At 63.5% G+C, this 226,430-nt stretch carries 197 protein-coding genes and 5 pseudogenes; 119 read left to right on the plus strand and 83 right to left on the minus strand.

Translation table 11 applies throughout. The features are described 5' to 3' along the window. The 6 genes and pseudogenes from BVG79_RS12205 to BVG79_RS12220 all read left to right on the plus strand — a co-directional run bounded on the left by BVG79_RS12205 (position 1) and on the right by BVG79_RS12220 (position 4,885). Positions 1-1,308 carry an AAA family ATPase gene (locus BVG79_RS12205; protein WP_085787397.1) on the plus strand — a complete coding sequence of 436 codons (1,308 nt, stop codon included), beginning with the start codon at positions 1-3 and terminating at the stop codon, positions 1,306-1,308. Continuing rightward, positions 1,305-2,416: pseudogene (locus BVG79_RS12210) on the plus strand (ParB/RepB/Spo0J family partition protein). Before BVG79_RS12205 ends, BVG79_RS12210 begins: the two are co-directional and overlap by 4 nt. A 360-nt stretch (positions 2,417-2,776) precedes the next feature. Next, positions 2,777-2,905: pseudogene (locus BVG79_RS13750) on the plus strand (IS481 family transposase); the annotation flags it as partial. Beyond that, positions 2,893-3,069: pseudogene (locus BVG79_RS12215) on the plus strand (integrase core domain-containing protein); the annotation flags it as partial. The pseudogenes BVG79_RS13750 and BVG79_RS12215, both read left to right, overlap by 13 nt. Positions 3,070-3,862: 793 nt before the next feature. Next, complete coding sequence (locus BVG79_RS13580) at positions 3,863-4,093, plus strand: hypothetical protein (RefSeq protein ID WP_157115747.1); 231 nt, start codon at positions 3,863-3,865, stop codon at positions 4,091-4,093. Between the two features lie 93 nt (positions 4,094-4,186). Next, positions 4,187-4,885, plus strand: a complete 699-nt coding sequence (locus tag BVG79_RS12220) for a GntR family transcriptional regulator (RefSeq protein WP_085787398.1) — start codon at positions 4,187-4,189, stop codon at positions 4,883-4,885. 7 nt (positions 4,886-4,892) lie between these two features. Here the strand turns inward: BVG79_RS12220 and BVG79_RS12225 are convergent, their stop codons facing one another. Further along, entirely contained in the window at positions 4,893-5,816 is a 924-nt protein-coding gene (locus BVG79_RS12225) for a LysR family transcriptional regulator (protein WP_085787399.1), read from the minus strand. Positions 5,817-5,914: 98 nt separating this feature from the next. Here BVG79_RS12225 and BVG79_RS12230 point away from each other — a divergent pair, with 98 nt between their 5' ends. From BVG79_RS12230 to BVG79_RS12250, 5 genes are all read left to right on the plus strand, one after another. After that, positions 5,915-7,090, plus strand: coding sequence for a M20 aminoacylase family protein (locus tag BVG79_RS12230; protein ID WP_085787400.1), 1,176 nt, complete (start codon positions 5,915-5,917; stop codon positions 7,088-7,090). 22 nt (positions 7,091-7,112) lie between these two features. Next, on the plus strand, positions 7,113-8,702 hold the full coding sequence (locus BVG79_RS12235) for an ABC transporter substrate-binding protein (RefSeq protein ID WP_085787401.1): 1,590 nt from the start codon (positions 7,113-7,115) through the stop codon (positions 8,700-8,702). A gap of 79 nt (positions 8,703-8,781) precedes the next feature. After that, a complete protein-coding gene (locus tag BVG79_RS12240) occupies positions 8,782-9,723 on the plus strand; it encodes an ABC transporter permease (RefSeq protein WP_085787402.1) in 942 nt (313 codons plus the stop codon). Beyond that, a complete protein-coding gene (locus BVG79_RS12245) occupies positions 9,723-10,556 on the plus strand; it encodes an ABC transporter permease (protein ID WP_085787403.1) in 834 nt (277 codons plus the stop codon). The genes BVG79_RS12240 and BVG79_RS12245 overlap by 1 nt, the downstream gene beginning before the upstream one ends. Before the next feature lies 1 nt (position 10,557). Beyond that, complete coding sequence (locus tag BVG79_RS12250; RefSeq protein WP_085787404.1) at positions 10,558-12,402, plus strand: ABC transporter ATP-binding protein; 1,845 nt, start codon at positions 10,558-10,560, stop codon at positions 12,400-12,402. 60 nt (positions 12,403-12,462) lie between these two features. Here BVG79_RS12250 and BVG79_RS12255 read toward each other — a convergent pair whose 3' ends face one another. From BVG79_RS12255 to BVG79_RS12265, 3 genes are all read right to left on the minus strand, one after another. After that, positions 12,463-13,797: an MmgE/PrpD family protein gene (locus BVG79_RS12255; RefSeq protein ID WP_085787405.1), complete on the minus strand. Its 1,335-nt coding sequence runs from the start codon at positions 13,795-13,797 to the stop codon at positions 12,463-12,465. 4 nt (positions 13,798-13,801) lie between these two features. Further along, entirely contained in the window at positions 13,802-15,226 is a 1,425-nt protein-coding gene (locus tag BVG79_RS12260; RefSeq protein WP_157115754.1) for a M20 family metallopeptidase, read from the minus strand. 80 nt (positions 15,227-15,306) lie between these two features. Further along, on the minus strand, positions 15,307-16,230 hold the full coding sequence (locus BVG79_RS12265; RefSeq protein ID WP_085787407.1) for a LysR family transcriptional regulator: 924 nt from the start codon (positions 16,228-16,230) through the stop codon (positions 15,307-15,309). A gap of 183 nt (positions 16,231-16,413) precedes the next feature. Here BVG79_RS12265 and BVG79_RS12270 point away from each other — a divergent pair, with 183 nt between their 5' ends. Continuing rightward, complete coding sequence (locus BVG79_RS12270; protein ID WP_085787408.1) at positions 16,414-18,696, plus strand: NADP-dependent malic enzyme; 2,283 nt, start codon at positions 16,414-16,416, stop codon at positions 18,694-18,696. Positions 18,697-18,735: 39 nt separating this feature from the next. Here the strand turns inward: BVG79_RS12270 and BVG79_RS12275 are convergent, their stop codons facing one another. The 4 genes from BVG79_RS12275 to BVG79_RS12290 are packed head-to-tail and all read right to left on the minus strand — an operon-like array spanning position 18,736 to position 23,164. Beyond that, entirely contained in the window at positions 18,736-19,668 is a 933-nt protein-coding gene (locus BVG79_RS12275) for an ABC transporter permease (RefSeq protein ID WP_085787409.1), read from the minus strand. Then, positions 19,669-20,709 carry an ABC transporter permease gene (locus BVG79_RS12280; RefSeq protein WP_085787410.1) on the minus strand — a complete coding sequence of 347 codons (1,041 nt, stop codon included), beginning with the start codon at positions 20,707-20,709 and terminating at the stop codon, positions 19,669-19,671. Continuing rightward, positions 20,709-22,208 (minus strand): ABC transporter ATP-binding protein, encoded by a 1,500-nt coding sequence (locus BVG79_RS12285; RefSeq protein WP_085787411.1) that lies wholly within the window; start codon positions 22,206-22,208, stop codon positions 20,709-20,711. Before BVG79_RS12285 ends, BVG79_RS12280 begins: the two co-directional genes overlap by 1 nt. Beyond that, on the minus strand, positions 22,208-23,164 hold the full coding sequence (locus tag BVG79_RS12290; RefSeq protein WP_085787412.1) for a BMP family protein: 957 nt from the start codon (positions 23,162-23,164) through the stop codon (positions 22,208-22,210). The genes BVG79_RS12285 and BVG79_RS12290 overlap by 1 nt, the downstream gene beginning before the upstream one ends. 307 nt (positions 23,165-23,471) lie before the next feature. On the opposite strand from BVG79_RS12290, the gene BVG79_RS12295 reads away from it, so the two are divergent. From BVG79_RS12295 to BVG79_RS12305, 3 genes are all read left to right on the plus strand, one after another. Then, entirely contained in the window at positions 23,472-24,011 is a 540-nt protein-coding gene (locus BVG79_RS12295; RefSeq protein WP_085787413.1) for an RNA polymerase sigma factor, read from the plus strand. 35 nt (positions 24,012-24,046) lie between these two features. Beyond that, positions 24,047-25,000: a FecR family protein gene (locus BVG79_RS12300; protein WP_085787414.1), complete on the plus strand. Its 954-nt coding sequence runs from the start codon at positions 24,047-24,049 to the stop codon at positions 24,998-25,000. A 99-nt stretch (positions 25,001-25,099) separates the two neighbouring features. After that, positions 25,100-28,696, plus strand: coding sequence for a TonB-dependent receptor domain-containing protein (locus tag BVG79_RS12305; protein ID WP_236951478.1), 3,597 nt, complete (start codon positions 25,100-25,102; stop codon positions 28,694-28,696). Positions 28,697-28,762: 66 nt separating this feature from the next. Here BVG79_RS12305 and BVG79_RS12310 read toward each other — a convergent pair whose 3' ends face one another. From BVG79_RS12310 to BVG79_RS12330, 5 genes are read right to left on the minus strand one after another with little or no spacing between them, the layout of a single operon-like run. Continuing rightward, complete coding sequence (locus BVG79_RS12310; protein ID WP_085787416.1) at positions 28,763-31,171, minus strand: glycoside hydrolase family 3 protein; 2,409 nt, start codon at positions 31,169-31,171, stop codon at positions 28,763-28,765. Positions 31,172-31,174: 3 nt separating this feature from the next. Continuing rightward, positions 31,175-32,005: an ABC transporter permease gene (locus BVG79_RS12315; protein ID WP_085787417.1), complete on the minus strand. Its 831-nt coding sequence runs from the start codon at positions 32,003-32,005 to the stop codon at positions 31,175-31,177. A gap of 2 nt (positions 32,006-32,007) precedes the next feature. Then, entirely contained in the window at positions 32,008-33,063 is a 1,056-nt protein-coding gene (locus BVG79_RS12320) for an ABC transporter substrate-binding protein (RefSeq protein WP_085787418.1), read from the minus strand. 31 nt (positions 33,064-33,094) lie between these two features. Further along, on the minus strand, positions 33,095-34,132 hold the full coding sequence (locus tag BVG79_RS12325; RefSeq protein ID WP_085787419.1) for an ABC transporter ATP-binding protein: 1,038 nt from the start codon (positions 34,130-34,132) through the stop codon (positions 33,095-33,097). 26 nt (positions 34,133-34,158) lie between these two features. Beyond that, a complete protein-coding gene (locus BVG79_RS12330) occupies positions 34,159-34,971 on the minus strand; it encodes an ABC transporter permease (RefSeq protein WP_085787420.1) in 813 nt (270 codons plus the stop codon). 115 nt (positions 34,972-35,086) lie between these two features. On the opposite strand from BVG79_RS12330, the gene BVG79_RS12335 reads away from it, so the two are divergent. After that, complete coding sequence (locus tag BVG79_RS12335) at positions 35,087-36,178, plus strand: LacI family DNA-binding transcriptional regulator (protein WP_236951479.1); 1,092 nt, start codon at positions 35,087-35,089, stop codon at positions 36,176-36,178. Here BVG79_RS12335 and BVG79_RS12340 read toward each other — a convergent pair. The 12 genes from BVG79_RS12340 to BVG79_RS12395 all read right to left on the minus strand — a co-directional run bounded on the left by BVG79_RS12340 (position 36,159) and on the right by BVG79_RS12395 (position 51,241). After that, positions 36,159-36,557: a barstar family protein gene (locus tag BVG79_RS12340; protein WP_085787422.1), complete on the minus strand. Its 399-nt coding sequence runs from the start codon at positions 36,555-36,557 to the stop codon at positions 36,159-36,161. The genes BVG79_RS12335 and BVG79_RS12340 overlap by 20 nt on opposite strands. Positions 36,558-36,562: 5 nt before the next feature. Next, positions 36,563-37,735 carry an AI-2E family transporter gene (locus BVG79_RS12345; RefSeq protein WP_085787423.1) on the minus strand — a complete coding sequence of 391 codons (1,173 nt, stop codon included), beginning with the start codon at positions 37,733-37,735 and terminating at the stop codon, positions 36,563-36,565. A 109-nt stretch (positions 37,736-37,844) separates the two neighbouring features. Continuing rightward, a complete protein-coding gene (locus tag BVG79_RS12350) occupies positions 37,845-38,681 on the minus strand; it encodes a DUF58 domain-containing protein (protein WP_085787424.1) in 837 nt (278 codons plus the stop codon). Continuing rightward, the gene (locus BVG79_RS12355; protein WP_085787425.1) at positions 38,678-39,658 is read right to left on the minus strand and encodes an AAA family ATPase; all 981 of its coding nucleotides are present in this window, start codon (positions 39,656-39,658) and stop codon (positions 38,678-38,680) included. Before BVG79_RS12355 ends, BVG79_RS12350 begins: the two co-directional genes overlap by 4 nt. Then, positions 39,655-43,200: a vWA domain-containing protein gene (locus tag BVG79_RS12360; protein WP_085787426.1), complete on the minus strand. Its 3,546-nt coding sequence runs from the start codon at positions 43,198-43,200 to the stop codon at positions 39,655-39,657. The genes BVG79_RS12355 and BVG79_RS12360 overlap by 4 nt, the downstream gene beginning before the upstream one ends. Continuing rightward, positions 43,197-44,522: a hypothetical protein gene (locus BVG79_RS12365; protein ID WP_085787427.1), complete on the minus strand. Its 1,326-nt coding sequence runs from the start codon at positions 44,520-44,522 to the stop codon at positions 43,197-43,199. Before BVG79_RS12365 ends, BVG79_RS12360 begins: the two co-directional genes overlap by 4 nt. A 1-nt stretch (position 44,523) precedes the next feature. Next, entirely contained in the window at positions 44,524-44,997 is a 474-nt protein-coding gene (locus BVG79_RS12370; protein WP_085787580.1) for a hypothetical protein, read from the minus strand. 63 nt (positions 44,998-45,060) lie between these two features. Continuing rightward, a complete protein-coding gene (locus BVG79_RS12375; RefSeq protein WP_085787428.1) occupies positions 45,061-46,494 on the minus strand; it encodes an alkaline phosphatase in 1,434 nt (477 codons plus the stop codon). 205 nt (positions 46,495-46,699) lie between these two features. Then, complete coding sequence (locus BVG79_RS12380) at positions 46,700-47,731, minus strand: HlyD family secretion protein (RefSeq protein WP_085787429.1); 1,032 nt, start codon at positions 47,729-47,731, stop codon at positions 46,700-46,702. Positions 47,732-47,734: 3 nt separating this feature from the next. Further along, complete coding sequence (locus BVG79_RS12385; RefSeq protein ID WP_085787430.1) at positions 47,735-49,438, minus strand: MFS transporter; 1,704 nt, start codon at positions 49,436-49,438, stop codon at positions 47,735-47,737. Beyond that, complete coding sequence (locus BVG79_RS12390; protein ID WP_085787431.1) at positions 49,426-49,863, minus strand: MarR family winged helix-turn-helix transcriptional regulator; 438 nt, start codon at positions 49,861-49,863, stop codon at positions 49,426-49,428. The genes BVG79_RS12385 and BVG79_RS12390 overlap by 13 nt, the downstream gene beginning before the upstream one ends. 166 nt (positions 49,864-50,029) lie before the next feature. Continuing rightward, complete coding sequence (locus tag BVG79_RS12395) at positions 50,030-51,241, minus strand: PQQ-dependent sugar dehydrogenase (RefSeq protein WP_085787432.1); 1,212 nt, start codon at positions 51,239-51,241, stop codon at positions 50,030-50,032. Between the two features lie 199 nt (positions 51,242-51,440). On the opposite strand from BVG79_RS12395, the gene BVG79_RS12400 reads away from it, so the two are divergent. Then, positions 51,441-51,803 (plus strand): DUF983 domain-containing protein, encoded by a 363-nt coding sequence (locus BVG79_RS12400; RefSeq protein WP_085787433.1) that lies wholly within the window; start codon positions 51,441-51,443, stop codon positions 51,801-51,803. Positions 51,804-51,807: 4 nt separating this feature from the next. Here BVG79_RS12400 and BVG79_RS12405 read toward each other — a convergent pair whose 3' ends face one another. After that, positions 51,808-52,713, minus strand: coding sequence for a LysR substrate-binding domain-containing protein (locus BVG79_RS12405; RefSeq protein WP_085787434.1), 906 nt, complete (start codon positions 52,711-52,713; stop codon positions 51,808-51,810). A gap of 337 nt (positions 52,714-53,050) precedes the next feature. Between BVG79_RS12405 and BVG79_RS12410 the strand changes: the two genes are divergently transcribed. From BVG79_RS12410 to BVG79_RS12440, 7 genes are read left to right on the plus strand one after another with little or no spacing between them, the layout of a single operon-like run. Further along, entirely contained in the window at positions 53,051-53,974 is a 924-nt protein-coding gene (locus BVG79_RS12410; protein WP_085787435.1) for an ABC transporter permease, read from the plus strand. Next, a complete protein-coding gene (locus tag BVG79_RS12415; RefSeq protein WP_085787436.1) occupies positions 53,971-54,807 on the plus strand; it encodes an ABC transporter permease in 837 nt (278 codons plus the stop codon). The genes BVG79_RS12410 and BVG79_RS12415 overlap by 4 nt, the downstream gene beginning before the upstream one ends. A 34-nt stretch (positions 54,808-54,841) precedes the next feature. Next, positions 54,842-56,422, plus strand: a complete 1,581-nt coding sequence (locus BVG79_RS12420) for an ABC transporter substrate-binding protein (RefSeq protein ID WP_085787437.1) — start codon at positions 54,842-54,844, stop codon at positions 56,420-56,422. 52 nt (positions 56,423-56,474) lie between these two features. Further along, positions 56,475-58,103, plus strand: a complete 1,629-nt coding sequence (locus tag BVG79_RS12425; RefSeq protein ID WP_085787438.1) for an ABC transporter ATP-binding protein — start codon at positions 56,475-56,477, stop codon at positions 58,101-58,103. A 19-nt stretch (positions 58,104-58,122) separates the two neighbouring features. Continuing rightward, a complete protein-coding gene (locus tag BVG79_RS12430; protein WP_085787439.1) occupies positions 58,123-58,806 on the plus strand; it encodes an RraA family protein in 684 nt (227 codons plus the stop codon). Further along, complete coding sequence (locus BVG79_RS12435; protein ID WP_085787440.1) at positions 58,793-60,355, plus strand: gamma-glutamyltransferase; 1,563 nt, start codon at positions 58,793-58,795, stop codon at positions 60,353-60,355. The genes BVG79_RS12430 and BVG79_RS12435 overlap by 14 nt, the downstream gene beginning before the upstream one ends. A gap of 3 nt (positions 60,356-60,358) precedes the next feature. Next, on the plus strand, positions 60,359-61,243 hold the full coding sequence (locus BVG79_RS12440; RefSeq protein WP_085787441.1) for an N-formylglutamate amidohydrolase: 885 nt from the start codon (positions 60,359-60,361) through the stop codon (positions 61,241-61,243). 39 nt (positions 61,244-61,282) lie between these two features. Here BVG79_RS12440 and BVG79_RS12445 read toward each other — a convergent pair whose 3' ends face one another. From BVG79_RS12445 to BVG79_RS12475, 6 genes are all read right to left on the minus strand, one after another. Then, positions 61,283-62,614, minus strand: coding sequence for an esterase-like activity of phytase family protein (locus tag BVG79_RS12445; protein ID WP_085787581.1), 1,332 nt, complete (start codon positions 62,612-62,614; stop codon positions 61,283-61,285). 680 nt (positions 62,615-63,294) lie between these two features. After that, the gene (locus BVG79_RS12455; RefSeq protein WP_085787443.1) at positions 63,295-63,507 is read right to left on the minus strand and encodes a hypothetical protein; all 213 of its coding nucleotides are present in this window, start codon (positions 63,505-63,507) and stop codon (positions 63,295-63,297) included. Between the two features lie 315 nt (positions 63,508-63,822). Then, a complete protein-coding gene (locus BVG79_RS12460) occupies positions 63,823-64,179 on the minus strand; it encodes a DoxX family protein (RefSeq protein WP_085787444.1) in 357 nt (118 codons plus the stop codon). A 261-nt stretch (positions 64,180-64,440) separates the two neighbouring features. Beyond that, on the minus strand, positions 64,441-66,816 hold the full coding sequence (locus BVG79_RS12465) for a membrane-bound PQQ-dependent dehydrogenase, glucose/quinate/shikimate family (protein WP_085787445.1): 2,376 nt from the start codon (positions 66,814-66,816) through the stop codon (positions 64,441-64,443). A gap of 43 nt (positions 66,817-66,859) precedes the next feature. Beyond that, a complete protein-coding gene (locus BVG79_RS12470) occupies positions 66,860-67,462 on the minus strand; it encodes an alpha/beta hydrolase (RefSeq protein WP_085787446.1) in 603 nt (200 codons plus the stop codon). 56 nt (positions 67,463-67,518) lie between these two features. Continuing rightward, on the minus strand, positions 67,519-67,920 hold the full coding sequence (locus BVG79_RS12475) for a DoxX family protein (protein WP_085787447.1): 402 nt from the start codon (positions 67,918-67,920) through the stop codon (positions 67,519-67,521). A 600-nt stretch (positions 67,921-68,520) separates the two neighbouring features. Between BVG79_RS12475 and BVG79_RS13915 the strand changes: the two are divergent. Further along, positions 68,521-68,691, plus strand: a pseudogene (locus BVG79_RS13915) (helix-turn-helix domain-containing protein); the annotation flags it as partial. A gap of 69 nt (positions 68,692-68,760) precedes the next feature. Continuing rightward, entirely contained in the window at positions 68,761-69,063 is a 303-nt protein-coding gene (locus BVG79_RS12485) for a LysR substrate-binding domain-containing protein (protein WP_418268955.1), read from the plus strand. A gap of 76 nt (positions 69,064-69,139) precedes the next feature. Here the strand turns inward: BVG79_RS12485 and BVG79_RS12490 are convergent, their stop codons facing one another. Then, complete coding sequence (locus tag BVG79_RS12490) at positions 69,140-70,600, minus strand: amidohydrolase (protein ID WP_085787449.1); 1,461 nt, start codon at positions 70,598-70,600, stop codon at positions 69,140-69,142. 559 nt (positions 70,601-71,159) lie between these two features. Between BVG79_RS12490 and BVG79_RS12495 the strand changes: the two genes are divergently transcribed. Further along, entirely contained in the window at positions 71,160-72,278 is a 1,119-nt protein-coding gene (locus BVG79_RS12495; RefSeq protein WP_236951481.1) for a Hint domain-containing protein, read from the plus strand. A 53-nt stretch (positions 72,279-72,331) separates the two neighbouring features. Here BVG79_RS12495 and BVG79_RS12500 read toward each other — a convergent pair whose 3' ends face one another. After that, positions 72,332-73,606, minus strand: coding sequence for an ATP-binding protein (locus tag BVG79_RS12500; RefSeq protein WP_085787450.1), 1,275 nt, complete (start codon positions 73,604-73,606; stop codon positions 72,332-72,334). Then, positions 73,603-74,343, minus strand: a complete 741-nt coding sequence (locus BVG79_RS12505) for a response regulator (RefSeq protein ID WP_085787451.1) — start codon at positions 74,341-74,343, stop codon at positions 73,603-73,605. The genes BVG79_RS12500 and BVG79_RS12505 overlap by 4 nt, the downstream gene beginning before the upstream one ends. A gap of 402 nt (positions 74,344-74,745) precedes the next feature. Between BVG79_RS12505 and BVG79_RS12510 the strand changes: the two genes are divergently transcribed. From BVG79_RS12510 to BVG79_RS12530, 5 genes are all read left to right on the plus strand, one after another. Next, positions 74,746-75,912, plus strand: coding sequence for an efflux RND transporter periplasmic adaptor subunit (locus tag BVG79_RS12510; RefSeq protein WP_085787452.1), 1,167 nt, complete (start codon positions 74,746-74,748; stop codon positions 75,910-75,912). Next, entirely contained in the window at positions 75,912-79,019 is a 3,108-nt protein-coding gene (locus BVG79_RS12515) for a multidrug efflux RND transporter permease subunit (RefSeq protein ID WP_085787453.1), read from the plus strand. Before BVG79_RS12510 ends, BVG79_RS12515 begins: the two co-directional genes overlap by 1 nt. After that, complete coding sequence (locus tag BVG79_RS12520) at positions 79,016-80,380, plus strand: efflux transporter outer membrane subunit (protein WP_085787454.1); 1,365 nt, start codon at positions 79,016-79,018, stop codon at positions 80,378-80,380. The genes BVG79_RS12515 and BVG79_RS12520 overlap by 4 nt, the downstream gene beginning before the upstream one ends. 504 nt (positions 80,381-80,884) lie before the next feature. Beyond that, complete coding sequence (locus BVG79_RS12525) at positions 80,885-81,769, plus strand: hypothetical protein (protein ID WP_085787455.1); 885 nt, start codon at positions 80,885-80,887, stop codon at positions 81,767-81,769. 9 nt (positions 81,770-81,778) lie between these two features. Next, on the plus strand, positions 81,779-82,690 hold the full coding sequence (locus tag BVG79_RS12530) for a glycosyltransferase family 8 protein (protein WP_085787456.1): 912 nt from the start codon (positions 81,779-81,781) through the stop codon (positions 82,688-82,690). Here BVG79_RS12530 and BVG79_RS12535 read toward each other — a convergent pair whose 3' ends face one another. The 4 genes from BVG79_RS12535 to BVG79_RS12550 form a co-directional block, all read right to left on the minus strand. Then, positions 82,691-83,194 (minus strand): gluconokinase, encoded by a 504-nt coding sequence (locus BVG79_RS12535; RefSeq protein WP_085787457.1) that lies wholly within the window; start codon positions 83,192-83,194, stop codon positions 82,691-82,693. It lies immediately after the preceding gene. A gap of 9 nt (positions 83,195-83,203) precedes the next feature. After that, positions 83,204-83,845 carry a bifunctional 4-hydroxy-2-oxoglutarate aldolase/2-dehydro-3-deoxy-phosphogluconate aldolase gene (gene eda / locus BVG79_RS12540; RefSeq protein WP_085787458.1) on the minus strand — a complete coding sequence of 214 codons (642 nt, stop codon included), beginning with the start codon at positions 83,843-83,845 and terminating at the stop codon, positions 83,204-83,206. Positions 83,846-83,871: 26 nt separating this feature from the next. Then, the gene (gene edd, locus BVG79_RS12545; protein ID WP_085787459.1) at positions 83,872-85,683 is read right to left on the minus strand and encodes a phosphogluconate dehydratase; all 1,812 of its coding nucleotides are present in this window, start codon (positions 85,681-85,683) and stop codon (positions 83,872-83,874) included. A gap of 103 nt (positions 85,684-85,786) precedes the next feature. Continuing rightward, positions 85,787-86,287, minus strand: coding sequence for a hypothetical protein (locus BVG79_RS12550; RefSeq protein WP_085787460.1), 501 nt, complete (start codon positions 86,285-86,287; stop codon positions 85,787-85,789). A 227-nt stretch (positions 86,288-86,514) separates the two neighbouring features. Between BVG79_RS12550 and BVG79_RS12555 the strand changes: the two genes are divergently transcribed. The 9 genes from BVG79_RS12555 to BVG79_RS12595 all read left to right on the plus strand — a co-directional run bounded on the left by BVG79_RS12555 (position 86,515) and on the right by BVG79_RS12595 (position 96,390). Continuing rightward, positions 86,515-87,468 (plus strand): ABC transporter permease, encoded by a 954-nt coding sequence (locus BVG79_RS12555; RefSeq protein WP_085787461.1) that lies wholly within the window; start codon positions 86,515-86,517, stop codon positions 87,466-87,468. After that, on the plus strand, positions 87,465-88,637 hold the full coding sequence (locus BVG79_RS12560; RefSeq protein WP_085787462.1) for an ABC transporter permease: 1,173 nt from the start codon (positions 87,465-87,467) through the stop codon (positions 88,635-88,637). Before BVG79_RS12555 ends, BVG79_RS12560 begins: the two co-directional genes overlap by 4 nt. Continuing rightward, the gene (locus BVG79_RS12565) at positions 88,634-89,656 is read left to right on the plus strand and encodes an ABC transporter ATP-binding protein (protein WP_085787463.1); all 1,023 of its coding nucleotides are present in this window, start codon (positions 88,634-88,636) and stop codon (positions 89,654-89,656) included. The genes BVG79_RS12560 and BVG79_RS12565 overlap by 4 nt, the downstream gene beginning before the upstream one ends. Beyond that, entirely contained in the window at positions 89,653-90,666 is a 1,014-nt protein-coding gene (locus BVG79_RS12570; protein ID WP_085787464.1) for an ABC transporter ATP-binding protein, read from the plus strand. Before BVG79_RS12565 ends, BVG79_RS12570 begins: the two co-directional genes overlap by 4 nt. Then, complete coding sequence (locus tag BVG79_RS12575; protein WP_085787465.1) at positions 90,659-92,233, plus strand: peptide ABC transporter substrate-binding protein; 1,575 nt, start codon at positions 90,659-90,661, stop codon at positions 92,231-92,233. Before BVG79_RS12570 ends, BVG79_RS12575 begins: the two co-directional genes overlap by 8 nt. 215 nt (positions 92,234-92,448) lie before the next feature. Beyond that, positions 92,449-93,435, plus strand: a complete 987-nt coding sequence (locus BVG79_RS12580; RefSeq protein ID WP_085787466.1) for a Bug family tripartite tricarboxylate transporter substrate binding protein — start codon at positions 92,449-92,451, stop codon at positions 93,433-93,435. Between the two features lie 6 nt (positions 93,436-93,441). Next, the gene (locus BVG79_RS12585) at positions 93,442-93,924 is read left to right on the plus strand and encodes a tripartite tricarboxylate transporter TctB family protein (protein ID WP_085787467.1); all 483 of its coding nucleotides are present in this window, start codon (positions 93,442-93,444) and stop codon (positions 93,922-93,924) included. A gap of 21 nt (positions 93,925-93,945) precedes the next feature. Beyond that, complete coding sequence (locus BVG79_RS12590) at positions 93,946-95,439, plus strand: tripartite tricarboxylate transporter permease (RefSeq protein ID WP_085787468.1); 1,494 nt, start codon at positions 93,946-93,948, stop codon at positions 95,437-95,439. A gap of 27 nt (positions 95,440-95,466) precedes the next feature. Beyond that, complete coding sequence (locus tag BVG79_RS12595; protein WP_236951484.1) at positions 95,467-96,390, plus strand: 2-hydroxyacid dehydrogenase; 924 nt, start codon at positions 95,467-95,469, stop codon at positions 96,388-96,390. 33 nt (positions 96,391-96,423) lie between these two features. Here BVG79_RS12595 and BVG79_RS12600 read toward each other — a convergent pair whose 3' ends face one another. From BVG79_RS12600 to rhmD, 3 genes are read right to left on the minus strand one after another with little or no spacing between them, the layout of a single operon-like run. Beyond that, positions 96,424-97,263 (minus strand): fumarylacetoacetate hydrolase family protein, encoded by an 840-nt coding sequence (locus BVG79_RS12600; protein WP_085787470.1) that lies wholly within the window; start codon positions 97,261-97,263, stop codon positions 96,424-96,426. Between the two features lie 15 nt (positions 97,264-97,278). Further along, positions 97,279-98,025, minus strand: coding sequence for an SDR family NAD(P)-dependent oxidoreductase (locus BVG79_RS12605; RefSeq protein ID WP_085787471.1), 747 nt, complete (start codon positions 98,023-98,025; stop codon positions 97,279-97,281). 9 nt (positions 98,026-98,034) lie between these two features. Next, complete coding sequence (gene rhmD / locus BVG79_RS12610; protein WP_085787472.1) at positions 98,035-99,219, minus strand: L-rhamnonate dehydratase; 1,185 nt, start codon at positions 99,217-99,219, stop codon at positions 98,035-98,037. Positions 99,220-99,324: 105 nt separating this feature from the next. On the opposite strand from rhmD, the gene BVG79_RS12615 reads away from it, so the two are divergent. The 9 genes from BVG79_RS12615 (at position 99,325) to BVG79_RS12655 (ending at position 106,945) form a co-directional block, all read left to right on the plus strand. Continuing rightward, on the plus strand, positions 99,325-100,263 hold the full coding sequence (locus tag BVG79_RS12615) for a LysR substrate-binding domain-containing protein (RefSeq protein WP_085787473.1): 939 nt from the start codon (positions 99,325-99,327) through the stop codon (positions 100,261-100,263). A gap of 49 nt (positions 100,264-100,312) precedes the next feature. After that, positions 100,313-101,326, plus strand: coding sequence for a LacI family DNA-binding transcriptional regulator (locus BVG79_RS12620; protein WP_085787474.1), 1,014 nt, complete (start codon positions 100,313-100,315; stop codon positions 101,324-101,326). Between the two features lie 86 nt (positions 101,327-101,412). Then, positions 101,413-102,081, plus strand: a complete 669-nt coding sequence (locus tag BVG79_RS12625) for an amino acid ABC transporter permease (protein ID WP_085787475.1) — start codon at positions 101,413-101,415, stop codon at positions 102,079-102,081. A 1-nt stretch (position 102,082) separates the two neighbouring features. Next, positions 102,083-102,739, plus strand: a complete 657-nt coding sequence (locus tag BVG79_RS12630; RefSeq protein WP_085787476.1) for an amino acid ABC transporter permease — start codon at positions 102,083-102,085, stop codon at positions 102,737-102,739. A gap of 30 nt (positions 102,740-102,769) precedes the next feature. Further along, on the plus strand, positions 102,770-103,567 hold the full coding sequence (locus BVG79_RS12635; RefSeq protein ID WP_085787477.1) for a transporter substrate-binding domain-containing protein: 798 nt from the start codon (positions 102,770-102,772) through the stop codon (positions 103,565-103,567). A 58-nt stretch (positions 103,568-103,625) separates the two neighbouring features. Continuing rightward, complete coding sequence (locus tag BVG79_RS12640; protein WP_085787478.1) at positions 103,626-104,354, plus strand: amino acid ABC transporter ATP-binding protein; 729 nt, start codon at positions 103,626-103,628, stop codon at positions 104,352-104,354. Then, positions 104,351-105,271, plus strand: a complete 921-nt coding sequence (locus BVG79_RS12645; protein WP_085787479.1) for an NAD(P)-dependent oxidoreductase — start codon at positions 104,351-104,353, stop codon at positions 105,269-105,271. Before BVG79_RS12640 ends, BVG79_RS12645 begins: the two co-directional genes overlap by 4 nt. 1 nt (position 105,272) lies before the next feature. Next, positions 105,273-106,202 carry a sugar kinase gene (locus tag BVG79_RS12650; RefSeq protein WP_085787480.1) on the plus strand — a complete coding sequence of 310 codons (930 nt, stop codon included), beginning with the start codon at positions 105,273-105,275 and terminating at the stop codon, positions 106,200-106,202. Beyond that, entirely contained in the window at positions 106,199-106,945 is a 747-nt protein-coding gene (locus BVG79_RS12655) for a hypothetical protein (RefSeq protein ID WP_085787481.1), read from the plus strand. The genes BVG79_RS12650 and BVG79_RS12655 overlap by 4 nt, the downstream gene beginning before the upstream one ends. A 10-nt stretch (positions 106,946-106,955) precedes the next feature. On the opposite strand, the gene BVG79_RS13755 is transcribed toward BVG79_RS12655, so the two are convergent. Both BVG79_RS13755 and BVG79_RS13760 read right to left on the minus strand, forming a co-directional pair. Continuing rightward, a complete protein-coding gene (locus BVG79_RS13755; protein ID WP_236951485.1) occupies positions 106,956-107,267 on the minus strand; it encodes a hypothetical protein in 312 nt (103 codons plus the stop codon). 45 nt (positions 107,268-107,312) lie between these two features. After that, positions 107,313-107,507, minus strand: coding sequence for a hypothetical protein (locus BVG79_RS13760; RefSeq protein ID WP_236951486.1), 195 nt, complete (start codon positions 107,505-107,507; stop codon positions 107,313-107,315). Positions 107,508-107,601: 94 nt separating this feature from the next. Between BVG79_RS13760 and BVG79_RS12665 the strand changes: the two genes are divergently transcribed. Then, complete coding sequence (locus tag BVG79_RS12665; RefSeq protein ID WP_085787482.1) at positions 107,602-107,991, plus strand: YbaN family protein; 390 nt, start codon at positions 107,602-107,604, stop codon at positions 107,989-107,991. Positions 107,992-108,030: 39 nt separating this feature from the next. Here BVG79_RS12665 and BVG79_RS12670 read toward each other — a convergent pair whose 3' ends face one another. The 8 genes from BVG79_RS12670 to BVG79_RS12705 all read right to left on the minus strand — a co-directional run bounded on the left by BVG79_RS12670 (position 108,031) and on the right by BVG79_RS12705 (position 115,995). Next, positions 108,031-108,783 (minus strand): SDR family NAD(P)-dependent oxidoreductase, encoded by a 753-nt coding sequence (locus BVG79_RS12670; RefSeq protein ID WP_085787483.1) that lies wholly within the window; start codon positions 108,781-108,783, stop codon positions 108,031-108,033. Further along, positions 108,783-109,523: a sulfite exporter TauE/SafE family protein gene (locus BVG79_RS12675; protein WP_085787484.1), complete on the minus strand. Its 741-nt coding sequence runs from the start codon at positions 109,521-109,523 to the stop codon at positions 108,783-108,785. Before BVG79_RS12675 ends, BVG79_RS12670 begins: the two co-directional genes overlap by 1 nt. Next, positions 109,520-110,500: an ABC transporter ATP-binding protein gene (locus tag BVG79_RS12680; protein ID WP_085787485.1), complete on the minus strand. Its 981-nt coding sequence runs from the start codon at positions 110,498-110,500 to the stop codon at positions 109,520-109,522. Before BVG79_RS12680 ends, BVG79_RS12675 begins: the two co-directional genes overlap by 4 nt. Further along, the gene (locus tag BVG79_RS12685) at positions 110,497-111,486 is read right to left on the minus strand and encodes an ABC transporter ATP-binding protein (RefSeq protein ID WP_085787486.1); all 990 of its coding nucleotides are present in this window, start codon (positions 111,484-111,486) and stop codon (positions 110,497-110,499) included. Before BVG79_RS12685 ends, BVG79_RS12680 begins: the two co-directional genes overlap by 4 nt. Beyond that, complete coding sequence (locus BVG79_RS12690; RefSeq protein WP_085787487.1) at positions 111,483-112,436, minus strand: ABC transporter permease; 954 nt, start codon at positions 112,434-112,436, stop codon at positions 111,483-111,485. The genes BVG79_RS12685 and BVG79_RS12690 overlap by 4 nt, the downstream gene beginning before the upstream one ends. Next, positions 112,436-113,356, minus strand: coding sequence for an ABC transporter permease (locus BVG79_RS12695; protein ID WP_085787488.1), 921 nt, complete (start codon positions 113,354-113,356; stop codon positions 112,436-112,438). Before BVG79_RS12695 ends, BVG79_RS12690 begins: the two co-directional genes overlap by 1 nt. Before the next feature lie 67 nt (positions 113,357-113,423). Then, entirely contained in the window at positions 113,424-114,911 is a 1,488-nt protein-coding gene (locus tag BVG79_RS12700; RefSeq protein WP_085787489.1) for an ABC transporter substrate-binding protein, read from the minus strand. A gap of 154 nt (positions 114,912-115,065) precedes the next feature. After that, positions 115,066-115,995: a LysR substrate-binding domain-containing protein gene (locus BVG79_RS12705; RefSeq protein ID WP_085787490.1), complete on the minus strand. Its 930-nt coding sequence runs from the start codon at positions 115,993-115,995 to the stop codon at positions 115,066-115,068. A gap of 218 nt (positions 115,996-116,213) precedes the next feature. Here BVG79_RS12705 and BVG79_RS12710 point away from each other — a divergent pair, with 218 nt between their 5' ends. Genes BVG79_RS12710 through BVG79_RS12725 form a run of 4 tightly spaced genes read left to right on the plus strand, consistent with a single transcriptional unit; the run spans position 116,214 to position 121,065 of the window. Further along, positions 116,214-117,473 (plus strand): NAD(P)/FAD-dependent oxidoreductase, encoded by a 1,260-nt coding sequence (locus BVG79_RS12710; RefSeq protein WP_085787491.1) that lies wholly within the window; start codon positions 116,214-116,216, stop codon positions 117,471-117,473. A 10-nt stretch (positions 117,474-117,483) separates the two neighbouring features. Further along, positions 117,484-118,470, plus strand: a complete 987-nt coding sequence (locus BVG79_RS12715; RefSeq protein ID WP_085787492.1) for a D-2-hydroxyacid dehydrogenase — start codon at positions 117,484-117,486, stop codon at positions 118,468-118,470. Positions 118,471-118,482: 12 nt separating this feature from the next. After that, entirely contained in the window at positions 118,483-119,700 is a 1,218-nt protein-coding gene (locus tag BVG79_RS12720; RefSeq protein ID WP_085787493.1) for a pyridoxal phosphate-dependent aminotransferase, read from the plus strand. 6 nt (positions 119,701-119,706) lie between these two features. Next, entirely contained in the window at positions 119,707-121,065 is a 1,359-nt protein-coding gene (locus BVG79_RS12725) for a hypothetical protein (protein ID WP_085787494.1), read from the plus strand. Here BVG79_RS12725 and BVG79_RS12730 read toward each other — a convergent pair. Further along, positions 121,040-121,840, minus strand: a complete 801-nt coding sequence (locus BVG79_RS12730; RefSeq protein WP_085787495.1) for a nitrilase-related carbon-nitrogen hydrolase — start codon at positions 121,838-121,840, stop codon at positions 121,040-121,042. The two genes, BVG79_RS12725 and BVG79_RS12730, sit on opposite strands and share 26 nt — an antisense overlap. A 79-nt stretch (positions 121,841-121,919) precedes the next feature. Between BVG79_RS12730 and BVG79_RS12735 the strand changes: the two genes are divergently transcribed. Next, positions 121,920-123,563 carry a flavin monoamine oxidase family protein gene (locus tag BVG79_RS12735; RefSeq protein ID WP_085787583.1) on the plus strand — a complete coding sequence of 548 codons (1,644 nt, stop codon included), beginning with the start codon at positions 121,920-121,922 and terminating at the stop codon, positions 123,561-123,563. Here the strand turns inward: BVG79_RS12735 and BVG79_RS12740 are convergent. The 5 genes from BVG79_RS12740 to BVG79_RS12760 all read right to left on the minus strand — a co-directional run bounded on the left by BVG79_RS12740 (position 123,560) and on the right by BVG79_RS12760 (position 128,452). Further along, on the minus strand, positions 123,560-123,955 hold the full coding sequence (locus tag BVG79_RS12740; protein WP_085787496.1) for an MgtC/SapB family protein: 396 nt from the start codon (positions 123,953-123,955) through the stop codon (positions 123,560-123,562). The genes BVG79_RS12735 and BVG79_RS12740 overlap by 4 nt on opposite strands. A 224-nt stretch (positions 123,956-124,179) precedes the next feature. Then, complete coding sequence (locus BVG79_RS12745) at positions 124,180-125,013, minus strand: c-type cytochrome (RefSeq protein WP_085787497.1); 834 nt, start codon at positions 125,011-125,013, stop codon at positions 124,180-124,182. 2 nt (positions 125,014-125,015) lie between these two features. Beyond that, the gene (locus BVG79_RS12750; RefSeq protein ID WP_085787498.1) at positions 125,016-126,605 is read right to left on the minus strand and encodes a GMC family oxidoreductase; all 1,590 of its coding nucleotides are present in this window, start codon (positions 126,603-126,605) and stop codon (positions 125,016-125,018) included. Between the two features lie 40 nt (positions 126,606-126,645). After that, on the minus strand, positions 126,646-127,185 hold the full coding sequence (locus BVG79_RS12755) for a sugar dehydrogenase complex small subunit (RefSeq protein ID WP_236951473.1): 540 nt from the start codon (positions 127,183-127,185) through the stop codon (positions 126,646-126,648). Positions 127,186-127,435: 250 nt separating this feature from the next. Beyond that, positions 127,436-128,452, minus strand: coding sequence for a LacI family DNA-binding transcriptional regulator (locus tag BVG79_RS12760; RefSeq protein WP_085787500.1), 1,017 nt, complete (start codon positions 128,450-128,452; stop codon positions 127,436-127,438). A 270-nt stretch (positions 128,453-128,722) separates the two neighbouring features. On the opposite strand from BVG79_RS12760, the gene BVG79_RS12765 reads away from it, so the two are divergent. From BVG79_RS12765 to BVG79_RS12800, 8 genes are all read left to right on the plus strand, one after another. Then, positions 128,723-129,967: a molybdopterin molybdotransferase MoeA gene (locus BVG79_RS12765; protein WP_085787501.1), complete on the plus strand. Its 1,245-nt coding sequence runs from the start codon at positions 128,723-128,725 to the stop codon at positions 129,965-129,967. A 100-nt stretch (positions 129,968-130,067) separates the two neighbouring features. After that, entirely contained in the window at positions 130,068-130,553 is a 486-nt protein-coding gene (locus BVG79_RS12770) for a DUF2478 domain-containing protein (RefSeq protein WP_198167937.1), read from the plus strand. Between the two features lie 3 nt (positions 130,554-130,556). Then, positions 130,557-131,021: an SAM-dependent methyltransferase gene (locus BVG79_RS12775; RefSeq protein ID WP_085787502.1), complete on the plus strand. Its 465-nt coding sequence runs from the start codon at positions 130,557-130,559 to the stop codon at positions 131,019-131,021. Further along, positions 131,018-132,046 carry an ABC transporter substrate-binding protein gene (locus BVG79_RS12780; RefSeq protein WP_085787503.1) on the plus strand — a complete coding sequence of 343 codons (1,029 nt, stop codon included), beginning with the start codon at positions 131,018-131,020 and terminating at the stop codon, positions 132,044-132,046. The genes BVG79_RS12775 and BVG79_RS12780 overlap by 4 nt, the downstream gene beginning before the upstream one ends. Then, positions 132,039-133,031 (plus strand): FecCD family ABC transporter permease, encoded by a 993-nt coding sequence (locus BVG79_RS12785; RefSeq protein ID WP_236951474.1) that lies wholly within the window; start codon positions 132,039-132,041, stop codon positions 133,029-133,031. The genes BVG79_RS12780 and BVG79_RS12785 overlap by 8 nt, the downstream gene beginning before the upstream one ends. After that, positions 133,019-133,789 carry an ABC transporter ATP-binding protein gene (locus BVG79_RS12790; protein ID WP_085787505.1) on the plus strand — a complete coding sequence of 257 codons (771 nt, stop codon included), beginning with the start codon at positions 133,019-133,021 and terminating at the stop codon, positions 133,787-133,789. Before BVG79_RS12785 ends, BVG79_RS12790 begins: the two co-directional genes overlap by 13 nt. Before the next feature lie 87 nt (positions 133,790-133,876). After that, on the plus strand, positions 133,877-134,707 hold the full coding sequence (locus BVG79_RS12795) for a sulfurtransferase (protein ID WP_085787506.1): 831 nt from the start codon (positions 133,877-133,879) through the stop codon (positions 134,705-134,707). A 285-nt stretch (positions 134,708-134,992) separates the two neighbouring features. Next, entirely contained in the window at positions 134,993-135,325 is a 333-nt protein-coding gene (locus tag BVG79_RS12800) for a hypothetical protein (protein WP_085787507.1), read from the plus strand. Between the two features lie 122 nt (positions 135,326-135,447). Here BVG79_RS12800 and BVG79_RS12805 read toward each other — a convergent pair whose 3' ends face one another. From BVG79_RS12805 to BVG79_RS12830, 6 genes are all read right to left on the minus strand, one after another. Continuing rightward, positions 135,448-136,698 carry an Nramp family divalent metal transporter gene (locus tag BVG79_RS12805; RefSeq protein WP_085787508.1) on the minus strand — a complete coding sequence of 417 codons (1,251 nt, stop codon included), beginning with the start codon at positions 136,696-136,698 and terminating at the stop codon, positions 135,448-135,450. Positions 136,699-136,870: 172 nt separating this feature from the next. Beyond that, on the minus strand, positions 136,871-137,959 hold the full coding sequence (locus BVG79_RS12810) for a hypothetical protein (protein ID WP_085787509.1): 1,089 nt from the start codon (positions 137,957-137,959) through the stop codon (positions 136,871-136,873). Between the two features lie 110 nt (positions 137,960-138,069). After that, complete coding sequence (locus BVG79_RS12815; protein ID WP_085787510.1) at positions 138,070-139,689, minus strand: ABC1 kinase family protein; 1,620 nt, start codon at positions 139,687-139,689, stop codon at positions 138,070-138,072. Between the two features lie 78 nt (positions 139,690-139,767). Then, positions 139,768-140,832, minus strand: coding sequence for a quaternary amine ABC transporter ATP-binding protein (locus BVG79_RS12820; protein ID WP_085787511.1), 1,065 nt, complete (start codon positions 140,830-140,832; stop codon positions 139,768-139,770). Next, positions 140,825-141,736 carry an ABC transporter permease gene (locus BVG79_RS12825; protein ID WP_085787512.1) on the minus strand — a complete coding sequence of 304 codons (912 nt, stop codon included), beginning with the start codon at positions 141,734-141,736 and terminating at the stop codon, positions 140,825-140,827. Before BVG79_RS12825 ends, BVG79_RS12820 begins: the two co-directional genes overlap by 8 nt. Before the next feature lie 79 nt (positions 141,737-141,815). Beyond that, on the minus strand, positions 141,816-142,823 hold the full coding sequence (locus BVG79_RS12830; protein WP_085787513.1) for an ABC transporter substrate-binding protein: 1,008 nt from the start codon (positions 142,821-142,823) through the stop codon (positions 141,816-141,818). 408 nt (positions 142,824-143,231) lie between these two features. Here BVG79_RS12830 and BVG79_RS12835 point away from each other — a divergent pair, with 408 nt between their 5' ends. From BVG79_RS12835 to BVG79_RS12845, 3 genes are all read left to right on the plus strand, one after another. After that, positions 143,232-143,735, plus strand: coding sequence for an RNA polymerase sigma factor (locus BVG79_RS12835; RefSeq protein WP_085787514.1), 504 nt, complete (start codon positions 143,232-143,234; stop codon positions 143,733-143,735). A 1-nt stretch (position 143,736) separates the two neighbouring features. Further along, positions 143,737-144,633: a FecR family protein gene (locus BVG79_RS12840; protein WP_085787515.1), complete on the plus strand. Its 897-nt coding sequence runs from the start codon at positions 143,737-143,739 to the stop codon at positions 144,631-144,633. Positions 144,634-144,759: 126 nt separating this feature from the next. Further along, positions 144,760-147,465, plus strand: a complete 2,706-nt coding sequence (locus tag BVG79_RS12845) for a TonB-dependent receptor (protein ID WP_085787516.1) — start codon at positions 144,760-144,762, stop codon at positions 147,463-147,465. 32 nt (positions 147,466-147,497) lie between these two features. Here BVG79_RS12845 and BVG79_RS12850 read toward each other — a convergent pair whose 3' ends face one another. The 6 genes from BVG79_RS12850 to BVG79_RS12875 form a co-directional block, all read right to left on the minus strand. After that, positions 147,498-149,132 carry a GMC oxidoreductase gene (locus BVG79_RS12850; RefSeq protein ID WP_085787585.1) on the minus strand — a complete coding sequence of 545 codons (1,635 nt, stop codon included), beginning with the start codon at positions 149,130-149,132 and terminating at the stop codon, positions 147,498-147,500. 25 nt (positions 149,133-149,157) lie between these two features. Then, the gene (locus BVG79_RS12855) at positions 149,158-150,228 is read right to left on the minus strand and encodes an ABC transporter ATP-binding protein (RefSeq protein WP_085787517.1); all 1,071 of its coding nucleotides are present in this window, start codon (positions 150,226-150,228) and stop codon (positions 149,158-149,160) included. Between the two features lie 5 nt (positions 150,229-150,233). Further along, positions 150,234-151,121 (minus strand): carbohydrate ABC transporter permease, encoded by an 888-nt coding sequence (locus BVG79_RS12860; protein WP_085787518.1) that lies wholly within the window; start codon positions 151,119-151,121, stop codon positions 150,234-150,236. Further along, the gene (locus tag BVG79_RS12865) at positions 151,118-152,008 is read right to left on the minus strand and encodes a carbohydrate ABC transporter permease (protein ID WP_085787519.1); all 891 of its coding nucleotides are present in this window, start codon (positions 152,006-152,008) and stop codon (positions 151,118-151,120) included. The genes BVG79_RS12860 and BVG79_RS12865 overlap by 4 nt, the downstream gene beginning before the upstream one ends. A gap of 66 nt (positions 152,009-152,074) precedes the next feature. Beyond that, positions 152,075-153,307, minus strand: coding sequence for an ABC transporter substrate-binding protein (locus BVG79_RS12870; protein ID WP_085787520.1), 1,233 nt, complete (start codon positions 153,305-153,307; stop codon positions 152,075-152,077). Between the two features lie 63 nt (positions 153,308-153,370). Beyond that, positions 153,371-154,315 (minus strand): sugar phosphate isomerase/epimerase family protein, encoded by a 945-nt coding sequence (locus tag BVG79_RS12875; protein ID WP_085787521.1) that lies wholly within the window; start codon positions 154,313-154,315, stop codon positions 153,371-153,373. A 252-nt stretch (positions 154,316-154,567) separates the two neighbouring features. On the opposite strand from BVG79_RS12875, the gene BVG79_RS12880 reads away from it, so the two are divergent. From BVG79_RS12880 to BVG79_RS12940, 13 genes are all read left to right on the plus strand, one after another. Continuing rightward, the gene (locus BVG79_RS12880) at positions 154,568-155,593 is read left to right on the plus strand and encodes a LacI family DNA-binding transcriptional regulator (protein WP_418268956.1); all 1,026 of its coding nucleotides are present in this window, start codon (positions 154,568-154,570) and stop codon (positions 155,591-155,593) included. Between the two features lie 145 nt (positions 155,594-155,738). Then, on the plus strand, positions 155,739-156,758 hold the full coding sequence (locus BVG79_RS12885; RefSeq protein WP_085787522.1) for a substrate-binding domain-containing protein: 1,020 nt from the start codon (positions 155,739-155,741) through the stop codon (positions 156,756-156,758). A gap of 118 nt (positions 156,759-156,876) precedes the next feature. Beyond that, positions 156,877-158,382, plus strand: a complete 1,506-nt coding sequence (locus BVG79_RS12890) for a sugar ABC transporter ATP-binding protein (RefSeq protein WP_085787523.1) — start codon at positions 156,877-156,879, stop codon at positions 158,380-158,382. Then, positions 158,379-159,323 carry an ABC transporter permease gene (locus BVG79_RS12895; RefSeq protein WP_085787524.1) on the plus strand — a complete coding sequence of 315 codons (945 nt, stop codon included), beginning with the start codon at positions 158,379-158,381 and terminating at the stop codon, positions 159,321-159,323. Before BVG79_RS12890 ends, BVG79_RS12895 begins: the two co-directional genes overlap by 4 nt. Positions 159,324-159,336: 13 nt before the next feature. Then, complete coding sequence (locus BVG79_RS12900) at positions 159,337-160,308, plus strand: ABC transporter permease (RefSeq protein WP_085787587.1); 972 nt, start codon at positions 159,337-159,339, stop codon at positions 160,306-160,308. Between the two features lie 6 nt (positions 160,309-160,314). After that, entirely contained in the window at positions 160,315-161,325 is a 1,011-nt protein-coding gene (locus BVG79_RS12905; RefSeq protein WP_085787525.1) for a LacI family DNA-binding transcriptional regulator, read from the plus strand. 1 nt (position 161,326) lies between these two features. Continuing rightward, positions 161,327-162,385: a sugar phosphate isomerase/epimerase family protein gene (locus BVG79_RS12910; protein WP_085787526.1), complete on the plus strand. Its 1,059-nt coding sequence runs from the start codon at positions 161,327-161,329 to the stop codon at positions 162,383-162,385. Positions 162,386-162,388: 3 nt separating this feature from the next. Next, positions 162,389-163,504 (plus strand): Gfo/Idh/MocA family protein, encoded by a 1,116-nt coding sequence (locus tag BVG79_RS12915; RefSeq protein WP_085787527.1) that lies wholly within the window; start codon positions 162,389-162,391, stop codon positions 163,502-163,504. Positions 163,505-163,966: 462 nt separating this feature from the next. Continuing rightward, positions 163,967-165,655 (plus strand): GMC oxidoreductase, encoded by a 1,689-nt coding sequence (locus tag BVG79_RS12920; protein WP_085787588.1) that lies wholly within the window; start codon positions 163,967-163,969, stop codon positions 165,653-165,655. After that, positions 165,655-166,203, plus strand: coding sequence for a gluconate 2-dehydrogenase subunit 3 family protein (locus BVG79_RS12925; protein ID WP_085787528.1), 549 nt, complete (start codon positions 165,655-165,657; stop codon positions 166,201-166,203). The genes BVG79_RS12920 and BVG79_RS12925 overlap by 1 nt, the downstream gene beginning before the upstream one ends. Before the next feature lie 44 nt (positions 166,204-166,247). Next, positions 166,248-167,099, plus strand: a complete 852-nt coding sequence (locus BVG79_RS12930; RefSeq protein ID WP_085787529.1) for a sugar phosphate isomerase/epimerase family protein — start codon at positions 166,248-166,250, stop codon at positions 167,097-167,099. A 94-nt stretch (positions 167,100-167,193) separates the two neighbouring features. Continuing rightward, on the plus strand, positions 167,194-168,417 hold the full coding sequence (locus tag BVG79_RS12935) for a putative DNA modification/repair radical SAM protein (protein WP_085787530.1): 1,224 nt from the start codon (positions 167,194-167,196) through the stop codon (positions 168,415-168,417). Continuing rightward, the gene (locus BVG79_RS12940; protein ID WP_085787531.1) at positions 168,414-169,847 is read left to right on the plus strand and encodes a UdgX family uracil-DNA binding protein; all 1,434 of its coding nucleotides are present in this window, start codon (positions 168,414-168,416) and stop codon (positions 169,845-169,847) included. Before BVG79_RS12935 ends, BVG79_RS12940 begins: the two co-directional genes overlap by 4 nt. Here BVG79_RS12940 and BVG79_RS12945 read toward each other — a convergent pair. The 6 genes from BVG79_RS12945 to BVG79_RS12970 form a co-directional block, all read right to left on the minus strand. Further along, positions 169,836-170,711 (minus strand): heme/hemin ABC transporter substrate-binding protein, encoded by an 876-nt coding sequence (locus BVG79_RS12945; protein WP_085787532.1) that lies wholly within the window; start codon positions 170,709-170,711, stop codon positions 169,836-169,838. The two genes, BVG79_RS12940 and BVG79_RS12945, sit on opposite strands and share 12 nt — an antisense overlap. A 4-nt stretch (positions 170,712-170,715) precedes the next feature. Next, positions 170,716-171,789, minus strand: coding sequence for a siderophore-interacting protein (locus BVG79_RS12950; protein ID WP_157115750.1), 1,074 nt, complete (start codon positions 171,787-171,789; stop codon positions 170,716-170,718). A 65-nt stretch (positions 171,790-171,854) separates the two neighbouring features. Beyond that, positions 171,855-173,915, minus strand: a complete 2,061-nt coding sequence (locus BVG79_RS12955) for a TonB-dependent hemoglobin/transferrin/lactoferrin family receptor (RefSeq protein WP_085787533.1) — start codon at positions 173,913-173,915, stop codon at positions 171,855-171,857. Between the two features lie 261 nt (positions 173,916-174,176). Continuing rightward, on the minus strand, positions 174,177-175,205 hold the full coding sequence (locus tag BVG79_RS12960) for a methionine synthase (RefSeq protein WP_085787534.1): 1,029 nt from the start codon (positions 175,203-175,205) through the stop codon (positions 174,177-174,179). Between the two features lie 25 nt (positions 175,206-175,230). Continuing rightward, the gene (locus BVG79_RS12965) at positions 175,231-176,202 is read right to left on the minus strand and encodes a putative oxygenase MesX (protein WP_085787535.1); all 972 of its coding nucleotides are present in this window, start codon (positions 176,200-176,202) and stop codon (positions 175,231-175,233) included. Between the two features lie 139 nt (positions 176,203-176,341). Continuing rightward, positions 176,342-177,214 carry a LysR family transcriptional regulator gene (locus BVG79_RS12970; protein WP_085787536.1) on the minus strand — a complete coding sequence of 291 codons (873 nt, stop codon included), beginning with the start codon at positions 177,212-177,214 and terminating at the stop codon, positions 176,342-176,344. A gap of 224 nt (positions 177,215-177,438) precedes the next feature. Here BVG79_RS12970 and BVG79_RS12975 point away from each other — a divergent pair, with 224 nt between their 5' ends. The 5 genes and pseudogenes from BVG79_RS12975 to BVG79_RS12995 all read left to right on the plus strand — a co-directional run bounded on the left by BVG79_RS12975 (position 177,439) and on the right by BVG79_RS12995 (position 183,274). Next, positions 177,439-179,181: a pyrroloquinoline quinone-dependent dehydrogenase gene (locus BVG79_RS12975; RefSeq protein ID WP_085787537.1), complete on the plus strand. Its 1,743-nt coding sequence runs from the start codon at positions 177,439-177,441 to the stop codon at positions 179,179-179,181. A 290-nt stretch (positions 179,182-179,471) separates the two neighbouring features. Next, entirely contained in the window at positions 179,472-180,188 is a 717-nt protein-coding gene (locus BVG79_RS12980) for a gluconate 2-dehydrogenase subunit 3 family protein (RefSeq protein ID WP_257789413.1), read from the plus strand. 13 nt (positions 180,189-180,201) lie between these two features. Further along, positions 180,202-181,973 (plus strand): annotated as a pseudogene (locus BVG79_RS12985) (GMC family oxidoreductase). A gap of 11 nt (positions 181,974-181,984) precedes the next feature. Then, a complete protein-coding gene (locus tag BVG79_RS12990) occupies positions 181,985-182,803 on the plus strand; it encodes a c-type cytochrome (RefSeq protein WP_085787538.1) in 819 nt (272 codons plus the stop codon). 168 nt (positions 182,804-182,971) lie between these two features. After that, the gene (locus BVG79_RS12995; RefSeq protein WP_085787539.1) at positions 182,972-183,274 is read left to right on the plus strand and encodes an SH3 domain-containing protein; all 303 of its coding nucleotides are present in this window, start codon (positions 182,972-182,974) and stop codon (positions 183,272-183,274) included. A gap of 167 nt (positions 183,275-183,441) precedes the next feature. Here the strand turns inward: BVG79_RS12995 and BVG79_RS13000 are convergent, their stop codons facing one another. The 4 genes from BVG79_RS13000 to BVG79_RS13020 all read right to left on the minus strand — a co-directional run bounded on the left by BVG79_RS13000 (position 183,442) and on the right by BVG79_RS13020 (position 187,553). Next, the gene (locus tag BVG79_RS13000; RefSeq protein ID WP_085787540.1) at positions 183,442-183,759 is read right to left on the minus strand and encodes a MarR family winged helix-turn-helix transcriptional regulator; all 318 of its coding nucleotides are present in this window, start codon (positions 183,757-183,759) and stop codon (positions 183,442-183,444) included. A gap of 518 nt (positions 183,760-184,277) precedes the next feature. Continuing rightward, positions 184,278-184,433, minus strand: coding sequence for a hypothetical protein (locus BVG79_RS13590; protein ID WP_157115752.1), 156 nt, complete (start codon positions 184,431-184,433; stop codon positions 184,278-184,280). Between the two features lie 676 nt (positions 184,434-185,109). Next, complete coding sequence (locus tag BVG79_RS13015) at positions 185,110-186,627, minus strand: serine hydrolase domain-containing protein (RefSeq protein ID WP_085787543.1); 1,518 nt, start codon at positions 186,625-186,627, stop codon at positions 185,110-185,112. Then, entirely contained in the window at positions 186,624-187,553 is a 930-nt protein-coding gene (locus BVG79_RS13020) for a LysR substrate-binding domain-containing protein (protein WP_085787544.1), read from the minus strand. The genes BVG79_RS13015 and BVG79_RS13020 overlap by 4 nt, the downstream gene beginning before the upstream one ends. Positions 187,554-187,666: 113 nt before the next feature. Between BVG79_RS13020 and mbhE the strand changes: the two genes are divergently transcribed. The 12 genes from mbhE to BVG79_RS13080 all read left to right on the plus strand — a co-directional run bounded on the left by mbhE (position 187,667) and on the right by BVG79_RS13080 (position 200,320). Then, the gene (gene mbhE / locus BVG79_RS13025; protein ID WP_157115753.1) at positions 187,667-189,889 is read left to right on the plus strand and encodes a hydrogen gas-evolving membrane-bound hydrogenase subunit E; all 2,223 of its coding nucleotides are present in this window, start codon (positions 187,667-187,669) and stop codon (positions 189,887-189,889) included. After that, positions 189,886-190,287 (plus strand): MnhB domain-containing protein, encoded by a 402-nt coding sequence (locus BVG79_RS13030; RefSeq protein WP_085787546.1) that lies wholly within the window; start codon positions 189,886-189,888, stop codon positions 190,285-190,287. Before mbhE ends, BVG79_RS13030 begins: the two co-directional genes overlap by 4 nt. Continuing rightward, entirely contained in the window at positions 190,287-190,658 is a 372-nt protein-coding gene (locus BVG79_RS13035) for an NADH-quinone oxidoreductase subunit K (RefSeq protein ID WP_085787547.1), read from the plus strand. The genes BVG79_RS13030 and BVG79_RS13035 overlap by 1 nt, the downstream gene beginning before the upstream one ends. Then, a complete protein-coding gene (locus BVG79_RS13040; protein ID WP_085787591.1) occupies positions 190,658-192,175 on the plus strand; it encodes a Na+/H+ antiporter subunit D in 1,518 nt (505 codons plus the stop codon). The genes BVG79_RS13035 and BVG79_RS13040 overlap by 1 nt, the downstream gene beginning before the upstream one ends. Continuing rightward, entirely contained in the window at positions 192,172-192,645 is a 474-nt protein-coding gene (locus BVG79_RS13045) for a Na+/H+ antiporter subunit E (RefSeq protein WP_085787548.1), read from the plus strand. The genes BVG79_RS13040 and BVG79_RS13045 overlap by 4 nt, the downstream gene beginning before the upstream one ends. Further along, positions 192,642-192,938: an MrpF/PhaF family protein gene (locus tag BVG79_RS13050; protein WP_085787549.1), complete on the plus strand. Its 297-nt coding sequence runs from the start codon at positions 192,642-192,644 to the stop codon at positions 192,936-192,938. The genes BVG79_RS13045 and BVG79_RS13050 overlap by 4 nt, the downstream gene beginning before the upstream one ends. Further along, positions 192,931-193,224, plus strand: a complete 294-nt coding sequence (gene mnhG / locus BVG79_RS13055; RefSeq protein ID WP_085787550.1) for a monovalent cation/H(+) antiporter subunit G — start codon at positions 192,931-192,933, stop codon at positions 193,222-193,224. The genes BVG79_RS13050 and mnhG overlap by 8 nt, the downstream gene beginning before the upstream one ends. A gap of 182 nt (positions 193,225-193,406) precedes the next feature. Continuing rightward, positions 193,407-195,236, plus strand: a complete 1,830-nt coding sequence (locus BVG79_RS13060) for an ABC transporter ATP-binding protein (protein WP_085787551.1) — start codon at positions 193,407-193,409, stop codon at positions 195,234-195,236. Positions 195,237-195,273: 37 nt separating this feature from the next. Then, the gene (locus tag BVG79_RS13065) at positions 195,274-196,791 is read left to right on the plus strand and encodes an ABC transporter substrate-binding protein (protein ID WP_085787592.1); all 1,518 of its coding nucleotides are present in this window, start codon (positions 195,274-195,276) and stop codon (positions 196,789-196,791) included. Positions 196,792-196,857: 66 nt separating this feature from the next. Further along, positions 196,858-197,781 (plus strand): ABC transporter permease, encoded by a 924-nt coding sequence (locus BVG79_RS13070; RefSeq protein ID WP_085787552.1) that lies wholly within the window; start codon positions 196,858-196,860, stop codon positions 197,779-197,781. 2 nt (positions 197,782-197,783) lie between these two features. Further along, the gene (locus BVG79_RS13075) at positions 197,784-198,623 is read left to right on the plus strand and encodes an ABC transporter permease (protein WP_085787553.1); all 840 of its coding nucleotides are present in this window, start codon (positions 197,784-197,786) and stop codon (positions 198,621-198,623) included. Further along, entirely contained in the window at positions 198,620-200,320 is a 1,701-nt protein-coding gene (locus BVG79_RS13080) for a M14 family metallopeptidase (protein WP_085787554.1), read from the plus strand. Before BVG79_RS13075 ends, BVG79_RS13080 begins: the two co-directional genes overlap by 4 nt. Here BVG79_RS13080 and BVG79_RS13085 read toward each other — a convergent pair. Then, positions 200,313-200,978 carry a GntR family transcriptional regulator gene (locus BVG79_RS13085; RefSeq protein ID WP_085787555.1) on the minus strand — a complete coding sequence of 222 codons (666 nt, stop codon included), beginning with the start codon at positions 200,976-200,978 and terminating at the stop codon, positions 200,313-200,315. The two genes, BVG79_RS13080 and BVG79_RS13085, sit on opposite strands and share 8 nt — an antisense overlap. Before the next feature lie 78 nt (positions 200,979-201,056). Here BVG79_RS13085 and BVG79_RS13090 point away from each other — a divergent pair, with 78 nt between their 5' ends. From BVG79_RS13090 to BVG79_RS13120, 7 genes are all read left to right on the plus strand, one after another. Then, the gene (locus BVG79_RS13090) at positions 201,057-201,809 is read left to right on the plus strand and encodes a LamB/YcsF family protein (RefSeq protein ID WP_085787556.1); all 753 of its coding nucleotides are present in this window, start codon (positions 201,057-201,059) and stop codon (positions 201,807-201,809) included. Continuing rightward, positions 201,806-203,353 carry a 5-oxoprolinase subunit B/C family protein gene (locus tag BVG79_RS13095; RefSeq protein WP_085787557.1) on the plus strand — a complete coding sequence of 516 codons (1,548 nt, stop codon included), beginning with the start codon at positions 201,806-201,808 and terminating at the stop codon, positions 203,351-203,353. The genes BVG79_RS13090 and BVG79_RS13095 overlap by 4 nt, the downstream gene beginning before the upstream one ends. Next, positions 203,350-205,089 (plus strand): acetyl/propionyl/methylcrotonyl-CoA carboxylase subunit alpha, encoded by a 1,740-nt coding sequence (locus tag BVG79_RS13100; RefSeq protein ID WP_085787558.1) that lies wholly within the window; start codon positions 203,350-203,352, stop codon positions 205,087-205,089. Before BVG79_RS13095 ends, BVG79_RS13100 begins: the two co-directional genes overlap by 4 nt. A 171-nt stretch (positions 205,090-205,260) precedes the next feature. Next, on the plus strand, positions 205,261-206,925 hold the full coding sequence (locus BVG79_RS13105; protein WP_085787559.1) for a BCCT family transporter: 1,665 nt from the start codon (positions 205,261-205,263) through the stop codon (positions 206,923-206,925). Positions 206,926-207,063: 138 nt separating this feature from the next. Then, complete coding sequence (locus BVG79_RS13110; RefSeq protein ID WP_085787560.1) at positions 207,064-208,158, plus strand: catalase family protein; 1,095 nt, start codon at positions 207,064-207,066, stop codon at positions 208,156-208,158. Positions 208,159-208,200: 42 nt separating this feature from the next. After that, positions 208,201-208,920, plus strand: coding sequence for a hypothetical protein (locus tag BVG79_RS13115; protein ID WP_085787561.1), 720 nt, complete (start codon positions 208,201-208,203; stop codon positions 208,918-208,920). Further along, positions 208,920-210,296, plus strand: a complete 1,377-nt coding sequence (locus tag BVG79_RS13120) for a Dyp-type peroxidase (RefSeq protein ID WP_085787562.1) — start codon at positions 208,920-208,922, stop codon at positions 210,294-210,296. Before BVG79_RS13115 ends, BVG79_RS13120 begins: the two co-directional genes overlap by 1 nt. A 4-nt stretch (positions 210,297-210,300) precedes the next feature. On the opposite strand, the gene BVG79_RS13125 is transcribed toward BVG79_RS13120, so the two are convergent. Further along, the gene (locus tag BVG79_RS13125; protein WP_085787563.1) at positions 210,301-211,239 is read right to left on the minus strand and encodes an ABC transporter substrate-binding protein; all 939 of its coding nucleotides are present in this window, start codon (positions 211,237-211,239) and stop codon (positions 210,301-210,303) included. Between the two features lie 350 nt (positions 211,240-211,589). Here BVG79_RS13125 and BVG79_RS13130 point away from each other — a divergent pair, with 350 nt between their 5' ends. The 15 genes from BVG79_RS13130 (at position 211,590) to BVG79_RS13200 (ending at position 224,790) form a co-directional block, all read left to right on the plus strand. Next, positions 211,590-211,808 (plus strand): hypothetical protein, encoded by a 219-nt coding sequence (locus tag BVG79_RS13130; RefSeq protein ID WP_085787564.1) that lies wholly within the window; start codon positions 211,590-211,592, stop codon positions 211,806-211,808. Between the two features lie 215 nt (positions 211,809-212,023). Continuing rightward, positions 212,024-212,914: a MurR/RpiR family transcriptional regulator gene (locus BVG79_RS13135; RefSeq protein ID WP_198167939.1), complete on the plus strand. Its 891-nt coding sequence runs from the start codon at positions 212,024-212,026 to the stop codon at positions 212,912-212,914. Positions 212,915-212,975: 61 nt separating this feature from the next. Continuing rightward, the gene (locus BVG79_RS13140) at positions 212,976-213,764 is read left to right on the plus strand and encodes an ABC transporter ATP-binding protein (protein WP_085787566.1); all 789 of its coding nucleotides are present in this window, start codon (positions 212,976-212,978) and stop codon (positions 213,762-213,764) included. Next, positions 213,761-214,768 (plus strand): FecCD family ABC transporter permease, encoded by a 1,008-nt coding sequence (locus tag BVG79_RS13145; protein ID WP_085787593.1) that lies wholly within the window; start codon positions 213,761-213,763, stop codon positions 214,766-214,768. Before BVG79_RS13140 ends, BVG79_RS13145 begins: the two co-directional genes overlap by 4 nt. Beyond that, positions 214,765-215,814 carry a FecCD family ABC transporter permease gene (locus tag BVG79_RS13150; RefSeq protein WP_085787567.1) on the plus strand — a complete coding sequence of 350 codons (1,050 nt, stop codon included), beginning with the start codon at positions 214,765-214,767 and terminating at the stop codon, positions 215,812-215,814. The genes BVG79_RS13145 and BVG79_RS13150 overlap by 4 nt, the downstream gene beginning before the upstream one ends. A gap of 4 nt (positions 215,815-215,818) precedes the next feature. Beyond that, positions 215,819-216,724 carry a sucrase ferredoxin gene (locus BVG79_RS13155; protein WP_085787568.1) on the plus strand — a complete coding sequence of 302 codons (906 nt, stop codon included), beginning with the start codon at positions 215,819-215,821 and terminating at the stop codon, positions 216,722-216,724. Continuing rightward, entirely contained in the window at positions 216,721-217,668 is a 948-nt protein-coding gene (locus BVG79_RS13160) for an ABC transporter substrate-binding protein (protein ID WP_085787569.1), read from the plus strand. Before BVG79_RS13155 ends, BVG79_RS13160 begins: the two co-directional genes overlap by 4 nt. Positions 217,669-217,907: 239 nt before the next feature. Beyond that, a complete protein-coding gene (locus tag BVG79_RS13165) occupies positions 217,908-218,588 on the plus strand; it encodes a TetR/AcrR family transcriptional regulator (RefSeq protein WP_085787570.1) in 681 nt (226 codons plus the stop codon). Then, positions 218,585-219,355, plus strand: coding sequence for an ABC transporter ATP-binding protein (locus tag BVG79_RS13170; protein WP_085787571.1), 771 nt, complete (start codon positions 218,585-218,587; stop codon positions 219,353-219,355). The genes BVG79_RS13165 and BVG79_RS13170 overlap by 4 nt, the downstream gene beginning before the upstream one ends. Beyond that, positions 219,348-220,049 (plus strand): ABC transporter ATP-binding protein, encoded by a 702-nt coding sequence (locus tag BVG79_RS13175; protein ID WP_085787572.1) that lies wholly within the window; start codon positions 219,348-219,350, stop codon positions 220,047-220,049. The genes BVG79_RS13170 and BVG79_RS13175 overlap by 8 nt, the downstream gene beginning before the upstream one ends. Positions 220,050-220,098: 49 nt before the next feature. Beyond that, the gene (locus tag BVG79_RS13180; RefSeq protein ID WP_085787573.1) at positions 220,099-221,298 is read left to right on the plus strand and encodes an ABC transporter substrate-binding protein; all 1,200 of its coding nucleotides are present in this window, start codon (positions 220,099-220,101) and stop codon (positions 221,296-221,298) included. Positions 221,299-221,305: 7 nt separating this feature from the next. After that, a complete protein-coding gene (locus BVG79_RS13185) occupies positions 221,306-222,166 on the plus strand; it encodes a branched-chain amino acid ABC transporter permease (protein WP_085787574.1) in 861 nt (286 codons plus the stop codon). After that, a complete protein-coding gene (locus BVG79_RS13190) occupies positions 222,166-223,068 on the plus strand; it encodes a branched-chain amino acid ABC transporter permease (protein ID WP_085787575.1) in 903 nt (300 codons plus the stop codon). Before BVG79_RS13185 ends, BVG79_RS13190 begins: the two co-directional genes overlap by 1 nt. 14 nt (positions 223,069-223,082) lie before the next feature. Continuing rightward, positions 223,083-223,562 carry a GAF domain-containing protein gene (locus BVG79_RS13195; protein WP_085787576.1) on the plus strand — a complete coding sequence of 160 codons (480 nt, stop codon included), beginning with the start codon at positions 223,083-223,085 and terminating at the stop codon, positions 223,560-223,562. Positions 223,563-223,566: 4 nt separating this feature from the next. Continuing rightward, a complete protein-coding gene (locus BVG79_RS13200) occupies positions 223,567-224,790 on the plus strand; it encodes a metal-dependent hydrolase family protein (protein WP_085787577.1) in 1,224 nt (407 codons plus the stop codon). A 42-nt stretch (positions 224,791-224,832) separates the two neighbouring features. Here BVG79_RS13200 and BVG79_RS13205 read toward each other — a convergent pair whose 3' ends face one another. Further along, positions 224,833-225,525 (minus strand): DnaA N-terminal domain-containing protein, encoded by a 693-nt coding sequence (locus BVG79_RS13205; RefSeq protein ID WP_085787578.1) that lies wholly within the window; start codon positions 225,523-225,525, stop codon positions 224,833-224,835. Positions 225,526-226,430: the final 905 nt, after the last annotated feature.

The raw sequence follows: 226,430 nt of genomic DNA on the forward strand, positions 1-226,430 counted from the left end.
ATGTACACCCACGAAGACCTCGCTGCCCTTCAGGCGCAGTCCCTCAAGATGCAAAGCTATATCCGCAAGCAGACCTTCTCGCCCGAGCATGAGAAAAAACTGCGGCGTTTCTCCAGCTGGGAAGTCTCCGAGCTGATCTTCCGCATCAACCAGTCCACTTTCCGCGGTCGCTTAGCCCAAGACCCCGACCTTCCCAGCGGCGAGGTCGAGGATGACGGTCGTCAGCGCTGGTTCAGCTTGACCGAGATCAACGAGCTGCGCCGGAAGATGAAGGTGAACCGCCACTCGCTGATGCCTCGCCGCCCCGCCGGCAAGCGCGCGGTGCGTGTCGCGATCTCGAATTTCAAAGGTGGTGCTGGTAAGTCGACTGTCGCGCTGCACATGGCGCATGCGGCGGCCCTCGATGGGTATCGGGTTTTGGTGGTCGACTTCGACCCGCAGGCGACGCTGACCCATTCCATGGGATTGCATGATGTGTCCGAGGAGTTGACGGTTTGGGGTATCATCGCGAGAGATTTGGTGCGAGAGACCGACCGGATGAATGCGGCGCCGCGCGCGGCCGAGAGCGGGACAGCAGTGCCGCAGCGGCGGCTGCCGGCGGCGGTGCGTGATCTGGGCCTCGGGGATTTGCGGGTTGGCGACTTTATCAAGCCGACGGCGTGGCCGACGATTGATATCGTCCCTTCGTGCGCGAATGCTGCTTTCGTCGAGTTTGCGAGCGCGCAGTACCGCCACCTGAACCCTGACTGGTCGTTCTTTGCGGCGGTGTCGCGGTGGTTGGATGCGGTGCCGCGCGATGCCTATGATGTCATTATTTTCGACTGCCCGCCCGCGATTGGCTACCAATCGATGAATGCGGTGTTTGCGGCGGATGTCCTCTATATCCCGTCGGGCCCTGGGTATTGGGAGTATGATTCTACGACATCGTTTATCGGGCAGTTGGCCGAGGCGCTGTCGGATTTGGCCGAGGGATTTTCGGGAACCTTCCCCGCGGGGAAGATGCGGTTGCCCAAGGCGTTTTTGGATATTCGCTTTCTGATGACGCGATATGAGCCGGGGAACGAGTTGCACCGCGCGATGCTGGAAGCGTTCCGCAAGGTGTTTGGCGATACGGTTGCGAAAGAGCCGATCGAGATGACCCGCGCGGTCGAGCAGTCGGGTCGGTTCCTGTCGTCGGTATACGAAATCGACTATCGCACGATGACGCGCGAGACATGGCGACGCGCCCGTGCATCGTTTGATCGTGGGTATGAGGAATTCAAAGACTGCTTCTTGGGGGCGTGGGACAAGATGGAGGATGAAGAGTGAAAAAGCGGCGCATTTTCGACATCAACCTTCCCGAGGATGATGTGGCGGAAACCTTCCCCGCGGGGAAGGTCGAGGAGAAAAACCTGCGCAGCGGCGTTCGCCCATGGCGGCCGCGATTAGCGAGAATGCCGAGGCGCTGCGCGAGCGCACCGCGCTGGAGGCAGAAATTCGCGCCGAGAATGACGCGCTGGCTGCTGAACATGTGCGGATGAAGCAGCTGGGTTTGATCGTCGATCTGGTGCCGGTAGATCAGATCGAGACGTATAAGTTGGTGCGCGACCGTTTGCCCGGTGACGATTTGGAGCTGGCTGAACTGACCAAGTCGATTGCCGAGATTGGGCTGTCGAACGCCATTCGCGTCGAGCAGCGCGAGGATGGCCGGTACGAGTTGATCCAAGGGTTTCGCCGGCTTTCTGCCTATAAGGCACTGTTGGCCGAGACAGGTGATGCTGAACGGTGGGGGCGCATTCCGGCGGGAATTCTTCCCCGCGGGGAAGATATGGACAGCCTTTACCGGCGTATGGTGGACGAAAATCTGGTGCGGAAGGACATTTCTTTTGCCGAAATGGCTGCACTAGCCCTGAATTACGCGGCTGACCCCAGCACGCGGCAGAGCGACCCCGACCGCGTGGTGGCCGAGTTGTTCCAGTCGGCGGGCTATCAGAAGCGCAGCTATATTCGCCAGTTCATCCGCGTGATGGAGGTGCTGGGCGATGATCTGCGCTTTGCGCCGCATATTCCCCGGTCGCTGGGGTTGAAGCTGGCGACGCTGTTGGAGGTGCGCCCAGAGGTGGCGGGCCAGATCCGCACCGCGCTGCGCGGCTGGGATAACCGGTCGGTCGCGGACGAATTGGCGGTGCTGCGCCAGTCAGCCGGATTGGGCGAGGGGCCGCTGGATGACGACATCGTGCGGCCTGATGCGAAGGACAGCCCCGCTGCGCCGCCGCGCAAAGCGAAGACGACATTTCAGGTTACATCGGCCATGGGGCAGGCGCGGTGCACCGCATCTAACGGGCGGTTGGAGATCAAGCTGGACACCGACTTTTCGGCCGTCGATCGGCGTCGGTTGGAGGTTGCGCTGGCGCGGCTGCTGTCGGACATCGGGTAGGATCTTCCCCGCGGGGAAGGTTTTGGGCCGCATCCCGAAAGGGGTGCGGCCTTTCTGCTTTAGCGTGTATGTTATGTGATTGTGTTGCATGTTTCGTGCCCGTGCTAAACAGGGTGACGAATATTGTATGTAAATATAACAATCTTTGTATACAAATTTGCTCGCCTTAAAGCGATGGCATATGACTGACGGTGCTAAAGATGCGATCTATCGGGTGCAGCTGGATCACACACGCGATGTTGCGGGGTTAAAGTAGCTGCAGGACGAGAGGGTGCTGCAACCCGACGAGTTGGTTACGGTGACATGTTTGTCCTTGGGATTTGATGGTGCGATCTTCTTGGCGGTATGGAAGGATGCCCTGTGGGACAGGTTTGTCATGGCAGCCCCCCAACCACGCACGCCGTCCGAGGCGCAATACAGCGATCTCGAACTACGATCGGGCAGCTGAGCAGGGAACTGGGTGTCAACCCCAAGACCGCCGCAAGCTGGCCCTCTGGCGCTATGACTACAATAACGTAAGGCGGCATTCCTCGCTGGGCAACAAGACCCCGGCAGATACGCGCCGGACGCGTGAGCAATCTGAGCGCTCCACGCCCGGCGCACTTGCCCAACCTGAAACCGAGCACTATCAAACCCGAGGGCTCTCGTTATGAACGAGGAACGGCCGCGGGGCAGGTCAAGATCTGGAAGTCAGAGCCACAAAGATTCATCCTAAACCCGATTCACAAAATGCCGAGACTGAACACCTAGCGAGCCTTCGAGACTGCAAATCTCGTCGACACGGGCGTGCGCGCTGCCGAGGTGCGTGGCGCCTACGCTTTCGATGATGTGTAGGACTGCATCGCTGTAGATTCTTTTGCTTCTTGATCAGCGGGCGGATGCCGGGGCCGTCGCGATCCTCGAGCTTAGCAATGATTAAGAGCAGGGATTTGGCGCCAAGGTGCGGAAGGGCGCGGATGACCTTCTAAAGGTCGGCTATGACATCGCCTTGACCCAGCGCCGCAGCGATGGCTTACGGGCGCCGGTGCCTGCGTTGACCGCCATGCCCAGTTGGGTTGCTGCGTCGCGTTGTGCCCCGGGATGATGTTGCTGAAGATGCCTGTCGCATCAATTTTCTGCTTATTGCATAAATAATAGTCTTTTATCCTATGTTAACTCTCTGATTATTTTATCAAATGCAGCGTGGATATAGAGGCCGTTTGCCGGATTTAGCAGCTTTTGTCGTATTTCCGCAGGCAATCGCAGGGTTACGGGTGAGATCAGGGGCGGCGGGAAATATCATATTGATATTTTTATACAAAAATTGGTTTTGAAGGGTCTGCTGGCAGCATTGATGTTGAGATAAGCACGATTTGATTCGGCGGTTAGACTGCGGACCGAGAGAACGCGCCGAGTGCGGCCAAGGAAGACATAGTCATCGTCGACCAGGAGGGCTGGCGCGTAGGAGTGATTGATGACCCGATCCGCGCGTTGCATATGAATTGCACGGCCGCCAACATGTCGGCCGCGATCATCAACGGGCCTGTGGTGATGGTTGATCGGCGGCAGTTGCCCTGTGTGGACGCGGTTTCAGGACTAATTTGCGCGGATAAAGGCGGGGTACTGGGCGCCTGGCTAAACGCGGCGCGCGGTTTACGCGCTCTTTCCTGCGACATTGGCGGTGAGATAACAGGCTGAGATTGTCACATTGTGCACGAGGTGTGCGCCGGATGAATTCAAACTTGCCTTGTAATGCGGAGCTGCCTATCCAGCGAGAGAGGGCTGGTTCATATGCTTCATACTGACGAGACCAGCAGCACGTCTGCGCGCTGGATCACCATTTACGACGAGCTAAAGTCGGCAATCCTGGCCCATAGCGTGGCACCAGGAACCAAGTTGCCCGAGGACGAGCTGGGCGAGGTTTTCTCGGTCAGTCGGACGATTGTGCGCACGGCCTTGCAGGCCTTGGCGCATGACCGTTTGGTGCAGTTGAAGCCGAACCGCGGTGCGTTTGTCGCAAAGCCGACCAAGAAGGAAGCGCGTGAGATTTTCGGGGCGCGTGCCCTTATTGAGCCGCGTGTTGCGGCTATGGCGGCGGCGGTTGCAAAGCCAAGTGATATCGAGGTGTTGCGCAAGCACCTAGAGGAAGAACACCGCGCCTTGTACGAGAACCGGCAGGGCGATGCGGTGTTGCTGTCGGCGCGCTTTCACGAGAGCATTGCCGAGATTGCCGGCCAGTCGATTTTGACGGAATTCGTGCGTTCGTTGTGTTCGCGCTCGGCGTTGATCATTTCGTTGTACTCGCGCCGCGATAGCCCGTTCTGCGAAAGCCACGCGCATGCCGCCTTGGTCGATGCGATTGCGGCGAATAACGAGGCGGAGGCCTCGGAATTGATGACGCGCCATTTGGCGGATTTGCTGTCGGGGATTGATGTGTCCGACCGCGAGCCGCAGGGCAAGCGGTTGGCAGAGGTTTTGCGTCGCAGCTGAGGCGCGGTCAGCGTGCCTTTAGGGGCGTGACGGCGGCTATGTGGTCGTAGGACAGGCGCTGGATTTCGTTGCGCAGCGCCACCAGCGCCGGGCTAAGGTAGCCGTCGGCGCGCCGGATCAGGCCGAATTTGCGTTTCAGGCCGATAACTTCAGGACATTCTATCACTTGCAGGGGCGGGTTCGAGAAACCTTGGCCCAGCATGGGGGCGAACGTGAGCAGGTCGGTGCCGCCGACCAGCGCGACGAGCAGCGAGGAGGAGGCGGCCTCGTGGATAACGTGGGGCAGGGGGGCGTTGTTTTCGGCGCAGAGCTTTGCCAGCAGATCGAATTGGCCGCCGCCGGTGGCATTCGTCAGCGCCCAATCTTGTGCGAGAGCCTGTGCGACGGTGGTGCTGGTGCCCAGCGGGTGGCCGATACGCGCGACGATGCGGTGTTCGACGTCGAACCATGGCTCGACAATGACATTGGCCGAGGTTTCGATGCCTTGCAGCAGGACGACAGCGAAATCGATGGTGCCGTCGGCGACGGCGGCCATCGACGAGCGGGTGAACGCGGGCAGGAAGCGTAGGCTGATATTCGGAAACTGCTTATTAAATAGGCTATATGCCTTGGAAAGTATCATCTGCCCAAGCACGGGCGAGATGGCGATGCTAATTCTGCCCTTGTCGTGACCAGCTAGCTGGCGCATCTCCATTTCAGCATATTCGAGCTCGCGGAATACCACGCGGCTGCGGATGAGGAGGCGGGTTCCTGCCTCGGTCAGGACGGCGCCGCGGTTGCCGCGTTCCAATAATTTCAAGCTTGTAGCTGCCTCTAGCTCGCGCAGGGCTTTGGTCAGCGCGGGCTGGCTGAGGGCGAGTTCGCGCGCGGCAGCGCGGATGCCGCCGAGGCGCGCGACGGCGTCGAGGGCGCGCAGTTGGTGCAGCTTCATGATAACATCCGGTTATCGCTATATCTGGGTATTGTCTTGTTCCTTTTTTCGGCGGTGTCTACCCGATTTTACAGGATTTTCGGCCTGGAGGCTTAATTATGGACATCGGGCAGACGCGTTTCGCCCCCTATGCAGAGGCGATGGTGCCGGTGCGTCATCATTTGCACGAAAACCCCGAGCTTGCATTTGAGGAAGTGGAGACCGCCAAGCTGGTGGCGAAGCTGCTGGGTGAGTGGGGTTATGATGTGACGACGGGGATCGGGGGCACCGGTGTCGTCGGGACGTTGCGCGCGGGGACGGGGAACAAGGCCATCGGGCTGCGCGCCGATATGGATGCGTTGCCGATTTTGGAAGCGACCGGTTTGCCCTATGCCAGCAAGGTGGCGGGCAAGATGCATGCCTGCGGCCATGATGGCCACACAGCGATGTTGCTGGGGGCTGCGAAATATTTGGCCGAAACGCGCGATTTTTCGGGCGTGGTGCATCTGATCTTCCAACCCGCCGAGGAGGGGAAGGCCGGCGCCAAGGCCATGATCGATGATGGTCTGTTCGAGCGTTTTCCGTGCGAGATGGTGTTTGGCATTCACAACGGGCCGGGCACGCCCGTGGGGCAGTTGCGCTATGCGGCGGGGTCGTTTGCGGCGGCGAACGACCGTTTGGACGTGGTGATTGAAGGCAAGGGTGGCCATGCGGCCCAGCCCGACACGACCTTTGATCCGATTGTTGCGGGCAGCACGATTGTATCGGCGTTGCAGTCGGTGGTGTCGCGCAATGTGAACCCGCTGGATTCGGCGGTGGTGACGGTTGCCATGTTCCGCGCGGGCGAGACGTTCAACGTCATTCCGCAGCGTGCCGAGATGAAGTTGTCGCTGCGGACGCACTTGCCCCGTGTGCGGGCGCATGTGAACGAGCGTGTGCGCCAGCTGATTGCGGATATTGCGGGGGCCTATGGTTGCGTGGCGAGCGTTGTGGCCGCGCCGAACCCCTATCCGCCGCTGATCAACGATGCCGAGGCGACCGATGTGGGGCGCCGTGCCGCTGTCGCCGCGCTGGGGGCCGAGAATGTGGTGAATCTGGACCGGCCCATGATGGGGTCGGAAGATTTCTCGTTCATGCTGGAGGTGAACAAGGGGGCCTATTTCTTCATGGGCAACGGCACCGAGGGCGCGAACGGGGTTGCGGTGCATAACCCGCGCTATGATTTCAACGACGACGCACTGCTGCCGGGCATCGCCTTTTGGGCGACGCTGGTCGAGCAAGAGCTGCAAGCTTGAGTGCGCAACAAGGAGAGTAACGATGACACAGTCCAGACGTGATTTTTTACGCAATAGCGCGTTGCTTTCGGCGGCTTTTGCGATGCCGTGGCAGATGGCGATGGCCCAGACCGGCCGCACTGCGGTGTTCAAGTGGGTGCCCCATGCCGATTTGGCCGTGGTTGACCCGATGTATTCGACATCGCTGATTACGCAGCTGTTCAGCCTGATGGTGTTCGACACGCTGTTTGGTTTGGACGAGAATTACGAGCCGCAGTTGCAGATGGCTGAAAGCCATGTGGTGTCGGATGATGCGTTGCAGCATACGATTGTTTTGCGCGACGGGCTGAAGTTCCACAACGATCAGGATGTGACGGCGGCGGATTGTGCGGCCTCGATCACGCGGTGGATTGCGCGCGGTAGTTCGGCTGCGGTGTTGCAGCCGGTTGTTGAGACGGTGACGGCGGCGGATGCGAAGACCATTGTCATCACGTTGAACGCGCCGTTCCCGCTGTTGCCTGCGCTGCTGGCGCGCCCGCACAACGGTTGCACCATTTTGCCCGAGGCCGAAGCCTTGCAGGCCGAGCGGATCGACCGCCCGACCGGCAGCGGCCCCTACAAGATGGTTTGGGACGAGTGGGTTCAGGGCGCGAAGGTGGTGTTCGAGCGCTTTGACGGGTACGTGCCGCGCGAGGGGGCTGATGCCGTATTCACCGCCGGGGCCAAGGTTGCGATGATCGACCGTGTGGAATGGCTGGTCATTCCCGATGCGGCGACGGCTTTTGCATCGCTGCAGGCGGGCGAGGTTGACGGCGTCGAGGCGATGTCGCTGGATTTCGCGCCGATTTTGGAGATGGTTCCCGGCTTCAAACTGTATCGTGGGGCGCTGCCCCAGATTGGTGTGCTGCGGTTCAACCATCTGCATGCGCCGTTCAATGATGTGCGGGTGCGCCAGGCGGTGCAGATGGTCGTCAGCCAGCAAGAATTCATGTATGCGACGGCCGGTGCGGAAAACGCCGACTATCTGGATGTGCACACCGGCGCCTTTGTGCCCGATACGCCGATGGCCAGCGACCGCGGCATGGAAGCGCTGGATGGCCCGCGCGATTTTGATGCGGCCAAGGCTTTGTTGAAAGAAGCGGGCGTTTACGGCAGCACAATCACGCTGGTCGATACGGTGTCGGTCGGATCGCTGCATTCGCTGTCGCTGATTGGGGCCGAATTGCTGCGCAAGCTGGATTTCGACGTCAAGGTCGAGACCTTGGACTGGGGTGCATCGTTGCAAAAGCGCGAGGTGCGCTCTGCACCCGAGGAGGGGGGGTGGAACGTGTTCTTCACCCTGATCACCGGTGTGAACAATTTGGACCCCATCGGTCAGCTGGCCATTCGCGGCCGCGGCGAGGCCGGTTGGTTCGGTTGGCCGACGTCCGAGCGGATCGAGGCGCTGTACACGCAGTGGATTAACGCTGAAACGCAGGCGGATCGCATTGAGATTGCGGCCCAGATGCAGGAACAGATGTTCATCGACGTGCCCTATGTTCCGCTGGGGTCGATGTATAGCGTTTCGGCGCTGAAGGAGAACTGGTCGGGTGTTCAAACCGCCATGCCGACGTTCTACACGCTGCGCGGCTAAACCGAAGACGTGATGCGACGGGGCGGTTTGTCGGGAAACCGGCAGGCGGCCCCGCTTCACCTTTTTTCCCTTGGGTGCGATGACAAGTTATATTTTAAAGCGACTGCTTTCGACCATTCCGGTCATGGCGATGATTGCGATTTTCGCGTTCGCAGTGCTGCGGTTGGCGCCGGGCGATCCGGCGTTGATGATTGCGGGCGAGGATGCATCGGCCGACCAGATCGCCGCGATCCGCCATGACTTGGGCTTGGACCAGCCGTTCATTCCGCAATTCATGAGCTGGGTGGGCAATCTGCTGCATGGTGATCTGGGCTTGTCGCTGTACACGCGACAGCCGGTGGCCGAGATGATCGGGCAGCGGATCGCCCCGACGTTCACGCTGATGTTGTTGACGCTGGTGATTGCCGTGGTGTTTGGCATCGTGCTGGGTGTGATTTCGGCGTGGCGGCAGAACAAGGTGACGGACCAGTTGATCATGTTGGTCATGGTGCTGTTGTTCTCGATTCCGAACTTTGTGGTCGCTTATATTTTGACGTGGTTCCTGGGGCTAAAGCTGGGCTGGTTGCCGGTGCAGGGGTATACCCCGCTGGGCGACGGGCTGTGGGCATCGATGCGCAGTTTGCTGATGCCCGCGATGGCGCTGGCGTCGGTGTACATTGCGCTGATCGGGCGGATCACGCGGTCGGCGATTTTGGAAAACCTGCGGCTCGATTTCGTGCGGACGGCGCGGGCGAAGGGCGTATCCGAGGGGATGGTGTTGTTTCGCCATACGCTGAAGAACGCGGCGGTGCCCATTGTCACCATCATCGGCAGCGGTGTGGGTGTATTGATGAGCGGATCGGTTGTGACCGAGAACGTTTTCGCCATTCCGGGATTGGGGCGTCTGACCGTTGATGCGGTGTTGCGCCATGATTACCCCGTAATTCAAGGTGTTATCCTGCTGTTCGGGGCGCTTTATGTGCTGGTGAACCTTGCGGTTGATATTGCCTACACTTTCTTCGATCCGAGGATCAAATACTGATGGCCGGGTTCTTTTCCATTTTTCGGGGCAATCTGACCCTGACCATCGGGACGATCATGTTGCTGCTGATCGTGTTGATGGCTATTTTCGCGCCCTATCTGGGCACTGTTGACCCCTCGACGATCCGCGCCGAGTTGCGCGGGGTGGGGCCGTCGGCCGAGCATTGGCTGGGCGGTGATATGCTGGGGCGCGACATCTATTCGCGGGCGTTGTATGGCGCGCGGGTGTCGCTGATTGTCGGCTTTGGCGTCGCGCTGCTGAGCACGGTTGTGGGTGTGACGCTGGGCTTGCTGGCGGGTTTCGTTCGCTGGGCCGACCCGATCATCATGCGCGTGATGGATGGGTTGATGGCCATTCCCACCATTTTGATCGCGATTGCGATGATCGCGGTGGCGGGTGTGTCGCTGACGAATGTGATTATCTCGATCACTTTGGCCGAGGTGCCGCGGCTGGTGCGTTTGGTGCGGGCGTCGGTGTTGTCGCTGCGCGAGCAGCCTTATGTCGAGGTGGCCGCTGCATCGGGCGCCAGCAAGACGCGGATCATTTTGCTGCATTTGCTGCCCAATGCCACCGCGCCGATTATTGTGACGGTGACCTATCAGATCGCCTTGGCGATTTTGTTCGAGGCGGGTCTGTCTTTTCTGGGCGTGGGTATTCCGCCGACCATTCCCACGTGGGGCAACATGATGTCCGAGGGTCGTGCGCTGTGGCTGGTCAAGCCGCATCTGGTGATGATCCCTGCGGCGTTCCTCAGCGTGACCATTTTGGCCATCAACCTGATTGGCGACGGTCTGCGCGACGCATTCGACCCGCGTATGAAGAAGAGGGCCTGATATGACACATTCCCCCTTGTTGGAGGTGAAGAACCTGACGGTTCGCTTTGACGGATCGGCGACGCCCGCCGTGCAGGACATTTCGCTGCATGTGAATGCGGGCGAGACGTTGGCGATTGTCGGCGAGTCGGGGTCGGGCAAGTCGGTGACCTCGATGGCGGTCATGCGGTTGAACGATTTCGCGGGCGGCAAGATCGAGCAGGGCAGCATTCGGTTGCGCCGTGCCGATGGGTCGGTGTTGGATATTGAAAGCGCCGATCAGGCTGTGATGCGCAAGGTGCGCGGCAGCGACATCGCCATGATCTTTCAAGAGCCGATGACATCACTGAACCCCGTGATGACGATTGGCGACCAGCTGGTCGAGGCGATCCGGTTGCATCAGGACAAGTCGGTGGCCGAGGCACGCAACGAGGCGGCCCGTTTGCTGGATCTGGTGCGTATACCGGGGGCGCGGGCGGCTTTGGCGCGCTATCCGCACGAGTTTTCGGGCGGGATGCGGCAGCGGGCGATGATCTCGATCGCGCTGTCGTGCCGCCCCAGCCTGCTGATTGCGGACGAGCCGACGACGGCGCTGGATGTGACCATTCAGGCGCAGATTTTGGGCTTGATGCGCGATTTGCAAAAAGAGATGGGCATGGGGATGATGTTCATCACCCATGACCTTGGGGTGGTGGCCGAGGTGGCGGACCGTGCTGTTGTGATGCGGCGCGGGCGTTTGATCGAGGAAGCCAGCATTGACGCGTTGTTCCGCGCCCCGAAGGAAGACTATACCCGTCGCCTGCTGTCGGCCGTGCCGCGTTTGGGGGCGACTTTGGGCACCGATCAGCCGCTGCGGTTTGATCTGATCGAGGATGGCGAGGCCGCCCCCACTGCCGCGCCGGTGGTGGATGTTGTGCCCGACATGGCCGCCCCGATTCTGAGCGCGCGCGAGTTGGAGGTGCGTTTTCCGATCAAGGGCGGGATTTGGGGCCGTGTGCAGCGCGAGGTGCATGCCGTCGAGAAGGTGTCGTTCGATTTGCATCGCGGCGAGACCTTGGCGTTGGTGGGCGAATCCGGTTCGGGCAAGACGACCACGGGGCGGGCGCTGTTGTCGCTGGCGCCGCGTTCGGGCGGCCAGATCGTGTTTGACGGGCAGGCGATTGGCCCGAACAATGCGCAAGGGATGGCTGTGTTGCAGCGCAACATCCAGTTCATTTTTCAAGATCCCTATGCATCGTTGGATCCGCGGATGCGGATTGGCAAGTCGATCACCGAGCCGATGGAAATTCACGGGCTAGCCCGTGGTTCCGAGGCGCGGCGCAGGGCCGAGGCACTGCTGGAGCGCGTTGGCCTGTCGGCCGATATGTTCGACCGCTTTCCGCACCAGTTTTCGGGTGGGCAGCGCCAGCGCATTTGCATTGCGCGCGCGCTGGCGGCCGAGCCGAAGGTGATTATCGCGGATGAGAGCGTTTCGGCGTTGGATGTTTCGGTGCAGGCGCAGGTAGTGAACCTGCTGCTGGATTTGCAGGCCGAGACGGGCATTTCGATGCTGTTCATCAGCCACGATATGGCCGTGGTCGAACGGGTCAGCCACCGCGTTGCGGTGCTGTATCTGGGGCAGATTGTCGAGATCGGGACGCGGCGGCAGGTGTTCGAGAACCCGCAGCACCCCTATACGCGGCGTTTGCTGTCGGCGGTGCCGATTGCCGAGCCGGGTAAGCGTAAGGCGTTCAATCTGGATATGTCGGAACCCAAGGGGGCCATTTTGCCGGTTGGGGCCAGTGTGCCCTTGGCACCGCTGGTGGATATTGGCGGCGGCCACCGTGTGGCGCAGCATGCCATTGGCGACTTCAAGGCGGCTGTATAAAGCCAGCGTTTTAAATGTGTTGAGGCCACCCCGTCGAGCGGCGGGGTGGCCTTTTGCTGTTCAGGTGAACAGCGGGCCGAGGAAGGCCAGATCCGGCTGGGTCGCGATCGCCTCGCATGTCGCAAAGAGGGTTGCGGGGGGTGCGATGTGGCGCGTGCAGTCGGTGAACTTGGTTTGGCGGTCATCGGCGGTGAAGGGGTCGTTGATCGTGCCTTTGGCGAAGTGCCGCGTGCCGTGTAGTTGGGCGCCCGATGTCAGCGTGATCGTTGTCTGGTGGGGTTGGTCGATGCTGCTGGACTGCGGGTCGTAGTCCATCGTGATGTTTTGGAGCAGCGGGTCGCTAGCATAGCGATCGACGGAGGCTTGGGTGAAATCGGCGAGGCCGAGGACGCCTTTGTGCAAAGTGCGGGCGACGCAATACTGCATCGAGAAGCGGGCCTGCATTTCGTTGATCGGCGCGGGGTAGGCGAGGTTGCGCCAGTTGGCGAGGCCGACCCGCGTGTCGACCCGCGCGACCTGCGCGGCGGTGAAGCCGTGGGTCTTTTGCAGGTCGATGACCGTGTCGAGGACGAGGTGCGTCGAGCCGCAGCAGGGGTGACGCTTGGGCATGAGGCCGCTGGTTTCGATGACGTGGGCGGCGGGGATTTCGGGGGTGTCTTCCCACCATGTGGTGGGTGTGCCGCCTGCGTAAAGCGCGCGGAAGCCTTGCGCGCCTTCGAGGATGTCGAGGCGGCCCGAGAGGCCCGCTTGGGCGAGCAGTGCGGCCTCGACCGCGTTGCGGGCGGCCATGCCGGCGTGGAAGGGTTTTGCGGGCGTGCCGAACTGGCCCTTGATGCCTGATGCCATACTGGTGCCCAGCGTCAGCGCGCGCGCGATGCCAGCAGCATCGAGGCCGAGGAGCCACGCAGTGCCCGCCGCCGTGCCGATGCTGCCGGTTGTTGATGTGCCGTGCCAGCCCGCCGCGTAATGCGCGTAGCCGACGCCTTGGCCGACATGGGCCTGCGCCTGCAGCGCGATCAGGTAGGCGGTGACGAAATCGGCGCCGCTGGCCTGCGTTTGTTCGGCGATGGCCAGCAGCGCGGGGACGATGACGGCCGAGGCATGGCTGATCGCGGGGAGGAAGTTGTCGTCGTAATCCAGCGCGTGGGCGGCGGTGCCGTTGACAAGCGCCGCGACCGACGCTGTGGCGGTGCCGCCCCCCACCAGACGCGCGGGGCCGTGCGTGCCGTGGGGGGCCATAGCGCTGCGGACGGCGGCTGTGGCGGGGTCGGTTTCGCCCGCGACCATGCAGGCGAGCGTGTCGGTAATCGCCTGCGCCGCGCGGGTTTGGGCGATGGGGGAAAACGTGTGTGGCGCGGCGGCCCACGCGGCGATGGTTTCGATGACGGTTGGCATGGTTTTACGCCTGTTCGGGGCGGGGTTGCAGGGGGGGCGTCACGTCTGCGGGGATCGGGCAGACGTAGGGCGTTTTGGCGATGCGGCGTTGGTGGTCGGCTTTGGCGGCGACCAGCAGGGCGGGGTTGGTCAGCACCTCGGCCGCGGTGGAGGCCATGATTTTTGCCGCGTGGATCATGCCTTTGTGGGCGGCGGGCATTTTGCCTTGCGCGGTGATTTGCCAGCTGTGGCCGGGGGTGCCGATGGCGTGGGTGGCGACCCATGTTTGCACGGTGGGCACAACCCAGCTGACATCGCCGACATCAGTCGAGCCCAGCATCAACTCGCCCCGTTGGTGCTGGGGGATGACGCCGTCGTGCAGGGGGGCGGTGTGGGGATCCTCGCCTGCGGCGCGGAAGTCGTTTTCGATGTCGTCGGGGTGCAGTGTGGCTTGGATCTGGCTGGCGAAGGCGCGGTCGGCAGCATCGAAGGGGACGCCGCCCAGTCGGTCGAGGCAGGCCTGTGTTGCGTCCTTGAGGGGGGTGTTCGCCAGCATGTTCGAGACCGCCGACATGATGCTGATGTCGACCTGCGTTTCGGTCATCATCGCCGCGCCGTGGGCGATTTTCTTGACCCGTTCATTCAGCGCGAACATGCCGTGCAGTGTGCTGGCGCGGATGGCGTAGCGGACTTTGGCGCGGGCTTGCACGACGTTCGGGGCGATGCCGCCTGCATCAAGCATGGCGTAGTGGATGCGGCTATCGGAGGGGACGTGTTCGCGCAGGTAGTTCACGCCGACGTTCATCAGTTCGACCGCGTCGAGGGCCGAGCGGCCCAAGTGGGGCGCGGCGGATGCGTGGGAGGCGCGGCCGGTAAAGGCGAAGTCCATGCGGGTGTTGGCCAGGGACAGCCCCTCGTCCACGCGGGTGAAGGTGGCGGGGTGCCAGCAGATGGCGATGTCGACATCGGCGAAGGCCCCTGCGCGCGCCATGAAGGATTTCGCGGCGCCCCCTTCTTCGGCGGGGCAGCCATAGTAGCGCACGCGCCCTGCCAGCCCGTTGCGGGCCAGCCAGTCTTTCACCGCCGTGGCCGCCAGCATCGAGGCCGCGCCGTGCAGATTGTGCCCGCAGGCGTGGCCCGCGCCGTTGCCCGGCAGCGGGCGGTGTTCGGCGACGCCGGATTCTTGGCTGAGGCCGGGCAGGGCGTCATATTCACCCAAAATGGCAATGACGGGGCCGCCCGATCCGGCCTCGCCCATGATGGCGGTGGGGATGCCCGCGACGTTTTGGGTGATGGTGAACCCTTCGGCCGCGAGCATATCGTGGTGGGCGGCGACCGAGCGGTATTCGGTATAGGCGATTTCGGGGATGCCCCAGATAATGTCGCTGAATGCGGCGAAGGCGGCGCCTTTGGCGTCGACGTCGTCCCAGATCGTGTCGGCGTTTTTCACCGGAACCTCGTGAGAATGGCTGTGATTGCGGGCAGGATGCGCTGCCGCGCGGGCCAAGCCCAGTGCCGTATTGGTCAGGGTCATTCCAAAATGGAATGAGGCTGCGGTGCGAGTTGGCTGACATTGCGCCAAAAGCGCGCCTTGCTGCGCGATTTGCGCGGGGTTGATTGATAGAGGCGGATCTCGACCAGCAGGTCGAATGCGGGGTCGGCGGCGCGCACAAGCCGGCCGCTGGTCAGGTCGTCGCCGAGGAGGGCCTCGGGGATCCATGCGACGCCGAGGCCGACGCGCGCCGCCGCGAGGAGGGCGGCCGAGAGGGCGTTTTCGTAGACGGTGCGCAGCGTGAAGCGGCCGCCGCTGATCACATCGGGCAGGGCGCTGGCGAAGAACGAGTTGTTTTGGTAGCTGAGGTAATCGACCGGCATTTGCGTCTGGCGCAGGTCGAAGCGGGGTTTGCCCGCCTGATCGGGCACCGAGACGGGAATGCAGCGTTCGCTGCCCAGCGTGATATGCGGCAGATCATGCAGGCTTTGCAGGGCGGTGACATTCGGGTGGGCGTAGGTCAGCAGAAAATCCACCGCGCCGCTGCGCAGCACATCAAGCGTGTCGGGCAGCGTGGTGCTTGCGTTGACGAAGCGAAAGCGGAAGTGTTCGCCCTTTTCCTCGAGCTGCGCGACGAGGCGGGGGAAGGTGGTGATGGACAGAGTGCTCATCATGCAGACGGTCATCATGTCGTGTTCGCTGGCGAGGGGGGGGCGGGCTTCCTCGCGCGCGAGGGTGGTGAGGGCCATCAGTTCCTCGGCGCGGGGCAGGAATTTTGCGCCAGCGGCGGTGAGGGTGACGGGCTGGGTTTGGCGGTCGATCAGCGGGGCGCCTAGCCAGTTTTCAAGCAGTTTGATGCGCCGCGACAGCGCGGATTGGGTGACGTTGCGTATATCGGCGGCGCGCCCGAAGTGGCGCTGTGCGGCAAGAACCAGAAAGTCTTCCAGCCATTTGCTTTCCATGCAGCCTGCCCCCTAACGTCTTGCCTCAGTTTAGCCGATGCGCGCCGCAGGGCCAAGCAGTCTGCGGCTATTGGTCTCTGGGTATGAGGTTATGACAAGGTTTTGCGACCTGTCGCCGCGCCAGTGGTCTTGGCGGGGGGCGCTAACTGGTTTAGTGCAAGACAACTTCGACAGGAGGGCCTTATGACGTCGGGCATGCAAGACGAAGGCGCAAAACAAGCCGCGCTGAACTATCACGAATTTCCCCGCCCCGGTAAGCTGGAGGTGCGCGCGACCAAGCCTTTGGCAAACGGGCGCGACCTGAGCCGCGCCTATTCGCCGGGCGTCGCCGAGGCGTGTTTGGAGATCAAGGCAGACCCGGCGACGGCCAGCCGGTATACATCGCGCGGAAATCTGGTTGCGGTGGTCTCGAACGGGACGGCGGTGTTGGGGCTGGGGAACATCGGCCCGCTGGCGTCGAAGCCCGTGATGGAAGGCAAGGCGGTTCTGTTCAAGAAGTTCGCCAATATCGACTGTTTCGATATTGAACTGAACGAATCTGACCCCGAGAAATTGGCCGACATTGTTTGTGCGCTAGAGCCGACTTTTGGCGCGATTAACTTGGAAGACATCAAAGCGCCCGATTGCTTTGTGGTCGAGCGGATCTGCCGCGAGCGGATGGGGATTCCGGTTTTCCATGACGACCAGCACGGCACCGCGATTGTGGTGGGTGCGGCGGCGACCAACGCGCTGATTGTGGCGGGCAAGGCGTTCGACCAGATCAAGGTCGTCTCGACCGGCGGCGGCGCGGCGGGCATTGCTTGTCTGGAAATGCTGGTCAAGCTGGGCGTGCGGCGCGAGAATATCTGGCTCTGCGATCTGGAAGGGTTGGTTTATAATGGGCGCGAGGCCCAGATGACCCCGCAGAAGCAGGCCTTTGCGCAAGGCACGCAGGCGGCGGGTTTGGCCGATGTGATTGCGGGGGCCGATTTGTTTTTGGGCCTGTCGGGCCCTGGGGTTCTGACGCCTGAAATGGTGGTCACCATGGCCGCGCGGCCGATTATATTCGCGCTGGCCAACCCGACGCCCGAGATTTTGCCCGATCTGGCGCGCGCGGCCTCGCCCGAGGCGATCATCGCGACGGGGCGGTCGGATTTTCCTAATCAGGTCAATAACGTTCTGTGTTTTCCGTTTATCTTCCGCGGGGCGCTGGATGTGGGGGCGAGCACCATCAATGACGAGATGGAGCTGGCCTGTATTGCCGCCATCGCGGCCTTGGCGCGCACCACGACATCGGCCGAGGCGGCAGCGGCCTATCAGGGCGAGCAGCTGACCTTCGGGCCGGATTATTTGATCCCGAAGCCGTTTGATCCGCGCCTGATGGGCGCGGTCGCGACCGCCGTGGCGCAAGCCGCGATGGAGACGGGTGTTGCGGCGCGGCCCTTGCCCGATATTGCCGCCTATCGCGCGGGGTTGGACAGTTCGGTGTTCAAGTCGGCGCTGTTGATGCGCCCTGTGTTCGAGGCGGCGCGCCAGACCAGTCGGCGGATTGTGTTCGCCGAGGGCGAGGACGAGCGCGTTTTGCGCGCGGCCAGTGCCATGCTGGAGGAGACGACGGACGTGCCGATTTTGATCGGCCGGCCCGACGTGATCGAGGCGCGCTGCGAGCGGTATGGTTTGGCCATTCGTCCGGGGCGCGATGTGCATATTGTGAACCCGCAGGACGACCCGCGCTATCGCGATTACTGGGGCACCTATCACGAGTTGATGGCGCGGCGCGGGGTCAGCCCCGATATTGCCCGTTCGGTCATGCGCACCAACACCACCGCGATTGGCGCCGTCATGGTGCATCGCGGCGAGGCGGACAGCATGATTTGCGGCACTTATGGCCAATATCATGGGCATCTGAAGTATATTCAGCGCATCTTGGGCCGTGGGCCGTATCGCCCCGTGGCTGCGATGTCGTTGATGATCATGGAAGACGGCCCGCTGTTCATTGCCGACACGCAAGTGAACGCCGACCCGACGGCCGAGCAGATCAAGGACACGGTGATGGGGGCGGCCCGCCACGTACGCCGCTTTGGCATCGAGCCGAAGATCGCGCTGTGCACCCAGAGCCAGTTCGGCAACATGGATACCGATGCGGGGCGGCGGATGCGTGCGGCCTTGGCGCTGCTGGATGCCAGTGATCCCGACTTCCTCTATGAGGGCGAGATGAATGTGGATTCTGCGCTGGATCAGTCACTGCGTGACCGGCAGATGCCGAACGGGCGGTTCGAGGGGCAGGCGAATGTGCTGGTGTTTGCCTCGACCGACGCGGCGTCGGGGGTGCGGAACATCCTGAAGGCCAAAGCTGGTGGGTTGGAAGTTGGGCCGATTTTGATCGGGATGGGGAATCGCGCGCATGTGGTGACGCCATCCATCACCACGCGGGGCTTGCTGAACATGTCGGCCATCGCGGGCACGCCCGTGGCGCATTACAGCTGATGATGTGCTGGCGCGCCCCCTGCAAGGGGCGCGCCGCTATCAGTCGTCGCTGAGGGGTTTGCCCAAGGCGGCGGGGGCGCGGCTGCGCCCGACAAGGCCCGCGAGCACGGCGATCGTCAGCACGTAGGGCAGCATTTGCAGGAATTGCACCGGAATATTGATGGGCAGCAGTTGGGCGCGCAGTTGAAGCGCCTCGGCTGCGCCAAACAGCAGCGCGCTGGCGAGGGCCCCAATCGGGTGGCGTTGACCCAAGATCAGAATCGCCAGCGCGATATAGCCCCGCCCTGCCGTCATATTGTCGACGAAGGTTCCCGTGGCGGCCAGCGACAGGCTGGCCCCGCCGACCCCCGCCAGCGCGCCGGCCACCGCCATAGCGCCAAAGCGGATGCGGGGGACGTTGAGGCCGAGGGTTTTGGCCGCCTCGGGGTGTTCGCCGGCGGCGCGCAGGTTCAGGCCGATGCGCAGGCGGGCCAGCACGAACCAGCTGACGAAGACAGCCGCCAGCGCCAGATAGCTGAGTGCGTCGAGCCGGAAGAGCAGGGGGCCGAGCACGGGGATGTCGGCCAGCGCGCCGAGGTTGAGGGATTGGAAGCTATCGACCCGTTGGCGCGGTGTATCGACGCCGAACAGCAGGCGGTAGGCGAAGGATGTTGCGCCCATCAGCCCCAAGTTCAGCGCGATGCCGACGATGACTTGGTTGGCGCGCAGGCGGATGGCGTAATAGGCCAGCACCAGCGCGGCCATCGCGCCTGCCACCATCGCGATGATAACGCCGAACCACAGGTTTTGTGTCAGGGTTGCGCCCGCGTAGCCCGCAAGCGCGCCGGTCAGCATTTGGCCTTCCAGCCCGATGTTCAGCACGCCTGCGCGTTCGGCGAAGATGCCGCCGAGCGCCGCGAGGAGGATGGGGATGGCGAGGCGGACGCTGGCGGCGAGGAAGCCTGCGAAGACGGGATCGGTGAGGAAGTCCATTCAGGCCTCGGTCTTTGGGGTGTGGCGCGCCAGCCAGTTGCGCAGCAGCACCGGCGCGTTGCGCGCCAGCAGGCACAGGACGACCAGCGCCTGCGTGACGCTGGCCAGCGAGGATGGCACCCCGGCAGTCGATTCCATCGCTGACGCCCCGACTTGCAGCGCGGCAAAGAAAAAGGCGGCGATGACAGCGCCGATGGGGTTGGTGCCGCCCAGCAGTGCGACGATGATCGCCGTGTATCCATAGCCCGGCGAGAGGTTTTCGATCATACGGCGCTGGACGCCCGCGACCTCGGTATAGCCAGCGATACCGGCGAGGGCGCCCGAGACGAGGAACGCGCCGAGGGTGATTTTTTGCAGGTTCATACCTGCGTTCAGGGCTGCAGTCGGGTTTTGGCCAACGACGCGCAGGCGGAAGCCGCCGGTGCGCCGCCACAGGTAAAGGGAAGCCAGCAGCGCGGCGAGGATGACGAGGAAGATACCCCAGTTGGCGCGGAACCCTTGGACGAGGACGGGCAGGCGTGCCTCGGCCGTAAGGCGCGCGGTTTGGGCGAGGGCCGAGCCATCGGCCCGCAGGGGGCCGTGCAGCAGGAAGCCCACGAAGAATATGGCGATGTAATTCAGCATGATCGTGGTGATCAGTTCATCCGCGCCGAAGCGTAGTTTCAGCGCGCCGGCGATGCCGGACCAAAACGCACCCGCGATCGCCGCGCCGAGGATCATGGCGGGCATGGTGATGAACGCGTCCGTGCCCGCCAGCGCGGTGCCGATGGCGGCAGCGGTGACGCCGCCGATGTAGAGCTGCCCCTCGGCCCCGGTGTTGAAGACGCCGGCGCGGAAGGACAGCGAAATGCCAATGGCGCACAGGGCCAGCGGCACCATGCGCAGCAGGGTTTCCGACAGGCCGTTTGCACTGCCGAGGGCCGATTGAGCCATTGCGCCGAACGCAAGAAGCGGGTCTTTGCCCGCCAGCAGGATCAGCACCGCGCTGAGGGCGAAGGCGATTACCACCGCTGCCAGTTGCCCGAGGATGTGTTTGGCCATCACGCGGCCCCCGCCATCAGGCGGCCAAGGTTTGCCATGGTCATGTCGTCTTCCGTCAAGATGCCTGCGAAGCGGCGGTCGAACATGACGCCGATCCGGTCGCTGAGGCTAAGGAGCTCTTCGAGTTCGGCGGATACCAGCAGCACACTGGCCCCCGCCGCGCGGCGCGCCAGCAGTTGTTGGTGCACGAATCGCGTCGCCCCAAGGTCAAGGCCGCGCGCGGGGTAGACGGCCAGCAGCAATTGCGGCGCTTGAGCCAACGCGCGGGCGAGGACCACCTTTTGCTGGTTCCCGCCCGAAAGCGAGCCCATCGGTTGGCTGCGGGCCTGCATGCGCACGTCAAAGGCGGCGATGGCGCGGTCGGCCTCAGCGGTGATGGCGGGGGTATTGATCCAGCCGGATTTGGAAAAGGGGGGCTGCTCGATACGGTCGAGGACCAGGTTATCGGCGACCGACATCTCGGCCACCATTGCGCTTTTGTGGCGATCCTCGGGGATTTGGGCGATGCCGGCGGCAAGGCGGGTTTTGATGCTGGCCCCCGTCAGGTCTTGCCCCAGAAAGTCAAAGGCCAGCCCCGCTTGGCGGCGCAGGCCCATGATGGTTTCGACCAGTTCAATCTGCCCCGAACCGTCGACGCCTGCGATGCCGAAGATCTCGCCTTTGTGCAGCGTCAGATCCAGCGGGCCGCGCCCGAGGTTCAGGCCGCGCAGCGTCAGCAGGGGCGTCGGGGCCACGCTGAGCGTGGGCGGGCGGGTGAGGTCGGGGATGTCGCTGCCGACCATCAGGCGCGAGAGTTCGGCCTCGCTTGTGTCGGCCACTTGCCGTTCGCCCACCAGCTTGCCGCGCCGGATGACGGTGACACTGTCGCATAGGTCCATGATTTCATGGAGTTTATGCGAGATGAAGAGGACGGCGGTTCCCTCGGCCGCAAGGGCGCGCACCATGGCGAAGAGGCCCTGCGCTTCGTCAGGCGAAAGGACGGCTGTTGGTTCATCGAGGATGAGGATGCGCGCGCCGCGATAGAGGGCCTTGAGAATCTCGACCCGTTGTTGCGCGGGAACGGATAGGGTTTCGACCCGCGCGTTCGGGTCGATATCGAACCCGTAGCGGGCGGCGAGGGCGGCGATCTCGGCCGCTGTGCGCCGTAGGTTCGGAATGACGCCGCCGGTGCGCGGCAGGCCAAGGCAGAAGTTTTCGGCCACGGTGAATTGCGGCACCTGCATGAAGTGCTGATACACCATGCCGATCCCCAGCGAGAGGGCAAGGTCGGCATCCAGCTTGGCATAGCTGGTGCCGAACGCCGTGATTTGGCCGCTAGCGGGCGTGACTTGCCCGGCCAGCACCCGCATCAGGGTCGATTTGCCTGCGCCATTCTCGCCCAGCACCGCGCGGATTTCGCCTGCGCGCAGCGTGGTCGAGATGCCGTCCACAGCCGTAAACGTGCCAAAGCGCACGGTGACATTGTGCAGGGACAGCGCAACTTCTGCCTTGGGATTCATCAGTGCTGCGTCGTATCGAGCGGCACGATGAAATCGCCCGCGGCGATCGCGTCGAATTTGGCGTTCACCGTGGCCAGCACATCGGCGGGGATGTTGCTGTCAAGGCCGTGGAAATCGGCCAGTTTGATTGCGCCTTCGGGGATGCCGTACGTCCATTCTTGCGATGTCCATGTGCCATCCTCGACCGCCTTGGCGACGGCAGTGACCAGCGGCCCCAGATCCCACAGCACCGATGTCAGCACGACATTCGGGCCGAGGTGGTTTTGGTCGGTCATCGCGCCAAGCGCCCAGACATTTTCCGAGATGGCAGCGTCGATCACGCCCACCCCTTGGGCGGACAGCACGTCAGCGCCCTGTTCGGTTTGGGCGATGGCGGCCTCTTTGGTTTTGGCGGGGTCAAACCACGAGCCGATGAAAGTGTGCAGCACGTTGACATCGGGGTTTTGTTCTTGCGCACCAGCGGCATAGGCGTTCAGGTTTGCCAGCATGTTCGGGGCGGGCATGCCGCCGACCCAGCCGACAGTGCCGGTTTTGGATGTGCCAGCCGCCAGCATCCCTGCCAGATACGCGCCCTGATAGTCGGGGTTGGAATAGGTGCCGACGTTCTCGGTCAGCTCTTGCGCGGTGGCGGCCATGAAGACGGTTTCGGGGAAATCCTCGGCCACGTTCAGGGCCGCGTCGCCGAACGAGAAGGAATGCGCGAAGATCACGTCGTAGCCTTGGCTGGCGTAGTCGCGCAGGATGCGTTCAGCATCGGCGTCGGTGACGTTTTCGGAATAGGCGATGGTCGCGCCGAGGGCGTCCTCGGCGGCTTTCAGGCCGTTATAGCCGACCGAGTTCCAGTCGGCGTCGGTGATCGGGCCGGTGAGGATCATGGCGATTTTAACTTCGGCCAGAGCAGCGTGCGGCAGCAGCAGCGCGCCTGCGACCAATGCGGTTTTGGTGATATTGAACATGGGGGCCCCGTTGGTGATGGATTTTATGCGCGCCTATCCAGTTCGACTGTGCGGCGTTGGGGCCCGCCTTAGACCCGCGTTGGGGGCGCGGCAAGCGACGAGACGTCGCGCGGGCGGGAAGGTGGCGCAGTTTTTGGGCGTTGGTGCTGCAAATGGTTAATATTTAGGCGGTGCGCTGGTCTTGCAGGGCGGTGGCATCTTGACCGTTGCGCGCGCGCGCCTTACCCACGGTGCTATGTGGCGGGGCGAGCACCGCTCGGCCAGCTTCAGCCAGCCTTGTTCCGTGATGTGATGGGGGCTGGCGGCGATGGATTCCGAGGATAGCGCGTTGGAACAGGCGTATCTGCAGATGCGCCCTCAGCTGTTGCGGTATGCTGCCGGACGGATGGGCACCGCCAGTGATAGCGAGGATTTGGTGCAGGAGGCGTGGTTGCGCGTGCGGCGGCATGCGCCCGCTGTGCTGGCCGCGCCCTTGCCCTACATGATGCGGGTCATGCGCAATCTGGTGATTGACCACGGGCGGGTGCGGGCGCGCCGGTTGCGACAGGCCGAGGTTGATGCCTTGCTGGAGGTGCCGGGCGATTTGCCTAGCCCCGAAGATGCCGCGATTGCCCGATCGCAATTGCGGCTGTTCGCGCGGGCGCTGGCGGGTTTGCCGCTGCGGCGGCGCGAGATTTTGATTGCGGCGCGGTTGCGGCGTGTGCCCTATGCGCAGATTGCGGCGCAGCACGGGGTCTCGGTGCGGACGGTGGAATACGAGGTGCGGTTGGCGTTGGACCATTGCATTGCGGCGATGGCCGCCGCCGAAGACGGTTATCGCATGGAAAACGGGGAAGCGCGCGGCTGACGCCGTGCTGTGGGGTGGCAGTGATGAGCCCAGCAATGGCCAGGCAAGACAGCGTGACAGTGGGGCGTCCTGCCGTTGATGGCGGGCCAGATGAGGCAAGCGCGTGGATTGCCTTGCTGGTATCGGGGCGCGCGACGGCGCAGGATGCGGCCGATCTGCGCGCGTGGCAGGCCGCCAGCCCAGAAAACGCGGCGGCCTATCAGGCGGCGCTGCGGGTATGGCATGATGTTGGCCCCGCCTTGGCGCAAAGCGGGGCCGCCGTTGGCGCGCGCAGGGCGGTGTCGCGCCGCGCGGTGCTGCGCGGGGGCGTTGGGCTTGCGCTGGCTGTGGGCGGTGCGGGGGTTGCCAGTCAGGTCTTGGGTTTGGGCCCGTTTGGCGATGGGGCCGCGCATGTGGTGGGTGTCGGCGGGCGGGCGGATCTGCGGTTGCAGGATGGCAGCGCCGTCGTGTTGGATGGCGGATCGCGCATGACGCCCGAGATGGACAGTGGTGCGCGCGGGATGCATTTGCTGGCTGGTGCTGCGCAGGTGCAGGTTGCGGCTGAGGCCAGCCAACCCTTTGCCCTGCGGGCGCGCGATTGGCGCGCAATCGCTGCGCCGGGTGCCGAGATCGCCGTGGTGTTGGGGGCGCAGAGCGATTGCATCGAGTGTTTAAGCGGGGATTTGGCTGTTGCTGGCATTGCGGTGCCTGCGGGCCACCGTATGGTGCGCAGCGCCGACGATGTTTACCGGATCGAGGCGGCGCCCCCCGAGGCGATGGCCGCGTGGCGGGCGGGGTATTTGGTGTTTCAGGATCGGCCGCTGGCGGATGTGGTGGCCGACATCAACCGGCACCGGCGTGGCCGCATTGTCGTGATGCGGGCGGGTGCGGATGCGATGCGGGTATCGGGAGTGTTTCATTTGCAGCGCCCCGACGAGATCCTGCCGCAGATCAAAAGCGTTTTAGGATTTCAAACCATTACGTTACCGGGTTTGACGCTGATCACCTGAGTTTTTTTGTCGAAAAATCGGTTTTCGGCTGCGGGTGAGCGCATTGCCTATCGTTAACCCTGTATGCGCGCCAAAGCGCCGAGGGACAGAAAGAACGATATGGCACGATATATTCAAAACACGCGGTGCGGTTTGTCGGCGGTGCGGTTGCTGCGTCAGACTGCGCTTTGCCTCTCGCTAGGGGCTGTGATGGGCGCGGCGGGATGGGGGCCGCTGGCGGTTGCGCCTGCGGTGGCGCAGACCGCCAGCTTTGCGATACCGGCGGGGGCGCTGCAGGATGCGCTGACGGGGTTCGGGCTGCAAAGCGGGTTGCAGCTTTTTTACGATGCCGCTTTGACGAACGGCCTGCAGACCGGCGGTGTGACGGGGCAGATGGCGGCGGGCAGCGCCTTGGCGCAGATTTTGGCGGGCACGGGTTTGACCTATCGGTTCAACGGGCCTGGTGCGGTTGTTTTGGTGCCGGTTGCCGCCGCGCAGGCGGGCGACAACCTTGTCTTGTCGCCGATCCGCATCGGGTGGGGCGAGGCGGGCGTCGCCGCGCCTTATTTCAACCCCGGGGCCAGCAGCCATGTCGCGCGAGAGGATATTCAGAATTTTCGCGGCTCGAACGCGGCGGATATGTTTCGCGGCACGGCGGGGGTGATGTCGGGCGATGCGCGCAATAGCGGTGCCGGTGTTGATGTGAACATTCGCGGGATGCAGGGTTTTGGCCGCGTGAACACCACCATCGACGGGGCTGAAAACGGCATTTCGGTGTATCAGGGCTATCAGGGCGCGGCGAACCGCACCTATGTCGACCCCGATCTGATTGCCGAGGTGGACGTGAACAAGGGGTCGGACGTGGCCTCGCGCGGGATTGCGGGGTCGGTCGCGATGCGCACCATCCGCGCCGACGATGTTTTGGGTGCGGGCGAGACGATGGGCTATCGCCTGAATGTCGAGCTGGGGGGCAACACCGCCAGCCCCGAGGACGGGGCTTTGGCCGGTTATGCATGGCCCACCGCCTATTGGCTGCCCGCTGTCGCCACCCCGTCGGCGCAGGGTATGGACCGGCCCAGTGGGCTGCGGGCGACGCAGGGATCGGTCAGCATCGCGGCGGCCGTGCGCCACGAGGATTTTGACTTGCTGCTGGCCTATGCCTTGCGCAAGCGCGGCAATTATTTTGCGGGGTCGGATGGTCCGGGGGCCAGTCCCCTTGATATCGGCAAGGTGGTCAGCTGCAATGCCAATAACTACTGCACCACGTGGGACCCCTACATCGAAAACACGGGCCTGACCAATTACCGCACAGGCGAGGAGGTGTTGAACACGCAGTTGGAGACCCAATCGCTGTTGATCAACGCCACGCGCTATTTCGGCCCCGATGCGACGCTGCAGTTGGGGTATAACGGCTATTTTTCGGAAAGCGGCGACAAGCTGGCGTCAAGCCTGACGACCGAGCGCAGCCAAGCCGTGCAGGCCAGCCGCACCACCGGCACGGATGTGCATACGATGACCAGTCGGTTTCGTTGGAACCCGGCTGGCAACGATATGATCGATTTGCGCGCCAATGCCTGGGTGACTTTGCTGGCACAGCGGCAGGTGTCGCGCAGTTTGAACGTGCCGTTGGCCGCGATGCAGGAACGCTATCGGATTGGCACTGACGCGCGGATGCGGGGGGCGGATATCAGCAATACCTCGAGCTGGGATGTGCGCGAGGGCGCGCTGTCGCTGAGCTATGGCCTGTCGTATTTGAACGAGCGGGTCGAGCCGAGTTTGTATGGGCGCGAGTTGAACAGCTTTGTCACCACGCAGGGCGAGCGGAGCGAAAATTCGGGGTTCGTGCGCGCCAGCTATGCGCCGCGCGACTGGCTGACGCTGAATGCGGGGCTGCGTTATACCTATGTCGATCTGCACGACGCGAGTGATTACAGCGGCTATTCGACCGCCTATTTCGACCGTGACCCCTACCGCAGCGGCGGCGGGTTCAGTCCGTCGTTTGGTGTGACGGTCGCGCCGTTCGAGAACACCCAAATTTACGCCAACTGGTCCAGCACGTTGCGCTATGCCAGCTTGTATGAAAGCGCGATGGTGTCGTCATTCACTTTGGCGCCGATTTCGGTCGACCCCGAGCGGGCCAATAACTGGGAAGTGGGCATCAACCACGTGCGCGAGGGGCTGTTCACCCCGAACGACACCGCCATGGTCAAGCTGAGCTATTTCAACTGGGATATCGAGGATTACATCGGGCGGCAGTATGTTTCGGTGCCGCAGCCCAATGGTGCGCGTTATACGGGCATGCAGGTGATGAACTTGGACAGCGCCCGTTTTGAGGGGGCCGAGCTGAGCGCGCGTTACGAGAACAGTGGGTTCAGCGCCGACTTTGCGGCCAGCTATTTCATCGACATGCAGTATTGTCTGACGGCGGGGGCCTGCGATTCCGCGACACTTTATTCCGATTTTGCCACGAACCATGTGCCGCCCAAGTTCACGCTGGATCTGACCGTGCAGCAAAAGCTGATGGATGATCGTTTGACGCTGGGCGGGCGCGTCTCGCGCGTGGGGCCGCGGGCGATTGACCATGGGCAGGTGACCGCGACGGGGATGTCGCAGTTCATTTCGCAGGTGAAGTGGGACCCCTATACGCTGGTCGATCTGTTTGCCAGCTACCGCCTGAACGACGATGTGACGCTGTCGTTCCGTGTCGAGAATGTGGCCGATAAGTATTACGTCGATCCGCTGGGGTTGGTAACGCAGCCTGGGCCGGGGCGGACGTTTTATGTGGGGCTGACCAATACCTTTGGGGCGGGCGGGGCGTTGCCGCGCGTGTTCTCGGGGGAGGTCAGCGACCGCAGTGGCGGGCGAGACTGGGCGGGCCTGTATGCGGGCGTTTATGGTGGCCGCAACTGGGCCGGTAACGCTACGCAATTTGCGGCGCTGGATGGGTCGACCACACCGATGACGCTGAACGAGGGTTTCGATCTGGCGTTCGACGCGCCGATGGCTGGTGTGCAGCTGGGCTATAACTGGCAGTTCGCCAACGGTTTCATTCTGGGCGTGCAGGGTGATTACGCCCGCCCCGACATGCGTTTGGATGTGACCAATCTGTCGGCCGAGGGTGATCTGGCGGGGACGGACGCGGTGGCGTCTGTTTATCACCAAGAGGTGGACTGGACGGCGGCGCTTAACCTGCGGGCAGGTTATGCGTTTGACAACGGCCTGCAGCTGTACGGTTTGGCGGGCGTCGCGCGCCAAGGCGAGACGTGGTACCGCGACAGTTACAAGGCTGATTATGCCGACCGCTACCTGCCGAACGGGACGACGACCACGCTGACGGAGATTGAGCAAATCTCGGTCTCGCGCAATGGATTGAATATCGGGCTGGGGATGGAATATGCGCTGAACGACAACTGGTCGATTTGGGCGCAGGTGAACCGCACCTTCTTCCGCAAGGCCGAGGGCGCGTTCCAGCACAGCCGCGAGGGGACGTCGCTGGGCTATACGAAAAGCGTGGCGGTGGGCACCGAGGAAGTTGTCATTCCTGCCAATCCACTGGCCTGCGAGCGGTTTGGTATTCGCTGCACCGAGACGGTGGCCGAGCAGACCATTTTCGAGCAGGTTCCCGTCGAAGGCAGTTATGAGCGGGTCACTGGCCGCGCGGCGCATAGCGAGATGACGAATGACAGCATTCGGCTGGGTGTCAGCTACCGGTTCTGAGCGCGCGGGGTGAAAAGAAAAGGGCGCGACCGGTGGTCGCGCCCTTTTGCCTTTAGCCTGCCGGGCCTAAAGGTTTGGGGTTGTTGTGATTTTCAGCCGAATGTCGCTGCTGGATTGCCCGATCGCCAGCGTGATTGGCCCCGCGGGCATCGCCCATGCGGCGGCTGCCGTGTCCCATTCGCGCAGGGCGGTGGGGGTCACGGTAAGGGCGATGTCGCGGCTTTCGTGGCTGTTCAGGGCGATTTTGGCGAAGGCCAGCAATTTGTGCGCACCGTCCGGCAGGACGCGGTAAATCTGCGCGACCTCGGACGTGGGGCGGGGGGCGGCGTTGTGTAGGTGCAGGCCGACCAGCAGGCCACCGTCGGGCGTAGTGGCGACGCGCGGCTGGCTGTAGCTGACATCGCCAAAGCCCAAGCCGTGGCCGAAGGGGAAGAGCGGGGTCAGCCCCAGCACGTCGAAGCGGCGCTGGCCGATGGTCGGGCCTTCGGAATAGGTGACGGTGCCGCTGCGTTCGGGGCGTTCGGTGACGGTGGTGATTTGATCGTCCGACGCGGGGAAGACCTGTGGCAAGCGCCCTGACGGTTCTTGCAGCCCAAGGATCACGTCGGCCAGCGCGTTGCCGCATTCTTGGCCCGGGTACCATTGGTGCAGCACGGCGGCGACATCATCGGCCCATGGCATCGACAGCGGGCAGCCGGCTTGCGTGACCACGATGGTGCGCGGGTTCGCCGCCGCGACCGCGCGGATCAGATCGTCCTGTCCGGGGGGCAGGGCGAGGGTGCGGCGATCCTCGGATTCGGTTTCCCATTCGGGGCTGAGGCCGGTGACGATAATGGCGACATCGGCATCTTGCGCCAAGGCAACGGCGACCGCCGGATCGCCAAGGGCGGACGTGGCGCGCAGGCCAAAGCGGATGGCTTTCAGCGAGGTGGCAATGCCGTCGCCGCAGAAATACTCGGCCCGCAATTCATAGGTTTGGCCAGCGGTTAGCATCACCGTGCCGCGCCGTTCATCGCAGCCGTGGCCGAAGTAACTTTCGCCCTTGGCCCATGTATCCCAAGCATCAAGGATTTCGGCGTCGTCGAGATAGAGTTTGGAGAGGCCTGCCGACATCAGTCCGATTTCATGGGCGCCCGACTGCGTCGCGGTAAAGCGGACGCTGACACGCGCAGCAAAGGCTGAATGGTCGATTTCGGGGGCGACGGCACCAAACCATGCGAAATCGGTGCTGGCCGCCTGTTGGATCAGTGTCGGCGTGCCGCTGCGGTCTTCGCCGTTGAACAGTTCCAGCGTGACGTCGCCAATGACAGCGGGAACGAAGCGTTCGGCGGCACGGCCAAGGGCGGTGTCGATTTGCACATCGGGCAGCGCGGCCTGCAAACCGGCCAGCGGCGTGATGGCATAATGGGCATTGATCTGCGCCGAACCGCCGCCGTGGATGACCGCGACGGTCGCGTTCGGCCCGATCAGCGCGATGCGGCGCAATTTGGTCGGATCCAGCGGCAGGATGTTGTTTTTATTGGTCAGCAGCACCGTCGATTCCGCGATTGTGCGGCGGATCAGGGCGCGGGTAGCGGGGCGGTCTTGCGCGGTTTCGGCGGACAGATCGTCATCAAGCGATGTTCCAAGACGCTGGCCCATGGCGATGATACGGCCCGCAGATGTGCGGATGTCGGCGGGATCGACGCGGCCTTCGCGCGCGGCAGCGGCCAGTTTTTCACCGCGGAAGCGCCCCGGGCCGGGCATTTCCAGATCGAGGCCTGCAGAGATCGCAGCCTCGGTCGAGTGGGTGCCGAGCCAGTCGGACATGACGATGCCGTCAAAGCCCCATTCATCGCGCAGGATGGTTTGCAGCAGCCACGGGTTTTCGGATGTATGCGTGCCGTTCAGCCAGTTGTAGGAGGTCATCACGCAGGTGACTTTGGCCTCGCGGACGGCGGCCTCGAACGGGGGCAGATAGGTTTCGCGCAGGGTTTTTTCGTCGATGGCCGAGTTGATCGAGCGGCGCTCGGTCTCGCATTCGTTGCCGATGAAATGTTTGATGGTTGCGCCCACCCCCTGCGACTGGACGCCCTGAATGAAGGCCACCGCCATGCGCGCGGCAAGGTGTGGGTCTTCCGAGAAATTCTCGAAATTGCGGCCATTCAGCGGGTTGCGGTGCATGTTCACCGCAGGGGCAAGGATGATGTGGGCTTTCTTGGCCTTCACCTCGGCGGCCAGATCAATGCCAATCTCGTGCACCAGATCGGTGTTCCAAGTGGCGGCAAGGGCGACCTCGGCGGGGTAGGCGGCGGTGCGGCTACCGTTTGTAAACGCCTCGCCACGCGCGCCGTTGGTGCCGTCGGTCACTTTGATCGCGGGCAGGCCGACGCGCGGGATTTCGGTGGTGCGCCAATAGGTTGCACCGGCAAGCAGGCTAACCTGCTCGTCCAAAGTCAGTTGGTCGAGCAGCGAATTTTGGGCGTCTTGGGTCATGGCTCAGTTCGTTTTGGCGCGCAGCGAACGGGCAAGCGCAAAGCTGACAAAGAAGGAAAGGGCGAGGGTGCTGAACAGCAGAACAAAGGCCAGTGCTGCACCAAAGGGCCAGTTGCCGACCCGCACGAACTGGTCGTAGACGGCAGGCGCCAGCATGCGAAAGCTGGGGCCGCCGAGCAGAACAGGCGTCGCATAGGCGTTCATCGCCATGATGAAGACAAGCACCGACCCGGCCAGCACCCCCGGTGCCGCTTGCGGCAGCAGCACGCGGCGCAGCACCGTCAGCGGGCGCGCGCCAAGGTTGGCGGCAGCTTCTTCGGTTTGGCGCGGTACGGATTCGATCACCGAGGCCAGTGTCAGGATCATATAGGGCAGCACCACCGCAGCCGTGCCGAGGATGACGGCGAGCGGGGTGTAGAGCAGTTGGAACGGCCCAAGGCCGAAGAGGCCGAAGAAGGCGTTGATCACGCCGTCGGTGTTCAGCAGCGCCATCCAGCCTGCCGCGCGCACCACATTGCCGACCAGCAGCGGGAACAGCGTCAGGATCATGAAGGCGGACTTCCAGCGGCTCTCCATACGCGCCAGCCAATAGGCCGGCGCGATGGCAAGGGCGAGGCACAAAAGCGTGCATCCCAGTGCGACGCCGACCGTGATCAAAAGGATCTTTTGATAGAACGGGTCGGCGATCGCGTTCAGATAGTTCTGTCCCGTCAGGGCCGATACCATCAGCTCGGTCGGGCTGTATTGGTTCAGCGAAATGCGAAACAGCCCTGCCATTGGCATGACAAGCAGCATCAGCACCAAAAGTGTTGCGGGAAGAACCAGTAGGGGCATGATTAGCCTTTGAACTCGCGCGTCCAGAAGTCGAAGATATCGGCTTGGTTGGCGCTGAAATATGCGTTGTCGATCGCCTTAAGGTTGGCCTGCTGTTCGGGGGTCAGCTGCACCTGTGCGGCGATTTCGGGCGGCAGGACGGCGTTCGTGACCGAGGGCAGGTAGCCGATGCTGTCAAGGAAGCCGAGCTGCGAGTCAGGCTCGAGCGCCGCGTTCAGATAGGCATAGGCGCCTTCCTTGTTCGGGGCGTTTTTCGGCACGGCGAATTCGAACGTGACGGGGATCGCGCCTTCGGACGGGATCGCCCAGTCAAGGTTCAGGCCAGCCTTGCGCCAGCCGAAGCCGCGCGCGACGTAGTTCAGCGTGATCCAGATTTCTTCCGATTGGAAGGCGGCGGCGATGGATTCGTTCGTCGGCAGGATTTTGGCTTGCTGTTCGTTTTTCAGCGCCAGCAGCTTTTCGCGGCCGGGCGTGTAGTCCGACATGCTGCCGCCTGCGGCCAGCGAGGCTGCCGCCGAGGTTGCGACATAAAGCACGTCCGAAATGCCGACCTTGCCCTTGTATTCGGGGTTCCAGAGGTCGTTATACGAGGTGGGGGGCGTCGTGATTTTCGCGGGGTTGTAGACGATCGCGATATACGAGAACAGCTGCGGCACCGCGTAGGGTTTGCGCAGGGCGGGGATGACGTTCGCGATATTGGGGACCTTGGTTTCGTCCAGATCCTCGAGCACGCCCAGCTGCGCCATCGGATACATATCAAGGTCGGCCAGCAGGCCCACGTCGAAGCTGGCTTCGCGGCGGTTACGCTCGGTGCGCAGTTTGGTTTGGCGCGCCTCGGTCGTCGAGACGTCTTGCAGGACTTCGTAGCCGGCGGGGATCATGACGCGTTCGTCGACGATGCGGCGCAGCAGTTCGGCGTAATCGCCGCCGAGGATCGAGGCAACGATGCGGCCCTTTTCGGCCGCCGATGCGCCTTTGGGCAGGCCGGTGATGCCAAGAACGCCGGCCATGGCGCCAAGGGCCATCAATTCGCGGCGGGTAAAGGTTGTGTTGGACATTATTGCTTCCCTGTGATGTCTAACGTTTTGTTTATGCGTTGGTTCCGGCCAGAAGGCGGGCTTGGCAAACATCCCAGTCCAGCCCGATCTGATCGCCGATAGCAGCCCCTGCCAACGGGGTGCGCGTCGAGGCAAAGAGCGTGGTGCCATCGACGTTCACGGCGTATTCGGTTTGCGCGCCCAGATAGGTGATGCGCGTTATAGTGCCCGTCGCCTTGCCCGTTTGCATGGGCGCGAGGGTGATATGTTCGGGACGCAGCGCCAGCACGGTGCCCATTGTGTCGGGTGCGCAGGCCAAGCTTGCGCCGCTGTTCGCGCGGAAGGTGCCGGGCGCGGTCACGGCCCCCTCGACCAGATTGCAGCGGCCGATGAAGCCGGCCACGAAGACGTTCGCGGGGCTTTCATATAGATCGGTGGGCGTGCCCTGCTGCTGGATGATACCGGCTTCCATCACGACCATTTTGTCGGCCATGATCAGGGCTTCTTCTTGATCGTGGGTGACCATCAGCGTGGTCAGGCCCAGGCGCTGTTGTAGGGCGCGGATTTCGTGCTGCACCTCGGCCCGCAGTTTAGCGTCGAGGTTCGAGAGCGGCTCGTCCAGCAACAGGATCGAGGGGTTCACCGCCAGCGCGCGGGCCAGTGCAACGCGCTGCTGCTGGCCGCCCGACAGCTGTTTGGGCAGGCGGTCGGCAAGGTGGCCCAGCTGCACCATCTCGAGCGCGTTTTTGATGCGCGCGTCGCGGTCGGATTTGCCGATCTTGCGCATTTCCAGACCAAAGCCGACGTTGGCGGCGACCGTCATATGCGGGAACAGCGCGTAGGATTGGAACACCATCGCCGTGTCGCGTTGGTGGGGCGGCAGCATGGTAATGTCCTTGCCGCCAAGGTCGATCTTGCCAGATGTGGGCGTAATAAAGCCCGCAACCATGCGCAAAGTAGTGGTTTTCCCGCACCCCGACGGGCCAAGCAGGGCGACCATTTCCCCTTCGGCAACATCCAGATCAAGGCCGCGGACGACCTCGGTTTCGCCGTAGCGCTTGACGAGGGATTGAATTTTGAGGCTGGCCATGACGCGTAATTTCCTGCTGGGCGGCCTTAGAAGGCGCGGGCGATTTTGACGTAGCGGTCGGTGATCAGCATCAGTGCCGCGATCAGAATGATCTGCAACGTGCCGACAGCCGCGAGGGTCGGGTCGATTTTGAATTCGAGGTAGTTCAGCATGGCGACCGGCAGGGTAATTTTGCCCGGCCCGATCAATAGCAACGAGAGCTCTAGATTCTCGAAGCTTTGGATGAACGAGAACATCGCCCCCGCGATAATCCCGGATTTCAGCATCGGCAGCGTGACACGCCAAAACACGGTCAGGGGGCCGGCACCAAGGTTGCGGGCGGCTTCCTCGACGCTGGTGTCAAGGCCTTCCATGCTGGCCAGCACAAGGCGGACCGTCCACGGGATAGTCAGCAGGATATGCGCCGCGATCAACCCCGATGATGTGCCCACGATGTTGCGGTCAAGAATGAACTCGGCATTGATGTAAAAGATATAAAGCGCAGTGCCCATGATGATCGAAGGCACGGCGAGCGGCCCCAGCAACAGCCCCGAGATAGCCTTGCGCCCCGCAAACGTACCGCGATGGATGGCATAGGCGGCGGCGGTTCCGGCGGGAACGCCGATCGCTGTGGCGATCAGCGCCAGCTTCAGGCTTTCAATCAGACCCGCCGTGAATTCGCTGCGGGCCCACGCATTTGCAAACCATTTCAGCGTCAGCCCACTAGGGGGAAACTGGATGATCGGGTCGGCAAAAAAGCTGATGACCACCACTGCGACCACGGGTGCCAGCATGAAGACATAGGCTAGAACGACCAGTGCGGCGAATAGGACTTGCGGCAGAGAGCGTGTCACTTTCATATGGCCCCTGATGGCCATGGGGTGAAATTCACGCAGATCATGGCTGATTCCTAGAATGATGACGTCATCATTTACACATGATGACGTCATCATCAACGAATAACTGAGAGGTTCGATGTCCGAACGGCGCCTTCCGACGATGGGTGATGTGGCCAAGATGGCGGGGGTTTCCCCTGCGACGGTCGCCCGTGTGCTGTATGAACCTGAAAAAGTTGGCGAAGCGCGGCGGGCCAAGGTGCAGGCGGCGTTGGATGCGACGGGCTATAAACCCAACGTGGTGGCGCGGGGGCTGCGCACCAGCCGTAGCTGGAAAATTGGGCTAATTATCGTAGACGGGCGTTTGAACCCGTATTTCGTGAACCTCAGCCAAGCGATCCGGTTGGAGGCGATGGCGCAAGGTTACACGGTTTTGACCTTTCAATATGGTTCGGTCAACGAGCCGGTCGCCGATTCGGTGGCACAATTGATTCAGCACCGCGTGGATGCCGTGATCTTTGCCTATGCGCTGCGTCCCGAAGACATTGCCCCGCTGCAGGCCGCGAATATTCCGGTCGTGCAGGTCGAGCAGGAGGCCGTCGGTGGCACCGATGTGGTGATATGCGGGCCGCAGGCGGGTATTTCCGATGCGGTGGCGCATTTGGTTGCGCTGGGGCATCGGCGGATTGCATTTATGGGGGGTGACCCCGCGGCCTATCTGCGCCCCCGTGTCAGCGGCCAGACGATGGAGGAGGAGCGCCTCTCCGCCTTTCGCGCCGCTGTGGCGCAGCATGGCGCGGATGCCGACCATTCGCTGGAGGTTCTGGGACGCTATTTTAGCACAACGGGCGAAGATCCGGCCAAGGAAGGGCGGGTGATGATGCAGAAAATCCTGGATATGCCCGCGCCGCCGACGGCGATCCTCGCCTCCTCCGATATGCTGGTTGCGGGTATTTTGCAGGTGTTGAGCGCGCGGGGATTGCGCGTGCCACAGGATTTTTCGGTCATCGGGTTTGATGATTCCATCGCGCCGTTGCTTGCCCCGGCCGTATCGTCGATCGGGCGGCCGCTGGGGGATGTGGCCAAGGCTGCGATTGCCTGTGTTATGGGGGCGATTGATGATTCGCCCCACCGCCCGCTGCGCCATGTGTTCCCCACCGAATTGCGGCTGCGGGATTCAACTGCGCCGCTGGCGGGTGCCGCGCGGCCCCTTAGCGCAGCGAAAGCGTGATATTGGGGTGCTGGTTGAACAGCTCGACCAGAATCTGGAAATAGGTTTGGCCGCTGCCATCTAGCAAGGCGGCCAGTTGCCGCGCGGCGGGGCCGGGGGCGTAGACGTCGGGGCGGGCGATTTTGGCGCGCAGCCAGCCTTCGGTCGCGGCGCGGCCCAAGTCGGTTTCACTTTTGGCGCTATCTGTCCAGATCAGCGTATGGGGGCCGTCCGGCTGCTCGGCTAGTCGGCCGTAGCCGCCGTAAAGCATGTCGTCGAGGGCGTCCAAGCTGTCGCCCAAGGCCCAATCCGCGGCCCCGGTCATGAACAGCGCGTTGATCTGCCGGTAAAAGCCGGGGATGTCGTCGAAGCTGCGCCCGTCTAGGGTGAAGGTTGCCATTTGTATCAGGGATCGGGGTTGCGGGCGGCGCGGCGGGGTTCGCCCTCGGTGATCTCTCGCTGCCATTCGCGCCAGATCGAGATCAACAGCGCCATCAGCACGGGGCCGACGAACAGTCCGACGATGCCCATGGTTTTGATGCCGCCGATCAGGCCGAAGAAGGTGGGCAGGAACGGAAGTCGCACCGGCCCGCCAACCAGCCACGGACGGATGGTTTTGTCGACGATGAACAGCTCGACCGCGCCCCAGATGAACAGGGCAAGGCCCGCGATGGGCGAGCCAGACGCCACGAGGTAGAGCGAGATGAGCGAGAACGACAGCGGCGCGCCCCCGGGGATCAGCGCCAGAAGGCCGGTGATCAAGCCGAATGTCGCAGGTGACGGCACGCCCGCCAGCCAGTAGGCGATGCCCAGAACGATACCCTCGCCGATGGCGATCAGGGTCATGCCGGTGACGGTTGAACTGATGGTCATGGGAGCGACGCGCGACAGGCGGTCCCAGCGGTCGGGCAGGATGCGGCGGCCGACGCGGTCGATTTGCGCCACGATATGGTCGCCATCGTGGAAGAACACGAACAGCGCCACCAGCATGAACACCAGATTAAGGAACAGGTGGAAGGCCGAATAGCCCGTCGACAGCGCCCAGCGGTAGATATTGCCGATGTTCGAGCCGCTGAAGAGTTGAACCAGTTGCCCGAGGTTGCCGGGCTGGCCGAGCGCCTCTTGCCAGCGTTCGTCGATGGCGGGGCCGACATAGGGTAGGTCGGCCAGCCACTGCGGGGTGGGCGCGCCGGTGGCGTTTATGGTGATCATCCAGTTGATCCACTCGCGCGATTCGTGAATCGTGTAGAGGATTGCCAGCAGGATGGGCAGGACGATGAAGCACACCAGCGTCAGCACCAGCAGCGTGGCCGCCAGCAGGCTGTTCATGCGGTAGACCAGATGTTGGCGCAGCGGCCATGCGGCGAATGCGATGATCGTCGCCGCCAGCACAGGCACGATAAACCCGTGGAAAAAATAGACCGATGCGGCCAGCAGCGCCAGCAGAAGCCAGCGGACGGCCGCCTGATCGGTGATCAGCGGGCGGCGGGCGTGGCGGTCAGCGGCGCTGAGCGGGGCCGACGTGTCGGGCGTTTGGCCTGTTGGCTCGGGGCCTGTGGGGGGCAGGGTTTGCGTCATGGGCCGGGCCGATCATTTGGTTGGTCTTTGGGGCAGGCTATAGTGTTCGCGCGGCGGGGGCTAGGGTTGGTGCGTCGCTGTTGGGCACGCGGGCGGCTGATGTGGGGAATTAGTCGCTGATCAGGCCGTTTTGGTGCAGTTCCCGCAGGATATCGGTTGCTGGCGTGATGTTCACCAAAGCCCCGCCGCTGGCGCGGGCAAGGCTTTGCAAGGCGCGAGTTTCAGCCGTAGCGGCGGCCATATAGGCGTCGCGCATGGCGGGGGTGATGTCGAGGGTGATCTGCGCGCCGGTTTCGGCGTCGATCAGGGTGGCGGGGCCGAGGGGCGGGGCGTCTTCGGACGGGGCGGGCAGGCGCAGCGCGATCAGCGGGCGGGTTTGCACCAGTGGTTGCAGCTGCGCGCGGGCGGCAGGGTCTTGCCAGTCGCTGATCACCACCAACAGGCCCGGGCCGCTAAGCGCGGCCGCTGCGCTGCGCAGCGTTTGGGAAAACGGGCGGTGGCGGGGTTTGGTGTCGGCCAACCAACTAAGCATGGCCGCCGTGTTGTGCGCCCCTGCAAACCGCGCGGTTGTGCCGCCAAAGTGCACATCCAGCCGGTCGCCACCGGCCAGCGTCAGCGCGCCCACAAGCGCGGCGGTGTGCAGCGCGCGGGCGGGGCGACCTGTCATTGTGGCCATGGATACGCTGTCGTCGCAGATCAGTGTGACGGCAAGGCGTTGGTCGGCGGCATATTCGCGCAGCGTGGGTCTGCCCGCGCGCGCGGTGGCGCGGGCATCCAGCGCGCGGGGGTCGTCGCCGGTGCGGAAGGGACGCAGGCCCGCAAATTCCAGACCCGCGCCGATCCGCGCGGCGGGGCGTTCACCCGCGCCTGCCGCCGCCTCGGCGGGGGTTGTCAGGCGCAAGGTGGTGATCTGGTCGCGCAGGTTGGCGGCAAGAAGCGGCGTCATGTGCGGGCGGGTAAGGCGGCGTGCAGCGTGTCAAACAGCTGCAGGGCGAGGGTTTCGGGGACGATCCCCTCGGCCCGTCCGTCGAAGTTGCATTGCAGGCGGTGGCGGGTGATCGGGGCGATGACGGCGCGGATGTCTTGCGGCGACAGGTGGCTGCGCCCCGCCAGCAGCGCGCGGGCACGGGCGGCGGCCAGCAGCGCCTGTGCGCCGCGCGGGCTAAGGCCGCTACGCAGGTATTGCCGCAGCTTGGCCCCCGCCGCGCGGGGCGTGACGTCGGCATCGGGCTGGGTGGCGACGGTGAATTCGGCGATCAGTTGCAGCAGTTGGGGTGCGACGGGGATGGTGCGGGCCTGCTGTTGCAGGGCGATAATGTCGGCGGCATCCATTTGCGCGGTGGTGGTGATGCTGGTCACCGCCTCGGCCAAGATGCGCGTCAGGGTCGCCGCGTCGGGGTAGCGCACATCGAGACGGAAGAGGAAACGGTCGAGCTGCGCCTCGGGGAGGGGATAGGTGCCGTCGTTCTCGATGGGGTTTTGGGTGGCGAGGACGAAAAACGGGCGGGGCAGTGCCATCGTATGCCCGCCAGCGGTGACGGTGTGTTCCTGCATCGCCTCGAGCAGGGCCGACTGGGTGCGGGGGGTGGCGCGGTTGATTTCATCGGCAAGCAGCAGCTGGGTGAAAATTGGGCCGCGCTGGAAGGTCAGCGTGTCGCCCTGCAGGGTCATGCTGCCGGTGATGTCGGCGGGCATCAGGTCGGGGGTGAACTGCACGCGGGCGAACGACAGATCGCTGGCCGCCGCTATCGCCTTGACCATCATGGTTTTTCCGGCGCCGGGGGGGCCTTGCAGTAGCACGTGGCCGCCGGCAAGGATGGCGGTCAACAGGTCGGCGATCAGCCCCTCTTGCCCGAGGACGGTGGCTTCGATCTGCTGGCGTGCGGCGTCGAGTTTGGCGCTGAGGTTTGAGGTGTCGGTCATGGTGCGGGCTTTCTGAAGGTGGGGCGCCAGCGGCTGCGCAGCGGCAGGATCAGCCACAGCAGCACCAGCGCAAGCAGCGTGGCGCCAATCAGCGCGGGGCCGAGGGCGAACGGGGTGCCCGCGCGGGGCGCAACCGTGGGGAGGGTGGCGATAAAGGCGGTGATGGCGGCGGTTTGATGGTCTGCATTCAGCGCGGCGCTGTAGCGCAGCGGCAGCTGGATTGTGCTGTCGCCCCACGTGAACGGCATGGGGTTTGGCGCGCCGGCGGGGGGGATGATGCGGGTGGTGCCCGCGGGGCCCGTCAGGTCGATCCGGTCGCCGGTTTGGGTGATGGTGATGGCGTCAGGCGGGGTTGGGGCCAGTTGGCGCAGCGTGCGGCCGAGCAGCGCGGGCGTCAGCCCTTGGGTGTGCCAGCCCGCCGTCCACGCGGCGGCGGTGCTGCCGGTGGCCGCTGTGGCCAGCGCCGCGACCTGCCCCGCGCCCACCCGCCAATGCGCGAGGAGCGGCGCGGGGTCATCCCCCGCGCGGTCGGCCAGCCACAGCGCAGTAGCCTCGGGTTTCAGCGAGGTTTGGGCGAAGCCGGTAATGGGGTGCGGGGGCGGCAGGGCGCCGAGGAAATCGGTGGCGGCAGGGGTGGTGATGACGGGGAAGGTGCCTTCCTCGACCACATCGCCCATCAGCATGATGGCTTCTTGCGCTAGGATTGAGGGCAGGGCGTCGAAATCGGCGGTATTGAAGAAGCGGCCATTGCCAAGGGCGGCGATGTCGGCCGCGATGTTGGTTTCGGATGTCGAGCCGAGCGCGATGGCCGAGACGGTGACCCCTTCGGCGGCGGCGCGCGCCAGCAGGCCGGGGAAATCGGCAGGTTCGCTCATCCCGTCGGTCATGACGACGATGTGGCGCGCGCCTGCGGTCGATCCGGCCAGTTGGTCCAACCCGAGGCTGAGGCCGGGGTAGATGTTCGTCCCGCCCCCGGGCTGCATTTGGGCCAGCACTTGCGTGATGGTGGCCGCGTCCGGCACCGTGCCAAGGGGCAGCAGCACCTCGGCGTCCGAACCGAAGGTGACGATGCCGATTTGGCCGTGCGTCGGGTCGATCAGGTCGGCGGCGGCGGCCACAGCCATACGGGCGATTTCGATCCGCGTGCGGTCGCCGACGGCGCCCGTCATGCTGCCCGAGCGGTCGAGCACGAAGGTGATCGCCACGTCGGGCGCGTCATGCGGTAGGCGTGCCGACAGCGGTGACAGGGTTTCGAGGGGCGTTTCAAGGTAACCGCCGCCCGCGAAGCTGTCGGGGCCGCCCAGCAGAAACAGGCCCACCTTGCCCGCCTGCACCTGATCGTGCAGCAAGTCCATTTGGCGGGTTTGCAGAGCGATGGCGGGGGTGTTGGCCAGCACGGCGATGTCGTATTTTTCCCAGTCAACCGGACGTATCGGCATGCGCCCGGGGCTGAGGGGGATGGCATCGAATCCTTGGTCGCGCAGCGCGGCGGCCAGCGTGTCGCGGGGCGCTTCCTCGGGCGAGAAGACGGCGACGCGCGGGGCGGGCGCGACGGTGCGCGCCAGCAGCAGGGTGTTGTTCGCGGGCTGCGGGTCGCCTGTGGCCGCAAGGGTCGCGCGCAGCAGCGCGAGGCCGGGGGTGTCGAACGTGGTTGGCAGGTCGACACGGTTCAGCCCCGCCGTCAACGAAACGGGGGTAGAGGCGACGGCCGCGCCATTCAGGTCGAGGGTCAGCGTGCCCTCGGTGGCGGATGGTGCGTCTATCATCACCGTTAGCAGCAAGGTGTCGCCGGTGCGGATGGCGGTGGGCAGATCGAGCTGGGTCAGCGCGGTGTCGCCGTTGGCGCGCTGCGGCGGGGCGGCGGTAATGCGGATGCCTTGGGCGGCCAGTGTTTGCAGGGTGGGCGCAAGGCTGGCCAGCGGGGCGGTGGTTTCCAGTTGCAGCGCGGCGGTGTTGCGCGTGGCGGCCAGTTGCAGGGGCAGCGCGGGGTCGTGCCGTGCGGGCAGCGTGATGGCGGGGGTGTTGGGCGGCGTGACTGCGCTGTCCGTGACCATCACAGTACCGCGCGGGGCGGGCAAGCTGATCGCCGGGTTGGCGGCGGCCAGCGCCAGCGCTGCAACGGCGGCACTGCGCGCGGCGCGTTGCGCAGGTGTGCTGCCCCGCCAGCTGAGGGCCGTTTCAGCCAGTAGCGTCGCAACGGCAGCGGCCAGCATCCATAGGGCCAGGCTGACAGGCAGGGCTGGCATAGAGGTAGCGGCGGGCGCGGCGGGGGCGATGGGTGCGGGGGTGTCGGCCGGTTGCGGCGCGAGTTCGACCGTGCGTGCCGCCGGTTCGTGTCCCAGCCAATGCGCCAGCCGCGCGGCCAGCAGGATCGGCAGGGTCTCGGCCTGATTGCTGGCGGCGGGGTCGAACCCGAGGCGTAGGTGCTGCGGGCCGATGGCCAGCAGCGCCCCCGTGTCGGTTTGGACGAGGGGGATTTCGTCCGCTGCGGGGGCGAAGGGTGTGGCTGTGTCGAGCTGTAATCCGGCCCAATCGAGACCGGCGGTCAAAGGGTGGTTGGTGTCCCATGTGCGGGGGGCGATGGGCTGGGACGCCGGGGTGTCGTCCACGCGCAGAGTGAAGCTGGCATCGGCGTTTGACTGGAAGCCGGCGGCGGCGAAGGCTCGTTCCAACGCGGGCGCGGCGCCGGTCATGTTCAGCGGGATGGGCTGCACGGGGCGAAAGGTGAATGTAGTCGGTAGGCTGGCTGCCGTCTGCAGGCGCAGGGTGCTGGCGGTGTGCTGCGGCAGATCGTGCAGCGTGGCGCTGAAGGCACCCTTTTCATCGGCGGTGAGGGTGAAGGCCGTCGCCCCCGCGCCATCATCGGGGGTGAGCGTTGCGGTGATCTCGTCGGACGTGGGCGGTGTAAGGGTGCCGGTTATGTCCCAGCTGCCGTCGTCGTTTGGCGTCAGCGTCGCGCGGATGACGGGCGCGATTTGCGCGGCTGGCAGCGGCCAGATGTGGGGGCCGGACGCGTCTGCGCCGATCAGCAGGGGGGCCGCATCGCCCAGCTGTGCGGCCAGCGCTCGGGCCGCGTCCCAGTCGGGGGTAAGGAAGGGCGTATGAGGAGCGGGCAAATCCCACGGGTGGGGCGCTGCGCTGTGGGTATCGGGGTGGGTGGTCGTGATCAGCGTCGGGCGGGCGCTGGCGGGCAGGATGTCGCGCAGGGTTTGCAGAGCATTCTGGGCCGCGGCGGCGTCGCTTTGGCCGGATGTGTCAAGGATGATCGTATGGCGATCGCCGCTGTGCAGCGTGATGTCTGGCGACCAGACTGGCCGCGCCAGCGCGAATGCGAGGGCCAGAATTGTGAACATCTGCAGTAAGATGCGCATATTGATGCGCGGCGCGCCCCAGCGCGGGACGGATTGCGTGGTCGCCACCGCCAGCGACTGCCAGAGCGCGGTGCTGGCGATGGTGCGGCGGGGGTATTGGCCGCGCCGTAGGAATGGCGGCAGCGCGGCGAGCAGCGCAAGGCAAAGGGCGAGCGGGCTGAGGAACATCATTGCGGCGTGGCCCCATCGCGCGAGAGGACGCGGGCGAGCAGCGCGGCGTCGCCTGTGCGCGGCGCGGCGCGGGTCAGCGGCGGCGTGCCAAGGCGGGGCCAGTGCGGCAGCGGGCCTGCGGTCACGTCGTGGTAAGCGGTTGTGGCGGCGCGCTCGGCCTCGGTCAGGTAGCGGATCGGGCGGTTTTCAGGAAGGATGCCGTTGTAGGTCAGGAAGGCCTCTTGCAGGGTCGGGCGGGCTGTGGGCGGCGCGGCGGCCTCGCCTTGCTGGGGGATCGCCCCGTCGCTGCCGCTGGTGGCGGACAGACTGTCTTGGCGGGGGCTATCGCCCGCCCCGCTGGTGTCGATGGCTTGGCCAGCCTTGGGCGTGCCGATTTGCAGGCTGGGCGGGATGAAATTGGCGGTGCCTGCGGTGTCGGACGTGCGGGTGTCGCCCTGTGCCGGTGTGGCATCGGCGGGGTCAGGCAGGGTATCGACCTGCATCGCGGCCGAGGGGCGCTGGGTTTTTGGCTCTGCCGTCTGGTCGTTGCGGGCGGCGAGCCCTTCGGTGATGCGGGCGGCGGCGCGGTGGTTCGGCGCGGGCGCATCGGCCGAGAAGGTGGTTTCGCGGGCGATATAGGCCAGCAGCGCATCCGACAGGGTCGCGCCCGATGCCGTGGCGCGGGGCGTGTTGGTCAGGCGTGGTGCAGCCGTGGCGGCGGGCGCCGGCGTGTTGAGCGTGGGCGTAGTGCTAGCGCTTTGGTGCGCGGCGCTGCGATTTTGGGCGGCGGGGCCGTTGGGGGGTGGCGGCACAGTGGGCTGGTCGTCCGCGGGTGCGGTTCCGAGGGGCGCTGGTTGGCTGGCGGTGTTGGTGGGCAGCACCGGCAGGCGCTGCGTCTGCGGCACAAGCGCGGCGGTTGCGGTAGCCCCGATGGCGATGACGGCCCAGAGGGCCGTGGTGCGGTAAAGCGGGGCCATCAGCGGGCCGCGCGCGATATGCGGGGCGAGGGCGGCAAGGTCGGCGCGCAGCGCGGGGGTATCGTGCGCGAGGGCGGTCGTCAGTGCCGCGTGGCCTGCATAGGGGGGCGGGAGGGTCGCGTCAGCGCGCAGCGCCAGCGTTGCAAGGTTAGGTGCGCGGCGCAGCAAAATCGCAGCGGCAGCCCCGCCGATGGCGAGTGCGCCCGCAACGGCGAGGGTGGCCGGCCCGGTTGCTGCTAGCACGGCTGCGCCTGCGGCTACACCTGCCAACGCGGCGATGGTCAGGCGCAAGCGGCGATCTTGTGCCCGCAGCGGGGCCAGCAGATTGGCGGTTGTGTGCTGCGTGGTTGCAGACGCCGTGGCCATATCAGAAGTGGCGGATCGTGAAGCGACCGATGGGCAGCATCGCGGGCAGCAGCAGGGTGATCTCGCGGAGATCGGGCGTGGGGGCGAGGAAATCGGCTGTCCATTCGCCCACAACTTCGCGGCCGGTTCCGCCCGAATGGGGGCGCAGTTCCAGGCGGTCGGGCATGGCATAGACGCCGCCGTTCGAGATCACGCCGTAGTCGCGGTCGCCAGCCTTGAGGTAGACCTCGGCAATGATCTGGCTAGGGGTCAGGGCGTCGTAAATAACCTCGCCTTGGTAGGTCGCATCCATCGCGGTGAAGCGGGCGGTCACGCGCAGCACGTCGTCTTGGACACGCGCCGAGGTGACTTCGGCCAAGGCCCCTTTGGGTGTCAGCGTCACGCGTTCGTGGATTTGGGCTTGGGCTGCGGCGGGCAGCAGGCCTGCGGCCAGCGTTCCCAGCAGGAAGCTGCGGCGGGGCAGTCGGATTGTCATCTTGTGGCCTGTCATGCGGCAAAAGGCGAGGCCCCGCGCAGTGCGGGGCCTCGTTCGTCTGGATTAGTTTGCAGCGACTTCTTCGATGCCCATGGCTGCCATTGCGCCATGGAAGATGTCGGTGTTGTCGACCCAGATCTGGGCGGCTTCGTCGACGCCGTAGCGGGCAAGGCCGGCTTCGGCTGCGGCGTTGGTGCGGAAGTATTCCGAACCTGCGCCGTGGGCGAACAGCGGAACCAGCTCGCGGGTGTGGGTGTCGCTGTGCCAGCGCACCAGCGGCATCGCGCCTTGGCCCTGGTTGACGATCGGCTGGTAGGCGATCGTGTCGGACTGCGGGCCGGCCAGCAGGCCGTTACCGTGGTCGGTGGTCACGATGATCAGCGTTTCGTCCCAGTTCGAGTTGGCCTCGACCCACTTCACGGCGGTCTCGATCGCCATGTTGAAGTCGATTTGCTCTTCGATCAGGCGCGGCAGGTTGTTTGCGTGGGCAGCCCAGTCAACAGCGCCGCCTTCGACCATCAGGAAGAAGCCGTCTTCGTCTTTGGCGAGCACGTTCAGCGCGGCGGCCGTCAGCGTCGGCAGGCTGGGTGAGTTTTCGAGGAGGTCGCCGAAGCCGACGCCCGGGCGGTTGAACTGCAGCGTCGCGTTGTTCTGCACAAGGCCGAGGATCTTGTCGCCGGTCATCTCGAAGGTGCCGTTGGCCAGCGCTTCGAAGTCTTCGCGGGTTTCGATGAACTGGTAGTCGGTCTCACCAGCGGTCAGGCGGGCGAAAGTGTCGCGGCCGCCGATGTAGCGGAAGGCGCCGTCAGCGGGTTCGGCAACGGGTTTGCCAGCGGCGTCGAACATCGGGTGGCCGGTGCCCAGCACGACGGTGGCGAGGCCGCTGTCGACGATTTCGGTGCCGATGGCGACATAGTCGTTACGGCTGACATTGTGGGCCAGATAGCCTGCGGGCGTCGCGTGGCTGATTTGAACCGACGACACCACGCCAAGCGCACGGCCCGATTCAACGGCATATTCGCCGATGTGGCGCAGCGATTCGCCGTTGTTCGACCAGTTGATCGAGTTGTTGTAGGTCTTTTGGCCCGAGGCCAGCGCGGTCGCTGCGGCGGCCGAGTCGGTGTAATCGGCACGGGCATAGTCGTAGCCCGAGAAGTAGCCGGCGTAGTTGCCAAGGGCGCCTTCATAAACGGTGTCGACAGCGGTGTCGGTCCACAATTCGGTCGGGTCGAAGGTGACCGAACCTTCGTCGCTAAAGGTCGGCTCGGACGAGGTGTTCAGCGGATGCGTGGCCATATAGGCCTTCAGGTCAAAGCCGTCGTAGGCCTCGTGGCCCAATGCGCCGTGGCGGTAGTAGCTGGCGGCATTCCAGCTTTCGGGGCCGGCACCGTCAGTGATCAGAACGATGATGTTTTTCGCGTGGTCTTGGGCAAGTGCGGGCGCGACAAGTGCGGAGGAGGCCAGCAGGGCAAGAGCGGCGAGCTTGAGGGATTTCATAGGTCTTCCTTTGTTTGTCCATGATGGAGGGAGGCCATCTGCGGGGCAAACTGACGGGATTCGTTGTCACAAAAGTGACAGAATCATCACGGGATTGTAAAAATCCCTACATGCCGCCGGGAAAAAAACCTGATTATCTCGTGGGATGCTTGTCTTTTTGTTTTGGGGTAGATGTGAAAAGCCCCGCCGAGGGCGGGGCTTTGGGTTATTGCGGTTGGACTTTGACGTTGACCGAAAGGCCCGGCACCAGAGATTCGGCGCGGGGCTGGTTGGGGTCGATCGTTATGCGCACCGGCACGCGCTGCGGGATTTTGGTAAAGTTGCCGGTGGCGTTGGTGCCAGAGACAAGACTGAATTCCGACGCGGTGGCGGGCGAGAACCCCTCGATCCGGCCGGTGAAGGTTTGCCCCGCCAGCGCATCGACCGAGAATTTCACCGGTTGGCCGATGGAAAGGCTGTTCATGGCGCCTTCGTTGAAGTTGGCGACCAGCCAGACGTCTTCGCCCACATGCGAGACCAGCGCGGTGCCGGGCGATACATACTGCCCCACACGCACCGAGACCTGCCCGAGGTGGCCATCTGACGGCGCGTGAATTTCGGTATTTGCAAGGTCGAGGCGGGCCAGTTCGACGGCGGCGGTTGCAGTGTCGATTTGGGCCTGCGCGCTGGCGATTTGGGCGCGGGCATTGGCAATTTGTTCACGTTGCACGTCGCGGCTGGCCTGGGCCTGGGTTTGGGTCGACAGGGCGTTTTGCAGTTGCAGCGCGGCTTGTTCGGTGGCCGATGTGGTGGTGACGCCCCGCTCCAGCAGGCCCGATGCGCGGTCGTTGGCGGATTGGGCGGTTGCGACCGACAGGTTTGCAGCAACAACGGCGGCTTCATTCGCGCCCAAGGTCGCCTCGGCCGAGCGGACGTTTTGTTCGGCGACGTGCATTGCGGCTTCAGCGGATGCGAGGCCCGCTTCGGCTTGGGCCAGCTTTTGCTGATAGATGCGGTCATCGATGACGGCGATGACATCGCCTGCGTGGACTTCTTGGAAGTCTTGCACGCGGACTTCGCGGATATAGCCCGACAGCTGCGGCGACAGCGTGGTCACCCGCCCGCGTAGGTAGGCGTTTTCGGTGGTGGGCAGCGCCGATGCGAAGGGCGGCAGGTGCCATGCAAACAGCACCAGCAGCACGCCGGCGACCCCGACGGTGCCGACAAGCAGGGTCGACAGGAAGGTTGAGCGGTTCATTTCTTAGCTCCGAACGGGCTGGGCGCCTGCGGGGGCGGGCGCACTGGCGGGGGTGGGTGTGGGCGCTGTGACGGCTTGCAGGCGCGCAGCCAGCTTGTCGCGCAGCACGTGCAGGACAAGGGCGGCCAGCGCGACCAGAGCAACAAGCGAGATCAGTTTGTAGGCGTCGTTATAGGCCATGACCCACGCTTGCTGGCTGGCGTCGGTCACCATTTGGGTGACCGATTGCTGCCGGTTGGCGGCCATATCGGGGTTTTGCAGGGCAAGTGCTGCGCTTTGGCGCGCGATGCTGGCCTGCACCAGCGGGTCGCTGGGCACAAGTTGTTCGGTCAGCGTCGCAAGGTGCAGCACTTGCTGGTGGTTGGTGAACGTGTTGAACAGACCCGACCCCAGCACGGCCCCAAGGCTTTGGGTCGAGATGAAGACGATGATGAACGACAAGATATACTGCGGCCCTTTGCGCAGGGCGGCCATCATGCCCATCATCATCGCGGGCGGCATGAACAGCATCGAGGCGATGGCGATCAGGCTTTGGCTAAACAGGAACTGGTGCGGGCGGGTATCGACGGTCGAGTGCGAGTCGAGGTAGGCCGCCAGCGCGATCAGGACGAGGGCGGCGGCGTGCATAGCCGCCTCGCGCGTGGGGCGAATCCAGATGACGCAGATAAGACCGCCGATGATGCTGGCGACACAGATGACCGAGAACAGCCCGACCAGTTGGCCTTGCCCGACGCCGAGCACTTGGAACATGCGCGGTGCGCCCGCGCTTTGTTCCGACAAGACCAGCCGGAACAGCAACAAGGTCAGCGTCAGGTGCAGCATGGCGGGCGTCGCGAGCCAGCGGAAGTCGATCAGCGGGGTGGGGCGGCGCAGCTCCACGATGATCGCCGCCGCCAGCGCCCCGACCGAGGCTGCAATCAGCGCCCCGATCCAGCCTGCGGCGGTCCACCAATAGATGGGGCCCATTACTGCGCCGATGACGATGCCAGAAAAACCAAACCCGATCAGAGCGAAGCTGATGAAATCCTCGGCCTGAATGACTTTTTCGGGCGGCGGTGCTTGTAGGGGCAGCAGCCAGACAACCGCGAACGAGAGCAGCGCTAACCCGAGGCTGGCCGTATGGACGCCCATCAACCCGCCGTCGCCGATTAGGGACGGCGAGATGACCCGCGCGAAGCTGGGGCCGATCAGGATGACAGTCATAATCACCGGCAGGCCGATTTTGATTTTGGCCGGTGGGCTCAGCGGTTCCAGCATATAAAGGAATGTCAGCGTCATTAGCGGCGCTGCGGCCGAGCCCGAGAGGAACTGCACGATCAGCGCCGAGCGAAAATCGGTAATCCAGAGCGAGGCGAACGCCACCGCCACGAATGCGACGATGCTGAATTCGGTAAAGCGGCGCAGCCCGATTTGCGAGCGCACCTTGGTGAGGATGAGCGGCAGCACCGAGCGCGGGATCATGTAAGCGGCCAGCAGCCAACTGGCGTCGGTCGTGTCGACACCCAGATCGCCCGCGATCTGCGGCAGGTTCGTCATGACGAACCCTTGCCCGAGGCCGGTGGCAAGCCCCGTCAGCAGCGCCGCCAGAAAATAGGGCAGCGCTTTGACGGGGGTCATGCCAGCGCCCAGCAGCGCGGGGCGACCGCTGGGGGTCATCGGGGTAGGGGGCATGGGGGGCGGGGCACCCTCGTTAATCACTGTCGCCATGAGTCACCCACTTTCGCCGCGTTATCGGCCATTTTGGCAAGCGCCCGCTGCAGGACGATGCGGTCTTCATCGGGGATGCCCTCAAGCATCTGCACCCGCGCGGCCTGCATGAAGCGGCGCACGATGTTGCTTTGGGCTTTTTCGGTCAGGAACAGCGCCCGCTTGCGCGCATCGCCATCGACGCTGCGGCGCTCCATATAGCCTTGACCCTCTAGCCAATCGATATGACGTTTTAGGGTCGGGGCTTCGATGTCGAGGGCTTGGGCGAGTTCGGCCTGCGTTGCGCCTTCCATGGTTGAAAGGCGCGTGATGACGCGGGCGCGCGAAATCGTCAGCCCGACCTGCGCCGCGCCGGTGTCGCAACTGCGGCGCAGATCCCGCAGGACGCGCAGCAGAAGGTCGAAGACTTCCGAATTCGAATCCATTTCATTACCTTGCTAAGTTGTTAGCAGGCTATCTAACTAGGATGAGCGTAAAGCCGCCGCAAGGCCAAAGGCAAAGGGTGCGACAAAACGCCAGATTCGGGCGAAAATCGAAGAAAAAGGGTCTAAAACGGCCCGCCCGCAGGGGGCAGGCCGCAATTTTTGGACGTTATTGTGCCGGTGTGACGCGAATGAGTGCACCATCTTCGGCGTCGGTCAGAATCATGATCGCGCCATCGGGGGCGATGGCAACGTCGCGGATACGGCCCTGATCTTGCAGATAGCGGGCCTCGCCGGTCACGGATGTGCCGTCGAGTTCGAGACGCACCAATGCTTGCCCACGCAGGCCGCCGGTCAGCAGGCTGCCCTGCCAATCGGGGAACATATCGCCGTCATAGAACACCAAGCCCGAGGGGGCGATGATCGGGTCCCAGTAATAGAGCGGCTGTTCGGTGCCATCGGCGGTGGTGTTGCCGGCGCCGACGATCTCGCCGCTGTATTCGGTGCCATAGGTCGCCAGAGGCCAGCCGTAGTTCAAGCCCGCCTCGGGGCGGTTCAGTTCATCACCGCCAGCGGGGCCGTGTTCGATTGTCCACAGCGCGCCATCGGGGCCGATGGTGGCGCCTTGCATATTGCGGTGGCCGTAGGACCAGATCTCGGGCAGGGCGCCGTCGATCGTGGGGTTGTCGGCGGCAGGCCCGCCGGCGGGGTCAAGGCGCAGCACTTTGCCGAGGTGGGTGCCGAGGTCTTGCGCCAGCGGGCGCGCATCGGGCACCGAGCGCTCGCCCGTGGTGACGAACAGCGCGCCGTCGGGGGCGAACACCAGCCGCGAGCCGTAGTGCAGGGTCGAGTCCCATGCGGGCTGTTGTTGGAAGATGATTTCCATGTTTTCCAGCGCGCTGCCGTCGGTCGACAGGGTGCCCGTGGCAACGGCGGTTGCGGTTTTGCCTTCCTCGCGCGGCGCGGCGAAGCTGAGCCAGATGCGGCGGGTTTCGGCGAAGTCATCGGCAATCGCCACGTCCAGCAAGCCGCCTTGGCCGCGGGTGTCGACGGTCGGCGTGCCGCTGATGGGGTCGGACAGGGTGCCGTCGGCGCCCACGTGGCGCAGCGCGCCCAAACGTTCGGTGACCAGCCAGCTACCATCGGGTAGCAGCGCCATGCCCCACGGGTTTTGCAGCCCGTCAACAATGGTTTCGCTGTTCAGTTGGGTTTCGTCTGCCAAAACGGGGGCGCGGGTTTGCCCCTCGAAGGCGGGAGATTGGCCTTGGCGGTTTGGCGGCTCGGCGTTGAAATCCTGCGCGAGCGCGGCCGTTCCGAGGCTTGTGGTCGCAAGCAGGCCAAGGCCGGCAAGCATGTGACGGGTGTGTTGGCGGTGTATCATCGTCGACTCCTCTCGTCATATTGGGCCGCGTGTTTGGGCGCGGCGTGGCAAGTATGGGGGGTTATGCGGCGAAATGCCACATCCTATTCAGCCAAGCGTCGCTATCGGCGGATTACTGGCGGTCGCTATCGCCTTGAGTTGTCTTCGCTGACTGCATAAATCTTAGGCAACGCCAGTATCGGCGCGCGAAGAAGGAGTGATGCAGGTGGCAAGAGCCAAGGAAAATGTCGGCGCGGCTTTGACGCGCGGTTTGATGTGCCGCTGCCCCTCGTGTGGCGAGGGCAAGTTGTTCGCCGGCTATCTGGCGGTCGCGCCGGTGTGTACCGTCTGTGGTGAAGACTTGGGGCGGCTGCGCGCGGCTGACGGCCCCGCCTTCATGACAATGTTGTTGGTCTGCCTGTCGCTCATCCCGACGCTGTGGTTAGGGTTCGTCTATATCCCCAACCCCTTGGCGCTGGCGGGAACGGTGTCGGTTGTCATCGTAGCCTTGGCTTTGGTTCTGCTGCGATTGGTCAAGGGCGCGTGGTTGGCGTTCGAATGGGTGTCTGCCCGCAACGCTTGACGCGTCACACAGGAAGCGCGCGGGCGATTTGGCGGATGAGCCCCGCCAGATCGCGCGTTTTCACATCCATCGCCACGTTGCGCGACACCAGCATAATGTCGGCGGTTGCACCCGGCAGGTTGATCGGGCGGAACACGACACCCGGCTGCGACAGCCACGCGGCGGATCGCGGCAGGATCGCGACCCCCTCGCTGGCGCTGACAAGGCAGAGGGCCGAGCTTGTATCGATGAATTCCGCCCCGATGACAGGCTTGACCCCCGCGCGTTTCAGGGCGCGGTGGATTTCGCGGCCATAGCCGGTGCCAAGTTTGGCGGTGAAGTTCATCAGCTGCACGTTGTCGAGGTGATGCGCCTCGAGCGTGGTGAGCGCGGTTAGGGGGTGGTCGGCCGGCAGCGCGACGCAGAAGCTTTCTTGAAAGATCACCTCGCCGTGGAGGTAGTTGGGCAGTGATGTCGGGCGGGTCAGGGCCAGATCCAGCTGGTCGTCCAGCAACATCTGGATCTGAACACCCGTGGTGTGGGTTACGGGGGTGACGATCGTGGCGGGGTGCAGTTGCTTCAGCTGCTTGATCGCACCGGGCAAGATTGTGGCCATCACCATATTGATACAGCCAACGCGGATGCGGCCGGCCTCTTCACTGGTTGTGGCGCGGGTGAAGCGGATGGCTTCGTCAACGTCGGACAGGATGCGCTGCGCATAGCTGGCAAACCGGTGGCCCGCGGCGCTCAGCTGCACGTGCCGCGTCGTGCGGTGGAACAGCGACGTGCCGATGCGTTCCTCCAACTGGCGGATTTGTTGGCTGAGCGGGGCTTGCGCCATGTTCAGGCGTTCAGCGGCGCGGCCGAAGTGCAGCTCCTCGGCCAGAACGGCGAAATAGCGGATATGGCGCAGGTCGATTTGGTGATTCATATCGGCCAAGTTTAAAACTATTTTTCAACTGAATATAGATTGTGGCGCGGCGATGCGCTTGTCCAGCGCGTGACGTTGCGGCGCGGGCGCGCGGGCTTTGCGCCGCTTATTAATCAGGCGCGTTCGGGGGCATGGTGCATATGTTCGCCGCACGAAAACGACAGAATTGTTCTAAATCGGGGGTTTGGACCCGCGCGGAGGGATTTTGTGTTTCGCGTATTCATACGGGTTCGATATGAGAATAATTCGATCTCGGGTCTTTAACCGGGCACAGTGTCGCGTTTAACGTGGCGGACAAGCTGGGCGTAGACCCTTGCAATTTAACACGGGGAAATGGGTGACAGCGGAGTTTTGGCTGGTCAAAATTGGCCGCATGGCGTTGACGATATTTATCGTTTTAACCTTTACTTTCATAGCGCTGCGAACATCGTTCGACCCCGCGCAAGCGATGCTGGGGCCTGATGCGACCCAGCGCGAAATCGCCCTGTTCCGCGATAAGTGGCTGCTCGATCGGTCGATATTCGAGCAATATTTTGTGTATATCAAAAACGCACTGACAGGCGACTTCGGCATGTCGTTTCGTGACGGGCGCCCGGTGACCGAGCTGATCGCCGAGCGCATTCCGAAGACGCTGGCTTTGGGTGCGGTGTCGTATCTGATCGCGGTTTTGGTCGGGGTGCCGCTGGGGTTGTTGGCTGCGCTTTATCGTGGCTCGGCGCTGGACCGGCTGGTCATGGTGTTTTCGGTCGTCTGGTTCGCGCTGCCGAACTTCTTCCTTGGGATTTTGATGATCCTGCTGTTCTCGCTGACGCTGCAGTGGCTGCCCAGTTCAGGGTCGTCGACGGCGTTGCACTTCATCATGCCGGCTGCAGCGTTGGGGTTGAGCTTGGCGGCGATTTTGGCGCGGTTCACCCGATCGGCCATGCTGGAAGTGCAGTCGAAGCCCTATATGCGCGCGGCGCAGGCCAAGGGCGTGCCGCGCTGGCGCCGGACTTTGTTCCACGCGCTGCCCAACGCAGCCATTCCGTTGGTCACGATTATGGGGCTGATGCTGGGCAATCTGGTCGCGGGCACCGTTGTGGTCGAAACCGTCTTTGCGTGGCCCGGTGTTGGGCGGCTGCTGATCACCGCTGTGTCATCGAAAGATATGGCCGTGGTTCAGGCGCTGGTTGTGCTGGTGGCCGTATCGATGGTGACGGCGAATATTTTGGTCGATTTGTCTTACGGGCTGCTCGATCCGCGCATGAGGAGCCGGTCATGATCCGTTCGCGTTTGGTGTTGGGGGCCGCCGGGCTGGTTCTGGGCGTTGTGGTGTTCATGATGCTGTTCGGGCCGGTGGTCTGGCAGGTGGACCCGACCAAGCAGAACCTGCTGGCCCGCCTTGTAGGGCCGTTCTGGACCGAAAAAGGCAGTTGGGCGCACCCGCTGGGCACCGATCGGCTGGGGCGCGATGTGTTGGCGCGGCTGATTGTGGCAACGCAGATGTCGGTTCAGGTGGCCCTGTTGGGCACCGTCATCGGCGCGGTTTTTGGCGCGCTTGTGGGGGTGGTTTCTGGCCACTTTGAGGGGCGGGTCGACAATGTTCTGATGACGATTGTCGATATTCAACTGTCGCTGCCGTTCATTCTGATCGCGCTGACCTGCGTGGCGTTCTTTGGTAATTCGCTGACGTTGTTCATTATTTTGATGGGATTGTACGGCTGGGAAACCTATGCGCGCCTGGCGCGCGGGCTGGTGATGTCGGCCAAGCGGCAGACTTATGCGCGGGCCATCGTTTCACTGGGGGCGTCGCCCACGCGGCTTTACCTGCGCCACATCCTGCCCAACATTGCCAGCGCGCTGATCGTGCAACTGACGCTGACCGTGCCTGCGATTATTCTGCTGGAAAGCGCGCTTAGCTTTCTGGGGATGGGCATTCAGCCGCCGAACACCAGTCTGGGGCAAATTCTGGGCGAGGGCCGCGATTATCTGGCCACCGCATGGTGGATCGCTGTCTGGCCCGGTGTGATTATTTTTCTGATTACCTTGTCGATTAGCGTTCTGGGCGATGCCCTGCGCGACCGGCTGGATCCCGTGCTGCGTGCACGGGCCTGACCGCCAACTTTCATTCCCTTCAAAGGAGCCAGCCGTGATTACTCGTCGTTCCCTGAATAAATTGCTGCTTGGCGCAAGTGCGTTGGCCTATACGGGTTTGCTGACGCGCCCTGCGGCGGCGCAAGCGCCTGACGTGTTAAAGATTGCCGTAGATTCGTTGTGGCAGACCATGTCGCCGGTCACCGGCTTTGCCACCAGTTCGGCGCGCATCTATTGCAACTTCTACGAACGTTTCACATCGGTCGACTATCTGGCTGACCCGAACGGTTCGGTGGTGGTGAACCATCTGGCCGAAAGCTTTGAGCGTAACGGTAACATCTGGACCGTGAAGATGCGCGAAGGGGTGATGTTCCACAACGGGGTCGAGATGACCGCCGAGGATGCCGCCTTTACCCTGTCCGAGGAACGCTACCGCGCCGTGGATGCCTACGAGCCGCGCGGCGCGACCTTTACCGAAGGGTTCGTGCGTGTCGAGGCGATCGACAAGTACACGATCGAAATCGAGACCGCGTCTGAAGACCCCCACGTTCCTGCCAAACTGTCCAGCGTTGCGGGCATTATCGTGCCCAAGGCCTACTATCTGGAAAAGGGTGTCGACGGGTTTGGGCAAGAGCCGATCGGCACTGGCCCCTACAAGGTGACCACCTTCCGCTCGGGCGAGATTATGGTGCTTGAGGCATTCGACGGCTACTGGGGCAGCGAGACGGCGTCGGTCCCGCGGATGGAATGGCATGTCGTGCCCGAATTCGCCGCGCGCATGGCAGGGGTTGTCTCGGGCGAATTCCACATGATGGCCGGCATCCCGACCGACCAAGAGGCGCAGGTCGCCAGCTATGACGGTGTCGAGGTGACGAGCGTTCCGTTCACGTCTTACGCCGCCGTTGCGTTCAACACCTTGCCCGATCCGGTCGACAACCCGCTGGTGGATGCGCGGCTGCGTTATGCGATGGTGCAGGCCGTCGATATGGATCTGATCGTGCAGGCACTGTTCGGCGATACCACCTTCCACCCCGCCGTGCCGTTCAATTTCCCCGAATACGGTGATTTCTACGAGCCTGACCTGAAGTCGAACCTGCCCTACGACCCCGAGGCGGCGCGCGCCTTGGTCGAGCAGACCGACTACAACGGCCAGCCGCTGATCTGGCACATTACCCGCGGCTTTTACCCGAACTACGAAACGGCGGCCGAGATCATGGTTCAGCAGTGGGCCGAGGTAGGGATCAATGTCGAGATGCGGGTCTTGGACAACTTCTCGATGGTGTATCAGCGCCCGTTCCACCTGATGAACTTCGCCAATGCGACGGCATTTATTCCGGGCGACCCCTACCAGCCGCTGTGGCTGGACTGGAACCCCGAGGCCAACCGCTCGCGCGCGGATTGGAAAACGTGGGCCCCGAGCGAGGCTTACATCGCCGCAGGTGCGCGCTTTAACGCCGCGCTGTCGTTCGAGGAGCGTTTCGCGGCCTATAAAGAGATGTCGGCGGCGTGGCAGGAGGTGACGCCTGCGCTGTTCATGTGGCGTCAGGTGGGCAGCTTTGCGCTGCGCAGCGGCATCAACTGGACGCCTGCCGGCGCGGAAATGCGCCTGTTCGGCGGGTATTTGTCGTTTGCTTAAAGACTGACACGGGTGGCCCCCCTGGGGGTCGCCCTTGGTTCGAGGAAAAGATATGTCCGACCATCTGCCCGATGACGTGCTGCTAAGTTATGAAAACCTGACGATCCCCTTGCCCGGTAAGGGTGACCGGGCGCGCGCCGTCGAGGGGTTGAGCCTGCAGCTGCACCGGAATGAGATTTTGTGCATCGTGGGTGAAAGCGGGTCGGGAAAATCGTTGACAGCGCTGTCGACGATGGGGTTGCTGGACGCGGAATTCGACCGGCCGCAGGGGCAGATCATGTTCCACGGTAACAACCTGCTAGAGATGGGCGAGCGTCAGCGGACGCAGCGCATCGGCGGCAAGTTGGCGATGATTTTCCAAGAGCCGACGGCCTCGTTGAACCCGTTTTATACGGTCGGCCATCAGGTGTCCGAGACCTTCAAGATCCACACCGACCTGTCGAAGGCCGAGATTCGCCAAAAGGTGCTGGATCTGTTCGCCGAGGTGTTGCTGCCTGATCCTGAGCGCATCTATCGTAGCTATCCCCACCAGCTATCGGGCGGGCAGTGCCAGCGCGTGATGATCGCCTCGGCGCTTGCGTTGAACCCCGAGGTGCTGATCGCGGACGAGCCGACGACCGCGTTGGATGTGACGACCCAGGCCCAGATTCTGAAGCTGATGCTGCGCCTGCGCGAACGCCATGGCACGGGTATTTTGTTCATCACTCATGACTTTGGTGTCGTGGCCGAGATTGCCGACCGCGTCGCCGTTATGTGCCGCGGCGAGTTGGTGGAGGTTGGCCCCACCGCCGAAGTTTTGAACAACCCCCAGCATGCCTACACCAAGCGCCTTGTCGCCGCCGTCCCTCGGTTGGAGCCGCGCGCCGCGCGTAGCGATTTGGGCGAGACTGTGCTGCGCGCGCAGAATATCTCGAAAACCTATCGCACGGGCCATATCGGCAAAGCGGTGCACGAGGTGCGGGCCGTTGACGACGTCAGCCTGACGCTGCGGCGCGGCGAGACGCTGGGCTTGGTCGGCGAAAGCGGGTCGGGCAAGTCGACGCTGTCGCAGTGCATCATCCGTATGGTTGATGCCGACGGCGGCGAGATCGAGATTGACGGGATCCGCTTCGACAGCCTGCGCCCGCGCGCCTTGCGCCATGCGCGCCGTCATGCGCAGATCATTTTCCAAGATCCCTATACCGCGCTGGACCCCCGCCAAAAGGTGGGTGATGCCATTGCCGAAGGCCAGTTGATCCACGGTGTGCCAATGGCCCAAGCCGCCGCGCGCACGGCCGAATTGTTGGAGGCGATGGGCCTTGACGCCTCGGCCGCCGAGCGGTTCCCCCACCAGTTTTCGGGTGGTCAGCGCCAGCGTATCTGCATCGCCCGCGCCTTGGCGCTAGAACCCGCCCTGCTGATCGCGGATGAAAGCGTCTCGGCGCTGGATGTGTCGGTGCAGGCGCAGATTTTGGAATTGCTGGTCGATGTGCAGCAGCGCCTGCAGTTTGGTCTGCTGTTTGTGACCCACGACTTGCGCGTTGCAAGCCAGCTGTGTGACCGGATCGCGGTCATGCAAAAAGGCAAGATCGTCGAAATCGGCGAGCCTGTTCAACTGTTTACCAATCCCGCGCAGGAATACACCCGCCAGTTGCTGTCCGCGGTGCCGGGCGCAGGCTGGGTGCCGCAAAGCGCGGCCTGATCCGATCGAGGAGTAGATCATGGGACCGAAGTATAAAGTCAATCCGATGCCGGAGCAGATCTCGGCCGAGAAGATCGCGCGCTATAGCGGTGTCGAGGTTGCGATGGTGGGGCATTTCCGCGACCGCGGGTTCGTGCACCGCGCGATCCAGCCTATTTTGCGCAAGCCGGGCACGGTTGTGGGCACGGCGGTGACGGTTGCCATCCCGTCCGACGATTCCACCATGCTGCACTACGCCATCAAGCAGCTGCGTCCGGGCGATTTTTTGATGATCGACCGTTTGGGCGATGATCGCCATGCGCCCATTGGCGGCGGCACGGGCCAGATGCTGAAGCTGCGCGGCGCGGCGGGTGTGGTGATCGACGGGCCGTGCACAGACCCTGACGAGATTTTGGAGCTGGATCTGCCTTGCTGGTCGCGCGGATTTTCGCACATCACGACGCGCGTTTACAATCGCGGCGGGGCGATGAACGTGCCGGTCTCGGTCGGGAATACGCCGGTGATGCCGGGCGATGTGGTGATCGCCGATGCGACGGGTGTGATCGTGCTGCCCCCCGACGAGGCGGACGAGGTGTGTGATCACGCGCTGTTCCGCCAAGCGCGCTATAACGAATTCATCGCCAAGGTGCGCGCGGGTGAAGTGATGCCCCAATCCGCCGCGCAGAAATATGTCGAGGAAGAGTTGAACAATGCAACGCGCTGACGTTGAAAAGGCCCGCCGCGAGCGGTGGGACCGCACCAAACCCGCCGGTGTCAGCGCGCAGGGCGTGGTGACCGCGCAGCACTACAGCGCCGCCGATGCGGGTGCGAAAGTATTGGAAGAAGGCGGCAATGCCGTCGACGCGGCGATCACCGCCGCATTGACGTTGCAAACGGTCGAGCCGTGGATGTCGGGTCTGGGCGCCTGCGGTTATATGCAGGTGATGCAGCCCAATGGTGACGCGCAAACTATTGAATTCACAGGGCGATTGCCCGCGCATCTGGATATGGACGTTTACGCGCCAGCCGATGACGGGGCCGTATTCTTCAACGGCAATGCGATCTCAAAGGGAGGCGCGAATGTGCGGGGGTTTACCTCGGTCGTGGTGCCGGGGGCGGTGAGGGGCTTTGCAACGGCGCTGGCGCAGTTCGGAACCATCGGCTTTGACCGCGCCATCCGCCCTGCGCGCGATGCGGCGGCGGCGGGCACGGTGGTCGATTGGCACACGACGCTGGCGATCGGCCTCGGCCATGGCGAGATGCGCGCCGATGCAAACATGCAGGCAGTTTTCCAGCCGGGCGGCAAGATCCCTGCGCCGGGCGCAGTGCTGCGCAACCCTGCATTGGCGGTCACGCTGGCACGCCTGCACGACGCGGGACCTGACGATTTTTACACCGGCGCGACCGCCGCTGCGTTGGTGGCCGATTTGCAGGCCGCCGGCAGCACCATCACGCTGGACGACATGGCCGCTTACGAGGCGCGGGTCTACCCCTCGGTTCCGTTTGAATTTGCGGGGCATACCGTGTTCACCCCCGGCGATACCAGCGGCGGGTCGCGGCTGCGGCTGGCGTTAGGGCGGTTTGCCGAATTGTTCGGCACGCAAGGCGAGGTGGGGCCGAAGTTCTACGCCGATTTCGCCACCGCGCTGAAATACGCCTATTCCGAAGAAAAACGCCCCCTGACCGCGACCGAGCGCGACAAGGACGGATCGACCACGCAAATCAACGCCGTCGATGCCGATGGCCGTTTTGCGACCATCACCTTCACGCTGTTCAATCGGTTCGGTGCCTATGCGATGTCGCCCGCGACAGGGATTTTGCTGAACAACGGGATGGCGTGGTACGACCCGCGCCCGGGGCGGATCAATTCCATGGTGCCGATGGCTTACGCGCACAACAACATGTGCCCCGTCGCGATTGCGGGCGGTGGCCGGTCGGTCGCGGTGCTGGGCGCGTCGGGTGGCAATATGATCGTGCCTGCGCTGGCGCAGATTACCGCGATGCATCTGGTGGCGGGGATGGATGTGGCCGATGCCGTCAGCCACCCGCGGATCGACGCGGGCCCCGCGCCGGTCGTGACGGTGAACGTCGATATGACCGATGCCGAAATCGCCGCCGTCGCTGCCCTTGGCCCCGTGCGCGCCGCGCAGACCGAAGTGATGCCGCGTCCCTTCGCCTCGCCCGCAATGACGGGGCGGCGGGGTGATTTGTTCGTCGGCATGCCGGATACCTCTTATCCGCCGGCAGCCGCTGCTATCGTAGTTTCAGGGTAGAAAATGCTGAATTCTTCTTTGTTCGACGCAATTCCGGGTGTCCTCGACGTCGCGGCACCGCGTGTTGCACCCATTTGCGTGGTGTATGACAGCCCGCACAGCGGCGTGGATCTGCCCGCAGGTTTCCATCCGTCGGTCTCGGCCGATATGGTTCTGAAGGCGACCGATACGCATGTCGACGCGCTGTTTGACAATGCGCCCGCCACGGGTGCGCCGCTGCTGCGAGCGTTGTTTCCGCGCAGTTTTCTGGATGTGAACCGCGCCGAGAGCGATGTCGATGTCGAAATGCTTGACGCGCCGTGGCCGCATCCGGTGCTCGGGTCTGCTGCGGCCAAACGGGGCATGGGTCTGGCCTGGCGTTTCGCCTGGGGCGATACGCTAATGCATGATGTGCCGATTTCGGTAGCCGAGATGGAGGCGCGAATCGCGACCTATTGGCAGCCTTATCACCAGCGCGTTGCGGCCCTGATCGACGGCGTGCATGCGAAATTTGGTCAGGTTTACCATGTCGATTGCCATTCCATGCCCGCCTTTGGTCATGCGCTTTCGCCCGACCCTGCAGGCACCCGCCGCCCCGACTTTGTGATCGGCGATTTTGATGGTCAGACGGCATCGCCTGATTTCGTGGCGGTGGTGGTCGATACACTTCGCGCGCAGGGTTACGAGGTGGCGCTGAACAACCCCTTTCGCGGGGCCGAGCTGATCCGCCGCTATGCCGACCCTGCGAAGGGCCGCCATAGTTTGCAGATTGAGGTAAACCGCGCCCTCTACATGGACGAAGACACCCGTGCGCGCAGCGGCGACTTTGCTGCTGTGAAGGCCAATCTGGATCGGCTGACCGAAGAAATCGCCGCCTTTGCCAAGGCGCGCATGGCCGCTGCCGTTTGAAAAAGCGCCCCCCGCAAGATGCTGCGGGGGGCTGCCATTTTAGTCGGCTTTCAGGAAGTCGGCGACGTCCAGCAAGATGACTTCGTTATCATCGGCACGGCCGAATTCGCGCCCGACCGAGAACGGGTAGTTGTTGTCGTTAGCGACGACGATGGTGGTCTCGTTCACCCAATCGACATCCTCGATCGTCATGAAGGGGAAGTTGAACACGCCGTCGATGGTGCCGCGCGGGGCAAGGCCGTTCGGGTCGGCGATGTTCATAAGGTCGATGTAGGCGATTTTTTCCAGCACGCCGTTCTCGTCTGCACGCTCCAGATCGATCAGATAGATACGCTTGAAGTTTGCGGGCTTGGTGAAGGCGGCGTCGCGGGGGTCGCCCTCGTTCTGGTCGCGTTCAATGACCAGCGCGCGCGTGGTGCCAGGGATCATGTTGAAGCTGCCCATCGAATAGGACGCGTCTTCCAGCGGGTAGAAACGCACCTTGTCGCCCCAGGCATTGGCGACGGTATCATATTCGAAAATGCGCAGAACCGGCGTGCCGTTGATGGATTCAAAGCTGCCGTCGGCCCAGTTGTAGACGGTTTTTTCGATCATCGGGTACAGGGTCGTGCCATCCGAACCAAGGGCCATCCCCTCGTACCCGCCCGAGCGTTGGACGATCACGTTGTCGGGCAGTTGGCCTGCGGGTGCAGGGGCCTGCACGAACGCGTTGTCGGGCGAACGGTAGAGCTGGCCGTCAACCTCGGTCGCGACCACTTGCAGCACGCGGCCGTTGCCGTCCAGTTGGATCAGCCACGGGCCGAATTCGTCGCCAATCCAGTAGCCATCGCCGACGGGTTGGATCGATTCGAAATCGAAGTCTTGGCCGGTCAGGTAGCGGGTATCGGTGGTTTCCGTGACGATGGGGAAGGGCACGATGCGGTCGGGGTCGTGGGCGAAGATCGTCCGTTCAAAGGCCAGACGGCCTGTGTCGAAGTCGGCTTTGAAGATGCTGAAGTGCAGCATGGCATCGGCCGAGTTCAGCTGATTGCCGTAGCCGTTATCGGTCAGGAACAAGAAGCGGTTATCGCCAAGGCTGCGGGTCGAGGAAAACCCCTGCACCGGCTGCCCAGCGAACGGGCGCGACAGGCCGGTTTTTTCGTCGAAGATGCCCATAGGCTGTTCAACCCGCGCGCCAGCCGTAAAGCGGCCCGATTGGGCGAAATAGCTGGGCGCGTCGGCGGGCGGCGCGATGAAAGTGGCTGCGGGCAGTTGGGCGTGGCCGGCCAGTTGCGCGGGAAACGCGCGGGCATCAGCTGCGGTGTCTTGCGCGTGGGCGGCGGCAGCGATGGCAAGGAAGCTGGCAGAGAGGAGAGCGGTAAAGCGGACCATTTGCATTTCCATATGCGGGGGATAAACGCGCCCGTCATCACGGGAAAATGCAACGTAACTGTCGCGTGGGTATGACTTTTTTGTAAAATTACCGCGGCCGCGCTATGGAACCGCCCCCATCATTAAATGGTTCAGGCGCCGGGGAGCAGGCGCAGCCAGCCGGGGGTCGACGCGCCTTGAACTTCGCCGAAATGGAGCGCGAAGGTCTGTTTCCAGCGTTCGGTCGCCGCGCGGTCTGCCATGAAAGTGGGGAAGTCGTCGAGGTTGGCGTTCGCTTAGTCTCAAGCGGTTTTGAGGCCGCCCGCCGCTGATGCGCCTATGCACAGCGACCAGCCGTCATACGACTGCAGCTCGGTCGAGACTTGCCATGCCACGGGGGTGCGCCTCGGCCACCTTCCATCGTACCGACTGGCAGTCATCGCGATCAACGAGTCCGAGCCACCGCTGCCGAAGTTGAGTTCGTTATTGGTCAACACCGCGCGGGGAGAGTGCGAACCGCGCGCAAATGTTATTTTTTGGTCGGTCATCGCTCGCAGCCAGTTTCGGCCATTGGCCTCGACATAAAGCCTGTAGAGGTCGAGCACCGCGTCATGATCGTGAGGGTAGCTCGACGCGATTTCGCCCTACCACTCTAGTTTGATAAAATTCAGCGGGCTTGTGGGCACAGTGGTGGCCGGATCTTACATATAACTGAAGGCCAATAGGCCGACCAACAGCCACGCGCCATCGGGATCTTTGAACAGGTCGCGGACATGCTCGTGTCCTTCGTGCTTGGAGGGGAGCAGGCGGTCTTCAGCCTTCCGGCGGGTGAAATCTTGCAGGGTTTGCAGTTGGATGACATCGGGGATGATACTGCCGGTCGCGCATTGATTGTCGACGTAAGCGCCGTGCAACTTGCTTTAGTCGACCAAGATTTCGATTGTGATGCGGGGAAAGCGCTGGGTGAAAGCAGGTTTCGTCACTTCGTACTGGGCGGTGTGTCGCCGCGCACGTCGATCGCCAGCTTGTGCCCTTTGGTGCTTCGGGGACGGCGGTCTCGGATGCGATAGCGGTTTGGGGGAAGGCGCGGAGAGCACGGTTGCAGGAACACTGAGGCGGCTGATGCCGGATGTGCGGAACATGGAATTCCTTGTGCTTTGGGCAGCCTCCATCCGGTGCGCGAACCGCTGGTTTACCCGCGATGACGGTGCGTTGGGGAAGGGAAGATATCAGAGGGTTTTGAATATATCGAACAGGCCGGGGCTTTTGCGCCAGTCGTTTAAGAAGACGGCCACCGATGTGATGAGCCAGAACATCTGATATTCGATGCCGCCGCGGGCCCAATACAAATTGGGGCCTTTGGCGCTGAATTGCGCCAGCGCGGCGACAGCCATCAGGCCGATCGAAAAGATGGCGGGATATCTGGCACCGCGATTTGTCAGCTTGGCGACGACCAATTCGGTCCGCATTGCAAGCGCGAGGAAGAATGCAGGGGCGGGAAAGCCGACGGTACCCGCAAATCCCGTGATCTTGCCGAGGCCGTGGGGCAGGTAAAACGATCCTAATGCAAGGTGGGTCAACATCATGGGCGGGATTAGGCTGTTGAGCGTTCCATTCGACCGTTCGGGTGCGGATTGGGGAGTAATGGATTACCGTAAAAGACTGAATAAAAAACGAGTTTTGTTTTTTCAGATACTTGCGCTGCATGTTAAAATATTGCCGCATATCATTTAGAATAACATGGCGACTTTGTTGTATCGCTTTCAACGGTCTGTTCCGAATTCGGGTCTTGAAATGCAAACGGGGACGCAGATGCGCCCCCGTTCATTTTTTTCAGTGGCTTAGCCTTAGCTGGGCAGGGCGTAAGCGATCACATAATCGCCCCGATCGGGCGACTGGCGGGCGCCACCTGCGGTGATCACCACGTATTGACGGCCAGTATCGGGCGAGCGGAAGGTCATCGGGCCGCCTTGGCTGCCTACGGGCAGGCGAGCTTTCCAGACCTCGGCACCGGTGCGGCTGTCATAGGCGCGCAGGTAGAAGTCTTGCGTGCCTGCGATGAAGATCAGCCCCGACTGGGTGGCCAGTGTCGGCCCCAGCGTCGGCATGCCGACGGGCAGTTGTAGGCCCATGCGGATCCCCATCGGGCCGGTGTCTTGCACGGTGCCGACCGGCACTTGCCAGACCAGCGCGTGGGTTTTCAGATCGACCGCTGTCAGCGTGCCGAAGGGCGGGGCCTGACAGGGCACACCCAGCGGCGACAGGAAGCGTTCACGCATGGCGCCGAACGGCGTGCCCAGTTGCGGGACAACGCCCATCTCGATCCCGCTGCCGCCTTGGACTTGGTCGCGGGGGATCAGGTAGTTGGCAAGGCCGAGGCGCATGTCGTTGACATACATATAGCTGGTGGTCGGGTCGATCGAGACCGAACCCCAGTTCATGCCGCCCAGCGAGCCGGGCATTTGCAGCGCATGGTCAAGGCCCGGGGGTGTGAAGATCCCTTCGTGACGCATGCCCTTGAACTGGATGCGGCACATCAGCTGGTCGAACGGGGTTGCGCCCCACATGTCGGCCTCGGTCAGGGTCGCGTTGCCGATCATCGGCATCCCGATCGAATAGGGCTGCGTCGGCGAATAGCGCTCGCCCTCGACATTGCCCTGCGGGACGGGCTGTTCCACGATGTCGGCCAGCGGCTCGCCGGTGGCGCGGTTCAGCAGGTAGATCATGCCGGTTTTCGACACCGTCACGACAGCAGGCGTCGTCGTGCCATCGGCGTTCGGGATGTCATACAGCACGGGTTGTGCGGGGATATCGAAGTCCCACAGGTCGTGGTGCACGGTTTGGAAATGCCATTGCACGCGGCCGGTCGAGACGTTCAGCGCCACCACCGAGGAGGAGTAGAGGTCGTCCATCTCGGTTCGCTCGCCGGCCCAGAAGTCGGGCGTGGCGTTGCCGGTCGGCAGGTAGACAAGGCCAAGATCGGGGTCGAACGACATGGCCGACCACACGTTCGGCGTGCCGCGGGTATATCCGCCTTCGTCCAGCGGCTCGCGCGTGACGGCGGGGTTGCCCGGGTCCCAAGCCCAGACCAGCGCACCGGTTTCGGCGCTAAAGGCGCGCACCACGCCCGGGGGTTCGCCCGTTTCGTTGTTGTCGGCCACACGGCCCCCGACGATCACCAGATTGCCTGCAACCAGCGGGGTCGAGGTTTGTTGGTAGTAGCCGGGTTTGACCTCGCCCATGCCGATTTTCAGGTCGACAACGCCGTCTTCGCCAAAGGTGGCGACACGCTCGCCGGTGGTGATGTCCAGCGCGATCAGGCGGGCATCGACGGTGGGCACGAACACGCGCTGCGGGCTAACGGTGCGGTCGGGGGTGATGCCGTCGGGCTCGTCGGCGACGAAGCTGGCGGTTGCGGCATCAAAATAGGCCACGCCGCGGCAACGCTGCCATGCGGGCACGGTGCCGCCCGATTCATTGCGCCAGTTTTCGGCGCCGGTGTCGACGTTATACGAGATAACCGTGCCATAGGCCGTGCAAACGATCAGTTGGTTGCCAATTTGCAGCGGGGTGTTTTGGTCTTCGGCGCCCGATCCGGTGCTCTGCGGTGTCTCGCCGGTGTGGGCCGTCCATGCGACTTCCAGCGTGTTGACGTTCGCGGGGGTGATGTCGTCCAGAGCGGCAAACCGGTGGCCTTGGTCGTTCGCGCCCCACGCCGACCAGTCGGGCGCGGTTGCGGGTGCTGCCTGCGGGGCAGCGGCGGTTTCGGTCGGATGGATCACGCCCTTGGGCGAGAATGCACTGATCGCTGTGATGACGACGCCAGCCACCAGCGCGACGGCCGATCCCAGCCCGATCAGGCGCGGTGTGCGGGCGCGCGTTAGCAGCGGCACCGAAAGGGCGACGACGATACCGCCGACCGCCATGGCGAACAGGCGGCTGACCAGTGGCCAGAAGGTGAAGCCAACCTCCCACACGCCCCAGACGACGGTGGCGATGAAGGTCAGCCCGAACAGCGCCGCGCCGATTGCCTGGCCGCAGATGATCAGCACGCCCGAGGCAATCAGCACCAGACCCGCGATCAGGAAGTACCAGCTACCCCCGAGGCCGATCAGCCAACCGCCCCCGATGGTAAAGAACAGGCCGGCGGCCACCAAGACCGCGCCTAGTAATATGAGCCACGCGCGGCCTAAGCCGCTTCGGCCTCGGACTTCGGTGTCCATTCGAACCTCATGTTCTAAGGGTTGCATTAAAAAGGTTACGGGGTCAGCTAGCGGTCTTTAGGAAGCTGGCGGCAAGTTGCAGTCCTTGGGCGCTGATCGTGTGGCCAAGGCCGGGTAGCAGCGTCACCTGTGCGGCCGCGCCGGCGGCGGTCAAGCGTGCTGCGGCCTGTTCGGATTCCTGCGCGGGAATGGTGCGATCGCCCGTGCCGTGCACCAGCAGGACGCGCCCACCCTTGACGGGGGTAAGCGGGTCGTCGGTGGCAAGTCGCCCCGAAAACCCAACCACAGCGCCCGTTTGCCAGCGCCCGGTTGCAAACGCGTCGAGAGCCATGATCGTGCCTTGCGAAAAGCCCAGCAGTGCGATGCGGTGGGGTTGATCTTGCAGCCCGTGCTTTTGCGCAAGGCGCGCGATCACCCCGTCAAACGCGGGGCGCGCGGCGATGATGCGGGCAGGGCGGTTCTGCGTTGTGACCCCCGAAACCGAGAACCACTGCCGCCCCGGCCCGCCCATATCGAACGGTTGGGTGCCATCGGGGGTTTCAAAGGCGGTGCCCGGCAGATCGTGAGCCAGATGGTCGGCAATGGGGGCCAAGTCGGAACCGTTGCTGCCGACACCGTGCAGCAGAATTACCAAAGAGATCGTCATAACATATACTTTCGTGGAATGCGCCGGGCCGCTTGGCCCAGTGCCCGGTTTTCAGGCTAGAAAGGGCTGGGGAGCATTACCCATGCCCCATCGCCCAGCAGGGCGAGCGTCAGTAGCGCAACAATCCAAAACGCTGGGTATTCCCACCCGCCGTTTGGGTTGTTGAACCAGAACCCTGCAGGGCCGTGCACCTTGACGATTGTTCCTGCCAGCAGGGGGATCAGCAGGATGGCGAAAACACGTGGCCAGATACCCAGCAGCAGCGCGAATGCGCCGATGATTTCAGCTGCTATCGTGACATAAGCGAACCAGCCGGGCAGCCCGAGCGATTGGAAAAACCCGACAGTGCCCGCAGGTTTGAAGACAAAAAGCTTCAGCCCGGCATGGGCAAAGAACAGCGCCGCCAGTGCAAGCCTGAGCAGCAAAATGCCCCACGGGGCAGAGGAAAGATCAACCATTTCATAATCCCTGTTGGACCAGCGCGATCAGTCGAGAACGAAGCGACGCATTGATACAGACGCTAGATCTATTGATGGTTTCATAACGTTAGGCAGGTCGGGTCCGGCAGGTGTCGGCGCGCAAACGGATCTTTGTCTGCAGGGCAGCACCGATTGCCCGCCGCAGTATTGCAATGGTGTGGGTGGCGTCCGCCCACGCCCGTCGTTCGGCTAGCGCACGTGCGCTGGCTGTGGGGTCCGCGCCAAAGGGGCATCGCTGGGCTGGGCCGGATGTGGTGGCCTTGCTTGGGTCGGGGGCCAAATGGGTCGGGCCACCGATGCGCGCGTCTTTTGCGTTGACTAGGCAAATCCTTGCCGATGTGCCCCCACCAGTCAAGACGCTTTGGCACGCGCATATTTTGGCTGAGGCGGCCCTGCGCGGCAGCGCGCGGGTGGCGGCTTTGTGGGGTAGGAAGCTTGCAACGGTGGGCATCGGGGTTGATCTGTCCATTGACGGCGATGTGACGGACTATCTGCTTGTTCCATTGTGAATGAAATGCAACTGTTGTTGTTTCTCTTTCAACGATACGTTCTTAATACGCCATGGATGTGCTGGACTGAATTCGCGCCTTGGTGGCAACTGCCGAGACGAGGTCTTTTACTGACGCGGCCGCGCGGCATTCGATTTCGAACCGGCTAACGTCGAAATAGGTGGCCGAGTTGGAGCGTCGGTTGGGTATCCGCTTGTTGCAGCGCACCACCCGCGCGGCGGAGCTGACGGTAGCTGGCGAGGCATATCCGCAGCTCGGCCCCGATAGATTTAGGGTCTGCCTATATCGCGCAGCGGGCACGCCCCTCCGGATGGTTGATCTGAAAGAGCATGACTGCATCAGCGATACCAACTGCGGCAACGGCGTTCGGTGGAGCATGACACGCGGCGATAATACAGGTGCTGGAGCGATTTTACAAAATAGCGCTAAGGTGGCAGCAGAAATGGCCGACAAGGGCTTGGGCATCGCGCTGTGTCCGCATTTTGCGGTCGCCAAAAAGCTGCGAACCGGCGCGCTGGTGGCCTTGTTTCCAGATTTTGACGGGCGCAAGCAAGCGTTCAATATTGTTTATCTGGGGGGCGAACCGTTCCCCCGACATTGCCGCGCTGATTGAATTTGCCGTGCAAGATGCCAAACGCAGCAAAATGTTCTAGCGCCGCCCACCCGAAGGCAGGCGGCGCTAGGTGCCGTTATTGTGCGGCGGGTGCGCGGTAGTCCAGCGGGGGTAGGCGGTCGCCGATCAGGGCCTCGTAGCTGAACGCGTCGCCGCGGGCGGCGTCGAATTCGGCTTTGGCCGCTTCCAATACCTCGGGCGATTGGAACAGTTCAATCGCCGTTGCAGCCAGCGTACGTGCGGCGAGGGCGGTGCCCTTGTGACCAATCGACATGCCGCCAGCGGCGACCGCTTGCCAGCTATGCGCAGGCGTGCCCTGCACATAGGTCGCGGTGCCCAAGCCGACGGTCGGGACGATCCAGCTGACATCGCCAACGTCGGTCGAATAGAACCCGACGTCGCCGAATTCATAGGCATCCACCGTGCCGACCGATGCGAAATCGCCCGGCGCGCGCAGGGTCTCGGCCAGTTCGGTTGCGAAGGCGGTTTCGTCCTCGGTCCAGCTGATGGCGGGTTGCGCGCGCAGGTTGCTGTCCATCACCTGACCCAACACGTCGTTCGGCAGAACGGAATAGACGCCGCTCATGCGCTCGATCTCGACGCGGGTGCCGGTTCCCATCGCGCCGCCCATTGCGGCTTGCTCGACGCGGTCGAAGACCTCGCCGACGATGCGCGGGTCTTGGTGGCGCACATAGAGGTAGAGTTCGGCAAAATCGGGCACCACGTTCGGGGCCGACCCGCCGTTCGAGATGACATAGTGGATCCGCGTGTCCTGTGGCACGTGTTCGCGCAGCATGTTTACCATATGCGTCGTCGCCTCGAGGCCGTCGAGCGCCGAGCGGCCTTGTTCGGGGGCTAGCGCGGCGTGGGCCGACTGGCCGTAAAAGCGGATTTTCGCGCTGACGTTCGACAGCGACCAGCCTTGCGATGCGCTGTTGCTGGACGCAGGGTGCCAGTGCAGGGCCACGTCGACATCATCGAACACGCCTTCGCGCGCCATATAGACCTTGCCCGAGCCGCCTTCTTCGGCGGGCGTGCCGTAAAGGCGCACTTGCCCGGGAATGCCTTCGTCTTCCAGCCACTGCGCCACGGCAATGGCCGCGGCGACCGAGCCTGCGCCGAACAGGTGGTGGCCGCAGGCATGGCCCGCAGTAATCCCCTCAACCGCCTGTTGATAGGGCACCGCATCTTGCGAGAAGCCGGGGAGGGCGTCCATTTCGGCCAAAATGGCGATAACCGGGCCATCGCCCGTGCCTTTGGATGCGACAAATCCGGTGGGCAGGCCGGCGATGCCGGTTTCAACGGTAAAGCCGTTGGCTTCCAATTCGCCGCTGAGGAGCGCGACGGTGCCTGTCTCGAGGTAGCCGAGTTCGGGGTTGGCCCAAATGGTCTGGGCGACTTCGGTCATGCGCGGCTCGTAGGCGGTGATGGCGGCATCAAGCCAAGCCTGTTGTGCATCGCTAAGCGGGGCTGCGGCCAGATCTGTCGCCATCAGCAGGCAAGCGGCGGAGCCCAGCAGGGCAAGGCGGTGTGTCATCACATATCTCCATGTATTCAGGCCCTTGTTATTGGGTCGGGTGGGCCTGCGGGCAGACTGGCGAAGCCGGCGGGGTAGGACAATCCTTTCGGCTGATGTGTACGAATGATTTGGGTCGACGCCCAAGCAATCAGCACTGCGTGTGTTCGGGGTGCTGTTTAATCGTGCCCTTTGGCGAATTGAGGGGGGTTAATCAGCGTTAACCATTCGCCCGCGCACATTCATGCAGCGCGAATCGCGATGTTTTTCATTTATTGCGCATGAATGGCAAGAAACTGGAAATTATCGGGTTTCTTTTGTGTGGAACTGGCCAAGCAGCGGGCCAATTCAGGAAAAAATAAGCGAATATACGCTTATACCAAAAAGTTAACACTATATGTCTTGTCAGCTTGAAATATTGCTGCGTAGCTGGTGCCACGACCTGCCTATGACCATCCCTATCAGATTCATCGAAGGCGCCTCTCCCGCGTCTTTTGTCACCCGTATCTAGATGGAGCCTCCAGTGGCCACGCATACTCTTGGTTTTCTTGATCTTAGTGCGTACAGCGCGACAAACAATGTGCTACCCGACAAGACCGATGGTCTGTTCGTCGGCGGCGAAACATGGGGCGGGCTTCCACCGGCTGGGACCACGCTGTCGTTCGACTACACCGGGATCACCCACATCGACGTTGAAAGCGACTACGAGCATTTCACAGATGATCCGTGGGACCCCGAATGGGACCCCGAGTCAGACTGGCCGCGGCACAAGCAAGAAAACGTTGATCCGATCACGATCAATGGCACTGTGCATCCGCCGGGGACGCTTCAGCTGGAGAATGAGTACGAGGTGCAACTGATGGGTGACGACGGTGAATCCTACCGCCTCGTTGCCATCTCTGCCGTCCGCGTCAATCCCAACCACCAAGGCGACTGGGATTACCTTACCAGTGACGAATACGGCGTCATCGGGTTCACCTTTCAGGGCCCGTGGCCGCCCGAGGGCACTGTGCTGACCTTCGTCGAAAACGTCGATGGCGAGCAGATCGACTGGGACAACTTCGTCCCGCCCGAGGAAATTCCCTGCTTCACCAGCGGCACGATGATTTTGACCGACCGCGGCGAGGTGATGATTGATGATCTGCGTGTGGGCGATCTGGTGGCGACGCGTGACCACGGCCTGCAACCCATTCGCTGGATCGGGTCGCGCACGCTTGGCCTGCCCGTGCTGATCGTCAAGCCGAACCTGCGCCCAATTCGCATTGCGGCTGGTGCGCTGGGGGCAGGGCTGCCAGTGCAGGATTTGCTGGTCTCGCCGCAGCACCGGATGTTGGTGCGGTCGAAAACTACGCAGCGGATGGTGGACAACGCGGAAGCTTTGGTGCCCGCCAAGCAGCTTTTGAACGTTGAGGGTTTCGATATCGCCGATACCCTGAACACCGTCAAATACTTCCACCTGATGTTCGACGCGCACGAGATTATCACGGCCAACGGGGCCGAGACCGAGTCGCTCTACCCTGGGCCGCAAGCGCTGAAATCGCTGGGGCCTGATGCTGTGGCGGAAATCCACGCCCTGTTCCCCGAGCTGCTGGACGCCAAGGCTGAACCTGCGCCTGCGCGGCAACTGTTGTCGGGCCGCATGGCGCGCAAGCTTGCCATACGTCATGCGCAAAACAACAAGGCCTTGGTCACCGTTTGATCGCTGCCACACCACTGCGCCACCTCGCGATGTCAAATCGCGGGGTGGTTTTGTCAGCCCGCAGCTTTCAGCGCGACGGGCAGCGCGATGATCTGTTCCAACCCGTTCGGGGATAGGTTGCGGATCGCGATATTGCCCTCAAACCGCTCGACAATCTCTTTCGCGATGGCAAGGCCGAGGCCGACGCCGGGCACTGACTTTCTCCGGGCCATGTCGACGCGGAAGAAGGGTTCGAAGACACGCTCCAGCAATTCGGCAGGGATGCCGGGGCCTTGATCACGAATGATCACGCGCGCCATATCGCCCGTGGGCGTCGTGTCCAGTTGCAGCGCGACGCTGGTGCCGCCGCCGTGAATGGCCGCGTTGTGAATCAAGTTGCGCAGCGCGCGCTTCAGGCCGATCGGTTCCACGCGCACGAACACGGGCTGTTGTGGCATTTGCCCCAAAGTGACGTCATCGCCCATGTCGGCCAAAACATCGTGCAGGGCGTTGCGCAGGTCGATGGTTTCAGCGGTGTGCTGTCCCACTTCTTCGCGGACAAGGCTGATAGCGCTGTCAGCGATGGCATCCATTTCTTCCAGATCCGAGAGCCACTTGGCTTGTTCCTCGGGGTCGGCGATGAACTCGGCGCGCAGGCGCATGCGTGTCAGTGGCGTGCGCAGGTCGTGCCCGGCCGCCGCGATCAGCCGCATGCGGCTTTCCATCGACTGGCGCAGCCGTAGCGACAGCTGGTTCAGCGTGTGGGCCATCTGGCGAATTTCTGGTGGGCCTTTTTCCTGCACATGAGGGATGACCCCATCGGGTCCGATGCGTTGCATGGCTTTTTCAACCACTGTCAGCGGCCGCGAGATGCCAGACGCAAGATAAAGAGCCATGCCCGCTGTGCCCAGCGTGATCAGGCCGACCCACATCGCTAGATATGCGAAGTGATCGTCTGGCCCACTGAAGTCGGGAATATCGACCACCATCCACGTGCCTGTATCAAGCAGTAACGAGGCGGTCAGATGTGGCGCGCCCGGCCCGCGTGTCACTGTAAAGTCGTGTTGCGGGGTGGCTTTGACGAACAACCCCTCCATCTGACCCTGTACGTCGCGGTTGGTTTCCCCTGCAAACGGATGGTCCATAAACGTGGCGCCGGCCACCCGCGCGGCGCCGGGGTCGGTTTCGGCCAGCGTTGCCAGTGCTTCGAGTTGGCGGACGATGGGTGCGATGGTGCCGCCGACATAACGCGGAAACATGACATGCAGAACGGCCGCGGTCGATAAAATCACCACCGCAAGAATCGATCCGATCAGGACAAGCGAGATGCGCAGACGCAGCGAAATCATGCATCGTGCCTCAGGCCTGTGGCGTCGCCGCGTGCCAGTTCTGTGACGGGGGCGACCATTTGGTAACCCGCATTGCGAACGGTTTTAAACAGCGGCTCGGCGGTTTGTTCGGCGAGTTTTCGGCGCAGGCGGCTCATCAGCACGTCGATAGATCGGTCGAGCGTATCTTGCCCGCGACCGTGGGTCAGATCCATCAGCTGCACGCGGGAAAGAACACGTCCCGGCCGTTCCAGAAAGACGCGCAGCAGTTCGAATTCGGCACCCGTCAGCTCGACCAGCGCGGCGTTAGGGGTTGTGACGGTGTGCAAGGCTGTATCGGCGCGCAGGCCCGCAAAGGCGTAGATCGCGGTGCTGGGGGGATCGTCCGGCTGCGCGCCGACGCGCCGCAAAACCGCCTTGATCCGCGCCACCAGTTCGCGCGGGTTGAAGGGTTTACCGAGGTAGTCGTCGGCGCCGATTTCCAGCCCGATAATGCGGTCGACCTCCTCTTTCAGGGCGGTCAGCAGCACGACGGGGACATGTTGGCTGCCGGTCGTCAATTCGCGGCAGACCTCGAGGCCGGACCCGTCGGGCAGTAGCACGTCAAGCACCACCAGATCGGGCGATTCCTGTGCCAGTCGCTGCATACATTCGCGCCGGTTCGCCGCCGTCGAGACACGAAACCCTTGCCCACTGAGGTAGCGACTGAGCAGGGTTCTGATTTCCGGGTCGTCATCGACGATAAGTATGTGGTTCACGCGGCGCGGGCCTTTGTCATGCTTGCAGCAGGCTTATAGCGCGGGTTTCGTGCCATGGCTGGGATTTTTGTGTCTGAACATGTCGCTAGCATATTAGACACACTTAGACATAAAAAAGCTATCTTCAGACACATTTCTGCGCAATAAGATTAAACTACGGAAATGTAGCCGAGCTATACAAAGCCCATTCATACCGCGAGGTGTCGGTTTCGTATTGTGGTGGCGGTGGGGCAACCCCACGCTATCGCGGCGGGCGGCAGCGGCAGGTTCATGTGTCTGTCCAGCACTTGTCCTGTCATTTGGTTGGCGCATTTGCATCGCAGGTCTTGGTGCCTGCGGTGCGTTTTCTTTGCGCTACCGATGCTTTTGCGGATCACGCACGTCCATCTTATGAGGCCTACGATGAAATCAAGCTTGTCCGGCGGCACCCTCCCGGTTGTCGGCACTGCGATTTTCGCGCTTTTGGCGGCACCTGTCTTTGCCCAAAATGCTCCTCCGCCACGCCCAGTCGGGGTTGTGGAAATGCACCTGCAGACCGTGCCGCGCACGATCACGGTGCCCGGTCGCGCCGTTGCTGCCGACGAAACGCTGGTGCGCCCGCGTGTGAATGGCATGGTGACCGAGATTATTTATACCCCCGGCGCGCCGATCAAGCAGGGCGACCCGATGTTCCGCATCGAATCGGCCACCTACGAGGCTGCAATGGTTCAGGCGCGCTCGACAGTTGCGTCGGCGGATGCGGGCGTGCGTCAGGCGCAGTCTGCCTTTGACCGTGCCCAGCGTTTGCTGGGGTCGGGCGCCACGCAGGCTGATGTTGAAAACGCGCAAGCAGCGCTTGACCAAGCGCAGGCCACGCTGGCCGCCGCTGATGCATCGCTGACGCTGGCCCAGATGGAGCTGGACTGGACGACCGTCACCAGCCCGATCGACGGCATGGCAAGCTTGTCGAACGTATCCGTCGGTGATCTGGTCACGGCCAGCCAAACGACCGCGCTGGCGACTGTCACCACGCTCGACCCGATCGAGGTTGATCTTTACAGCCCCGCCGTTCGTCTGCAGCAGATCCAGAACGAGATCACGAACGCCGACACCGGCGTTTTGCGCAATTTGAACGCCACGCTGATGCTGGAAAACGGCGTCACCTATGACGCCGTTGGCCAATTCGTCGCGCCCGGTTTTGCCGTGTCGACAACGACCGGCACTGTCGAGACGCGCTTCAGCTTTGCCAACCCTAACTTCCAGTTGCTGCCCGGCATGTTTGTGCGGGGTCAGGTGGCATTTGGCGAAACCAGCGCGTTTTTGGTCACCCAAACTGCGGGCGTGCGTGACCGCATGGGCAATCTGACCGTGTGGGTCGTCGAAGACGGCAAAGCGGCGCAGCGCGTTGTGACCGATGTCGGCACGTGGCAAAACCAGTGGATCATCACCGAAGGCCTGAACGAGGGCGACCAGCTGATCGTTGACGGCACCTCGATGCTGGGCGCGGGCGCTGACGTGACGCCGGTGCCGGTTACCATTGACGACGCCGGCATCATCCATGACGCAGCGCCGGCCACGGGTGGCAACTGATGGCACATTTCTTTATCCACCACCGTGTGTTTGCATGGGTGTTGGCCATCGCCACTATGCTGTTGGGCGCCATTGGCCTGACGCGGCTGTCGATTGCCCAATATCCTGACATCGCGCCAACGACCGTGCAGGTCATGGCGACATACAACGGGGCTTCGGCCGAAATCGTTGCGGATTCGGTGACGACCGTGATCGAAGATGCCATGACCGGCATCGACGGCATGGTTTACATGACCTCGAATTCGTCGACGGGTGCGGCAACGATCACCCTGACATTCGACGAAACGATTGACCCCGATATCGCGCAGGTGCAGGTGCAAAACCGCTTGCAGCTGGCCTCGGCACAGCTGCCCGACATCGTGCAGCAAAACGGCCTATCGGTCTATCGCTCGACTTCGTCGATCCTGTTGGTTGGCGCACTGACGTCGGTTGACGGCAGTTATTCTGCCGTGGAACTGGGCGACTTGGCCAGCCAGATGCTGGAAGACCCGGTCCGCCGTACGCCGGGCGTCGGTTCGATCCAATCGTTTGCCACCAGCTATGCCATGCGCATCTGGTTGGATCCGATGAAGATGGTTCAGTATCAGGTGACAACCTCGGATATTCTGGGGGCAGTGTCTGAACAGAACACCAACGTCACAGTCGGCACACTGGGCAACCGCCCTGTGTCGCAAGGCCAACGCCTTACGATCCCGCTGTCGGCACAATCGCAGCTAAAGACTGTGACCGAATTCGAAAACATCCTGCTGCGCGTGAACGAAGACGGGGCGACCGTTTTCCTGGGCGACGTGGCGCGGATCGAGATTGGTCAGGACAGCTACGGGTTCGACTCGCTGTACAACGGTAAACCCGCCTCGGGTTTTGCCGTGAACTTGGCCACCGGCGCGAATGCCGTGGATACCGGCGAGGCCGTGCGCCACACGCTGGAGACCTTGTCCAGCGCGCTGCCCGATGGCGTCCAGATCGTTTACCCCTATGATACTTCGCCGTTTGTGGAAAAATCGATCGACCAAGTTTACCATACACTGATCGAAGCTATCGTTCTGGTGTTCCTGGTTATTTTGGTCTTCCTGCAAAGCTGGCGCGCGACGATTATTCCCGTGGTTGCCATTCCGGTCGTGCTTTTGGGCACGCTGGGGATGCTGGCCGTCATGGGCTATTCCATTAACACGCTGACGATGTTCGCGCTGGTTCTGGCCATCGGCCTGCTGGTGGACGATGCGATCGTTGTGGTGGAAAACGTCGAACGTGTGATGGAAGAAGACGGCCTTGGGCCCGTCGAAGCCACCGAAAAGAGCATGAAGGAAATCACCTCGGCTCTAGTCGGTATTGTGATGGTTCTGTCGGCCGTGTTCTTGCCGATGGCCTTTATGTCGGGTTCTACCGGTATCATCTATCGCCAGTTCTCGGTGACGATCATTACCGCGATGGTGCTGTCGCTGGGTGTTGCGATCATTTTGACACCTGCGATGTGTGCCAGCCTGCTGAAGCCGCGCAAGCATGGCGGTGGTATTGCACCGGCCCGCTGGTTCAACCGTGGTCTGGAAAACACGACCAACGGCTATGGCTGGGTTGTAAAGGCACTGGTGCGTCGTCCGTTCTTCATGATCATCGCCTTGGTCGGTATCGGCTGGGTCGCGCTTGACCGCTTTCAAGAGCTGCCGTCGTCGTTCGTGCCGCAAGAAGACCAAGGCGTGCTGATGGCGATCATCGAGACGCCTGACGGCTCGACCATGGAAACCACGCGCGAACTGCTGGACCGTGTCCAAACCTACCTGCTCGAGCAAGAGTCGCAGTCGGTTGAAGCCGTCTTCGGGATCTTGGGCTTTTCGATGTCGGGTGCCAGCCAGAATGCCGGCATGATCTTTGTCAGCCTCAAGGACTACAAAGACCGCGAAGGGATTTCGGCTGCCGATCTGGTGAACCGCGCCAACGGCCACTTCTTCATGACAAACCGCATGGGGATGGTCTACTTCCTACAGCCGCCGGCCATTCAGGGTCTGGGCGCCAGCTCGGGCTTTACGATGCAGCTGGTTGACCAGGCGCAACGTGGCCAAGAGGCACTGGCTGCTGCCGCGGCCGAATTGGTGACCAAGGCACAGGCTGATGGTCGCATCATCAATATCCGTGGGGGCGACAGCCCGTTCCAAAGCGCCATGCGTCTTGATATCGACCAGCAAAAGGCGACGGCTTTCGGTCTGAGCATCTCGGAAGTGAATGCGATGCTTTCGGTCATCTTCTCGGGCCGCGAAGTCAACGACTTTGCCATGGGCAGCGGCTTGCGACCGGTGATCGTGCAGGGCGATGCGTCTGCCCGCAGCCAACCCGAGGACATCGACCGTTGGTATGCCCGCAACAGCAGCGGCGAGATGGTTCCCTTCTCGGCGTTCACGTCGCGCAATTGGGACCAACAGGCCCAGACAGTCTCGCGTTATGGTGGCACTCTGGCGATGGAGCTGAGCGGCGAAGCTGCAGCAGGCCTGTCGTCGGGTGACGCGATGGCGGTGATGGAAGAACTGGTCGCCGAAATGGGTGGCGGTTATGGCGTCGCTTGGACCGGCTTGTCCTATCAGGAACGCCAGTCGGGCAACCAGGCACCAATGCTGTTCGCCCTGTCGGCAGCGGTCGTGTTCCTTGCGCTTGCCGCCCTATACGGCAGCTGGTCGGTTCCGTTCGCGGTGATGATGTCGGTGCCCGTCGGTATCTTGGGGGCCGTCATTGCGGCGGGTCTGTTCGACCAGTCAAACGACGTCTACTTCAAGGTGGGCTTGCTGACGACCATCGGTCTGGCCGCGCGTAACGCCATTCTGATCGTGGAATTCGCCCAACAATTGTACCATCAGGGCCATACCCTGCGCGAAGCCGCCATCATGGCTGCCAAGATGCGCTTGCGTCCGATCCTGATGACCACGTTTGCGTTTATGTTGGGGGTTCTGCCCTTGGCGATCGCGACGGGTGCCGGTGCGGGTGCGCAAAACTCGATCGGTATCGGGGTGCTGGGCGGTATGACATCGTCAGGTGCGATCGGCATCTTCTTGGTGCCGGCGTTCTATGTGGCTGTCCTGTCCGTCGTCGAACGGTTCTCGAGAAAGGAAAAACACGCATGACCGTGTTTAGCACTGGGCTGAAAACCCTTCCTATCCTGTTACTGACGGCCGCCTGTGCGGCGGTCGGGCCCAACCCCGAAGGAACAGCCCCACCGGCTGTTCCGACGGGGTTCGTCGGCGGTGATGGCACCCCCGTGGCAACAGTGGCCCAGACCAAGTTCTGGGCGGACTACCGCGACACCACGCTGAGCAACATCATCGAGCGTGGCTTGGCCCAGAACCTGAATGTGTTGGCCGCAAACCAGCGCATTCAGGTGGCGAGTGCGGCGGCGCAAGCCACCGGCGTGGCTGCCAGCCAAGTTCAAGGCAGCCTGACCGGGCAGCGCGAACGCTCGGGTGGTGACAACATCCAGGCCAGCACCTCGAATGGGGGTGCGTTGTCGGCAAGTTTCGTGTTCGACATGTTCGGGGGCCAACAACGCGCGCGGCAAGCGGCTTCGGCCAGCCTGCTGTCCGCCGAGGCGGGCGCTCAGACCACACGCCTTGCATGGATCGCCGAGGTGATCTCGGCCTACAGCGATGCGCGCTACTATCAAGAATCGATGGCCCTGACGCGCAATCTGGTGGCAACACGCCAACAGACCGTGTCGGTGACGCGCAACAAACTGGATCTGGGGTCGGCGACCGATTTCGAAGTCGCCCAAGCCGAGGCGCTGCTGGCCACCGCCCGCGCTGATCTGCCGACGCAGGAAGCGGCGTTCAACGCGCAGGTATTCCGTTTGGCAACGCTGCTGAACGAGCCCGCTGGCCCGTTGATGGCGCAATTGCAGCGCGGCGCATCGATGCTGCGCGTGCCGGCACCGCCGCGTATCGGCGTGCCCGCTGACCTGTTGCGCAATCGCCCCGATGTCCGCGCGGCCGAGCATGATCTGGTTGCGGCGATGGCGACTGTGGGTGTGGCGCAAGCAGCGCTTTACCCCTCGCTGTCTCTGACCGGTTCGGCAACCTCGACAGGCGGCAGCGATATGTGGAGCTTTGGCCCGCGTATCTCGTTGCCTCTGTTGAACCAAGGGCTGCTGCGCGCGACCCACAACCAGCGCGTGGCACAGGCCGAACTGGCCGAAACCACGTGGCGGTCCAGTATCACCACGGCTGTGGGCGATGTGCAGACCCAGAACTCGAACCTGCAGCGTTATCGGCAACAGGTTGGTGCGCTGGAGGCGGCCGTGACCTCGTACGAGCGTGCCTATGAATTGGCGCAGCGCAACTTCGAGGCAGGCTCGCTGGGCCTGTTGGATCTACTCGAAGTTGACCGCGCCTTGGCGGCGGCCCGTATTAGCTTGGCATCGGCGCGCAACACAGCTGCCAAATCCTGGGCCAGCCTGAACATCGCAGTCGGCGCTGGGGCGGCACCGCAGTAAACGCGGGCCATTCAGGCTAAAAGGCCCGCCTTACATGGCGGGTCTTTCGTTTGCCTGGCGCTGGCGCCAGGCAGCACGCCAGCGTGGCCGAAGCCAAGTCACCATCTTGCGCTGCGACATGTCAGGCCCGTAACAGTCATGTCGGGCTGCACCCCGGACTGATTTCCAACAGCCACTATTTGTCTGTTTTTACCCACCTTTTCGACCGCCCTACCATCATCCGTGATCACCAAAGTGTCGAAGATGGCAGCGCCGCGCAAGTTTTCGCCTTTCGGTGCCGCGACCATACTAAGTTGTTATTGGCAGCGGTGCAGCGCTTGGCCATATAGTAGTGACACGCTCGGCAAGATAGGGCGTGCCCAACGCAAGTGGCATCGCGCGTGGGTGACATCTGTGTCGATTTGGCGCCTTGTTTTCCCCGCTCGTTTGAAGATATGAAGCGGATCGACCCCAAGGCGAATTCTCCGCACATAGGTGTAATGGCACATATTACGAGGCCGACCCATGTCGAGCAGACCGTTATCACGCAGGCTGGCTAAGCTGGGGTTCCGGTTGCTTGGGCCAGGGCGTGCGCATTGGCAAGATCTTTGGCCAACAACGCAAATCGACCCCGCAACGGGTGATGTGACTTGGCGCGGCCAAGCGCTGGTGCGGCTGGTGCGCCCATCGCAGATTCTGCCGCGTGGGTTGCCGTTGATTACCGTTGTCGGGTCTGGCCCGTCACTGCGCGAGCAGCGCATCGAGGCGATTGCGCCGCATTCCGCGATCTTGTGCAACGGGGCCGCGCTGTTGGCCGAACGTGTGCAGCCATTGGCCGTTGTGGTCGAGGATGAGCGTTTCGTTTTCAGGCACCATGGCATGCTAAGCGTTCTGGATAAGGCGATACCGTTGTTTCTGTCGGCGGCGGCGCTGCGGGCCTTTGCCGATGCGGATGCGGGTGCTTTTGCAGGGCGCGCCGTCGCGCTGATTGATAATTTGCAAAAACCCGTCGGCGGGCTGCGTCGTGATTTGTCGGGCCCCGCGTGGCAAGACATCGCCGTGATGCGCAATGACGCCGGCTTCTCGCGCGATGTAGACAGGGGCGTTGTGATCACGGGCACGGTCGCTTTTTCTGCGTTGCAGCTGGCCATCGCTGCGCGGCCCGCGCGTATTTTGCTGGCAGGGATCGACCTTAGCAACGACGCCGCGCCGCGTTTTTATGAAGGCGCTGACAAGGCACCTTCGGGGCTGACAGCAGGCCTTACGCGCATATTGGACGGGTTCATTCTGGCTCGGGCCGAGGCCGCCCGTCAGAATATCGCGCTCGATTGCGCCTCGCCGGTATCCGCGCTGCTGCAGGTGGGGTATAGCTACAGTGATACGCTGGAATCCGTCCCGCTGCCTGTCTGAAAGCGATACATGTCTGCCGACACACCTGTGCAACTGGCCTTCATCACCGACGCGGGCGCGATCGGCCCCACCACATTCGCGATGTGGACGGCGCTATGCCGTGCCTCGGGGCCGGTCGATGTCATTTACGTCGGTATCGATCTAAGCGAGGCGCATTGGGCGGGGGTGGGCTCCGTTGTGGCGGGGTTTGCGCAGGCAAGGCTGGTCGTCGTCAAGTTTGACGATGATTTGTTGCAAGGGGTTGCAGCGCCCTCGGCCCACATCTCGCGCGCGACGTTCGTGCGGTTATTCCTGCACCGCTTCACGCGCGGGCGGGTGTTGTATCTGGATGGCGACATTATGGTCACCGGCGATGTCAGCGCGATTGCCGCTGTCGATATGGCCGATGCGCCGATTGCCGCTGTGTGCGATTTTGTCGTGCAGAAATGGGCCCATATGCTGGCGCGCAAAGAGCGATCGGCCAAGATCGCGCGTAAAATGCAGCGGATTGCGCCGCTGACAGTGCCTGCGGGACCGCAGTATTATTTCAATGCGGGCGTCGCCTTGATGGATATGGACCGCATCAACGCTGATCCGACGCTGGTGGCCGCGCTCGAGGATGTGCAAACCGCTGCGCAATACCCGCTTGCTGATCAGGATCACCTCAATCGTGTGTTTGCGGGGCAAGCGCATGTGCTCGCACCCCAATGGAACTGCTCGTGGGGCCGCTTGCGCTTGCAGCGCCGCTATCTGGCCGATTGTGTGATGATGGCCGACGGCAACCCTGCGACCGAGGGGCCCATCGTCATCCACTACCATGGCCCGAAAAAGCCGTGGCGTCGGGTGCCGCTGGTGCACAAGCTGCGGTTTGCGCGTGCAATCTGGGCTTATCGCACGGCGCAGCGCGCATTTTTGCGCGAGTTTCCAGACTTTAGCTACTAACTACCGCGCGAAAGCGCCCTGCAGGGCGTCCACCAGCGTTGCGACGTCGGCGCTGGCGTCTAACGTCAGGCCAACCTCGTCCGCGGCGAGGGGCTCCAGCGTATTGAACTGCGATGTTAGCAGGCTGGTCGGCATGTAGTGGCCGCTGCGCGCGGCCATGCGCGCCCCGATCATCGCGGGCGTTCCGGCCAAAAATGCGAAAGCCACATCGCCCGCCGAGCCCAAAATATCGCGATACGCGCGGCGCAATGCCGAACACGCGACGACCGTTTGGTGCCCTTCGGCCGCATTTGCGACCATCCAATCACGAATAGCGGCCAACCACGGCGCGCGGTCGCTATCGGTCAGGGGCGTGCCTGCCGACATTTTCGCAATATTCGCAGCGCTGTGAAAACTGTCGGCATCGGCGAACACGCGCCCTGATGCAGCCGCAAATTGCTGCGCGAGGGTGGTTTTACCCACCCCCGAAACACCAAAGACGACGATGTGCTGGGGCGCGCCCATGGCTGGCTGTCAGGCCCCGAGCCGCGATGCAGCTTGGGCAAGGCGCGTAACCTCGGCCCAGTCGCCGGTTGCCAACGCGGATTTGGGGGCCACCCAGCTGCCGCCGACGCAGGCGACGTTCGGCAGGGCCAGATAGTCGGTCGCATTCTGCGGGGTGACGCCACCCGTCGGGCAGAACGTGATTTGCGGCAGCGGAGAGGCCAGCGAGCCCAGCAGTTTCGCGCCGCCGGCAGCTTCGGCAGGGAAGAATTTTTGCATCACATAGCCTTGTTCCAACAGGAACATCGCCTCGGATGCGGTGGCCGCGCCGGGCAGCAGGGGCAGGCCGTATTCGATGCAGGCGTCGATCAGGCGCTGCGTCGCGCCGGGCGAGACACCAAAATGGGCCCCTGCGTCTTTCGCAGCCTTCACATCTGCGGGCGTCAGCAGGGTGCCTGCGCCGACCACGCCGCCATCCACTTCGGCCATCGCGCGGATCACATCCAGCGCGGCGGGGGTGCGCAGCGTTACCTCGAGTGCGGGTAGGCCGCCAGCGACCAGCGCCTGCGCCAGCGGGGCGGCTTGGGCCACGTCTTCGACGATCAGCACCGGCACAACGGGGGCGAGGCGGCAGATTTGCAGCGCGGCGGCAGATTGGACGGCAGGTGTCATCGGGCGTGTTCCCCTTGGCGTTATGATCAGACCAGCGCCGAGGCGCCGGTTTCGGCGGTGCCGACGCTATTCCGGAAGGTCGCGAACAGCTCGCGCCCCATACCGGTGGCGTTGGCGGACAGGTCGGGCTGCGCGGGGCGGCGGCCTGTCAAATCGGACAGGCAGTCGATCGTGCCGCTGACGGCGTCTAGGCGGATCATATCACCATCTTCGATCAATGCTAGAGGGCCGCCCGCCGCAGCTTCGGGTGCGACGTGGATGGCGGCGGGCACTTTGCCCGATGCGCCCGACATGCGGCCATCGGTGACCAGCGCAACCTTTAGCCCGCGGTCTTGCAGAACCGACAGCACGGGCGTCAGCGTGTGCAGTTCGGGCATGCCATTGGCGCTGGGGCCCTGGAAGCGCAGCACGACTACGGTGTCGCTGGTGAATTCGCCGCGTTGGAAGGCGGCCTTCACATCGTGCTGGTCAATAAAAACGCGGGCAGGGGCCTGAATAATATGCCGTTCGGGCGCGACGGCCGAGACTTTGATCACCCCGCGCCCGAGGTTGCCGTGCAATTGGCGCAGCCCGCCGGTGGCGGCGAATGGCTCGGCGACGGGGCGCAGGATTTTATCGTTCAGCGTGGTGGTCGGGCCTTCTTGCCACGTGACCGCACCGTCGTGCAGCTTGGGCTCGGTGCGGTAGGCCGCTAGTCCCGTCCCCATAATCGTCTGGGCGTCGGCATGCAGCAGGCCCGCGTCCAGCAATTCGCCAATCAGGAATTGCAACCCGCCTGCGGCGTGGAAGTGGTTCACATCGGCCAGTCCGTTGGGGTAGACGCGCGCCATAAGCGGCACCACGCTGGCCAAATCATCAAAGTCCTGCAAATCCAGCAGGATACCCGAAGCGCGCGCCATGGCCGGCAAGTGCAGGACAAGATTGGTCGAGCCGCCAGTCGCCATCAACCCGACGATGCCGTTCACATAGGCCCGCTCGTCCAGAATCTCGCCTGCGGGGCAGAAATCATTGCCAAGGGCGGTGATTGCAGCGGCGCGGCGGACGGCGGCGTCTGTCAGGGCCTCGCGCAGGGGGCTGCCGGGGTGGATGAAGGTGGCGCCGGGCAGGTGCAGGCCCATCACCTCCATCAGCATTTGGTTACTGTTGGCGGTGCCGTAGAAGGTGCAGGTGCCCGGGCCGTGGTAGCTGGCCATTTCGGCGGCCATCAGTTCCTCGCGTGTGGCCTTGCCCTCGGCATAGGCGTTGCGGACGGCGGCCTTTTCGCTGTTGGTGATCCCCGACGCCATCGGGCCTGCTGGCACGAAAACCGCCGGAATATGGCCAAAGCTGGCGGCGGCCATAATTAGGCCGGGAACGATCTTGTCGCAAACCCCCAAGTAAATCGAGGCGTCAAAGCAGTTATGGCTCAGGCCAACCGCCGCCGCCATGGCAATCACATCGCGCGAGAAAAGCGACAGTTCCATCCCCGCTTGGCCCTGCGTGATGCCGTCGCACATGGCGGGCACGCCGCCTGCGACTTGGGCGGTCGCCCCGACGCTGCGGGCTACATCGCGGATGCGTTGGGGGTAGGTTTCGAACGGCTGATGCGCCGACAGCATGTCGTTATAGGCGGTGATAATGCCAATATTCGGCGCACGCCCCGCGACCAGCGAGGCCTTATCCTGCCCCATCGCCGCATAGGCGTGGGCCTGATTGCCGCAGCCCAAATGGCTGCGCGAGGGCCCTGCTGCGACAGCGGCACGGATGCGATCCAGATAGGCCCCACGCGTCTGTTCCGAACGGCGCCGGATGCGTTCGGTGACCTCGGCGACGACCGCGTTGATCGGGGAATGGGGCATTTTAACCTCGCGGATGCTGGATTCGTGATAACGCTAACAGTGTGTGATAGCGCTAACAACACAAATCTGCATGACGCGAGGGATTGCCGCCGATCGGGCCCGATCAGGCGGGGGCGTGCAGCATCGCGACGGCGGTGGCCAGCATCGCGGCGGGCTTCAACACATCCTCGACCATGGGGGCAATTTCGGCGGGATAGCTGCCTTTGGCGTCCAGAATGTTCACCGTCGCGACGACTTTGCCGCCCAAGGCGACCGGCAGGTTGATGATCGCCTGACACCCGAGGCTGAGGATCAGGTCGTAGTCGGCGAAATCGTCTTTCTCATTGGCGATGTCGTTCGAAATATGAGTCTGGCGCAGGGTGTCGATGCTGCGGAACCAGTCGTCCTCGATGATGGGTTTCGTGCCGGTGGTAGGGTAGGCGACGGCGTCCGACGTATAAACGCGGCGCGCCAGCATGTTTTGGCGATCCAGCATCGTCACCGTGACAAGGCGGGCGGGCAGCAGCGCGCTGGCCAGCGCGTGCAGTGCGCCATAGGCGGCGGCGGGGGATGTGGCATCGGCGATGGCGGCGGCAAACGCGGCGCGGGGCATTTCGGGGGTCATTTTGCGTCCATTTAGTAACTGCCGCTATCGTCTACAAAATGGTTTTCTTGTCGATAAAAATTTTTAGATGCCCTTTGACAGTTTTTTGAATTTGGTATCTGTTTGATGACAACGCAGCGTCGCACCCCACCTCGCCGTGTGTGAACCAACCTTTCGGGCAGGCCTGTTTTTCGTGATTATTCGATGTTTTGCGCCGTGGGCGCAGTCTTGCATGGTGGGCCGCTGCAATGGCCGGTAGTGCGCTGACGCGGTTGCCGCTGGGCTACATGGCACAACGCGTGGCGCTGATGGCGGTGACGCTATGGGCGATTGTGACGCTGACATTTTTTCTGATGCATGCCGTGCCCGGCGGGCCGTTCGTGTCGGAAAAGCAGGTCGCCCCCGAAATCGAGGCGGCGCTGCAGGCGAAATTCGGGCTGGATCAGCCGGTGTGGCAGCAATACCTGACTTATCTGGGTAACGTCGCGCGTGGCGATTTGGGGCCATCGTTCAAATACCCCGGTGTGACGGTGAACAGCATGATCGCGCAGGGGCTGCCGGTCACGCTGAAAACGGGTCTGCTGGCGGTCATTTGCGTTCTGGCGTTGGGGGTGCCGCTGGGGGTGGTAGCCGCGTTAAACCGCAATCGCTGGCCCGATACGACGGTGATGCTGATTGCCACGCTGGGTGCGGCCATTCCGTCTTATGTCATCGCGACGGTTGCCCTCTATTTCTTTGCACTGAAACTGGGCTGGGTGCCGACATTCGGGCTGGACGACTGGCGGGGGTATTTCCTGCCCGTGTTTGCCCTGTCAGGTTTCTGGCTGTCGTTTATCGCCCGCCTGACCCGATCCAGCCTGCTGGAGACGCTGGATCAGGATTATATGACGACCGCGCGGGCCAAGGGGTTGCGGCGTGGGCAGATTTTGATCCGTCACGGTTTGCGCAATTCACTGATTCCTGTGGTGACGGTGATGGGGCCGGTGATTGCGAACCTGATGACGGGGTCTTTCGTGATCGAGCAGATTTTCGCGCTGCCTGGTATCGGGCGGCATTTCGTGCTGTCGATCACCAACCGTGATTATACCGCCATTATGGGCATCACCATTTTTTACGCCACGATTTTGATGGTGATGATTTTCATCGTCGACATGCTTTACGTCTGGCTGGACCCCCGCATTGATTATCGGAGGCGCGCATGACCCAGTTGCCGCAAATGGACGATCCTTGGGGGATGCTGGGCGATGCGCGCGGGGATGCCAACGCGATTGCGGCCCCAGTACGCACCTTTTGGCAGGATGTGCGGGCGCGCCTGTGGGCGAATAAGGTGGCGATGGCCAGTCTGGCCTTTGTTATCGTGCTGGTGCTGGCGGCGATTTTCGGGCCGATGATTTCACCCCACAGCTATCGTGCGCAAAAGCTGGAACTGGCGAACCTGCCCCCGCTGATGCAGGTTTACGATTTGGGCGAGGGGCAGTTTGCCTATGTGAATACCGGCAATCTGAACGTCTATAGCGTCGACGCAGGCGGCCATGTGGCGGGTGTGCTGCAAGGCGGGCGGCGCGACATGGTCAACCGGCGCACCAACTGGCAGTTGGGGGATCGCGTGGTGACGCTGGACTACAAGACACCCTCGGCCGGGCCGAAATTGTTGGTGGACGATCAGCCAGCGGCGCGCGCCGGCTATAAGTGGAACGCGACCTATTGGTTTGGCACCGATCAGCTGGGCCGCGACGTGCTGGTGCGCCAGCTGATGGGGGCGCGGATCTCGCTGATGGTCGCCTTTGTCGCGACGATTGTGAATTTTGTCATCGGCATCACCTATGGCGGCTTGGCGGGTTATATCGGCGGGCGAACCGATCTGGTGATGATGCGGATTGTCGAGGTGATTTCGACCATTCCGCTGACGCTGTATGTCATTTTGATCATGGTTGTCCTTAGTTCTGGGTTGGTTTCGGTGGTGCTGGCGATTGGCACCGTGTTCTGGGTCGATATGGCCCGTGTGGTGCGCGGGCAAATATTAACCCTGAAATCGCAAGACTATGTCGCCGCTGCGCGAACCATGGGCGCCAGCACGCGCTGGATCATGCTGCGCCACCTGCTGCCCAACACCACTGGCCCCATTTTGGTAACCGCGACGATGCTGGTGCCCTCTGCTATTTTTATCGAAAGCTTCATGTCGTTCATCGGCCTTGGCGTCACCGCGCCCGAGGCCTCGTGGGGGACGCTGACGTCGGATGCGGTCGAGACGCTGCGGACCTATCCCCACCAGCTTTTCTTTCCCGCCGCTGCGATCAGCCTGACCATGGTGGCTTTCAACTTTTTGGGGGACGGGCTGCGCGATGCGCTGGACCCGAGGATGCGCCAATGACCGCGCTGCTTGATGTGCGCGGCTTGCGCACCGCGTTTATGACCAGTCGCGGGCGCGTGCAGGCCGTGCGTGGCGTGGATTTCACCGTCAACCGCGGCGAAGTGCTGGGAATTGTGGGCGAAAGCGGGTCGGGCAAGTCCGTCACCTGCATGTCGGTGCTGCGCCTCTTGAAGCGGCAGGGCCGGATCGAGTGTGGCGAGACGCTGTTCGATGGCAAAGACCTGATGCAACTGAGCGAGGCCGAAATGTCGGACATTCGCGGCAACCGCATTTCGGTGATTTTCCAAGACCCGATGTCGTCGTTGAACCCGACGATGACGGTAGGCCAGCAGGTGATGGAATCCGTCATCCGCCACCGTAATTGTACGCGTGCCGAAGCGCGCGCCCGCGCGCTAGAACTATTTGAACTGGTGCGGATTCCGTCGCCCGAAACGCGGCTGGATGCCTATCCGCACGAGTTTTCGGGCGGTATGCGCCAGCGCGCCATGATTGCCATTGCGCTGGCGTGCGAGCCGCAGTTGTTGATTGCGGACGAGCCGACCACCGCGCTGGATGTGACAATTCAGCGGCAGATCCTGTCGCTGATCAAAGAGTTGCAGCAGCGGTTGGACATGGCGGTCATTTTGATTACCCACGATCTGGGTGTGATTGCCGAAACCGCTGACCGCGTGATGGTCATGTACGGCGGCATGGTGATGGAAGAAGCGCCCGTCGCCGACATTTTCGCCCGCCCGCGCCACCCCTATACCCGCGGGCTGATGGATTCGATCCCCGATCCGCACGCATTGGGCCATGGGCGGCTGAAGCCGATTGCGGGCGCGCCCCCCGACATGCTGGCCCCGCCGCCCGGCTGCCCCTTTGCCCCGCGCTGCCCTGTCGCGCGCAAGGTCTGCGCCGCCGCGATGCCGCCGATGTTTGACGGCGCGCCGCTGCCTGGCGCAGGGCGGCGGTCGCGCTGCTGGCTGATGGCCGCCGAGGCGCCGTTCGTTGCGCCCTACAATCAGGATGCTGTGCTATGACCGCGCCGCTGGTGAATGTTCGCGACCTGAAAATTCACTTCCAGATCGGCGGGGGGCTTTTCCGCCGCCCCGATACCTTGCGGGCGGTAGATGGCGTCAGCTTTACCATCAACCGTGGCGAGACGCTGGGTCTGGTGGGCGAGTCTGGCTGCGGCAAGTCGACGTTGGCGCGCACGTTGATCCGCCTCTATCAGCCGACCGCTGGCGCGATCGACTTTGACGGCACCGATATTGCCGCGCTGCCCGAGGCGGATTTGCGCCCGCTGCGCAAACGCATCCAGATGATTTTTCAGGACCCGCTGGCCTCGCTGGATGGGCGTATGTCGGTGCGACAGCTGATTTCCGAACCGCTCGATATTCTGAACATCGGCACCCCGGCCGAGCGGCGCGCGACGGTGGCGGCCCTACTGACGCGGGTGGGCCTGTCGCCCGCCCACGCCGACCGCTATCCGCACGAATTCTCGGGTGGGCAGCGCCAACGCATTGGGATCGCCCGCGTCATTGCGCTGAACCCCGATCTGGTGATCTGCGACGAGCCGATCTCGGCGCTGGATGTGTCGATTCAGGCGCAGGTGGTGAACATGCTGCAGGATCTGCAGCGCGATCTGGGGCTGACATACCTGTTCATTACGCATGACCTGTCGATGGTGCGTCACATCGCCGACCGGATCGGCGTCATGTATCTGGGCAAGATCGTAGAACTCGCGCCTGCGGGTGCCCTTTATGCGCGCCCCCGCCACCCCTATACGCGGCTGCTGCTGTCGGCGGTGCCCGTGGCCGACCCCGCCGCGCGGCGCGATGTGACGCTGGTCACGGACGAGGTGCCCAGCCCGATCAACCTGCCCACCGGCTGCCGTTTCCGCACGCGCTGCCCGCTGGCCAGCAGTATTTGCGCGCAGGTCGAACCCGCCTTGCAGGATTTTGGTGACGGCCACTTGGTCGCCTGCCATCATGGCGACGCCGCGCCCGACAATAACGATAATACCAACACGGAGATTTTGAATGCGTAGCTTTATTCCTTCGGTGGTTTTGGCCAGCTGTCTGGCTACCACCGCACTGGCGCAGGGCAGCCTGACCTATGTGGTGAACAACGAATCCGCCACCTACGACCCCGGCCTGACGTCCGAAACCTTCGCTGCGCCGATCATCGGCAACACGTTCGAGGGCCTTGTGCGCTTTGACGAAGCGGGCGAAGTCGAAGGGGCTATGGCCGACAGTTGGGAGGTCAGCGAAGATGGCCGCACCTATACCTTCCACCTGCGCGATGCGAAGTGGTCGGACGGCAAGCCGGTAACGGCGCAGGATTTCGTCTATGCTTGGACGCGCGCGATCAACCCGGCCTCGGGCGCGAAGAACCCTGCCATGTTCTTCCTGATCGACGGGGCCGAGGCCTATTACAACGCGGGCGGCACCGGCGAGGTCGCGATTTCGGCCCCCGATGACAAGACCTTCACCTTCACGCTGACGAACCGCGTGCCCTATATGCTGCAAATGCTGACCTACACCAACTTCTTCCCCGTCCGCCAAGACGTGGTCGAGGCTGACCCCGAGGGTTGGACACGCAACGCCGCAACCTTCATCGGCAACGGCCCGTTCCGCGTCACCGCGTTCAACTTCGGCGAGTCGGTGGTGTTCGAAAAGAACCCCGAGTATTTCGAAGCCGATCAAGTCTCGCTCGACACACTGACCTTCCGCCTGATCCCCGAGCCGACCACCGCGCTGGCGGCATTCGAGGCGGGCCAAGTCGACGGGATCGAAGCCGTGCCCGCGCCCGAAATTCCGCGCCTGATGGCGTCGTCGGATGCGTTCTTGGTCGTGCCATCGCTGGGGACGACTTACGCCTTCTTTAACCCCGGCCAGTTGCCGGTCGATGATGTGCGCGTGCGCCAAGCGCTGTCGATGGCCGTAGACCGTCAGTCGATCATCGACTTTGTTATGCAGTCGGCTGATGTGCCCGCAACCGGCCTTGTGCCTTACGGTATGATGGTCGACGGGCAAGATTTCCGCGATGGGGTTGAGACTTATGGTCTAGACATCACCGCCCAGCCCGAGGCCGCGCAGGCCCTGTTGGCCGAGGCCGGTTACCCCGATGGTGCGGGCTTCCCCAGCACGATCTTCGTGACCTATACCTCGCCCCCGATCGAGCGGATCTTGGAAGCGATCCAGCAACAGTGGAAAGAAAACCTGAACATCGACGTGCAGTTGCAGGCCACCGAATGGCAGGTCTTCTACCCCGAGGTGCAAAAGGCGGAATTCCAGATTGCCCAAATGGGCTGGGGCGCGGACTATCCGCACCCGATGACATTCCTTGACGTGTTCCTGTCGGACAGCCCGAACAACTTGGCCCGCTGGCAGAACCCCGATTATGACGCCGAAATCGCCGCCGCGAAAGCCACGGGTGACGAGGCCGAGTCGCTGGCCCACATGCGCGCGGCCGAAGGCATCTTGATGAACGACCACGTCATTTTGCCGATGTACCACCGCTATGCCTACATGATGATGTCGCCGAAGGTGGAAGGGTTCTGGCGCTCGCCGCTGAACGTGCCCTACTTCCGCAACGCCAGCATCGCACAATAAACGCAAATCCATCGGGATGTTGCAGCAAGGGGGCAGGTAACTGCCCCCTTTTCGTTTTGCGCGACGCACCGTGGTCTGTGATCGCGTTTTGGCATCGCTAGGGTCAAATTTTTCACTCGTCCCGATCGGGGGGCTATGTTTGTCTAGCCCAGCGGGCACGACGCGGCGGGGAGGCCGCGTCTGCGCAGCCCAAATCATTTGGCCGCACAGATATAATGGGGGAGGAGACCCAGATGCGATTTCACACGACTGTCGCACTATGCGCTGCTATTGCCGCGCCCAGCCTGAGCTTTGCGCAAGATTACCCCTCGCGGCCGATCCAGATGGTGGTGCCGTGGGGCGCGGGCGGCGCGACGGATGCGGTGGCGCGGATCATGGCTTCGATCCTGCAAGAGGATCTGGGCGTGCCGGTAAACGTGGTGAATCGCACGGGCGGGTCCGGCGTGGTGGGCCATTCGGCCATCAGCAACGCCGCGCCCGACGGCTATACCATCGGGCTGGCCACGGTCGAGGTTTCGATGATGCATTGGCAGGGCCTGACCGACATGACTTACGAGGATTTCGACGTGCTCGGGCTGGTGAACTATGATCCGGCGGGCATCATGGTGCGCGCGGATTCGGGCTTTTCATCGCCGGGCGAGTTGATCGACGCCATCCGCGCGCAGCCTGCGGGTAGCTTCAAGGCCTCGGGGTCGGGGCAGGGCAGCATCTGGCATTTGGCACTTGCGGGGTGGTTGGCTGATCAAGGGATCGACCCGAACCACGTTACATGGGTGCCCAGCCAAGGCACCGCCCCCGCGCTGACCGACCTGATGGCCGGCGGGGTCGATATGGTGACTTCGCAACTGGCCGAGGCGGACGCGATGATCCGCGCCAACCGCATCCACCCCTTGGGCACGATGGGGGCCGAACGCCTGCCGACGTTCCCCGACACGCCGACGATTAACGAAGACGGCACCGGAACTTGGACGGTGGGGGCGTGGCGCGGCATTTTCGCACCTGCGGGCCTGCCCGACGACGTCCGCGCGCGGCTGACCGATGCTGTTGCCGCCGCCGCCGCGAGCCCGGCCTACACCGATTTCATGAACAGCCGCGGTTTTGGCGTGCTGTGGGTGCCCGCGGACGAAGCGGTTTCCTTCATCGCGGAATCGGATGCGAGCTTCGGCGAGGTCATGGCCGCAGCGGGCCTGCGGGGGCAGTGATCCGCCATGAAACTGAATGATATTGCGCTGGGACTGTTGGTTTTTCTGGCGGGGCTGGCTGTGTTTGCCTCGTCCTGGGGGTATTCGACGCTGCCCAACCAATCCTACGGTGCCAATACGATGCCGCTGGCGGTGGGCATGCTGGGAATGGTGACCGGCCTTGCCCTTGGCGTGCAGGGCGTCGTGCAGCGGCGCACCATCGGCCCCGTACCGTGGGCGCAGGTGCAAAGATGGCTGCGATCGCCGCGCCATGTGCTGTCGCTGGTGCTGCTGATGGGGCTGGGCGTCGCCTATATTCTGGTCGCGCCGGTGATCGGTTTTCTGCTCGCAGCGTTTCTGGTGATGTTGCCACTGATGCGGCTGGGTGGGACGACATGGCTGAACGCCATCATCGTATCGGCCCTGACCGCCGTCATCTTGCAATTGATTTTTGGCCGCTTGCTGATGGTGCCGCTGCCGCGCGGCCCGCTGAGCTTCGGCTGGCTATAACCCGCAGCGTTGGAGGTTGAGATGCAAGTTCTTATGGACGCCTTCGGCCATGTGTTTCAATGGCATGTCCTGCTGGTTATCGTGCTGGCGGCGGCCTTTGGTATGCTGGTGGGGGCCATTCCGGGGTTGACGGCCACAATGGCGACATCACTTCTGGTGCCGCTGACATTTTTCATGGACCCCGTGCCGGCGGTGGCCACCATCGTGACCGCGACCGCAATGGCGATTTTCGCTGGCGACATCCCGGGCGCATTGCTGCGCATACCGGGGACGCCTTCCTCGGCGGCCTATGTCGACGACAGCTACATCCTGTCGCGACAGGGGCGCGCAAACGACGCGCTGGGGGCGAGTTTGTTCTTTTCGGTTCTGGGCGGGACGATCGGTACGATCGTTCTGGTTGTTAGTGCGCCGCAACTAGCGGAAATCGCGTTGAATTTCACGTCGTTCGAATACTTCTGGCTGGTGATGCTCGGGCTGTTCTGCGCGACATTCGTGTCGCCCGGCACACCGACGCGGGGCCTGATCGCCCTGTTTCTGGGGCTTGGCTTTGCCATGGTCGGCCAGACGAACCCCACGGGCGAGCCGCGCTATACCTTCGGCTCGATCGAGTTGATGGCGGGGATCCAGTTCATTCCCGCGATGATCGGCCTGTTCGCGATGTCCGAAGTGATGCGCTTTTACGCCCATCCGTTCCAGAACCAAAAACCGGCGGGTGTGAAAGGGCCGATCTTGCGGCAGCAATTTGGCGTGCTGCGTCGCTACCCTGTGCAAGCGCTGCGGGGGTCTGCCGTTGGCACCGCCATCGGGATTCTGCCGGGCGCGGGGGCGGATATTGCCGCGTGGATTTCCTATGCGGTGTCCAAGCGTTTCTCGCGTAAGCCCAAGGAATTCGGCAAAGGCTCGATCGAAGGGTTGGTCGAGGCGGGGTCGGCCAACAATGCATCGGTGTCGGCGTCTTGGGTGCCTGCGCTGGTGTTTGGTATTCCCGGCGACAGCATCACGGCCATTGCGATTGGTGTCCTTTATATCAAAGGGATCAACCCCGGCCCGACGATTTTTCTGACGCAACCCGACATCATCTATGCGGTGTTCATCGTCTTCTTTCTGGCGCTGCTGCTGATGTTGCCGCTGGGGTGGATCACCATTCGCGCAGCAGGACTGTTGCTGGCGATTCCGCCACGCGTTCTGATGCCGATCATCCTGATGTGCTGTGTCACAGGGGCCTATGCGATCAACAATTCGGCGGCGGGCATCCTGATTATGCTGTGCTTCGGCGTCTTGGGCTTCATCATGGCCGAAAACGACATACCCGTTGCGCCGGTGATCCTCGGCCTTGTCCTTGGTCCGATGCTCGAGGAAAACTTCGTCAACTCGATGATCAAGGCAAATGGCAACTTCGGCGCATTCTTTGAACGCCCCATTTCGGCGGCGTTGGGTGTGTTTACCATCGCGGTGCTGCTGATGCCGATCATACGCCTGATAATGCGAAAGCAACGCATTAAAAGTGAAAGCTAAGGTATGACAAAAAAAGATATTCTACTTATGTCACCGCCTGCGAGTGAAAAGCTGGGCGACGATTTGGCGGCCCGCTTTAACGTGATCCGCTGGTGGGAGGCCGAGGACAAACCTGCCTTGCTGGCCAAGCTGGCAGGCCATCTGCAGCTGATCGCCACCACAGGCCATTCGGGGCCGGATGCCGACGTGATCGCCGCGCTGCCAAAGCTGCAGCTAATCGCATCGTTCGGCGTCGGCTATGACGGCATCGACATCGCGGCGGCGCGTCAGCATGGGGTGAAGGTGACGAACACGCCAGATGTTCTGAACGATTGCGTGGCCGAATTGGCACTAGGGCTGATGATTGCGCTGGCGCGCGACATGGTGAATGCCGATCAGTACACCCGTGCGGGCCGATGGGCGCGTGACGGCAACTACCCGTTTCAGGATGAACTGACCGGCAAGGTTGTTGGCATTTTGGGGCTAGGGCGCATCGGCAAGGAAATTGCCCGCCGCGCGCAAGCGTTTCGTATGCAGGTGGTCTACCATGGCCGCAGTGCGCAAGTCGACGAGCCCTACCGCTACTACCCCGATCTGGTGCAGATGGCGCGCGATGTGGACTGGCTGGTCGTCATTGCCCCCAGCGCGGCGGGCACCCATCATCTTGTCGATGCTGCTGTTTTGGACGCATTAGGGCGTGATGGACGGTTGATCAACGTGGCGCGCGGCAGCTTGGTAGATGAGGCCGCGCTGGTCGCTGCGCTGCAAAACGGCACTATCAAAGGCGCGGGGCTGGATGTGTTCGAGGACGAGCCGCGTCCGAACCCCGCACTGCTAACGCTGTCCAACGTGATCCTGTCCCCGCACGCGGGCACTGCGACGCACCGCACGCGGCGCATCATGGGGGATCTGGTTATGGCCAATCTTGAAGCGCATTTGCGGGGCGACCCGTTACGATCGCCAGTCGTCTAGACGTGAAAAAGCCCCCGTGAAGGGGGCTTTTTGTTATGCGTGGCCGACGGTCTGCTGCTGCACGCCCAGCCCTTCAATGCCAAGGCGGATAACCTCGGCGCCCTTGAGGTAAACCGGCGGCTTCAGCCCCATCCCGACCCCCGGAGGTGTTCCGGTCGAGATAATGTCGCCCGGTTGCAGCGACATGAACTGGCTGACGTAGCTGACCAGATGGGCTACGCCAAAAATCATCGTGCGCGTTGAACCATTTTGGTAACGATGGCCGTCAACCTCCAGCCACATCGACAAATTCTGCGGATCGTCTATTTCGTCCTTGGTCACCAGCCAGGGGCCGGTCGGGCCGAATGTATCGGCGCTTTTGCCCTTGATCCACTGCCCGCCGCGCTCGATCTGGAAGGCGCGTTCGGACACGTCGTTGATCACGCAATAGCCTGCGACGGCGTCCAGCGCCTCGGCCTGCGGGATGTAGCTGCCGCCTTTGCCGATGACGATGCCGAGCTCGACCTCCCAGTCGGTTTTGGTCGCGCCGCGGGGTATCAGAACGTCATCGTTCGGTCCGCAGATAGCCGAGGTTGCCTTGCCGAAAATGATCGGTTCGGACGGGATCGGCATGTTGCTTTCGGCGGCGTGGTCAGCGTAGTTCAGGCCGATGCAGAGGAATTTGCCAACCTGACCGACGCAGGGCCCAATGCGGCCTGCGGGCAGGATGGGCAGGGCGGCGTGGTCCAGCGCGGCGATGGCGGCAAGGCCCGCAGGGGTCAGCGCGGCGCCCGCAATGTCGGCCACATGGGCCGACAGGTCGCGTAGCTGCCCTGCGCTATCCAGCAGGGCGGGAACTTCTTGGCCCGGGGGGCCGACACGCAGAAGTTTCATGGGTCTTTTCCTTTTTCAGTAAGTCGCGCGGCCGCCCGACAGGTCGAAGACCGCGCCGGTGGTGAATGAGTTTTCGGCGCTGGCCAGCCATGCGACCATATTGGCGGCTTCTTCTACCTCGAGGAAGCGCCCGCGCGGGATTTTCGACAGCATATAGTCGATGTGGGTTTGGCTCATTTGTTCGAAAATACGGGTGCGCGCCGCTGCGGGGGTGATGCAGTTCACGGCGATGTCCAGCGCTGCGGTTTCTTTGCCCAGCGTCTTGGTCAGCGCGATGACACCGGCCTTTGACGCCGAATAGGCGCAGGCATTGGGGTTCCCTTCTTTCCCCGCGATCGAGGCGACGTTGATAACGCGGCCATAGCCCTGCGCGATCATGTCGGGCAGCAGGGTGCGGCAGACATGGAAGACACCAATCAGGTTTACGTCGATCACCTTGCGAAACTCGGCCGGGTCATAATCGACGGTCGGGCCGTTACTGCCAGCGATACCCGCGTTGGCGACCAGAATGTCGACATGCCCCAGCGCATCGCGCGTCGCCTGTGCGGCGGCTTCGACGCTGCCGAGGTCGGCTTGGTCGACGCGTACGAAATGGGCCTGTTCGCCAAGGCTGGCAACCGCATCGGCCCCGCGCGCGGCGTCCAAATCCCATATCGCAACGCGCGCGCCGCTGGCGATGAACCGCTGCGCGACAGCAAAGCCGATTCCTTGCGCGCCGCCGGTGACGACTGCGGTTTTTCCGTTCAAATCAATCGTGTTCATGGGGTGTCCTTAGCGTTCATAGGGGCGGTGAAGCTGCAAATCGGGCGACAACCGCACGCCGAAGCCGGGCTTGTCTAAGGCCGAAATATGCAGCAGGCCGTTTTGGGGCACGGGTTCATCCAGCAGCATGGGGCTGAACATCGGCACGACGTTGTCGGCCTTCGGCGCCATCATCAAAAACTCGGCAAAGGGGCTGTTTTGACGTGTCATAACAAAGTGATAGCTGTAAACGCTGGACCCGTGCGGGATGACCATCGTGTTATGCGCATCGGCCAGGGCCGAAATTTTCAACAGCTCGGTCAGCCCGCCGCACCAGCCGACATCGGGCTGGATGAAATCGCAACAACCCATTTCGAGCAGCATGCGGAACCCCCAGCGGGTGGCTTCGTGTTCGCCTGTCGTCAGCAGCATTTTCGGGGGTAGCTTTTTGCGCAGCGCGGCATAGCCCCAGTAGTCGTCGGGCGGCAGACATTCCTCGATCCATTTCAGATCGTATTCAGCGGCGGCGACGGCAACTTGGTGGGCGTAATCGACGGTCATGCTCATCCAGCAGTCGAACATCAGCCAGAAATCGGGGCCGACTGCGTCGCGCATTTGGCCCAGGCGCTCCATCTCGGTGCGGATGCCGGGGGTGCCTTGCAGGGGGTTGTGGCGGAAGGCCAGCTTGCCGCCGATGAACCCCATTTGCTTTGCCAAGTCGGGGCGGGCGCCCGTGGCATAGAAGGGTTGCTCGTCGCGCACCGCGCCACCGATCAGCGCGTGCACCGGCAACTGGCGCACCTGTCCCAGCAGATCCCACAGCGCCAGATCAACCCCCGAGATCGCGTTGATGACCAAGCCGCGCCGCCCATAATACAGCGTGGCGTTGAACATCTGGTCCCAGATCAGTTCGATCTCGTCGACACGGCGGCCTTCGACAAAGCGGGCGAGGTGCTTTTCGACAATATAGGCAGCGGGTTCGCCCCCTGTTGTGACGGCGAATCCCTTGACGCCGGTGTCGGTCTCCAGCTCGACCACGAGGGTGCCCAGCACGTTGATCCCAAAGCTTTGCCGACTTTGCCGATAGGCGGGATAGCGCGACATGGGGGTGGCGATGTGGTCGTCAATCCAGTGGTCGGCGCCTTGGTCGTGATAATCGGCCCCGCCGCCAAAGACGGTGAAGGCCCTGATATGCTTGATAATAGGGGCGTGCATTCTCACTCCTCCCATGGAAATGCAGGGACAGTGGTAATGGCGATTGTGATGCGGGAATAATGAAGTAATCTGCGGTTGCGATCACGAATTGCGAAAGGTCTGCCGATGTCGACACGCCTGAACACCTATCTGAAGGTTCGCCACCTGACGCTGCTGTTGGCGCTGGTCGAACACCGCACCATGCATCGCGCGGCGGCGGCGCTGAACATGACGCAATCGACCGCATCGAAAATCCTGCGCGAGATCGAGGATCTTTTGGGTGTCGCGTTGTTTGTGCGCGAGCCGCGCGGGATGCGCCCGACTGACAGCGGCCTGCTGGCGACCGGCTTGGCCGAGGCGGTTTTGCAGCGCATCACCCGCTTTTCGGACGAGTTGGAGAACCTGAAATCCGGCAATATGGGCAGTTTGGTGATCGGGGCGATTATGGGCGCCGCGCCCGATCTGGTCGCCGCCGCCGTGGCCGAGGTCAAGCAAGCCTATCCGCTGTTGACCGTGCGGATGTTGGGCGAGACCAGCGATTTGATCTTGGAAATGCTGCAAACCGGCCAAGTCGATATTGCGGTGGGCCGCTTTATTTCCCCCCAACAGCAGCAGATGTTCACGTTCGAGCCCTTAGCTCAGGAGCCGCTGGTTCTGGTCGCCCGCGCGGGCCACCCGCTAGAGGGGGTTGCAGGCCCCGTGCGCGCCCTGCATGAATTCGCCCAGTGGCCATGGGTGCTGCAACCCGCGACCAACCCGACGCGGCGCGTGCTTGACGCGGCATTCGTGGCGGCGCGCGTGAACCCGCCGCGTAATCAGGTCGAATCCGTCTCGGTTTTCGCAATCCTGCATCTGCTGCAAACCTCGGATGCGCTGGCGTTGCTGCCGGAATCTGTCGCGCGTGATCATTTTCGTGGGGGCATCCTGACACGTATTCCTGTGCGCGATTTGCCCGCCATTCCTGACTTCGGCATTCTGACCCGCGTGGGCGAACCGCTAAGTTTTCATGCTGCGCTGTTCCGCGATATCTTGCAAAAGCATGGTAAACAGCGGCAAGTGGCGTAATGTTAGCGCCTAAACTGCGCCAAGAGTCGGGAAAAACCTGTGAGGGACCGTGACAGCTAAACGACCGACATTGGAAGATATCGCCAAGGTGGCAGGTGTCTCGCGCGCGACGGTGTCGCTGGTCGTGCGCAATTCGCCATTGGTGGCCGATCAAACCCGTCAGCGTGTTGCGCAGGTCATGGCCGATCTGGACTATGTGCGCAACATCGGCGCGGCAAAGCTGCGCAGCAACAATAGCCACACCATCGGGGTGGTAGTGCCGAACTTGGTAAACTCTTTCTTTACCGAGTTTTTGGGCGGCGTCGAACACGTCATGGGCCAGCATGACCGCGTGGTTTTGCTGGCTAACAGCAAAGACGATCCGCACATTCAGGACGAAATTTTGCAGCGCTTTCGTGGCCACGGCGTCGATGGCGTGATTCTGTGCCCGGCCGAAGGCACCCAGACCGATCTGCCCCAGCGGATGCGTAGTTGGGGCTTGCCGCTTGTGCAGGCGCTACGTCATGTAGGCGGCGACCAGACCGATTATGCTGGGGCCGATTATGTCAACGGCGTCGGTCTGGCGTTGCGCTATCTGGTCGAACTCGGGCACAAGCGCATCGCGTTTTTGTCCGTTCCAGCCCACACCTCGGCCCGCGATGACCGCCTGCGCGGGTTTCATCTGGCACTGCAAGAAACCGGCGCTGAAAACGCCGGAATCCTCGAGGCGGACCTGAAGTGGGGCGGGGCAGGCGGCGCGGTTGACGCCCTGATGGCGCTGCCGACCAAACCCACCGCAGTCCTTTGTTTCAACGACGTTTTGGCCGCTGGGTTGATGCTGGATTTGCGCAGGGCGGGTTACAAGCCGGGGCGCGATATTTCGGTGATCGGGCTCGACGATCTGCCCATGGCCGAGCTGGCCTTTCCGCCGCTGACAACTGTGGCGATGCACCCGAACCTGATCGGGGCCGGTGCCGCCCGCCTGCTGGCCCGCCGCTTGGCCGAGCCAGACGCAGTCCCCGACCATTACACCCAGGCCCCCAATTTCGTCGCGCGCGAATCCGTGGCGGATCTGCGCGCGTAGGGGTAGTCGGCATGGGCTTGACAGCGGGGGTGCCCTCAATTTAGATCGTTCTATATAGGAAGAGACACATCCGCAGGGGAGGGCAGATGTATCAATTCAATTTCCGGCCCGTGTTCGATAATATGGATATGCTGCTGCAAGGCGCATGGCTGACGGTGCAATTGTCGCTGACGGCGATGGTGCTGGGGCTGATCGTATCCATCGTGGGGGCCGTTGCGAAAACCTCGCGTTTTGTTCCGCTGCGTTGGATCGTCGATGTCTACGTCGAGGTGATCCGCAACACGCCGTTCCTGATCCAGATCTTCTTCATTTTCTTTGGTTTGCCCGCCATCGGCTTCAGCATGTCACCCAATACGGCGGCCTTGGTGGCGTTGGTGATCAACGTGGGCGCCTATGGCACCGAGATCATCCGCGCGGGGATTGAATCTGTGCCGCGCGGCCAGATCGAGGCAGGCCGCGCGCTGGCGCTGAACCCGCTGCAAATTCTGCGCTACGTGATTTTGAAGCCCGCTTTGCGCAATATCTATCCCTCGCTGACCAGCCAGTTCATTTACCTGATGCTGACATCCAGCGTGGTCTCGGTCATCTCGGCGACCGATCTTGCGGCAGCAGGGGCCGACCTGAGTGCTACGACTTTCGCCAGCTTCGAGGTCTATCTGGTGCTGACGATCATGTATTTCTTGTTGGCGCTGGCGTTTTCGGGGCTGTTCGGCGCGCTGCGCCGTGTGTTCTTCCACTATCCTGCGAGCCGCTGACATGATCCGTGAATTTTCATCTAGCGATGTACTGTTCATTGTCGGCGCGATCCGTTGGACGCTGATCCTGTCGGCAATCGCCTTTGTGGGCGGCGCGATCGGGGGGATGCTGATTGCGCTGGCACGCACGGCGCAAAACACGCTTCTACAACGCGTGGCGCAGGCTTTTATCGCGGTGTTTCAAGGCACGCCGTTGCTGATGCAGCTATTTCTGGTCTACTTTGGCCTGACTGTCGCGGGCCTGCCGATTGACCCGCTGATGGCCGCCGCCGTTGCGCTGACGCTGCATGCCAGCGCCTATCTAGGCGAGATTTGGCGCGGAGCGATCCAGTCGGTGCCGACCGGCCAATCCGAGGCCGCAAGCGCCCTTTCGCTGTCTTACACCCACCGCATGCGCTATGTCGTGCTGCCGCAGGCGTTGCGTGTCGCAACTGCGCCGACGGTCGGGTTTTTGGTGCAGTTAATCAAGGGCACGTCGCTGGCGTCGATCATCGGATTTACCGAACTGACGCGCGCCGGTCAGATCGTCAACAACGCCACGTTCCAGCCGTTTTTGGTGTTTGGCACGGTGGCTGCGCTATACTTCGTGTTGTGCTGGCCGCTGTCGCTGATCGCGCGCCATATGGAATCGCGGATGCGCCGCGCGATAACACGCTGATTTCGTCACCTGTTTCTGAGGAGGAGAAACATGAAAACGACCCGTCGCCTATTCACTGCCCTTGCCGCCAGCACCCTGCTGGCCGGTTTCGCCGCACCCAGCCTTGCGGCTGATCTGCAAGCCATCAAAGATGCCGGCCGCGTCCGGATCGGGATGATGGTCGACTTTCCGCCCTTTGGCATTTTGGATGCTTCCGGCCAGCCCGGCGGGTATGATGCCGATGTGGCCAAAGCGCTGGCCAGCTATCTGGGTGTCGACGTGCAGATCGTGCCCGTAACCGGCCCGAACCGCATCCCTTACTTGCTGTCGGGTCAGGTTGACCTGCTGGTTGCATCGCTGGGCATCACCGCCGAGCGCGCGGAACGTGTCGATTTCTCGACCCCCTATGCAGGGATCGCAATCGGCGTTTACGGCGGCACCGATGTGCAGATCGCCGACGCGGCTGATCTGGCCGGCAAAACCGTCGCGGTCGCTCGCGCATCGACCCAAGACATCGGCGTGACCGAAGTTGCCCCCGCAGGCACCGAAATCCGCCGTTTTGACGATGACGCCAGCGCCGTGCAGGCTCTGATGTCGCGCCAAGTGCAAGCGATTGGCCTGTCGAACGTGGTCTTCACGCAGATTTCGGGCGTGGCCGGTGGCCGGTTCGAGAAGAAGTTCGACCTGTCCAGCCAAGTGCAGGGCATCGCAGTCGCGCCTGGATCAGATGCTCTGCTGGCCGAAATCAACGCGTTTGTGGTGGCGTCGCGCACCGACGGCACGTTCGACGGGCTATACCAGACGTGGCTGGGCGAAGATCTGCCCGATTTCGTTAAAAACGCTGAATAAGCTGTAGACGGGTGGCGGCCGCTCCCTTTGCGGCCGCCCTGCTTCTAGGGGATTTTGCATGAGCCAACACGCCATCACCATGCGCGGCGTCAACAAGTTCTACGGAACCTATCACGCGCTGGTCGACATTAACCTGACCGTCGCCCCGGGCGAGCGGATCGTGATTTGCGGGCCTTCGGGGTCGGGCAAATCGACGCTGATCCGCACCATTAACCAGCTGGAGCCGATCGAGTCGGGCGAAATTGTCGTCGACGGTGTGCCGCTGTCGCACGAGAATCTGTCGACGGTGCGGCAGGATGTCGGGATGGTGTTCCAGTCGTTCAACCTGTTTCCGCACATGACGGTGCTAGAAAACTGCATCCTCGCCCCGATGAAAAGCCGCAAGATGAAGCGGGCCGAGGCCGAAGAAATCGCCCGCAGCTATCTGGCCCGCGTCAAAATTCCGGAACAGGCCGACAAGTATCCCGCGCAGCTTTCGGGGGGCCAGCAGCAGCGCGTGGCCATCGCCCGCGCCCTGTGTATGAAGCCACGTATCATGCTGTTCGACGAACCCACCAGCGCGCTTGACCCGGAAATGGTCAAAGAGGTGCTGGACACCATGATCGACCTTGCCCGCGAGGGGATGACGATGCTGTGCGTCACGCACGAGATGGACTTTGCCCGTGCCGTCGCCGACCGCGTGATCTTCATGGATAAGGGCGTCATCGTCGAGGAAAACGCCCCCGACGCCTTCTTTGGTAACCCGCAGAACGAGCGCCTGCAGACATTCCTGGGGCAGATCGCATGACACGCAAGCAGATTCTGGCCCTTGCCGCGATGAAGCCTGCCGATATGGCGGCGCAGCTTGCGGCTGATTACGACGTAACCGCCGACATCGCCGCCGCAGCGTCCGCCGAGATCGTGCTGACCAACGGCGCTGTCGGCATATCAAAGGCCCAGATGGATCAACTGCCCGCGCTGCAGTTGATCGCCGTCAATGGTGTGGGCGTAGATGCCGTAGATCTGGCCGAGGCCAAGCGCCGCGGCATCGCCGTCACGACGACGCCTGATGTGCTTTCGCTGGCTGTTGCCGAACTTGCCTTGGGGCTGGCATTGGCGACAGGGCGGCGGATCGCCGAAGGTGATCGTTTTGTCCGTGCCGGATCGTGGGCCGATGGCGGCAAATTGGCCCTTGGCCAATCTGTGCTGGAGGGGCGGGCAGGCATTCTGGGCTATGGCCGCATCGGGCGGCGTTTGGCCGACCTGCTGCGCGGCATGGGCATGCAGGTTTTCTACACTGCGCGCGCCGAAAAAGCGGGCACCCCCGATACGTTCGAGGCCGATCCGGTGGCCTTGGCCGAAAGCTGTGACGTGCTGTTTGTCACCGCCACAGGCGGCCCCGATACGCGCGGGTTGGTTGATGCCGATGTGTTGCAGGCCCTTGGCCCGCGGGGAATTTTGGTCAACGTCGCGCGCGGGCCGGTGGTCGACACCCCCGCATTGGCGGCTGCGCTGGCCGCGGGTACTATCGCGGGCGCGGGGCTGGATGTGTTCGATGATGAACCGCAGGTGCCCGATGCGCTGCTGAACGCGCCCAACACGGTGCTGACGCCGCATATCGCATCAGCCACCGAAAACGCGCGCCGTGCCATGGCGACTTTGGTGCTAAAAAACATCACCGCCTATACGGCGGGTCAGCCGCTGCCCAGCAAGTACGAGGGTTAGGATGGATTTTCTGTGCATTGGCGAGCCGCTGGTTGAATTTACCAACCCGGCGGATGATCCCGCGCGCTTCAACCGCTTGGCGGGTGGCGACACGCTGAACACCGCGATCTACTTGGCGCGCTTGTCGCCAGCTGGTGCGGTGGGCTATCTGTCGCGCCTCGGCGATGACAAGATGAGCGATTACCTGGCCAGCATCATGGTCGATGAAGGTTTGGTTGATTTGTGCCAGCGCGAAGTAGGCGGTCGCCCGGGCCTTAGCTTTATCACCACGGACAGCACGGGCGAGCGTAGCTTTACCTACTGGCGCGATCAGGCGCCCGCGCGGCGGCTATTCAGCGACCAGTCGGAAATTATTGCATTGGAACAAGCTGATACGTTGTTTCTGTCCGGCATTACATTAGCTGTTTTGCATCCACAGGGTCGTGCGTCGCTACTGGCTGCACTCGCCGCGCGTCGTGCGGCAGGCGCGCAAATCGTGCTCGACACCAATTACCGCCCGCGTCTTTGGCCCAATGCGGCAACGGCCGCAGAGGTCATCGGGAAGGCTGCCGGCGTCGCGACGCTGGTTCTTCCCTCGCTGGACGACATGAGCGGTGCTTTCGGTACTGATGACCCGCAAGAGGCATTGGCTTTGCTGATGCATTTGACCAAAGCCGAAATCGTGCTGACGACAGGCGGCGGTGACGTGCTTTATCGCGCGGCTGGGCAGGATACGGCCCGCGCTATAGCCATCGCCGAACCGCGCGCCGCGTGTGATACCACCGGTGCAGGCGACAGTTTCAATGCCGCGTGGCTGACTGGTCGCAAGGCGGGCCTCAGCATCGACGATGCCATCGCGCGTGCTGCCGCTTTGGCTGCCGAGGTTGTCTGCTACCCCGGTGCGATCATGCCGCGCGCCGCTATGCCTTTTGCCGCCTCAGGTACACAATGACCGCCACATTCGACCCCCAAATCGCCGCCGCCCAGCTTGTCGCCACGCGTAACGGCCAGCCGCGCGCCACAGGTTTGCAACCGCCGCCGACGGATGTCGTTGCCGCCTATGCCGTGCAAGGCCATGTGATGCGCACGCTGGGCGGGCCCGCCTGCTGGAAAATGGCGATGATGGGCGGCGTCGACCGGCAAGCCGGCGCGATGCCGGTGACGATCCTGTACCCCAATGGCGGGCATGTCGCCGGCCTGCCGCACGACGCGGCGATCGAGGTGGAAACGGCCTTCGTCCTTGCGCAAGACCTGCCCGCCGATTGCACCCTTGATGAGGTTGTCGCGGCGGTCGGTGCTGTGCATCTGGCTTTCGAAATCGTTGCCTCACGCTTCGCCGATCGAAGTGCAATCACCCCTTTGACCGCATTGGCCGACAGCTTTAGCTCGGCGGCGATTGTGCTGGGCGATGCGATTGCAGATTGGGAGTCCGCCTTGCAGCGCCCGCTCGGCCTCAGTCTGACGCGTGGCGCAGATGCCCCCGACACTGTCGAGATTGTGCCGACGTTGGCGGAACAAATCGATTTTATCCACTGGCTCGCGGGTCACGCCGTAGCTCACGGGCTGCCGCTGGTGGCGGGCACTGTCATCATCAGCGGCGCGCGGATCGGGCCTATCGCGATGGCAGGCATTGAAACCGCATCGGCGCTAGGGGGCGGGGCGAGTGTTTCGGCTAAATTCTCATATTCCGCATAATGAACGGCATTTAACCCTCTAATATACCGGCATTTTGTGGGGTACGTATGCCGGAATGAAGTGTGGCGCTGGCAATGTCTTCCAGCTGTAGCTTTAGAAACGCCAGCGTCAGCGCGGGCTGCCATGCCATTGCGGCGGCGACAACTTCGGGCGTGTAATCACCCGTACGCCCCAGCAGATTGAGGGTGCTGACGACACGCCCATCCGCTACCGCTGGCAGGTTCATGTTCGCGGTAAATCCCAGTGCCTCAATCTTCTCGCAATCGAAAAACGCAGCTGTGAATTCGACTAGCGTGTGGGATACGAACAGGCGTTTATCCATAAAAACAGTATGATAGTGACCGTTCTTTAGAAGTATTTTGAAGTTCTAGACAGGGTAGGCATCCGCATTGTCGGAATAAACGCGGCGGATGCGCATGTTCGTCAAATCGTAGACCGATGCCGTTGTCAGGCCCGACGGGGCGCAAGCTGTGGCACCCTCCAACACATAGGCGAAAACGCTAGCGGCGGCATCTGGGGCAGCGGCGAGTGCGTGGGCGTGCGCAAGGTCGGGTGTCGTCATCTTTTGTCCTTTGGCGGTGTAATGGGCAGGCTGGCCAAGCGTGCACTTTATGATAACAACGCCAAGCCCCATCCCGCGAAACGACAGGTTACCCATGGCAAATCGCCCCCGTTTTACGGCCCGTCAGGCCGGCTTCTTTGTGCTCGGCTGCCTTATGGTGGTGTTGGGGGTAATCGGCGCCGTGCTACCGTTGATGCCGACGACAGTTTTCCTCATCTTGGCGGCATGGTGTTTCGGCCGTTCGTCGCCGCGGCTTGAGGCATGGCTACTGAACCATCCACGCTTTGGCCCCACATTGCGCGCGTGGCGCAAAGACGGAGCCATCCCGCTGCGGGCAAAGTACTTCGCGGTGGGGGGCATAACCTTGGGCTACGCTCTGTTCTTCTGGGGCGCGCGCCCTGGTTGGCTGCTGGCGATTGGGGTGCTAATCCCGATGGCAGCCATCGCGATGTGGATCGTAACCCGGCCGCTGCCGCGAAACTAATGCACAGTTATCCTATAATTTATCTTATGTAATATATATCTAGGCCAGCAGCAGGCCGCCGTCGACGTGTATGGTCTGCCCCGTAATGTGCCGCGCGCCGCGCGACAGTAAAAACGCTACCATTTCGGCGATATCGGCGGGCTCGCCCAAGCGGCGGTTAGGGGTGATTTGGGCGGTGCGTTCCATCGCGGCACTGGGCGTTGCGGTGTGGCCGCCGGCGTCTTTGCGCACGAAACCGGGCGCCACGCAATTCACGCAGACGCCATCGGGGCCTAACTGGACAGCGAGCGTCTTGGCCAGTGCCTCTAGCGCGGCTTTGGCGGCGCTGGAGGCGGGAAACAACATGTCGTTCACCCCAAACCCGTGCGCGACAAAGCTGCTTATGGCCACGACGCGCGCGTTATCAGCAGTCTTCAGATGTGGCAGCGCCGCCGTCATCAGACGTAGAAAAGCGACCGGCATAATCGCGAAGGCGGCTTCCAGATCCTCGGGTTGCAGGTCGCCAATATCGGCCCGATGCGCCCTGCCCGCATTAGACACAATGCGCCCGAGCCCGCCGAAGCTGGCGATGGCCTGTGCGACCAACGCCGGTGCGGTTTGTGGGGCGGCCAGATCGCCGACCATGGTGACCACACTTGCGCCGTCAGCGCGCAGCGCATCGGCCAAGGCATTCAGGCTCGCAGTATTGCTGCCGGTGTGCAGTATCAGCCGCGCGTCGGGGCCGCCGATACGCCGCGCGATGGCCGCGCCTATCCCCGTTGCCGCGCCCGTAATCAGCGTGATCGGTTCCATTACAGTAATCCCTTCCAAGCGCGGGCCAGCAAAACAAGGGCTGACACGAATGATATCGCGATGATCAGCGGCTTAACCCGCGCCTTCGTCAACAGCCCCCGCGCGAAGCCCGATGCAAGCAGGCCCAGCATTGCAAATGGCGTCATGAATGCGCCCAGCACCAGATCGTCGCGCCCGAAGCCGCCCGTTGCGGCCAAGGCCGCGATTGAGATCAGCGAGCCGACAAAGAAGTATGCGTTCAGCGTGGCGCGCATGCGGGCGGGCGGCGCATTTTGGTACACCAGCGCCATGGGCGGCGCGCCGATGGATGTCAGCGTGCCCATGAAGCCCGAAACAGCGCCTGCGCCGAACAAGCTGGCCGGCGATGCTTTGAATGTCGTACCCAAAAGGCTAAGGATAACGGCCAGCAGCACGGCAAGACCGAAGACGCCCGAAAATGCGTGTGGGCTGAGGGTGCCAATGGCCAGCGCCGCGCCGATGGCCGCAACGAACCGGCCCAGCAACGAAAACCCAAGATCGCTGCAATCGACATCGCGCCAATCGCGCAGCGTCGCGCCAATGCAGACTGCCCCCGCCATCACCAGCATCGGCCCCGGAACGAAAACGGGACTGATGACGGCCAGCAGCGGCGCGGCCAGCATATTGAAGCCGAAACCCGTCACGCCTTGGACGGCACCGGCGATGAAAACAGCAACAATGGCGGCAAAGCCCGTCCAGCCCAGCAGAAATTCCAGTGTCATAGGCCGTCGTTCCAGCAGGCCGCGAAGCGGTCGCCATCTTTGCGCACCAACGGCGGGGCTTGAATGCGGCATTTCTCGCTGGCCAACGGGCAGCGGGGGTGAAAGCGGCACCCACTGGGCGGGTTCGCTAAATCGACGCTTTCGCCCGGGTGCACGATCCGCCGCCGCGTGCGCTGCACAGCCGGGTTTGCGACGGGCACGGCCGATAGTAGTGCCTTGGTATAGGGGTGGATGGGGCGACTATAGATGTCGGCGCGCGGGGCAATTTCGACGATGCGCCCCGCGTACATAATCGCCACGCGGTGCGAGATATGCCGGACAATGGCCAGATCGTGCGCGATGAACAGAAACGAGATGCCGAGCTCGCGCTGCAGGTCCTGCATCAGGTTCACCACCTGCGCGCGGACCGAAACATCCAGCGCAGACACCGGTTCATCCGCCACGATCAGCGATGGCTTCAGTGCCAGCGCGCGGGCAATACCGATCCGCTGGCGCTGCCCCCCAGAAAAACTATGGGCGAACCGATCGACCGCATCGCGCGGCATGCCGACCTTGTCCATCAGGTCCTGCACAACGCTGCGCGCCTCGTCGGGGCCCGCGACAAGTCCGTGCACGATCAGCGGTTCGGCCACGATGTCACCGATTTTCATGCGCGGGTTAAGCGACGTGTACGGATCTTGCAGGACGATCTGCATACGGGCGCGCAGCTTGCGCAACGCCTCGCCGCTGGTGTGGGTGATGTCGCGGCCTTCGAATATGATGCGCCCGTCGGAACTGGGCAGGCGCCGCAAAATCGCACGGCCCACGGTGGTCTTACCTGACCCGCTTTCGCCGACCAGCCCCAAGGTCTCGCCCGGTGCAATGTCGAACGAGACGTCCGTCACCGCGTTCACGCTGCGCTTTTTACGCAAGAATCCACCGGCTGATAGCTGGTAATCAATCGACAGACCCGCAACGGAAAGTGTCGTGTCACTCATACTTGCTCACCTTCCCATGCGGGTTGTCCGGCCTTGCGGCAGGCCACCATGCCATTGCCATGGGGCCGCAGGGTTTGCGGTGCGCGACAGCCGTCATCGCCCAGCGGGCAACGCGCCAGAAAAGCGCAGCCTTGCGGCGGGTTGCGCAGGCCGGGGGGTGTCCCCTCGATCGAGACAAGCCGGTCTTCGTCAACATCCAGCTGCGGGGTCGAGCGGATGAGGCCCTGCGTGTAGGGGTGCGCTGGCGCGCCAAATATGTCGTCGACAAGGCCGGCTTCGATGATCTGACCCGCATACATGACCGCCACCTTGTGGCACAGGCCCGCGACAATCCCCAGATCATGCGTGATCAGGATGATCGACAGGCCCATCCGGTCCTGCAAGGCGGCCAGCAATTCCAGAATTTGCGCTTGAATGGTGACATCCAGTGCGGTCGTAGGCTCATCCGCGACGACCAGATCGGGGTTGCAGGCGATTGACATGGCAATCATCACGCGCTGGCGCATGCCGCCAGAAAATTCGTGCGGGAACTGCCCCAACCGCCGCTGTGCCCCCGAAATGCCGACGGCGCTCAGTAGCTCGGCCGCGCGGGCTTGCGCCTGTTCGGTGGTCATGCCCAGATGCAGCTGCAACACTTCGCCAATTTGCGCCCCGATGGTCATCAGCGGGTTCAGCGACGTCATCGGGTTCTGGAAGACCATGGTCATGTCCTTGCCCCAGACGCCATGTTGGTGGCGCGCTGCCCCTGCCCCGATGATCGGCTGCCCTTTCCAGTAAATCGTGCCGCCGGTGACGCGGCCCGGCACGTCGATCAAACCCATGATGGCTTGGGCAGTGACCGACTTCCCCGACCCGCTTTCACCGACGATGCCCAGCGTCTCGCCGCGCGCCAGCGTCAAGTTTACGCCGCGCAGCGCGTGGACGGTACCGTCGCGCGTATCAAACGCGACTTCCAGATTGTCGACCTGCAACAGGGGATGGCTCATGCGCTGTCCTTTGTGGGGGTCTTTGTGGCGGAAGGGGCGATCTTGCATCGGCGGGCCGTCAAGCTGCGGGCAAAGCGTTTCTCGCGCTCCTCGGGGTTGGTGGTGACGCGCAGCCAGTTGGCGAACAGGTTGATCGACAGCACGGTTGCGACAATCGCAAGGCCCGGGAATGTGACCAGCCACCACGCGATAAACAGGTAGTCGCGCCCCGACGCCACATCGAGGCCCCATGACGTTGCTGGCGGTTGCACCCCGAACCCGAGGAATGAGACCGCAGCCTCGGCCAGTACGATATTGGTGAATTCCAAGATCAACAGCGTCAGAAGTGGCGAGACAAGGTTCGGCAGGATGTGTTTGAAGATGACGCGGGCCGGTTTGCAGCCAATCACCTCGGCCGCCTCGACATAAGGGGTCTGGCGCGTAGCCGATACGATGCCGCGCACAAGGCGCGCGTACACCATCCAGTTGGTGATGGACAGTACGATAACCAGCGTCCACACCCCCGGCCCGATGACCCCGACAATCAGCAAAATCAGCAAGATACCGGGGAATGATACCTGAATGTCCACCAGTCGCATCAGCACGGAATCCGTCCGCCCGCCTGCATAGCCCGCCCACAGCCCGATACAGGTGCCCAAGGTCGCGGCGATCAGGCTGGCCAGAATGCCGATCATCAGCGTTGCCCGCGCGCCCCATATTAACCGCGAGAGGACATCGCGGCCCAAATTGTCGGTGCCCAGAATATGCGCCCAGCTGCCACGCTCATGCCAAACGGGTGGCGTCAGGCGGCTGGTCAGGGCCTGCGCGCTGGCATCATAGGGGGCCAGCAGCGGCGCAAACAGCGCGGTCAGCAGGATGAGGACGATGACGATCAGCCCGAAAGCCGCCATTTTGTCGGCCCAAAGCTCTAGCCAGAACGCTTTGAAACGGGTGAAAAGCGCGGCTGCCATCAGTTCAACTCGATCCGCGGGTCGACCGATTTGGCGATGATGTCCAGCAAGATGCTGATCACCACGATAAGACCGGCGATGATGAAAACAATGGCCTGCATCAGAAACAGATCGCCGCGCTTGATCGCTTGCACGGCGGTGTTGCCCAGCCCGGGCCAGGCGAACACGGTTTCGATCACCACCGTATAGCCCGACAGCGCCGTGATGAATTCCCACCCCGCGATCGAGATGAAGGGCACCAAAATATTGCGCAGCGTGTGAATGCGCAGGATGCGCGGCAAGCTCAGCCCCTTGGCGCGGGCGGTTTTGACATAGGGTTTGTTCAGTTCCTCGATCATGTTGGCACGCACCATCATGGTAAAGCGCGCCAGCGGCGCCAATGCCATTGTGGCGGCAGGCAGCACAAGGTGCCAGACTGACCCTGCCCCCGATGTGGGCAGCCATTTCAGCCAGACGGCAAAGACCATGATCGCCATCAAGCCCACCCAGAACTGCGGCATGGCCAGCCCCAAAAGCCCCACCGATGTTGTCAGCCGGTCAACCACCCCGCCCGGACGCAGGGCCGCAATCGCCCCCAGCGGCACCGACAGAATGATGGCAACGCCCAGCCCCGCGCTGATCAACATCAGGCTGAACGGCAACCGTTCGAACACCACGTCAACGGCCGCCCGCCGCTGCCATGTGCTGTCGCCGAAATTCAACGTCAGGATGTCCCAGCAGAAGCGAGCGAATTGCGTGGGCAGCGGTTGGTCCAGCCCCAGTTGCGCGGCGAAGGCCGCGCGCTGTTCGGCCGTCGCGCTCAGTGGCAGCATCAGCGCCACCGGATCGCCAAAGGTGCGGGTAGCCAGAAAAACGGCCGTCGTCACGCCAAAGACGACAAGCACACCTTGCAGCAGTCGACGAAGGATGAAGTCCAACACGAGGCAGGTCCTGTAGTAAGATTTTGGTGGGCGAGGACGGTAGCCCGCACGCGGGCTACCAGCTTTTTTACTCGCTGACTGTCATTTCCGCGATGATCAGCTTGGCGTCCGAGCGCGGCTGCCATTCCATCCGCGTCGACATGCCATAGATGTCTTGCAGGTTGAAAAGCGGCACGGTGTAGTTCAGGTCGTGCGCGTGCTGCTGGATCTCGCCATACATCGCTTGGCGCTTTTCGACGTCGGTTTCGACGCGGGCGGCATCGATCATCGCGGCCATTTCGGCATCGGAATTCGACGCTGCGGCGCCGTCCATATGATAGATGAACGACATTTCGCGGTCGGCATCCAGCAGCTCGTTCGAGTTGGCGATGAAGATCGCGTCGGGGCGCGGGCCGCTGCCCATCAGGCTATCAAGGTAGACCGAGAATTCCTGAATATCCGTTGTCACGTTCAACCCGATCTCGGCCCAATAGGCGGCAACGGCCTCAATCTGCTCGCGGTCTTTCAGCCAGCGGCCGGATTCGCCGACGACGGTAATGGGAGCGCCTTCCATTCCGGCCTCGGCTAGTAGGGCGCGGGCGCGATCGGGGTCGTAGGGGTAGGAATCCAACGCGGTGTTGAAGCCGAATGCGGCGGGATTGATGTGCGAACCTTTGGCAATTTGCGCATAGCCCATGAACAGGCTGTCAACCATCGCCTGGCGGTCAATCGCCAGATTCAGCGCCTCGCGCACCAGCGGGTTGCCCGTCACCTCGTTATCCGTGCCGACCACGAAAACCGATGTTTCAAGGCCCGCGACGGCGGCAAACTTCGGCACGGCGCTGGTAAATTCCGGCATCAGGGCGGTGACGACATCAAACTCGCCCGCCATCAGCCCCGACAGGCGGGTGCCCGGCTCGGCCACAAAGCGGTAGGTGGCCTCGTCGATTTCGGGTGCGCCGCCCCAGTAGTCGGCGTTGGCGACCAAGACCAGATCGGTGCCGCGGCTCCAGCTTTGCAGCTTGTAGGGGCCGGTGCCGACAGCTTCGCTGGCGATATCGCCGGTGGCGGCATGGCCCGGCTCGATCATCTTCATCCAATACATCCGCGAGGGCAGAATCGGGTCGGGGCCGGTCGTGGTGATATTCACGGTCAGGTCATCGACCGCCTCGGCCCCCGCGATGGTGCCGAAATACGCCATCTGTTCGGAATTGTTGGCCGGATCAATAACCCGCGCGACCGATGCGACAACCGCGGCCGCATTGAACGGCGCGCCATTGTGGAAAGTGACGCCATCGCGCAGCTTGAACTGCCATGTCAGCGCATCCAGCTGTTCGGGCAGCGCGGCGGCAAGGCCGGGCACCAACTCGCCCTCGGGGGTGCGCGCCAGCAGGGCTTCGTAAATATTGTCGTTTACCATCCGCTCGCCACCGTCGTCACGCAGCTGCGGATCAAGTGTCGAGGGTTCCGATCCGATAGCGATGGCGATCGACTGCGCCCAAGCGCTGCTGCCGAGGGCCGTCGTCGACAGGAAGGCCGCAAGCCCGATACTGCGGGCAAAAGTCGTGAAGGTCATACATTTCCCCTGTTGAAAGGTCGGTGCGATTGTGTGCGGATTCAGTGCCGCCTTTTTTCACCGATTGTGTGTTTTGAAATGGAATGCGGGCATGGTTCTGGCTGCAGCCTAGAAGGGCCCCCGCCGCGGCGGGAGGCCCGTTATAGTGTATCTATCATGACTTAAACTCATGCAGGGCGGCCATTGCACGGGTCATGCCCTCGGCTTCGCGCAGCAGCCAATCGCGCACATCCAGCAGCGCCGCGCGGTGGCTTTTGGATTCGGGTGTGACGATCCAGTACGACTCGCCCGAGGCAACCGGCGGGCCGAATGGCGCGACCAAGCTGCCGTCGCGCAGCGCATCGGCCACGTAGTGCAGCGGTAGAACCGCAAGGCCCAGCCCGTCCTGCGCGGCGGCGATCAGCATCTGGCTTTGCGGCAGGCGCAGACCGGCAATGGCCCCCTGATGGGCCACGCCCGACATGCGTAACCACTGCAGCCACAGGCTGGGTCGACTGGCATTTTGCAGCGTGGGCAGATGCGCAAAGTCGATTTCGCCCGCTGGCGGGGCGAAGCGCGCGACGAATGCGGGGCTGGCGACAACGACCAGCTTTTCGGCAAAAAATTCGCGCGTGCGTGTGCCCTGCCAGCTACCAGATCCACGCATAATGGCTATGTCAGCCTCGATCGCGGCGGGGTCGACGTTTTGGGGCAGCGCCGCGATCTCCAGCGGGGTGGCAGGAAACGCGGCGCCAAAAGCCCGCAAGCGCGGCAGCAAAAACCGCAGCGCGAATGTGGGATGCGCGCCCAGCACCAGCCCTGTGTCGGCCTTGCGGCCCCGCACGGCATCGATCGACACCTCCTCAAGCCGGTCGAGGGTTTGGCGCACATCCGCTGCATATGATCGCCCGGCATCGGTCAACACCAGCCGGGACCCGGTGCGTTCAAACAAGCGCACGCCCAAGTAGTTTTCCAGATTGGTGATCTGCCGACTGATACCGCTTTGTGTCAGCATCAGGTCCTCAGCCGCGCGCGTAAAGCTAAGCTGCCGCGCCGCTGAATCGAAGGCCTGCAAGGCCGAAAGCGAGGGGAGGAATCGGCGCATGGGCAAGTCTCCTGATCGCTATGATCAAAAGTCATGGTCCAACCACTTTTCAAGGTTTCCGCCTTGGGCACTGGCGGCGCTAGGATTAGCCCCACAAGAACCGCTTAAATTCCGCCCTAATTTGCAGCCGTAAGATGTGAATTTAAGCATAAATGAAGTGAAGGCCCCTGATTTAGCCCGCAACGCCAAAATCAGGGATGCAGTCAAAAGGGGCAGTCATGCCACAGACAGCACATGTCGCGGTCATCGGGGCAGGTATCGTTGGTGCGGCAACGGCCCATGCCCTGCTGGACAAGGGGGTGCGCGTTACGTTGATCGACCCTGCGCGCGCTGGTGATGCGCAAGCGGCCAGCTATGGCAATGGCGCCTTCATCAGCCCCGCTTCGATCATCCCGATGTCGATGCCGGGGCTGTGGCGCAACGTGCCCCGTTACCTGCTGGACCCGATGGGCCCCTTGACCATTCGCTGGGCCAGCCTGCCTCGCCTATTGCCGTGGCTTGTCCGCTTTTTGGCCGCCGGCGCGACCGAGCAACGCGTGACCAAGACTGCGGCAACGCTTTGGGCGCTGCTGCATGACGGGCCCGCCCGCCACAGCGCGCTGGCCGCCCGCCACGGGCTATCCGACTATATCCGCACCGATGGGTTGCTCTACGCCTACCCCGACCGCGCGGCGTTCACGGCAGAATCGCTGGCGTGGCGGCTACGGCGCGCGAACGGCCTGCAGTGGCGCGAGGTCGAGGGCGACGCCCTGCGCGCGTTCGAGCCTGCGCTAAGCCCCCATTATGCCTTTGCCGCGGTGGTCGAGGAAGGCGCGCATTGCACCGACCCGGGTGCCTATGTCGCCGCGCTGGTCGCCGCAGCCGAGGGGCGCGGGGCACAATTTGTGCAGGCCCGCGCGACGGGGTTCGTGCGCGGCAGCGGTTTGCAAGCCGTTGAAACAACAGTTGGCCCTGTCGCATGCACACATGCCGTAATCGCAGCCGGCTACCAATCCGCCGCACTCGCCCGCCAGTTGGGGGATCGGATCCCGTTAGTGTCCGAACGCGGCTATCATGTCGAAGTGCCGCATGCGCGCGGTGGCCCGACCCGCCCCGTGATGCCGAGCGAAGGGAAGATGGCCAACACGCCGCTGACAGGGCGGCTGCGCGCGGCGGGACAAGTGGAAATCGCCGTGCCGACAGCCGCGCCCAACTGGAAGCGCGCCGATATCTTATTAAAAAATATGCAGATTGCCTACCCGCAGCTGCGTTTTGAGCCGACCGAAGTGACTCGCTGGCTGGGCCACCGCCCATCAACACCCGACGGGTTGCCGGTCATCGGGCCCGCGCGCGGCTGTGTGCAGGTCATCCACGCTTTCGGCCACGGCCACGTCGGGCTGGCCGCCGCCCCCGTTACCGCCGCGCAAGTCGCGGCGCTGATCACCGCGTCGCCGCTGCCACTGGCAGCGCAGCCGTTTTCCCCCACCCGCTTTCGCTAAAGGCCCCACCATGACCGACACCCAAGCCCTGATCCCCACGCGCGACAAGATCCGGATCCTGTTTGCGCATGGGGCTTATGACATGAAGCCGATCTTTGCGGGGATTTCGCCCGATATCGAAACGATGCAGGTCGCCACCTACGCCGACCTGCAAGACAAGCTGCCCGAGGCCGACGTGCTGGTCGTATCAGGACTGTGGAAGAACGACCTTTTGCCCCATGCAACGCGGCTGAAATACCTGCAATCGGTCAGCTCGGGGACGAACCAATACGATCTGGTGGCGTTTCAGGATCAAGGTATTTTGCTGGCCAGCGGGCAAGGCGTGAACAAGAACGCCGTATCCGACCATGCCATGGCATTGATGCTGGCGCTGACCCGCCGCATTGCCAGCGCGCGCGACAACCAGTCTGCCACCCACTGGCGCCCTGAACAGCGCAACCCTGCCGATCGCGAGGATGAAACCCCCGGCAAGACCATGGTCGTCGTCGGCACCGGCCATATTGGCGACCGCATTGCCAAGCTGGCCAAGGCGTTCGACATGCACGTGATTGGGGTGCGCCGCGACACCGCGAAGGGTGCAGGCGCTGCGGACGAGGTCTTCCCCTTCACCGCCCTGCGCGACATCGCCCCCCGCGCCGACGTGCTGGTGCTGTCCTGCCCCCTGACGGATGAGACGCGCGGCCTTGTCAGCGCCGACGTGTTGGCCGCGATGAAGCCGACCGCCCATCTGATCAACGTCGCGCGCGGCCCCGTGGTTGACGAGGACGCCCTGATCGCCGCGCTGCAAGCGGGCCGTTTGGCCGGCGCGGGGTTGGATGTCACCACGGTCGAGCCGCTGCCCGCTGACTCGCCCCTTTGGGCCATGCCGAACGTCGTTCTGACCCCGCATTCGGCGGGCGAGACGCAAGTTTACGAGCGGAACGTCCTGGAAATTCTGACGCGTAACCTCGAAACCCTGTGGGCGGGCAGCAGCGCGCTGCACAACCGCATCGTCTAAACGGGGGCTGCGATGACCGACACTTTCCGCCCCGCCGCCCGCCTCGAGGGGCTGGCCGTTTCCGAAATCCTGCGCATCGGCGCCCGTGCCAAGGCGCTGGCCGATGCGGGACACCCCGTGATCGTGCTGGGTGCGGGCGAGCCCGACTTCGACACGCCGCTGCATGTCAAAGCCGCAGGCGTCGCGGCCATCGAAGGGGGCGATACCAAATACACCGCCCTTGACGGCACCCCTGCGCTGAAAGCCGCCATCTGCGCCAAGCTGCAGCGCGAAAACGGCCTGACCTACACCCCCGCCGAGGTGACCGTGGCGGCAGGGGCCAAGCAGATCATCTATAATGCCATGATGGCCACGCTGGACGCCGGCGACGAGGTGATCATCCCCACCCCCTATTGGACAACCTATTCCGCAATCGTCAAAATCGCGGGCGGCGTTCCGGTGCTGATCCCCTGCGATGACAGCGTCGGGTTCAAGCTGCAACCCGCCGCGCTGGCAGCCGCCATCACGCCCAAAACGCGTTGGCTGATGTTGAATACCCCGTCGAACCCCACAGGCGCGGCCTATGACGCTGCCGAACTGCAGGCGCTGATCGATGTGCTGAAAACTGCCCCTCAGGTCTGGCTGATGACGGACGAGATCTATGAACACATTACATACGACGGGTTCAAATGCGTCTCGCCCGTCGCGGTCGATAGCGCCATCCGCCCGCGCTGCCTGATCGTCAACGGCGTGTCCAAGGCCTATGCCATGACAGGCTGGCGCATCGGCTATGGCGCAGGCCCTGCCGCGCTGATCAAGGCGATGGCGGTGGTGCAATCGCAGGCGACATCCAACCCCGCCTCGATGGCGCAGGCGGCTGCGGTCGCCGCCCTGAACGGCCCGCAGGACGAAGTTGCCGCCCGCGCGGCCAGCTTTGCGGCCCGCCGCGACCTGGTCGTCCAGCGCCTCAATGCGATTGATGGCATCACCTGCCGTCAGCCCGAAGGCGCGTTCTATGCCTTTGCCAGTTGCGCGGGCCTGATCGGCGCACGCACCCCCAGCGGTGACGTGCTGGCCAGCGATCGCGACTTTTGCAGCTGGCTGTTGGAGAGCAGCTATGTCGCGACGGTGCCGGGGGCGGCGTTCGGGCTGCAACCCTATTTCCGCATCTCGTACGCGACCGCCATGGCCGAGCTGGAGGAGGCGCTGGACCGCATTGCAGCCGCCTGCAGCACCCTGACACGGGCCTGACGCCCCGTGGCCGCGCGTTGGGCAAACGCCGTGCAACTGGCCATGCTGGCGTGCCTGCTGCTGGGCAGCTACCTGCGCAGCGATGCGCTGGTACTGCTGGCTGCGGGGCTGATGCTGGTGGATGTGACCGCCCACTACCCCCGTCTGCTGGGGCTGGCCCGGCTGTTTCTGCCCTTGGCGGCCTTGGCTGGCGCTGTCTTGATGGCGCTGCCGGACGGGCCGCAAGCCTTGGCGCGCGCGATGGCACAGGGTGTCGGCTTTGCCGCGCTGATGACCGTGATCGCACTACTGCGCCACCCCGTGCGCCGATCGCCCCGCGTTCAAGATGCGGCGGGCTATCTGACCAGCTTTACACCGCGCTTTCGGTATGGCGCGCTGAATGCGGGGGCGATGGGCTTGGCGCTGCTGTTCAACGTCGGCATCATCACCATGATCGGCGACCTGATGCGCCGCCCGGACGAGGCCCATGTCACCGACCCCACCCGCCGCGCGATGGTCGTCGCCGCGATGCGCGGGGCCGCGCTGGTGTCGATTTGGTCACCCCTCGGGATCGGGTTTGCCATCGTCATCGCGGGCATTCCGGCGCTGAACCCCACCGCATTTTTGGCTTTGGCGGCTGCGACGACAGTTGTGGCGCTGGCCATCACCGCCCGCTGGCCGCTGCTGCCGCCCGAGGCCACCATCGCCCACCTGCCCCAGCAACCCGGCACACGGTCACCACGCGCGCTGCTGCAGGTTCTGCTGATTTGCGCGCTGGTTCTGGCGCTGACACTGCTGCTACACCATTGGGCCGGCGTGAGCTTTACCATCGCGTCCATCACCGTGCTGCCCGCCTTTGCAGCCATTTGGCTGCTGGCCGAGGCCTCGCCGCCCAGCGACGGCACCCGCCTGCGCGCCTATCAAAAAGCGGTATCAGGTCTGGGCGATATGCGCAGCGAGGGCGCCATTTTCATGGCCGCCAACGTCATAGGCACCATGATCGCCGCATTGGTGGGGGCAGCGCATTTGGGGGCGGGAAGTTTTGGCGCAGGCGCGGGCACGCTGCCCGTGTTGTTGGGGCTATTGGTGCTCATCCCCCTCAGCGCGGCGCTGTATCTGCCCAATTCCATCGTTGTGGTGATCGCAGCGCAGATATTCGGCACCGGCCCCTTGGGGCAAGACCATCCGCTGGCGTTGGGGTTGGTGCTGGCCGTTGGCTGGGCCAGCGCGATCGCAGTCTCGCCCGTCAGTGCTATGAACCTGCTGTTGGCCCGCGCTTGCGGGGTCAGCGCGCCGCACGCCGCACGGCGCTGGAACCCTGGGTTCAGCAGTGTGCTGACCGTGATCGGCGCGGTTGTGGTCAGTTTTCTTGTCGGGGCGGGGTAGCGTGCTGCGGTCGGTAATCTGCATCTTGCGTCGACAAAAGCGCGCCATCGATGGCATCTGCTGCCGCAAGATCCACGACCAGCAGGGCGGGGCCATCGGCGGGGGCGCTGGCCATCACGCCAGCATCCGGCCCTGCGACCAACGAGCCACCGCCGAAGTGCAGCCCAGCGTCATCACCGCTGAAATTGGCATAGGCGATAATGGCGCGCGCCTCGTACGCGCGGGCGGGCACCAAGACGCGCTGGACGTGTTCGTAGCCCGCCGGATTGGCCGTCGGCACCAATATCACGCGGGCGCCGCGATCGCGCAGGGCGGCGGCGTGGGCGGCAAATTCGACGTCATAGCAAATCAGCAAGCCAAAGCGGCGCCCGTGCAGATCAAACGTCACGTAGCCGTCGTCGCTGGGGGTAAAGCTCGCGCGCTCCATCGCGCCGAACAGCTGGATTTTGCGGTAGTGGCCCAGCAATTTGCCATCGGGGCCGATGGCGGTGACGGCGTTGTAGACGGCCGTCCCCGCGCGCTCAGCCCAGCCTAGCGTGATGCCACACCCAGCAGCGGCCGCAATGCTTTGCAACTGGGCTATCCAAGGGCCACCCTGCGACTGCGCCAAGATGGCGTGCAGCGCGGGGTGGTTGTAGCCCGGCAGCATCAGCTCGGGCAGCAGTAACATCTGAGCACCCTGCCCTGCCGCATCGGCCAAAACGCGAGCGATCGTTGCAAAGGTCCCCGCAGTGTCACCATCTGTCGGCGCGGATTGGTAGACGCCCAGCTTCATTCCCACCCTCTTTTCTTTCACCATAGCATGACGGCGCAAACAGGCTATAGTCATGAAAACGCCAGATAAAGCAGCGATCATGTCACATATTACCGCATTCGGCCCCGACTTTCCCTTCGCCTATGACGATTGGCTGACCCATCCGGCGGGCCTTGGGCGGATCCCGGCGCAGGCTCACGGCAAGCGTGTCGCCATCATCGGCGCAGGGGCGGCAGGCATCACGGCGGGGTACGAGTTGATGCGCCTTGGGCTGCAGCCGATCATCTATGAATCCGGCCGCTTCGGGGGCCGCCTGCGGTCCGAGGTTTTCGAAGGCAGCGACGGCGTTATTGCTGAACTGGGCGGGATGCGTTTCCCCATCTCGTCGCGCGCGTTTTACCATTATGTAGCCGCGACTGGCAGCGAAACCGCCCCTTTCCCGAACCCGCTGACATCTGCCGCAGGGTCGACCGTCATCGACCTCGAGGGCGAGACCCTGTTCGCCCGCACGAAAGATGACCTGCCCCCCCTCTATGCCGATGTTGCGGCGGCCTACGCCAGCGCGCTCGAGGAAGGTGCCCAGTTTTCGGCGCTGCAAGACGCGATCCGCGCGCGGGACAGTGCAGCGGTGAAAGCCCTTTGGAATCCGTTGGTTGCTGCGTGGGACGAACGGACATTCTATGATTTCGTCACAACATCATCGGCTTTCAGCGCGCTTGATTTTCGCCATCGCGAGGTTTTCGGGCAGGTCGGCTTCGGCACCGGCGGGTGGGATTCCGACTTTCCCAATTCCATGCTCGAGATCCTGCGCGTGAACTTGACCGAGCTGGACGACAACCAGTTCTACATCAAAGGCGGCGTCGAAAACGTGCTGCACCGCCTGTGGCGCACGCCCGCCAACTGCGCCCATTGGGGCGCTGATATGACGTTGGAGCGTCTGAACAGCGGCGCGACCCGCAGCCGCGCCGTGGGCATTGCCCGCAGCGGCACGGGGTTCGCGGTGACCGACCAATGGGGCAACCGCGACGCGTATGACGCGGTGCTGGTGACGTGCCAAAGCCACTTGCTAACAACCTCGATCCAAGTGGACGAGGATATTTTCAGCCAAAAGCTGTGGATGGCGCTGGATCGCACCCGTTATATGCAGGCGGCCAAGACATTCGTCATGGTCGACCGCCCCTTCTGGCACGACATCAACCCAACCACCGGCCAGCCACTACTGTCGATGACGCTGACCGACCGTATCACGCGCGGCACCTATTTCTTTGACAACGGCCCTGACCAGCCCGCCGTGATTTGCTTATCCTATGCGTGGATGACCGATGCGCTGAAAGTGCTGCCCATCGGGGCCGAGGCGCGCGTGAAGCTGGCACTTGATGCGCTTGCCAAGATCTACCCCGGCGTCGATATTGCCAGCCACATCCGCGGCAACCCCGTTTGTGTCAGTTGGGAGGCGGACGAGAACTTCCTTGGCGCCTTTAAAGGCGCGTTGCCTGGCCATTACCGCTATAACTGCCGTATGTTCGGCCATTTCATGCAGGCCGATATGCCCCCCGCACAGCGCGGTATTTTCATGGCAGGCGACGGTGTCAGCTTTACCCCCGCGTGGGTCGAGGGGGCCGTGCAGACGGCCCTGAATGCGGTTTGGGGCATCATGACCCATTTCGGCGGGCAAAGCGCCCCCGAAAACCCGGGCCCCGGTGATCTTTACCCGCAGCTCGGCCCCGTCACATTGCCGGATTAATCGTCGTCATCGGGCTGGCCCAGTTTGCGTTTCAGCGGCGATAGCGCGAGCAGCACCGCCAGCACCAAAACGGTGGCCATGGCCGCCAGCCCGATCCGCCCGATGCCGCAGGCCAGCCCGATGGCCCCGGCCATCCACATGCCCGCGCCGGTTGTCAGCCCCTGCACGCGGCCCCCGCTGGTGATGATCGACCCCGCCGCCAAAAACGCCGCGCCCGACGTGATGGCGCTGATCAATCGCAGCGGGTCGCCCGATACGGCGGTCGCATCGCGCTGGACAACGTCGATCAACTCGAACGCGACCAAGGCGAACAGGCACGCGCCCACGGCAATGAGGATATGCGTGCGCAGGCCAGCGGGGCGGTTGTTCACCTCGCGCTCAAACCCGATCATCGCGCCAAGCGCCCCCGCAATCAGCAGCCGAAAAAAGCCACTTCGGGGCGCGTCGCGGTGAAGGATGTGGCGACATCGTCCCAAACGGCAGCAACCGTGTCGATCATGGCCCTCTCCGGTAATGCGTGGATATGATGGCAAATTCACAAGGTTTTGCAGCAAAAAAGGGCCGGGCTTGCGCCCGATCCCTTTCGTTACCGTGAACGGTAATTGCTAGGACAGAATTATTCCTGGCCCGGCAGATTTTTGCGGTCGCGCAGCAGGGCCACATCGTCGCCCGTCACGCTAAGGTCGGGGTTGCCGAAGCGCGCGAACACGTAATTCGCGACGGCGGCAATCTGTTCGTCGTTCATGTCAGCCGCATAGGCCGGCATGGCAACGGGGAAGCCGCGGTTGCTGTCGCGCGTCACACCATGCAAGATGACTTGCACAAGGTTGTTCGGCGTGTGGCCACCAATACGGCCGTTGCCAACCAGCGACGGGTAGAAGTGGTCAGCCGTGCCTTCGCCGTTGGGCATGTGACAGGTTGCGCAGGCCGCGACATAAAGCTCGGCCCCGTCGGTGGTCGACAGGTCGACCTTGGCTTCGGGGTTTGACTGGTCGATCGCCGGATCCAGCGAGATGACCGAAGCCGGTTGCGCGGTCGTAAAGCTGAACGCAGGCTGCTTTACATCCGGATCGGACACAGGGTCAGTCGACTTCAGATAGGTCGCCAGCGCGGTCAATTCGTCATCGGTCATGCGACGCGTGACGCTGCCCACAACACCAGCCATCGACCCAGCTGCTTGCCCTTTGGCGGTGCTGCCATCGCGCAGGTATTCGACCAGCTCTTCAATGGTCCAACCGCCGATACCGGCAATCGGGTCCGAGGAGATGTTCGGCACGTACCAGCCGCCAAAGAATTGGCCGCCCAGTGTTTCGGTGTGGCAGCCCGTGCAGTTGTGGGTTTCAACCAAGGCGCGGCCGGCATCCAAAACCGACGCGTCGGTCGTTTGGGCCATGACAGGCGCAGCCAAAACGGTCCCAGCGGCAAAAGCGATCAGAACACGATTTTTCATGATCAAATCTCCTTCGCGATGATTTGGGCCGAACGGATCGCCAGCGCGACAGCCGTCAGCGTCGGGTTGATCAGACCCGATGCAGGGATCACGCCTGTGGTCGCAAGGAACAGGTTTTCGTGGTCCCAAGTGCGGCATTCGTGGTTCACAACCGAATTATCCGCACTGTCGCCCATGATGACGGTGCCCATGATGTGGTCGCGGTTCTGGAAGCCGGTGTCATCGTCATAGACGGTGCCGCCCATAACCTCGACGAACTTGGCATAGTCGGCTTTCACGACCGGAACAGCGGCCTTCACATAATCATCCACGTCGTAGTGGATCGTGAGGGTCGGAATCCCCAGCGCATCGACGCGCGTCGGGTGCGGCTGCAACCGGTTTTCGGGGTGCGGCAGCATTTCGAACACGGTCGACACATCGACAAATCGGGCCGACAGGTGGCGGATCTGCTCGTCCAGTTCAGATCCGACGACGCCCTGCTTCAGCAGGTATTCGGTCACGACCTTGTTGGGCACGTTGTTCGACAGCGAGTGTTTGATCGCGGCGTGATCCTTTCGGAAGTCGCCATCGCGCCAGTTAAAGATACCGCCTTGCTGTACGGGGCCACGACCCGGCCACAGGGCTTCGTCTGCAAAGAATTGCAGGCCCATACCGGTGTGGTCCATCAGGTTCCGGCCGACTTGGTCCGACGAATTGGCGACATCCGACATCATCAGCAGCTTGGGCGTCTCGTAGCCGTTCGCTGCGACGATGAAGTATTTGGCCGTCAGACGGTGGCTTTCACCATCGGGCGACTTGTAGTGGACGGCCACAATCTTGTCGCCCTCGCCCGTTTCCAACTTGTAGGCGACGGCCTCGGTCAGGATTTGTGCGCCTTCATCCTCGGCTTTCTCGGCTGTCATATTGCCCGAATACATTGCGCCAATCGGGCACACAGGCATGCAGTTGTTGTTACCGGTACAGGCCGGACGGCCCTGCAAGCTGATCGTCGGACGGGCGTTCGGCTCGTGGATGAAGTGGTAGCCCTCGGGGGACAGGCGCTCTTTCAAACGTTTGAAGTAATACGTCTCGGCCTCGGGCGGTGCGGGATAAGGGGTTGAACGCGGCGGATATTGCATATCCCGACCGTGACCATTCTGGTCTTCGCTATCGGAACCGGCGACGCGCAGCTCTTCCTCGGCCAAGCCGTAGAAGGGCTCAAGCTCGTCGTATTCCATAGGCCAGTCGCGCCCGACACCATAGAGAGTGTTGATCTTCATGTCTTCGGGCGTGTAGCGCCAAGTGGCTGCCGCCCAGTGCCAGGTGGTGCCGCCCAGCAGGCGCAGCATGCCGGGCATAAGATCGAATGATCCGGTTTGTTCCAGATAGCCTTCGGTGAACGAATTGATCGCCCACGGCAGGTTTGGATAGGGGTCGTTGTGGTTGCCCTTGCGGGGCGAGGCGCGGAAGTTTTCCAGGATTTTCCAACGCGGCAGGCGGGGGCCTGCCTCCATCAAAATAACGGAAATACCTTCTTTGGCCAGTTCGTAGGCGGCGTTGCTTCCCACCGCGCCCGAACCGATGACGATCACGTCGGCATCAAAATCAGCCATGTTGCTTGCCTTCGCTAGCTGAAAATCTGTGGTGAGCCGATCAGTCGTTGGCGACTGTTGCAGGGGGTTCGGCCCAATAGTTCGGCGCGCCGCGCGAATAGGTGGGAATGACCGTCGCATCGATGGTCGATTCGTACATCAGCGCACTGCGGTAGGTGACAAAGCGGGCCGTATCATCAAACCCGTGCCCGTCTTGCGTTCCGGTATAGCCCAAATACCACGCCGAGATGATCTTCATCGCCGTATCACGCAGGTCTTCGTGCTTGGCGATGAAATCGTTGAAGCTATCCATATCGCTAAAGTTTTCAGCGGTGACAGCATCCATCAGCGCTTGGGCCTTTGTCGCAAAACCGTCGTCCTCGCCGCTGAGGGCATCAAGCGCGCGGGCGGCGATTTCGGGGTCCAGCTGCGGGCGCATCGTCAGCACCTGCGATAGGGTGACGAAGTTCGTCGCAGTCACGCCTTGGGCGAAAACCGCCGTACCTGATAGCGATGCCGTCAGCGCGATGGCCGAGGCGACCACAGCGCCGCGTAGCAGCCCCCGTCGCGACAGCCGCGTGTCAATTCTAAAGGATTTCATGTCCATTTTCTTCTGGCTCGTTTTACTGGCTCAAAGCGGGATTACGCGGATGTTAGCATGAGTTACGCAGCGTCACCAATGAAATTGTCGCCCTGCACCCACATCCCGTGAAATCCGGTCAAGGTCGCATTCGGGCGACAAATCAATCGGCCGCATATAGCCCACTGCGACCTCACTAGCGGGTTTAGCGCGGAGCCATCATTCCCGATTTTGACAGCTTTTCGTCAAAATCGGGGTTTTTACGGGACGATCACGGAAGGTTTTCCCGGCAATACAGCCGCAATTCGGGGGCCTGCACCTGCCCCCCTGCCCAGCATTCGCCCGACAGCGCCCGAACCATCTCGGACAGCGCCCACGCCGCTTGCGCCGCCGCGTCTTGGTCCAAGACAAAGTCCAGAACGCCCGCGCGCAACAAGTCGCAATGCAGCGGTAGCCGTTCATGCGTGATCCAAACAGGCCGCGCGGGGCCCATCGCGGCAATCAACGGCGCCAGTTCGGCCGATACGTTTCCGGTTACATAAAGCCCCGCGATTCGCTCGCCTGTGGCGAGTAATTTGCGGATGGCCCCTTCGGCTGCGCCGGGGTTTTCTTCATCCACGTGTTGCACTGTCAGGCTGCCATCGTCGCCGAAAGCCTTTTGAAACCCACTGACACGTTCGAAATGTTCAAGGCGGCGGTTGTTGCACTGCAAGATGACAACGCGACCACCGCCAGGTGTTAAGCGGCGCATCAGATAGCCGATCGTGCGCCCCGCCATGGCGTGATCAATCCCGCTATAGGGGTGATCGGGCAGGTTCAGCACGTTGTTGGTCAACGTGATCAACTGCTCGCCACGCGCCATAATCTCGCGCAGCGCGGGGGCGATTTCGTCGGCGGCATCGGGGGCGATGATAAGGCCGCCCCGCTGGAAGCCGGGCGCAATCACCGCTTCGCGTAAGGCCTTCAGGTCGTTTTGCGCCACGCGTTGGCGGTGCAAAATCATCCACCGCGGCAACGCATGCGAAAACCCGATGAAAGCGTCGTCTAACAGTTGCCAGTGCTGGCTGCGACTGCGCGGCAAGATGATTCCCACGTGCTGCACGCGGTGCCATGCCTCGGGTAAAGCGCGGTTGATCCCTAGTGCACGCGCCGCCGTCAGCACCTTCTCGCGCGTCTTTTCCGACACTGACCCGCGTTCGTTCAAAACGCGGTCCACACTGCTCAGGCTGACACCGCTAGCGGCTGCGATGGCTTCGAAAGTGGTACGTTCTTTGGTGCGACGCGGCATCGGTATGCTCGTGGGATATAATGATATTCCGGCTGGTTATTCTGGCGGTCGCGCGAAGACCAGCGGGGTGCACCAAAGTGTGAAACGGTGACCACAGGGCATTTTCAGCGCAGCCCGCGCCAGCGTAAGACTGCAGCGGGTGATGCTTTTTCAGTCAGGCGTCGCGGTGAATGGTCGCGCTTTGGTACGTGATAGCTTGCCTAAGCTGCCGCGCCGTGGCTTTCTACGGCACCGTAGTCGGCTGCGCGCCGCCCAATCACAGATCCTGCAATGTCGCCGCTTCCCCGTCCCTCCGTTTCCCGCTTTGCCGATTGCGACAGCGATCAGGTGCGCCGTGTCGATTGGGTGCTTGACGCGCTGGATGCGCAGATCGCCCCGATCGACGGGGTGGAATTTCGCGCCCCCGACCATGCGCGCGGGCGTGTGCTGGCGCGTGCAATCGCGGCCCTGCGCCACCACCCGATTGCCGATAACGCCGCCGTTGACGGCTATGCGTTGGGCGGGCCGCCGACAGAGTCATCCTATACCATCCGCCCGGGTTCGATCGCTGCGGGCGATCACCCTACCCATCCGGTGGGCGCCGGGTTGGCCTTGCGCATAATGACCGGCGCGACTCTACCCCCCGACACATACGCCGTCGTGCCGGACGAGGTTTGCAGCAGAGCGGGACCTGCCCTGCATATTGCCCGCCCGCCACGCGCCGGCGAAAACATGCGCCTACAGGGCGAGGACATCCGCCAAGGCGCCCCGCTGCTGCCCGCCGGTCGCCGCCTGCGGGCGACCGATTTGGCGTTGCTGGCTGCGGCGGGCTGGGGTCACGCCCCGCTACCCTTGCGCCCAAAGCTGCGGGTCGCACTAGCCTCGACCGGACGCGAATTGGCCGCGACCGCCGACCGCCGCGTGATTGACAGCAACCGCCCGATGCTGCGCGCCCTACTTGAGCAGCAGGGCTACGACGTGGTCGATCTGGGGCTACTGCCCGACGATGAAGGCAGCTTGCGCGCTGCGCTGGATGCGGCGGCAAGCCAAGCGGATGCGATTGTGACCAGCGGCGGCGCATCGCGCGGCGATCACGACGTGGTCGCACGCTTGCTGCTGCGCGACAGCCCCGTGCTGAACTGGCGCGTGGCGATGAAACCGGGCCGCCCGCTAATGCTGACCCATTGGAAAGGGCTGCCGGTTTTCGGCCTGCCCGGCAATCCGGTTGCGGCCTATACTTGTGCGATCATCTTTGCCCTGCCCGCGCTGGCAAAACGCGCTGGCGGCGCGTTCACTCGTCCGACCGCCTATACGCTGCCTGCAGCTTTCTCGCACAGCAAACCTGCCGGACGGCGCGAATACCTGCGCGCGCGCCTACGCCCCGATGGCGCGCTGGACGTGTTCAAACCGCACGGATCGAACCGAATCAGCGGCCTCGCCTATGCCGACGGTTTGATAGACCTGCCCGAAGATGTCACCACCGTCGCCCCCGGCGATAGCCTGCGCTACATCCCGCTCGCGCCATGGGACTATTAGACGCGTAAACTGCGTCACCGTGGCACGCCGCGCGTGGCCCCTTGCCGGACAGCCTTCGATATGTCTATTCATACACATCGAATCCCGCAGCGGAGGCCCCATGCGTCTTGGTTACATCCCCCTCGAGGACGAGGCTGGTTTGCGCAGTGCCATCGCGCAATTGGGGTCCGATATCGCGATCGTCGGCGCGCTGAGCGCACCGGACACCCCAGCCGCAGGGCAGCGCCCGCGCATCGTCATCACGCTGCTGCCCACCGGCGATACGCGGGTGATCAGCGCCGACCTCGGGCCGGGTTCCACAGGGTGTCGGCTGGATGTCGCCGCGCTCGATTCCGCCATCATGGAAGTCGAGTCCGCAATGTCCGCCCTGCCCGATGGCACCGGCCTGCTGGTCGTCAACAAATTCGGCAAACAAGAGGCCGCTGGCCTTGGCTTTGTGCCGACCATCGCCAACGCGCTAGCGCGCGATATTCCTGTGCTGGTGGCCGTCGCGCCCGATTGGCAAGCGGCATTCGACGCTTTCGCCGATGGCAGCGCCGCCCGCCTGCAGGCCGATACGGTCAGCCTGCGCGCGTGGATGGGGTAAGCTATGTCGTACGACCCCCTTCAGGACGATCTGCGCCCGCACGAAGAAATCACCACGCCCCCTGCCACGTTTGACGCGCAGCTGTGGTTTATCGGGCGTATCCACTCGCCCTTTGCGACCCGGGCCGACTGCCCCAAACGCGGCGACCCCGACAATGGGCCGCTGTTTCGCATCGAAGTTTTCGCCCCTTGGGCGCCTGCCCTTGCGGGCGTTGCCGGAAAAGACTGGCTGCAAATCCTGTATTGGATGCACCTGTCGCGCCGCGATGCCGTGCGCCAGAACCCCAGTTTTGGCGACCAATCCATCGGCACTTTTGCTATCCGCTCGCCGCTGCGGCCAAACCCGATTGCATCGTCGCGCGTGCGGCTGATCGGGGTCGAGGGGCCGATTTTAACGGTGCGGGGCCTAGATTGCGTCGACGGCACCCCCCTTGTCGACATCAAACCCAAATTCGGAGTCCTGCCATGATCCCCCGCCTGACCCTTACGTTTGCGACTCTCGCCGTCGCCACCTTGGCCCCGCTGGCCGCCACGGCGCAAACCCGCGCGATCATCGATGCGACGGGCCGCACCGTAGACATCCCCACCGCCCCCGAGGCTGTCTTTGCCGCCGGCCCGCCCGCCGCCGTGCTGCTGTACGCACTGAAGCCCGATGCAATGGTCGGCTGGGTCAACCCCGTGAAAGAGGGCGACCGCCCCTACCTGCTGCCCGCAACGCATGACCTACCCACCCTTGGCCGCCTGACCGGCCGCGGCGATACCCTGAATCTGGAAACGCTGCTGGGGTCGGGCGCGCAGATGATTGTCGATTATGGCACCGTGAACCCCACCTATGCCGATCTGGCCACCCGCGTGCAGGACCAAGCGAACCTGCCCTATGTGTTGATCGAAGGATCGTTCGCCAATATGTCCGCCGCCATCACCCAAATGGCCGATGTGCTGAACGTCCCCGAACGTGGCGCAGCCCTGGCGGAATACACCGACGCGACGCTGGCGGGCCTTGACACCCTGCTGGCCAGCGTGCCGCAGGCCGACCGTCCGCGCGTTTATCTTGCCCGTGGCCCCGAAGGGTTGGAAACCGCTGGGCCCGCCTCGCTCAACGGCGAGATCATCGCCCGCGTGGGCGGGGTGAACGTGGCCGATGTGGAGGGCAGCGGCCTTGCCACCGTCAGCGCCGAACAGTTGCAAGCCTGGGCGCCCGACGTGATCATCACCGTCGACGCCGATTTCGCCGCCAATGTCGCCGACATGCCCGAATGGCAGGGTATTCCGGCGGTTGAAAACGGGCGCGTCTATCTGGCCCCGAACAAACCGTTTGGCTTCATCGACAGCCCGCCCTCGATCAACCGTCTGGCGGGTGTGATCTGGCTGGAACACAAGCTCTACCCCGATGCGTTGGCCAGCGACCTGACCGGTGACATCCGCGGCTTCTACAGCTTGTTCTATGGTGTGACGCCCGATGACGCGGCGATGGCCGCCCTTCTGGGTGAGTGATCGGGACACATTTATTGCTCTGGTCACGGGCCTTGTTGCGGTGGTGCTGATCGCCATCGCGACAGGGCCTTTCGCGCTGCCGGTTCACCGTATTCTGGCGCTGCTGCTGTGGGACCGCGCGGGCGGGCAACAGGCGACAGTGCTGTTCAACATTCGCCTGCCGCGCGTCTTGGCAGCCGCCTTAGTCGGGGCGGCCCTAGCGGGCGCCGGCGCGGCCTACCAAAGCGCCTTTCGCAACCCACTGGTATCACCCGATATTTTGGGCGTCTCGGCCGGAACCGGGTTTGGCGCGTCGGTGGGTATTTTGCTGGGCCTGCCGGTCATGGCGCTGCAACTGCTGGGCTTCGGGGCGGGGCTGGTGACAGTCGGGTTGGTTCTCGGCCTGACCGCAGCCCTGCGCGGCGCGGGCCAAGTGCTAACCATGGTCTTGTGTGGGATGGCCATCGGCGCGTTGGCGGGGGCAGGCACATCCATGGTCAAGCTGCTGGCCGACCCCGACAACCAGTTGCCCGCCATCACATTTTGGCTGATGGGATCGCTAGCGGGGGCAAAACGCACCGATGTGCTGGCCGCCCTGCCCGCCATCGCGGTCGGCTTGGCCCCGCTATTGCTGCTGCGCTGGCGCATCGGGCTGCTGTCGCTGGGCGATGACGATGCCCGCGCCCTTGGCATCCAAGCCACGCGCCTGCGCGCGCTGGTGATCGCTTGCGCCACGCTGGTCACCGCCGCTGCCGTGGCGCTTGCTGGCGTTGTCGGTTGGGTTGGCCTGATGGTGCCGCATATGGCGCGGATGCTGGTCGGCCCCCGCTTTGACCGCCTGCTGCCCGCCAGTTTGCTGCTGGGCGCGGCGTTTATGGTGCTGGTTGATACCGCCGCGCGCAGCATCGCTGTGATGGAGGTTCCGCTCGGCATCCTCACCGCCGTTATCGGCGCGCCCGTTTTCGTCTGGCTTCTCGCGCGCGGGGCAAAACCATGGAGCGATTAGCCCCCCTTTCCGCGCGCGATCTGACCATCGGGCACGGCACGCGTGTATTAGCGCAACAGATAAATTTCGCTTTGCAAGCGCATGAGATTATGGCGCTTCTAGGCCCAAACGGCGTTGGAAAAACAACGCTGATGCGCACCTTGCTGGGGCTAACGCCCGCCTTGGCCGGGGCAGTCTATGTGCAAGGCGAGGACCTGTCGACGCTGCCGCGCCGCAGCGTTGCCCGCCACCTGGCCCATGTTCCGCAGCAGCTTTCGACTGCCTTCGCCTATAGCGCGCTGGATATTGTGCTGATGGGCGCCTCTAGCCGGTTGGGACCGTTTGACCGCCCCGGCAAAGCCGATATCGCCGCAGCCGAGACCGCCCTTGATCGCCTCGGGATTATGGACTTGGCCGCGCAGCCCGTGACGCGGCTTTCGGGCGGGCAGCGGCAGTTAGTGCTGATCGCGCGGGCGCTGACGCAAGGGGCCCGCTGCATCTTGATGGACGAGCCGACCGCCAGCCTTGATATTGCAAACCGCCGCGCGGTCGACGCGGCGATCCGGTCCCTTGCGGCGCAGGGCACAGCGGTGCTGCTGTCCAGCCACGATCCCGACCAAGCCGTCGCGCTGGCCGACCACGTGCTGCTGCTGGGGCGCGACGGCGTGATTGCGCAAGGGGCGACCGACGAAACCCTCACCGCCGCAGCGCTTTCCGACCTTTACGGCACGCAGCTGCAAACGGGCACACGGCCCGACGGCAACCGGTATTTCTATTAGCGCGCGTGCTGGCTGCGGCCCTATCCCTTGCTTGCCACGCCGCGCTGACCTAGGCTGATAGTGGACAATTAAACCGAAAGTCGCGCTATGTCTGATCCGCTTGTCACCCCCGCATGGTTGGCCGAACATCTGGCCGATGTCGTTGTGCTGGACGCGACCTACCTCATGCCCGCCGACGCCGACGCTGCCAAGCAGGCGTATCTGGACAGCCACCTGCCCGGCGCGCAGTTCTTTCCCATTGATGACATCGCCGACAAGACCAGCGACCTGCCGCATATGATGCCCGATGCCGCGACCTTCGGCGCGGCAATGGCGGCCCTTGGCATTGACGGACAAAAGCCGGTGGTGGTCTATGACCGCAGCCCGAACCATTTTTCTGCCCCGCGCGTCTGGTTCACCCTGACCGCTTACGGCGTGCCGGATGTCTTTGTGCTGGACGGCGGCCTGCTGGCGTGGACGGCACAGAATCTGCCGCTAGAATCGGGTGACGTAACCGCCGCAACCGTCGCCGCGCGCGACTGGGTGCTGGGTTCGGGCCGCGTTTTGTCTGGCCCCCAAATGGCCGATGTCGTGGCGGCGGGTACCCGCGCGATCATCGACGCACGCGGCGCCGCACGTTTCAAGGGCGAGGTCGCCGAGCCGCGCCCCGGCCTGCAATCGGGGCACATGCCCGGGGCCACGAACGTGCCGTTTGATACACTGACCGCGCCCGACGGCCGTTTTGCTTCGGCAAAAACGCTGGATGCGCTATTGGCAGGTAAGGCTGGCGATGACACTGTCCTCAGCTGCGGGTCGGGGATGACGGCGGCGACGCTGGCATTAGGTCTGGCGCGCATCGGCAAGCAAGGCAGCGTCTATGACGGGTCGTGGACCGAATGGGGACGCGGCACGCTGGGGCCGATCACCAAAGGCGACTAACGCGCACCAATGCACAAATATCCGCAGGGGGTCGCCATTCGGCGGCCCCTTTTGCGTTGCGCGCGTGGTGTGCGGTGCGCGCTTTTCAAGCCCGCTTCCCGCTAAATAGACATGAACGTGATTGCTCGGGCCTGCACAGATACTGTGCACTTGCGCCAGTTTAACTTTCACAGCTGCAAGTCCAAATACGGCTCACACAAGGCGAAAAGCTGCATCACAGACGATGCACCCCGCCCTACAACACACCCCGAGGACCCTATCCCGGGACATCAAGGAACGACTAAAATGAAAAACCTGTTTGCTATTGCTACCGTCGCTGCCATTGCCGCCACTGCTGGTTCGACCGCTTTTGCCGCCCAAGACTACGGCTACATCCGCATCAACAACGAAAAGATCGAAGCCGGTAAGCCGCTGACGATCAACCTCGTCAACACCTCGGCCCCTGCTACGCTGGACCTGTACTCGGCCGGTGGCAAGCTAATCTCGAGCCGTGACCTGAACGCCGGCATCACCACGGACGTACGTTACCAAAGCACCCAACTGCCGGCAACTGGCCTGACCGCCGTGCTGAAAATCAACGATCAAGTGGTCGACACCAAGACCATCTCGCTGAAATAACATCAATCGCCGGTGCGCCAAACGGCCCGGCCCCGAAAGGGGCAGGGCCGTTTTCGTATCTACCCCCAACGACAAAGGCCCCGAGGTTTCCCCCGGGGCCTTGTTATTTGCGCAGGTGCTGATCAGAACACGCGTGCGATCGCACTCCAGACCTGATTGACGGCCAGTGCGGCAAAGGCCAGCGTACACAGCAGCAGCAGGATGTTGGTAATCGGGCCGTTACGCCATTCGCGCGGCACGCGGTCTGTGTTCAAAATCCACAGCAGCGTGACCGACATGAATGGCATAAACAGTGCACCCAGCACGCCGTAAGCCAAGATCAAGTATACCGGCTGGCCCAAGAACAGCATGATCATCGGCGGGAACGTCAGCCACAGGATGTAGGCTTTATAGGCCTTGCCCTTGGACGAACGCTCGATATGGCCATGGGGCAGATTGCGGATTTGGCCTGCAAAATCCGCGAACATCAGGCTGACGCCGTTCCAAACCCCGATCAGCGACGAGAAAGCCGCAGCCCAGAAGCCGAACAGGAACAGTTTACCCATGAACGGGCCGTAGCGATCAGCCAGCACATTGGCCAGATCGACCATGCCCTGATCGCCGCCACCAATCGCGATATTGGCCGAATACAGCAGTTCGGCCCCGACGATCAGCGTTGCGACCACGAAAATGCCGGTCATGATGTAGGCCACTTGGTTGTCGATACGCATGACGCGCATGAACTTGGGCGTGTCCCAGCCCTTTTCGTGCAGCCAGTAACCATATGCCGCCAGCGTGATCGTGCCGCCCACGCCACCTGCGACCGACAAGATATTGATCATCGAGCCTTCGGGAATCGTCGGCACCAGACCACCCAGAACCTCGCCAAGGTTGGGCAAGGTAAAAGCTGCGGCGATGATCATTGTGACGAACATCAGCAGCACAAAGAAGGTTAGAATTTTCTCAAAGCGGTCGTAACGACCGCTCCAGACCATGACCAGGCCCAGAATACCAGAAATGATCCCCCACACGGCCACGCTCAGTTGCGGGAACAGCGAATATAAGGCAAGGCCCGTGCCCGCCATCGCCGCCGCCCCGTAAACGAAGCCCCAGATCACGATATACGGCCCGAAATAGACCGAGGTCCACTTCCCGAGGCTGGCCCAGCCTTCGAAAATGGTATTGCCGGTGGCCAGCGTGTAACGGCCTGCTCCCTCGACCAGAACCACCTTCATGATACAGCCGATAATGACCGACCAAAGCAGCGCGTAGCCATACAGGCTACCTGCCACAGTGGTGGCGATCAAATCCGCAGCGCCCACGCCGGTTGCCGCAACCACAAGGCCCGGGCCGACAATGCTCCACTTCGGTGTATCTGTTGATTTTTGGCTCATGCGTCTCCTCCACTCAGTCGCTTGGGGCGACACTAGCGAAATGTGCAGGAAAACAGAAGCAAAACAGTATACGTAGGGATACATTCGTGGCGTTGAACCCTTTTGGGCGCCTTTAAAGCATCAAAGGGCGCCCAAAGCGCCCTTTGATATGGTTTACCGTGCCCTTGGGGCCTTACTTCCAGCTGCGGAAGTCGGCCGCGGTGCAGCCGTGCGGTGCGGGCAGCTTGCCAAAGCGCTGCTCCATCTGGGCGCAGCCCCAGCTGTTTAGGCTGTCCGGCAAGATCGCGTTGATTTCCATACCGATGGGGTCGTACCGGTTGGCACTTTGCGTCACATAGTAGAGCCAGTAACCACCCGCCGCGATCAGAATGACCAGAAGCATGATGAAGAACCCGACAATACCGCGACGCCAATGCAGCTTGCGCGGTGCGGCGGCGGTGGGTGCGACGGCCGGGTCGGGCTTCGGAAGCGCCTGCAGGATGTCGGCACGTTCGGCGTCGGTCAGCGAAATACGCCGCAACCCCACGTCCATAAAGCCGGGCAGCGGGCTGGCCGGGTGGCGCACACCGACGCCTACATCGTTATTTTTCGCATCCGATATAACGAACGGCTCTTCGCCAGCAGCGAATACCGTCGTTCCCAGCGGTCCGGTTTTACCGTTCGGCAGCACTTCGTTATACGACATCACCGTGCGGCCACCCCGATTTTGAACCACCCCCAGCTTGAGCGGCACAAGCGTCAGACGCGCGGGCGTCACGCTCAGGCGTCCCGCGCGGCGGGACCGCAGCGCGTTACGCAGGCCGACGACCACACCCAGTAGCAAGATCGTCAGAAACCCGCCCAGAAACAGCGTGCGGTTCCACAGCTTTTCAAGGCCCAAGGTCAGAGTCGCCAGTGCCGGGTTCGTGCGGTTGACCACCACATCAACCTGGTAATCGCCACGGTGGAGGTCAACGAAAGCCAGCTCGATATGCTGCGCATAGGGGTTGCCCTTGGCACCATATCTGACATCGGCGCTGCAATCGACAAACACGGCCTGCCGCACGCGACATTGCCCGTTGTTGACCTGCGCATCATTGATAACAACGGGATCGAGGCTGATAATCCAGTCACGCACCAGCCCCGGCCCCTGAATATAAGCCAGAAAGCCGAACAGCGCGGTGAAAACGATCAGTGCGAAAGCAAAGCCGCGCGGTGGAATGATGGTGCCTTCGCGGATCGACAGATCCCGCGACGGCAGCTTGAAGGGGGCAAAAGCCATATTAAACCTACTGCATAGTGACGGCTTTGCCCATTTTCACGGCAGCGTGATCTGTTCCAGCACGACGGTGAAGTGATGCCGCCCTCGGTCATTTTCCGCCGATCGTGCGGTTACTTGCGGCGGAACAGCCCGATCCCCAGCAACCAAAGAACGCCCAACACAACCCCCGCGCACCCCAGCCAACTGCCCAGATGCAGCCCCAATATACGCGGCCCCATCACGACAACCTGCGGCGCCATGGCCATCGCCAGCGCGGCGACAACAATCGCAACCGCAATCCGCGTGCCGGCGCGTTCCAGCGCCCCGGCCAGCGCGGCGGTTTCCGGAATGACGATCTCGGCCCGCAGCTTGCCGTCGCTGACGCGTTTCAACGCACCGCGCACCAGACGCGGGCTCTCCTCGGCCAGCCCCAGCATATCGCTGCCAAAGGTCTGAAGTTTGGGGATGACTTCGGACGGGTCCACCCGCGCCATCATCGCCCGCAGCACAAAAGGCCGTGCGGCGGTGATGGTGTCGAACCCAGGATCAAGCAGCTTCATCGTGCCATCCGCCGTGGCCAGCGCCTTTAGCAGCAAGACAAGATCGGGCGGCAGGGCCAAGTCAGCGTTGCGGACAATGTCCATCAAATCGCCGACCGCTGCAGACAGATCCAACCCACGCGCGCCGCCATGACGGGCGACAAACCGGGCGCTGTCACCCTCCAACGTGTCATGCGGATCGGTGCCGTCGCCACCCAAATCGGCCAGCGTCCGCGCCAGTTTGGCAGGATCGTGGCCGATAATCGCCCCCAGCAACGCGACCAGATCACGCTGGCGGGCCTTGGTCAGGCGGCCAATCATGCCAAAATCGATGAAAGCAACGGCGTTTTGGGGCAGCGCGAACAGGTTGCCGGGGTGCGGGTCGGCGTGAAAAACGCGGTCGATCAGCACCATATGCAAAAACGCATCAGCCCCGACAGCCGCCAGTGCGCGCCCGTCCAGACCGGCGGCGGCGATCTTGTCGCTGTCTCGCGGCTGCAGGCCGACGATCAGCTGCTGCACCATCAGATCGCGCGACGAATAATCTGTGTATACCTTTGGAATAACAACGTTATCCATTTCGGACAGGTTCGCTGCAATCTCGGCGCCATTGGCGGCTTCCTCGCGCAGATCCAACTCGGCCTGAATGGCGCGGGCCAGTTCTTGCACCATCTGACGCGGCTGAAAACGCGCGGCGTCGGGATAGAGGCGTTCGGCCTGCGCCGCCGCCATCTCGAGCAAGGCCAGATCAGCGGCTACTTTTTCGTCCTGCCCGGGGCGTGTGACTTTGACGACCACATCCGCACCGCTGTGCAGCCGCGCGCGGTAAACCTGCGAAATCGAGGCGGAGCCGATGGGGTCAGGGTCAATCTCGGCAAAGACCTCGGCCTTGGGGCGGCCCAGTGCGGCATCGATACGCGGCGACATGACATCCCAGCCCAACGTGCGGACGCTGGCTTGCAATTGCGCCAGCTCGGCGGCCCATTCCGGCCCCAGCAGATCGCGCCGCGTCGACAGAATCTGCCCCAGTTTGACGAAAACCGGCCCCAACTCCTCCAGCGCAGCGCGCAGGCGGGCGGGGGTCAGGCTTTGGGTTGCGTCGCCATCGCCGCGCCCCAGCCCAATCGCGCCCAGCAACACCCCCCCACCAAAACGGCTAAAGACGCCGATAATCTCGGCCGAGCGTTTACTGTCGCGCAGTGGACGTAGCATTGCGGGCCCCAAGTGCGTTTGCAACTGGGGCCCAGCATGCCTGTGCGGCGGGCATTAGACAACACCCGCCGCTGGCTGTCAGGCGGTCCGAACCAACATTCCGCGCATGATGTCGTCCATCGAGACGACGCCGCGCGGCTGGCCGTTGCGCCCCAGCACCGTCGCCAAGCTTTCGGGCGCAGGCAACAGGGCCAACGCACCATCTTCCAGCGTGGTATTGCCCGGCAGCTGTAGCTGCGGCCAGTCCAGTGCAGCAGGCTTTGGCTTCAGCACCGACCGCAGCCGGATAACCCGTCCACGGTTCACCTCGCGCACAAAGGCGTTCACGTAGTCATTGGCCGGATGCAAGACGATCTCTTCCCCCGTACCCTGCTGCGATACCTCGCCCGCGCGCAAGATGACGATCTTGTCGCCAAGGCGCAGCGCCTCGTCCAGATCGTGAGTGATGAAGACGATGGTCTTCGACACCTCCTTCTGAATATCCAGCAGCACCGACTGCATATCCACGCGGATCAGGGGATCAAGCGCCGAGAACGCCTCGTCCATCAACAAAATCGGCGCATCATTCGTCAGCGCACGGGCCAAGCCAACGCGCTGCTGCATCCCGCCAGATAGCTGCGAGGGGAACCGCTCCTCATACCCCTTCAACCCGACGCGCTGGATCCAGTGGGCGGCGCGATCGCGGCTGTCGGCCCGCTTCACCCCTTGAATATCCAGCCCATAGACCACGTTTTCCATGACGGTCCGGTGCGGCAGCAAGGCGAACTTCTGGAACACCATCGCAGTCTGGTTGCGGCGAAACACGCGCAGCTCGGCCGGCGACATCTTGGCCACGTCCTGCCCGTCGATCAGCACCTCGCCCGCGGTCGGCATGATCAGCCCGTTCAAATGGCGCAGCAACGTCGATTTTCCCGACCCCGACAGCCCCATGATGACCGAGATCTTGCCCGCAGGCAGATCGGTGTTGATATCGCTGAGGCCTAGCGTGTGGTGATACTTGCGGTTCAGATCCGCCTTGCCCATCCCCGCTTTCACAGCCTCGATATGCTTGCCCGCATCAGGGCCGAAGATCTTGTACAGGTTGCGGATGGAAATACCCGGCGTGGTTTCTTCCTCGTCGGGCGCCAAAAACTGGTCACTCATCGCTGACCTCCGTATGCCGTTGCAGGCGCTTGCCGTAAGCTTGGGTCGCGCGGTCGAATGTGATGGCAATCGCCACCAGCGCAAACCCGTTCAGGAACCCGACGGTAAAGAACTGGTTGTTGATCGCCTGCAGCACATTGCGCCCCAAGCCCCCAACACCCACCATCGAGGCGACAACCACCATCGACAGCGCCATCATGATCGTCTGGTTCACGCCCGTCATCAGCGTGGGCAGCGACAGCGGCAACTGCACGTTCCACAGCTTTTGCCGCTCGGACGAGCCAAAGGCATCCGCCGCCTCGACCGCTTCGCGGTCGACCAAACGAATACCAAGGTTGGTCAACCGGATCATCGGCGGCATGGCGTAGATGACCACCGCAATCATGCCCGGCACCTTACCGATGCCGAAAATCACCACGACAGGGATCAGGTAGACAAAGCTGGGCAGCGTCTGCATGACGTCCAGCAGCGGCATGATCACGCGCTGCGCACGTTCCGACCGCGACGCCAGAATGCCGATCGGCAGGCCGATCACAATGGCAACCAGCGTACAGACCGTGACCATCGAAAGCGTGACCATCGTATCGCCCCAAAGGCCGAACCAGCCGATGGCGATCAGTGCGATCCCTGCCCCCAGCGTAATTTTCCACGACCGGCCCGCAAACCATGTCAGCACCAGCAGCACGGCAAAAACAACGATCCACGGCGTGCTTACAAATGCACTTTCCAGCGCATTCAAAAACCGCTGCAGCGGCGCCATAGCCGCGTCGATCCAAGGCGAGACGCCCCGCACCCAATCTTTGAAGCCGGTGTCGATGGTGCGGCGCATGGCGCGCATGGCGCTGCCGCTCATTTCGGGCGCGGAACACAAAAATTCCGGCAGCCCCCAACAGGATGAAGCCATGACTTCCCCTTTTCTATGTGAAAACGGCAAGGCTACCCGATGCCACAGGCATCAGGCAGCCCGCCAGAATGGAAACAAATCAGATGGCGTCCGCGACGCGCGCACGCACGTCATCGCTCAACCAGCCACCCCAAATCTCGGGGAAGGTCTCCAGAAAGTGCCACGCGGCATCTTCATTCGTGGCTTGGTTCTCGGTCTGCCACGCCAAAATGGCGTTCACGACGTCATTTTTCCACGTCCGCTGACCCAGATAGCCCATGACAACCGGGTTCGTCTCGGCCAGATTCTTCGTCACGATAGTATAGACATCGGCCACCGGATAGGATGTCACCTTGGGGTCGGGACAATCGGGAATGGTCGTGCAGCGCAGGAACTCCGCCTCGTCCACGGGCACCTCGAACGGCAACTGCACCATGTCATAGCGGCCCAAAATCGCGGTCGGGGCCCAATAATACCCTAGCCAACCGGCCTCACGCTCGTAGGCATTGGCGATCGAGCCGTCCAATCCCGCAGCAGATCCCGTATCGACCAGATCAAAGCCCTTGCCCTCGGCGTCCAGCGCATGGAACAGGTTTTGCGTCGTGATCTGGCAACTCCACCCCGAAGGGCAACCGTAGACACCGCCGCGCGCCGGATTTTCAGGTGCGGGGAACAGATCGGGATGCTTCAAAGCCTCCTCGACCGAGGTGATCTCGGGATGCGCTTCGGCCACATAGCGGGGAATCCACCAGCCTTCCACACCACCATCTTCCAGAATTTTCGAGGCTTCGATCAGACGCCCCTCGGCCAAAGCCGCCTCAAGCGGATCTTTCACCGCATTGGCCCAGATCTCTGGCGCGATATCGGGCTGCCCGCGTTCGTTCATCGATGCAAAGGTCGGCATCGTATCGCCCGTCACCAGATCAACGTTACAACCGTAACCTTCTTCCAGAACGATTTTGTCGACCCAGGCGGCAACCCCCGCCGAGGCCCAATTCATTTCGGCAATCGAAACAGTGCCGCACTGGTCATTGTCTTGTGCCATGGCAGGCAAAGCCATCGCCGCAGGGGCAATGGCCAATAGGGAAGCATAAACCAACTTCGTCATGACATTGCTGTCCTTCGTCGTTGTGCAGCGTAAAATAAGACCCGCCAGGGCGCTGCCCCCGGACGACCCGCTGGATTGAACGGCCCCACTTCAAACGCCACATTGAATGCGACAGGGCCAAGCGCGTCATGAAAAGCGACACGCAACGTGCTCCACCCCGGCGCGATGCGCGAAATCGGGCGGCACATGGCCCGAATGCAGGGCCGAGTAGGTGTATAAGGCAAGAGTGCCACAAACACAACCGTATGGGCGGATGAGTATGTTTTGCGCCTAACGCAAACTGTTGACACCCCCGCATTCACCTGCAATGCGGGGGGCAGCGGGGCTAACAGCGACAAGGGAATTCCTTAGCCATAGGGCCACTTCGCATCGAGACGGGCAATCCGCCCGCCAATCGGGGCTTTGTGTATGGCATGGGATTTTTCTTCTCTTTTCCGACAGCACGCGGGCGGCATGCGCCATGCCCTGCGCCGGCGCGGGATTGATGCCGAGGCCGCCGCAGACCTGACACAAGACGCCTTCTTGCGGGTCATCTTGGCCCAGCCCAGCGGGGATGCGCCCGAACATATGCGGCGGGCTTACCTGTATAAAGTCGCCCGCAACCTTGGGATCAACCACGTCAAACGGGCGGCGCTGGCGGTGCATGTGCCCCTCGACACCCCCGAGGCTGAAGCAGCCATGCCCCGCGCCCCCGACACCGAGACAATCATAGCCACCCGCGCCGAGTTGCGCGCCGTTCAGGCGGCCCTGCGCGAGATGCCAGACCGCCACCGCCGCGCCTTCACACTGCATCGGATCGAGGGCTGGCCTATCGCCCGCATCGCGCGCGAGATCGACCTGTCCCCCTCGCGCACATGGGAAATGATCCACGAGGCCTATCGTATGATCATCTTGAAAACAGGGGATTTTTAGCATGCCCCCCACCCCCGCCCAAAGCGCGCTACTGGACGAGGCGATCACCCTGATGATGCGCCGCACCTCGCCCGCCGACAGCACAATCGCCGCATGGCGCGCCCGCAGCGCCGATCACGAGGCCGTCTGGCAAATGGTCGCGAAAGCGCACGGCATTAGCGGCCGCGTGCTCTCGCCGCCGAGAAACCCGACGCGGCGCAATGTCGTGCTGGGCGGCGCAGCGCTGCTCGGCGCAGGCGCGCTGGGGGCGTGGACGCTGCCCGAGATGCGGCAAACCCAGCAAGCCGATCACGTCACCACCACCGCACAACTGCTAAACATGGCGCTGCCCGATGGCTCGCACGCGACCTTGGGCCCCGACAGTGCCGTGATCACCGGCGCGCGCGGGTTTCGCTTGCTGCGCGGCATGGCGTGGGTCGATGTCGCGCCCGCCGCCGCGCCCTTCGTCGTGCAGCTGCCCGACGGGGTCAGCATCCAGACAACGAGCGCAACCTTCGAAATCGCGCGCGATGCGCATCTGGTCAACCTTGCCGTCAGCACCGATGGCGTCGACCTGCGCAGCAGCCTACAGTCGCGTGCCGTGTCTGCAGGCCACTGGCTGCGCCTCAACCCCAAAGACGGCGCGTACGAGGAAGGCCCCCGCGACCCCGCCCTTGCCGGCCTCTGGCAACAAGGGCTGATCGCCGCCGAGGCCGAGCCGCTGGACGTGCTGGTCGCCCGCATCGCCCGCTGGATGCCGGGCCGTGTCGTCATCGCCGACCGCGCCATCGCCCGCGCGCGCATCAGCGGCCTTTTCGACACATCCAACCCCACCCGCGCGCTGCAAGCCGCCGTGCGCCCAACGGGCGGGCACGTGCGCGGCGTATCAGGATTTTTAACAGTTATTTCAATTGTTTGAAATATTTTTTCAGATGCGCCCGAATAAATCCGCACCCCGATTGTATTACCAATAGGGTCAGCAATACCGAATACGTCCAACGGGCTCAGGCACGGCACCCCATACCTCAACACGCAGGAGTGCCCTTTGGCTGCCAAGTCATCCCGTCCCGCCCCACGCCAGCTGCTGAAAACGCTGCTGATGTCCACCCTACTCGCCACCTGTGGCACCATTGCGCTGGCCCCCGCCGCCAGAGCCCAAGCCGTCGAATCCGACGTCCAATTCGCCGTGCCAGCTGGGCCGCTGGGCCGCGCGCTGGTGCAATGGGGCCAACAGGCGGGCATACAGGTCTCGTATCTCGATGCGGTCACAGCGGGCAAAACTACCGGCGGGCTCAACGCGCGCCTTGCCCCGCAGGCGGCTCTGTCGCAGCTGCTGGCAGGAACCGGTCTGCGGTTCACATTCGCCGACGCCCGCTCGGTCGTGATCTCGGCCGCCCCGCAGGGCGAGGATAGCGCCGGACTGCAGCTGGGCACCATCACCATCCATGGCGGCGGCCAGCTGGGCAGCGCCGACAGCACCTATGAAACCGCAGGCTCGGTCGACTACCTGTCCGACGCCGATATCGTCCAGCAGCGCGGCACATCGGTTGGCGACTTCATCGCGGGTGTGCCAGGGGTGATCAACGGCGATAACCGCAATTCGGGCGCACTGGATGTGAACATCCGCGGCATGCAGGGTCAAGGCCGCGTGCCTGTGGTTATCGACGGCGCATCGCAGGAACGCACCGTCTATCGCGGTTATAACGGCGCGCGCTCGGGCAGCTATGTCGACCCCGATTTTATTGCCGAGGTCGCGATTGAAAAAGGCGCAAGCGCGGGGGCCGATGCCTCGGGTGCGGTGGGCGGTATCGTCCGCATGCGCACCATCGGGGCAGATGATATCGTCCTGCCCGGCGCCAGCTTCGGCGTGCGTATTCGGGGCGGCTTCAACACGAACAGCACCGATGTTCCAGATGAGATGACCCCCGGCGGCGTCATCGGGGGTATGTTCCAAGTCGGCCAACCCAGCATCGTGCGCGACGGCGGCAACATGGATCGGCCCAGCCTGCTGGCCCCCACGGGCGGCAATGGCAGCGTCGCGCTGGGGTTCAAATCCGAATACTTCGATCTGGTCGCAGCTGCGGCCCATCGCGTGAACGGCAACTATTTCTCGGGCGAAAACGGCCGCGGCCAAGCGCGCCTTGTCGATCGTGGCGACAACGGCTACGGCTGGAACGTCATCGGCTACGAGGGGCTGTCCCCGTGGAAAGGCGGCGAGGAAATCCTCAACACCTCGACCGAGAACACCTCCTACCTCCTCAAGGGCAACCTGCATTTTGGCGACCACAGCCTGGAGGTTGGCTTCAACCGCTACGACAGCCTGTTTGGCGAGATTATGCCCACCCGCCTCGGCACGCACACATCGGCGGTCGGCGGGTTCCAGTCAGCCCTTGACCAGCTGACATTGGACACCACCACCGCCCGCTATCGCTGGAACCCCGCCAGCGACATGATCGACCTGAAGGTCGACATGTTCCGCACCGATATGGACCACCGTGCCAACAACCTCATTACCTTGTGGGGCGGCGGCGTGGGCAACACCTACAGCATGTCGCGGGCCGTCCGCGACGGTATCACCATCTCGAACGAAAGCCGCATCGCGGGCTTTGCGGGCGACTTCCGCCTGCAATACGGCGGGGCGTGGCAACGCGAAAGCATTGGCCTGCCCGACGATATGGGCGATGACCCTCAAGAATACCTGAACAACATGGACTTCGCCCCCCGCACCGGCGAGCGCGAGGAACTGAGCGGCTTCGTCAACGCAACGTGGGACATCACCCCTGCCGTCACCATCGGGGCCGGGCTGCGCTACGCCGATTACCAAACGACCGACCAGAACATGCGGTTCAACATCATCGGCTTTTACCCGAACAGCCAGAACCTGCTTGTCGCGGGCACGCCGACCACGCTGTCGGGGCATGGCCTGTCGAACCACCTGTCGCTCAGCTGGTCGCCAAACGACGACCTGCAGCTTTACGCCCGCTATGCCGACACGATGCGCATGCCCAGCGTGTTCGAGACGGTCTCAGGCTTCTCGACCGCATACCTGCCCGCCGATCTGCGCCCCGAACAGGCCCGCAGTATCGAGCTGGGCGTGAATAAAACCCTCTACAGCGTGTTTGGCGACAGCGACCGGATGCGCCTGCATTTCGCCTATTACGACAATAATATCGACGACTACCTGACGCGGTCGAACGTCATCTACCCCGAGCCGATCGGGTTCCAGATCGGCGGCCTCGGCATGATCAATCTGGAAAACGCGCGCATGCGCGGGTTCGAACTGGCCGCCGACTATGAATTCGACGCCTTCAGCGCGCGTCTGGCCTGGAACCACGCCATCACATCGCGGTTCTGCGCCCGCCCCGGCACCCTGCACCGGCAAGAGGATCTGTGCACCGAGGGCGGTTTCGTGAACAGCTACGCGCTGCAGCACGTCCCGCCCAAAGACACCGTCTCGCTGCAACTGGGCTATCGGATGCTGGACGACAAGCTGAATATCGGCACGCGGATCAGCTACTTCTCGGAACGGTTCACCGAAACGACGGTCGAATCCACCTCGGAAATCCAGCCGGGCCGGTGGCGCCCCTATACGCTGGTCGACGTGTTCGCCAGCTACGCCATTGACGAGCGCAACCAGATCGATTTTGCCATCGATAACCTGACCGACCAATATTACATGGACGCCCTGAACGCCGCGATGATGCCGGCCCCGGGGCGCACGATCCGCGTGAATTTCACCACGCGGTTCTAAGGGCTAGTGCGGGCGCGACGGCGCCCGCACCATTATGCTGCGCGCAGGGTCTGTGCCAAATGGCGGCAGGCCCGCACCGTCAGCGCCATCAGCGTCAGGGTTGTGCCCGTCACGCCGCTGCTGACAAAAGCCGAGGCGTCCGTCACATACAAGTTGGGCACATCCCACGACTGGTTATGGGCGTTCAGCACCGAATCCGCAGGGTTGTCGCCCATGCGCGCCCCGCCCGTTTCATGGATTGCCGCGCCCATGATCATCGTCTTGCCGAACCATTTGCGGAACACGAACCGGCTGAACGGGTCGGCGTCGGGGTAGGCCCCCTTGCCGAATTCCTCGAGGCCGAGGGGCGAGCCGATAAACTCGAACCGTCCGCCCGCGCCCTCGACCGTCTGACGCAGCGCCGCGATCTGGGCGCGCAGATGCATCTTGTCGTCCTCGCCCATCACGCAGCGGACATGGGCCGCCGGTATCCCCCATGCGTCGCGTTTTGTCTTGTCCAGCGTCACGCGATTGTCGGGGCTGGGCTGCATCATCCCGAAGCCGAAAAACGACAGGCGCGCGGGCTGATCAGCCGCCCCATAGCGCCCAATAGAACCTTGGAAGCAGTAATCCCCGCGCGGCGACGTGCCGTGATCAAAGCGGGGAATGAAAATCCCGCCCGAGGGGTTGTAGAATTCGTCATGCGGCGCGGCGGTATCCAAGAACGTCCCCGTCGCACTGGGCATATCCCCCACGGCAAGGCAGGGCAGCTGGTCCATGAAATACCGCCCCAACGCACCCGAGCTGTTCCCCAGCCCCTGCGGGTGGCGTTCGCTGGCCGAATTCAGCATCAGGCGCACGCTTTCAATCGGCGATGCGCACAAAACCACGGCTTTGGCCTGCACGGTTGACCGCTGGCGGGTCTCGGCGTCGATGTACTCAACCCCAGTGGCATGACCGCTGGCAGGGTCGGTGATGACGCGGTCGACCACCGCGTTGTTGACGATTGTCAACAAGCCGGTATCCATCGCGGCCTGCAACTGGCGTGGCATCCTTTCGGGGGCGATGTAGCGCCACGTGGTCACGCGCCGACCGGGGAATCGAGCCTCGACCGTTTCCTTGAAGGCTTCCTCGGGCGGGGAATAGAGGGCTTGGTGGCTGTAGCTGCCATCGGGAAAGGTCTCGATCCCCTCGGTGCGGCCGTACAGGCCCAAAGTTTCCTCGACCTCGGTATAATAGGGGGCCAGATCGGCGTAGGAGATCGGCCAATCCTTGCCCTGCCCTGTGCGCGTCGCGGTGCGGAAGTCGTCATCCGTCCAGCGCAGCAGCACCCGCCCGAAACTGTGCAGGCGCCCCCCCGTTTGCCGCCCACGAATCCACAGGAAAGGCGCGTCTTTGGGGGTGGTGTAGGGGTTCTGGCGGTCGTTGACAAAGAAATGCGCCATGCGGTTGGCAAAGAACGCCGCGCGCGCCTGCACGGGCTGCCCCTTCAACGTGGCCCCCGCGCGTTCCCATATATTGATGTCCGACACTGGCGATTTCTTGGCGGGGTCGAAATCCTTGGCAGAAATGGGGCGGCCAGCCTCCAGCACAAGCGTGCGCAGGCCTTGGGCCGTCAATTCCTTGGCCGCGAAAGACCCCGCCGCGCCCGAGCCAACGACAATCACGTCATAAAGGGGATGTGTCATGATGATGTCCTTGTGGTCGTACGTGTCAGATCCGGTCGCCTTGCGCATCGAACAGCGATGCGCGGGCGGGGTCGAAGGCGGCGCCGATTTCGGTGCCGGGGGTCAAGGTGGTATCGCCCATCACGCGCAGCGACATTTGCTGGCCCGCGCAGTCAAACCAGACGACGGTATCGGCGCCCATCGGTTCAACCACGGTTACCGTGCCGCGCAGCGCGCCCGTGCCGACGGGAACCGGCGTGATATGTTCGGGGCGAATGCCCAGCGTTGCGGTGCCGCTGGCCCCCGCTGCGACTGCGGGCAAGACAACACCGCCCCCTGTGAACGCCCCGTCAGCGGTTAATGTGCCGGGGATGAAGTTCATCGCTGGCGCCCCGATAAAGCCCGCGACAAACAGGTTCGCAGGGCGATGGTAGACCTCGGCGGGGGTCGCAAGCTGCTGGATCACACCGCCGCGCATGATCGCGATCCGGTCGGCCAACGTCATCGCTTCGGTCTGGTCGTGCGTTACGTAGATCATGGTGTTTCCCAGATCCTGATGCAGCTTTTTAATCTCGACCCGCAATTCTGTGCGCAGCTTGGCATCAAGGTTCGACAGCGGCTCGTCGAACAAGAACACATCCACCTCGCGCACGAGCGCGCGCCCGATGGCGACGCGCTGGCGTTGACCGCCCGAAAGCTCGGCGGGCTTGCGCTGCAGCAAGTCATCCAGATGCAGCAGTTTGGACGCATGGGCCAAACGGCGGGCGATCTCGTCCTTGGGCACGCCCGCGACGCGCAGCCCGAATGTCAGGTTTTTCTCGACACTCATGCGCGGGTAAAGCGCATAGGATTGGAACACCATGCCGATGCCGCGGTCCTTCGGCTCGGCCCATGTCACGTTTTTGCCCGAGATATGGATCTGGCCACCGGCAATGTCGTTCAGCCCCGCAATCGCGTTCAGCAGGGTCGACTTGCCGCAGCCCGATGGCCCCAGCAGCACCAGAAACTCGCGCGCGGCGACGTCGATATTCAACCCGTCGATAACGGTCGCAGCGCCATAGCGGATTTGCAGGTCGCGCACGGAAACAGCCGCAGGCGCGGGCGAAGTGGTATTCATGGATGTCATCCCTTGACTGCTCCGGCGGCGATGCCGCGCACGAACCAACGGCCCGAGAGGAAATAGATCGCCAGCGGCACCAGCGCCGTCAGCATGGTGGCGGCCATATCGACGTTGTATTGCCGCGTGCCCGTGGTGGTGTTGACGATATTGTTCAGCTGCACCGTCATCGGCAGGTTGTCGGGGCCTGCAAACACAAGGCCCAGCAGGAAATCGTTCCAGATCCCCGTGAATTGCAGCATCGCGGCCACCACGATCATCGGCACCGACATCGGCAGCATGATCTCGCCAAAGATGCGCCAGAAGCCCGCCCCGTCGATGCGCGCGGCCTTGAACAGCTCGATAGGCAGCGTCACGAAATAGTTGCGAAACAGCAGCGTGACCAGCGGCAGGCCGAATAGCACATGCACCAGCACGATACCGGGCAAGGTGTTATACAGCGACAGCCCCGCCAGCACCCGCACCATCGGGTACAGGAAAATCTGGTACGGCACCAACGCCCCCGCCATCAGCAGCGCGAACAGGATCTTGCCGCCGCGCGGCCGCCAGAACGACAGCGCATAGCCATTCAGCGCCCCCAGCGTGACCGAAAGGGCGACGGCGGGGACGGTAATCTTGACCGAGTTCCAGAACCCCGCCTCGACCCCGTTGCACGCGGTGCCCGCGCAGGCCCCCGACCATGCCTCGGCCCAAGCCGAGAAATTCAGGCCTGCCGGTAGCGCGAAAATGCGCGCCATGCGGATTTCCTCGGGGGTTTTCAGCGATGTGATGACCATCACGAACAGCGGCAGGGCGAAAAATACCACCATCGACAGCAAGAAGGCATAAAGCCCGATGCGGCCAATCGTAATCTTGCGCGGCGCGGGGCCGGATTGTAGGAGCGCGCTGCTCATAGTGCACCTGCGCGGCGCTTTGCCATGATGTAGGCGGCATACCGGAACGGCACCACGATAGCGATGACCGACAGCAGCAAAACGACCGCCGCAGCCGTCGCAAGGCCCAAGTTTTGGCGTTGGAACATATTGTCCATGATAAACTTTGCGGGAACCTCGGTGGCAGATCCAGGCCCGCCTTTGGTCAGGGCGATGACAAGGTCATAGGTTTTGATAACACCCATCGACAGCAGCGTCGCAGCCGCAGCCAGTGCTGGCCCCAGTTGCGGCAAGATGATCGACAGGTAGACGCGCCAGACAGGAATGCCGTCGATGCGCGCGGCGCGCCATTGTTCGGCATCGATCCCGCGCATGCCCGCCAGTGCCAGCACCATCACCAGCCCCGCACCCTGCCATATCCCTGCCAGCACCACAGCATAAAGCGCCATCGTGCGGCTTGTCACCCAATCGAACCGGAACCCCGCCCAGCCCCAATCCTGCACCGTCGGCTGCAGCCCCAATGTGGGGTTCATCAGCCATTGCCAGATCAGCCCCGTCACCACGAACGACATGGCATAGGGGTACAAAAACAACGTGCGGAACGCGCTTTCAAAGCGCACGCGCCGGTCAAGCGCAGCGGCCAGCAGGAACCCCAGCACTAGACAACCCGCCACATAAAGCACGCCGAACACCACCAGATTTTGCAGCGCCAGCGTCCATTTTGCCGTGCCGAACAGGCGTGCGTATTGTGCAAGGCCCACAAAATCCCAGTTCGGCAGCAGGCGCGAATTGGTGAATGACAGCGTGACCGTCCACGCCATCGTGCCCAGATAGACCAGAACAACCGTCAGCCATGTCGGCGACAGGGCCAGTTGGGCGGCGCGTAATCGCCATTTACCGCGGGACATGCGGGCCTCCTTGGGTGGCAAATGAGGGAGAGGTGATTTGCGGCGCGCGGACGCGCCGCAATGCCCTTAACGGCGGAAGATGTCGGCGAACTGCTGAGCAGCGTCAGCGGGGTCCGCGTCGGGGTTTGCAAAGAAATCGCCCACGAAATCCGTCAGTTGGCCGACCATGTCGGGCGATATGGTGATGGCGTGCTCGGGGACGAACAGGCCCTCGTCCATCATGCTCATGGCTTTCTGGGCGCAAATATCCAGTGCGGCGGTATCCACATCGGTCCGCACGGGGATCGAGCCCTTGGCCTGCGCGAAAGCCACCTGAACGGCGGGGTCGGTTGCGACTTCGGCCATCAGCACCTGCGCCGCGTCTTGCGCGGGATCGCCGGTTTTCATCATCAAGAACCCGTCTGCGATGAAGATCATCCCCGTCGCGGCGGGCGACAGCGCGCAGCCAAAATCGGTGCCCGCGGCAAGCCCGGCCGCAAAGAATTCGCCCTTGGCCCAGTCGCCCATGAACTGCACGCCGGCCTGCCCTTGGATGACCATGTTGGTCGCATCGTTCCAGTTGCGGCCCGGCGCACCTTCGTCGACGTAATCGCGCAGGCGCCCGAAAATCTCGAGGGTTTTGACGATGGCATCGGACGACAGAATCTCCTCATCGCCCTCGGTATAGATCTTCATGAAGCCGTCGTTGCCAACTTGCGACAGCAGCACCATGTTGAAAACCTTGGCTTCTTGCCATGCTTGTCCGCCCCAGGCGATGGGGGTCACGCCTGCCGCTTTCAGCAGATCCATGTCGGCGAAGAACGCTTCCCACGTGGTCGGCGCTTCGGTGATGCCGGCGGCTTCGAAGACGGGCATGGAATAGAACATCCAGCTTTGGCCGTGGATGCCGACGGGCGCCAGATATACCTCGCCATCATACGAAATCGCGTCATAGATCGCGGGGGCCATCACGTCGCGCCAGTTGTTCGCATCGGCGACGGCCTGCAAGGAATTGGCCAGACCCATCTCGATCAGCTCGCGCGCATCCATGCCCAGCACCGACTGGCGAACGGTCGGCGGATTGCCCGCCACGACGCGGTTCTGGAACGCGGCGTTCGCGTTTTCAAACCCCGCGATCGAGGAGGTTTCCCACACGCCGCCGCGCGTCTCGAAGGCCTCGCGGATGGCGGCCACCGCGCGCGCTTCGCCGCCAGATGTCCACGACGTAAAAACCTCGGCCTTCAGGGTGTCTTGAGCCGCAGCCATGCCCGCAGCCAGCGCAAAGGCGGATGCGGCAAGGTAGAAAAGGGGACGTTTCATCGGTTAACTCCTTGTTGGGGTGCCCCTTCTTTGAGGGCGTTTGTAAGCAATTCGAGTGGTAAGTCAGGCCAATGTGTGCGCCAAAGACTGGCGCACCAGCGTCAGCCCCTGCGTGATGTCGGCGACCGGGTCGGGGGCAGCATCCAGTTCCAAAATCGCCCAGCCCCTGAAGTCGCGCTGCCGCAGCAGGCGCGCCCAAGCAGGCCAGTCAACGCGCCCCGTGCCCAGCGGGCAGAACCACGGGCGGTGTGCCTCGTGGATGCCGCCGTCGATCACCGCTTGCGGCGGCATCGGGCCCTTAGCGTCTTTCCAGTGGGCGATGATCATCCGGTCGTGGTGGCGGTCGACCAGCTGGACCGGATCGCCACCCGCCAGCACGATATGGGCGGTGTCGGGGCACAGATGAACATAGGCGGGGTCGGTCAACAGCATCACCAGGTCGACGTCGCGCGGGGCGGCGAACAGCGAATGCGCTTCGGTATGCAGGGCAAGGCGCACCCCACGTGTGGCAACCGCCGCCCCCAAGCGGTTCATCAGCCCCGCGATTTTCTCGGCCGCAGTCAGGTCAAAGAATTGCGCGGGCCGTGCGGACGGGCTGGCCCGCAGCGGCAGACCGACTACCATGATCGAGGCCCCGCAGGCCGCCAGAAAATCGGCATAGGCCAGCGCGCGGGTGGTCAGGCGCGCCTCGGTAGCGGGGTCGGTCACATCGCCCGCGGGTTCCATTTCGGCGAAAAAGCCGCTGCAGATACATAGCCCCCGCGCCGTCAGCGCTGCCGCAAAAGCCTGCTGCGAGCCGAACGCCGCGACCGCATCTTCCCACGACAACGGCGCGAAGGTCAGCTCGATCCCAGTCACCCCCGCCGCCTGCACCGCATCCAGCAGCCGCGTCCAGAACGCGAGGCCGTCGGTTCGGGCCAATTCGACGATCTCGTCATGGTCCCCGACGCCCCAAAATGCGGGGTGGAAGAAGGTGATCAGATCGACACCGAAGCTCAGCCTGTCCATAGCGGGCCTTTCACGCATTAAATTGTCCCAAAAGTGGGAATCGTTCTTGGCAAACGTTTGCCAACGCTATGCAAACGTTTGCCAGCTGTGCAATCATTCATTAATCAGCACAGGTTGGTTTAGGGTATTTCGCGGATGGCGCGCGTGGGTCGCGCCCAAAAAGTGGGCAAATCGCAGCTAATGGAACAAGAGCGCGTCAAGGGGGACACCTATTCGGGGAACGGGCCAGATGCAGGTGCCGGAACCGCGCTGATGCGCGATGTCGCCGAACGCGCCGGCGTCGCGATTTCGACCGTCAGCCGCGCTTTGGCCAACCCCGACAGGGTCTCGCAAAAGACGCGCGACCGGATTATCGCGGCGGCGGCGCAGTTGGGCTACACCCCGAATGCGGTCGCGCGTAATCTGCGCAAGGGCAGTGCGCGACTGATGATGATCGTGCTGCCCGGCCCCTTCTTCAGCGGGGCGTCGCAAATCATTCCGGGCGTGCTGGAAGGTGTGGCCGCCACGCTGGCCGCCGAAGGGTTCAACCTGATGATTGCCAACCTTGACCGCAGCGAGGCGGTCGAGCGGCATATTCTGGATCTGGCCTACGGCGGCACGATTGCGGGGTCCATGACGCTGGCCTCGTATCTGCCGCAACAGGGGGCGCGCAGTTTGGTCGGGGCGGGGTTGCCACTGGTCGGAATCTTGCAGGACGTGTCGGGGCAAGGGGTGCCCAGCGTTGTGACCAACGACCGCACCGCGATGCGCGATGCCACGGCGCGCCTGCTGGCCTTGGGGCACCGCAGCTTTCTGTATATCGCGGCGCCGCCCGACAACTATCACGAGCACGAGCGTTTCGGCGGCGTGCAAGCCGCCATCGCCGCCGCCGGATTGCCGCCCGCCGCGGTGCAGCGCATCGAAAGCGGCGACAGTTTCCAGTTCGGCTTGCAAGCGGGCGCCGCCACGGCCGAAAGCTACCTGCGCATCCCCCCCGCACAGCGGCCCACCGCCATCATCGCCAGTTCGGACGACGCGGCGATCGCATTTATGGGGTACGTGACGCGTGCGGGCGTGCAGGTGCCGGGCGACGTCTCGGTTCTGGGGTTCGACGGGGCGACGGTGGGGGCCCATCTGGCACCTCCGCTCTCCAGCTTGATTCAGCCTGCCCGCGCGATGGGAAACGAAGCCGCCCGCCTGCTGTTGGCGCAGCTGTCGGGCGCCAAAATCCCGTCCGTTGTGACGCTGGAAAGCACGCTGGCCGAACGCGGTAGCACAGGCCCCGCGCCCACGCGGTGAAACGACCACGCCGAAGTCTTTGATTTAACCCGTGCTTTTCACAGCGTCGAGCTAAGGCCAAAATAACCGTTGACACATCAATGTAACCGGTTGCACAACTTCTCTACCCCCGCGGCACATCACCGCTCGGGCAGAGGAGGAGATCATGATGAAACACCTAACGCTGGCCGCTGCGTCGGTCATCGCGCTGTCGTCTGCCGCCTATGCGCAAGATACTTTCACCATCGGGCTTTCGAACGGCTTCGTGGGTAGCGAATGGCGCACCCAGATGATCGAGGAAGCCCAAGCCGCCGCCGCTGCCTGGGAGGAGCACGGCGTCACGGTGAACGTCGTCGTTCAAAGTGGCAACGTAGATGTGCAAGGCCAGATCGGCCACATCCGCAATTTCATGAACCAAGGCGTTGATGCGATCCTCATCAACCCGCAAAGCCCGACAGCCTTCGACCCTGTCTTTGCGCAGGCCGCCGAAGCGGGAATTCTAATTATCGCGACCGACGCCGAGGTGACATCGCCCGACGCCATCTATGTCGGCATCGACCAAAAAGACTGGGCTGCGAAGTCGGCTGAATGGCTGGCCACCACGCTGAACGGCGAAGGCAATATCGTCGCCATCAACGGCATCGCCGGCAACCCCGCGAATGAAGCCCGCGTCGCTGGCTATACCGAAGTGTTCGCCAATTATCCCGGCATCAAAATCCTGAACCAAGCAAACGCCAGCTGGGATCAGGCGCAGGGCCAACAAGTCATGCAAAACCTGTTGGCCACTTATCCCGATATCGATGGCGTTTGGGTGCAAGACGGCATGGCCGACGGCGCATGGCGCGCAATCGAGGCCGCTGGCCGCACCACCGACATCGCTGCCACCGGTGAAATCCGTAAGGACTTCATGGAGCGCTGGTCAGAGCTGAACCTGACATCGGGCGCTTCGGTGAACCCGCCGGGCGTGATGGCCAGCGCGCTAAACGTGGCGGTGCTGCGCCTGCAGGGTAAAGAATTTAAGGAAGACGTTTTCACCGGCCCGAACGGCAATGCGATCTACATTCCCATTCCGTTCGTAGATAACGACAACCTCGCCGAAAACCTGACCGCTGCCGAAGGCAAGCCGGGTTACTGGTCGGTGACCGATGTCGTCTCGCCCGACGACGCGGCCGCCTTCTTCCAATAAGCGTCCCTCCCGGGATGGTGCGGCTTGCCTTGTGCGAGCCGCACCATAAATCGGCCTGCCCGTTCGGGCACGGCCCTGCATACGATTTTCAGCACGCGATTTTCCGCGCGGAGCCAGCATGACCCCTTCGAATGCGCCCCCCCTGATCGAGGCGAAATCCCTGACGAAATCCTTTGGCGCCGTGCGGGCGCTGACCGACGGCAGCCTCTCGGTCGCGGTTGGGCAGATCCACGCACTGATGGGCGCCAATGGCTGCGGTAAAAGCACGCTATGCAAATCCATCGCGGGCACTGTCCTGTCCGATGGCGGCGTGTTGCAACTGGACGGCCAAGACACCAAAATTGCCGGCCCGCGTGACGCCGAAGACCGCGGCATAGCGCTGTTTTATCAAGAACTGAGCCTCATCCCCCAGCGCAGCGTCGCCGAAAACGTCTATCTGGGCCACGAGCCGCGCAAGGGCGGTTTTGTCGACCGCAAGGCCCTGCGCACCCAAACCGCCGCGCTGATCGCGCTGTTTGACGGCGTTGCCGGTGATGGGCTGACGCCCGATGCAACCGTGGGCGATCTGCCCCCCGATCAACGCCAGATCGTTGAAATCCTGAAAGTTTTTGCGAAAAGCCCCCGCCTGATGATCATGGACGAGGCGACAGCCGCCCTCGATGGTCGCCAAGCGGCGCGGTTCTTCCAAATCCTGCAAGACCGCAAGGCGCAGGGTGTCTCGACCATTATGATTTCGCACCGGCTGGACGAGGTCTTTGCGGTGTGTGACCACATCACCGTCATGCGCAACGGCAAAACGGTCGCCGCCACCGCCACCGCCGACACCACCCGCGACGAGGTCGTCCATCACATGGTAGGCGAGGTTGCTGCCCCGCCCCCGCGCGCGCCGCGCAGCTACGATACCGTGACGCTGACGGTTACGAATGGCACGAACGCCCGCCTGCGCGGCGTCAATTTCAGCGCGCATCGGGGCGAAATTCTGGGCCTTGCGGGCCTGCAGGGCCAAGGCCAATCGGCTTTGCTGCAGGGGCTGTTCGGGGCGCTGCCCTTCACAGCGGGCAGCATTGAACACAAGGGGAAAACCCTGCCCGTGCGCACCCCCGCTCATGCCGTCCACGCCGGATTTGCTTATATTTCGGGGGATCGCGGGCGCGATGCGGCTTTTGCAGGTCGATCGATCTTTGAGAATCTGGTCGCGGCCACAACGGTGCGCGAACGGAAAACTTTGATCAGCCCGCGCCAGTTGCGCCCCCGCATGGCCGAGGCGGCAGCCAGCCTTCGCACCAAATACGCGGGGCCGGATGCCGCCATCGGAACGCTGTCGGGCGGCAATCAGCAAAAAATCTTCATCGCACGTTGGCTGGCGACCAGCCCCGACGTGCTGCTGCTGGACGACCCCACCAAAGGCATCGACCTTGGTGCCAAGGCCGACCTGTTCGCCCTAATGCGCGCGCAGGCCGACGCCGGGGCCACGATCTTGTTCTATTCCTCGGAAGATGCCGAGATCCTCGACTATGCCGACCGTGTGCTGGTCTTTAACGGTGGCCAGATTTCCGCCGAACTCACCGGCGGCGACATCAATGCCGTGAACCTCGCGCGCGCCGCCTTCGGAGACGCAACATGACCCTGCTGAGCCAATTCCGCAAAAATCCGTGGATGATCACGCTGGTGGTGCTGGCGCTGCTGGTGATCGTCAACATCATCTTGCAGCCGAACTTTACATCGGTGCGGGCAATGCGGTCGAACCTGTCGACTTTTTTGCCGCTTGTGCTCGTCGCGATCGGCCAAACTTATGTCATCTTGGCGGGTGATATCGACCTGTCGGTCGGCAGCACGGTGGCCTTGTCGAACGTGGTGACGGTCAGCGTTATTGCGGCGCTGGGGGGCACGAACGGCGCAATCCTGCTGGGCATTGGCGCGGGCGTTTTGGTCGGGCTTGCTTGCGGGCTGGTGAACGGACTGCTGATTGCAAAGATGCGCCTGCAACCCATCGTGACCACATTTGCCACTGGGATTTTGTTCGCCGCGCTGGCGATTTGGGTGTTGCCGCGTGCAGGCCTGGCGGTGCCGACCAATTACTGGCGCACCTACGGCGGGCTGGTGCTGGGCGTGCCGACCATCGTCTGGGTGCTGATCGCAGCCGTCGCATTCGCGCTGATTTTCGGCCGCACGGTGGCTCATGCCCATATCATCGCGGCAGGCGGCAACCGGACAGGTGCCTTCCAATCGGGGCTTCCACTCGACCGGATCCGCATCGGGTCTTATGTGCTGGCTGGCCTTTTCGCGGCGCTGGCCGCGCTGTGCCTGACGGGCGAGACCGCCTCGGGTGACCCGCTGCTGGGGCAAACGCTCGCGCTCTCGTCAATCTCGGCGGTTGTTCTGGGCGGCACGGCGCTGGCAGGCGGCTTTGGCAGCGCCATTGGCTCGATCCTTGGGGCGTTCGTGCTGGGGATGATCGGCAACGTCATCTTCTTCGCAGGCCTGCCATTCGAATATCAAACCTTGGTTCAAGGCCTGATCGTCTTGCTGGCACTGGCTGGCGGCGTTCTGGTCACGCGGCGCTAAGGGAGGCATGATTATGGAAAACACCACACAAAACCGCCTGCGCACGCTGCTGCTTGACCCGCTGACGTTGGCCATCCTTGCCTCGCTGGCGCTGCTGGCTGCGGGCGAGGCGATCTCGCCCGGCTTCGCCCAAGGCGGCCAAATCGTCCGCCTGCTAACGGTCGCCGCCATCTTGGGCGTCGTCGCGGCGGGGCAAAACCTTGTCATCCTTGGCGGGCGCGAGGGTATCGACCTCAGCGTCGGGGCGATGATATCACTGGGCGCAGTGCTGGCGGGAAATGCCATGAATGGCGCAAACAGCGGCATCGGCATGGCGCTGGTCATGGCCCTTGGCGTGCCGTTCATCGTGGGGCTGGTCAACGGGCTAGGGGTGACGTTCTTGCGCATCCCGCCGCTGGTGATGACGCTGGGCATGACGGCGGTGCTGCAAGGCGCGCTGGTTGTCTATTCGCAAGGCGTGCCATCGGGGCGCGCGGCGCCGGCGCTTGCCAACTTCATCAACCGCCCGCTGGCCTTCGGCATTCCCGGCGTACTGTTTGTCTGGGTGGCTATCGCGCTGCTGATGTGGTTCTTGCTGCGGCGCACCGCGTTCGGACACGCCGTCTATGCCATGGGCGCGAATGAGCGCGCCGCGCGGCTGGTCGGTATTCCGGTGAACCGCGTTCGGGTGCTGCTTTACGGCCTTTCTGGGTTGTTCGCGGGGCTGACGGGGTTGCTGGTCATTGGCTATACCGGCAGTTCGTTCATCAGCGTCGGCGACCAATACGTTCTGCCTTCTGTCATAGCAGTAGTCATTGGCGGCACGTCGCTGGCGGGCGGAATTGGCGGCTATTGGGGCACTGTCGCAGGGGCAGTCGCGCTGACCCTGTTGCAAAGCGTCCTCATCACGCTGAACATGGATTTCTGGGCGCGCCAATTGGTTTTCGGCATCACCTTGCTGGGGATGATGCTCCTCTATGGTCGCCAAAAACAACTGCGTGTGTAACCCCGAATGAAGCCCGTCACGATCCGCGATGTCGCCCGCCATGCAGGTGTCTCCACCGCCACCGTCTCGCGGGCGCTGGCCCAACCAGAGAAGCTGAACCGCGAAACCCTCGACCACGTGCTGGGCGTGGTGGCGCAGCTGGGCTTTGTGGCGAATGCAGGGGCGCGGTCGTTCCGGCAACAATCGACGCAAACCATCATCTTGCTGGTGCGCGACATCTCGAACCCGTTCTACCTTGAAATCTACAAAGGCATCGAGGAAGTCGCCAGCGAGACCGGCTACAAGGTGCTGATGGCCGACGCCCGCAACGACGAGGCCCGCATCACCACCTACATCGACATGGTGCGCCAACGACAAGCCGACGGGCTGATCATGATGGTGCGCAAACTGCCCGCCGATCTGGCCGACCGTCCCGGCCCCACCCCCCCCATGGTCGTCGCATCCGAGGCAATCCCCGGCGTCGATCTGCCCACCGTGCGCATCGACAACGCCGCCGCCGCGCAAAATGCCGTCGCCTATCTGGCCGCACAGGGCCACCGCGCCATCGCCCATATCGGCGGGGTCGAGGGGGAATACCTCGCCATCAACCGCCATCAGGGCTATGTGCAGGGGTTGCAAGCCGCAGGCTTGCCGGTCGATCCGCGGCTAACGGTCTGGGGCGATTTCAGCATTAGTGCGGGCCGCCGCGCGGCGCAGGCCTTGCTGGATACCGGCCTGCCCTTCACCGCCATTTTGGCTGCCAGCGACCAAATGGCCATCGGCGCGATCAGCCAGCTACGCAGCGCTGGCCACCGCGTGCCGCAAGATATTTCGGTCGTCGGGTTCGACGACATCATCATCGCCGAAGCGTTTGAACCCGCCCTGACCACCGTCCAGCAACCCCGCCTTGAAATGGGCCGCGCCGCAATGCGGCTGCTGGTCGACCTGCTGCACGGCGATGCCCACCAGCAGGTGCTGGAATTCGAAACCAAGCTGATCGTGCGCGATTCCGTCGCCCCAGCCCCGCAGGAGACGTAAGATGAAAACCCTCAAAGGCCCCGGCCTGTTTCTGGCCCAATTCGTCGGCGATTCCGCCCCTTTCGACACGCTGGACGGCATCTGCGCCTGGGCCGCAGACCTTGGCTACAAGGCCATCCAAATACCTACAACGGTTCCGGCCCTGATGGATCTGCACCTTGCCGCGCAATCTCAAACCTACGCGGACGAGCTTAAGGGCAAAATCGCCACCCATGGCCTCGAAATCTCGGAACTCTCGACGCATATCCAAGGCCAGCTTGTCGCCGTCCACCCCGCCTATGACCTGGCGTTTGACGGCTTCGCCCCGCCCGAACTGCGCGGCAAACCCACCGATCGCACCGCTTGGGCCGTCGATCAGCTAAAGCTGGCGGCAAAGGCCTCGTCCAATCTGGGCCTGAACGCCAGCGCCACCTTCTCGGGCGCGCTGGCGTGGCCCTATATCTACCCGTGGCCGCAGCGCCCCGCAGGTCTGGTCGAAGCGGCCTTTGACGAACTCGCCGCCCGCTGGCTGCCCATCCTGAACGCCTACGAAGACGCCGGCGTCGATCTGTGCTACGAAACCCACGCGGGCGAAGACTTGCATGACGGCGTCAGCTACGAGATGTTCCTGCAGCGCACCGGCAACCACGCCCGCGCAAACCTGCTGTATGACCCCAGCCACTTCGTGCTGCAACAGCTGGATTACCTGCAATTCATCGACTTCTACCACGACCGCATCCGCATGTTCCACGTCAAGGATGCCGAGTTTAACCCCACCGGCCGCCAAGGCGTCTATGGCGGCTACCAGTCGTGGGCCGACCGCGCCGGCCGCTTCCGCAGCCTTGGCGACGGACAGGTCGATTTCAAGTCGATCTTCGCAAAACTGGCGCAATATGACTATGCCGGCTGGGCTGTGCTGGAATGGGAATGCGTCATCAAACACCCCGAAGACGGCGCGCGCGAAGGGGCCGCTTTTATCCGCGACCACATTATCCGCGTCACCGAACGTGCCTTTGACGACTTTGCCAATACCGGCGTCGATGCGCAGATGAACCGAAAAATGCTGGGACTTGGGGCCTAAACCATGACCACAAATCGCCCACTTCGCCTTGGCATGATCGGCGGCGGCACAGGTGCCTTCATGGGCTATGTGCACCGCATCGCCGCGCGCCTTGATGGCAATTATGAACTGGTCGCAGGCGCGCTCTCCTCGCGCCCCGATGTGGCGCAGTCCAGCGGCCGTGCCCTCGGTCTTGCCGATGACCGTATCTACAGCGACTTCACCGAAATGGCCCGCGCCGAATCCACCCGCCCCGACGGGGTCGAGGTCGTGGCCATCGTCACCCCCAACCACATGCACGTCGCCCCCGCCCGCGCCTTTTTGCAGGCCGGCATCCACGTGATTTGCGACAAACCCCTTGCCGGATCGCTGGCCGAGGCCGAGGAACTGGCCGCCGTCACCCCCGCCAACGGCGCGCGCTTTTTGCTGACCCATACCTATACCGGCTACCCGCTGGTGCGGCTTGCGCGTGACATGGTCGCGCGCGGTGACCTCGGCACGATCCGCATGGTGCAGGTGGAATACGCGCAAGACTGGCTGACGGTTGAAACCCCCGACGAACAGGCCGGCACCGCGTGGCGCGCCGACCCCGCCAAATCCGGCGGCGGCGGGGCCATCGCCGACATCGGCACCCATGCCTACAACCTCGCCCGCTTTGTCAGCGGCTTGCAGCTGCACAGCCTCAGTGCCGACCTCGACAGCTTTGTCCCGGGCCGCCGCGTCGATGACAACGCCCATATCATGCTGCGCTTCCAAGGCGGCGCCAAGGGAATGCTCTGGGCCAGCCAAGTCGCCGTCGGCAATGAAAACAGCATCCGCCTGCGCGTCTTCGGCGACAAAGCGTCCCTCGACTGGCAACACACGCAACCGAACGAGCTGACCTTTACCCGCTTTGGCGAGGCGCGCCAGATCATCACCCGCAACGGCGCAGGCAGCAATGGCATGGGGCGCATCCCCTCGGGCCACCCCGAAGGCTACCTCGAGGCGTTCGCGACCCTCTATGACGACTTCGCCGCCGTCATCCGTACCGGTGCCGACCGCCCCCTGCCCACCCTTGCCGACGGGGTCGAGGGGATGCGCTTCATCACCTCGGCCCTTGCTTCGGCCCAAAACGACGCCCGCTGGCAACCACTCGTCTAACAGGCGCTACGGTCTTGCGCGGCCCTCCGCGCAATTCCACCCCAAGTTGTAATATTTGTGCATTTTTTGTTTTGTCACATGAATGATTCGTGCTAAAGATTCCATGTAACCGGTAACATCAGGTTACACCGCCTTGGAGGAGGCGGCCGGAGGAGGAAATCATGCAAAAAGGACAAAACTGCTTGTCCCAGTGACAGGTTGATCTAGCGCGAACCGCTTATTCCCTGCCCCGCACTGCGGCGGCACTCCGGTCACGCATACCCAAAACTCCATTCAACAAAACAACCTATGGTTGTGGTCAACATCGTGCGCCTGATCGCCAGACGCACCATACCACCTGACACTGCCGCCCCCTGCGGCCGCGTCGCGATAGAACCGCAATGCCAGCCCGCTGCCGCCCCGCGCGCAGTGAACGCAGCGGCTTTGCCCATAGATCTGAAAGCAACCCGAAAGGAAGCGAATATGGCAGATATGCACTACGACGCAATTGTCGTCGGGTCGGGAATCAGCGGCGGCTGGGCCGCCAAGGAATTGACCGAAAAAGGGCTGAAAGTCCTGCTGCTGGAACGTGGCCGCAATATCGAACACGTCAAAGACTATGTGAACGCCCAAAAAGAGGCATGGGACTACCCCCACCGCGGCCGCCCGACGAACGCGATGAAAGACGAGTTCCCGGTGCTGCGCCGCGACTACCCGCTGTCGGAATCGACCTATGGCATGTGGGCGAACGAACAAGAAAACCCCTATGTCGAGGAAAAGCGCTTCGACTGGTTCCGCGGTTACCATGTGGGTGGCCGCTCGCTGATGTGGGGCCGCCAAACCTACCGCCACAGTGCGATGGACTTCGAAGCGAACGCCCGCGAAGGCATCGCCGTCGACTGGCCCATCCGCTACGAAGATGTGGCGCCATGGTATGACTACGTCGAACGCTTCGCCGGCATTTCGGGGAACCGCGACGGGCTGGATGTGCTGCCCGACGGTGAATTCCTGCCGCCTATCCCCTTGAACGTGGTCGAAAAAGACGTGGCCGCCCGCCTACAGCAGGCTTACGGCGGCAAACGCTACCTGATCAACGCGCGCACCGCTAATATCACCGAGCCGCGCCCGGAACAGAACCGCTCATCCTGTCAATACCGCAACAAATGCGTGCTGGGCTGCCCCTATGGTGCGTATTTCAGCACCCAATCGGCCACGCTGCCTGCGGCTGTGGCGACCGGCAACCTGACACTGCGCCCCTTCTCGATCGTGCGCGAGCTGATCTACGACAAGGACAACAAGCGCGTCAAAGGGGTCGAGGTGATCGACGCCGAAACGGGTCTCACCTACGAATACACCGCCAACATCGTCTTCCTTAACGCGTCCACCTTCAACTCGACCTGGATCTTGATGAACTCGGCCACCGATGTGTGGGAAGGCGGCCTTGGCAGCAGCTCGGGCGAGTTGGGCCATAACGTCATGGACCACCACTTCCGCGTCGGCGCGCGCGGCAGTGTCGAAGGGTTCGAGGACATGTATTATTACGGTCGCCGCCCTGCGGGGTTCTATGTCCCGCGCTTCCGCAACGTGCCGGGCGACGACCCGCGCAACTACCTGCGCGGCTTCGGCTACCAAGGCTCGGCCAGCCGTGGCGGCTGGTCGCGCGCAGCCGAAGAATTGGGCGTCGGTGAAGATCTGAAAAATGCCCTGACCACCCCCGGCGAATGGGGCATCAACATGCTCGCCTTCGGTGAAATCCTGCCCTACCACGACAACAAAATCTCGTTGAACAAAGGGGTTACCGACAAGTGGGGCCTGCCGGTGCTATCGTTCGACGTCTCGATGCGCGACAACGAATTCGAAATGCGCAAAGACATGAAGCAAGACGCAATCGAGATGCTTGAAGCGGCCGGCGTCAAAAATGTCGAGGGCTACGAGACCCCCTACGCCCCCGGCATGGGCATCCACGAAATGGGCACCGCCCGCATGGGCCGCGACCCCGCAACATCCGTGCTGAACGGCAACAATCAGGTCTGGGATGCACCGAACGTTTTTGTCACCGACGGCGCGTGCATGACCTCGGCCTCGTGCGTCAACCCGTCGCTGACCTACATGGCGTTGACGGCCCGCGCTGCCGATTTCGCTGTCGAAGAACTGAAGAAAGGGAACCTGTGATGGATCGCCGCTCGCTTTTGCAAATGATCGCCGCAACCACCGGCATGGCCCTGATCGGGGGCCGCGCCAGCGCAGAACCCGCGCAATACCGCGCCGAGGTCGCCCCCTTCACGTTGGACGCGGCCGAGATCAACACCCTCGACCATCTGGCCGAGGTGATCATCCCCCGCACCGACACCCCCGGCGCGATTGACGCGCAGGTCGGCGCTTTCATGGCCGTCTATGTGGCCGATTGCTACACGGGGGCCGAACGGTCGATCTTCCGCAACGGTATCGCCGCGCTCGACCGGACGGCGAACCAGCGCTACGGCGGCACCTTCGTGCGCCTGTCCGACCCGCAGCGCCGCGCGATCGTCGACGACCTCGAGGTCGTATCCAAAGGCAGCACCACCAGCAAACCGCACTACTACACGATGATGAAGCAGTTGACATTGTTCGGTTTCTTCACATCCGAAGCCGGCGCGACCGAGGCGCTGGAATACGTCGCTGTCCCCGGCATGTACGAGGACATCCCGCTGGAGCCGGGCCAACGCGCCTGGGCAACCTGATCGCACACCACCAACCAACCCCCTGAAACCGCCGAGGACATGATATGAAGTACATAAAGCCCATCGCCATCGCGGCGCTGTCCACCACCATCGCCCTGCCCGTCGTCGCACAAGACCGCACGGTTGGGGATCTGCCCATTGCGGCGCAAATGTTCACCATGCGCAATTTCGGCACCCTCGACGAACAACTGGCCGCCGTCGCCGCTGCAGGCGTCACCGCTGTAGAAACCGTCGGCTTCCAAGGCGTCAGTGCGGATGAACTGAAGGCGCTGCTTGACAAGCACGGCATCATCGCCATGTCGACCCACGCCCAACTGGCCGACCTGCGCGACAACCTCGATGCTGTCATTGCCTTTAACAAAGCCATCGACAACGACGTGCTGACCGTGCCCTATCTGGCCGAAGACCAGCGCCCAACCGACGCCGCAGGCTGGGCCGAACTGGGCACCGAACTGGGCGAAATCGCCGCATCGGTCGCCGCGCAAGACATGCAACTGGCCTACCACAACCACGCGTTCGAGCTGGACGAGTACGACGGTAAAACCGGCCTCGAAATTCTGTTCGACGCCGCGGGCGATGGCCTGCACGCCGAAATCGACGTCGCATGGGTGGCGCGCGCCGGTTTTGATCCGGCCGAATTCCTTGGCCGTTTCGATGGCCGCCTGTTCGCCATCCACGCCAAGGACAACTACCCCGAAGGCGAGGGCGAGGCCGAGCGCGGCTTTGCCATCATCGGCACCGGCACGCTCGATTTTGATACCATCCTGCCCGCCGCCGAGGCTGCTGGTGCAAAATGGTTTGTCATTGAACACGACATGCCCGTCGATGCCGCCGTCGTTGTGAAAGACGGCGCCGCCTACCTGCTGGAACACCTGCCCGCCAGCGTGACGCGCTAACACCCCAGCGGGCCGCCCCACCGGCGGCCCGCGCCATCCTATCAGCCGATTGACGAACAAAGTGTGAACATATAATGATCACACCATGACCAGAATGACGCTGCAAGACAAACTGGCGATTCTTTCCGATGCCGCCAAATACGACGCCTCCTGCGCATCCAGCGGGGGCGAAAAACGCGACGCGCGCCAAGGTGGCGTCGGATCATCGGGCGGCAGCGGCATCTGCCACGCATATACGCCCGACGGACGCTGCATCAGCCTGCTCAAAATTCTGATGACGAATTTCTGCATTTTCGATTGCGCCTATTGCATCAACCGCGTCTCCTCGAACGTCGAACGGGCGCGTTTCAGCGTCGAGGAAGTGGTCACGCTGACGCTGGAATTCTACCGCCGTAACTATATCGAGGGGCTATTCCTCTCCTCGGGGATCATCCGCTCGCCCGACCAGACGATGGCCGACATGGCGCGGATCGCACGGACGCTGCGGCAAGACCACGGCTTCAAAGGCTACATCCACCTGAAAACCATCCCCGACGCCGCCCCCGACCTGATCCGCGAGGCGGGCCTTTACGCCGACCGCCTGTCGATCAATGTCGAGCTGCCGCAAGACGCCAGCGTGCGCAAGTTCGCCCCCGAAAAACGCCCCGAGACGATCCGCGCCGCCATGGCCCAAGTCCGGCTAGAGGGCGAGGCCGCGACCGATAAATCCCACACCGGCAAACGTCCGCCCCGCTTCGCCCCCGCTGGCCAAAGCACGCAAATGATCATCGGCGCCGACGCAACCGACGATGTGACCATCCTCAAAAGCGCGACGCGGCTTTATACCGGCTACAAACTGCGGCGGGTTTACTATTCCGCCTTCTCACCCATCCCCGACGCCTCGGCCGCGCTGCCGCTGATCCAGCCGCCGCTGCTGCGCGAGCACCGGCTGTATCAGGCCGACTGGCTGCTGCGCTTCTATGGCTTCAGCGCCGACGAAATCGCCACCGGCACGCAGGCGGGTCACCTTGACCTTGATATCGACCCCAAACTGGCCTGGGCCCTGCAGCATCGCGGCCTGTTCCCGCTGGATATCAACCGCGCCCCGCGTGACATGCTGCTGCGGGTGCCCGGCTTCGGCACGCGCACGGTCGACCGCATCATCGCCAGCCGCCGCAGCCGCGCCCTGCGGTACGAAGATCTGGTTCGGATGGGCGCGCTGATGAAAAAGGCCAAGCCCTTCATCACCGCCCCGGGGTGGACACCGCGCGCGCTTCTCGACAGCAGCGATCTGCGCGCCCGCTTCGCCCCGCCGCCCGAACAACTGCGCCTGCTGTGACCTACGCCGTTACCCTGCCTGCCGACAACCCGTTCGAGGGGTGGCGGGCGGCGGCGCGTGTGGCCATCAGCCACCGCATTCAGCCCGCTGCCATCGCATGGTCAGATAGCGCGGCCCCCGAACTGTTTGCACCCGCACCGCTGCCCGACACACCCGGCCCGCATCAGGCGCGCGTCACCCCCGCGTTTCTAAAGCTCGCCCGCTCCGTCTTGTGGCACAGCGCGGCGGACAGGTTCGCCCTGCTGTATCACGCGCTGTGGCGCATCGATGGCGGCGATGGCGACCCGCTGTCGCAGGCCGACCCGCTGGGCCGCCGTCTCAATCTTATGGCAAAATCCGTGGGGCGCGACATCCACAAAATGCATGCCTTCGTGCGGTTTCGCGAACTGCCCGCAGGCCCCCGCCGCCGTTTTGCCGCGTGGTTCGAACCCGAACACCGCATTTTGCGCCCTGCCAGCAGCTTCTTCGCCAAGCGCTTTGCCGATATGGATTGGGTCATCGCCACCCCGCACCTGACCGCCGAATTCACCGATGGCACGCTGCGCTTCTTGCCCGCCGCGCCGCGCCCGACCCTGCCCGACGACGCCTCCGAGGCGCTGTGGGCCACCTATTTCGCCAATATCTTCAACCCTGCGCGCGTCAAACTGGCCGCCATGCGCAGCGAAATGCCCAAGAAATATTGGAAAAACATGCCCGAAACGCAGCTGATCCCCGCGATGCTGCAAGATGCCGAGGCCCGCGTTGCCCGCATGCGCGCGGCTGCCAGCACAACGCCCACACCGCGGGCCGCCGCTATCTCGACCCGCTACCGCGCCGCGCAAGCCCTGCCCGACAGCATCCCCGAAACCTTGGATGCGGCGCGCACCGCCGCGCTGCACTGCCGCCGCTGCGACCTGTGCGAAGCCGCGACCCAAACCGTCTGGGGCCTTGGCAACCCCGCCGCCCCCCTGATGATCGTCGGCGAACAACCCGGCGACCGCGAGGATCTGACCGGCCAGCCCTTCGTCGGCCCCGCCGGCACGCTGCTGCACGACCTGATGGCCGAGGCCGCTTTGCCCAGCGACCAGATCTGGCTGACGAACGCGGTCAAACATTTCAAATTCACCCCGCGCGGCAAGCAGCGCCTGCACCAGTCACCCACGCGGGGCGAAATCCAGCACTGCCGCTGGTGGCTAGGGCTGGAAATGGCCTTCGTTGAACCAAAACTGGTGGTCGCTTTAGGCGCCAGCGCCGCCTTTGCGCTGACGCAGAACGACGCGCCCCTGACTAATCGGCGCGGCACAACAGAAACCGGCCTGCACGGCGGGCCGGTGCTGATCACATGGCACCCCGCCGCCCTGCTGCGCCAGCCCGATCCGGCCTTGCGCGCGGCCCAGAAGGCGCAGCTTTTGGTCGACCTGCAAACCGCCCGCGCGGCCCTAGGGGTATAGCACCTGCGCCAAGCGGCGAATTTGCCCCGCCGTGCGCGGCCCGAAACCGATCATCAGGTTATCCTCTAGCACCACCAACGCGTTATTGCGCGCGGCAGCCGAGGCCTGAAACGCGGGCATCGCGAATACATCCGCCGCCAGCGGGCCGCCATGGCCGTCGGGCATCAAGATGACCACCTCGGGGTCGCGCTCCAAGATCAACTCGGGCGAGGCCTGCAAATAGCCCTCGTGGTCGGCAAAGACGTTGTTGCCCCCCGCCGCGCGCATGATCTCGCCCGCAGCCGTGTTGCGCCCCGCCGCGCTAAAGCGCAGCAGCCCGTGGAAAAACACGGTGCGCGGGCGCGCCTCCAGCGGGATACCGGCGCTCAGCGCCTCGGCAGCCGCATAATCGGCGGCAATCTCGCGCGACAGGGCCTCGCCCGCCGTCACGCGATCAACCGCCGCCGCGATGATCTGCACCTTGCGCAAAATCCCCGCTAGCGAAAAGTCGCGCGGCACCGTGACGAACGGAATGAACCGCTGCGCCAGCAGTTCGACCACATCGACGGGGCCGATATCCTCGGCGGCGATGATCAGATCAGCCGCGACCGACATCACCCCCTCGGGCGATAGCGCGCGCCGCTGCCCTAACGACGGCAGATCCGCCAAAGCCGCCGGAAACGTCGAGGATTGATCCCGCGCCACCACGCGGCCCCCCGCGCCCAGGGCAAAAATGATCTCGCTGATATCGGGGCCAAGGCTGATGATCCGCCCCGTGGCGCGCGGCAGCACCGGCTGGTTGCTTGCGTCCAGCACATCGGCAAAACCCGCGCGCGGGGCGAACAACACCCCGCCCGCAGCGGCCAGAAAATGACGCCTTTGCATGGGCTTACCCCGCCATATGCCCGCTGGTGCCGCGCCGCCAATAGGCCGCAACCAACGTCTGGTCGCGCCCAAGGCCCAGCGTCCCGCGCCAGTATTCACGCACCGCAGTGGCGTGGGCGGCCTCGGCTGCGAACCAGCCGAACGCATTGCCCGATGGGAAAGGCTGCGCCAAGATGGCCGCTTCCAAAGCCGCACCTGCGGGCGCATCGCCGCGGTAAATCCAGTGCAGCGCGATGCCCGTCTGATTAGCAATCGGCTGCACGTCGGCCTCGCGCGCCACCTCGACAAAGGCATGGCCGGACGCAGCGGCGGGCAGGCTTTCCAACATGCGCGCAATCGCAGGCAGGCCGGTTTCGTCCGCACCCAGCAAATAGTGGTCGGCCTGCGGCTTCAGCGGTCGGCCAACGGGGCCGATGACGCCGACATGTTCACCGACCTGCACCGTCCGCGCCCACGTCGCCCCGGGCCCATCGGTATCGTGCAGCAGCAGGTCGATATCCATCCAGCCTTCGGCGGCGTTCAGCTGGCGCACGGTGTAGACGCGGGGGGCGGGCTTATTTTCGGGGTCGGGCCACAGGGGCAACCCATCGGGCCCCGCAATCGGCCAAACCGGCGCAGGCACTTCGGGGGTCGGAAGTTGCAGACGCACATGCATCGCACCAAAGGCGGCAAACCGGTCCAGCCCCGTCCCATGCAGGCGGACGCGCTGCATATGCGGCGTGATGCGCACGCTGGCCGCAACCTCCATCAGCCGAAAGGATTCCAAATGCGTGTCGCCCGCATTGTCGCCCTGCCACACCACCGCAGGCGGATTGGGGCGCGCATAAACCCGCACCGCCGTCGCCATCAGATCTTTCAGCCGCGCCAACCCTGTCGCCGCCTCGGCCCCGCCTTGCAGCACCAGCCCCGCCGCATCCCAGCGCAGGGCCAGCCAACCAAAGGGGTATTCCATCCGGACACTATCGGGCGCCTCGGCTGCGATCACCGCCTGATAGCTGGCCAGCCGGTCGCGGATCTGCGGCATAATCGCCGCCACATCGCTGCGCGCCACGGTGGCGTAGCACTGAAGTTCACCCATCACGTTCATCCAATTCATATTGAAAATGGCACAGGGGGCGCATCATCTGCGCCCCCGCCCTGCAATCAGCCGCCCAAGCGTTTGGTAAAGGCGATGCGCACGGTGCGGCCACGGCCCTGTTCGATATCCGACGATGTCGACCAGCCCGACTGCGGGTCGGTGTAGGCGACGTCCAGCAGGTTCTCGACGCCGAAATCGACGCGCCAGTCGTTCGCGCCCTCATAGCTGGCGAACAGGTTCACCAGATCCACGCTGGGGTATTCGGTCGAACCGGTCGACAAAACGCGCGTGACCGATCCAAGGTATTGATATTCCAGCCCGTATTGCAGGCGGTCATCCATCGCCCGCAGGCCCACACGCGCGGTCATATTGTCCAGCGGCGTGTTGGTCAGCGTCGCGCCCGTATCGTCCAACGTGGCATCAACAAACGCCCCCGCCAGCGAGACATAGCCGGCCCCGAAATCATAGGTGCCTTCCAGCTCGACCCCCTCCAGCGTCGCATCGCCGACGTTGGCATAGGTCGTCGCACCGCTGGGGGCGCGCGCGGTCTCGATGTAATCGCCCACATGGGTGCGGAAGGCGGTGACCTTGGCGGTCAACAGATCGCTGCCGGTGAACACCTGCCCGAAGTCGAGGTTCGCGCCCAGTTCCCAGCTTTTCGCAACTTCCGGGCGCAGCAACAGGTTCGGCTCGTAGCCCGCGCCATGCGCGCCGTTGCGGCGGAACGTCTCTTGCAAATGCGGCGAGCGGTAGCCCTCGGAATAGGTCGCGAACAGCTGCACGCTGTCGGTCACATCATAGCCCAGCGAAACGCGCGGCGACCAGCGATCGCCCGACAAGGTCGCGTCTGTCGCAGGCGCACCGGGGGCAGCTTTGGTCACGCCCTGCAATTCGTAGCTGTCATAGCGCAGCGCGCCGATCAGTTCCAACGCCCCGCGGCGGCCCTGCCACTGTGCGAAAACACCGCCGATGTCCTGCGTGCCGCCGCCAAAGTGGTCGGCGTCCGACTCGCCCTTGATCCGCGCGTAATCGCCGCCGAACACCAACGTCTGGTCCCAGCCGCCTGCGGCGAAGCGGGACACGTTCTGCACGTTCACGCCCGATGTGCTGACATCGTAGTAACGGCTTGCCCCGATGGCACTGGCCGGCCAAATCTGGCTCTGGTCATTGTCGGTGCTGCTGACATAGCCGCGAATGGTAAAGTCGATCAGGTCATTTTCCGCCGGATCGTAATGATACGACAGGCTGGCCGTATCGGTGTAAGTCTCGGTGTCATAACGGCTAAGCGTGGCCGAGGTCGACCCGCTGGAGCCCGAAATCACGTCATCGGTGATCTGGCGCATAAAGCTGAACTTCAGCTCGTGCCCCTCGGCGGGGCGCCACGTGGCCTTGCCGAACCCTGCCCGAATTTCCTCGCCAGTCCAGCGCACCAGATCGCCGTTGCCGTCCTTGTATTCGTCGCTGTTACGATAGGACAGCGATGAAATCACGTCGAAATTATCACCCAGACGCACCGCACCCGTCGCCGTGGTCGAGAACCCCTCGCCGTTGCTTCCATAGCGCAGACGCTGGCTGAAAGCCCAGCTTTCGTCGGCCGCCAGCATATCGCCCGCATCGCGCGTCTCGAACGCGACCACGCCGCCAATCCCGCCCGATCCGTATGTGTTCGAGGCCGGCCCCCGCACCACGACGACCTGCTTCAGCAAATCGGGGTCCAGATAGAACGACCCCGACCCATGGCCCACACGCCAGAAATCCTGCCGCGCGCCATCGATGGTCACCACCACGCGGCCCATCTGCTGCATGCCGCGCAGGTTCACGGCAACCGACGCGTCATCCCCGCTCATCGTCGCGCCAACACCTGGCACGCGGCGCAGCACATCAGCGACCGAGGCCGCCTGCCCCCGTTCCAGATCCGCGCTGGTGACGGCGCTGACGCCGGTCAGGGCCTCCAATGCAGTCTGTTCGGTGCGCAGATCGCCGGTGATGACCACGGTGCCCAGCGTCAGGCCGGCATCGTTTTGGGGCGCAGTTTGCGCCAACACAGGGGTTGCAATAAATGGGGCCGTCAGCGCGCAAAGCGCGACCGCGCCGCGCAGCATGCTGCGGTTCGATGAATACATCATTGAGGTACCAGCCTTCAAAAGCGGCAAACCCCAACAGGCGACCGCTTGCTAACACATATTTTGGGGAATTGGCGGGCAGGCACGGACGCCAACTTGCTGCGGGCCATCTTTCCCGCCGCGCCCAAACTGTCAACCCCGCTGAACGCCGCATCCGCACGCGCCGGGGCTTTGGCGCAACACGCACGCTTTTGTGTGCGCAAAACGGCAAAAGGCGCGAGGTTTCCCCCGCGCCCGTGCCAAAACGTCAATCTGCCGCAAAAATCAGGCGGTCAGTTCCTGTCGTACAATAGCCGCACCCGCAGCCAGCGCTTGCAGCTTGCCCCGCGCGACCGCGCGCGGCAGCGGCGCCATCCCGCAGTTGGTGCACGGGTACAGGTTGCCTGCGTCGACGAATTGCAGGGCCTTGCGCAGGGTTGCGGCCACTTCCTCGGGGGTCTCGACGGTGTGGCTGGCCACATCAATCGCGCCGACCATCACCTTCTTGCCACGGATCAGTTCGATCAAATCCATCGGCACGTGCGAATTCTGGCACTCCAGCGAGACCATATCGATGTTCGATTGCTGGATCTTGGGGAAGATCTTCTCGTACTGCCGCCACTCATCCCCGAGGGTCTTCTTCCAATCGGTGTTGGCCTTGATGCCGTAGCCGTAGCAGATATGCACCGCCGTCTGGCACTTCAGGCCCTCGATCGCCCGCTCCAACGTGGCGATGCCCCAGTCGTTCACCTCGTCGAAAAAGACATTATAGGCCGGCTCATCAAACTGGATGATATCGACGCCCGCCGCTTCCAGCTCACGCGCCTCTTGGTTCAGGATCGCGGCAAATTCCCACGCCAGCTTTTCGCGGCTTTTGTAATGCGCGTCATACAACGTGTCGATCATGGTCATCGGGCCGGGCAGCGCCCATTTGATCGGCGCCTTGGTCTGCTGGCGCAGAAACTTTGCATCCTCGACAAACACCGGCTTCTCGCGCGAGACAGCGCCCACCACAGTCGGCACGCTGGCGTCATAGCGGTTGCGGATCCGCACCGTTTCGCGCTGGTTGAAATCGACGCCTGCCAGATGTTCAATAAATGTCGTCACGAAATGCTGACGGGTCTGCTCGCCATCGCTGACGATATCGATCCCCGCGCAGGTTTGTTCCTGCAGCGCGACGCGCAGCGCATCCTGTTTGCCCTCGATCAGGGCATCGCCCTGCAGTTTCCACGGCGACCACAGCTTCTCGGGCTCGGCCAGCCAACTGGGTTTAGGCAAGCTACCGGCGGTGGATGTGGGTAGAAGACGTGTCATCGAAATTGACCTCTGCTTGGTGGGATCAACGCGCGTATTGCGCCGACCATTGGTCCAGAACAGCACCGTAAGGTGCAATGAAATGCTGCTGCGTGAACTGCCCCTGCGCAATCCCCAGCCGCGTCCGCTCCTCGCGATCATAGAAGATCCGCGTCGGCGCGTAATCTTCGTTTTTCAGGCTGGGCTTGAAATGCTGACCTGCGGCGGAATTGGCGTTGTAAATCTCGGGGCGATAGATTTTTTGAAACGTTTCCATAGTGGCAATCGTCCCGATCAGCTGCAGGGGGGTGTAATCGTTCAGCAGGTCGCCCGCGCAGTAAAACGCAAAGGGTGCGACACTGCCCGGCGGCATGAAATACCGCGCTTGCAGCCCCATTTTCTGAAAATACTGGTCGGTCAGCGACCAGCCCTCGGTGCTGTATTCCGCCCCCAACACAGGATGGGTATTGGCCGTCCGCTGATATGCCTTGCTTTCCGACACGCTGATGCAAATCACCGGCGGGGCCGCAAAACGCGCGGTAAATACATCGGACGCCACCAGACTTTTGAACAAGTTGCCGTGCAGATCGCCAAACCCCGCGGGCGCGCCGCTGGCGCCGCCGGCCAAATGCGCGCGCAGCAACACGCTGAAATCATAGTCGCGCACATAGGACGAGAAGTTGTTCCCCACGATTCCCGCGCGCTGCTGCCCCGTCTTGTGGTCGATAATCGTGGTCTGCAGCACCTCGATCAGCGGGAAGCTTTCGGCTTCGTCTGCGACCGCCATGTTCACAGTCACAATGTCCAACGCAACGCTATAGCGGTCGCTTTCAGGGTTGTCCCAATGCGCCAGCGTATTGAACCGGTTGTCGATCATCCGCATCACATTGCGCAAGTTCTGCTGGCGCTGCGCACCACGGGCCAAATTTGCGAAGTTCGTTGTCAGCCGCGTGCCATCGGCAGGGACATAACTGTCATCGAACCGCACGGTGTCGAGGGTAAATACAAAGTCTCTCATCGTCAGATCGTATCCGGCTTGCTGTTTTCTGCAGGTGGCACCACTGCGCCGACCCCGCCCTGCTATGCGATATGACAGACTACAAACATGAAAAAAAATGAATATTTCTTAACAAACCATGACAGTGTGTCATGTTCTGTCAGATTGCCACCGTCTTTGCCAAAGCAATGAACCCCTCCAAATAAGGCGCGGCCACGCCGGTGCGGCGGCCCAAATGGATCGACTTGGCAATTCCGCCCCCAATCCGTACGCCCCGCACGCCTTTGGCGCCCCGCAGCAACCAGTCCGGCGTCGCGCTGACCGCCCGCCCCGATGCAACCAGCCGCAGCATTAGATCCGTCGTCTCGACCGTCCGGTGCCGGCGCGGCTCGGCATGGGCGGGGATCAGGAAGCGTGTGTAAATATCCAACCGCTCGCGCGGGACAGGGTAGGTGATCAGCGTCTCGCCCGCCAAATCGGCGGGGACGATGTGGGTCTTTTGCGCCAACGGGTGGGTCTCGGCCACCGCCAGCACCAGTTCATAGTCAAAGACCGGCTCGTATTCCAAACCCGCCCGCTCGATCGGATCGGGCGTCACCAGAATGTCGATCTCATGGCCCGCCAGCGCGGCCAAACCGCCGAATTGGAAGGCGGTCGTCACATCCAGATCAACCGTCGGCCATGCCGCCAGAAAGGGGTCAACCACGCGCATCAGCCAGTCCTGGCAGGGGTGACACTCCATCCCCACGCGAATAGCCCCGCGGCGGCCGCGGGCGTAATCCTCCAGCACGATGGCGCCATGTTCCAACTGGGGCAAAACGCGCTGCGCCAAACCCAGCAAGTATTGCCCCGCCAAAGTCAGGCGCAGCTTGTGGCCGTCGCGTTCCCACACCTTCACGCCATAGCGGTCCTCGAACCGCCGCATGGCGTGGCTGACGGCCGATTGGGTCAGAAACAACTTCTCGGCCGCTAGGGTCAAACTGCCGGTCCGGTCGATCTCGCGCAAAATGGCCAGCGGCTGGATGTCGATCATGCTTCATGCACCCCTGTCATGTTCACCTATCTAAAGACATTCACCTGTCATGGCCACGACAATACAGCAAAACCTACAAGTCACGGAAAAATCGCACATGATCACATTTTCTCGACCTCTGGCCCTTGCCATCGGCGTCATTATGTCGCAGCTTCACTTTGTCTCAGCCAAGGGCGGCACGACGGTGCCACCCCAGCGCGGTGAAACATCATTGGAGGACTGAAATGCGACCCACAACGCTGCTTCGCACCAGCGCGGCCGTACTATTGCTCGGCCCGATCCCTGCCTTTGCGCAGGTCACCCCCATCACCGATGAACTGCTGGCCAACCCGCCAGCGGGCGAGTGGATCAACTACGGCCGGAATCAGGAAAACTACCGCCACTCGCCGCTGGAACAGATTACGACCGACAACGTCGGCCAGCTGCAGCTGGTCTGGGCGCGCGGCATGGAAGCGGGCGCCGTGCAGGTCACCCCGATGATCCACGACGGCGTGATGTATCTGGCCAACCCCGGCGACGTCATCCAGGCCATCGACGCCAAAACCGGCGACCTGATGTGGGAACACCGCCGCCAACTGCCGCCCGTTGCCTCGCTGAACGGCCAAGGCGACCGTAAACGCGGCGTCGCCCTCTATGGCACCAACCTCTATTTCACCTCGTGGGACAACCACCTTGTCGCACTGGACATGGCCACCGGCCAAGTCGTCTTTGATGTCGAGCGCGGCTCGGGCGATGACGGCCTGACCAGCAACACCAGCGGCCCGATTGTCGCAAACGGCGTCATCGTCGCCGGCTCGACCTGCCAATACTCGCCCTACGGCTGCTTTGTCTCGGGTCACGACCCGGCCAGCGGCGAAGAACTGTGGCGCAACTACTTCATCCCGCAAGCGGGCGAAGAAGGCGACGAGACCTGGGGCAACGACTTCGAATCGCGCTGGATGACCGGCGTCTGGGGCCAGCTGACCTATGACCCCGTCACCAATCTGGTGCACTACGGCTCGACCGGCGTCGGCCCCGCATCCGAAACCCAGCGCGGCACCCCGGGCGGCACGCTTTACGGCACCAATACCCGCTTTGCCGTGCGCCCCGACACGGGCGAAATCGTCTGGCGCCACCAAACCCTGCCCCGCGACAACTGGGACCAGGAATGCACATTCGAGATGATGGTCGCTAACGTCGACGTGCAGCCCGCTGCCGACATGGACGGCGTTCAGGCCATCAACCCCAACGCCACCACTGGCGAGCGTCGCGTGCTGACGGGCATCCCCTGCAAAACCGGCACCATGTGGCAGTTCGACGCCGAAACCGGCGAATTCCTGTGGGCACGCGACACCAACTACCAGAACCTGATCGCCTCGATCGACGAAACCGGCCTGGTCACGGTGAACGAAGACAGCGTGCTGACGCAACTGGACACCGACTACGACATCTGCCCGACCTTCCTCGGCGGACGCGACTGGCCGTCGGCAGCCCTGAACCCCGATAGCGGCATCTACTTCATACCGCTGAACAACGCCTGCGTCGACATCATGGCCGTCGATCAGGAATTCTCGGCGCTTGATGTGTACAATACCAGCGCATCCTACAAGCTTGCACCGGGCTTTGAAAACATGGGCCGCATCGACGCGATCGACATCAGCACGGGCAAAACCCTGTGGTCGGCCGAACGTCTGGCGTCGAACTACTCGCCCGTCCTCTCGACGGCTGGCGGCGTGCTGTTCAACGGCGGCACCGACCGGTACTTGCGCGCGCTCAGCCAAGAAACCGGCGAGACGCTCTGGCAGACCCGTCTGGCGAGTGTCGCTACCGGCCAAGCCATCAGCTACGAAATCGACGGCACCCAATACGTCGCGATCGCGGGGGGCGGCAGCACCTACGGCACCAACCAAAACCGTGCCCTCAGCGAGGCGATCGACTCGACCACGATCGGCAACGCCGTTTACGTTTTTGCGCTGCCGCAGCAGTAAAAACCGACCTAGATCGATCCAATCCAGCAGGGCCGCGCCACAGCGCGGCCCTGCTTTTTTAGAAAAAGCGGCAATTTCGGGGCTGGCCTTCACCAAAATTTGGGCGCTAACATTAGCATGTAAGCCAGACTGAACGCCGCTTGCCTTGTGGGCAGAAAGCCACGGACATCGGATCGGGCCTGTTTGAACACCCCCGCCGACGCGCCGAACCAAGGCGCAAAACACCGGCGCGCGCTCAGGCTGACATGCAAAAAGATATATAAAACCGACACATATCAGGAAGAGAGTCTATTGTATCCACCTCACGTCGGGGGTTTATGATGGGGACTGCGGCAATCGCCGCCGCAGCCGCTATGGGACTGCCCTATGAGAAAGTGTCCGCTGCCCAAGTGCTTAACGCGGCCGCGCCGGACCTTGCCACCTACACACCCAGCTTCTTCACGGCTGCCGAATTTGCCACCCTCTGCGCGATGTGCGACCGCCTGATCCCCGCCGATGACGTCGGCCCCGGGGCGCTGGAAGCGAACGTTCCCATTTTCATCGACATGCAAATCGGCGGCGACCTCGGCGCCGAATGGTATATGCAGGGCCCGTTCCCGACCGATCCCTCGCCGCTGATGGGCTTTCAAATGCCCCACCGGCCGCAGGAATACTTCCGAATTGGCCTCGATCTGACCGAACGGGCCGTGCAGGAACGCTACAACACCGGCTTCGCCGACCTGACCGACGACCAAAAAGACGAATTCCTGACCGCGATGGACAAGGGCGAAGTCGACTTCACCCCCTATGGCGAGGATTACGTCACCGGCAAGTTCTTCTTCTCGCAGGTGCTTGCGGAAACCCGCAACGGCTACCTCTCCGACCCGATGTACGGCGGAAACAAGGGCATGGGGGCATGGATCATGCTCGGCTACCCCGGCGCCCGCGCCAGCTTCCGCGAATGGGTCGGACAGCACAACGTCAAATACCCGCTCGGCCCCGTGTCGGTGACGGGCATGCGCGCCTGATAGGAGAGACAAAATGGCTATCATTAATGACGAAGTCGATGCCGTCGTCGTCGGTCTCGGCTGGACTGGCTCGATCATGGCGATGGAACTTGCCCGTGCAGGGCTAAAGGTGCGCGCGCTAGAACGCGGCGGGGACCAAAACAGCGAAGATTACGCCTACCCCAAACCCGCGGACCAATACGCCTACGACACCCGCTACAAAATCTTTGCCCGTCCCGAACAGGCCGCTGTAACCGTACGCCACAAAGACGGCGACACGGCCTTGCCCACCCGCCAATGGGGATCATTCTGCCCCGGTAACGGCGTCGGCGGCGCAGGTTTGCACTGGACAGGCGTCCACGCCCGCCCCTCGGAAACCGACCTCAAGCTGAAAGACTACGCAGACGAATTCTACGCCCCCGGTCAATTGTCCGAGGAAATGGAAGTCCGCAACTACCCCTTCGACTGGGAAGAAATCGAACCTCACCTTGATTTCTTTGACAAGGTTGTTGGCGCGTCTGGACAAACAGGCAACCTGCGCGGCGAAATCCTGCCCGGTGGCGACCCCTTCGAAGGGCCCCGTTCGAACCCCTTCCCTCTGCCGCCGATGACCGACACGCTGAACTGCGCCATGTTCCGCGATGTCGCGTCGAAACAGGGCTACCACCCGTTCTCGAACCCTTCGGCCAACGCTTCGCAGGCTTGGACGAACCCCTACAACCAGCAGATCGCCCCTGTAACTACTGCGGCTTCTGCTCGAAATACCCCTGCCTGAACTACTCCAAAGCCTCGCCGCAGACGACCATCCTAGACGCGCTCAAGCGGATGTCGAACTTCGACTACCGCACCAACGCCGAGGTGATCCGCGTCGATATGCACCCTGATGGAAAGTCTGCCCGCGGCGTGACCTACATCAACGAAAACGGTGAAGAGGTCTTCCAACCTGCCGGTATCGTTCTGCTGTGCGCCTACCAATTCTACAACGTGCGCCTGATGCTGCTGTCGGGCATCGGCAAACCCTACGACTTCGCAACCGGCGAGGGCGCGGTCGGACGTAACTACAGCTTCTTGTCGAACGGCGGCCTGACGCTGTACTACAAAGACAAACAGTTCAACCCCTTCGCAACCGCCGGCGCCACAGGCGTCATGTTCAACGACGTCTCGCCCCGCCCGGGCTTTACCGATGGCGTGAAACACGGCTTTATCGGCGGCGCCAAAATCCACTCCTCGCAAGCCACCGGCAACCCCATTGGCACGTCTCTGCCACCGGGCACCCCCGGCTGGGGCGCTGGCTGGAAAAAGGGTATGGCTGATTGGTACGGCCGTTCGATGAAAATCTCGATCACGACCACCTGCATGTCGTACCGCAGCAATTTCATGGACCTCGACCCCACCTACAAAGACCGCTACGGCAACCCGCTGCTGCGCGTGACTTTCGACTGGAAAGAAAACGAGAAGAAGCTACAGCAATACCTGCGCGACATCTGCCTGTCGCTCAAGGACGACCTGCAACCCGACATCTTCAGCGAAAGCTTCATGAAGGAAGACGCACACTACGATCTGCGTCCCTACGTCTCGACTCACACCCACGGCGGCGCAGTCATGGGCGAAACCCCCGAACAAACGGCACTGAACAAGTATTCCCAAAGCTGGGATGCCCATAACGTGTTCGTCGTCGGTGGCCATGCTTTCCCGCAAAACCACCAGAGCAACCCCACCTCGATGATCGGCGGCATGGCATATCTGGCAGCCAAGGGCATCGTCGAGCAATACCTGAGCAATCCCGGCCAACTGGTTCAGGCATAAGGCGCACGCACATGAAAAAGACAGCTTTCTTTGCCATGACCATGCTGGCGGCCCCGACGCTGGCAATTGCCCAAACTGAAACCGCACCGGCCACCCCCGAGGTGATCGCCCACGGCGCAGACATTGTCTCGGCCAGCTGCGCCAGCTGCCACACCCCGCGCAACAGCGCGGGCGAACAAGCCACCGACCCTGCCGATCCCACCTTTTTGGGCGGCAACGATATGGGCGGCTGGTGGGCCCCCTCGCTTCGCGGGGGCGGCACGGCGCAGTACGGCATCGCCAACTGGTCTGCCGATGACATCGCCGAATATCTGGCGACCGGCCGCAACCAATATGCCGCTGTCGGCGGCATGATGAAGGGCGTGGTCGAACGCTCGACCTCGACCATGTCGCCGGACGATCTGACCGCGATTGCCGCCTTCCTGAAGTCGGTACCTGCGGATGAACAGACCGCCGCCGCCAAACCCGGCGAGCCCGAGAGCACAACGGCCCGCCTGACCGCGGCGGTCGATCTGTCCTTGGGCGAGCGTCTCTATATCGACAACTGCGGCGCCTGCCACTTCGTCGATGGTCAGGGCGGGGCGCGGATCTTCCCCGTGCTCGACGGCGCGTCCATCGTGAATGCCCCCGTCGCCGGCGGCCTGATCGAGACGATCCTGAACGGTGCCGAAACCCCCTCGACCGAGGGCGGCCCGTCGAAAAACCTGATGCCCGCCTTTGGCGGTCGCCTGACGGACGAAGAAGTCGCCGCCCTTGCCACTTTCGTCCGCCAAGCGTGGACGAACACGGCTGACGCGGTCACGCCCGAAGACGTCGCCGATCTGCGTTAACAGATCCCGCTGCGCGCCGGTGCATCCGGCGCGCAGCACCCACAAACAGGGCAGACGCCCCCAAGGCCGAGCAATGCTGCAAGCAGCGCACGCCAGCGCCTAATGACCGCCCCTATATTTTCGCGCCCCGCTGGCGTAAGACAGCTAAAAGTTCTGCCCGAGGCCCCCATGCGCAAACCCTTCGCCCCCCTTTTTGCCCTGATCACTCTTGTCGCCCTTGCCAGCTGCGGCACGGCGGGCATGACCACAGTCCAAGGTGCGGGGCCGAATGATCTGCTGAAACTGCGGGCGGGCCCCGGCCTTGGCTACAACATCCTTCTGGGGCTGCCCGACGGGACACCCCTACGCCGCCACGGTTGCGTGACAGAACTGGGGCAAAGCTGGTGCAAAGTATCGCTGACGACCACCCCCAATGTCACGGGCTACGTCTCGGCCGACTACCTGTCGCCGCCCGCGTTCGGGGGCCGATAGCGCGATCAGTCGCCCGCCGCGCCGCATTCGCGCGGATGCGGGCCAGCAAAGTAATCAACAAAGTATCTTCTTCTCTCGAGCCCCCTCCAGCAATTCATTGAACTGCTGCGCAGCAGCCGGACCCATCGCCTCGTATGCGGCGCCAATGCCGCGACTGCTGAAAACCTTCATCGCGCAGGCGTCATCTCGCGCACGATCCGGCCCTTGGCCTCTAGCCGAGCCATCAGCTTGCCCGTGGCCGAGCGGCCATTATTTATCCTGCGCGCGATCTTGGACTGGGGGCTACCTTCATGGCGGACAATCTCCATGAACGCCCACCATTCGGCTCGCGTCAGATTGCCAGGCTTCATCATCCCGTCAAAATGGGCACTTACCACGCGCGACTTTTCGTGAATATCATACAGCAGCGTGCCGTGACGCCGATAATCCTCACTCGCCTCCAAGCTGGCAAGTTCAGCGCTATCGATGGGCCAACGCGATGCCATAAACGGCCTTCTTGCAGGCGCGAAGCAGCGTGCAACGTGTGTCCCACACCTTTATCACAGCGTCCATCGCGCAGTCGGCCACAAGCGTCATCCGTCGAATACAATACCCCCCTTCGATATGTCGGCCAATACAGATGATCCGCCGCCCGCCAATCACGCGCATCTTCCAGCCGCCCATCCGGTCATGCTCTTCCGCAGCAGTGCGCACTGCGTGTCGAACCCTTCCAGCTTGGAATCAATCTTCGCGGCCAACTCCTCCAGCGTGTCGGCCTGCATCACATATGACGGCAGCGATGCATCAGGCTTCGGAACCGGCCCCGCCAAAGGCGCGCGTGGTCATCGGACACCATGTACATGAACCGGTTGGTATATTCCCCGCGCCAGGCGCCCCACAACAAATGCACCCGCGTGCGTGCGATACAAAACATCTTCTCGTTCGTCCGGCGCTGACCGTATTTATTGACCAACACCATAGTGTCGCTGCCCAGAAATAACTGCCGCTGGGGGACGCTGGCAAACTACAAAACCTCATCCAGAATTTCCTGCTGCAGCCAAGCCTCGTTCATGTTGCCAAGCTGCGCGTCCAGATCGATGGCGACCTTCACCAAATCGCCTTGGTTGCTGGGTACCGCACAGCCGCCCATAATCGGCACCCGCAGGTAATTCTTGCGCATAACGGTGTTATGGATAACCCCGCCCTAGCCGAAGATGACACCCTTGCGCGCCCGTATAGTGGGCTCGGTCCGTCGGGCACTTGCGTCACCACCCCTAACACCACGCGGTTCTCGTCCAGCATATCGCGCACGGCGCGGTCTCAAAGGCGATGTCGTCGCCTTTATCCCAGACGAAGTCCTCCAGCTGACCCGTCGGATGCGAGCCATAGCCCAAGTTGCCGTCCTCGTCCGCCGGCCGGATGGATCGCCCGCGTGGGGCTTTGTTTTCCGGCAAATGCGCGTAATAATCAGGGGTGAGCTGCCCGTCCCACGACGTATAGGGTGCCGAACACATCGCCCCCCTGTCGTGCAGCGTGCGGATCACCTCGGCCCGCGATCATACAGCACCTCAAGCAAACGGTAGTTATCCGCCGTCATGCCAAACGTCGGGCTATTAGCGCGGTAGAGGTGCGGATAAGCCAAACCGCATATATACCGCAGCGCGTCTTCCTTGGGGTCGTCGAGCTGCGCGCACGGTGGTCACGCCAAGGCGGCGCTCGCCGTCCCCTAGGCGGCCGCCTTCAAAAACCCGCGCCGCTATACGCGGGCCGCTTTCACATCGGAGTTGTTGGCCTTGGTCATCGCGGTCTCCTCCCCCTGAAGCATATCACCGACTGTGTCGCCAGCAGCCAATAACCTAGCTGCCGCTGATACGGCGATACTCTACCGACCGCGCGCGCGACAGGGCCAGCTGGAACCTGTCGCCGCCCATCTCGTTCAGACACACCCGCCGCACCCAAGGCCCATCGTGCAGCGTGAACAGATACCGCCCGCCGCCTAGCGACTGCAACGGCATCGCGCGGCGGGTCGGGCCCGCGCCCATCACCACAGCACCGCGGTAAATCTCCAGCATCGCGCCAAACGGATCTGCCCGCCACAGCCCATCCAACGTCGCGGGCACCGCTTCGGGCCGCGCCGGCTGAAACCGCGCGGGCGCATGACCGGCAGTCCCTACAACATCCTCCCCCTCCATCCGTAGATGCAGGGGCGATGTCGGGGCGCGGCTGTCGACGCCGCCCGCCCCATCGGGGTAAACCGCGATCGTGTCATCCAGCCGCGTCACCGCCTGTGCGTTCACTTCAATCCAATCCGCCCCCGTCGGCGCGACATAAAGGCCCGGCGTCATCGCATTTTCCGCCACAGGCAGCGCTGCCCCATACAGCGCCGCCATCACCCGTTCGGCCAAGGCCGTGCTGTTCACATCATCACGGTTCGCTACGACGATGCACCCCGCCCCTGCCAGCGGATCCAGCAAAATATAGCTTTTAAACCCCGGCTGCGATCCGCCATGCCCCACCAAATCGCGCCCGCCCACCATGTGATGGCGCATCCCCAGCCCATAGCCGGTCGCACGTCCGTCGCGCAGGTGGCCCGTGGCCGACAACGCCGCCAATCGCCCCGCAAATTCCCCCTCGCCGCGCAGCAACAGGCCGCCCCACGCGGCCAAATCGCGCGCGCTGCCCGTCAAACTGCCCGCCGCCGACAGGTGCATGCCCTGCAACCCAACCTGCCATCCGCGCCCGTCGTGCCAATATCCGGGGCAGAGGCCGCGCACAGGGTCGGTCCACATCTCGGCGGCCTTAAACCCCAGCCCATGCGGCCCGCGCAGATGGTCACGCAGGTAGTCGTCAAACAACCGCCCATGCCCGCGCAACGCCTCCTCAACCAAGCGATAGCCGCCGTTCGAATAATGCACCTCTGTCCCCGCCGGATAGTTCAAACCCGGCAGCGCCGTATGAAACGCCAACAAATCGGGCGCAAATGACTGGGTGAAGACCGACAGCCCCAACAGCGTCAGCGCCTCGCGCGTGTCGGGCAACCCGCCCGTCATCCCTAGCGCCTGCCGCACCGTCACCGCCGCCGTCAACGGGGCCAGCGCCGGCAAATGCGCCCCCAGCGGGTCGTCCAGCCCGATCACATCAGCCTCCGCCAGCACGAAACTGGCAAACACGTGCTTTGTGACCGAGGCGTATCGCACCACGCTTTCCACCCCGAACGGCACCCGCGTCGCAAGGCTCTCAACCCCCGCCGCGGCGCTGGCGCGCACCCCGTCCGTGTCGAACAACACAACAGCACCGCCGGGGGCATCGTCTGCCCAGTCTGCCGCCGCCCGCACCGCCGCCGCTGCGGCATCCCAATTCATCTGCACCTTCATACCCCTTCATCCTCGCGCGGCGGCGCACCCCACGGGGCCAACGCCCCGCGCATCAGCGCCGCCAGCGCGCTATAACTGTCGCCGCGCGGCGCCGACTGGCGCCAAACCAGCGACACCCCGCGCACCAAAGGTGCCCCCGCCAGCGCCACCGCAACGACCGCTTCCTCGCGCGCCACCTCGGACCGCACATAGAGCGCGGGCAGAAAAGACATCCCCATCCCCGCCGCCACCATCTGGCGCAGCGTGTCCAAGGTCGTGCCATCATATTCGCTAGCCTGCACCGCCCCGACGCCATGGCACAAACGCGCCACCGCGCTGTTGACGGCAGGGCCGAAATCCGTCGTCAACACCGTCTCGCCGCGCAATGCTGCGGGATTAATCGCATCCTGCCCCGCCAGCCGATGGCCCTGCGGTAATACCGCCAGCAACGCCTCGTCCACGATCACGGCGGCGCGCAGATCGGCATGATCCGGTGGCTCGGGCAAGATCAGCACATCATACCGCCCCTCCAGCACGCCCTCGACCAACATTTCTGCACTGTCCTCGCGTACCTGCAAGCGCGTATCGGGGTAGGCCGCGCGCACCTGCGGCATCACCACCGACAACACATAGGCCCCCACCGTGTGCACAACGCCCAACCGCAGATCGCGCTGCAAGGCGGTCATATCGTCCCGCCGCGCGATCTCGCGGATATCCTCGACCTCGGCGGCGATCGTCTCCGCGCGGCGGGCAATCTCGGCGCCCGCGGGGGTCAGCAAGACGCGCGCACGCGTCCGCTCGATCAGGCGGGTGCCCAAGCGATCCTCCAGCGCCTTGATCTGCAAACTCAACGTCGGCTGCGTCACATGGCACATCTCGGCGGCGCGGCTAAAGTTCAGCGTCTTCGCCACCGCGCTTAAATAGCGCAACTGCTGCAATGTCGGCATCGCACCTCCTTATAGCCCACGGCTATCACTTTTATCCATAATATCAATTTCCCCCCCGTTTGGCGAACATGTTTTAACAGCCCGATGTGATCACCCGCGCACAAGGCCGCCCCATGACACGAACCTTCGCCGGCTACGGCGCAGCGGCGCTGGTCGCCCTGATCTGCGCCGTGCTGGCCAGCTACCTGCCCGCCGTCACCTCGGGGCAGATACCAACTTTCGGAATCGACTGGGCGCCCGCGCTAGGGATTCGCCTGTCGTTCATGCTCGACGGGCTGTCGCTGCTGTTCGCGCTGCTGATCAGCGGTATCGGCAGCCTGATCTTCCTCTATGCGACCGGATACATGGGCAACCACCCGCGCTTTCGTGGCTTCATTGCCACCCTCTTCGCCTTCATGATCGCGATGCTGGGGCTGGTGATGGCGCGCGACCTGATCACGCTGTTTCTGTTTTGGGAACTCACCAGCGTCACCAGCTACCTGCTGATCGGCTTCAACCACGACAGCCCGCAAGCGCGGCGCAACGCGCTGCAAGCCATGCTGATCACCGCCGGGGGCGGGCTGGCGCTGCTGGCGGGGTTCATCCTGATCGAAACCGCAGCAGGCAGCTACGATCTGGCGCAGATCCTGTCCGGGCCGGGACTACAGAACAACCCGCACTACACCGCCATCCTGATCCTCGTGCTGCTGGGGGCGTTTACCAAATCGGCGCAATTCCCGTTCCACTTCTGGCTGCCAAACGCGATGGCGGCCCCCACGCCGGTGTCGGCCTACCTCCACTCGGCCACGATGGTGAAGGCGGGGGTCTACCTGCTGGCACGGCTGCACCCCACGCTCGCAGACACAACCGCATGGAGCATAACACTCGGCACCCTCGGCGCGACGACCGCCGTTCTTGCGTCCGTCCTTGCGCTGCGCCAAAGCGATATGAAGCAGGCGCTGGCCTATACCACGCTGATGGCACTGGGCACGATCACGCTGTTTCTGGCTGGCTCGGGCCCCTACGCGCTGACGGCGGCCCTGACATTCCTTGTCGCGCACGCCCTTTATAAAGCCACCCTGTTCATGGTCGTCGGCGCGATCGACCACAGCACCGGCACACGCCAGATCGCGGCCCTCGGCGGCCTGCGCCGTGCGATGCCGCTGACCGCGCTGGCGGCGGTGCTGGCGGCGGCGTCGATGGCAGGGCTGCCCCCGCTGGTCGGATGGATCGCGAAAGAACTCCTCTATGCCGGCGCACTGACGCTGCACCCCGCCAGCCTTGCAACAGCTGCGGCGCTGGCGGCAAACGCGCTGATGGTCGCCGTCGCCGCCACACTCGCCATCCGCCCCTTTTTCGGCGCGGACAAGCCAACCCCCATCCCCGCGCACGAGGCCCCGTGGACGATGTTGCTCGGCCCGCTGCTGCTCGCGGCCCTCGGGCTGGTGACGGGCCTTGCCGCCCCGCAAACCTTGGGCCCGTTGATCGAGGCGAGCCTCACCACCAGCCTCGCACAACCACGCGCGGCAGGGCTGCACCTCTGGGCGGGGTGGAACCTGCCGCTCTTCCTCAGCGGGGTGACATTCGCGGCGGGCGCGCTGATCTTCGCGCTGCGGGCCCCCATCGTGCGCTGGCTCGACACCATCTTCACCGCCCTGCCGCGCTTTGACACAGGCTGGGATCGCGCGCTGGACGCGTTCAAAGCGGGGACGGCGTGGCAAACGCGCGCGCTGCAAACCGGGCGACTGACCGACTACTTGCTGGTCACCTTCATCGTCATCGCGGGCGCGATCACGGGCACCGTGTTGGCCGTGCAGCCCCAGATCAGCGCGGCCGTCGCGGGCACGCCGTTCCTGTGGTTGATCGCAGCACTGACAGGCGCAGGCGGGGTGGCCGCGCTGACCACGCGCTCGCGCATCGCGGCCATCGCGGGGCTTGGCACCGTCGGCATCGGCGTTGCGGTCATCTTCCTCTATTTCGGCGCGCCCGACGTGGCGACAACGCAGCTGATGGTGGAAACCCTCGCCGCGGTGCTGTTTGCCATCGGCGCGCTGCGCCTGCCCGCCGTAGCAGAAACCCGCACCCGCCGCCGGCAAATCCTGCACGCGGCCCTTGCCGCCACCATCGGCGTCGGCGTCACGCTAACCATTCTGGCCATCGGCGCGCACCCGCTTGACCGGCACATCACCACGTATTTTGAGGAAAACGCCTACACCCTCGCCCACGGGCTGAACATCGTGAACGTCATCCTGGTCGACTTCCGCGCCTTCGACACCTTCGGCGAACTGATCGTCGTCCTGCTGGCGGCCTTTGGCGCACGCGCCGTCCTGAAACGCAAAAGGGGCCGTAACACATGAACTCGCTCATCCTGCGCGTCGGGGCACGGCTGCTGACGGGGCTGTTTCTGGTGGTCTCGCTTTATGTGCTGCTGCGGGGGCATAACAGCCCGGGCGGCGGCTTCATCGGAGGGCTGATCGGGGTGGCGGGCTTCGTCCTTTACAGCTTTGCCACCGACACCGCGCAAACGCGCGCCGCCCTGCGCGCCGATCCGCGCCGGATCGGGGTCTGGGGCATGATTCTTGCGCTGGTGTCGGGGGCGGTATCGGGGCTTGCGGGCCTCGCCCCATTCACCGGCCTTTGGCTAATTGTGCACGGCATCGCCCTCTCCAGCGTCCTCGCGTTCGACATCGGCGTCTACCTCGCCGTCTTCGGTGCCATCCTGACACTGGTTTTCACCCTCGAGGAGACGTCCTGATGGAAACGATCGTCGCCCTTCTGTCCGGCTTTCTAGTGGCCCTCGCGGTCTGGCTGATGCTGTCGGGCAACCTGCTGCGGTTCCTGTTCGGGCTGCTGCTGCTGTCGAACGGCATCAATCTGGCCATTCTGGCCGCAGGGCGGCTGACGGCAGGCAGCCCCCCGCTGCTCGGGGCGGGCGGCGCGCTGCCTGCCGCGCAAATGGCGAACGCCCTGCCCCAAGCGCTGCTGCTGACTGCCATCGTCATCGGCTTCGGCCTCTTTGCCTTTGCACTGGCGCTGACCATCCACGCCTATCGCACCTTCGGCCACCTCGATGTCGACCGCATGCGCTTGGCCGAACCGCAACCTCCTGGACCAAAGGCGAAATGATGGTCTGGCTCCTCGTCCTTCCCATCCTCATTCCGTTTGCGACGGCCGCGCTGGCCTTTGTTGCGCCGCGCCGCATCGCGGCCAGATGGGTCTCGGTTGCAGGCTCGACCGCCGCGCTGGCCGCCGCCGTGGCCTTGCTGGCAAACGTGCTGCAAAACGGTGTCATCGCGGGCCAGATCGGGGGATGGGCCGCACCGTTCGGCATCACGCTGGTCGCCGATTATCTGGCGGCGGCGATGGTCTTCATCACCGCGCTGATCGGCCTTGCCGTCGCCATCTGGGCAATGGCCGAAATCGGCCCGACATCAACGCGCCACGGCTATCACACGCTATTTCAGGCGCTGCTCGGCGGCGTCACGGGCGCTTTCCTCACGGGTGACCTCTTCAACCTCTACGTCTGGTTCGAGGTGATGCTCATTGCCTCGTTCGGGCTGCTGGTGATCAGCGGCCGCAAGGCCGCCATCGACGGCGCGGTGAAATACGTCACCCTCAACCTGATCTCGACAGTGCTTTTCCTCGGGGCGGCGGGGCTGCTTTACGGCGCAACCGGCACCTTGAATATGGCCGACCTGCACCTTGCCGTCAGCCGCACCGCAAACCCCGAACGGCTGACAGTCATCGCCATGATGCTGATGGTCGCATTCGGCCTGAAGGCTGCAGTCTTCCCGCTGTTCTTCTGGCTTCCCGCCGCCTACCACACCCCGCATTACGCGGTCTCGGCCGTCTTCGCAGGGCTGCTGACAAAGGTGGGCGTCTATGCCCTGCTGCGCGTCTTCACGCTGGTCTTCCCGCACGATATGGGCGCGCTGGCCGACATTCTGCTTTGGTCGGCGCTGCTGACGATGGTCACGGGCGTTCTGGGCGCCGCTGCGCAAAGCGACTTTCGCAAAATCCTATCGTTCCACATCGTCAGCCAAATCGGCTACATGCTCCTCGGGCTGGCACTGGCCACACCGCTGGCGCTGATGGGGGCGGTCTTCTACCTGCTGCACCACATCATCGTAAAGGCGAACCTCTTTCTCATCGCAGGCGTCGCGCAGCGCCTGACCGGCGGGTCCGACCTCGGCGCGATTGGCGGGCTTTACCGCAGCGCACCGCTGCTGGCGGCCCTGTTCCTCATCCCGGCCTTTTCGCTGGCGGGTTTCCCGCCGCTGTCGGGGTTCTGGGCCAAGTTCGTCATCGTGCGCGCCGCGCTTGACCTGCAGGCATGGCTGATCGCCGCCGTCGCGCTGCTGGTCGGCCTGCTGACAATCTTCTCGATGACCAAAATCTGGGCCGAGGCCTTCTGGAAACCCCACCCAGATGGCCGCACCCCCACCTTCGCGCGCCTGAACAAGCGCGAGCGCGCCCACATGCTGGCCCCCATCACCGTGCTTGGGGCGCTGACGGTCGGCATCGGCCTTTTTCCCGCGCCGTTTCTGGCCTTCGCCACCACAGGGGCCGACCAACTGCTGAACCCCGCCGCATATCTCGAGGCAGTCCTCGGCCCGCAACAGGCCGCAAGTGGGCAACCATGACGCTCTTTTTTCTGAACATCCTGCTCGCGGTCATCTGGGCAACGCTGTGGAACAGCTTCACGCTGCTCACCCTTGCGGGGGGCTTTGCGCTGGGGTTCGCGGCGCTCTGGCTGGCGCGGGGGTTGCTTGCCCCGCACTACTTCCGCGCTGTGCCCGCCGTGCTGGCGCTCGCCGGATTTTTTATCGTCGAGCTGGTCAAATCCTGCATTCTCGTCGCGCGCGACTGCATCGCGCCCCGCCCGAACATCCACCCGGCGATTGTCCGCATGCCGCTCGACGTGCGGTCGGACGCCGAAATTTTCCTGCTCGCCAACCTCATCACCCTGACACCGGGGACCCTCACCCTCGATGTCGCCGCCGACCGCAGCTTCCTCCTCATCCACGCAATCTACGCCACCGACGAAGCGGCCCTCGTCGCTGAACTCAAGGCAGGAATGGAACACCGCGTCAGAAAGGTATTTGGCACATGACCCCGACAAGCTTCATGCACGGCTGCCTTGCCATCGGCCTGACCTGCATCGCCATCGCGCTCTGCCTCAGTTTTGTGCGTCTGGCCAAAGGGCCGACGCTGGTCGACCGCATCGTTGCTATCGACATGATCACCACCGCCGTCATCGCCATCTGCGGGCTCTATGCCGTCAAAGCAGGCTCCGATGCCTTCCTCGACATCGCGGTCGCGCTGGCGCTGGTCAGCTTCATCTCGGTACTGGCCTTCGCCCGCTACGCCGAACAGGTGGCACATCGCGGTGACCCCGATGCTTGAGATCACCATCGGCCTCCTCGCGCTGCTGACGGGCGGCTTCGCCATAGCGGCCGGCCTCGGGCTGCTACGCTTCCCAGATGCGCTCACCCGCATGCACGCCAGCTCCAAGGTGGGCAGCCTCGCGGGTTCGCTCGCTCTCATCGCGGCGGCGCTTGATGGCGGCACCCTCAGCGCTGCCAGCCGCGCAATCATCGCCATCGCGTTCCTGTTTCTGACAGCTCCCATCGGTGCGCACCTGCTGGCGCGCGCTGCCGCCCGCCGCAACGCAAAGCGCAAATCACCCTGATGTCCATGGGCAGGCATGTGACACAAATTTCATCACAGGAATAATTGTTGAACAATTTATAACGGATCACCCCACAAAACGAGCCAACCGTTCTTGACATCCCGGTCGATTATAGCATGAGTCCGTCTGGTTTTGCAGCAAACGCCGCAATCCGCGCATTCTGTCTGTACCGAAGGGCCCCGATGAAGGACACGCACGACCACCCGCTTCTTTCGGTCACCGACCTCGGCGTCGCCTTCGGCGATACCCCCGTGATTGAAAACCTGTCCTTTACCGTCCCCCACGGCAAAACCGTCGCCGTCGTGGGCGAAAGCGGCTCGGGCAAAAGCGTGACCTCCCTCTCGATCATGCGGCTGGCCGACATTGCGGGCGCGCATTACACTAGCGGCAAAATCATGTTTGCCAGCGCCGACGGGCAAATCGACCTGCTGTCGATCGATCAGGACAAGGCCCGCGCGATCCGCGGCAACCAGATCAGCATGATCTTCCAAGAACCGATGACCTCGCTTAACCCCGTGTTCACCATCGGCGACCAGATCTGCGAAGTGCTGATGCTGCACGCCGCCCTCGACAAACCCGCCGCCCTGGCCGAGGCCGAACGCCTGCTATCGCTAGTGCGCCTGCCCGATGCCAAAGGCATGCTGCGGCGCTACCCGCACCATCTGTCGGGCGGGATGCGCCAGCGGGTGATGATCGCGATGGCGCTGGCCTGCCGCCCCAAACTGCTGATCGCCGACGAACCCACCACCGCGCTTGATGTGACGATTCAGGCCCAGATCTTGACAATCCTGCGCGACCTGCAAGCCGAATTCGGCATGTCGATTGTCTTCATCACGCACGATATGGGCGTCGTCGCCGAAATCGCGGACGAAGTTGTCGTCATGTGGAAGGGCAAAAAGGTCGAGGAAGGCCCCGTTGCCGAGATCTTCGCGAACCCGCAACACCCTTATACCCGCACGCTGCTGTCTGCCGTACCGCGCCTTGGTCAAATGACGGGCGAGCCCCTGCCCTTGCGCCTTCCCCTGACCGTGCTGGAAGACGGTGCCCCTAAACTGGTGGGCGAGCGTCGCCAGCAAGACACCGCCCGCCGCGACGGCGCGCCGCTAATCGACGTGCAGAACCTATCGGTGTCCTTCACACTAAAGAAAAACTGGCTGGGCCGCACCACACACTACTGCCCCGCTGTCACCAACACCAGCTTCCAGATCTACCCCGGCGAGACGCTGGCGCTGGTCGGCGAAAGCGGATCGGGCAAATCCACCATCGCCCGCACGATCATGCAGTTAACGCCCCCGACCACAGGCGATGTGCTGTTCGACCAGCAACCGATGTCGAAAATGCCCCTTGCCCAGCGGCAGGCCCTGCGGCGCGACATCCAGTATATCTTCCAAGACCCCTTCGCCTCGCTCGACCCGCGCAAAACGGTGGGCTGGTCGATTGCCGAGCCGTTGCGTACGCACGGCCTGCTGGATAACGACAAAGCCATCGTTCAGCGCGTGGGGGAACTGCTGGAACGCGTCGGCCTGCCCGCGTCGGTCGCAACGCGCTACCCGCACCAATTCTCGGGCGGGCAGCGCCAGCGCGTCTGCATCGCCCGCGCCCTCGCCAGCCGCCCGCGCCTGATCATCGCCGATGAATCCCTCTCGGCGCTCGACGTCTCCATTCAGGCGCAGGTCATCAACCTGTTCATGGACCTGCAAAAAGACGAAGGCCTGGCCTATCTTTTCGTCAGCCACGACATGGCCGTGGTCGAGAAAATGAGCCACCGCGTCGCCGTGCTCTACTTGGGCCAGATTGTCGAAATCGGCACACGCGCACAGGTGTTCGAAAACCCGCAACACCCCTACACGCGCCGCCTGCTGTCTGCCGTGCCCATCGCCGACCCCACCGTCCGCCCCGACCGCAAAGCGCTCGAAGGCGAGATCCCCTCGACCATGCGCGTCGTCGGCGATGCGCCCACGCCCGCCATCTACGACGAAGTGGCCCCCGGCCATCTTGTCGCCCGCCACTAACGAACTGCGACCGAACAACGACCAACAGGACACCAAAATGAGAAAAACACTCACCGCGCTGGCCCTTGCGCTGACGGCCATGGGCTTTGCCGCACCGGCGATGGCCGAAGGCAAGCTGACGATTTCCTCGCCGCAAGACCCGGGCAACTGGGACCCGATCGACACGTTTCTGGTGAACTGGTCGTCGGTCGCCACCAACCTCTTCGAGGGCCTGACCTACCGCGGCCCCGACATGGTGCTGGTCCCCGGCCTTGCCACCGCATGGGACGTCGCCGAAGACGGTAAAACCATCCGCTTCACCCTGCGCGAGGGCGTGAAGTTCCACAATGGCGAGCCCTTCAACGCCGCCGCCGTCAAATTCACCTTCGACCGCCTGCTGGGCGAGGTTGGCGCCGCTGGGCCGCAACGCTCGAACTACATGGTGATCGACAGTGTCGAAGTGATCGACGACTATACCGTCGACTTCCACCTGAACGCCGCCGACCCTGTGCTGCTGACCAAACTGGCCGGCTACGGCGCGATGATCATTCCGCCGCAATACTACGCCGAAGTCGGCGACGAGGCCTTTAACAACGCCCCCGTCGGCACCGGCCCGTTCAAGATGACATCGTACGAGCCGCGCATCGGCGTAAAACTGGAAGCCAACCCCGACTATTGGGGCGGCGCGCCGCGCCTGTCGGAAATCGACTACCGCTTCATCACCGAACCCGCGACCGCCGTCGCCGAACTGCAAGCCGGCAACGTCGATCTGGTCATTCCCCCGACCATTCCGATCGGCATGATCCCCACGATCGAGGCAAACAACAACCTCTCGATCGTCAGCACCCCCGGCCCGACAGTCTACGCCCTGCGCTTCAACACACGTGACGGCATCACCGCCGACGAACGTGTGCGCCGCGCGCTGATCATGGCGGTCGACCGTCAAACCATCGTCGATGCGATCCTCGGCGGCCAAGCCACTACCATCGCCTCGTTCCAAGGGCCGGCTTCGTTTGGCTTTGACGGCGATCTGGCCGAAATCCCCTTCGATCCCGCTGGCGCGCAAGCCCTGCTGGCCGAAGCTGGCGTCCAACCGGGCGCTTCGGTGCAAATTGACGTGCGCGGCAACGATGCGACCTTCAACGAAGTGGCGCAGGCTGTTTCGGCCTACCTTGCAGGTGTTGGTATCAACGCCACCATCCAACCGTATGAAACCAACGTGCTGCTGAACGACATCATCCCGCAGGGTAAAACCGGCGCGATGTTCCAGCAAAGCTGGGGCGGCTGGACGTTCGACTACGACAACACCGCTTACTCGATGTATCACTCGGGCGAAAAGTGGAACCCCTATGACGTCGACCCCGAACTCGACGCCATGCTGGAAGAACAGCGCCCGCTGACCGACACCCTGCGCCGAGAGGAATTGCTGCAATCCATCGCTCGCTATGCGGCCGATCGTGCACTGGAGATGCCGCTTTATAACCTGAACGCCATTTACGCGATCAACAACCGCGTCAAAGGCTTCGTCCCCGCCCCCGACAGCCGCCTGAAGCTGAACGAAGTCTGGGTCGAATAACCTTCACCAACAACCGGCCTGTCCCCCTTGGGGGCAGGCCACATCTGAATAGCTGGAACGGGCGGTATGGCCGGATTTCTTTTTAAACGACTGCTGCAATCGGCCTTCGTCATCGTTGTGGTGACGCTGCTGGTCGCCTTTGCAGTCCGCCTGTCGGGCGACCCCGCGCTGATGATCGCATCAGGCGCCACCAATATCACCGAGGCAGATCTGGCCCGCATCCGCGAGGGTCTCGGCCTGAACCAGCCGTTCCTCACTCAATACCTGCAAACCCTGTCGGGTCTGTTCACCTGGGACTTCGGCCGCAGCTTCATGGGCGGCACGCCCGTGGCAACCTTGATCAAAACCGCGCTGCCTGCCACGCTGGCACTGGCCTTTACGGCCATGGCCGTCTCGATTGCGCTGTCGATCCCGCTGGGCATCCGCGCGGCCGTGCGCCGCGGCAAATGGGAAGACCAGACAATCCGCGTCGTCTCGCTGATCGGGCTGTCATTTCCCAACTTCTGGCTGGCGACCATGATGGTGCTGCTGTTCTCGATCACGCTGCACTTGCTACCGCCCAGCGGCATGAACGGCCCGCTGTCGTTCGTCATGCCCGCGCTGACGATGGGCGTCATCCTGACCGCAACCAACGTCCGCCTTGTGCGCACCTCGATGCTGGAAGTGCTGAACGCACAATACATTACCGTCGCCCGCGCCAAAGGGCTGAGTGAGAACAAAGTCCTCTATAAACACGCGCTGCGCAACTGCGCCATCCCACTGATCACCTATATGGGCGTGCAATTCGGCGGCCTGCTGGGCGGCATCGTCGTGGTCGAGCGCGTCTTCAACTGGCCCGGCATGGGCACACTGGCCTTCGACGCCGTCGCATCGCGCGACTACCCCGTGCTGCAATCGGTCATCATGGTTCTGTCGACCATGATCGTCGCCGTGAACCTATTGGTCGACATCGCCTACGGCCTGATCGACCCCCGCATCCGCACGGAGTAAGCATGACAACCCAGACCAAATCACGCTTTCTCAGCCTCGAGCTCATCCTCGGCGCGGGCCTCACGCTGATCATCGGCGGCGCCGTGCTGTTATCGGGGTGGATCTTCCCCGATGTCGGCAAAATTGACCTTATGGCACGGCTTGTGGCCCCGTTTACACGCATGGATCACATCTTCGGCACCGATCCGCTCGGCCGCGACGTGCTGGCCCGCGTGGTGGCTGGCGGACGCATCTCACTGCTGGTCGGCTTTACCTCGGTGCTCGGCTCGGTCGTCCTTGGGGTGATCCTCGGGCTGGTCGCGGGCTACTATCGCGGCATCTGGGATGTCATCGTGATGCGCTTTGCCGATGTGCAACTGGCGCTACCGTTCATCTTGCTGGCCATTACCGTCATCGCGGTCATCGGCGGCAGCCTGACGAATACCATCATCCTGCTGATCGTATCGCAATGGGTGCAATACGCCCGCGTGGTGCGCGCACAGGTGCTGGCGCTGCGCGAACGTGAATTCGTGCTGGCCGCCCGCGCCATCGGCGTGAAAAACCGCAACATCATCTTCAGCCACATCCTGCCCAACCTGATGGGCCCCGTCGTCGTGCTGATGACGCTGAACGTGGCAAACAACATCTTGCTGGAAAGCAGCCTGACCTTCCTCGGCCTTGGCGTCGACCCCACCATCCCCAGCTGGGGTGGCATGCTGGCCGATGGCCGCACCTACCTGCAATCGGCATGGTGGGTCAGCGTCTTCCCCGGCCTCGCCATCTTGCTGACGGTGCTGGGCCTGAACCTGCTGGGCGACTGGCTGCGCGACCACCTCGACCCCACTGGAAGAACCACCCGATGACCCAGATCTACAGCGCATCCCCCGCCCGCACGTTGGACCAACTGACCGCCGCGCTTGCGCAGTCTAAACCCGCCAGCGTCGCCATCTGGACATTCGACGACCGCCCCGCCCGCCAGGCGGCCGAGGCCGCCCTTGCCGCCCTCGGCATCGCCGCCAAAGTCCGCTCGGCCTACAAGCCCCTCGTCCACTTCTTCCTCGAGGACGCGCGCCCCGGCTTTACCGCCGCCGCCATCACATACCCCGTCCACCCCGGCGCGGTCGCCAACCGCTTCTTGCTGGAAAGCTACCCGCTGGGCGCGCTGCTGCCCGTGCAGCCAACCTTCGCCCCCGGCACGGCAGATCTGCACTACGATGTCACGCTGACCTACCCCGAAGGCCCCGAAACCCACCGCGTCTTTGCGCCCAACCGCGAACACATCGACCACGTGGGCGAAACGCTGCTGTCCCCCTGCGGCTGGGTCGACGACGCCCCGTACGAGACCGACTACGAACAGATCTTCACCGGCCTGATCGCCAGCATCAAAGCCTACCCGTGGCCGCAGGCAGAACCCTATTTCGACCAGCTGGTAATCGACGTCACCCTGCCCGCCGCTGACGAACCCCTGCCCTATGATGACGAAGTCATCAGCCTGACCGAGGCGATGCACGAGGAAATTTACTTCTCGCTACTCGAGGTGTTCCAGCGCCACTCGGGCCGCCCCTTGGGGGACCGCCACCTGCAACCGGGACAAATCGTCCCTGTGGTGCGCACCGGCGTAGCGCCCAGCATCAACGTCACGCTGCAACCTCTGACCACCGTCGACCGCGCTGGCGCGCCCCAACCGCTGGAAACCGCCGCAGCCGCGCTGCCCGTCGCCCAAGTCCGCGACACGCTGGCGGCCCTTGGCGGCACGCCCTTCACCGCACAAACCCGCTCGGGGCGCACGGTCGATGCCAGCTATGTCGCGGGCGCGGGCTACCCCGTGATGATCTCGGCCGGCCAGCACGCCAACGAGACGACCGGCATCGTCGGCGCCCTGCGCGCCGCAAACCGCCTGCGCGCGGCGGGTGGCAGCTTCACGATCTCGCCCCTTGAAAACCCTGACGGCTATGCCCTGCACGGGCTGCTGTGCGCCGATAACCCGCGCCACATGCACCACGCCGCGCGCTACACCGCGCTGGGGGACGATCTGGAATACCGCGAAAACCCCGAAACCTATTACGAAAAAGCCATCCGGATCGAGGCTGAAAACCGCAGCGGCGCACTGCTGCACGTCAACCTGCACGGCTACCCCGCGCATGAATGGACGCGCCCGCTCTCGGGCTACGTCCCGCGCAACTTCGCCATGTGGACGGTGCCAAAGGGGTTCTTCCTCGTGTTGCGCCACCACCCCGCCTTTGCCGATACCGCGCGCAAGCTGATCGACGCCGTCACGCGCGATCTTGGCGACGTGCCCGGCCTGACGGACTATAACCGCCGCCAAATCGCCCTCTACGAACTGCACGCCGGCGAGACGGGGTTCGAGATGATCAACGGCTTCCCGTGCTACGTCCACAGCGACGATCGCCACCGCGTGCCGCTCACGCTGATCACCGAATACCCCGACGAAACCGTCTACGGCGATGCATTCATCGCGGGCCATACGGCACAAATGCAAACCGTGCTGTCAGCGCATGCCGCATGGCAACGCCTCGCGCCCTCGCTGCCGCTTAGCTAGCGGCAGCCGACAGGCGCGAAAACGACGCCAGAACCGATCGCTCGGATCGGACAAGATACTGATCCAACCGGCGCGCGGCCTCCTCGGACTGGCCGCGCTGCATCAAGCCGACCAACTCGTCGTTCATGGGAATAAAGGGCGCATGCATCACCTCGGGCTCCTCCAGCAAACCGAACGCCAAGCGCAGCTCGGCGGCGATGTTGCCGTAAAAGGCGCCCAAACGCGGGCTGTCGGCCAGCTCGACAATCGCGGCATGAAAATCCATGTTCGCGCTGCCCACACCCACCCAATCGCGCGCGGCGCGCAAATCTTTGGCATGCTGCACGGCATCGGCCATCCGCCCCACCGCAGGGTGCTGGGCGTACCCCGTGCGCAGCGCGGCACATTCAATCACGCGGCGCACACGGTAAATATCGATGATCGAAGCCGCCGTAGGAACCGACACAAACACACCGCGGTTCGCCTCGTGGCGCAGCAACCCGTCCTTGGTCAGCAAACGAAACGCCTCGCGCAGCGTATTGCGCGAGACGCACAACCGCTCGGCCAAGCCCGCCTCGGACAACTTCTGCCCGGGTCGCAACGCGCCATGCGTCAGCAACGCGCGAATATCATGCGCGACCTTTTCGGCAAGGGTCGTAACAGCCTGCATCAATACCATCCACTGCACCTATCGCCCCGATGTGGCACAGACCACAGCGATAGGCCACAGGCGTTTGCCGCACAATAAGGGACCGACATGGATCTGAACAGCGATATGGGCGAAGGCTTCGGCGCATGGACGCTGGGTGACGATGCGGCAATGCTGCAGATCGTCACCTCGGCCAATATCGCCTGCGGCTTTCACGCGGGCGACCCCATCGGCATCTTGCAAACGCTGCGCACGGCGGCCGCGCAGGGCGTGGCGGTGGGCGCGCATGTCGGCTACCGCGATCTGGCGGGCTTCGGCCGCCGCCCGATAGACATCCCCGCGCCCGATCTGACCGCCGATGTCATCTACCAACTGGGCGCGCTGGCGGGGCTGGCGCAAGCGGCGGGCACGCGCGTGCGCTACGTCAAACCGCACGGCGCACTTTATAACACCATCGCCGAAGGGGGCCCGCAGGCCGATGCCGTTATCGCTGCCATCCGCGCCTATGACCCCGCGCTGCCGCTGATGGCGCTGGCGGGCGCCCCGATCGTCGCGCTGGCCCGCGCCGCCGGCCTCACCGTCATCTGCGAGGCCTTCGCCGACCGCGCCTACACCCCCGAGGGGCGGCTGCTATCGCGTCGCCTGCCCGGCGCCGTGCTGCACGATCCCGCCCAGATCGCCGCCCGCATGCTGCACTTTGCACAGCACGGCACTATCAGCGCAATCGACGGCACCGAGGTGCCCATCGCCGCGCAATCCATCTGCGTCCATGGCGACAGCCCCGATGCGGTCGCTATGGCCCGCACCATCCGCGCCCTGTTCGACCAAAACGCCATCCCCCTACAGCCCGCTACCGCATGACACCGCATATCCTCCCCGTCGGTGCCGACGCCATCTTGGTGCAGCTCGACAGCCTCGACGAAACTCTGGCGCTGTTCGCCGCCCTGCGGCGCGCGCCCATCGCCGGCGTCACCCAACTGCTGCCCGCCGCGCAAACCATCCTCGTCACCTTTGACCGCACCCGCACCACCGCCGCGCAGATCGCGGGTATCATCAGCCAGCGCGATACGACCGCGACCTTCCAAACACAGGGCCGCGACATCGAAATCCCCGTCACCTACGACGGCCAAGACCTCGCCGAAGTCGCCGCCCTCACCAGTCTGACGGTTGCCGAAGTCATCACCCGCCACACCGCTACCCCGTGGCGCGTGGCGTTCAACGGCTTTGCCCCGGGGTTTTCCTACCTCTGCGGCGGCGATCCCGCGCTGACGGTGCCGCGCCGCACCACCCCCCGCACGGCCATTCCGGCAGGGGCGGTCGCGCTGGCGGGCCAATTCGCCGGCGTCTACCCCAAAGCCAGCCCCGGCGGCTGGCAAATCATCGGCACCACGCAGCTGCCGATGTTCGACCTGACCCGCACCCCCGCCGCGCTGCTGCGCCCGGGCGACCGCGTGCATTTCGTCCAGCGCCCATACACCCGCCCCGCGCCGCCCGCCCCCACCCCTGAACCCGTGGCCACCACGGGCATGCATATTACCGCCACCCCGCTGCCGCTACTGCTGCAAGATCTGGGCCGCGCGGGCCTGATCGACCAAGGCATCGGCCCCTCGGGCGCGGCCGACGCGGGCGCGCTGCGGGCGCTGAACCATATGCTCGGCAACCCCGCCAGCACCCCCGCGCTCGAGGTGCTGGGCGGCGGCACCCGCCTGTCATTCGACGGCCCCTGCGTGATCGGCGTCACCGGCGCAACCCGCACCGTCACTGTCAACGGCGCGCCCGTGCCCTCGCACCACCCCATCGCGATTGACGCAGGCGACACCGTCGAACTTCTGCCACCGGACAGCGGCCTTTATGGCTACATCGGGGTGCGCGGCGGCTTTCGCGTGCCCAGCGTCCTTGGCAGCGCCGCAACCGATACGCTCGCGCAAATCGGCCCCGCTCCGATCACCGCACCCCATTGCCTCGCGCTGGCGCAGGCCCATGCCGCGCCTGTCGCCTTCATCACGCCGCCCGCCCTGCCGCGCAGCGGCACCGTAACCGAAATCGACATCATCATGGGCCCGCGCGACGACTGGTTCCCCCCCGAAACGGTGGCCCGACTGACCACCCAAATCTGGGACGTCACCCCCCAGTCCAGCCGCGTCGGCAAACGTCTGCACGCCGACCACCCGCTGACGCGCCCCGACACCCGCGAACTGCCCAGCGAGGGGGCCACCAAAGGCGCTATCCAAGTGCCCCACAGCGGCGAGCCCGTCCTCTTCCTCGCCGACCATCCGCTGACGGGCGGCTACCCCGTCATCGCGGTCGTCGCCCCCCACCACCTCGACCTTGCCGCGCAGCTGCCTCCCGGCGCGCAGGTCCGCTTCCGCCCTACCCCCCCTACGAAAGACGCGACCACACCATGAAAAACGTCCTGATCGCCAACCGCGGCGAAATCGCCCTGCGCATCGTCAGGGCCTGCCACGACACCGGCCTCAACGCCATCGCCGTCTACGCCGACCCCGACGCCGACGCGCTTTTCGTGCGCCATGCCGATGCCGCCTATGCGCTGCCGGGCACCACGCCCGCGCAAACTTACCTGAACATCCCCGCCCTGCTGGCGATCGCCAAACGCGCAGGTGCCGATGCCGTTCACCCGGGCTATGGCTTCCTGTCCGAAAACGCCGACTTCGCCCGCGCGGTCGAGGCGGCTGGCATGGTCTGGATCGGCCCGCCCCCCGCCGCCATCACCCAACTGGGCGACAAAATCGCCGCCCGCCAGATTGCCACATCGGTCGGCGCGCCGCTGGTGCCCGGCACCGACGGCCCTGTCGCAACTGGTGACGACATCCGTGCCTTCGTCCGCGACCACGGCCTGCCCATCGCCATCAAGGCCGCAGCGGGCGGCGGCGGGCGCGGCATGCGCATCGTACGCGACGCCTCCGAAATCGACGACATGTTCGCCGCCGCCACCAGCGAGGCGACCACCGCCTTCGGCAACGGCGCCTGCTACGTCGAACGCTTCCTCGACCGCCCCCGCCACGTCGAGGCGCAGGTCATCGCCGACACCCACGGCAATGTCGTGGTCGTGGGCCTGCGCGACTGCTCGCTGCAGCGGCGCAACCAAAAACTGATCGAGGAAGCCCCCGCCCCCTTCCTGCCCCCCGCCATCGAAACCCGCATCGCCACCGCCGCACGCGACATCTGCAAAGCCGCTGGCTACCGCGGCGCGGGCACGGTCGAATTCCTGCTGGGCGCCGACGGCCTCGTCAGCTTCCTCGAGGTGAATACCCGCCTGCAGGTCGAACACCCCGTGACCGAGGAAACCACCGGCCTCGACCTAGTCGCCGAACAGTTCCGCATCGCGCAGGGCCTGCCGCTGTCGATCACCGACACCCCCGCGCCCACCGGCCACGCCATCGAATTCCGCATCAACGCCGAAGACCCGGGCCGCGGCTTCCTGCCCACCCCCGGCCCGATCACGCGGTTCGACACCCCCGCAGGCCCCGGCATCCGCCTCGATAGCGGCGTGGCGGCGGGCGACAGCGTCGCGGGCGCGTTTGACTCGCTGATGGCCAAGCTGATCGTCACCGGCCCCACGCGTGACATCGCCCTCGCCCGCGCGCGCCGCGCCCTCGCCGAATTCCATATCGAGGGCGTCGCCTCCGTCCTGCCCTTCGCCCGCGCCGTGCTGAACGCGCCCGACTTCAACGGCAGCGCGCCCTTCGCTGTGCACACCCGCTGGATCGAAACCGACTTCGCCGACGACCTTGCCAGCGCGCTGCGCGTCACCCCAGCCGACAAGGCCGTGGTGCGCGGCCGCATCGAAATCGACGGCCAACAGCACGACATCGCCATCGGCCCCGACCTGCTGTCCCGCATCGCGGCCAAAATCGGCACATCCCCCGCACCCGCCACCACAGCCGCGCCCGCCGAACAGCCTGCGCCCCCCGCCAACACCATCACGGCCCCAATGGCCGGCACCCTTGCGCGCTGGATTGTCGCCGACGGCACGGCAGTCGCGGCGGGCACCCCCGTCGCCATCATCGAAGCCATGAAGATGGAGGTGGAAATCACCGCCCCCACCGCCGGCCGCCTGCACCAGCAGGCCGCACAAGGCCAGCCGCTCGCGCAGGGCCAGCCCATCGGCACCTTGCAATAACACGCCGCCGCCCCTCGGGGCGGCGCGCACGCCCTCGCGCGAATTTGATCCAAAATTTGAAAATCGCTTGGCCTTGTGATAGCGTGGTCTTTACCCCCAACGGCCCGATGCCCCGCGCGTCACCCAAAACGGCCGCCAAAAACCACGCTATAACAATAGAAGGACGAGGGTTTGCCAGATAACGATCGTACCCCGATTGACCCCCAAACGCCCGAAGAAGCGGTCCCCGCACCCGAAGGCGCGACAGAAATCATCGAGACCGATTACGAAATTGGCCAAGACAACATAAACTTCCGTCGTCGCTTCGTGTTCGAACTCGACATCCATAATATCGTCTTCTGCGTCTCAGCGCTGGGAATCGTCGCCTTCACGCTGATCACCCTGATGTTCCAAAACGCGCTCGGTCCGGTCTTCGGCAACCTGCGCGACTTCCTGACGAATAACCTCGATTGGTTCTTCATCATCGCCGGCAATATCTTCGTGCTGCTCTGCCTCGCGCTGATCGTGCTGCCCTTGGGCAAAGTGCGCCTCGGCGGGCCGGATGCCACCCCCGATTACAACTACGTCTCGTGGTTCTCGATGCTGTTCGCCGCCGGCATGGGCATCGGGCTGATGTTCTACGGCGTCGCGGAACCGCTCGGCAACTTTACCGCTGCCTTCGCCGGCCCAACCTTCGGCCCCGATGGCGCGCGGACCGACTGGGCCCCCCTGAACGGCTACGCGGGCGATGCCGAAGGCGCGCGCCGCCTTGCCATGGCCGCCACTATCTTCCACTGGGCCATCCACCCATGGGCAATCTACGCGGTCGTCGCGCTCGCCCTCGCCCTATTCGCGTTCAACAAAGGGCTGCCGCTGACGCTACGGTCGATCTTCTACCCCATTTTCGGCGAACGCATCTGGGGCTGGCCGGGCCATCTCGTCGACATCCTTGCCGTCTTCGCCACCATGTTTGGCTTGGCCACGTCGCTCGGTATCGGCGCACAGCAAGCAAATGCCGGCCTCGAATTCCTGTTCGGCTGGCAGTCCGGCACCGGCTCGATGATCGTGCTGATCATCGTCATCACCGCCATCGCCACCGCCTCGGTCGTCTCGGGGATGGACAAGGGCGTTAAGCGGCTGTCCGAACTGAACATGCTGCTGGCGCTGCTGCTGCTGCTGTTCGTCATTCTGGCAGGCCCGACGCTGCAAATCGTCACCGGCTTCTTCAAAAACCTGCTGGCCTATGTCGAATACCTGCCCGCGCTGTCGAACCCCATCGGCCGCACCGACGATAACTTCCGCCACGGCTGGACGGCCTTCTACTGGGCCTGGTGGATCAGCTGGTCGCCCTTCGTCGGCATGTTCATCGCCCGCGTCAGCCGCGGCCGCACCGTGCGCGAGTTTCTGATCGCCGTCCTACTCATCCCCTCGCTGGTCTCGACCATCTGGATGACCGCCCTCGGCGGCACCGCAATCAGCCAAGTCGTCACCCAAGGCTTGACCACGGTGCAAGACGCCGCGCTGGAACTGCAACTGTTCGAAATGCTGGGGCACCTGCCGCTTCCGGCCATCTCCTCGCTGGTTGGCATCATCCTTGTGGTGGTGTTCTTCATCACCTCGTCGGACTCGGGCTCGCTGGTGATCGACACCATCAGCGCGGGCGGCAAAGTGAACGCCCCCATCCCCCAACGCGTGTTCTGGGCCACGTTCGAGGGTGCCGTCGCCATCGCGCTGCTACTGGGCGGCGGGCTGACCGCGCTGCAAGCCATGGCGGTCTCGACCGGCTTCCCCTTCGCTATCGTTCTGCTGGGGGCCTGCTACGCGCTAGTCAAAGGGCTGATGGCGGAACCCCGCTGACAACCCGTCTTGCCCGCCCTAGCGGCGGGCAAGACCCCCAAAACCCTAGCTTTCCCCAAAAATCCCCCCTACCATCCTCTTACAACAAAGAAAGACCACACCGCCCGCCTAAGATCGACCGCAGCAGAGGAGCCGTACATGGCGTACGTCACGTTTTCCAAAGCCACAGATCCGAACCCGACCGAAACCCCTTTCCCCGACGAAGACCGCATCACCGCCGAAATCGTCGCCCACATGGCCGCCAACCAGCGCGCCGCCGCCGAACGCCACCGCCATGCCCACCGCGATGCACACGCCAAAAGCCACGCGGTGCTGAAAGGCCACCTCAGCGTTCTGCCGGGCCTCGCGCCCGCCTTTGCCCAAGGCATCTTCGGCACGCAGCGCGACTACGACATCCTCGCCCGCATCTCGGCCGCCCCCGGCGACATCCACAGCGACGACGTCGCCGCCCCGCAGGGGTTCGCCCTCAAAATCCTCGGCGTTGATGGCGACCGCCTGCTGCCCGACATCGGCGGCGCGAACCAAGACATCCTGATGGTGAACATCCCCGTCCTCGCCTTTGGCGATGTCGGCAAATACCAGAAAATGCTCGGCCCGCTCGAGGCTAAGGCCCGCGCCCCCGACAGCCTGCAACGCGCAGGATCAGCCGCCGCACGCGCCGCCGCGGGCGTGATCGACGCGTTGGGCGGCACCCCAAATGCCACGCTGCAAGGCCTCGCGCTGGCCCGCGTGCACGCTTTGGGCGAAACATTCCACAGCCAAGGCGCGGTGCGCTACGGCGATTACATCGCGAAATTCTCGCTCGCGCCCGAGGGGCCAACCGCGACCCTAACCGGCCAACCCATCGGCGACGGCTACTCGGCCATGCGCGACGCGGTGGGCGAATGGTGCCGCGCGCAGCCCACAACCTACCTGCTGCACGCCCAACTGTGCACCGATGCCGCCGCCATGCCGGTCGAGGACGCCGCCGTCCTATGGGACCCTGCCGCCTCGCCCCATGTGCCCATCGCGCGGCTGCATTTCCCCCCGCAAGACCCCTACACCCCCGGCCGTCAGGTCGCAGGCGACGACATGCTGTCGTTCAACCCATGGAACGGCATCACCGCGCACCAACCGCTAGGGTCCATCATGCGCGTGCGCAAACACGCCTACGACAGCTCGTCCCGCCAGCGGCACACCCTGAACGCCCGCCCCCGGCACGAGCCACAATCCCTCGCCGATATCGCCGACTGAACCGCCCTTTGCACCCACCCCGCGTGACCGCAGGAGACGACGATGACCGACAACACAACCCCCGAAAACACGCCCGAAAAAGACCCGCGCCTGTCCGATGAATCCCGCCTCGCGGCCCTCATCCGCGTCGCAAGCGAGGTTGCCGAAGACGCCCCCAAACTGGCCGGCATCGCCATCCGCGGCTGGATCAAAGACCATAACACACTCTACGACGGTACATCGCAATCAGCGGGCCGCGCAGGGCGCCAAAGCGGCAATGTCTCGGAACTCACCGCCATCGCAACCATCAAACCCGGCGGCGCGGCGCGCCTGCGGCGGATTTTTGAACTGACCCACGGCAATTTCGACGGCGCGCAAAAGGTCTCGACCCTGCACGACATGCGCTTCGTGCTGTTCGACAACGACACCCGCATTCTGTTCGCCACCGCCTACGATGGCGACTGGGACGCCTATATCAACGACTTCGCGACCAAAATCCCCGGCCTGATGGACCTGCTCTTCGCCAATATCGAAGGCTGGCCCGGCATCGCCGACCCCACGGTCAAGGATTTCATCGCCAACCACCAGATCGACGCCTCGGGCTGGTTCGTCGCCAACCCGCAAGTGACAGTCGTCGACGTGCGCCGCTTCCAACGTATGGAAGCCGCAGTCGAAGCCTTCCTCGACACCATGTCCGAAAACCCCGAGGTCGACGCAACAACCCGCGCCGCGCTGCGCAAACTGCAAGACCAGATCTCGATGCCGGTGGGGGTGGATTACTGATGTCCCTGCTCGATCGTATCCGCGCGCGGTTCGACCGCAACAAAGTCACGCTGCAACTTGACGAAATCCAGGCCCTCATCCTGCGCGCGCGCCCCGAACCCTATGTCGGCATCCACGCCATGCTGCACATCACCGATGCTGCGGGCGGGCGGGCGCTGCTGGGCGAACTCGCCCCGCACATCCCCTCGGCCGCAAACTGGACAGACGACCTCGATGCCTGGGTCGGTGTCGCCATCAGCCACGCGGGCCTGCAGGCGTTGGGGCTGCCGCAAACCATGCTCGACACTTTCCCCATCGCATTTCGCGACGGCATGGCCGCCCGCGCGGCGGCCCTGCGCGACACCGGCGAAAACGCCCCCGAAGGCTGGGAAGACGCCTTCACCGACCGCAAATGCCACATCGCGCTGACCATCTACGCCGCCGATGACGCCGCGCTGGCCATCGCCAAAGACAAAGCCTTCGCCGCACTTGACGCCGCGCATGGGGTGGTGCTGGTCGGCACGCACGAATTCGGGGCCGATGAACACGCCGAAAACCCCTTCGGCTTTCGCGATTCCATCTCGCAGCCCACCGTGCGCGGCGCGGGCGTCGCCCCCCAACCCGGGCAAGAGGACGCGATCGCCCCCGGCGAATTCATCCTCGGCGAAGACAGCGAAACCGGCGCGCCCGTCGCCATGCCTGAACCCGCCATTCTAGCCAAAAACGGCTCGTACGTGGTGCTGCGCAAATACGATTCCCGCGTCGGTGCCTTCAACGACTTCCTGAAATCCAAAACCACCGACCCCGACGAACAACACCGCTTGGCGGCAAAAATGTTCGGGCGTTGGCGCTCGGGCGCACCCCTCAGCCTGACGCCCGACCACGACGATCCCGCGCTGGGGGCCGACCCCGCCCGCAACAACGACTTCGACTTTGCGGGCGACGAACGCGGCCTCATCTGCCCGCACGCGGCACATACCCGCCGCATGAACCCGCGCGGGTCCGAACTCTCGATCATGACCGACCAGAACATCCACCGCGTGATCCGCCGCTCGTCCACCTTCGGCCCGCGCTGGACACCCGATGTCACCTCCGCCGACGATACGCCCGATGCACGTGGGCTGTTCTTCATCTTCATCAGCGCCCGCGCCTACGACACCATCGAATTCCTGCAACAGGAATGGATCAACCGCGGCAATTTCATCGATCTGGGAACCGAGCGCGACCCCATCGTCGGCCTACACCCCGAACCCGGCCGCTTCACCATCCCCGCCGACCCCGCCCGCAAACGTATCGACGGGGTCACAACCTTCAACCAGCTGCGCGGCGGCGAATATTTGTTCATGCCCTCGCTGCCCGCCCTGCAATGGATCGCCGCCGCAGGCTGGCAAGCCTAGGCCCTTACTGCGGGTCGAAGTGGTCCAGCACCTGCCCCATCGCGGCAAAGGTCGGCGGATACACGTGGAATCGCGGCAGCGATACCACGTTCCCCGCCGCGACCGCCGGCAGGAAATCCCGGTATCCGGGGGCGATCTCGTCCAACTGGCCCATCAAAACACCCAAATCTTCGCCCCGGTCGGGGATGTGGGTCATGAAAATGCTGTCCGCCGTGATGCCGCCGATCAACTCGGCACTGCTGACCATGCTCTGCGCACCCTCGGGCACCGCGTCCATCATCGGGTCGCGGCTAAAGCCCAAATCTTCCAGCACAACAGTCATCGACCCATAGGTGCGATAGATGTAAATCGTCCCCTCGCGCGGGTTGGGCAGCATGGCGATGTAGCTGCCCGGCGCTGCGGGCATCCGCCCACGCACATCCTGCACCCGCGCCTCGTAGCCGGCCTGCAATGCGTCAAATGCCGCGCCCTTGCCCAGCCATTCGGCCAAATCGGCGTAATTTTCCAACCCGCTCTGGCCATTCTCGGCCGCATACATCAACACCGGCGCAATGCTAGCTAACTGCGCGCGATAGGGCATCGCGTCACTTTCCAGCGCAATAATCAGGTCTGGCCGCAGCGCTGCAATCCGCTCGGCATCCAACTCGCCATGGATCGAGGCCAGCGCAATCTCATCCCCAAACTCCACCCCATACAATTCCCGCATCGAGCGCATATAAGGCGCGCCATCGCTGCCCACACGCCCGCCCGACCCCACAACATTCGCGCCCAGCTCATGCGCCATCACCGTCGTCGTCCAGTCGTTCAACGTCACCACACGCTGCGGCACGTCGGGCACAACAACCTCGAACCCCATGTGGTCGGTCACCGTGCGCACCTCTTGCGCGGCGGCAGGCAAAGCCATCGGCAAAGCGGCGGCCAAAATTACGATGCTGCGTTTCATTCTGCGTCTCCTCAGATCGTGCCACGGAATCACCCGTGCCAATAGGGGCGGCGCGCGCTATAGATCTGGCGACCCGCGCCCGAAAATATCCGCGCGTCTTCAGACCTATAGCCCGATGCTCTCCCCGCCAAGCCCAAATCCCGCAGCAGCCCCGGCACCCACGCGCACGGGCCTACACTCGGCCGACCGACCCCACAAGCAATGACATGCGCCATAAAATCGTCATCCTCGTACGCGCCAGCTATAGCCTTGGCCGCAACATGGCCCTGCATCGGGCCCAACGCGGCATCGGCATCACCTAGCCCACCAACGCAGCCAACAGCGGCCCGCTTGTCGCAGAAATCGCGGCCATGGATGGAAAGGCCGTCATGCTGCTCCTCAGCGCCGACAAAACCGCGGGCTTCCGCGCCTTCGCCCAATCCGGGGAACTACCTTCGCCCGCGCCCAGTTCGACGCACTTGCGCGGCCAGATCTACCACCTTACGCAACACCTTCTGCCGCTGCTGGCCGTCGGCCGGCGCATCGTCAACGCCTCCTCGGGCTGCACACCCTCCACCGCGCGCGGCTAAGTCCGTATATGCCGCGATGAGAGCGAGGGTCTCGGACGATATGCATGGGCAAACGGAACCCACTTCGACATCGCGGGCGGGCACATTCTGTAAACGCGCGCGGTGCGCTGGGGCCGATCGGCAGCTTTTCGCGCGCCGCCCCCCTCGGGGCGATATTTTTGCAGCCCCCACCGCCCCGCGACTGTAGTAAATCACATCCACTACAGAATCGTCCCATGACAACGCCCAACATCACGCAGGCCGCCCTCGCGCGGCATACCGACCGCCTCTCGCCCGCAATGCGGCGGGTCGCCACCTACCTCGCCGACTTTCCGGCCGCCGCCGCGCACACATCGGCCCTGCAAATCGCAACGGCTACCGGCACATCCGACGCCACTGTCGTGCGCACGATCAAGGCGCTGGGGTTCGCCGGCCTGCCCGCATGGCGCGACGCCGTCTTGCGCGCGCAAGGCGACGGCACAACCAACGCAGGCCGCGTCCGGCGCACCCTGCGCGACCTGCCCCGCAGCGACACCCAAGCCCTTGATACTTGGCTGACTTCGGCGGCCGGCATCATCTCGCGCCTGCATACGCCGTCTACGCTGTCGCAAATCACCCGCGCGGCGGCCAGCCTGCGCGCAGGGCCACGCATCGCTATCTTCGCGCAGGGGTCGGCGCGCCCCGTCGGAATCTTCGTGCACGACATGCTGGTGCGGTTCGGGTTCGACGCGCTCCTCCTCGACCGGCGCGGGGCCGACCTTGCCGACCAAATGCTGTTGCTGCGCCCCGATGACAGCACCCTGATGATCGCCGTCGGCCCCCCCTACCCCGAGGCACTGGGCGTCCTCGCTCTCCTCGCTGCCGACCGCCGCACCCCCGTGCTGATCGGCAACGCCCCGCAATGGGCCGCCGATGCGCGCCTCGGCCCCTATCTGGACACAGAAGGCACCGCCCCCGAAACTGGCAACCAACACCTTACATTTAAACTGGCATTCTTCCTGATGGCCGAACTGCTGCTGACCGCGCTGCTGCACGAACGCGGCGCCCAAGCCACGCTGGCGCTCGAACGGCTCGACGTGGTGCGCGCCACGCTGGACCGCGCGCCCAAACGGCCTCGCGCGAAATAGTTTACTACTACAGTCAGGTAATCTAAGCGCCGCCAGATACGTGACGACAATAGGCAAGTGCATGTCGCGACTCAGCGTCGAAAACCTCAGCGCCGGCTACGGCGCGCGACCCATCGTGACAGACGTCTCGCTCGGCTTCCCCACCGGCGGCATCACCGCGCTGATCGGCCCGAACGGGTGCGGCAAATCCACCTTGCTCAAAACTCTGGGCCGCATCCTTGCACCCACACAGGGCGCCGTCATCCTTGATGGCAAGTCAATCCACGCACTGCCCACACGGCAGCTTGCCACCAAATTAGGCCTGCTCCCGCAGGGCCCAACCGCCCCCGAAGGGCTCACCGTCCGCGACCTTGTCGCCCAAGGCCGCTTCCCCCACCAAGGGATGCTGCGCCAATGGTCGCAAGGCGACGAAGCCGCCATCACCGCCGCCATGGCCCAAGCCAACGTCACCGACCTCGCGCAGCGGGCCATCGACACGCTGTCGGGCGGCCAGCGCCAACGGGCGTGGATCGCCATGGTGCTGGCCCAAGATACCGACCTCATACTGCTGGACGAACCCACAACCTTCCTCGACCTGCGCGTCCAGATCGACCTGATGGACCTGCTCGCCCACCTCGCCCACGACCGCGGTCGAACGCTGATCGTGGTGCTGCACGAACTTAATCTGGCCGCAGCCTACGCCGACCACCTCGTGATGATGAAAGACGGCCGCATCCTGCACCACGGGCCGGTCGCACAAACCTTCACGGCGGCCACATTGCACGAAACCTTCGGCCTCGACGCCCAAATCATCCCCGACCCCGAAACCGGCACCCCCCTGTGCGTGCCCCGCAGCGCCCGCCCCAAATGACCGAGGCCTTAAAAGCCCCAGCGCGCGTTGGGCTTCCCGCACTCGGCCTCCTCGCCCTCGCCTGCGCCGCGATGGTCATCGTCCATATCGCGGTCGGGGCAAAACCCATCGCGTTCACCACCGTAGCGCAAGCGCTTGTCGCGCCCGACCCCACACAGTTCGACCACGCTGTCGTGCGCAACCTGCGCCTGCCGCGCGCGCTGTTCGCCGCCACGGTTGGGGCCGCGCTGGCCGTTGCGGGCGCGCTGATGCAGGGCATCACCCGCAACCCGCTAGCCGCGCCGGGGGTGCTGGGGCTGACGATGGGTGCCTCGTTCGCGGTGGTCATCGGCGGGTCGCTGGCGGGGCTGACGCAAGTGGCCTTCGTTCCGCCGCTGGCCGCAGGCGGCGCATTATTCGCAGCGCTGCTGGTCTGGGCCATCGCCCGCGCGGTACCGGGCGGCCTCACCGTGCTAACCCTGCTGCTGGCGGGGGCGGCTGTCTCAACCTTCCTCGGCGCGCTCATCACCCTCTCGCAACTGCTCGATGCGCAAAACTACGAACGCCTGCGCGGCTGGCTGGTCGGCACACTCTCGGGCCGCAGCATGACTGTCTTTTGGGTGGTGCTGCCATGGCTGGCCGCCGCGCTGGCGGGCGCGCTGCTGATCGCCCGCCAAATCACCGTCATGGCCATGGGCGAGGACGTCGCAACCGCCCTCGGCCTGCGCACCGGCTGGCTGCGGTTCTGGGCATTGGCCATCGTCGTCACCCTCACCGCCTGCGCCGTGGCACTGGCAGGCCCGCTGGGGTTCATCGGACTGGTCGTCCCCCACGCCGTGCGACTGATCGTCGGGTCTGATTACCGCTGGATCATCCCTTGCGCCCTGCTAGCTGGCGCGACCTACCTGCTCGGCGTCGACACGCTGGCCCGCATCCTCATCGCCCCGCGCGAAATCGCCACCGGCATCCTCACCGCCATGCTCGGCGCGCCCCTGTTCATCTGGCTGGTCTGGAGCCGCGCATGACCCTGATCCGCCCGTCCGAGATCCTCATCCGCACCCCCCGCCTCTCGCTGCTGCTGCCCCGCCGCGCACTTTGGATGTGCCTGCTGCTCACCCTCATCGCCGCCGCCACACTGCTCGCCAGCCTCGGAACCGGCAGCTTCGGCGCGACATGGCACCAAACCATCAGCGCCCTGCGCGGCGGCACAGGCGAAATGATCGACAACGTCGTGTGGGAATTCCGCCTGCCCCGCGCCATCTGCGCGCTGCTGGCCGGGGCGATGATGGCACTCTCGGGGGCCGCCCTGCAAAACCTGACGCGCAATTCGCTGGCCGACCCCTCCTTGGTCGGCGTCAGCCAAGGCGCGGCCTGCGCAGCGCTGATCGTGCTGGTCGCCGCCCCCACAGCCGCCGCCGTCTGGCGCCCGCTGGCCGCATTCGGCGGCGCGCTGGCGGTGACGGCCCTCATCCTCGCCCTCAGCGCCAGCAAACGCGGCAATACCACGGTGCGTTTCATCCTTCTGGGCATCGGCGTCGCCGCGATGATCTCGGCCATCAACGCCGCCCTGATGACCTACGGCAACATCGACCGCGTCGTCGCGGCGCTCGGCTGGCTGTCGGGGTCGATCGGCAGCACCGGCTGGCGCGATGTCCACGCCCTCGGCTTTGCCACGGCGCTGCTCGCCCCCGCCCTCCTCGCCCTCGCCCGCCCCATCGGCGCCCTGCGGCTGGGCGAGGCAACCGCAACCGGCCTTGGCGTCAATACCCGCAAACTGCGCCCGCTGCTGGTGATCATCGCCGTCGGCTTGGCCGCCACGGCAACCGCCAGCGTAGGCCCGCTGGGGTTCATCGGCCTGATCTGCCCCCATGCCGCGCGCCGCCTCGCACCCGCAGGGCCTGCCCTCCACCTCGTGCTGACGGCACTTTGCGGCGCGGTGCTGGTCGCGCTGGCCGACCTTGCGGGGCGTACCCTCGCCGCGCCGGTGCAAATCCCCGCCGGCCTGATCACCGCAATGATCGGCGTGCCCGTGTTCGTCGGGCTGCTGCGGCGCGGCCCGACCCAAGGCTGACCCCATGACTCGCACCTTCTGCCGCGACATCTGCTGCGCCGCCGACGAACCCATGGCAGGCACCGGCAAACTGGCCGAGCGCTACCTGATCCTGCGCTGGCCGCGCGCCAAATGGCGCCACCGCCGCGACAGCGCCGACGGCATGACGCCCGCCCTCTCGCAGGCGATCGGCGCGGCAACCGCCGCCGGCCTCTACGTCGCACTGTGCGACCGCACCGGCGATACCGATGCGCTGCCCGACCTCTACGACCCCGCCACCGGCGCCACCATCCACCGCGCCGACCAAGCGACGCTTGCCGCGCTGATCACAAACGCCAGCGCAGGGGCGGCCATCGGCGCACCCGCGCCCCACCCCGCACATACCATACTGGTTTGCACCGACTCGCGCCGCGACCCCTGCTGCGCCAAATGGGGTTACGCCACCTACCGCGCACTGGACGCCATCGCCGACCCGGCCCAAACGCGCGTGCTGCAGGCAGCCCACCTCGGCGGGTGCAAATACGCCGCCTCGCTGGTGCTGCTGCCCACGCGCCAACGCTACGGCAGGCTCGACGCCGAAACCGCACCCGCCTTCCTCGCCGCGATCACATCAGGCCAACCTTACCTGCCCGGCTTTCGCGGCGACCCCACACGCAGCCCGCCCGAACAGGTCGCCCATCTCGCGCTGCTGCAACAGGCGGCTGGCGCACCCGTCACGCTGCAGGCGGCGCCCCCGCTTGATGCAAACGCCACCAGCTGCACCGTGCACGGCCAAATCGGCAGCTACCCCGCCACGGTGCACCTGCACCGCCACGACTTTACCACCCCCGCCCGTTGCGCGGCCATCGGCACACCCCCCGCACCCAGCCCGCGCTGGCTTGTCCACCGCATCGACAGCAACGCCCCCCCAACACAAGGGACACCCGCATGAAACTCGCCCTCATCGCAACACTCCTCGCGGCGCTCGGCACCGCTGCCGCCGCGCAAGACACCCGCACATGGGTCGACGACGCCGGCATCTCGGTCGAGGTGCCCACCCACCCCCAACGCATCGTCTCGATGCACGACAGCTCGCTCACCACCCCGCTGATCGAACTGGGCGTGATCCCCGTCGGCTCGTTCAGCCGCACCGACAGCAACGGCCAGCCGTTCATGCGCGGCACCGGCACGCTCTCGGGCGTCACGTTTGAAAACTCGGGCATCACGCCCATCGGCGGCCAAGACGCCGACCTCGAGGCGATCGCAGCCCTCGCCCCCGACCTGATCGTGATGTCCCCCTTCACCACCACCCCGCGCGAAAAACTCGAGGTGATCGCCCCCACCGTGCTGGTCGCCGACAATATGCGCGGCGAGTTGGCCACATTCGAGGATCTGGCCGCCCTCACCGGCACCGAAGACAAACTCGCGATCCTGAAAGAACGCTACGCCAACCAAATCGCCCAACTGCGCGACACCCTCGACGGGCGCGCCCTGTCGGCCTCGATCCTGCTGGTCTACGACGGTGAAATCCAAGCGTGGCACACCTACGGCGTGCTGGGCAAAGTGCTGCGCGACGCGGGCTTCACCTTCCCCGACATCCTCAACTCGATTGAGGGCGACGACCGCGTCCGCTTCTCGGGCGAACGCCTGCAAGACTTCGATGCCGACCTGATGTTCCTGACCTACCTTTCGGGCACCGGCGGCAAAGCCGAAGTCGAGGCCAACCTCGACACCATCATGCCCGGCTACTGCACCTTCCTGCACGCCTGCCAGAACGAACAGATCGTCTACCTCCCGCGCGAGGAAGCGGTCGCGCGGTCCTACACCGCAGCAGGCATGATGGCCGCCGCCATCGGCGCAATCATCAGCAGCAAAACGATCACGCCCGCGCCGTAATCACGGCGCAACCTACTGCGGGGCGCATCAGCCGCCCCGTAGCCACCAAAGCCTAAAAAACAAGCATATCGCCTTTCTGGCATACAATCATATACTTACTACCCCACGAAGCCCGCCGCGACGCCACTTCACAATAAAAACATACAGACCTGTTTGTATTTTTCTTCCGCGATCCGCGCCGCCGTGTATCGTCTGACCCAAGGGGCACCAACGCCCCACCACGACCTCAGGGAAGATACATGCGGGATGAAAGCCAGCCCGCGCCTGCCGCAGCAGCCCCCAAAGCTGCGCAAAGGCGCGCGCCCAAGCGACAAGTCGAAAAGTCCGAGGCGATGATCGCCGCGCTCCTCAAGGCCACGCAGGATCTACTGCTCGAGGTCGGCTATTCGCGCCTGACCACCACCATGATCGCGCAGCGTGCGCAGGTCTCGCGCGGGGCGATGACGCACCATTTCCGCTCCAAGGAACACCTGATCACCACCGCGATCGACCGCCACCTGCACGAGGTCAACGAACAGCTTTTCGCCTTCGCCAACGACATGGACCGCCACGTCGATGCCGACGCCACCGTCGATTACCTGTGGGCGATGATGTCGGACGGGCTGTTCTACCTGACCCTCGAATACCTGCCCGAAGCGCGCCACAACGAAGACTTCCGCCTGCAGGTCGTCCCCGTCGTCAAAGAATTCCACGCCGGCCTCGAGGCGATCTGGGACGCGCTGGCCAAACGCTACAACGTCGACCCCGCCTACGGCGCCGTGCTGATGAACCTGACCATGTGCCTCATCCGCGGCATGATCGCCCAAACCATCGTGCGCTACGACAAAAGCTACTTCGAAGCCATGCTCAGCGAATGGAAATCCCTGCTGAAAACCCAACTGCGCACCGCGCCCACGCCCCCCATAGGATCCCCGCAATGAGCCTGCTCGAAGTGCGCGACCTGCGCCACGCCTTCTACCGCGTCCCCGTGCTGAACGGGGTGGATTTCAGCGTCGAAGCCCACGAATTCGCAGGCCTCGTCGGGCCGAACGGCGCGGGCAAATCCACGCTCTACAACGCCATCTCGGGCCTCTTCATCCCCGACGCGGGCACCGTGACCTTCGACGGCCACGACATCACCCGCATGACCCCGCACGAACGCGTGGCGCTCGGCCTTGTGCGCACGTTCCAAATGGCGCGCGGCTTTCCCAAACTCACCGTCTTCCAAAACCTCATGCTCTATGCGCAAGACAACCTCGGCGAAGGCCTCCTCGCCTCGCTGTTCGGCAGTCGCACCGGCAAACAAGCCGAAGAAGCCGCCGCCGCGGAAGCGCTCGCCATCGCCCACCGCCTGCGCCTCGACCATGTCATCGACAACCCGCTGACCGCACTGTCGGGCGGCCAAAAGAAACTGGTCGAAATCGGCCGCGCGCTGATGGCCCGCCCCAAAATGATCCTGCTGGACGAACCGATGGCGGGCGTGAACCCCACGCTAACCCAGCAAATCGCCGACCACCTGCGCGGCCTGAACGCCGACGGCATCACCATCTGCCTGATCGAACACGACATGCCCCTGATCGGCCAACTGTGCAATCCGGTCACCGTCCTCGCCGAAGGCCGCACCCTGATGAAGGGCACCTTCGACGCCGTCATCTCCAACCTCGACGTCCAAGAAGCTTACCTAGGGGCCCGCAAAGAACATGCTTGAGGCAAACGCAATCGTCGCGGGCTACGGCGCCGCCGAACAAATCCTCAAAGGCGCCTCGCTCAACGTGCAAGCGGGCGAGCTGGTGACAATCATCGGCCCGAACGGCGCAGGCAAATCCACCCTCCTCAAAACCATCGCCGGCCTCGTCCCCGCGAAAGAGGGGAAAATCACCCTCGCCGGCCAAGACGTCACCGCCCAATCCGCACTCGAGCGTGCCAAATCCGGCTTCGCCTTCGTCATGCAAGAACGCAACGTCTTCGGCATGCTGCAGGTCAAAGACAACCTCGAACTGGCCTACAGCGGCCCGCGCCGCGGCTTCGCCAGCGCGCGTGACGCCATGATGGACCGCTACCCCGTGCTCGCGCAGCGCCGCCACCAACTTGCGCGCACCTTCTCGGGCGGGCAGCGTCAAATCCTCGCCATGGCGATGGCGCTGCTGACCAAACCCAAAATCCTGCTGCTGGACGAACCTACAGCAGGCCTCTCGCCCAAGGCTACGAACGAATTGTTCGACGCCATCATCGCGCTGCGCAACGAAGGCATGCCGATCCTGATGGTCGAACAACACGCCCTCGAGGCCCTGCAGATCTCGTCGCGCGGCTACGTGCTGGTCGCGGGCAAAGATGCCGCCACCGGCACAGGTGCCGAACTGGCCGCCGACCCCGAAATCCGCCGCCTGTTCCTTGGCGGCTGATCACTAAAATAAAAACCTTATAAACAACACCTTACAGGGATTTAATGAAATGCGTCTCAATCGTCGTGCCTTCGTCTCTGCCACCGCGCTCAGCGCCCTTGCAGCCCTTGCCCCCATCCGCGCCATCGCCCAATCGACCGGCCCGATCAAACTCGGCACCCTCACCCCGCTGACCGGCGCGGGCGGCCCCTACGGCCCTGTCATGGCCGCCGCCGCCAAAGCTGTCGCCGATCAGGTCAACGCTGCAGGCGGCGTCCTCGGGCGCACCGTCGAAATCATCTCGGAAGATGACCAGACCAACCCCGAAGCGGGCGTGCGCGCCGCGCGCAAGCTGATCGACGTCGATGGCGTACAGGCCATTATGGGCACGTGGGCCTCGTCGGTAACCACCGCCGTCGCACCGCTGTGCTGGGAATCGCAAATCGCCCTCGCCACCGTCTCGGGCGCCGATACGATCACCCAATTGCCGCACCAGGGCTACCTGTTCCGCACCCAGCCGAACACCGCGCTGCAAGGGCGCAAGTTCGGCGAATTCGCTATTGAACAGGGCGCGGCCCGCGTCTTCTTCATGACCCCGCAAACACCCTTCGTCGAAAGCCAGTTCGGCGCGATCAAAGCCGCGGTCGAGGCCGCAGGTGGCCACGTCGACCTGCTGGTCTACGATGACAAGAAATCGTCCTACCGTTCGGAAATCGACGAGATGCTGGCCTTCAATCCCGACATGCTGGTGCTGGGCGGCTATACCCCCGACACCACCGTCCTGCTGAAAGACGTCTACCGCAGCGGCTTTGGCGGCAAGCTTCTGGCCTTCGCGTATTCGGTCAACCAAAAACTGGTCGACGAACTACCCGCCGATGTCGTCGAAGGCATCTTCACTATCTCGCCCTCTCCGGCCGAAGGCGCGACGGGCTACTCCGAACTGTCGCAGCTGATCAACGTCACCAGCCCCGACACCTACACCGCGCAGGTCTACGACCAAATCAACCTGATCCTGCTGGCCATCGCCGTCGCGGGCACCGCCAGCGGCACCGCCATCAAGGATGACCTGCGCCAAGTCTCGCAGAACCCCGAAGGGGTCGAGGTCGCCAATGCCGTCGACGGCCTGCAAGCCCTCGCCGCAGGGCAGGCCGTCAACTACAACGGCGCGTCGGGCCCCTGCGATTTCGACGCCATCGGCGACATCCTCGACTGCCAATTCCGTTACGAGCAAGTCAAAGACGGCACCCTGACCTGGCTGAAAACGGCCTGAGGCACTTATGATCCCACTTATTCAAGCTATCTTGAACGGTATCATGGCGGGATCGCTTCTAGCGATCCCTGCCATGGGGCTGACCGCCATGTTCGCAGTTCTGCGCTACGCAAACTTCTCCATCGGCGCGCTGGCCACCATTGGCGCTTTTGCGGCATGGTATGCCAATACTGTCTTCGGCTGGTCCGAAATTCCCGCCCTCATCGCGGCCTTCGTCGTCGCGGCGCTGGTTGGCATGCTGGTCGAACAACTGGCCCTCAAACGGCTGCGCCCCGCTGGCGCGCTTACAGTGGCCATCGCCTCGATCGCGGCTTCGGTGCTGCTTGAAAACGTGGTGCGCTTCATCTTCGGCAACGACCTGCGGGCCTTCGATACCCCGCTGGTGCGCGACTGGTTCTTCTGGGGCCTGCGCGTGGGGCCGCAACAATTGCAAAACGTCATCATCGCGGTGGTGATCATGGCGCTGGTCTTCGGCTTCTTGTCGCTGACCCGCTACGGCAAGGCTATGCGCGCTGTCGCCGACAACCCCGACCTTGCCCGTATCTACCGCATGGACCCGCAAAAAATCGCCATGGCCACCGTCGCCCTCGGCACCGGCCTTGCAGGCGTCGGCGGCATGCTCCTCGGGCTTGATTCCGCCATCGAGCCTATGACCGGCTCCCGCCTCCTGCTGCCCATCTTCGCCGCCGCCGTCCTCGGCGGGCTGGGCTCGATCCCCGGCGCCCTCCTCGGCGCGCTGATTATCGGCGTGGGCGAGGAAATCTCGCTGCTCTTCATGCCCGCCACCTACCGCTCGGCCATCGGTTTCGTCGTCATCTTGCTGGTGCTCTCGATGCGCCCGCAGGGCATTCTGGGGGAACGCCGCTAATGCTCAGCTACCTCGTCTTCGCACTCATCACCGCCGGTATCTACGGCATCCTCGCCCTCAGCCTGAACCTTATCTGGGGCGCGGCGGGCATGGTGAACCTCGGGCTTGTGGGCTTCTTCGCGGTCGGCGCCTACGCCTCGGCGCTGCTCACAACCCTCACCGGCATGCCGATCTGGCTGGGCCTGATCTGCTCGATGGCCGTCGGCGCCCTCGTCGGCGTCGCCGCCACCTCGGCCACGCTGCGCCTGCGCGGCGACTACCTCGCCATTGTCACCCTCGGCTTCGCCGAAGTCGTACGCCTCGTCGCGCTGAACGAACGCTGGCTGACCAAAGGCGCCGACGGCATCTCGGGCATCCCCCGCCCCTTCGCGGGCCTGCTCAACCCCGCCCAATTCCAAATTTTCTACATGGTCCTCGTGCTGGCCATCATGATCGTCGCGTTCCTACTGCTGCGCCGGATCGACCGCTCACCCTTCGGCCGCGTCCTCAAAGCCATCCGCGAAGACCAAGAACTCGCCAGCTTCGCCGGCAAACGCATCGTCCGCTTCAAAATGATCGCCTTCGCCCTCTCGGCCGCCCTCGCGGGCCTCGCCGGCGGCCTCTATGCCCACTTCCAAAGCTATATCTCGCCCGACCACTTCCAGTCGCTGCTGACGATCTACATCTTCCTCGCCGTCACCGCAGGCGGCGTCGGCCGCCCCGCAGGCGCGGTCCTCGGCGCCTTCCTCGTCGTCGGCTTCCTCGAGGGCGCGCGATTCATCGCCCATATCATCCCCGGCATCTCGGCCGTCCAAGCCGCCTCGGTCCGCGAAATGATGGTCGGCCTCGCCCTTATCTTGATCTTGCAATTCCGCGCCCAAGGCGTTCTGCCAGAGCAACGCCTGCCCGCCCCAAAACGCTAACACCGGACACACCCATGCTCCAATCGCTCCTCGATACCCTGGCCGAACCCGGCCAACCCACCCCCCTCTTTGACGCGCTGGCCGAACACACGCGCCAGATCACCGGCCACCAGCTTTTCACCCTGCTCTACGTCGATGGCTCCGAGGTCGCGCGCATCTACTCCTCCCAGCCCGAGGCCTACCCCGTATCAGGCCGCAAACACATGGGCCCGACCGATTGGGGAAACCACGTCCTGCGCGACAAACAGCCCCTGCTGCTGCCCGACAAAGCGGCCATCAAATGGGCCTTCTTCGATCACGAGCTGATCTACTCGCTGGGCCTTGGCGCCTGCATCAACATCCCCTGCCTCTATGACGGCAAGGTGGTCGGAACCATGAACATGCTCGCCCCCGAGGGCCAACTGACCGAAGACCACCTGAACGCCGTCAAGCGCCTCGCAGGCCTGCCCGTCGCGGGCTTCCTCGCAGCGCGCTTTGAAAACAACGCAAAGTAAACCCATGATCACCCTGTTCAAGAACGCCGCCATCGTCGACGGCACGCAAGACCACCCATCCGCCCCCACCGACATCCTCCTCGCCGAAGGCCTCATCCAGCAAATCGGCCCGAACCTGACTGCCCCCGCGCAGGCGCAGATCGTTGACGTCACCGGAAAAACGCTGATGCCCGGCCTGATCGACGCACACGTCCACGTCGTCGCCGCCGAAGCCGACCTGAAACTGAACGCCGCCCTGCCCGATGCTATAGTCATGGTGCGCGCGCTCAATATCATGAACGCCATGCTCCTGCGCGGCTTCACCACGGTGCGCGACCTCGGCGGGGCCACCGGCACGCTGGTCAAGGCCGCCAGCTACTCGCCCCTGCCCGTCCCGCGCCTGAACGTGCCCGGCAACGCCCTGTCGCAAACGGGCGGCCATACCGACCAACGCGGCGCCTACGACGTGCACCCGATGCCTGCCACCTACATCCCGCTCGGCTCGCTCGGTCGCGTGGTTGACGGCGTCCCCGAAGTCCGCCGCGCCTGCCGCGAGGAAATCAAGGGCGGCGCCAATTTCATCAAGATCATGGCCAACGGCGGCGTCTCCTCGCCCAGCGATCCGATCCACTTCCTCGGCTTCTCGCGCGAAGAAATCCTCGCCTGCGTCGAGGAAGCCGCGAACGCCGGCACCTATGTCGCCGCCCACCTTTATACCGATGCCGCCATCCGCCGCGCGGTCGAATGCGGCGTCCACTCGCTCGAGCACTGCAACCTGATCGAACCCGAGACCGCCAAATTCGCCGCCGACCACGGCTGCATCGCGGTGCCGACCCTCGTCACCTATGACAAGCTCTCCTCCGAAGGGCCCGATGTCGGCCTGCCGCCCGCCTCGATCGCCAAAATCGACAGCGTCCGCCTCAAGGGCATGGAATCGCTGAAAATTATGCACGACGCGGGCCTGCCGATGGCCTATGGATCCGACCTTCTGGGCGAGATGCACCGCCACCAATCAGGCGAATTCGAACTGCGCGGCCAAGTCCTGCCCGCAGCAACAGTCATCGCCTCAGCCACCCACATCGCCGCACGCCTGCTGCGCATGGAAGGCCAGATCGGCTGCATCCGCGAGGGTGCGTTTGCCGACATCATCCTCGTCGATGGCAACCCCCTCGCAGACCTCAGCCTGCTGTCGGGTCAGGGCGATCACATCACCCACATCATGCAAGGCGGCGTCTTCGTCAAATCCTGACACCGCCAGACCTCAAAGGGGCCCCGCACACCGCGCGGGCCCCTACCCTTCTATCCGCAGCGCCACCGTGGGCTCGACGCGCCGCAAGGCCGCCTCGATCCGCCCCTGCAGATGCGTGCGGACATAGCTTGCGTGGAACCCGCCGGGCGCGCGCAAAATCAACACCCCCTCCTCCAACGCAGGCACCAGCGGCGCAAACCACGCGTTGAAGGTTCCGGCATTCTCGTCGAACAGCCGCCGCGCGACCTCGGGCCACAGCGGCACCGCAGGCGCCGCCCCCATCTGCGGAAACGGGATCACCGTCGCACCTGCCTCGGGTGCAGGCCCATCGCCCCCCTGCCCCGCCGCATCGCCCGATAGGCGCGCCACTAGGTCTGGCCCGATACGCGCCCACACAGGGCGCGTATCCTCCCAGATCTGCCGCAGCCCCAAACCATACAGCGTCACGCGTCCACGCCCCGCCGCGCGCTTTTCAACCAACCAGCCACGCGCCCGAAACGCAGCCATCTCGCGCTTTACCGTCCGCGGATCGACCGACCACAGCCGCGCAATCTCCGTCTGCGCGACCGACAGTTGATCGCTCTGCCAATTATAACGCGCCGTGATCAAGCAAATCAGTCGCAGCGTCTGCCGCTGCAACGTGCGATCTTGCGACAGCGCATAGCTTCCCAACACCGTCAGCAGGTCATACTTCTGCGTCGCGCCCGCGCGCCCTGCAATTTTCTGCACCAACACCTGTCTGCCCTCTTTGCCTGTTGCGGGCCCCCGGAATTCTCCGTGATCGCCCCTGCCCCGTTCTACTCACGCTCCACGGCCTTCCCCGCCGCAGATGTCCTACACCACCAGATCTCCGTCCGGCTTACCCCAGCCACACCGCGCGCCCCGTTTTCACCGGCGCCGCCCGTCGTACCATCTCACCGCTTCAGTTCACCGCACACCGGTTCACATCGCGTCACACCACCGCCCGTTGCGGCGCCATCCAAGCACAGCGCACTCCCCCGCAACCTTCACGTCCCGAAACCCGCCGCCGCTCGAGACCCAAAACAGAAACTCAAAACAAGTCACACTCAAAACGCGTCGGCACTCTCCGCGCCTTCTTCGCCCCAACCCGCTTCGAGAAACCCCATGATCCATCCCACAACGTAGATCAGCAGTGATCCGGCAATATCGACCGCTTGCGCCTTTCCCGACTCATCTCCCAACGCTATTCGCATCTCCTCAGCGATTTGCGTCCTCCGCTCCGATTCTGTCAAGGGCCTTCGCACCTCCTCCCCATCTCGCCAGACCCTCGACCCATTCCTGCCACTCTAAAATCCTTCATCTTGATATTTGAATCTGGTTAAGAATGGTAATGGGGGCCACATATAATGGCCCCTTAAATAGTCTTTCCTGTCCCCTCAACCTCTAAAACACCCTCTCTTTTGTCCCCCCAACTTCAGCCCCTCCCCGCCCAAATCTTCCCCGCGGGGAAGGTGTCTTCCCCCTGCCCTTCCCGCTGCCAACGGTGTTTTCGCCGTTTTCCAACGCTATTTCGATATTTGTCAGATTTGACGCTTTCTCATAACTAATGTTTTGCCGTTTGATCCGTTCCATCGTATTCCTAAGGCAGCAGTAATCTACGTTGTAAAACCGGAACAGGC

Source organism: Ketogulonicigenium robustum, from assembly GCF_002117445.1.
Classification (GTDB): Bacteria; Pseudomonadota; Alphaproteobacteria; order Rhodobacterales; family Rhodobacteraceae; genus Ketogulonicigenium; species Ketogulonicigenium robustum.

What these genes read in the sequence shown, in the direction of transcription:
- BVG79_RS12205 (WP_085787397.1), top strand. Translation starts at nt 1, where the DNA reads ATGTACACCCACGAAGACCTCGCTGCCCTTCAGGCGCAGTCCCTCAAG.
- BVG79_RS12220 (WP_085787398.1), top strand. Translation starts at nt 4,187, where the DNA reads ATGCTTCATACTGACGAGACCAGCAGCACGTCTGCGCGCTGGATCACC.
- BVG79_RS12225 (WP_085787399.1), bottom strand. Translation starts at nt 5,816, where the DNA reads ATGAAGCTGCACCAACTGCGCGCCCTCGACGCCGTCGCGCGCCTCGGC.
- BVG79_RS12230 (WP_085787400.1), top strand. Translation starts at nt 5,915, where the DNA reads ATGGACATCGGGCAGACGCGTTTCGCCCCCTATGCAGAGGCGATGGTG.
- BVG79_RS12235 (WP_085787401.1), top strand. Translation starts at nt 7,113, where the DNA reads ATGACACAGTCCAGACGTGATTTTTTACGCAATAGCGCGTTGCTTTCG.
- BVG79_RS12240 (WP_085787402.1), top strand. Translation starts at nt 8,782, where the DNA reads ATGACAAGTTATATTTTAAAGCGACTGCTTTCGACCATTCCGGTCATG.
- BVG79_RS12245 (WP_085787403.1), top strand. Translation starts at nt 9,723, where the DNA reads ATGGCCGGGTTCTTTTCCATTTTTCGGGGCAATCTGACCCTGACCATC.
- BVG79_RS12250 (WP_085787404.1), top strand. Translation starts at nt 10,558, where the DNA reads ATGACACATTCCCCCTTGTTGGAGGTGAAGAACCTGACGGTTCGCTTT.
- BVG79_RS12255 (WP_085787405.1), bottom strand. Translation starts at nt 13,797, where the DNA reads ATGCCAACCGTCATCGAAACCATCGCCGCGTGGGCCGCCGCGCCACAC.
- BVG79_RS12265 (WP_085787407.1), bottom strand. Translation starts at nt 16,230, where the DNA reads ATGGAAAGCAAATGGCTGGAAGACTTTCTGGTTCTTGCCGCACAGCGC.
- BVG79_RS12270 (WP_085787408.1), top strand. Translation starts at nt 16,414, where the DNA reads ATGACGTCGGGCATGCAAGACGAAGGCGCAAAACAAGCCGCGCTGAAC.
- BVG79_RS12275 (WP_085787409.1), bottom strand. Translation starts at nt 19,668, where the DNA reads ATGGACTTCCTCACCGATCCCGTCTTCGCAGGCTTCCTCGCCGCCAGC.
- BVG79_RS12280 (WP_085787410.1), bottom strand. Translation starts at nt 20,709, where the DNA reads ATGGCCAAACACATCCTCGGGCAACTGGCAGCGGTGGTAATCGCCTTC.
- BVG79_RS12285 (WP_085787411.1), bottom strand. Translation starts at nt 22,208, where the DNA reads ATGAATCCCAAGGCAGAAGTTGCGCTGTCCCTGCACAATGTCACCGTG.
- BVG79_RS12290 (WP_085787412.1), bottom strand. Translation starts at nt 23,164, where the DNA reads ATGTTCAATATCACCAAAACCGCATTGGTCGCAGGCGCGCTGCTGCTG.
- BVG79_RS12295 (WP_085787413.1), top strand. Translation starts at nt 23,472, where the DNA reads ATGGATTCCGAGGATAGCGCGTTGGAACAGGCGTATCTGCAGATGCGC.
- BVG79_RS12300 (WP_085787414.1), top strand. Translation starts at nt 24,047, where the DNA reads ATGGCCAGGCAAGACAGCGTGACAGTGGGGCGTCCTGCCGTTGATGGC.
- BVG79_RS12305 (WP_236951478.1), top strand. Translation starts at nt 25,100, where the DNA reads ATGGCACGATATATTCAAAACACGCGGTGCGGTTTGTCGGCGGTGCGG.
- BVG79_RS12310 (WP_085787416.1), bottom strand. Translation starts at nt 31,171, where the DNA reads ATGACCCAAGACGCCCAAAATTCGCTGCTCGACCAACTGACTTTGGAC.
- BVG79_RS12315 (WP_085787417.1), bottom strand. Translation starts at nt 32,005, where the DNA reads ATGCCCCTACTGGTTCTTCCCGCAACACTTTTGGTGCTGATGCTGCTT.
- BVG79_RS12320 (WP_085787418.1), bottom strand. Translation starts at nt 33,063, where the DNA reads ATGTCCAACACAACCTTTACCCGCCGCGAATTGATGGCCCTTGGCGCC.
- BVG79_RS12325 (WP_085787419.1), bottom strand. Translation starts at nt 34,132, where the DNA reads ATGGCCAGCCTCAAAATTCAATCCCTCGTCAAGCGCTACGGCGAAACC.
- BVG79_RS12330 (WP_085787420.1), bottom strand. Translation starts at nt 34,971, where the DNA reads ATGAAAGTGACACGCTCTCTGCCGCAAGTCCTATTCGCCGCACTGGTC.
- BVG79_RS12335 (WP_236951479.1), top strand. Translation starts at nt 35,087, where the DNA reads ATGTCCGAACGGCGCCTTCCGACGATGGGTGATGTGGCCAAGATGGCG.
- BVG79_RS12340 (WP_085787422.1), bottom strand. Translation starts at nt 36,557, where the DNA reads ATGGCAACCTTCACCCTAGACGGGCGCAGCTTCGACGACATCCCCGGC.
- BVG79_RS12345 (WP_085787423.1), bottom strand. Translation starts at nt 37,735, where the DNA reads ATGACGCAAACCCTGCCCCCCACAGGCCCCGAGCCAACAGGCCAAACG.
- BVG79_RS12350 (WP_085787424.1), bottom strand. Translation starts at nt 38,681, where the DNA reads ATGACGCCGCTTCTTGCCGCCAACCTGCGCGACCAGATCACCACCTTG.
- BVG79_RS12355 (WP_085787425.1), bottom strand. Translation starts at nt 39,658, where the DNA reads ATGACCGACACCTCAAACCTCAGCGCCAAACTCGACGCCGCACGCCAG.
- BVG79_RS12360 (WP_085787426.1), bottom strand. Translation starts at nt 43,200, where the DNA reads ATGATGTTCCTCAGCCCGCTCGCCCTTTGCCTTGCGCTGCTCGCCGCG.
- BVG79_RS12365 (WP_085787427.1), bottom strand. Translation starts at nt 44,522, where the DNA reads ATGGCCACGGCGTCTGCAACCACGCAGCACACAACCGCCAATCTGCTG.
- BVG79_RS12370 (WP_085787580.1), bottom strand. Translation starts at nt 44,997, where the DNA reads ATGACAATCCGACTGCCCCGCCGCAGCTTCCTGCTGGGAACGCTGGCC.
- BVG79_RS12375 (WP_085787428.1), bottom strand. Translation starts at nt 46,494, where the DNA reads ATGAAATCCCTCAAGCTCGCCGCTCTTGCCCTGCTGGCCTCCTCCGCA.
- BVG79_RS12380 (WP_085787429.1), bottom strand. Translation starts at nt 47,731, where the DNA reads ATGAACCGCTCAACCTTCCTGTCGACCCTGCTTGTCGGCACCGTCGGG.
- BVG79_RS12385 (WP_085787430.1), bottom strand. Translation starts at nt 49,438, where the DNA reads ATGGCGACAGTGATTAACGAGGGTGCCCCGCCCCCCATGCCCCCTACC.
- BVG79_RS12390 (WP_085787431.1), bottom strand. Translation starts at nt 49,863, where the DNA reads ATGGATTCGAATTCGGAAGTCTTCGACCTTCTGCTGCGCGTCCTGCGG.
- BVG79_RS12395 (WP_085787432.1), bottom strand. Translation starts at nt 51,241, where the DNA reads ATGATACACCGCCAACACACCCGTCACATGCTTGCCGGCCTTGGCCTG.
- BVG79_RS12400 (WP_085787433.1), top strand. Translation starts at nt 51,441, where the DNA reads ATGCAGGTGGCAAGAGCCAAGGAAAATGTCGGCGCGGCTTTGACGCGC.
- BVG79_RS12405 (WP_085787434.1), bottom strand. Translation starts at nt 52,713, where the DNA reads ATGAATCACCAAATCGACCTGCGCCATATCCGCTATTTCGCCGTTCTG.
- BVG79_RS12415 (WP_085787436.1), top strand. Translation starts at nt 53,971, where the DNA reads ATGATCCGTTCGCGTTTGGTGTTGGGGGCCGCCGGGCTGGTTCTGGGC.
- BVG79_RS12425 (WP_085787438.1), top strand. Translation starts at nt 56,475, where the DNA reads ATGTCCGACCATCTGCCCGATGACGTGCTGCTAAGTTATGAAAACCTG.
- BVG79_RS12430 (WP_085787439.1), top strand. Translation starts at nt 58,123, where the DNA reads ATGGGACCGAAGTATAAAGTCAATCCGATGCCGGAGCAGATCTCGGCC.
- BVG79_RS12435 (WP_085787440.1), top strand. Translation starts at nt 58,793, where the DNA reads ATGCAACGCGCTGACGTTGAAAAGGCCCGCCGCGAGCGGTGGGACCGC.
- BVG79_RS12440 (WP_085787441.1), top strand. Translation starts at nt 60,359, where the DNA reads ATGCTGAATTCTTCTTTGTTCGACGCAATTCCGGGTGTCCTCGACGTC.
- BVG79_RS12445 (WP_085787581.1), bottom strand. Translation starts at nt 62,614, where the DNA reads ATGGTCCGCTTTACCGCTCTCCTCTCTGCCAGCTTCCTTGCCATCGCT.
- BVG79_RS12460 (WP_085787444.1), bottom strand. Translation starts at nt 64,179, where the DNA reads ATGATGTTGACCCACCTTGCATTAGGATCGTTTTACCTGCCCCACGGC.
- BVG79_RS12465 (WP_085787445.1), bottom strand. Translation starts at nt 66,816, where the DNA reads ATGGACACCGAAGTCCGAGGCCGAAGCGGCTTAGGCCGCGCGTGGCTC.
- BVG79_RS12470 (WP_085787446.1), bottom strand. Translation starts at nt 67,462, where the DNA reads ATGACGATCTCTTTGGTAATTCTGCTGCACGGTGTCGGCAGCAACGGT.
- BVG79_RS12475 (WP_085787447.1), bottom strand. Translation starts at nt 67,920, where the DNA reads ATGGTTGATCTTTCCTCTGCCCCGTGGGGCATTTTGCTGCTCAGGCTT.
- BVG79_RS12485 (WP_418268955.1), top strand. Translation starts at nt 68,761, where the DNA reads ATGGTTGATCTGAAAGAGCATGACTGCATCAGCGATACCAACTGCGGC.
- BVG79_RS12490 (WP_085787449.1), bottom strand. Translation starts at nt 70,600, where the DNA reads ATGACACACCGCCTTGCCCTGCTGGGCTCCGCCGCTTGCCTGCTGATG.
- BVG79_RS12500 (WP_085787450.1), bottom strand. Translation starts at nt 73,606, where the DNA reads ATGATTTCGCTGCGTCTGCGCATCTCGCTTGTCCTGATCGGATCGATT.
- BVG79_RS12510 (WP_085787452.1), top strand. Translation starts at nt 74,746, where the DNA reads ATGAAATCAAGCTTGTCCGGCGGCACCCTCCCGGTTGTCGGCACTGCG.
- BVG79_RS12515 (WP_085787453.1), top strand. Translation starts at nt 75,912, where the DNA reads ATGGCACATTTCTTTATCCACCACCGTGTGTTTGCATGGGTGTTGGCC.
- BVG79_RS12520 (WP_085787454.1), top strand. Translation starts at nt 79,016, where the DNA reads ATGACCGTGTTTAGCACTGGGCTGAAAACCCTTCCTATCCTGTTACTG.
- BVG79_RS12525 (WP_085787455.1), top strand. Translation starts at nt 80,885, where the DNA reads ATGTCGAGCAGACCGTTATCACGCAGGCTGGCTAAGCTGGGGTTCCGG.
- BVG79_RS12530 (WP_085787456.1), top strand. Translation starts at nt 81,779, where the DNA reads ATGTCTGCCGACACACCTGTGCAACTGGCCTTCATCACCGACGCGGGC.
- BVG79_RS12535 (WP_085787457.1), bottom strand. Translation starts at nt 83,194, where the DNA reads ATGGGCGCGCCCCAGCACATCGTCGTCTTTGGTGTTTCGGGGGTGGGT.
- eda (WP_085787458.1), bottom strand. Translation starts at nt 83,845, where the DNA reads ATGACACCTGCCGTCCAATCTGCCGCCGCGCTGCAAATCTGCCGCCTC.
- edd (WP_085787459.1), bottom strand. Translation starts at nt 85,683, where the DNA reads ATGCCCCATTCCCCGATCAACGCGGTCGTCGCCGAGGTCACCGAACGC.
- BVG79_RS12550 (WP_085787460.1), bottom strand. Translation starts at nt 86,287, where the DNA reads ATGACCCCCGAAATGCCCCGCGCCGCGTTTGCCGCCGCCATCGCCGAT.
- BVG79_RS12555 (WP_085787461.1), top strand. Translation starts at nt 86,515, where the DNA reads ATGGCCGGTAGTGCGCTGACGCGGTTGCCGCTGGGCTACATGGCACAA.
- BVG79_RS12560 (WP_085787462.1), top strand. Translation starts at nt 87,465, where the DNA reads ATGACCCAGTTGCCGCAAATGGACGATCCTTGGGGGATGCTGGGCGAT.
- BVG79_RS12565 (WP_085787463.1), top strand. Translation starts at nt 88,634, where the DNA reads ATGACCGCGCTGCTTGATGTGCGCGGCTTGCGCACCGCGTTTATGACC.
- BVG79_RS12570 (WP_085787464.1), top strand. Translation starts at nt 89,653, where the DNA reads ATGACCGCGCCGCTGGTGAATGTTCGCGACCTGAAAATTCACTTCCAG.
- BVG79_RS12575 (WP_085787465.1), top strand. Translation starts at nt 90,659, where the DNA reads ATGCGTAGCTTTATTCCTTCGGTGGTTTTGGCCAGCTGTCTGGCTACC.
- BVG79_RS12580 (WP_085787466.1), top strand. Translation starts at nt 92,449, where the DNA reads ATGGGGGAGGAGACCCAGATGCGATTTCACACGACTGTCGCACTATGC.
- BVG79_RS12585 (WP_085787467.1), top strand. Translation starts at nt 93,442, where the DNA reads ATGAAACTGAATGATATTGCGCTGGGACTGTTGGTTTTTCTGGCGGGG.
- BVG79_RS12590 (WP_085787468.1), top strand. Translation starts at nt 93,946, where the DNA reads ATGCAAGTTCTTATGGACGCCTTCGGCCATGTGTTTCAATGGCATGTC.
- BVG79_RS12595 (WP_236951484.1), top strand. Translation starts at nt 95,467, where the DNA reads ATGTCACCGCCTGCGAGTGAAAAGCTGGGCGACGATTTGGCGGCCCGC.
- BVG79_RS12600 (WP_085787470.1), bottom strand. Translation starts at nt 97,263, where the DNA reads ATGAAACTTCTGCGTGTCGGCCCCCCGGGCCAAGAAGTTCCCGCCCTG.
- BVG79_RS12605 (WP_085787471.1), bottom strand. Translation starts at nt 98,025, where the DNA reads ATGAACACGATTGATTTGAACGGAAAAACCGCAGTCGTCACCGGCGGC.
- rhmD (WP_085787472.1), bottom strand. Translation starts at nt 99,219, where the DNA reads ATGCACGCCCCTATTATCAAGCATATCAGGGCCTTCACCGTCTTTGGC.
- BVG79_RS12615 (WP_085787473.1), top strand. Translation starts at nt 99,325, where the DNA reads ATGTCGACACGCCTGAACACCTATCTGAAGGTTCGCCACCTGACGCTG.
- BVG79_RS12625 (WP_085787475.1), top strand. Translation starts at nt 101,413, where the DNA reads ATGTATCAATTCAATTTCCGGCCCGTGTTCGATAATATGGATATGCTG.
- BVG79_RS12630 (WP_085787476.1), top strand. Translation starts at nt 102,083, where the DNA reads ATGATCCGTGAATTTTCATCTAGCGATGTACTGTTCATTGTCGGCGCG.
- BVG79_RS12635 (WP_085787477.1), top strand. Translation starts at nt 102,770, where the DNA reads ATGAAAACGACCCGTCGCCTATTCACTGCCCTTGCCGCCAGCACCCTG.
- BVG79_RS12640 (WP_085787478.1), top strand. Translation starts at nt 103,626, where the DNA reads ATGAGCCAACACGCCATCACCATGCGCGGCGTCAACAAGTTCTACGGA.
- BVG79_RS12645 (WP_085787479.1), top strand. Translation starts at nt 104,351, where the DNA reads ATGACACGCAAGCAGATTCTGGCCCTTGCCGCGATGAAGCCTGCCGAT.
- BVG79_RS12650 (WP_085787480.1), top strand. Translation starts at nt 105,273, where the DNA reads ATGGATTTTCTGTGCATTGGCGAGCCGCTGGTTGAATTTACCAACCCG.
- BVG79_RS12655 (WP_085787481.1), top strand. Translation starts at nt 106,199, where the DNA reads ATGACCGCCACATTCGACCCCCAAATCGCCGCCGCCCAGCTTGTCGCC.
- BVG79_RS13755 (WP_236951485.1), bottom strand. Translation starts at nt 107,267, where the DNA reads ATGGATAAACGCCTGTTCGTATCCCACACGCTAGTCGAATTCACAGCT.
- BVG79_RS13760 (WP_236951486.1), bottom strand. Translation starts at nt 107,507, where the DNA reads ATGACGACACCCGACCTTGCGCACGCCCACGCACTCGCCGCTGCCCCA.
- BVG79_RS12665 (WP_085787482.1), top strand. Translation starts at nt 107,602, where the DNA reads ATGGCAAATCGCCCCCGTTTTACGGCCCGTCAGGCCGGCTTCTTTGTG.
- BVG79_RS12670 (WP_085787483.1), bottom strand. Translation starts at nt 108,783, where the DNA reads ATGGAACCGATCACGCTGATTACGGGCGCGGCAACGGGGATAGGCGCG.
- BVG79_RS12675 (WP_085787484.1), bottom strand. Translation starts at nt 109,523, where the DNA reads ATGACACTGGAATTTCTGCTGGGCTGGACGGGCTTTGCCGCCATTGTT.
- BVG79_RS12680 (WP_085787485.1), bottom strand. Translation starts at nt 110,500, where the DNA reads ATGAGTGACACGACACTTTCCGTTGCGGGTCTGTCGATTGATTACCAG.
- BVG79_RS12685 (WP_085787486.1), bottom strand. Translation starts at nt 111,486, where the DNA reads ATGAGCCATCCCCTGTTGCAGGTCGACAATCTGGAAGTCGCGTTTGAT.
- BVG79_RS12690 (WP_085787487.1), bottom strand. Translation starts at nt 112,436, where the DNA reads ATGGCAGCCGCGCTTTTCACCCGTTTCAAAGCGTTCTGGCTAGAGCTT.
- BVG79_RS12700 (WP_085787489.1), bottom strand. Translation starts at nt 114,911, where the DNA reads ATGACCTTCACGACTTTTGCCCGCAGTATCGGGCTTGCGGCCTTCCTG.
- BVG79_RS12705 (WP_085787490.1), bottom strand. Translation starts at nt 115,995, where the DNA reads ATGCGCCGATTCCTCCCCTCGCTTTCGGCCTTGCAGGCCTTCGATTCA.
- BVG79_RS12710 (WP_085787491.1), top strand. Translation starts at nt 116,214, where the DNA reads ATGCCACAGACAGCACATGTCGCGGTCATCGGGGCAGGTATCGTTGGT.
- BVG79_RS12715 (WP_085787492.1), top strand. Translation starts at nt 117,484, where the DNA reads ATGACCGACACCCAAGCCCTGATCCCCACGCGCGACAAGATCCGGATC.
- BVG79_RS12720 (WP_085787493.1), top strand. Translation starts at nt 118,483, where the DNA reads ATGACCGACACTTTCCGCCCCGCCGCCCGCCTCGAGGGGCTGGCCGTT.
- BVG79_RS12730 (WP_085787495.1), bottom strand. Translation starts at nt 121,840, where the DNA reads ATGAAGCTGGGCGTCTACCAATCCGCGCCGACAGATGGTGACACTGCG.
- BVG79_RS12735 (WP_085787583.1), top strand. Translation starts at nt 121,920, where the DNA reads ATGTCACATATTACCGCATTCGGCCCCGACTTTCCCTTCGCCTATGAC.
- BVG79_RS12740 (WP_085787496.1), bottom strand. Translation starts at nt 123,955, where the DNA reads ATGATCGGGTTTGAGCGCGAGGTGAACAACCGCCCCGCTGGCCTGCGC.
- BVG79_RS12745 (WP_085787497.1), bottom strand. Translation starts at nt 125,013, where the DNA reads ATGAAAAATCGTGTTCTGATCGCTTTTGCCGCTGGGACCGTTTTGGCT.
- BVG79_RS12750 (WP_085787498.1), bottom strand. Translation starts at nt 126,605, where the DNA reads ATGGCTGATTTTGATGCCGACGTGATCGTCATCGGTTCGGGCGCGGTG.
- BVG79_RS12755 (WP_236951473.1), bottom strand. Translation starts at nt 127,185, where the DNA reads ATGAAATCCTTTAGAATTGACACGCGGCTGTCGCGACGGGGGCTGCTA.
- BVG79_RS12760 (WP_085787500.1), bottom strand. Translation starts at nt 128,452, where the DNA reads ATGCCGCGTCGCACCAAAGAACGTACCACTTTCGAAGCCATCGCAGCC.
- BVG79_RS12765 (WP_085787501.1), top strand. Translation starts at nt 128,723, where the DNA reads ATGTCGCCGCTTCCCCGTCCCTCCGTTTCCCGCTTTGCCGATTGCGAC.
- BVG79_RS12770 (WP_198167937.1), top strand. Translation starts at nt 130,068, where the DNA reads ATGCGTCTTGGTTACATCCCCCTCGAGGACGAGGCTGGTTTGCGCAGT.
- BVG79_RS12775 (WP_085787502.1), top strand. Translation starts at nt 130,557, where the DNA reads ATGTCGTACGACCCCCTTCAGGACGATCTGCGCCCGCACGAAGAAATC.
- BVG79_RS12780 (WP_085787503.1), top strand. Translation starts at nt 131,018, where the DNA reads ATGATCCCCCGCCTGACCCTTACGTTTGCGACTCTCGCCGTCGCCACC.
- BVG79_RS12790 (WP_085787505.1), top strand. Translation starts at nt 133,019, where the DNA reads ATGGAGCGATTAGCCCCCCTTTCCGCGCGCGATCTGACCATCGGGCAC.
- BVG79_RS12795 (WP_085787506.1), top strand. Translation starts at nt 133,877, where the DNA reads ATGTCTGATCCGCTTGTCACCCCCGCATGGTTGGCCGAACATCTGGCC.
- BVG79_RS12800 (WP_085787507.1), top strand. Translation starts at nt 134,993, where the DNA reads ATGAAAAACCTGTTTGCTATTGCTACCGTCGCTGCCATTGCCGCCACT.
- BVG79_RS12805 (WP_085787508.1), bottom strand. Translation starts at nt 136,698, where the DNA reads ATGAGCCAAAAATCAACAGATACACCGAAGTGGAGCATTGTCGGCCCG.
- BVG79_RS12810 (WP_085787509.1), bottom strand. Translation starts at nt 137,959, where the DNA reads ATGGCTTTTGCCCCCTTCAAGCTGCCGTCGCGGGATCTGTCGATCCGC.
- BVG79_RS12815 (WP_085787510.1), bottom strand. Translation starts at nt 139,689, where the DNA reads ATGCTACGTCCACTGCGCGACAGTAAACGCTCGGCCGAGATTATCGGC.
- BVG79_RS12820 (WP_085787511.1), bottom strand. Translation starts at nt 140,832, where the DNA reads ATGAGTGACCAGTTTTTGGCGCCCGACGAGGAAGAAACCACGCCGGGT.
- BVG79_RS12825 (WP_085787512.1), bottom strand. Translation starts at nt 141,736, where the DNA reads ATGGCTTCATCCTGTTGGGGGCTGCCGGAATTTTTGTGTTCCGCGCCC.
- BVG79_RS12830 (WP_085787513.1), bottom strand. Translation starts at nt 142,823, where the DNA reads ATGACGAAGTTGGTTTATGCTTCCCTATTGGCCATTGCCCCTGCGGCG.
- BVG79_RS12835 (WP_085787514.1), top strand. Translation starts at nt 143,232, where the DNA reads ATGGCATGGGATTTTTCTTCTCTTTTCCGACAGCACGCGGGCGGCATG.
- BVG79_RS12840 (WP_085787515.1), top strand. Translation starts at nt 143,737, where the DNA reads ATGCCCCCCACCCCCGCCCAAAGCGCGCTACTGGACGAGGCGATCACC.
- BVG79_RS12850 (WP_085787585.1), bottom strand. Translation starts at nt 149,132, where the DNA reads ATGACACATCCCCTTTATGACGTGATTGTCGTTGGCTCGGGCGCGGCG.
- BVG79_RS12855 (WP_085787517.1), bottom strand. Translation starts at nt 150,228, where the DNA reads ATGAATACCACTTCGCCCGCGCCTGCGGCTGTTTCCGTGCGCGACCTG.
- BVG79_RS12860 (WP_085787518.1), bottom strand. Translation starts at nt 151,121, where the DNA reads ATGAGCAGCGCGCTCCTACAATCCGGCCCCGCGCCGCGCAAGATTACG.
- BVG79_RS12865 (WP_085787519.1), bottom strand. Translation starts at nt 152,008, where the DNA reads ATGTCCCGCGGTAAATGGCGATTACGCGCCGCCCAACTGGCCCTGTCG.
- BVG79_RS12870 (WP_085787520.1), bottom strand. Translation starts at nt 153,307, where the DNA reads ATGAAACGTCCCCTTTTCTACCTTGCCGCATCCGCCTTTGCGCTGGCT.
- BVG79_RS12875 (WP_085787521.1), bottom strand. Translation starts at nt 154,315, where the DNA reads ATGGACAGGCTGAGCTTCGGTGTCGATCTGATCACCTTCTTCCACCCC.
- BVG79_RS12880 (WP_418268956.1), top strand. Translation starts at nt 154,568, where the DNA reads ATGCGCGATGTCGCCGAACGCGCCGGCGTCGCGATTTCGACCGTCAGC.
- BVG79_RS12885 (WP_085787522.1), top strand. Translation starts at nt 155,739, where the DNA reads ATGATGAAACACCTAACGCTGGCCGCTGCGTCGGTCATCGCGCTGTCG.
- BVG79_RS12890 (WP_085787523.1), top strand. Translation starts at nt 156,877, where the DNA reads ATGACCCCTTCGAATGCGCCCCCCCTGATCGAGGCGAAATCCCTGACG.
- BVG79_RS12895 (WP_085787524.1), top strand. Translation starts at nt 158,379, where the DNA reads ATGACCCTGCTGAGCCAATTCCGCAAAAATCCGTGGATGATCACGCTG.
- BVG79_RS12900 (WP_085787587.1), top strand. Translation starts at nt 159,337, where the DNA reads ATGGAAAACACCACACAAAACCGCCTGCGCACGCTGCTGCTTGACCCG.
- BVG79_RS12905 (WP_085787525.1), top strand. Translation starts at nt 160,315, where the DNA reads ATGAAGCCCGTCACGATCCGCGATGTCGCCCGCCATGCAGGTGTCTCC.
- BVG79_RS12910 (WP_085787526.1), top strand. Translation starts at nt 161,327, where the DNA reads ATGAAAACCCTCAAAGGCCCCGGCCTGTTTCTGGCCCAATTCGTCGGC.
- BVG79_RS12915 (WP_085787527.1), top strand. Translation starts at nt 162,389, where the DNA reads ATGACCACAAATCGCCCACTTCGCCTTGGCATGATCGGCGGCGGCACA.
- BVG79_RS12920 (WP_085787588.1), top strand. Translation starts at nt 163,967, where the DNA reads ATGGCAGATATGCACTACGACGCAATTGTCGTCGGGTCGGGAATCAGC.
- BVG79_RS12925 (WP_085787528.1), top strand. Translation starts at nt 165,655, where the DNA reads ATGGATCGCCGCTCGCTTTTGCAAATGATCGCCGCAACCACCGGCATG.
- BVG79_RS12930 (WP_085787529.1), top strand. Translation starts at nt 166,248, where the DNA reads ATGAAGTACATAAAGCCCATCGCCATCGCGGCGCTGTCCACCACCATC.
- BVG79_RS12935 (WP_085787530.1), top strand. Translation starts at nt 167,194, where the DNA reads ATGACGCTGCAAGACAAACTGGCGATTCTTTCCGATGCCGCCAAATAC.
- BVG79_RS12945 (WP_085787532.1), bottom strand. Translation starts at nt 170,711, where the DNA reads ATGCAAAGGCGTCATTTTCTGGCCGCTGCGGGCGGGGTGTTGTTCGCC.
- BVG79_RS12950 (WP_157115750.1), bottom strand. Translation starts at nt 171,789, where the DNA reads ATGGGTGAACTTCAGTGCTACGCCACCGTGGCGCGCAGCGATGTGGCG.
- BVG79_RS12955 (WP_085787533.1), bottom strand. Translation starts at nt 173,915, where the DNA reads ATGATGTATTCATCGAACCGCAGCATGCTGCGCGGCGCGGTCGCGCTT.
- BVG79_RS12960 (WP_085787534.1), bottom strand. Translation starts at nt 175,205, where the DNA reads ATGACACGTCTTCTACCCACATCCACCGCCGGTAGCTTGCCTAAACCC.
- BVG79_RS12965 (WP_085787535.1), bottom strand. Translation starts at nt 176,202, where the DNA reads ATGAGAGACTTTGTATTTACCCTCGACACCGTGCGGTTCGATGACAGT.
- BVG79_RS12970 (WP_085787536.1), bottom strand. Translation starts at nt 177,214, where the DNA reads ATGATCGACATCCAGCCGCTGGCCATTTTGCGCGAGATCGACCGGACC.
- BVG79_RS12975 (WP_085787537.1), top strand. Translation starts at nt 177,439, where the DNA reads ATGCGACCCACAACGCTGCTTCGCACCAGCGCGGCCGTACTATTGCTC.
- BVG79_RS12990 (WP_085787538.1), top strand. Translation starts at nt 181,985, where the DNA reads ATGAAAAAGACAGCTTTCTTTGCCATGACCATGCTGGCGGCCCCGACG.
- BVG79_RS12995 (WP_085787539.1), top strand. Translation starts at nt 182,972, where the DNA reads ATGCGCAAACCCTTCGCCCCCCTTTTTGCCCTGATCACTCTTGTCGCC.
- BVG79_RS13000 (WP_085787540.1), bottom strand. Translation starts at nt 183,759, where the DNA reads ATGGCATCGCGTTGGCCCATCGATAGCGCTGAACTTGCCAGCTTGGAG.
- BVG79_RS13590 (WP_157115752.1), bottom strand. Translation starts at nt 184,433, where the DNA reads ATGCGCAAGAATTACCTGCGGGTGCCGATTATGGGCGGCTGTGCGGTA.
- BVG79_RS13015 (WP_085787543.1), bottom strand. Translation starts at nt 186,627, where the DNA reads ATGAAGGTGCAGATGAATTGGGATGCCGCAGCGGCGGCGGTGCGGGCG.
- BVG79_RS13020 (WP_085787544.1), bottom strand. Translation starts at nt 187,553, where the DNA reads ATGCCGACATTGCAGCAGTTGCGCTATTTAAGCGCGGTGGCGAAGACG.
- mbhE (WP_157115753.1), top strand. Translation starts at nt 187,667, where the DNA reads ATGACACGAACCTTCGCCGGCTACGGCGCAGCGGCGCTGGTCGCCCTG.
- BVG79_RS13030 (WP_085787546.1), top strand. Translation starts at nt 189,886, where the DNA reads ATGAACTCGCTCATCCTGCGCGTCGGGGCACGGCTGCTGACGGGGCTG.
- BVG79_RS13035 (WP_085787547.1), top strand. Translation starts at nt 190,287, where the DNA reads ATGGAAACGATCGTCGCCCTTCTGTCCGGCTTTCTAGTGGCCCTCGCG.
- BVG79_RS13040 (WP_085787591.1), top strand. Translation starts at nt 190,658, where the DNA reads ATGGTCTGGCTCCTCGTCCTTCCCATCCTCATTCCGTTTGCGACGGCC.
- BVG79_RS13045 (WP_085787548.1), top strand. Translation starts at nt 192,172, where the DNA reads ATGACGCTCTTTTTTCTGAACATCCTGCTCGCGGTCATCTGGGCAACG.
- BVG79_RS13050 (WP_085787549.1), top strand. Translation starts at nt 192,642, where the DNA reads ATGACCCCGACAAGCTTCATGCACGGCTGCCTTGCCATCGGCCTGACC.
- mnhG (WP_085787550.1), top strand. Translation starts at nt 192,931, where the DNA reads ATGCTTGAGATCACCATCGGCCTCCTCGCGCTGCTGACGGGCGGCTTC.
- BVG79_RS13060 (WP_085787551.1), top strand. Translation starts at nt 193,407, where the DNA reads ATGAAGGACACGCACGACCACCCGCTTCTTTCGGTCACCGACCTCGGC.
- BVG79_RS13065 (WP_085787592.1), top strand. Translation starts at nt 195,274, where the DNA reads ATGAGAAAAACACTCACCGCGCTGGCCCTTGCGCTGACGGCCATGGGC.
- BVG79_RS13070 (WP_085787552.1), top strand. Translation starts at nt 196,858, where the DNA reads ATGGCCGGATTTCTTTTTAAACGACTGCTGCAATCGGCCTTCGTCATC.
- BVG79_RS13075 (WP_085787553.1), top strand. Translation starts at nt 197,784, where the DNA reads ATGACAACCCAGACCAAATCACGCTTTCTCAGCCTCGAGCTCATCCTC.
- BVG79_RS13080 (WP_085787554.1), top strand. Translation starts at nt 198,620, where the DNA reads ATGACCCAGATCTACAGCGCATCCCCCGCCCGCACGTTGGACCAACTG.
- BVG79_RS13085 (WP_085787555.1), bottom strand. Translation starts at nt 200,978, where the DNA reads ATGGTATTGATGCAGGCTGTTACGACCCTTGCCGAAAAGGTCGCGCAT.
- BVG79_RS13090 (WP_085787556.1), top strand. Translation starts at nt 201,057, where the DNA reads ATGGATCTGAACAGCGATATGGGCGAAGGCTTCGGCGCATGGACGCTG.
- BVG79_RS13095 (WP_085787557.1), top strand. Translation starts at nt 201,806, where the DNA reads ATGACACCGCATATCCTCCCCGTCGGTGCCGACGCCATCTTGGTGCAG.
- BVG79_RS13100 (WP_085787558.1), top strand. Translation starts at nt 203,350, where the DNA reads ATGAAAAACGTCCTGATCGCCAACCGCGGCGAAATCGCCCTGCGCATC.
- BVG79_RS13110 (WP_085787560.1), top strand. Translation starts at nt 207,064, where the DNA reads ATGGCGTACGTCACGTTTTCCAAAGCCACAGATCCGAACCCGACCGAA.
- BVG79_RS13115 (WP_085787561.1), top strand. Translation starts at nt 208,201, where the DNA reads ATGACCGACAACACAACCCCCGAAAACACGCCCGAAAAAGACCCGCGC.
- BVG79_RS13120 (WP_085787562.1), top strand. Translation starts at nt 208,920, where the DNA reads ATGTCCCTGCTCGATCGTATCCGCGCGCGGTTCGACCGCAACAAAGTC.
- BVG79_RS13125 (WP_085787563.1), bottom strand. Translation starts at nt 211,239, where the DNA reads ATGAAACGCAGCATCGTAATTTTGGCCGCCGCTTTGCCGATGGCTTTG.
- BVG79_RS13130 (WP_085787564.1), top strand. Translation starts at nt 211,590, where the DNA reads ATGGATGGAAAGGCCGTCATGCTGCTCCTCAGCGCCGACAAAACCGCG.
- BVG79_RS13135 (WP_198167939.1), top strand. Translation starts at nt 212,024, where the DNA reads ATGACAACGCCCAACATCACGCAGGCCGCCCTCGCGCGGCATACCGAC.
- BVG79_RS13140 (WP_085787566.1), top strand. Translation starts at nt 212,976, where the DNA reads ATGTCGCGACTCAGCGTCGAAAACCTCAGCGCCGGCTACGGCGCGCGA.
- BVG79_RS13145 (WP_085787593.1), top strand. Translation starts at nt 213,761, where the DNA reads ATGACCGAGGCCTTAAAAGCCCCAGCGCGCGTTGGGCTTCCCGCACTC.
- BVG79_RS13150 (WP_085787567.1), top strand. Translation starts at nt 214,765, where the DNA reads ATGACCCTGATCCGCCCGTCCGAGATCCTCATCCGCACCCCCCGCCTC.
- BVG79_RS13155 (WP_085787568.1), top strand. Translation starts at nt 215,819, where the DNA reads ATGACTCGCACCTTCTGCCGCGACATCTGCTGCGCCGCCGACGAACCC.
- BVG79_RS13160 (WP_085787569.1), top strand. Translation starts at nt 216,721, where the DNA reads ATGAAACTCGCCCTCATCGCAACACTCCTCGCGGCGCTCGGCACCGCT.
- BVG79_RS13165 (WP_085787570.1), top strand. Translation starts at nt 217,908, where the DNA reads ATGCGGGATGAAAGCCAGCCCGCGCCTGCCGCAGCAGCCCCCAAAGCT.
- BVG79_RS13170 (WP_085787571.1), top strand. Translation starts at nt 218,585, where the DNA reads ATGAGCCTGCTCGAAGTGCGCGACCTGCGCCACGCCTTCTACCGCGTC.
- BVG79_RS13175 (WP_085787572.1), top strand. Translation starts at nt 219,348, where the DNA reads ATGCTTGAGGCAAACGCAATCGTCGCGGGCTACGGCGCCGCCGAACAA.
- BVG79_RS13180 (WP_085787573.1), top strand. Translation starts at nt 220,099, where the DNA reads ATGCGTCTCAATCGTCGTGCCTTCGTCTCTGCCACCGCGCTCAGCGCC.
- BVG79_RS13185 (WP_085787574.1), top strand. Translation starts at nt 221,306, where the DNA reads ATGATCCCACTTATTCAAGCTATCTTGAACGGTATCATGGCGGGATCG.
- BVG79_RS13190 (WP_085787575.1), top strand. Translation starts at nt 222,166, where the DNA reads ATGCTCAGCTACCTCGTCTTCGCACTCATCACCGCCGGTATCTACGGC.
- BVG79_RS13195 (WP_085787576.1), top strand. Translation starts at nt 223,083, where the DNA reads ATGCTCCAATCGCTCCTCGATACCCTGGCCGAACCCGGCCAACCCACC.
- BVG79_RS13200 (WP_085787577.1), top strand. Translation starts at nt 223,567, where the DNA reads ATGATCACCCTGTTCAAGAACGCCGCCATCGTCGACGGCACGCAAGAC.